General features: G+C 41.1%; 173 protein-coding genes, 1 tRNA gene, 3 rRNA genes, 1 pseudogene and 5 riboswitches. Of the genes and pseudogenes, 57 read left to right on the top strand and 121 right to left on the bottom strand.

What is annotated here, in order from left to right; translation table 11 throughout:
- The 8 genes from ACFPZG_RS05415 to ACFPZG_RS05450 all read right to left on the bottom strand — a co-directional run.
- A 16S ribosomal RNA gene (locus ACFPZG_RS05415) occupies positions 1-73 on the bottom strand; the annotation flags it as partial.
- A 338-nt stretch (positions 74-411) separates the two neighbouring features.
- Positions 412-1,746, bottom strand: a complete 1,335-nt coding sequence (locus ACFPZG_RS05420) for an NCS2 family permease (protein ID WP_283733985.1) — start codon at positions 1,744-1,746, stop codon at positions 412-414.
- A 113-nt stretch (positions 1,747-1,859) separates the two neighbouring features.
- Positions 1,860-1,961, bottom strand: a riboswitch (purine riboswitch).
- The gene (gene guaA / locus ACFPZG_RS05425; protein ID WP_283733984.1) at positions 1,957-3,342 is read right to left on the bottom strand and encodes a glutamine-hydrolyzing GMP synthase; all 1,386 of its coding nucleotides are present in this window, start codon (positions 3,340-3,342) and stop codon (positions 1,957-1,959) included. (Overlaps the previous riboswitch by 5 nt.)
- Before the next feature lie 110 nt (positions 3,343-3,452).
- A riboswitch (purine riboswitch) is annotated at positions 3,453-3,554 on the bottom strand.
- Positions 3,555-3,585: 31 nt separating this feature from the next.
- Positions 3,586-5,781 carry a transglutaminase TgpA family protein gene (locus ACFPZG_RS05430; RefSeq protein ID WP_317940855.1) on the bottom strand — a complete coding sequence of 732 codons (2,196 nt, stop codon included), beginning with the start codon at positions 5,779-5,781 and terminating at the stop codon, positions 3,586-3,588.
- The gene (locus tag ACFPZG_RS05435; RefSeq protein ID WP_317940856.1) at positions 5,778-6,989 is read right to left on the bottom strand and encodes a DUF58 domain-containing protein; all 1,212 of its coding nucleotides are present in this window, start codon (positions 6,987-6,989) and stop codon (positions 5,778-5,780) included. Before ACFPZG_RS05435 ends, ACFPZG_RS05430 begins: the two co-directional genes overlap by 4 nt.
- Complete coding sequence (locus tag ACFPZG_RS05440) at positions 6,986-7,936, bottom strand: AAA family ATPase (protein ID WP_283733979.1); 951 nt, start codon at positions 7,934-7,936, stop codon at positions 6,986-6,988. Before ACFPZG_RS05440 ends, ACFPZG_RS05435 begins: the two co-directional genes overlap by 4 nt.
- 158 nt (positions 7,937-8,094) lie before the next feature.
- Positions 8,095-8,919, bottom strand: a complete 825-nt coding sequence (nadE, locus tag ACFPZG_RS05445) for an ammonia-dependent NAD(+) synthetase (protein WP_283733978.1) — start codon at positions 8,917-8,919, stop codon at positions 8,095-8,097.
- A gap of 11 nt (positions 8,920-8,930) precedes the next feature.
- Positions 8,931-10,400, bottom strand: a complete 1,470-nt coding sequence (locus ACFPZG_RS05450) for a nicotinate phosphoribosyltransferase (RefSeq protein WP_317940857.1) — start codon at positions 10,398-10,400, stop codon at positions 8,931-8,933.
- A 160-nt stretch (positions 10,401-10,560) separates the two neighbouring features.
- On the opposite strand from ACFPZG_RS05450, the gene ACFPZG_RS05455 reads away from it, so the two are divergent.
- From ACFPZG_RS05455 to ACFPZG_RS05465, 3 genes are all read left to right on the top strand, one after another.
- Positions 10,561-11,289 (top strand): ABC transporter ATP-binding protein, encoded by a 729-nt coding sequence (locus ACFPZG_RS05455; RefSeq protein WP_381426430.1) that lies wholly within the window; start codon positions 10,561-10,563, stop codon positions 11,287-11,289.
- Positions 11,286-12,047, top strand: a complete 762-nt coding sequence (locus tag ACFPZG_RS05460; RefSeq protein ID WP_283733977.1) for an ABC transporter permease — start codon at positions 11,286-11,288, stop codon at positions 12,045-12,047. Before ACFPZG_RS05455 ends, ACFPZG_RS05460 begins: the two co-directional genes overlap by 4 nt.
- Positions 12,048-12,126: 79 nt before the next feature.
- Positions 12,127-12,960, top strand: a complete 834-nt coding sequence (locus tag ACFPZG_RS05465; protein WP_317940859.1) for a CPBP family intramembrane glutamic endopeptidase — start codon at positions 12,127-12,129, stop codon at positions 12,958-12,960.
- A gap of 29 nt (positions 12,961-12,989) precedes the next feature.
- On the opposite strand, the gene ACFPZG_RS05470 is transcribed toward ACFPZG_RS05465, so the two are convergent.
- On the bottom strand, positions 12,990-13,304 hold the full coding sequence (locus ACFPZG_RS05470; protein WP_283733974.1) for a DMT family transporter: 315 nt from the start codon (positions 13,302-13,304) through the stop codon (positions 12,990-12,992).
- A 1-nt stretch (position 13,305) separates the two neighbouring features.
- Positions 13,306-13,644 carry a DMT family transporter gene (locus tag ACFPZG_RS05475; RefSeq protein ID WP_317940860.1) on the bottom strand — a complete coding sequence of 113 codons (339 nt, stop codon included), beginning with the start codon at positions 13,642-13,644 and terminating at the stop codon, positions 13,306-13,308.
- Between the two features lie 137 nt (positions 13,645-13,781).
- Positions 13,782-13,887, top strand: a riboswitch (SAM riboswitch).
- Positions 13,888-13,967: 80 nt separating this feature from the next.
- On the opposite strand from ACFPZG_RS05475, the gene ACFPZG_RS05480 reads away from it, so the two are divergent.
- On the top strand, positions 13,968-15,095 hold the full coding sequence (locus ACFPZG_RS05480) for a methionine biosynthesis PLP-dependent protein (protein ID WP_317940861.1): 1,128 nt from the start codon (positions 13,968-13,970) through the stop codon (positions 15,093-15,095).
- A gap of 46 nt (positions 15,096-15,141) precedes the next feature.
- Here the strand turns inward: ACFPZG_RS05480 and ACFPZG_RS05485 are convergent, their stop codons facing one another.
- A complete protein-coding gene (locus ACFPZG_RS05485) occupies positions 15,142-15,711 on the bottom strand; it encodes an NADPH-dependent FMN reductase (RefSeq protein ID WP_283733973.1) in 570 nt (189 codons plus the stop codon).
- A gap of 281 nt (positions 15,712-15,992) precedes the next feature.
- Between ACFPZG_RS05485 and ACFPZG_RS05490 the strand changes: the two genes are divergently transcribed.
- Both ACFPZG_RS05490 and ACFPZG_RS05495 read left to right on the top strand, forming a co-directional pair.
- Positions 15,993-16,817 (top strand): phytoene/squalene synthase family protein, encoded by an 825-nt coding sequence (locus ACFPZG_RS05490; RefSeq protein ID WP_283734578.1) that lies wholly within the window; start codon positions 15,993-15,995, stop codon positions 16,815-16,817.
- A 100-nt stretch (positions 16,818-16,917) separates the two neighbouring features.
- Positions 16,918-17,133, top strand: a complete 216-nt coding sequence (locus tag ACFPZG_RS05495) for a small, acid-soluble spore protein tlp (RefSeq protein WP_283733972.1) — start codon at positions 16,918-16,920, stop codon at positions 17,131-17,133.
- A 48-nt stretch (positions 17,134-17,181) separates the two neighbouring features.
- Here the strand turns inward: ACFPZG_RS05495 and ACFPZG_RS05500 are convergent, their stop codons facing one another.
- Together ACFPZG_RS05500 and ACFPZG_RS05505 are read right to left on the bottom strand one after the other, a co-directional pair.
- Positions 17,182-18,738, bottom strand: coding sequence for an ABC-F family ATP-binding cassette domain-containing protein (locus ACFPZG_RS05500; protein ID WP_317940862.1), 1,557 nt, complete (start codon positions 18,736-18,738; stop codon positions 17,182-17,184).
- Positions 18,739-18,827: 89 nt separating this feature from the next.
- Positions 18,828-19,343, bottom strand: a complete 516-nt coding sequence (locus ACFPZG_RS05505) for a hypothetical protein (RefSeq protein WP_283733971.1) — start codon at positions 19,341-19,343, stop codon at positions 18,828-18,830.
- Between the two features lie 110 nt (positions 19,344-19,453).
- Positions 19,454-19,553, top strand: a riboswitch (purine riboswitch).
- Positions 19,554-19,628: 75 nt separating this feature from the next.
- Here ACFPZG_RS05505 and ACFPZG_RS05510 point away from each other — a divergent pair.
- Positions 19,629-20,813 carry an MFS transporter gene (locus ACFPZG_RS05510; protein ID WP_283733970.1) on the top strand — a complete coding sequence of 395 codons (1,185 nt, stop codon included), beginning with the start codon at positions 19,629-19,631 and terminating at the stop codon, positions 20,811-20,813.
- A gap of 46 nt (positions 20,814-20,859) precedes the next feature.
- On the opposite strand, the gene ACFPZG_RS05515 is transcribed toward ACFPZG_RS05510, so the two are convergent.
- A complete protein-coding gene (locus tag ACFPZG_RS05515; protein WP_317940863.1) occupies positions 20,860-22,578 on the bottom strand; it encodes a sulfate adenylyltransferase in 1,719 nt (572 codons plus the stop codon).
- A 71-nt stretch (positions 22,579-22,649) separates the two neighbouring features.
- The gene (locus tag ACFPZG_RS05520) at positions 22,650-23,024 is read right to left on the bottom strand and encodes a spore germination protein GerW family protein (RefSeq protein WP_283733967.1); all 375 of its coding nucleotides are present in this window, start codon (positions 23,022-23,024) and stop codon (positions 22,650-22,652) included.
- 157 nt (positions 23,025-23,181) lie between these two features.
- Here ACFPZG_RS05520 and ACFPZG_RS05525 point away from each other — a divergent pair, with 157 nt between their 5' ends.
- Positions 23,182-24,432, top strand: a complete 1,251-nt coding sequence (locus ACFPZG_RS05525; protein WP_283733966.1) for a dicarboxylate/amino acid:cation symporter — start codon at positions 23,182-23,184, stop codon at positions 24,430-24,432.
- A gap of 157 nt (positions 24,433-24,589) precedes the next feature.
- On the opposite strand, the gene ACFPZG_RS05530 is transcribed toward ACFPZG_RS05525, so the two are convergent.
- The 4 genes from ACFPZG_RS05530 to ACFPZG_RS05545 form a co-directional block, all read right to left on the bottom strand.
- Positions 24,590-25,606 (bottom strand): LLM class flavin-dependent oxidoreductase, encoded by a 1,017-nt coding sequence (locus ACFPZG_RS05530; protein WP_283733965.1) that lies wholly within the window; start codon positions 25,604-25,606, stop codon positions 24,590-24,592.
- A gap of 118 nt (positions 25,607-25,724) precedes the next feature.
- Complete coding sequence (locus ACFPZG_RS05535) at positions 25,725-26,909, bottom strand: NupC/NupG family nucleoside CNT transporter (RefSeq protein ID WP_317940864.1); 1,185 nt, start codon at positions 26,907-26,909, stop codon at positions 25,725-25,727.
- Positions 26,910-27,163: 254 nt separating this feature from the next.
- Entirely contained in the window at positions 27,164-28,180 is a 1,017-nt protein-coding gene (locus ACFPZG_RS05540; protein WP_317940865.1) for a TolB-like translocation protein, read from the bottom strand.
- A gap of 17 nt (positions 28,181-28,197) precedes the next feature.
- Positions 28,198-28,983: a hypothetical protein gene (locus tag ACFPZG_RS05545; RefSeq protein ID WP_381426431.1), complete on the bottom strand. Its 786-nt coding sequence runs from the start codon at positions 28,981-28,983 to the stop codon at positions 28,198-28,200.
- Between the two features lie 56 nt (positions 28,984-29,039).
- Between ACFPZG_RS05545 and ACFPZG_RS05550 the strand changes: the two genes are divergently transcribed.
- Complete coding sequence (locus ACFPZG_RS05550) at positions 29,040-29,846, top strand: MBL fold metallo-hydrolase (RefSeq protein ID WP_283733962.1); 807 nt, start codon at positions 29,040-29,042, stop codon at positions 29,844-29,846.
- A 44-nt stretch (positions 29,847-29,890) separates the two neighbouring features.
- Here ACFPZG_RS05550 and ACFPZG_RS05555 read toward each other — a convergent pair whose 3' ends face one another.
- The 3 genes from ACFPZG_RS05555 to ACFPZG_RS05565 form a co-directional block, all read right to left on the bottom strand.
- Entirely contained in the window at positions 29,891-30,037 is a 147-nt protein-coding gene (locus tag ACFPZG_RS05555; protein ID WP_283733961.1) for a YjcZ family sporulation protein, read from the bottom strand.
- A 68-nt stretch (positions 30,038-30,105) separates the two neighbouring features.
- Positions 30,106-31,539: a serine hydrolase domain-containing protein gene (locus ACFPZG_RS05560; protein ID WP_283733960.1), complete on the bottom strand. Its 1,434-nt coding sequence runs from the start codon at positions 31,537-31,539 to the stop codon at positions 30,106-30,108.
- Between the two features lie 169 nt (positions 31,540-31,708).
- Positions 31,709-32,152, bottom strand: coding sequence for an SRPBCC family protein (locus ACFPZG_RS05565; RefSeq protein ID WP_283733959.1), 444 nt, complete (start codon positions 32,150-32,152; stop codon positions 31,709-31,711).
- 112 nt (positions 32,153-32,264) lie between these two features.
- On the opposite strand from ACFPZG_RS05565, the gene ACFPZG_RS05570 reads away from it, so the two are divergent.
- Positions 32,265-32,588 (top strand): ArsR/SmtB family transcription factor, encoded by a 324-nt coding sequence (locus tag ACFPZG_RS05570; RefSeq protein WP_283733958.1) that lies wholly within the window; start codon positions 32,265-32,267, stop codon positions 32,586-32,588.
- 15 nt (positions 32,589-32,603) lie between these two features.
- On the top strand, positions 32,604-32,816 hold the full coding sequence (locus ACFPZG_RS05575; RefSeq protein WP_283733957.1) for a hypothetical protein: 213 nt from the start codon (positions 32,604-32,606) through the stop codon (positions 32,814-32,816).
- Between the two features lie 48 nt (positions 32,817-32,864).
- On the opposite strand, the gene ACFPZG_RS05580 is transcribed toward ACFPZG_RS05575, so the two are convergent.
- Complete coding sequence (locus ACFPZG_RS05580; RefSeq protein WP_317940866.1) at positions 32,865-34,442, bottom strand: FAD-dependent oxidoreductase; 1,578 nt, start codon at positions 34,440-34,442, stop codon at positions 32,865-32,867.
- Between the two features lie 292 nt (positions 34,443-34,734).
- On the opposite strand from ACFPZG_RS05580, the gene ACFPZG_RS05585 reads away from it, so the two are divergent.
- The 3 genes from ACFPZG_RS05585 (at position 34,735) to abc-f (ending at position 37,400) form a co-directional block, all read left to right on the top strand.
- The gene (locus tag ACFPZG_RS05585; RefSeq protein WP_283733956.1) at positions 34,735-35,205 is read left to right on the top strand and encodes a DinB family protein; all 471 of its coding nucleotides are present in this window, start codon (positions 34,735-34,737) and stop codon (positions 35,203-35,205) included.
- 130 nt (positions 35,206-35,335) lie between these two features.
- A complete protein-coding gene (locus ACFPZG_RS05590; protein WP_317940867.1) occupies positions 35,336-35,455 on the top strand; it encodes an RAxF-45 family protein in 120 nt (39 codons plus the stop codon).
- Between the two features lie 115 nt (positions 35,456-35,570).
- The gene (gene abc-f, locus ACFPZG_RS05595; RefSeq protein ID WP_317940868.1) at positions 35,571-37,400 is read left to right on the top strand and encodes a ribosomal protection-like ABC-F family protein; all 1,830 of its coding nucleotides are present in this window, start codon (positions 35,571-35,573) and stop codon (positions 37,398-37,400) included.
- Between the two features lie 68 nt (positions 37,401-37,468).
- Here abc-f and ACFPZG_RS05600 read toward each other — a convergent pair whose 3' ends face one another.
- Positions 37,469-37,615 carry a hypothetical protein gene (locus tag ACFPZG_RS05600; RefSeq protein WP_283733955.1) on the bottom strand — a complete coding sequence of 49 codons (147 nt, stop codon included), beginning with the start codon at positions 37,613-37,615 and terminating at the stop codon, positions 37,469-37,471.
- A 63-nt stretch (positions 37,616-37,678) separates the two neighbouring features.
- On the opposite strand from ACFPZG_RS05600, the gene ACFPZG_RS05605 reads away from it, so the two are divergent.
- Positions 37,679-37,855: a hypothetical protein gene (locus ACFPZG_RS05605; protein ID WP_381426432.1), complete on the top strand. Its 177-nt coding sequence runs from the start codon at positions 37,679-37,681 to the stop codon at positions 37,853-37,855.
- On the opposite strand, the gene ACFPZG_RS05610 is transcribed toward ACFPZG_RS05605, so the two are convergent.
- Together ACFPZG_RS05610 and ACFPZG_RS05615 are read right to left on the bottom strand one after the other, a co-directional pair.
- Entirely contained in the window at positions 37,847-38,302 is a 456-nt protein-coding gene (locus tag ACFPZG_RS05610; protein ID WP_283733954.1) for a DIP1984 family protein, read from the bottom strand. The two genes, ACFPZG_RS05605 and ACFPZG_RS05610, sit on opposite strands and share 9 nt — an antisense overlap.
- 37 nt (positions 38,303-38,339) lie before the next feature.
- Positions 38,340-39,926, bottom strand: coding sequence for a M2 family metallopeptidase (locus ACFPZG_RS05615; protein WP_283733953.1), 1,587 nt, complete (start codon positions 39,924-39,926; stop codon positions 38,340-38,342).
- A gap of 131 nt (positions 39,927-40,057) precedes the next feature.
- Between ACFPZG_RS05615 and ACFPZG_RS05620 the strand changes: the two genes are divergently transcribed.
- Together ACFPZG_RS05620 and ACFPZG_RS05625 are read left to right on the top strand one after the other, a co-directional pair.
- Positions 40,058-40,243 carry a hypothetical protein gene (locus ACFPZG_RS05620; RefSeq protein WP_317940869.1) on the top strand — a complete coding sequence of 62 codons (186 nt, stop codon included), beginning with the start codon at positions 40,058-40,060 and terminating at the stop codon, positions 40,241-40,243.
- A gap of 156 nt (positions 40,244-40,399) precedes the next feature.
- The gene (locus ACFPZG_RS05625) at positions 40,400-40,621 is read left to right on the top strand and encodes a hypothetical protein (RefSeq protein ID WP_317940870.1); all 222 of its coding nucleotides are present in this window, start codon (positions 40,400-40,402) and stop codon (positions 40,619-40,621) included.
- Between the two features lie 66 nt (positions 40,622-40,687).
- On the opposite strand, the gene ACFPZG_RS05630 is transcribed toward ACFPZG_RS05625, so the two are convergent.
- From ACFPZG_RS05630 to ACFPZG_RS05695, 14 genes are all read right to left on the bottom strand, one after another.
- Entirely contained in the window at positions 40,688-41,059 is a 372-nt protein-coding gene (locus tag ACFPZG_RS05630) for a nuclear transport factor 2 family protein (protein ID WP_283733950.1), read from the bottom strand.
- Between the two features lie 15 nt (positions 41,060-41,074).
- The gene (locus ACFPZG_RS05635; RefSeq protein ID WP_317940871.1) at positions 41,075-42,055 is read right to left on the bottom strand and encodes a phosphotransferase enzyme family protein; all 981 of its coding nucleotides are present in this window, start codon (positions 42,053-42,055) and stop codon (positions 41,075-41,077) included.
- 156 nt (positions 42,056-42,211) lie between these two features.
- Positions 42,212-42,721 carry a DUF5412 family protein gene (locus tag ACFPZG_RS05640; protein ID WP_381426433.1) on the bottom strand — a complete coding sequence of 170 codons (510 nt, stop codon included), beginning with the start codon at positions 42,719-42,721 and terminating at the stop codon, positions 42,212-42,214.
- Positions 42,722-42,783: 62 nt separating this feature from the next.
- Positions 42,784-43,632 carry a DUF817 domain-containing protein gene (locus ACFPZG_RS05645; RefSeq protein ID WP_317940872.1) on the bottom strand — a complete coding sequence of 283 codons (849 nt, stop codon included), beginning with the start codon at positions 43,630-43,632 and terminating at the stop codon, positions 42,784-42,786.
- 28 nt (positions 43,633-43,660) lie between these two features.
- Positions 43,661-43,873, bottom strand: coding sequence for a helix-turn-helix domain-containing protein (locus tag ACFPZG_RS05650; RefSeq protein ID WP_283733946.1), 213 nt, complete (start codon positions 43,871-43,873; stop codon positions 43,661-43,663).
- 9 nt (positions 43,874-43,882) lie between these two features.
- Positions 43,883-44,362, bottom strand: a complete 480-nt coding sequence (locus ACFPZG_RS05655; protein WP_317940873.1) for a DUF2975 domain-containing protein — start codon at positions 44,360-44,362, stop codon at positions 43,883-43,885.
- A gap of 147 nt (positions 44,363-44,509) precedes the next feature.
- Entirely contained in the window at positions 44,510-45,754 is a 1,245-nt protein-coding gene (locus ACFPZG_RS05660) for an RtcB family protein (RefSeq protein WP_381426434.1), read from the bottom strand.
- Between the two features lie 81 nt (positions 45,755-45,835).
- Positions 45,836-46,249, bottom strand: a complete 414-nt coding sequence (locus ACFPZG_RS05665; protein ID WP_283733944.1) for a hypothetical protein — start codon at positions 46,247-46,249, stop codon at positions 45,836-45,838.
- A 462-nt stretch (positions 46,250-46,711) separates the two neighbouring features.
- Positions 46,712-47,518, bottom strand: coding sequence for a YqhG family protein (locus ACFPZG_RS05670; protein WP_317940874.1), 807 nt, complete (start codon positions 47,516-47,518; stop codon positions 46,712-46,714).
- Between the two features lie 17 nt (positions 47,519-47,535).
- Complete coding sequence (locus ACFPZG_RS05675) at positions 47,536-49,074, bottom strand: DEAD/DEAH box helicase (protein WP_381426440.1); 1,539 nt, start codon at positions 49,072-49,074, stop codon at positions 47,536-47,538.
- A 292-nt stretch (positions 49,075-49,366) separates the two neighbouring features.
- Positions 49,367-50,761 carry a 23S rRNA (uracil(1939)-C(5))-methyltransferase RlmD gene (rlmD, locus tag ACFPZG_RS05680; RefSeq protein WP_283733943.1) on the bottom strand — a complete coding sequence of 465 codons (1,395 nt, stop codon included), beginning with the start codon at positions 50,759-50,761 and terminating at the stop codon, positions 49,367-49,369.
- A 199-nt stretch (positions 50,762-50,960) separates the two neighbouring features.
- Positions 50,961-52,376, bottom strand: a complete 1,416-nt coding sequence (gene aspA, locus ACFPZG_RS05685) for an aspartate ammonia-lyase (protein WP_283733942.1) — start codon at positions 52,374-52,376, stop codon at positions 50,961-50,963.
- Between the two features lie 216 nt (positions 52,377-52,592).
- A complete protein-coding gene (locus ACFPZG_RS05690; protein WP_283733941.1) occupies positions 52,593-52,997 on the bottom strand; it encodes a DUF1259 domain-containing protein in 405 nt (134 codons plus the stop codon).
- Positions 52,998-53,132: 135 nt separating this feature from the next.
- Positions 53,133-53,564, bottom strand: coding sequence for a hypothetical protein (locus ACFPZG_RS05695; RefSeq protein WP_283733940.1), 432 nt, complete (start codon positions 53,562-53,564; stop codon positions 53,133-53,135).
- A 202-nt stretch (positions 53,565-53,766) separates the two neighbouring features.
- Here ACFPZG_RS05695 and ACFPZG_RS05700 point away from each other — a divergent pair, with 202 nt between their 5' ends.
- The 4 genes from ACFPZG_RS05700 (at position 53,767) to ACFPZG_RS05715 (ending at position 58,263) form a co-directional block, all read left to right on the top strand.
- Complete coding sequence (locus ACFPZG_RS05700) at positions 53,767-54,237, top strand: hypothetical protein (protein WP_283733939.1); 471 nt, start codon at positions 53,767-53,769, stop codon at positions 54,235-54,237.
- 105 nt (positions 54,238-54,342) lie between these two features.
- Positions 54,343-55,950, top strand: coding sequence for a hypothetical protein (locus ACFPZG_RS05705; RefSeq protein ID WP_317940876.1), 1,608 nt, complete (start codon positions 54,343-54,345; stop codon positions 55,948-55,950).
- 16 nt (positions 55,951-55,966) lie between these two features.
- Entirely contained in the window at positions 55,967-56,644 is a 678-nt protein-coding gene (locus tag ACFPZG_RS05710; protein ID WP_317940877.1) for a DUF2642 domain-containing protein, read from the top strand.
- Between the two features lie 263 nt (positions 56,645-56,907).
- Complete coding sequence (locus ACFPZG_RS05715; protein ID WP_317940878.1) at positions 56,908-58,263, top strand: arsenic transporter; 1,356 nt, start codon at positions 56,908-56,910, stop codon at positions 58,261-58,263.
- Positions 58,264-58,513: 250 nt separating this feature from the next.
- On the opposite strand, the gene ACFPZG_RS05720 is transcribed toward ACFPZG_RS05715, so the two are convergent.
- Complete coding sequence (locus ACFPZG_RS05720; protein ID WP_317940879.1) at positions 58,514-58,960, bottom strand: DUF4362 domain-containing protein; 447 nt, start codon at positions 58,958-58,960, stop codon at positions 58,514-58,516.
- Positions 58,961-59,082: 122 nt separating this feature from the next.
- Between ACFPZG_RS05720 and ACFPZG_RS05725 the strand changes: the two genes are divergently transcribed.
- Positions 59,083-59,736, top strand: a complete 654-nt coding sequence (locus ACFPZG_RS05725; protein ID WP_381426435.1) for a cupin domain-containing protein — start codon at positions 59,083-59,085, stop codon at positions 59,734-59,736.
- Positions 59,737-59,799: 63 nt separating this feature from the next.
- On the opposite strand, the gene ACFPZG_RS05730 is transcribed toward ACFPZG_RS05725, so the two are convergent.
- On the bottom strand, positions 59,800-60,300 hold the full coding sequence (locus ACFPZG_RS05730; RefSeq protein WP_283733932.1) for an LURP-one-related/scramblase family protein: 501 nt from the start codon (positions 60,298-60,300) through the stop codon (positions 59,800-59,802).
- A gap of 172 nt (positions 60,301-60,472) precedes the next feature.
- Between ACFPZG_RS05730 and ACFPZG_RS05735 the strand changes: the two genes are divergently transcribed.
- Both ACFPZG_RS05735 and ACFPZG_RS05740 read left to right on the top strand, forming a co-directional pair.
- The gene (locus ACFPZG_RS05735; RefSeq protein ID WP_381426436.1) at positions 60,473-61,483 is read left to right on the top strand and encodes a C40 family peptidase; all 1,011 of its coding nucleotides are present in this window, start codon (positions 60,473-60,475) and stop codon (positions 61,481-61,483) included.
- 30 nt (positions 61,484-61,513) lie between these two features.
- Entirely contained in the window at positions 61,514-62,065 is a 552-nt protein-coding gene (locus ACFPZG_RS05740; RefSeq protein ID WP_283733931.1) for a hypothetical protein, read from the top strand.
- Between the two features lie 188 nt (positions 62,066-62,253).
- Here the strand turns inward: ACFPZG_RS05740 and ACFPZG_RS05745 are convergent, their stop codons facing one another.
- The 8 genes from ACFPZG_RS05745 to ACFPZG_RS05780 form a co-directional block, all read right to left on the bottom strand.
- Complete coding sequence (locus tag ACFPZG_RS05745; protein ID WP_317940880.1) at positions 62,254-62,874, bottom strand: NUDIX hydrolase; 621 nt, start codon at positions 62,872-62,874, stop codon at positions 62,254-62,256.
- A 282-nt stretch (positions 62,875-63,156) separates the two neighbouring features.
- Positions 63,157-64,434, bottom strand: a complete 1,278-nt coding sequence (locus ACFPZG_RS05750; RefSeq protein ID WP_317940881.1) for a TRAP transporter large permease — start codon at positions 64,432-64,434, stop codon at positions 63,157-63,159.
- The gene (locus ACFPZG_RS05755; protein ID WP_283733929.1) at positions 64,431-64,928 is read right to left on the bottom strand and encodes a TRAP transporter small permease; all 498 of its coding nucleotides are present in this window, start codon (positions 64,926-64,928) and stop codon (positions 64,431-64,433) included. The genes ACFPZG_RS05750 and ACFPZG_RS05755 overlap by 4 nt, the downstream gene beginning before the upstream one ends.
- A 20-nt stretch (positions 64,929-64,948) precedes the next feature.
- Positions 64,949-65,980 (bottom strand): TRAP transporter substrate-binding protein, encoded by a 1,032-nt coding sequence (locus ACFPZG_RS05760; protein WP_283733928.1) that lies wholly within the window; start codon positions 65,978-65,980, stop codon positions 64,949-64,951.
- Entirely contained in the window at positions 65,977-66,885 is a 909-nt protein-coding gene (locus ACFPZG_RS05765) for a hydroxymethylglutaryl-CoA lyase (RefSeq protein WP_317940882.1), read from the bottom strand. Before ACFPZG_RS05765 ends, ACFPZG_RS05760 begins: the two co-directional genes overlap by 4 nt.
- A complete protein-coding gene (locus ACFPZG_RS05770; protein ID WP_283733926.1) occupies positions 66,885-68,090 on the bottom strand; it encodes a CaiB/BaiF CoA transferase family protein in 1,206 nt (401 codons plus the stop codon). Before ACFPZG_RS05770 ends, ACFPZG_RS05765 begins: the two co-directional genes overlap by 1 nt.
- Before the next feature lie 14 nt (positions 68,091-68,104).
- The gene (locus ACFPZG_RS05775) at positions 68,105-68,764 is read right to left on the bottom strand and encodes a GntR family transcriptional regulator (protein ID WP_283733925.1); all 660 of its coding nucleotides are present in this window, start codon (positions 68,762-68,764) and stop codon (positions 68,105-68,107) included.
- Positions 68,765-68,991: 227 nt separating this feature from the next.
- Entirely contained in the window at positions 68,992-69,492 is a 501-nt protein-coding gene (locus ACFPZG_RS05780; protein ID WP_317940883.1) for a GNAT family N-acetyltransferase, read from the bottom strand.
- 122 nt (positions 69,493-69,614) lie between these two features.
- Here ACFPZG_RS05780 and ACFPZG_RS05785 point away from each other — a divergent pair, with 122 nt between their 5' ends.
- On the top strand, positions 69,615-70,760 hold the full coding sequence (locus ACFPZG_RS05785; protein ID WP_283733923.1) for a glycosyl hydrolase family 18 protein: 1,146 nt from the start codon (positions 69,615-69,617) through the stop codon (positions 70,758-70,760).
- Between the two features lie 66 nt (positions 70,761-70,826).
- On the opposite strand, the gene ACFPZG_RS05790 is transcribed toward ACFPZG_RS05785, so the two are convergent.
- The 6 genes from ACFPZG_RS05790 to ACFPZG_RS05815 form a co-directional block, all read right to left on the bottom strand.
- Entirely contained in the window at positions 70,827-71,531 is a 705-nt protein-coding gene (locus tag ACFPZG_RS05790; RefSeq protein ID WP_317940884.1) for a CBS domain-containing protein, read from the bottom strand.
- A 65-nt stretch (positions 71,532-71,596) separates the two neighbouring features.
- Positions 71,597-72,271 (bottom strand): DNA alkylation repair protein, encoded by a 675-nt coding sequence (locus ACFPZG_RS05795; RefSeq protein ID WP_283733921.1) that lies wholly within the window; start codon positions 72,269-72,271, stop codon positions 71,597-71,599.
- A gap of 14 nt (positions 72,272-72,285) precedes the next feature.
- Positions 72,286-72,801, bottom strand: a complete 516-nt coding sequence (locus tag ACFPZG_RS05800) for a nucleoside deaminase (protein WP_283733920.1) — start codon at positions 72,799-72,801, stop codon at positions 72,286-72,288.
- A 61-nt stretch (positions 72,802-72,862) separates the two neighbouring features.
- Positions 72,863-74,164 (bottom strand): ABC transporter permease subunit, encoded by a 1,302-nt coding sequence (locus tag ACFPZG_RS05805; RefSeq protein WP_317940885.1) that lies wholly within the window; start codon positions 74,162-74,164, stop codon positions 72,863-72,865.
- A gap of 1 nt (position 74,165) precedes the next feature.
- Positions 74,166-75,266, bottom strand: a complete 1,101-nt coding sequence (locus tag ACFPZG_RS05810; protein WP_317940886.1) for an ABC transporter permease subunit — start codon at positions 75,264-75,266, stop codon at positions 74,166-74,168.
- Positions 75,263-76,144, bottom strand: a complete 882-nt coding sequence (locus ACFPZG_RS05815) for an ABC transporter ATP-binding protein (RefSeq protein ID WP_317940887.1) — start codon at positions 76,142-76,144, stop codon at positions 75,263-75,265. Before ACFPZG_RS05815 ends, ACFPZG_RS05810 begins: the two co-directional genes overlap by 4 nt.
- 157 nt (positions 76,145-76,301) lie before the next feature.
- Between ACFPZG_RS05815 and ACFPZG_RS05820 the strand changes: the two genes are divergently transcribed.
- Positions 76,302-76,799: a hypothetical protein gene (locus ACFPZG_RS05820; protein WP_317940888.1), complete on the top strand. Its 498-nt coding sequence runs from the start codon at positions 76,302-76,304 to the stop codon at positions 76,797-76,799.
- Positions 76,800-76,911: 112 nt separating this feature from the next.
- Here ACFPZG_RS05820 and ACFPZG_RS05825 read toward each other — a convergent pair whose 3' ends face one another.
- Positions 76,912-77,685: a DUF2935 domain-containing protein gene (locus ACFPZG_RS05825; protein WP_317940889.1), complete on the bottom strand. Its 774-nt coding sequence runs from the start codon at positions 77,683-77,685 to the stop codon at positions 76,912-76,914.
- A 224-nt stretch (positions 77,686-77,909) separates the two neighbouring features.
- On the opposite strand from ACFPZG_RS05825, the gene ACFPZG_RS05830 reads away from it, so the two are divergent.
- Both ACFPZG_RS05830 and ACFPZG_RS05835 read left to right on the top strand, forming a co-directional pair.
- On the top strand, positions 77,910-78,701 hold the full coding sequence (locus tag ACFPZG_RS05830; protein ID WP_283733911.1) for a YheC/YheD family protein: 792 nt from the start codon (positions 77,910-77,912) through the stop codon (positions 78,699-78,701).
- Between the two features lie 100 nt (positions 78,702-78,801).
- On the top strand, positions 78,802-78,984 hold the full coding sequence (locus ACFPZG_RS05835) for a hypothetical protein (protein ID WP_283733910.1): 183 nt from the start codon (positions 78,802-78,804) through the stop codon (positions 78,982-78,984).
- On the opposite strand, the gene ACFPZG_RS05840 is transcribed toward ACFPZG_RS05835, so the two are convergent.
- Both ACFPZG_RS05840 and ACFPZG_RS05845 read right to left on the bottom strand, forming a co-directional pair.
- Complete coding sequence (locus ACFPZG_RS05840) at positions 78,972-79,529, bottom strand: hypothetical protein (RefSeq protein WP_317940890.1); 558 nt, start codon at positions 79,527-79,529, stop codon at positions 78,972-78,974. The genes ACFPZG_RS05835 and ACFPZG_RS05840 overlap by 13 nt on opposite strands.
- A 274-nt stretch (positions 79,530-79,803) precedes the next feature.
- Positions 79,804-80,004: a cold-shock protein gene (locus ACFPZG_RS05845; RefSeq protein ID WP_283733908.1), complete on the bottom strand. Its 201-nt coding sequence runs from the start codon at positions 80,002-80,004 to the stop codon at positions 79,804-79,806.
- A gap of 325 nt (positions 80,005-80,329) precedes the next feature.
- Here ACFPZG_RS05845 and ACFPZG_RS05850 point away from each other — a divergent pair, with 325 nt between their 5' ends.
- Positions 80,330-81,097: a hypothetical protein gene (locus ACFPZG_RS05850; protein WP_381426437.1), complete on the top strand. Its 768-nt coding sequence runs from the start codon at positions 80,330-80,332 to the stop codon at positions 81,095-81,097.
- 5 nt (positions 81,098-81,102) lie between these two features.
- The gene (locus ACFPZG_RS05855; RefSeq protein WP_283733906.1) at positions 81,103-81,282 is read left to right on the top strand and encodes a hypothetical protein; all 180 of its coding nucleotides are present in this window, start codon (positions 81,103-81,105) and stop codon (positions 81,280-81,282) included.
- Positions 81,283-81,353: 71 nt separating this feature from the next.
- Here ACFPZG_RS05855 and ACFPZG_RS05860 read toward each other — a convergent pair whose 3' ends face one another.
- The gene (locus ACFPZG_RS05860) at positions 81,354-81,797 is read right to left on the bottom strand and encodes an SgcJ/EcaC family oxidoreductase (protein WP_283733905.1); all 444 of its coding nucleotides are present in this window, start codon (positions 81,795-81,797) and stop codon (positions 81,354-81,356) included.
- A 219-nt stretch (positions 81,798-82,016) separates the two neighbouring features.
- On the opposite strand from ACFPZG_RS05860, the gene ACFPZG_RS05865 reads away from it, so the two are divergent.
- A complete protein-coding gene (locus ACFPZG_RS05865; RefSeq protein ID WP_283733904.1) occupies positions 82,017-82,691 on the top strand; it encodes a GDSL-type esterase/lipase family protein in 675 nt (224 codons plus the stop codon).
- Positions 82,692-82,822: 131 nt separating this feature from the next.
- The gene (locus ACFPZG_RS05870) at positions 82,823-83,548 is read left to right on the top strand and encodes a VCBS repeat-containing protein (protein WP_317940891.1); all 726 of its coding nucleotides are present in this window, start codon (positions 82,823-82,825) and stop codon (positions 83,546-83,548) included.
- A gap of 86 nt (positions 83,549-83,634) precedes the next feature.
- On the opposite strand, the gene queF is transcribed toward ACFPZG_RS05870, so the two are convergent.
- The 15 genes from queF to ACFPZG_RS05945 all read right to left on the bottom strand — a co-directional run bounded on the left by queF (position 83,635) and on the right by ACFPZG_RS05945 (position 99,878).
- A complete protein-coding gene (queF, locus tag ACFPZG_RS05875; RefSeq protein WP_283733903.1) occupies positions 83,635-84,123 on the bottom strand; it encodes a preQ(1) synthase in 489 nt (162 codons plus the stop codon).
- A gap of 17 nt (positions 84,124-84,140) precedes the next feature.
- Positions 84,141-84,731 (bottom strand): VUT family protein, encoded by a 591-nt coding sequence (locus ACFPZG_RS05880; RefSeq protein WP_283733902.1) that lies wholly within the window; start codon positions 84,729-84,731, stop codon positions 84,141-84,143.
- Entirely contained in the window at positions 84,724-85,374 is a 651-nt protein-coding gene (queC, locus tag ACFPZG_RS05885) for a 7-cyano-7-deazaguanine synthase QueC (protein ID WP_283733901.1), read from the bottom strand. The genes ACFPZG_RS05880 and queC overlap by 8 nt, the downstream gene beginning before the upstream one ends.
- 167 nt (positions 85,375-85,541) lie before the next feature.
- On the bottom strand, positions 85,542-86,852 hold the full coding sequence (locus ACFPZG_RS05890; protein ID WP_381426438.1) for an MBL fold metallo-hydrolase: 1,311 nt from the start codon (positions 86,850-86,852) through the stop codon (positions 85,542-85,544).
- Positions 86,852-88,189, bottom strand: a complete 1,338-nt coding sequence (locus ACFPZG_RS05895) for an ABC transporter substrate-binding protein (RefSeq protein WP_283733899.1) — start codon at positions 88,187-88,189, stop codon at positions 86,852-86,854. The genes ACFPZG_RS05890 and ACFPZG_RS05895 overlap by 1 nt, the downstream gene beginning before the upstream one ends.
- A 95-nt stretch (positions 88,190-88,284) precedes the next feature.
- Positions 88,285-89,109 carry a carbohydrate ABC transporter permease gene (locus ACFPZG_RS05900; protein ID WP_317940892.1) on the bottom strand — a complete coding sequence of 275 codons (825 nt, stop codon included), beginning with the start codon at positions 89,107-89,109 and terminating at the stop codon, positions 88,285-88,287.
- Positions 89,110-89,121: 12 nt separating this feature from the next.
- The gene (locus ACFPZG_RS05905; RefSeq protein ID WP_283733896.1) at positions 89,122-90,000 is read right to left on the bottom strand and encodes a carbohydrate ABC transporter permease; all 879 of its coding nucleotides are present in this window, start codon (positions 89,998-90,000) and stop codon (positions 89,122-89,124) included.
- Between the two features lie 7 nt (positions 90,001-90,007).
- A complete protein-coding gene (locus ACFPZG_RS05910; protein WP_283733895.1) occupies positions 90,008-91,051 on the bottom strand; it encodes an ABC transporter ATP-binding protein in 1,044 nt (347 codons plus the stop codon).
- Between the two features lie 143 nt (positions 91,052-91,194).
- Complete coding sequence (locus tag ACFPZG_RS05915; RefSeq protein WP_283733894.1) at positions 91,195-92,748, bottom strand: bifunctional metallophosphatase/5'-nucleotidase; 1,554 nt, start codon at positions 92,746-92,748, stop codon at positions 91,195-91,197.
- A 363-nt stretch (positions 92,749-93,111) separates the two neighbouring features.
- Positions 93,112-93,459 carry a YciI family protein gene (locus ACFPZG_RS05920; protein WP_283733893.1) on the bottom strand — a complete coding sequence of 116 codons (348 nt, stop codon included), beginning with the start codon at positions 93,457-93,459 and terminating at the stop codon, positions 93,112-93,114.
- Positions 93,460-93,496: 37 nt separating this feature from the next.
- Positions 93,497-93,880 (bottom strand): YkvA family protein, encoded by a 384-nt coding sequence (locus ACFPZG_RS05925; RefSeq protein WP_283733892.1) that lies wholly within the window; start codon positions 93,878-93,880, stop codon positions 93,497-93,499.
- Positions 93,881-94,197: 317 nt separating this feature from the next.
- Positions 94,198-96,309, bottom strand: coding sequence for an ATP-dependent Clp protease ATP-binding subunit (locus tag ACFPZG_RS05930; protein ID WP_317940893.1), 2,112 nt, complete (start codon positions 96,307-96,309; stop codon positions 94,198-94,200).
- A 183-nt stretch (positions 96,310-96,492) separates the two neighbouring features.
- Positions 96,493-97,725: a Zn-dependent hydrolase gene (locus ACFPZG_RS05935; protein ID WP_317940894.1), complete on the bottom strand. Its 1,233-nt coding sequence runs from the start codon at positions 97,723-97,725 to the stop codon at positions 96,493-96,495.
- A 305-nt stretch (positions 97,726-98,030) separates the two neighbouring features.
- On the bottom strand, positions 98,031-98,444 hold the full coding sequence (locus ACFPZG_RS05940) for a universal stress protein (protein ID WP_283733890.1): 414 nt from the start codon (positions 98,442-98,444) through the stop codon (positions 98,031-98,033).
- 24 nt (positions 98,445-98,468) lie between these two features.
- The gene (locus tag ACFPZG_RS05945) at positions 98,469-99,878 is read right to left on the bottom strand and encodes a SulP family inorganic anion transporter (RefSeq protein ID WP_283733889.1); all 1,410 of its coding nucleotides are present in this window, start codon (positions 99,876-99,878) and stop codon (positions 98,469-98,471) included.
- 201 nt (positions 99,879-100,079) lie between these two features.
- Here ACFPZG_RS05945 and ACFPZG_RS05950 point away from each other — a divergent pair, with 201 nt between their 5' ends.
- The 4 genes from ACFPZG_RS05950 (at position 100,080) to ACFPZG_RS05965 (ending at position 105,565) form a co-directional block, all read left to right on the top strand.
- On the top strand, positions 100,080-101,630 hold the full coding sequence (locus ACFPZG_RS05950; RefSeq protein WP_317940895.1) for an NlpC/P60 family protein: 1,551 nt from the start codon (positions 100,080-100,082) through the stop codon (positions 101,628-101,630).
- Positions 101,631-101,723: 93 nt separating this feature from the next.
- Positions 101,724-103,262: a spore germination protein gene (locus ACFPZG_RS05955; protein WP_317940896.1), complete on the top strand. Its 1,539-nt coding sequence runs from the start codon at positions 101,724-101,726 to the stop codon at positions 103,260-103,262.
- Positions 103,255-104,349, top strand: coding sequence for a GerAB/ArcD/ProY family transporter (locus ACFPZG_RS05960; RefSeq protein WP_283733885.1), 1,095 nt, complete (start codon positions 103,255-103,257; stop codon positions 104,347-104,349). Before ACFPZG_RS05955 ends, ACFPZG_RS05960 begins: the two co-directional genes overlap by 8 nt.
- Positions 104,336-105,565: a Ger(x)C family spore germination protein gene (locus ACFPZG_RS05965; protein WP_317940897.1), complete on the top strand. Its 1,230-nt coding sequence runs from the start codon at positions 104,336-104,338 to the stop codon at positions 105,563-105,565. Before ACFPZG_RS05960 ends, ACFPZG_RS05965 begins: the two co-directional genes overlap by 14 nt.
- A 213-nt stretch (positions 105,566-105,778) precedes the next feature.
- Here ACFPZG_RS05965 and ACFPZG_RS05970 read toward each other — a convergent pair whose 3' ends face one another.
- Together ACFPZG_RS05970 and ACFPZG_RS05975 are read right to left on the bottom strand one after the other, a co-directional pair.
- The gene (locus tag ACFPZG_RS05970) at positions 105,779-106,369 is read right to left on the bottom strand and encodes an NADPH-dependent FMN reductase (protein WP_317940898.1); all 591 of its coding nucleotides are present in this window, start codon (positions 106,367-106,369) and stop codon (positions 105,779-105,781) included.
- Positions 106,370-106,387: 18 nt separating this feature from the next.
- On the bottom strand, positions 106,388-107,371 hold the full coding sequence (locus ACFPZG_RS05975) for a ring-cleaving dioxygenase (RefSeq protein WP_283733883.1): 984 nt from the start codon (positions 107,369-107,371) through the stop codon (positions 106,388-106,390).
- 188 nt (positions 107,372-107,559) lie between these two features.
- On the opposite strand from ACFPZG_RS05975, the gene ACFPZG_RS05980 reads away from it, so the two are divergent.
- Positions 107,560-107,847 (top strand): hypothetical protein, encoded by a 288-nt coding sequence (locus tag ACFPZG_RS05980; RefSeq protein WP_283733882.1) that lies wholly within the window; start codon positions 107,560-107,562, stop codon positions 107,845-107,847.
- Here ACFPZG_RS05980 and ACFPZG_RS05985 read toward each other — a convergent pair.
- The 6 genes from ACFPZG_RS05985 to ACFPZG_RS06010 all read right to left on the bottom strand — a co-directional run bounded on the left by ACFPZG_RS05985 (position 107,844) and on the right by ACFPZG_RS06010 (position 113,134).
- Positions 107,844-108,857, bottom strand: a complete 1,014-nt coding sequence (locus tag ACFPZG_RS05985) for a S66 family peptidase (RefSeq protein ID WP_317940899.1) — start codon at positions 108,855-108,857, stop codon at positions 107,844-107,846. The genes ACFPZG_RS05980 and ACFPZG_RS05985 overlap by 4 nt on opposite strands.
- A 119-nt stretch (positions 108,858-108,976) precedes the next feature.
- Positions 108,977-110,581 (bottom strand): hypothetical protein, encoded by a 1,605-nt coding sequence (locus tag ACFPZG_RS05990; protein ID WP_317940900.1) that lies wholly within the window; start codon positions 110,579-110,581, stop codon positions 108,977-108,979.
- Complete coding sequence (locus tag ACFPZG_RS05995; protein WP_317940901.1) at positions 110,574-111,122, bottom strand: sigma-70 family RNA polymerase sigma factor; 549 nt, start codon at positions 111,120-111,122, stop codon at positions 110,574-110,576. The genes ACFPZG_RS05990 and ACFPZG_RS05995 overlap by 8 nt, the downstream gene beginning before the upstream one ends.
- Before the next feature lie 103 nt (positions 111,123-111,225).
- Positions 111,226-111,834 (bottom strand): FMN-binding negative transcriptional regulator, encoded by a 609-nt coding sequence (locus tag ACFPZG_RS06000; protein ID WP_283733877.1) that lies wholly within the window; start codon positions 111,832-111,834, stop codon positions 111,226-111,228.
- A 22-nt stretch (positions 111,835-111,856) separates the two neighbouring features.
- Positions 111,857-112,741 (bottom strand): N-acetyltransferase, encoded by an 885-nt coding sequence (locus ACFPZG_RS06005; protein ID WP_317940902.1) that lies wholly within the window; start codon positions 112,739-112,741, stop codon positions 111,857-111,859.
- A gap of 30 nt (positions 112,742-112,771) precedes the next feature.
- Entirely contained in the window at positions 112,772-113,134 is a 363-nt protein-coding gene (locus tag ACFPZG_RS06010) for a VOC family protein (RefSeq protein ID WP_283733875.1), read from the bottom strand.
- A gap of 59 nt (positions 113,135-113,193) precedes the next feature.
- Between ACFPZG_RS06010 and ACFPZG_RS06015 the strand changes: the two genes are divergently transcribed.
- The 3 genes from ACFPZG_RS06015 (at position 113,194) to ACFPZG_RS06025 (ending at position 116,609) form a co-directional block, all read left to right on the top strand.
- A complete protein-coding gene (locus ACFPZG_RS06015) occupies positions 113,194-113,520 on the top strand; it encodes a hypothetical protein (protein WP_283733874.1) in 327 nt (108 codons plus the stop codon).
- A gap of 370 nt (positions 113,521-113,890) precedes the next feature.
- A complete protein-coding gene (locus ACFPZG_RS06020) occupies positions 113,891-114,658 on the top strand; it encodes an ABC transporter ATP-binding protein (RefSeq protein ID WP_283733873.1) in 768 nt (255 codons plus the stop codon).
- A complete protein-coding gene (locus tag ACFPZG_RS06025; protein ID WP_283733872.1) occupies positions 114,645-116,609 on the top strand; it encodes an ABC transporter permease in 1,965 nt (654 codons plus the stop codon). Before ACFPZG_RS06020 ends, ACFPZG_RS06025 begins: the two co-directional genes overlap by 14 nt.
- 29 nt (positions 116,610-116,638) lie before the next feature.
- On the opposite strand, the gene ACFPZG_RS06030 is transcribed toward ACFPZG_RS06025, so the two are convergent.
- From ACFPZG_RS06030 to ACFPZG_RS06040, 3 genes and pseudogenes are all read right to left on the bottom strand, one after another.
- On the bottom strand, positions 116,639-117,664 hold the full coding sequence (locus ACFPZG_RS06030; protein WP_317940904.1) for a sensor histidine kinase: 1,026 nt from the start codon (positions 117,662-117,664) through the stop codon (positions 116,639-116,641).
- A complete protein-coding gene (locus ACFPZG_RS06035) occupies positions 117,661-118,335 on the bottom strand; it encodes a response regulator transcription factor (protein WP_317940905.1) in 675 nt (224 codons plus the stop codon). The genes ACFPZG_RS06030 and ACFPZG_RS06035 overlap by 4 nt, the downstream gene beginning before the upstream one ends.
- A gap of 347 nt (positions 118,336-118,682) precedes the next feature.
- Positions 118,683-119,061 (bottom strand): annotated as a pseudogene (locus tag ACFPZG_RS06040) (VOC family protein).
- A 170-nt stretch (positions 119,062-119,231) separates the two neighbouring features.
- Between ACFPZG_RS06040 and ACFPZG_RS06045 the strand changes: the two are divergent.
- The gene (locus ACFPZG_RS06045; protein WP_283733870.1) at positions 119,232-120,608 is read left to right on the top strand and encodes an MATE family efflux transporter; all 1,377 of its coding nucleotides are present in this window, start codon (positions 119,232-119,234) and stop codon (positions 120,606-120,608) included.
- A gap of 160 nt (positions 120,609-120,768) precedes the next feature.
- Positions 120,769-121,485: a polysaccharide deacetylase family protein gene (locus ACFPZG_RS06050; RefSeq protein ID WP_283733869.1), complete on the top strand. Its 717-nt coding sequence runs from the start codon at positions 120,769-120,771 to the stop codon at positions 121,483-121,485.
- Between the two features lie 16 nt (positions 121,486-121,501).
- Here ACFPZG_RS06050 and ACFPZG_RS06055 read toward each other — a convergent pair whose 3' ends face one another.
- The 4 genes from ACFPZG_RS06055 to ACFPZG_RS06070 form a co-directional block, all read right to left on the bottom strand.
- Complete coding sequence (locus ACFPZG_RS06055; protein WP_283733868.1) at positions 121,502-122,212, bottom strand: endonuclease V; 711 nt, start codon at positions 122,210-122,212, stop codon at positions 121,502-121,504.
- Positions 122,213-122,518: 306 nt separating this feature from the next.
- On the bottom strand, positions 122,519-123,058 hold the full coding sequence (locus ACFPZG_RS06060) for a cupin domain-containing protein (RefSeq protein ID WP_381426441.1): 540 nt from the start codon (positions 123,056-123,058) through the stop codon (positions 122,519-122,521).
- A gap of 98 nt (positions 123,059-123,156) precedes the next feature.
- On the bottom strand, positions 123,157-124,062 hold the full coding sequence (locus ACFPZG_RS06065) for a M23 family metallopeptidase (RefSeq protein WP_317940907.1): 906 nt from the start codon (positions 124,060-124,062) through the stop codon (positions 123,157-123,159).
- A 173-nt stretch (positions 124,063-124,235) separates the two neighbouring features.
- The gene (locus ACFPZG_RS06070) at positions 124,236-125,708 is read right to left on the bottom strand and encodes a DHA2 family efflux MFS transporter permease subunit (RefSeq protein WP_455431219.1); all 1,473 of its coding nucleotides are present in this window, start codon (positions 125,706-125,708) and stop codon (positions 124,236-124,238) included.
- Positions 125,709-125,970: 262 nt separating this feature from the next.
- On the opposite strand from ACFPZG_RS06070, the gene ACFPZG_RS06075 reads away from it, so the two are divergent.
- Positions 125,971-126,474, top strand: a complete 504-nt coding sequence (locus ACFPZG_RS06075) for a DinB family protein (RefSeq protein WP_283733866.1) — start codon at positions 125,971-125,973, stop codon at positions 126,472-126,474.
- A gap of 119 nt (positions 126,475-126,593) precedes the next feature.
- On the opposite strand, the gene ACFPZG_RS06080 is transcribed toward ACFPZG_RS06075, so the two are convergent.
- From ACFPZG_RS06080 to ACFPZG_RS06095, 4 genes are all read right to left on the bottom strand, one after another.
- Entirely contained in the window at positions 126,594-127,304 is a 711-nt protein-coding gene (locus ACFPZG_RS06080) for a phosphotransferase family protein (RefSeq protein WP_381426442.1), read from the bottom strand.
- 276 nt (positions 127,305-127,580) lie between these two features.
- A complete protein-coding gene (gene ahpF / locus ACFPZG_RS06085) occupies positions 127,581-129,107 on the bottom strand; it encodes an alkyl hydroperoxide reductase subunit F (protein ID WP_317940909.1) in 1,527 nt (508 codons plus the stop codon).
- Positions 129,108-129,316: 209 nt separating this feature from the next.
- Entirely contained in the window at positions 129,317-129,886 is a 570-nt protein-coding gene (gene ahpC, locus ACFPZG_RS06090) for an alkyl hydroperoxide reductase subunit C (RefSeq protein ID WP_317940910.1), read from the bottom strand.
- 395 nt (positions 129,887-130,281) lie between these two features.
- On the bottom strand, positions 130,282-131,220 hold the full coding sequence (locus ACFPZG_RS06095) for an urea transporter (RefSeq protein ID WP_317940912.1): 939 nt from the start codon (positions 131,218-131,220) through the stop codon (positions 130,282-130,284).
- Between the two features lie 712 nt (positions 131,221-131,932).
- Between ACFPZG_RS06095 and ACFPZG_RS06100 the strand changes: the two genes are divergently transcribed.
- Positions 131,933-132,244 (top strand): hypothetical protein, encoded by a 312-nt coding sequence (locus tag ACFPZG_RS06100; protein WP_283733864.1) that lies wholly within the window; start codon positions 131,933-131,935, stop codon positions 132,242-132,244.
- A gap of 223 nt (positions 132,245-132,467) precedes the next feature.
- On the opposite strand, the gene ACFPZG_RS06105 is transcribed toward ACFPZG_RS06100, so the two are convergent.
- Positions 132,468-133,712, bottom strand: coding sequence for a mechanosensitive ion channel family protein (locus ACFPZG_RS06105; protein WP_317940914.1), 1,245 nt, complete (start codon positions 133,710-133,712; stop codon positions 132,468-132,470).
- 246 nt (positions 133,713-133,958) lie between these two features.
- Between ACFPZG_RS06105 and ACFPZG_RS06110 the strand changes: the two genes are divergently transcribed.
- Positions 133,959-134,414 (top strand): CoxG family protein, encoded by a 456-nt coding sequence (locus ACFPZG_RS06110; protein WP_283733863.1) that lies wholly within the window; start codon positions 133,959-133,961, stop codon positions 134,412-134,414.
- A gap of 56 nt (positions 134,415-134,470) precedes the next feature.
- Here ACFPZG_RS06110 and ACFPZG_RS06115 read toward each other — a convergent pair whose 3' ends face one another.
- Both ACFPZG_RS06115 and ACFPZG_RS06120 read right to left on the bottom strand, forming a co-directional pair.
- On the bottom strand, positions 134,471-134,848 hold the full coding sequence (locus ACFPZG_RS06115; protein WP_283733862.1) for an SET domain-containing protein: 378 nt from the start codon (positions 134,846-134,848) through the stop codon (positions 134,471-134,473).
- Positions 134,849-135,190: 342 nt separating this feature from the next.
- A complete protein-coding gene (locus ACFPZG_RS06120) occupies positions 135,191-135,751 on the bottom strand; it encodes a TetR/AcrR family transcriptional regulator (RefSeq protein ID WP_317940915.1) in 561 nt (186 codons plus the stop codon).
- A gap of 228 nt (positions 135,752-135,979) precedes the next feature.
- On the opposite strand from ACFPZG_RS06120, the gene ACFPZG_RS06125 reads away from it, so the two are divergent.
- The gene (locus ACFPZG_RS06125) at positions 135,980-137,686 is read left to right on the top strand and encodes a transglutaminase domain-containing protein (protein ID WP_317940916.1); all 1,707 of its coding nucleotides are present in this window, start codon (positions 135,980-135,982) and stop codon (positions 137,684-137,686) included.
- A gap of 50 nt (positions 137,687-137,736) precedes the next feature.
- Here ACFPZG_RS06125 and ACFPZG_RS06130 read toward each other — a convergent pair whose 3' ends face one another.
- Positions 137,737-138,591, bottom strand: coding sequence for a formate/nitrite transporter family protein (locus tag ACFPZG_RS06130; RefSeq protein WP_283733859.1), 855 nt, complete (start codon positions 138,589-138,591; stop codon positions 137,737-137,739).
- Positions 138,592-138,859: 268 nt separating this feature from the next.
- On the opposite strand from ACFPZG_RS06130, the gene ACFPZG_RS06135 reads away from it, so the two are divergent.
- Both ACFPZG_RS06135 and ACFPZG_RS06140 read left to right on the top strand, forming a co-directional pair.
- A complete protein-coding gene (locus tag ACFPZG_RS06135; protein ID WP_283733858.1) occupies positions 138,860-139,849 on the top strand; it encodes a 2-hydroxyacid dehydrogenase family protein in 990 nt (329 codons plus the stop codon).
- A 15-nt stretch (positions 139,850-139,864) separates the two neighbouring features.
- Positions 139,865-140,230, top strand: a complete 366-nt coding sequence (locus ACFPZG_RS06140) for a cupin domain-containing protein (protein WP_317940917.1) — start codon at positions 139,865-139,867, stop codon at positions 140,228-140,230.
- Between the two features lie 120 nt (positions 140,231-140,350).
- Here the strand turns inward: ACFPZG_RS06140 and ACFPZG_RS06145 are convergent, their stop codons facing one another.
- Positions 140,351-141,622: a Rid family detoxifying hydrolase gene (locus ACFPZG_RS06145; protein WP_283733856.1), complete on the bottom strand. Its 1,272-nt coding sequence runs from the start codon at positions 141,620-141,622 to the stop codon at positions 140,351-140,353.
- A gap of 378 nt (positions 141,623-142,000) precedes the next feature.
- A complete protein-coding gene (locus ACFPZG_RS06150) occupies positions 142,001-142,840 on the bottom strand; it encodes a MurR/RpiR family transcriptional regulator (protein WP_317940918.1) in 840 nt (279 codons plus the stop codon).
- 183 nt (positions 142,841-143,023) lie between these two features.
- Here ACFPZG_RS06150 and ACFPZG_RS06155 point away from each other — a divergent pair, with 183 nt between their 5' ends.
- Genes ACFPZG_RS06155 through ACFPZG_RS06170 form a run of 4 tightly spaced genes read left to right on the top strand, consistent with a single transcriptional unit; the run spans position 143,024 to position 147,201 of the window.
- Positions 143,024-143,902 carry a cell division protein FtsQ gene (locus tag ACFPZG_RS06155; RefSeq protein WP_283733854.1) on the top strand — a complete coding sequence of 293 codons (879 nt, stop codon included), beginning with the start codon at positions 143,024-143,026 and terminating at the stop codon, positions 143,900-143,902.
- Complete coding sequence (locus ACFPZG_RS06160) at positions 143,890-145,608, top strand: ABC transporter ATP-binding protein (RefSeq protein ID WP_317940919.1); 1,719 nt, start codon at positions 143,890-143,892, stop codon at positions 145,606-145,608. The genes ACFPZG_RS06155 and ACFPZG_RS06160 overlap by 13 nt, the downstream gene beginning before the upstream one ends.
- The gene (locus ACFPZG_RS06165; protein WP_283733851.1) at positions 145,592-146,419 is read left to right on the top strand and encodes an energy-coupling factor transporter transmembrane component T family protein; all 828 of its coding nucleotides are present in this window, start codon (positions 145,592-145,594) and stop codon (positions 146,417-146,419) included. The genes ACFPZG_RS06160 and ACFPZG_RS06165 overlap by 17 nt, the downstream gene beginning before the upstream one ends.
- A gap of 32 nt (positions 146,420-146,451) precedes the next feature.
- Positions 146,452-147,201 (top strand): PHP domain-containing protein, encoded by a 750-nt coding sequence (locus ACFPZG_RS06170; RefSeq protein ID WP_283733850.1) that lies wholly within the window; start codon positions 146,452-146,454, stop codon positions 147,199-147,201.
- Between the two features lie 418 nt (positions 147,202-147,619).
- Here ACFPZG_RS06170 and ACFPZG_RS06175 read toward each other — a convergent pair whose 3' ends face one another.
- The 8 genes from ACFPZG_RS06175 to ACFPZG_RS06210 form a co-directional block, all read right to left on the bottom strand.
- Positions 147,620-148,579, bottom strand: coding sequence for an ABC transporter permease (locus ACFPZG_RS06175; RefSeq protein ID WP_317940920.1), 960 nt, complete (start codon positions 148,577-148,579; stop codon positions 147,620-147,622).
- The gene (locus tag ACFPZG_RS06180; RefSeq protein ID WP_283733847.1) at positions 148,580-149,731 is read right to left on the bottom strand and encodes an ABC transporter permease; all 1,152 of its coding nucleotides are present in this window, start codon (positions 149,729-149,731) and stop codon (positions 148,580-148,582) included.
- Positions 149,724-151,256, bottom strand: coding sequence for an ABC transporter ATP-binding protein (locus tag ACFPZG_RS06185; RefSeq protein ID WP_283733846.1), 1,533 nt, complete (start codon positions 151,254-151,256; stop codon positions 149,724-149,726). Before ACFPZG_RS06185 ends, ACFPZG_RS06180 begins: the two co-directional genes overlap by 8 nt.
- A 111-nt stretch (positions 151,257-151,367) precedes the next feature.
- Positions 151,368-152,516 carry a BMP family lipoprotein gene (locus ACFPZG_RS06190; RefSeq protein WP_283733845.1) on the bottom strand — a complete coding sequence of 383 codons (1,149 nt, stop codon included), beginning with the start codon at positions 152,514-152,516 and terminating at the stop codon, positions 151,368-151,370.
- A gap of 118 nt (positions 152,517-152,634) precedes the next feature.
- Positions 152,635-152,736, bottom strand: a riboswitch (purine riboswitch).
- Between the two features lie 362 nt (positions 152,737-153,098).
- Positions 153,099-154,511, bottom strand: coding sequence for a YfcC family protein (locus ACFPZG_RS06195; RefSeq protein WP_317940921.1), 1,413 nt, complete (start codon positions 154,509-154,511; stop codon positions 153,099-153,101).
- Positions 154,512-154,750: 239 nt separating this feature from the next.
- Positions 154,751-156,496 (bottom strand): GMC family oxidoreductase, encoded by a 1,746-nt coding sequence (locus ACFPZG_RS06200; protein ID WP_317940922.1) that lies wholly within the window; start codon positions 156,494-156,496, stop codon positions 154,751-154,753.
- Positions 156,497-156,547: 51 nt separating this feature from the next.
- The gene (locus tag ACFPZG_RS06205; RefSeq protein ID WP_317940923.1) at positions 156,548-157,306 is read right to left on the bottom strand and encodes a gluconate 2-dehydrogenase subunit 3 family protein; all 759 of its coding nucleotides are present in this window, start codon (positions 157,304-157,306) and stop codon (positions 156,548-156,550) included.
- A gap of 55 nt (positions 157,307-157,361) precedes the next feature.
- Positions 157,362-157,616 carry a hypothetical protein gene (locus ACFPZG_RS06210; RefSeq protein WP_317940924.1) on the bottom strand — a complete coding sequence of 85 codons (255 nt, stop codon included), beginning with the start codon at positions 157,614-157,616 and terminating at the stop codon, positions 157,362-157,364.
- Between the two features lie 518 nt (positions 157,617-158,134).
- Here ACFPZG_RS06210 and tatC (ACFPZG_RS06215) point away from each other — a divergent pair.
- The 3 genes from tatC (ACFPZG_RS06215) (at position 158,135) to ACFPZG_RS06225 (ending at position 159,363) form a co-directional block, all read left to right on the top strand.
- Complete coding sequence (tatC, locus tag ACFPZG_RS06215) at positions 158,135-158,890, top strand: twin-arginine translocase subunit TatC (protein ID WP_317940925.1); 756 nt, start codon at positions 158,135-158,137, stop codon at positions 158,888-158,890.
- A 79-nt stretch (positions 158,891-158,969) separates the two neighbouring features.
- Positions 158,970-159,176, top strand: a complete 207-nt coding sequence (gene tatA / locus ACFPZG_RS06220) for a twin-arginine translocase TatA/TatE family subunit (RefSeq protein WP_283733842.1) — start codon at positions 158,970-158,972, stop codon at positions 159,174-159,176.
- A gap of 55 nt (positions 159,177-159,231) precedes the next feature.
- The gene (locus ACFPZG_RS06225; RefSeq protein ID WP_381426439.1) at positions 159,232-159,363 is read left to right on the top strand and encodes a hypothetical protein; all 132 of its coding nucleotides are present in this window, start codon (positions 159,232-159,234) and stop codon (positions 159,361-159,363) included.
- A 48-nt stretch (positions 159,364-159,411) separates the two neighbouring features.
- Here ACFPZG_RS06225 and groL read toward each other — a convergent pair whose 3' ends face one another.
- Together groL and groES are read right to left on the bottom strand one after the other, a co-directional pair.
- Positions 159,412-161,037 (bottom strand): chaperonin GroEL, encoded by a 1,626-nt coding sequence (groL, locus tag ACFPZG_RS06230; RefSeq protein WP_283733841.1) that lies wholly within the window; start codon positions 161,035-161,037, stop codon positions 159,412-159,414.
- Positions 161,038-161,087: 50 nt separating this feature from the next.
- Complete coding sequence (groES, locus tag ACFPZG_RS06235) at positions 161,088-161,372, bottom strand: co-chaperone GroES (RefSeq protein WP_283733840.1); 285 nt, start codon at positions 161,370-161,372, stop codon at positions 161,088-161,090.
- Positions 161,373-161,551: 179 nt separating this feature from the next.
- Between groES and ACFPZG_RS06240 the strand changes: the two genes are divergently transcribed.
- Positions 161,552-162,289 carry a CPBP family intramembrane glutamic endopeptidase gene (locus ACFPZG_RS06240; RefSeq protein ID WP_283733839.1) on the top strand — a complete coding sequence of 246 codons (738 nt, stop codon included), beginning with the start codon at positions 161,552-161,554 and terminating at the stop codon, positions 162,287-162,289.
- A gap of 42 nt (positions 162,290-162,331) precedes the next feature.
- Here the strand turns inward: ACFPZG_RS06240 and ACFPZG_RS06245 are convergent, their stop codons facing one another.
- From ACFPZG_RS06245 to ACFPZG_RS06260, 4 genes are all read right to left on the bottom strand, one after another.
- Positions 162,332-162,964, bottom strand: a complete 633-nt coding sequence (locus ACFPZG_RS06245; RefSeq protein ID WP_283733838.1) for a YIP1 family protein — start codon at positions 162,962-162,964, stop codon at positions 162,332-162,334.
- Positions 162,965-163,116: 152 nt separating this feature from the next.
- Entirely contained in the window at positions 163,117-163,911 is a 795-nt protein-coding gene (gene tatC, locus ACFPZG_RS06250; RefSeq protein WP_317940926.1) for a twin-arginine translocase subunit TatC, read from the bottom strand.
- A 17-nt stretch (positions 163,912-163,928) separates the two neighbouring features.
- Entirely contained in the window at positions 163,929-164,123 is a 195-nt protein-coding gene (locus tag ACFPZG_RS06255; RefSeq protein ID WP_283733837.1) for a twin-arginine translocase TatA/TatE family subunit, read from the bottom strand.
- A gap of 68 nt (positions 164,124-164,191) precedes the next feature.
- The gene (locus ACFPZG_RS06260; protein ID WP_317940928.1) at positions 164,192-164,842 is read right to left on the bottom strand and encodes a redox-sensing transcriptional repressor Rex; all 651 of its coding nucleotides are present in this window, start codon (positions 164,840-164,842) and stop codon (positions 164,192-164,194) included.
- 174 nt (positions 164,843-165,016) lie between these two features.
- Here ACFPZG_RS06260 and ACFPZG_RS06265 point away from each other — a divergent pair, with 174 nt between their 5' ends.
- The gene (locus ACFPZG_RS06265) at positions 165,017-166,954 is read left to right on the top strand and encodes an ABC-F family ATP-binding cassette domain-containing protein (RefSeq protein ID WP_317940929.1); all 1,938 of its coding nucleotides are present in this window, start codon (positions 165,017-165,019) and stop codon (positions 166,952-166,954) included.
- Positions 166,955-167,276: 322 nt separating this feature from the next.
- On the opposite strand, the gene tsaD is transcribed toward ACFPZG_RS06265, so the two are convergent.
- From tsaD to ACFPZG_RS06300, 7 genes are all read right to left on the bottom strand, one after another.
- Entirely contained in the window at positions 167,277-168,299 is a 1,023-nt protein-coding gene (gene tsaD, locus ACFPZG_RS06270; protein WP_317940930.1) for a tRNA (adenosine(37)-N6)-threonylcarbamoyltransferase complex transferase subunit TsaD, read from the bottom strand.
- Positions 168,299-168,748 (bottom strand): ribosomal protein S18-alanine N-acetyltransferase, encoded by a 450-nt coding sequence (gene rimI / locus ACFPZG_RS06275; protein ID WP_283734574.1) that lies wholly within the window; start codon positions 168,746-168,748, stop codon positions 168,299-168,301. Before rimI ends, tsaD begins: the two co-directional genes overlap by 1 nt.
- A 1-nt stretch (position 168,749) precedes the next feature.
- Entirely contained in the window at positions 168,750-169,460 is a 711-nt protein-coding gene (tsaB, locus tag ACFPZG_RS06280; protein ID WP_317940931.1) for a tRNA (adenosine(37)-N6)-threonylcarbamoyltransferase complex dimerization subunit type 1 TsaB, read from the bottom strand.
- A complete protein-coding gene (gene tsaE / locus ACFPZG_RS06285) occupies positions 169,457-169,912 on the bottom strand; it encodes a tRNA (adenosine(37)-N6)-threonylcarbamoyltransferase complex ATPase subunit type 1 TsaE (RefSeq protein ID WP_317940932.1) in 456 nt (151 codons plus the stop codon). The genes tsaB and tsaE overlap by 4 nt, the downstream gene beginning before the upstream one ends.
- 201 nt (positions 169,913-170,113) lie before the next feature.
- Positions 170,114-170,189 (bottom strand) — tRNA-Asp (locus ACFPZG_RS06290).
- A 104-nt stretch (positions 170,190-170,293) separates the two neighbouring features.
- Positions 170,294-170,409, bottom strand: a 5S ribosomal RNA gene (gene rrf / locus ACFPZG_RS06295).
- An 80-nt stretch (positions 170,410-170,489) separates the two neighbouring features.
- Positions 170,490-170,605, bottom strand: a 23S ribosomal RNA gene (locus ACFPZG_RS06300); the annotation flags it as partial.

Raw genomic sequence — 170,605 nt, forward strand, 5'->3', positions numbered from 1 at the left:
CAATCCGCTCGACTTGCATGTATTAGGCACGCCGCCAGCGTTCGTCCTGAGCCAGGATCAAACTCTCCATGAAAGAGAAATTCGAATAGCTCGAGTTTCTTGCTGGCATCATTTAAGATGTCAATTTCGAATCCGAAGATTCGTTTTGTTCTTTTCACCGACAGGGTCGGCTCCAGAACTTTATTTGTTGACGTTTTGCTGTTCAGTTTTCAAGGTTCATTTGTTTGTCTATTGCTGTCGGTTTTTGTCGTGCTCCCGACTGCTTTATTACTATACCAAATCAATTTAACTTCGTCAACACTTTTACTAAACTTTTTATCCAACCCCCCTCCCCTATCTTAGGAAACCCTTTATGTATGCAGATTACGACATATATAAAAGAACGGCTCAATAGAACCGTTCCGACAAAACTTACTTTATAAATATGAAGTAAAGAATAAAGATAATAAACATTGCATACATGATCGGATGGATTTCTTTTCGTCTACCAGCTAACAGCATAGTGATTGGGTAGAAGATGAACCCGATTGCGATACCTGTTGCGATACTGTAAGACAACGGCATGAAGATAATGACGAAAAATGCAGGGATTGCGATTTCGAATTTAGTCCATTCAATATTTCCAAGAGCCGACACCATAAGAACACCAACAATAATTAAAGCCGGAGCTGTAACTGCCGGTGTAATGATAAAGAGCAATGGTGAGAAGAACAAGGCTAAAATGAAAAGCAAGCCTGTTACAATAGAAGCAAACCCTGTTCGTGCACCCGCAGCGACACCCGCTGATGATTCAACATAAGATGTTGTCGTTGATGTACCGAAAATTGCTCCCGTTACAGTAGCCATTGAGTCTGCAAGCAACGCTCTTCCTGCACGTGGCAATTTGTCTTCCTTCATTAAACCTGCTTGAGTAGCAACCGCAACAAGCGTTCCTGCAGTATCAAAGAAGTCGACGAATAAGAATGTAATGACAATAACAAGGAATTGAGTTGTCATTAAAGACATAGGGTCTTGGAAAAACACATCAAAAGCCGCTCCGAAAGTCGGAGAAACATCTGGAACCTTATCTACAATTTTTGTTGGGACATCAATTAACTTCACAAACATCCCTAAAATGGTAGTCATGATCATTCCGTAGAAGATGGCACCATTGACTTTTTTCACCATCATGATCACCGTAACGACCAATCCAAAAATGGCAAGCAATGTAGGGCCCGCGGATAAATCTCCAAGTGCAACAAGGGTGTTTGGATCCCCTACAATGATATCGGCATTTTGAAGACCAAGGAATGTGATAAATAATCCGATACCCGCTCCAACCGCGTACTTCAATTGAGCAGGAATTGCATTAATGATCAGTTCACGTAATCCGGATAATGATAAGATGATAAAAATAATTCCTGAAAATAGAACGCCAGTCAAACCTACTTGCCATGGAATTCCGTAAGTTAATACGACTGTAAAAGCGAAGAACGCATTCAATCCCATACCAGGTGCAAGTCCAATCGGGTATCTTGCGATCAAACCCATAAATAAGGAACCGACTGCTGCGGCAAGTGCTGTCGCGACGAAAACGGCGCCTTTATCCATGCGCATCGCTTCAGGTAAATCTGGAACAGCTTCCAATGAAAGCATGATCGGATTAACCGCCAATATATAAGCCATCGCCAAAAACGTTGTTAATCCCCCAATAAATTCCCTGCGGTAATTCGTCCCTAACTTTTCGAACTCAAAGTATTTCTTCATAATTAACCGTCCTTTTAATATATTCAAAGTTTCATAGTGTCTTAAATAAAAAAAGAAGCATACGACACGTACTCGTATACTTCCCTAATGACAGTTAATTTAAAAGGATTTCTCCTATCTAATTCAACTATCGTAGTCGAAACATTTAAGGTGTTTCGGTAGAGACTTATGGGCCATATTCCCAAGATTATACGATGTGTTTATTAAGTTTTACTCCCACTCGATTGTGCCAGGTGGCTTTCCTGTAATATCGTAGACTACACGGTTGACGTGGTCTACTTCAGTTGTAATTCGCGTGCTAATTTTTTCAAGAATATCCCAAGGGATTCTTGCCCAATCTGCAGTCATGCCATCTACGGAATGTACCGCGCGAAGACCTACAGCGTAATCATAAGAACGTTTTTCGTTTCTGACGCCAACGCTTCGGATATCAGGTAGGATTGCAAAGTACTGCCAAATTTCACGATCAAGACCGGCTTTAGCAATTTCATCACGAAGAATCCAGTCTGCTTCACGGACAATGTCAAGCTTCTCTTCCGTGATTTCTCCTAAAACGCGAACTCCAAGTCCCGGTCCCGGGAATGGCTGGCGATGTACGATTTCGGAGGGAAGACCAAGTTCAGCACCGACTGCGCGCACTTCATCTTTGAACAGCGCCTTCAATGGCTCGATTAATTCGAATTCCATATCTTCAGGTAGACCGCCTACATTATGATGGGATTTGATGACTTCTTTTGTCGCAGTTCCACTCTCGATAATATCTGCATAAATTGTACCTTGTGCAAGGAAGTCAATTCCTTCAAGCTTCGCTGATTCCTCATCGAATACATATATGAATTCATTGCCGATGATTTTACGTTTTTGCTCTGGATCAGTTACGCCTTTCAGCTTGTCCAAGAAGCGTGTACGTGCATCCACTTTAATGAAGTTCATATGGAACTGATTGCTGAACGTATCTACAACACTTTCAACTTCAAATTTACGAAGAAGACCATGGTCAACAAAAATACAAGTCAACTGGTCACCGATTGCACGGTGGATCAATGCAGCAACAACCGATGAGTCGACGCCGCCACTTAGTGCGCAAAGGACTTTACGATCGCCAACTTGGGAACGGATCTTTTCAACTTCGATTTCAATTAAGGTTTGCATCGACCAACTTGCATTTGTTTCGCAAATGTCTTCAACAAAATGTTGGATTTTTCCTTTCAGATTGTCTGTTTTTTCGGCATCCGGATGCAGGCGCATGCCATAAAGTTGTTTTTCTTCATCGATTGAAGAGAAACCGTCTAACAGTTCTGAAGCTCCTCCAAAATGCTTCACAATGAATTGTGCCCCTGATTCGATTCCAAGGACAGGGATGCCTAAGTCGAACAATGAGGAATCAATGCTAAACATGTCTTCCTTTTCGCCACCGGCAAGAATAATTCCGACAGCTTGCATGCTTTTAAGTTCTTCAGCTGTTACTGTATGAGGGTGTAATTCACTGTAAACGCCTAACTCACGTATCGTCCGCGTGATCAGTTGGTTATATTTGCTACCGAAATCAATTACTACAATCTTTTCTTGTTCGATCAATAAAGGAGCCGTTGACAATTGATCCACCTCTTCCAAAGTAGTTTCCGATGCCTTTAAAATCAGTAAAGACGCGTTAGAAAGTACTTCCTTTCCACGCGTCTTACCATTCTACAATAGGCATAAATAGACAAATCCATCCATGCCATCATAGACAAGTCATTCACGGTGACTTGGTAGAAACGTCCGAACCATATTATCAGACTTATACGAGGGCTATCGGTTGTTCATTTTTTCCTATCATACCCCTCGATTCAGTAAAAATCAACCAGTAGCTCTAATGATTAAATCTTCCCATATTTCCTGTAAACTTGCCCAATCTTGATGATTTGTATATCCGCCGTAAAGCCCTTGCTCATACACTTCGGTTAGTTTACCCATTTGTCTTCCGCCGAAGTAAGTATCAACAGTCTTTGCATATTCCGCAAGCGTCATGCTATCGGTTCTCATAATACCGAAACGTTCCAATTGCTTAAGTAGGCTTTTGTATTGTTTCGTGAATTGAACCCAATTCGGCTTTCTTTTTCGAAGGGAATGAACTAACAGCTTCGGAACCCACTTTCCGCGATTCCTGTAAATTAGCCAAACAATAAACAACAACGAGAGGATGCTTATAATTCCAACCCAAGCGTGTTTTTGCAAGTAATCGCCTACTGATTTCATGAAAGAACCAAAACCACCCAAGTCTTTTGCTTTAGCCACTGGTGTTTCATCCTGTTTTGGCTCCGGTCTTTCGCGTTCTTCCAAATTTGGAATTTCTGTGTCACTTATATCCGATTCAAGGTCATATTGGATATCGGCAGGATTAGAAAATCCGATGGTCGGTTCAAAAGGTACCCAACCGAATCCTGGAATATAAGCCTCCACCCATGAGTGTGCCTCATTGTTGGTGATTTTATATTCGATTTTCCCATTCGAGTTTGCCTTTCCTTCGCCCGGCGCAAAACCCTTTACCCATCTTGCAGGAATATCGACCGACCTTAGCATGACGACCATCGATGTTGAAAAGTTGTCGCAGTACCCTCTTTTCGTATCAAATAGGAACTGATCCACGTAGTCCTCATTTCCTCTTGGGATAGCTACATTTTGCTGATCATAGGAAAATCCGCTTCTTGTAAAATATCGTTCAATTGATTTGGCTTTTTCATAAACGCTCTCTTCTTTTCCTGTAATATCCATCGCGAGCTCCCGGACGCGTTCTGGTAATTGTTCAGGAAGCTGCAGGTATTCGGAGAGTTCCGGTACTTCGGAATCAGAATGATAGTTCTCCATTGTCACTTCACGCAACGCCTTCAGACTATAGGTTCGCTCAGTAAAATCGACACTAAACGAATCTAAGTCATAATTTCCCCCATCCTTTATCGCCCACAGCTGGCCGGTCTCCTCTTGCTTTTTAAGCAATACGTCTGTCCTTGCATGAACTATGGATGTCCCGTATGGATAAACGAGATAAGGCAATTGCTCCCTCATGCTAATTTCTGCATGTAGATTATTGTCGGCTTCAGAATAATCAACCTGTTGCAGAATAGCACCGGGTACATAAGTGACAGGCGGGTTTTCTACTAACTGTTGCTCCCAACCTTTTGAGGTATACGTATTTTTCGTTTCAATCCTCCAATACTGCTTCCGTGGGACCGTGGCTGTAAAGACTAACGTATCGTCTTCTGAAAAGGCACCGCCAAGCCTTGAATCATCGGAATCGTATCCACTTTTCGCGGCAGAGCCACCAGTTCCGCTCCCTTCGCCAAGAACTGCTGACTTCAAGAAAGGAATTGGATCCGCCCAGACTGGGTCTTTTTCAGGCATGAAACTTGCGAATGTACTGCTTACAATTACCGCAAATAATAAAGGGACTGAAAAGGCCGCGAACATTCCTGTATTCAATCTCCTGTCATGTTTTTCAGTTAAACGCGAAATGGTCAATAAACCGATTAATAATAGACCGGTAACCATAATGCGGAAAATTGCCGCGTCCGCAACATATGAACTGAATGTATCCAACACAGAGATGAAAAAGACCGTCATCGCATAAAAAAGCAGTATGCTCTTTCGCACTTCTATCCAATGTCGGATCAAGTAAATTGTCATCCATAAAAGTATGAAAAAGAGGACAGTCCGCATTGGATTCGTGATGCTCTGCCAATCACCACTAACAACAATTGAAAAGTTCGATAATAGATCCTTCGCTAAAAGGTTCGTGGATTCTTTTGTTAAAAAAATGGTGTGAAAAAAAACAAAATGAATCGACCAGAAAAGATAAAGGATACTCAATGGAACAGTTAGCCACCACTTCATCCCTATTAATCTAAAAAGAAAGGATAGTCCGATGAACCAAAGAAAAATCCCTATATATTCGGTATCCGTCAGTTCAATGACTGGCAATAGCCATTCCCATAGCAAAATAAAGGCGAGCGCATACATAAGTATAAGAAAGCGAATATCCGTCTTTCCGTCTTTCATAAATTCGCCACCTCCTTGAACGCATCGGAAAATTGCATTTTACCTAAGACATGAATTGTGATTCCCTTCGATTCCGCGTATCTAATCTGTTCCTGTAATCGCTCTGAAACCGGAACAGTTTTGTTTACGACAACAAAGCAAATGACGGATTTTCGATTTTTAACAAACCCCATCACTGATTGAACAAAAGGCCAATCCGGACTTCCAGTTACGAGGACAACACTTCCAGCAACAGCTGTAAATGTAAATGATTCTAATGGATTCACGTCCTCCGCAGGTATCGGCCTCACTTTTGCCAAATGCACAAAAACATCATGCAGCTGATCCGCAGAGTTGATGAATGGAAATACGGATGTTTCTGCCCCCGCTGAAACGAATGCGATATTCGATTGTGTACCTGAGGCTTCCTCTACTATGGACGCCGTTAGTTCAACTTGTTCTTCGAAGGTTTCCGATTCCCGGTTGTCAAGCATTATGATAAGATCCTCCGACTGCCGGTCTTCAAATTCCTTCGTCATCAGATTTTGAGTGCGTGCGAATGATTTCCAATGAATCCAAGTGACCCGGTCACCTGCTTGATAATCCCGTACTCCCGTCGCCATCGTTGTATCCTTTATAAGAGAGAATGGAGACGCAAGCGATCCACGGTCATACTGGGCATTGATCGGGGCGTAATGCATCGGTGTCGTATTTGGGAAGACAAGGATTGTATCCTTTAAATCTATAAATCCTCTTTTTTGAATCCAGCCAAAAAAATCAGTTACTTCTATTTCGATTCCCTCGACAATATGTTCCCCTCTTGGCATACGTTCGATTTCATAAGACCATTCAACTTCTTTTTTAAATCCGAAGATAAAAATATGCTTTGTCCGGTTGTTTGCATTCGCCGCCAACTCGGAATCTACCCATTGTTCACTGGCTACGGTATAGAGCAATGGAAAAGGAAACGAACGATGAAGTTTAACGGTAACCGTTAGCTTCCCTCCACTCTTAACAACATGCGAACGTGTAATGCGTTCCGCCTTTATCGTATTAATCGGATAGACAAAGAGAATGATTGAATACAAAAGGAAGGGAGTCAACATATAAAATATCGTCCAGCTTACTTTCCCACCTTGAAACATCGCAAAAACATACACAGAAAAGAAGAGGCTGACGATGAACGCAAAGCGACCTGTCATCGATAGCAGTTTTCTTCCTTTGTTCATTTCAATTTTACCCGTTCAATCGGAACGCTAACTCGTGTAAGAATTCTCTCCACGATTTCATTCGCAGTTATTCCTTCATATTTTGCCTCTGATTTAAGGATAATACGATGGCCAAAAACAAACGGCGCCAAATACTTTACATCATCAGGCGTCACATATGTTCTTCCTTTAATCAGTGCATAGGCCTGGCAAGATTTCATGAGTGCAAGTGACCCACGCGGGCTGACTCCAAGGTACACATAAGGGTTATTGCGGGTTTCCGAGGCGCAATCGACAATATATGTTTTGATGGTGTCATCGACATTCACTTCTTTGACGGCTTGTTGAAGCTCAGTCAATTCCAGGATTGTTAGAACGGTTTCCAAATGGTCGATCGGTACAGTTTTTTCTGCACGAGCTAAAACTTGCACCTCCTCAAGCCTTTTTGGATATCCCATCTTTAATTTGAACAAAAATCGGTCCAATTGCGCCTCCGGCAATGGGTATGTCCCTTCGTACTCTATAGGATTCTGAGTGGCCATTACGAAAAACGGCTGTGGAATCCGAATAGTTTCCCCGTCTACAGTGACGGAAGATTCCTCCATGCTTTCAAGCAAAGCAGCTTGTGTTTTCGGAGAAGTACGATTGATCTCATCTGCTAAAACGATATTTCCTACAATCGGTCCCGGCCTGAACTCGAATTCCATCTCCTTTGGATTGTAGATCGAAACGCCCAGGACATCGGATGGCAATAAATCCGGTGTGAACTGTATTCGTTTAAAAGTGGCTCCTATCGATTTAGCCAATGCTTTTACCATCATCGTTTTCCCGACACCCGGCACGTCCTCAAGGAGTACATGGCCACCTGCGAGTAGAGCGGTTAAACTTAACTCCGCGATGTCCCGTTTACCGATCATTACCTTTTCGATATTCGCTAAAACTTTATCAATCTTATGTGCATGTGTCATTCTATTTCCTCCGTTTTTAGATTCTCTCTATTTAACATGTCCGAAAATTTACAAAATGTATCCTTATAATACAATAATTCTATAAAACCCACAACTACCGAAGAGTTTACACAATAAGAAAACCCGCTATCGAAATTAGGCGATAGCGGGTTTTGTATTCATTTCCAAAAATCATCAAAAATCGTAATAGGCATATGCCTCTTATGTTCAGACTTACGGTAAAGCTTTTCAATTGTTTCAAGTGCCAGCTTGGAAACTTGTTTCCCCTCAAGAAAATCATCAATCTCTTCGTAGGTGACACCGAGGGCAATTTCATCTGGCAAAGCAGGCTTGTCGTCTTCAAGGTCTGCAGTCGGTACTTTGATGTACAAATGCTCCGGGCATCCGAGTTCTTTCAATAATCGTCGGCCTTGCCGTTTGTTCAACCGGTAGATTGGCATCAGGTCCGCTGCCCCGTCCCCGAATTTCGTATAGAAACCAGTTAGAGCTTCTGCCGCATGGTCCGTACCTAACACGACACAACCAAGTGTGGCTGCTATGGAAAATTGGACTTTCATGCGTTCCCGGGCCTTTTCATTTCCTTTTGTATAATCGGAAATGACGATGCCTGCTTGAGCAAGCGCTCGTTCACTGGCGTCCACTGCTTCCTTAACGTCTACAGTGTATGTTACTGACGGCTTCATGAATTCAAGTGCATCTTGGGCGTCATCCTCGTCAAACTGTTTGCCATATGGGAGCCTTACGGCAATGAATTTATAACGGTCTGTCTGATTTTCCACATTCAATTCATCGACTGCCATTTGTGCAAGCTTCCCAACAAGCGTCGAATCCTGACCTCCTGAAATGCCAAGTACGAAGCCGTTGACAAATGTATTTTTCTTGGCATATTCCTTCATAAAGTCAATTGATTTACGAATTTCTTCTTGTGGATCAATATCGGGCTTGCTCTTTAGCTGAGCAATTACCTCTTCTTGGAATGTCATGTCTGGACCTCCTATTTCATCAAGAACTCATCGACCATCTCTTGTACTTCACGGATATTGCGCATTTTGTTATCCCAACATTTTTGACTTAGGTCAACAGGGTATTCTTCAGGATTCAAGGAGCGCTTATATTCATCCCATAATAAGTTCAAGTTTTCATGTGCATAGTTACGCATTTCATCCAATGAAGGATTCGTATAAATCACTTTCCCGCCTTCAACCACTTTTGTATGTAGATCGATGGCATCGAAGTTCGTCACAAATTTCGAGATGAATGTATGCACAGGATGGAACATTTTAATCCTTTTTTCGACCGTTGGATCTTCGTCATGCATTGTAATATAGTCGCCTTCAGCTTTACCATTCTCGCGATCAATGATGCGATACAGTTTTTTCTGGCCCGGAGTCGTCACTTTTTCAACATTGTTCGAAATCTTGATCGTATCTTCCATCTCACCATTTTCATTTTCAATAGCCACTATTTTATAGACCGCACCAAGTGCAGGTTGGTCGTAGGCTGTGATCAGCTTTGTTCCGATCCCCCATGTATCGACCTTTGCCCCTTGGGCTTTCAAGTTCAGGATGGTGTATTCATCAAGATCATTTGATACGACGATTTTCGCATCAGGGAATCCTGCTGCATCAAGCATACGGCGCGCCTCTTTCGAAAGAAATGAGATGTCGCCACTGTCGAGTCGAATGCCGATGAAATTGATTTTATCCCCAAGCTCTTTAGCAACTTGGATAGCTGTCGGAATGCCAATTTTCAACGTATTGTACGTATCAACAAGAAACACACAATCCTTATGGCGTTTAGCGTATGAATGAAATGCCTCGTATTCACTTTTATATGCTTGGACCATAGCATGTGCATGTGTTCCAGCGACCGGAATGCCAAAACGTTTCCCAGCACGTACATTACTTGTCGCTTCAACTCCGCCGATGACAGCGGCACGCGCTCCCCAAACCGCAGCATCCATTTCATGTGCACGGCGGCTTCCGAACTCCATGACAACATCATCTTTAACAACTTGTTTGATACGGCTCGCTTTTGTCGCTATCAATGTCTGGAAGTTGACGATGTTTAAAAGTGCCGTTTCAACAAGCTGTGCTTCAGCGAGAGTCGTTTCCACCCGAAGGATTGGTTCATTGGCAAATACAAGTTCCCCTTCTTTCATGGAGTAAACGTCGCCAGTGAAACGTAGGTCTTTTAGATAGGTGAGGAAATCATCTTGAAAACCAAGTTCGTCCCTCAAATATACGATATCGCTTTCACTGAAATGAAAATCTCTTAAATAATCAAGGATCCGTTCAAGACCTGCAAAAATCGCGTAGCCATTCCCGAACGGCAAGTTCCTGAAGAAAAGTTCGAACACCGCTTTCCTTTCATGAATACCGTCCGCCCAATAGGATTCCGTCATATTAATTTGATAAAGATCGGTATGTAATGCCAAACTGTCGTCTGTATAAATCGAGCTCATGCCAAATCTCCTTCTTCCGCTTTCTAATGCTTACAGTATACACTATTTACCCAATTTCAAATGGGAAATAACATAAAGTAAAACTACATTGGATAGGTTGTCCTTATTCATTTATGGTAAAGTCTAAGGAAATCGTGCAAAAAACGGAGGTATGACCTTGATGTCTGCTTATAAGCCAGCACTCCATTTCAACCATGTTAGTTACACAATTCATGACAATTCCATCTTGAAAGATATTACCGGCTCCTTTCCAATGGGGAAAATCACGACTTTGGTCGGTCCTTCCGGTGCAGGGAAAACAACATTACTCAAGTTATGCAATGGCCTTCTTTCCCCGAATGAGGGTGAAATCTATGTTGAAGATCAACCAATCAAAGACATGGATCCTAATAGGTTGCGTCGCCATGTGGGTATTGTACTGCAAAACTCCCCGATGATTAAAGGGACAGTCTATGATAATCTGGCGCTCCCCCTACATTTGCAAGGATTGGACTTACCAAGGGAAATTGCAATTGAACTGCTTGAATCGGTAGGATTGGGTTTACAGTTTTTAGATTTTAATGTAAATGATTTATCGGGTGGACAACGTCAAAAAGTATCGATTGGCAGGACTTTGGCCAATCAATCCGGGGTTCTTTTGTTAGATGAAATAACCTCCGCCTTGGATCGAGTTTCTTTGCAAGAAATAGAAGTTTTGATTCGAAGGATTCAACAAGAGCGGGACGTTTCAATCATCTGGATTACTCATAACTTGGAGCAGGCAATGAGGATGGCGGATTACGTTTGGGTATTAATGGACGGTAATCTGATTGAGGCGGGCAATGCCAATCTATTGAAAACTTCAAAGAACGTGAAAGTACAAGGGTTTTTAAAGGGGGAAGGAAATTGAGCTACTATGCATTATCCTTAACCCTTATTTTCGTACTGATTCCATTGCTTCTTTCTAAAACACTGAAATTGGGGCTTGAAAAGGATACGATCGTTGCCACTGTACGATCGATTATCCAGTTATTGCTTGTCGGCTATGTACTTAAGTTCGTCTTCGATTCGGAGAACTTTTTATTCATCATCTTAATGGTAGTTCTAATGATTGCCGCTGCGACGCAAAATGCTCGAAAGAAAGGGAAAGGGATTCGGGGCATTACATGGAAACTGATTGTTACATTTATAACCGTTGAACTGCTAACGCAAGGTCTTTTAATCGGCCTGCAAATTGTTCCACCCACCGCTCAATTCATCATTTCAATTAGCGGCATGTTAATCGGCAATTCAATGGTACTCTCCATTCTTTTCCTGAATCGTTTTTCTTCGGAAATTGAATCTAATAGCGATGAAATAGAGTTGATCCTTTCTCTTGGAGGGACGCCGAAGCAGGCCATTCATCAACAGCTCATCAATGCCATTAAATCAAGCTTGATTCCAACGATAGAAAGCCAGAAAACGATTGGTCTTGTTCAGCTACCTGGTATGATGAGCGGTCAAATAATAGCTGGCGCCGACCCTATGCAGGCAGTGCAATTCCAACTGATCATCCTCTTTCTTCTATTGGCAACGGCTGCCGTTACAAGTATCATGTTAGGATTTCTCTCTTACCCAACATTGTTTAATGGGAGGATGCAAATGATCAGAGCGAAACGGTTAAAATGAGATAGACTATTTTATCGATTCATATAACATAGTGACATATCATTCCAGTTCGCCTAAGATTAATCAAGGGGGTGTTTTCTTGTTTGAAGAGATGAAAATCCGTTATTTATTCGCGTTATCGGTTGTAAGTTTACTTGTTTTAGTTGTATTTACAGTTGGGGTCGGAGTTAACGAGGAGTTCTTCGGAGCTGCTGCAAATATCGTTATTTATGCGATTATACCTGCAATTTTTTTCGGGTATTATTTCAATAAGTATCCGAACGTGATTCGGGATACGGTTTTCTTCAAGGGGATAAAACCGTGGGGTCCAGCCATAGTTGGCATCGTCATTGTATCTATCGTACTCTCTTTAAGTTCATTTTGGTTGCTCGTCTTTGTCGTTGACCCAATACTCCCGGCATTTGCTGATTTTCTAATGACTGAAGTGCCAATGCCTACGAATCCCGTCTTATTGGTAACTGAAATTATTGCTATCACCATCTTGGGCCCGATTGTCGAGGAATTCGTCTTCCGGGGAGTTTTCTTGCATCGCTTCATGAAGAAAACATCAATGTGGGGCGGTATTTTGATATCGAGCATCCTTTTCGGGGTTTTGCATGCCGATATGATCGGCGCTTTCCTATTCGGACTTATCGCATGTCTACTTTACTTGCGAACCGGAAACCTTTTACTACCGATTTTGATGCATATATTGAACAACACGCTTGCTGTGATCTCTTCATTTTTGCCAGCCTCATGGTTCGATGGCGTGGTTATCGCAACGCGTGAGGATATTATTAACAATGCTAGCACATTGTCTGTCCTACTTGTTATCAGTTCAATTTTAACTGCCTATATCGTAGTAAAATTAGGAAAAGGTTTATCGAAGAAAAGAGAAGAAGCAATGAGTGCACTTGAAACGATATCCGAGTGAGCGAAAGGGCGACTGAATCGCCCTTTTTTTCATCCAAATAATTTCAACCCGACTGCCCCACCGATGATTAAGCATAAGAAAAGGATCCGTTTCCATCCAGCTGCTTCCTTGAAAAACAAAATGCCCATCAAGACAGCCCCCGCAGCACCTAATCCAGTCCAAACTGGGTACGCAGTCCCCATCGGAATTTCACGCATCGCAAGCGATAGAAAATAAAATCCTATTGAAAATGTAGCGACAATTACTATCAATCGTTGCCATGACCTCTTTTGCAAATATAAGTTAATGGACATGACTCCGAAAATCTCGCCTAAACTGGCGATGACAAGATAAACCCATGCCATTTCATTCGCCCCCCTCTTCCACCGGGATTGACTCAACGGAAGTCATCTTTATCCCAATAACACCGACGATAATAATTGCAATGAAAAACACCTTCATGATGGAAAGCTCCGCATTGAAAAACAGAAAATCGACCAACACAATCGCCGCAGCTCCAGAACCGGTGAAAACCGCATAAACTGTCCCCGACGGCAGCTTCTCACATGCTTTTATAATTGCGTAAAAGCTGATGATGATCGCAACAACAGTCCCCGCCCACTCTATGGCGGAGTCGGAATACCTAAGTCCAATCACCCAAAACACTTCGATGATCGCCGCCAATAAAACATAAAGCCAAGCCAATAAAAATCCCCCTCACCACTCAACATGACCCCATTATAGCAAATCATTTATAAAGTTATTTTCAGAGCTCTCTTGCAATCTATACAGAATCATGGTAATTTTAGATAAATCATTTTTCCAACAATTATATATTTTGTTTCTTATCAAGAGAGACGGAGGGATTTGGCCCGACGAAGTCTCAGCAACCAGCTCGATTTGGCATGGTGCTAATTCCAAAAGACGACCCCGTCTTGAAGATAAGAAGATTGATCTCAACAACCGTTGAAGGCCCTCTTCTTATTCGAAGAGGGCCTTTTTATATCGATAAACCAAAGGAGATGGACATGTTGACAAATCATAGCATAAACACGAAATTGGTACAGTTAGGAAATCATAGCGATCCGAGAACAGGAGCAGTCAATCCCCCAATCCACTTCTCCACCGCCTACAAACATGACGGCTTAGGGCTCTCCACAGGATACGACTACACAAGGACGAAAAACCCAACACGGACAATCCTCGAAGAAGGAATTGCCAATTTGGAAAACGGCGACCGAGGCTACGCATGCAGTTCCGGGATGGCAGCTATCCAACTTTCCCTCTCCATCTTCAAGCCTGGAGATGAACTGATTGCACCTGACGACATATACGGAGGTACCTATCGTCTGTTCAAACAATATGCCAATATATATGGCATTACGACATTCTATACTTCATTTCAAAATGTAGAAGAAACAGAGAGGCTTATCACAGAGAACACAAAAGCACTTTTTATCGAAACACCGACGAATCCGCTTATGCTGGAAATAGATATTGAAAAATACGCGGCGCTTGCGAAGAAACACGGGTTGCTGTTAATCGTCGATAATACGTTTTTAACGCCTTTCTATCAGCGCCCAATTGAACTTGGTGCGGATATCGTCATCCATAGCGCGACAAAATACATCGGTGGTCATAATGATGTATTGGCCGGACTTGTTGTTGCGAAAGGGGAAGAATTATGCAATCTTTTAGGCGAAAACCATAATGCGATTGGCGCCACGCTATCCCCTTTCGATTCATGGCTTGTCGTCCGCGGATTAAAGACATTGCATGTACGGATGAAACAACATGACGCAAATGCAAAGGAGCTCGTCGCCTATTTGGAAAATGAACCGCTTATAGCGGATGTCCTTTATGCAGGAAAAGGTGGAATGATTTCCTTCCGACTTCAAAACAGCGAATGGATCGGTCCGTTTCTCAAGAACTTACACCTTATTACTTTTGCTGAAAGCCTCGGCGGTGTAGAAAGCCTCATTACATATCCGACGACACAAACCCATGCTGATATCCCTGAGGAGGAAAGGGAAAAACGTGGAGTGGACAAACGGCTATTGCGTTTTTCCGTAGGGTTGGAAGAAGCTGAAGATTTAATTGACGACTTAAAGCAAGCCCTAACAGCAGCTTCAAAATCCCCCGTTCTTTCTAACTAATAAAAAAGGCCGCCTTGAGCAACTCAAGGCAGGCCATTTTTTAAAATTATGCTTGAAGTTCAGCAAACGCTTTAGTCTTTGAATAAAACTCGATAAAGTTGTTCACAACTTTATCCAAGAAATCAATCGTCGCTTGGTCTGTCAATTGTCCAATCTCATCGACTTTTTGTTGAATCGAACCAATGAATACATCATTTCCAGGCAAAAGTGCAGGTGAAAGCATCGGGTTAGAAAGTATTTGTTTTAAGTGTATTTGTGCACGCACTGTACCTAACACTCCCGCCGAAGCCCCGATCATGAATGCAGGCTTATCTTTTATAGCGAAGTTGCTTCGTGATAGCCAGTCGACGGCATTTTTCAATACGCCAGGAATCGAGTAATTGTATTCGGGAACAGCGAAAAGAATTGCGTCCGAATCCCTTATGTTATCCATGAATTCAGTAACGATTTCCGGAGGATTGCTTTCCAAGTCCACTGAAAACATCGTTAGGTCATTGATGAAAACAGGAGTGATTTCCAATTTTCCTACATACTTTTTCCTTAAAAATTCAACCACACCTAAATTGACTGATTTAGAACTTGTACTACCTATAATCGCCTTAACCTTAATAGTCATCTTATAAAATCTCCTTTATACATATCGTTTCCAGACCAAGGCAAGGTATGCATTAGAGCATATGCCATGAATCGAAAACTTTCCTTAGATAATATCTCATATTCAAAATACTTTCTCAACAAATTTAGTTGGACCTTAACTTTATTTTTTGTTCATTTGTAAAAATATTCTTTTAGATATTTCCTATCTATAGAATTGGCAAGTCCCTTAATGAATAGTGTATGATAATCATAATAACGCATGAGACGTATTTTCTTTTTTAGTAATGAAGGAGGATCCAACTGATGAACGAGGCAAAATTGCAAAAAGAAGCAATGCATATACTGAAGCTTACGAGCAGGACCTTTTATATACCGATTAAATTGCTGAATCCAACGTTGCGCAAGACAGTGGGCTCCGCCTACTTATGTATGCGTGCGATTGATGAAATCGAGGATCACGAGGAATTGCAGCCAGATAGCAAGCAGTATTTACTTCGGTCTACGAGTAAGCTTTTGCAGAACGATATATTTGATGTAGCCGCATACAGGGATTTACTGAAGCCGTATGAAAGTCTATTGCCTGAAGTCACGCTAAGGCTTGGCGATTGGCTCACCGTCTGTCCAGCCGGCATCGTTGAAAAAGTAAAAGAGTCGACTAGCATAATGGCGGACGGCATGGCGAAGTGGGTCGAAAAGAATTTTGTAATCAAAACGAAGGAAGATCTTGACGAATATACCTATTATGTCGCAGGCCTTGTTGGTGTGATGTTATCCGATATTTGGGAGCAATTTGATGGCACGAAAACGGATCGGGAACTTGCTATCGGGTACGGCCGCGGCCTACAGGCGGTGAACATGCTTCGCAATCAGGACGAAGATGCAGATCGCGGTGTGCATTTCATCCCGGATGGTTGGACACGAAAAGAGTTGTTCGAATACGCGGAAGCCAATTTGAAAAAAGCGGATGAGTATATCGAGTCCATTTCAAATAAAAACATTCTGTTGTTCTGCAAAATTCCACTGGCGCTGGCAAATAGAACGATAAACGCTATGCAAAGCGGACAAGAGAAAATGAACCGCAAAGAAGTTGAATCCACTGTGGAAGCGATTTTGAATGAACAATAATAAAACGACTTGGCCTTCTGAAGCCAAGTCGTTTTTATTCGTACATAATTACCCGTACCAAGGAAAGACTATTTCATTGAATAAAGAAGGAGGAATGAACATGCCTAGACCATTACCGAATGACTCTGCCGATAACGAGGAACGTCTGAAGAAGACGATCAGCAATATGGAGGCGGCAAATGAAGCCGCGAAAACTGCAGAGGGCAGTGAACTTGCTTCCATCAAGGAAAAGAACCAACACCGTAAGGAAGCGATAGCTGGGTTGGAAGAGGAAATCCATCAGGAAAACAAATCTAAGATCAACGGCTATATTTAAAAATAAGCACCCGAACGAATCGTTTGGGTGCCTATCTATTTATTTCAATCAAAACATCTTTGTCGTCCAATTTTCCCCATTCCAAACGCCCGTCACAACGCCTTCGTAGAAATCAGGTTCATGTGAAATGAGCAAAACGCTTCCCTTGTATTCTTTCAAAGCACGTTTCAATTCATTTTTCGCATCGACATCAAGGTGATTTGTCGGCTCATCCAAGACAAGTAGATTTGTTTCACGGTTAATGAGCTTACAAAGACGAACCTTAGCCCGTTCTCCACCACTTAATACTTTCACTTTGCTTTCGATATGTTTCGTCGTCAAACCACATCTCGCCAACGCAGCGCGAACTTCATACTGAGTGAAATGAGGGAACTCATCCCACACTTCTTCCAAGCATGTACGGTTATTTTCCGTCTTCATCTCTTGCTCGAAATACCCAATTTCAAGATGTTCCCCAAGTTCGACGGAACCTGCAAGTGATGGAATTTCACCAAGGATACTTCGCAAAAGTGTCGTCTTCCCGATACCATTCGCCCCCGACAAAGCAATCTTCTGCCCACGCTCCATCGTCAAATCCAACTCTTTTGAAAGTGGCTCATCATATCCAATAACAAGACCTTTCGTTTGGAATAAATAACGACCAGGCGTACGGGCAAGTTTAAAGTCGAATTGTGGCTTCGGCTTTTCCGCATCCAGTTCGATGACTTCCATCTTATCAAGCTTTTTTTGCCGGGACATTGCCATTCGGCTTGTCGCAGCATTCGCTTTATTACGCGCGACAAAGTCCTTAAGATTCGCAATTTCCTTCTGCTGCTTCTTGAATGCGGCTTCCACTTGTTGCTTTTTCATCTCATGCACACGTAAAAACTCATCATAATCCCCTGCATAACGGGTAATCTGCTGATTTTCCATATGATAGATCAAGTTAATGACGCTGTTCAGGAATGGAATATCATGTGAAATGAGGATGAACGCATTCTCATAGTTCTGCAAATAATTACGCAGCCATTCGATATGCTCGACATCTAAATAGTTCGTCGGCTCATCAAGTAGAAGGATGTCAGGCTTCTCAAGAAGCAGTTTAGCTAACAAAACTTTGGTCCGTTGTCCACCGCTTAGATCATGGACGTCACGCTCAAGCCCGAATTCATCAAGGCCAAGTCCATTTGCCACTTCATCCACTTTCGAATCGATGATGTAAAAATCATTATTCGTCAGCTCATCCTGCATCTGACCTGTTTCTTCAAGAAGTTTTTCAAGTTCATCTGCATCGACTTCGCCCATCTTAGCGAATAGTGCATTCATTTCTGCTTCAAGATCATACAGGTATTGAAACGCTGTTCTGAGTACATCACGGATGCTCATCCCTTGCTGCAAAACGACATGTTGGTCCAAATAGCCAACCCGCATTCGCTTTGCCCAAGTGACATTTCCCGCATCGGGCTCAAGCTTTCGGGTGATGATATTCATGAATGTGGATTTTCCTTCCCCATTCGCACCGATTAGTCCAATGTGTTCTCCTTGTAGCAAACGGAATGATACATCCTCAAAAATCGCCCGATCCCCGAACCCATGACTTAAATTTGTTACTGTTAATAAACTCATATGTTGTACACCTTTTCCTTCGTTAAATTTGCATATGTCCCTCATTATATAGCGATTTCTTTATTCGGGATAGGTATTATTTATCTAAATCAAATGCTATTTAGTACGCCTAATGTTAGGAGGACACTATGTAGGAAATCAGGAATCTCCTGCATATGCTCTTCGTTGATTTTCGTATTGAATTTCACTTCGATCAAGTTGAGGTAACCAGGTGATTCATCTCCGTATTCGAAACTTAACGTTTGGGTGACTTTGATGTCATTTTCCCAAATGACATTTAATGCTTCCTCTATTTGCCGGCATTGCTCATCCACCTGTTGAACAGATTTCGTGAAATGCAATGTCAATGAGCAGCCGGGATCTTTATCCGGAGTTTCCAATATCTCATCTGCCAGATCTTGTAAAGAGGTCTGCAATACAACTTCCGCCGATACATCCTTCTGATGGAGAAGCGTAAATTGAATGGAAAGTTTCCTTGTAAGAGTGGCGAAGTCCATCAGATCCGATCGATTACGTATTGTAACTTCTCGATCAATCGTATCTAAATCATAAATTTTATTTTCAAATGCTACTTTTAAATTTTCAAAAACTGTCGGATCATACATAAGGGTACCTCCAATGAATGTCGTATACATTTCTTAATATAATCATATCGAGTCGCGAAAAGGAAATTTTTCTTGAACTATTTGTCGAATCATGTTAGATTGGAGAATGGAAAATTTCATACGATTATATATGTATAACCTCAATAATATGGTTTGAGGGTCTCTACCAGGAACCGTTAAATCCTGATTACAAAAGTAAAACTTACTTTGTAATCGGGTTTTTTTATTTTCCGAAAATTATTTCGCGCGGAATGCGCACAGTATAGATGAGTAGGAGGAATTTCAATGGATTTTAGAGTAATCATTCTTGCCATTTCTACGATTACAGTCGGTCTCGTTGAATTGATTGTCGGAGGCATTTTGCCGATTATTGCAGATGATTTAAACGTTTCAATCGGGACAGCCGGGCAGCTCATATCGGTCTACGCCCTCGTGTTTGCCATTGCTGGACCGGTTTTATTATCTTTGACTGTGAAAATTGAAAGGAAAAAACTTTATTTATATACAATGGCTGTCTTTTTTGTCGGTAATATTATGACCTTTTTCAGTCCCACTTTTACATTTGTCATGATTGCCCGTGTTATCACTTCCATGAGTGCAGCACTTCTTATCGTTCTTTCCTTGACGATTACAGCGCGGATTGTCGATGCCCCTCGCCGTGCGAAGGCGCTCGGTTATATTGTTATGGGAATTAGTTCTTCCCTCGTATTGGGTGTGCCACTCGGTATTCTCATTACGAATGCGTTCGGATGGCGCAGCGTCTTTTTAGGGATAGCCGTTCTTTCAATCGGTTCTTTCATTCTGATTTTTTTCTACCTTGAGAAGGTTCCAAGCGGTGAAGTTCAGCCACTTTCTGCGCAAATAAAAGCACTTGCGAATAAAAAAATAGTTTTTGCGCATTTGGCGACGATGTTCATGTTAGCCGGTCATTATACTGTTTATGCATACTTGACACCATTCTTGGAGACAAATTTTAGCCTGAACCAATACTGGATCAGCATCTGCTATTTCCTTTTCGGGATTGCAGCGGTCGGAGGGGGTGCACTTGGGGGTAATCTTGCAAACTGGATTGGTTCGAAGAAAAGCATCCTCATTATAATTGGCGCTTTCGCTTTGGTTCTTTTCATATTGCCCTATTCGACATTCTCATTCACGGTCTTCATTGTCATCTTGATGTTTTGGGGCACTTTGAGCTGGGCTCTTTCGCCACCGCAACAAGATTATATTATCCAGACAGACCCTGCTTCTTCTGACATCCATCAAAGCCTCAACAATTCTGCTTTACAGATTGGGATTGCGGTAGGTTCGGGAATTGGCGGTTTCGTATTGGGCCAAACTGATTCGGTTACCAGCACAGCGACTGTCGGAGGCGTTGTTGTCATTATCGCTTTCATCTGTGCAGTAATCTCCTTATCCATCGGGCGTAGCAAGATGAAACATGTGAAAGAAACTTCAGTTGATTATCAATAAAAGATGAAAAGAATTCCACCAGGCTTCTCCTGGTGGAATTCTTTTTTTATTCCGTAGGCTCGTCACTTCCGCGATAACGTTTATAGGGCAGTGCATTCCAGGAACGATAATCAAAATCATTCGCCCGAAGCGCTTTCGGGATATCCTTAAGAATCTTTTCAGCGACATCTAACTCTCGTTCCGCTTCTCCCTTGTCCTGGTACATGAATTCGTCTGAAGCTGTGACAGGAGCTTGTTTCACCTTCTCCTTAAGATCATTAATGACCATTTCCTGCTGGGCAATTAATGATTCGCGGGCATTCATCACCCATTCAGGTTGCATATTTCGGTTCGTATCGCCTACGCTGCTATATTCTTCGAAAATCTCACGATAAATCCTATCTGCATTTGCACGGACATCTAAATTTGCTGCCTCAAGATCGAAATTCGTCAACTCTTCCACTGTCAAAGGCGTTTTGCGCTTCATGCCACCAAGCCTTGTTTGATTGAGGTAGAACGGAAACATGCTTTTAATCGTTTTACCGACTGGTGAAATGGAGTTCTCGAATTCATCGAGCCCTTTCGGTTGGACGCCTTGAATGGCAATTCTTGCGGATTCCGGACGCACAATTTCTTTCGGTGGCATAATTCCGTGGCGAAGCATTTCCCGAATGCCTGTGCCGGAAATATTGATGCGATATTTTTCGTCATGCGGGCAAGATTGCGCTGTCGCTGGAGTGTCACAACGTGTGCAATAGAAGACTTCATGGAATAACCTAACCTCGATCCCAAGTTCTTCGGGCTTGAATTGATCAAAAATACTATGGCTTGCGTATTTATCGTAATAATCCCCGATTCCGGCATGATCCCGGCCAATTAGCGCATGTGTACAGCCGTAATTTTTCATAATCAATGCGTGCAGCACGGTTTCACGAGGACCAGCGAAGATATATGTCACACGGAGTGGTGCTAGTATTGAACGACCTTTTGGATAATATGTATCCAATACTGCGCGATAGGAAAGCATCCGGAATTCATGACGCGTATACTCACGCTTCGCCATCTCGACTAATGGCTGCAAAAGCAACCCGTCAATTTCTTCCAATGCATTTTTATGAATATATTCATGACCTCGGTGCAATGGATTCGCCCCTGTTATGAAGCCTGCAGTGGAGCGGAACTTTTTCACTTCATAAAATTCATGCCATGTATCTTTCGGTTCCAAACGCAGCTTTTCAAAGGGACCCCAATCGACGCGGTTAAGTAAACGGATCTTACCACCCAACGCGACATTCCCCATCCTTCTATAAATCGCGTCAACTCCGGGATGATTGCGATCCGTTGTGCCAAACAAATGGGCGGCGCGATAGTCTTTATCGTATGCAAAGATATCTTCAATCTTAAGAATGGCCACCGGTTCATTAATTTCGTTGGATAATGTCACTTCATCTCCAACAGAAAGCGACTTTATGATCTCGCTATTTCGGTTACCCGTCGGTGCGAAACTGAGTGGAACTGGCCAAACCGTCCCATCTGTTAGGCGTCCTTTCTCCAAAACGGATTTATAATCGTCTTCGTTCATGAAGCCTTCATTTGGTGATAATACACCCGTCGCAATCATCTCAAGCGTGATGACCGCCTCAAGATCCACCATAATTGACGGAAGCTGCTTTGCCCTAACAAGTTCGTCGTCCCTTTCTTGACCAGTCAACACCTTATCAACTAATTTACCGCCATGAGGCTGTTGCGGATAATTGGCAAATTTGTTTTCAGTGATATTCAACATTCCCTCTCCCCCATTAAGAACAAATTAGTATGCGTAAAAGGCCCTTTTAGGAAGAGCCTCAGCGTTTCATATCAATGCTTTTTGAATTTCCCCATATTCCTTCCAATCAGCCAAAAAAGACCACAAGTCATTAGTGTCAATACAACCGTCATCTTGCTTCGCGTCGATTTGAACTTCACATGTTCCGGAGTAACTTCATACACGCCGACAGGGTTAATCTGGAATCCACCACCGCCGCCATTATTTCCTGCGCCGTCTCCACCCCCGCCGAAACCATACCTAACCTTTGCAACAGGAATTACTTTTGTCAATCCGACTTCAATCGGATCACCATACACAAGCGTTACATCCCTATGTTTTGCAAATTTTTTGAATAACGTCGCTACCGGCGTCTCAATATGCTCCTTTTGCTTTTCAACAGCCTGCTCTAACTCTTTCAACATCATCGCAACATCCCTCCCTGCTATACCTATTCGCCATCCGCCTCAGACATTCCTTTTGATTTTTAGGGTAAAGGAAAGGAAAGCATTTTATTTGGACACACTTTACGTAGTAACTAAACGATTCACTATTCAAATTTACCAAAGGAAGGAGAACCGCTTGATGAAAAAATTTTGGAAATCATACCTTCATGCTTCACTAATCCTAAAAATATCAATTGCCCTTGTACTTGGCGTAATCACGGGTTTCATTTTAGGAGAGCAGGCCATCGTGCTTGCGCCATTAGGGGACTTGCTCCTTCGATTGCTTACATTCCTCATCATCCCACTCATTCTGTTCACGTTAATCGTCGGGGTGAATCAAACAAATATCGCAAACCTTGGACGAATGGGTAGCAAAGTATTCATTTATTACACAGTAAGTTCGGCTGCTGCTATTGTTGTCGGTTTATTTGTCGCAAGCATCCTTCATCCAGGTTCGGGTATGAAGCTGACGGGCAATGAAACATTCGATGTCCCAGAAAATCCTGGTATCGTCAATGTATTACTGAATATCGTGCCTTCAAATATAATTACTGCCTTTACGGAAATGAACCTTCTTGGAATCATCTTCACAGCACTTGTCTTTGGGATTGCAATATCAGCAATGCGTTCTTCCAAGAACCATGTTGAACTTGGGAATTCACTTCTACAAACCTTTACTGCTTTGAATGAAGCATCATTAATTGTATTGAAAGCGATTCTTCAATATGTGCCAGTTGGGATATTTGCGATTATGGCAAAAACAGTGGGAAGCCAAGGAATTGATACGCTCATATCTCTTGGAGGAATGATTGGGGTCTTTTATATTGCATTGATCATCCATATTTGCCTTTACATCATCCTTCTTCTCCTTTTCAAGATCAATCCTGGTCACTTCTTCAAGCATGCTCGGACGCCAATGCTTACGGCATTTGTCACGCAAAGTAGTACTGGTACGCTGCCACTTACATTGAATGCGGCCAAAAACATGGGCATATCAAGGAGTTTATATAGTTTCAGCATTCCTCTTGGCGCAACGGTAAATATGGATGGGGCTGCTATACGGATTGCCGTTTCAGCTGTATTTGCTGCCAATATTGTTGGGACGCCACTGAGTTTTGGTGATATGTTGATGGTAGTGCTTATTGGGACACTCGCTTCTATTGGGACGGCAGGCGTTCCCGGGGCCGGTATCGTCATGATTGCGACTGTATTTGTGCAACTTGGACTACCGATGGAGGCGGTTGCACTATTGACTGCGATTGACGCACTTGTGGGGATGGGTGCGACCGCGTTGAATGTGACAGGAGATTTAGTCGGTACCGCGTTAATTGACCAACATGAGAAAAAGCATGGGTTGGATAAAGGTATAGAAAAAACCGAGAGCATGTGAAGTTCTCGGTTTTTTGCTTGATTCATGGGATTTATGCGTGGCTGACAACGATTTTGCGTGATTCAGCGTGTTTATGCGTGGCTGGATCGGATTATGCGTAATTCAATCGATTTATGCGTGATTTAGCCAATTTATGCGTGTTTGCATAATACCTGACTTACCCCATCATGTCAGCGACAAGTTCGTAGGAACGGAGTCTTTTTTCGTGATTGTAAATTCCCGAACTGATGATGAGTTCATTGGCTTTTGTCGCTTCAATGAATGCTGCCAATTTCCGCTTGACCGTTTCGGGACTTCCGACGATTGTCGAAGGCCATTCTAATAGCTCACCAATTGCGGCTCTCTCGACGTCTGAGAAGAATGTATCTATGTCATCGACTGGCGGCATAAGCTTCGATGAAACACCTTTTCGGATGTTCAAGAATTGTTGTTGATAGGAAGTTGCCAAATGTTGTGCTTCATCATCAGTTTCCGCGGCAATGATGTTGACTCCAAGCATGACGTATGGCTCTTGAAGTGCTTTTGATGGACGGAAAAGCTGATGATAGAGCTGCAATGCATGCATTAAATATTGAGGTGCAAAATGACTTGCGAATGAAAATGGAAGCCCGAGATCTGCAGCAAGCCGTGCACTGAAGTCACTTGATCCTAAAAGCCAGATCGGGATATCTTGGCCTTCGCCTGGAATTGCGCGGACGCGAGCAGATGGATCGTACTCGAAAAACTGACGCAACTCGGCCAATTGCTGCGGGAACTCATTGCCGCTACTATTTAAAGTTCGACGTAATGCGTAAGCCGTTGCTTGGTCGCTTCCTGGTGCACGTCCAAGTCCAAGGTCAATTCGATTAGGGTACATCGCTTCAAGAGTCCCGAACTGCTCCGCGATTACAAGAGGTGCATGATTCGGAAGCATGACACCGCCTGAACCGACACGGATTGTTTCTGTTGCGCCTGCCACATGTCCGATAATGACAGATGTCGCAGAACTGGCGACGCCCGGCATATTATGATGTTCGGCAAGCCAGAAGCGGTTATAGCCCCATTTTTCTGCATGTTGAGCAAGATCCACACTGTTTTTAAAAGATTGGCCCACGGTACTTCCCTCATTGATCAGCGCGAGATCAAGAATTGAAAGCGGGATACTGTTAAACTTCTTTGCTGAAGGGTTGATCAACTTCGCTCACTCCCCAATATTATATTTTATATTCTCTTCATCATAATATCGTTTCGACATACCGATATCCAATTAACGAACTCAAAAAGCCGGACATCATAATGATGTCCGACTTTGATTACCCTAACATAATTCCTGTAATTGCGGCTGTCAAAAGGCTGACCAAAGTTGCGCCGTAAAGCAACTTGATACCAAACTTTGCAACAAGGTTCCCCTTCTCTTCATGCAACCCTTTCACCGCACCGGAGATAATTCCGATTGACGAAAAGTTGGCGAAGGAGACAAGGAATACAGAGATGATGCCTACTGTCCTTTCAGAAAGGGAGGAGGCGATATTGCCCAAGTCGATCATCGCAACGAACTCGTTCGTCAATAGCTTAGTTGCCATGATTGTTCCGGCTTGGATGACTTCAGAAGCCGGGATGCCGACAAGGAAGGCTAACGGTGCAAAAACGTAACCAAGTGCGACCTGGAAGGTGATGCCGAATGCACCTTCGAAGATGCCGTTCACCATGCCGATTAATGCTACGAATCCGACGAGCATTGCGCCAACGACGATTGCGACTTTAAAGCCGTCGAGTATATACTCCCCTAACATTTCAAAGAAGGACTGCTTTCTTTCTTCCTTCGTCTCGATTCTGTCCTCTTCAGGAGTGACTTCGTATGGGTTAATAATATTCGCGATAATGAACCCACCGAATAAATTCAATACAAGTGCAGTAACAACATACTTCGGATCGATCATCGTCATGTACGCACCAAGAATCGATGCCGAAACGGTGGACATGGCAGATGTACACATTGTGTATAGACGGTGTTCGGGTATGTTAGGCAGCAGTTTTTTAACTGAAATAAAAACTTCAGATTGCCCAAATATGGCAGAGGCTACGCCGTTGAATGACTCTAACTTTCCGAGTCCGTTGATCCTGCTTAATAGCAATCCAAGGAAGTGGATGATGAGAGGCAAGAGTTTAATGTATTGCGCGATACCGATGAGAGCAGATACAAAAACGATTGGCAATAGGACATTCAAGAAGAAGGGGCTCATCCCTTCATTCGCCATTCCTCCGAATACAAAATTGATTCCTTCAGCTGCAAAAGCTAAAAGATAATCGAAGATGCTGGAAATCCCTCGGATGATGAATAGCCCAAATTCGGTATTCAACAGAAGGAAAGCAAAAACAAGTTGCAGGACAACCATTGTTACTACTGGTCTGATCTTTATCTTTTTCTTGCCATTGCTCACTAAGTACGCAAGGATAAAAATAACAAGCAATGCCACAATAAAGATGATGAAATTCAAAGTAAATACTCCTCTCTAGATGCCTTAAAATATTGTTATGGAGCGGAAAAATATGTAAACATTCTCTTTCCGATTAACACTTTTATAAATAAAGTGCTCTTCATTATAAACCGTAAAAACAGATCTGGCACCTATCTCGAATTAGAAAGAAACTTCCGCATATCATTAGTTATTCGACAACTTTCCGTTTATATACAAAAAAACGGTGACAAGCAAGGAACATATTCACTGTTCCGTTGCCTGCCACCGTTCGATTACCATTTAATTTCTTTTACGTCTTTGCCATCGACACTCATTTGGTAGATATAGAAGTTGGGTTGACGTCCTCCAAAATTACGGTCAACGAGGAAATAGATCTTCCCGTCCGGACCTAAAAGTGGTTTAGATGCAAATTCCTTTAGGTTGGTCAGTTGTTTCGTCTCATAGGTCTTATAGTTGAACTTGAATAATTCATATTCAAATATCCCATTTTTCCCCGTACCGCCAACAGCTTGATAAACTATCTTTTCTCTTTCTGGTAAAATGAGGAAGTCATATATATCCTCTTCACCGACAGGATTACTTACGACCGTTTTCTTATTGGGCTCGTTGAGTGGGATTTGAAAAATACGTTGTTTGGAAGCAAATAGTTCTTCAGCTGTTTCTACGTTTTCATCATCGTCCATTTGGACAAACACAGACTCGTCGGTTGCCGACACTTGGAGCGATTGCATATTATACTTCTTCAACTCCGTGTAACGATTTTGCGTCTTGTCAGTTAAATCGTAGCTATAAACGTCAAAATCATGGGGGTGCTTGCCCGTAATTGGTGAGTAATTTGTATAGACACCAGCCTGCAGGTAAAACAGGAGGTTGGAATTTTTCGGATCAAATGCAAGTTCAGTTATTATATTTTCGGATGAAAACAAGGACTCATCCGAATACATTTCCATATTCAATATGCGTATTTCGCTACCGCCGCCCGCATCCAGCTCTTTGTCGGAAAGTATGTAGGCGAGATTCTTACCGTCTTTACTGAAACTGATATCGAGAATCGTTTCTTCAACAGAAAACTGGACGACTGGCCCATTCCTTCCATCGGTCAGATAAATGCCTGCTTTGCCATCCTCAAATTCGATATAAGCGATTGTACCGTCAACGGATACATCAAATACACCGCTTAAACCTTGTTGCTTCTCATTCTCGGATTTATCGAAAACCAGACCAAGTACTATGAAAATTGCGGTTACAACTCCGATTATACCGAGCAGTACACCATGTTTTTTATTCATTATCCTTCCCCCATTCCTTACATCCCAATTATCCAAAGTACGATTCCTGTTACAATCACTGCTGTTTGGATGAATACAATGGCGTATGCCGCGGCTTTCTGTTGATTTGCCAATAACTTCATTTGCAGCGCATAAGACAGAATCCAGCCGATAATCGGTACGAATAGCATCAAAAATCCTAGTGTTGCCTTTCCTGAGAACAACAGAAATGCCCATAAGAAGAACAGGGTAACGAAGACTAAGAATATTCCCGTTGTGATATTAATGAAATGCAATCGTCTCGCATCTTTCATCAATGGTTTGTGTGTCGATGGAAAATCATAGATAGTCGTCCGATAGACAAGAACTATGGCTAATAGCAATAACAGTGCAGCAATGATTGACAATCCGGTGGAATAAGGCCGATCTAAATCAGATGCTAGCAAAAATCCATAGAAATTGATAAAAATATGGACGAGCAACAAACTGTTCATCCAAAAACGACGATTCCATTTTGCTAAAGGGCGTACCGTAACAATAAGTATAGTTGTACTAATAAGGACAGCTAAAATAAGCCATAAGATATGTGCATCTCCCATAATGAATAATTGGCATGCATATACACTATAGGCGAAGAGCAATGATGTTAGTGATAGCGTCAGCATCATCCCTTTTTTAGAAGGGGGCACCGCTTCTATCAACTTTTCTCCGACTTCCCGTTCCGTCCCGAATTTAGTCATCGCGCTTCGAATAGCCTCCTCTTCAATGTTATTCGTCTGACAAGTAATTCCATTATACGATACTGCATATCTAATTTGAAACATAATGAGTAGTCATTCACTTCGTGATAATCTATGAGTAGATGAAAAGGGGTGGTAGGATGTTTTTAAAACGGGAGTCAGTCGTAGATAAACAGAGTAATGTCCGATTCATAAACGGGAGGTTGTCCTTTGCAAGTGTGCGGTTGAATGTTCATTGCTTTGAAGTTGACGGCGTGTTGATCGATACAGGCGCCCATGCATTGTCTAAAGAGTTCAATGCATTTTTTACAGAAGCTGACGTGGATCAGGTCGTCGTCACCCATTCCCATGAAGACCATACTGGAGGTGCAGCACATTTACAAAAGATATATGGATTGCCGATTTTAATGAATGGAATATCGATTGAGGAATGTCGTCAGAAGGCGGATTATCCATTGTATCGCCAGTTATTTTGGGGGAAGAGGCGACCGTTTCAAGCGAAGCCCATCGGGGAAACTTTCACCTCCAGGAACGCAACATGGGATGTAATTGAAACACCAGGACACGCAAAGGATCATCTATCTTTTTTGAATCAGGAAACGGGACAACTCTTTTCCGGCGATCTGTATGTACATCCCAAAACGAAGCTTATTTTACGCGAGGAGAGCATTCCACAAATTATCTCGTCACTTCAACATGTTTTAACTTATGACTTTGAAGAGTTATTTTGCTGCCATGCGGGCTATGTGAAAGATGGTCGTCGGGCTTTGCTCAATAAGCTTAGTTACTTACAAGAACTACGGGATAGAATATATTCGCTCGAAAAACAAGGATATGGTGAACAGGAAATTCACTCCCTCATTTTCAAAAAGAAATACCCCATGACAAGATTTTCTTCAGGTGAATGGGATTCAATCTATATTGTCCGATCAATTCTCAACAAATAAATAGGTGCACATTTTTAAATGTGCACCTCCTTGTAGACTACCTATTAACAGTAACCGTATCCTCCACCATAGCCGCCATATCCATCGCACCAATACGACGCTCCGACAATAATCAAAAGGATGAACAATACAACGATTAACGTGAACCCCGAACCGCACTCTTTACCCACACCGCCAACTTCTTTCGACATTTTATCAACACCCCCAAATCACTTTATGCACTTATACTATGTGACATAAACACAGCTGTACATGACAGTCACCCATGTGATTCAGTGTGCGAAATTTCAGGATTTGCCTTCATAATATGCCTGCCGCCATATACAATCCGCTCAATTTCGCCATTTGGTTGTTCGATAAACTGCAACACTCCATCATTTTCATCTTCATCAATAAAAATATTTTTCCCTATGCACTTTAACGTCCGGATCACTTCATTCGATTCGACACTTAGCCGATCGTCATTTAGTGTCACCTTCACATTCATCCCTTCGCTCGAAATATAGGAGCCTACAAATTTACTAAGTTCATCCACTCCAATTTCTTGGACTTCAACTGTTTCAGATGAGGCTGCGAGTTCCCTACCTTCCGTTATGTTCATGACACTCATCAGTAAATCTCCGGCGGGAACATCAGAGACGTTTGTCAAAATAACACCCGCTTTTTTCTTCTCGACAATTGCACACATGTATGAAGAAACACCCTTCAATCCACCTCCATGGCTGACCAAAGTGGAGCCGAAATAGTCAGGAATGATTCGCAATCCATAGCCATAACATCTGTTAGGCTCGTACTCTACATGCGGATGAATCATCTGCTCGATGCTTTCCTTCGACAAGATCCGCGTTCCGGCCACAACACCTTCATTCCAATACATTTCCAAATACCGTAAAATATCACTAACTGTCGACTTCAAATAACCGACTGAACGCATCGAAGGCGCATCCCACCAGAGCGGAGCTTCGTAAACATGCGACCCATCCTTCGCTTTCATGTAAAGAGTCGTTACACTCTCTTTTTCATCCAATAACTCCATATCGAAGAAGCTGTTTTTCATCCCCGCAGGTTTCAAAATTGTTTCCTCTATAAATTTCTCATAAGGCTGTCCACTCACCTTGCTTGTAATAACGCCAAGCAATCCATATGAATCATTGGAATAGCTATAAAATCGCCCAGGTTCGCCAAGCCATTCAAACTCATCGTTAGCCATAAAGCTTAACATCTCGTCATATGTCTCAATATGAGGACCAGGATTATTCAACAAATCTAATCCATAATCCTTCGCGGACGGATCCTGCTCAATGCTATTTTTCCGTGCATACACATGCGTAGCAAGCGGCGGATAGCCCGCTGTATGCGTCATCAGATGGTGAAGCGTAATCTGCTCCACTTGCGTCTTAGGCTTCTTCAACTCAGGAAGATACTCAACGATTCGATCATGCACCGATAACTTCCCGTCCTCCTGAAGCTTCATAATACCGGCACTCGTAAACGACTTCGTCATCGAAGCAATGCCAAAAACCGTATCCCCCGTTACTAAAAGCCGCTTCGCTACATTCCGATACCCAAAACCTTTCTCATAGCTTTTCTGTCCATTTTCGCTAACACCAATCATCGCCCCCGGAATTAAATGCTTCTTCACATACACCTCAGCATGCTTTTCAAACGATTCCATTGCAATGATCCCTTTCATTTGAATCCCCCCATAAGAAATAATCTCTAAACATCCCCAAATACGCATAAATTTAGCGAATCACTCATAAATCCCCCGAAACAAGCATAATCCGCAGCAAACGCGTATAATTCCCTACAAAAGTCCATAAAACGCTTCAAACAAGCATAAATGCTCGCAATCTATTAGTTCAGTGAACCAGCGAAGCCCTCAACGTAGTAATTCCATTCTCCAAATACCCTTTCAGGCAAGTGAGCATATACACCCAGCCTCCTGTTTGCCCCACCATTTTACTTACAACATCAGGATCATCCGCTCTTAATCCAGATTCAGTCACTTCAAGGATTGTGCTCTCCTCATCTACTGCATTAAACACAAGCCTAACGGTCGTTTCTTGATCTTGACCTCCCCAAATGAAAACAATTTCCTTATTCTCCTTGACACTCAATACATGGATATCCCCTTCGGCACCATATTCCTCGTACCTCCAAGTGATTGTCTTACCTTGTTCAACCCTGCTTGTACCTGAAGAAAACCAGTAGCCGCCCATCTTCTCAGGGTCTACAATTGCCTCAAATACTACATCCACCGGTTTATATATTTTCATTTTTGACGTCACATTCGTATTCATCATCTTCAACTTCCCTTCATATCCAATCTATTTTCCTTTGTACATATTCGATTTATTCTTAAGAAATCCTTTTTTTGTTTGTACTTTCCAACGACCTGTAATATAATACTTACATATGATACATTTAAATGAAGGCGATGACTTATTAGCGGTTTTAGAAGCCCTCTCCAACCCGCACCGCTTGAAAATTATCGCGGTGTTGTCGGAAGGGCGACAATACGTCAGCGAATTGGCGCGTCTACTTGGAATGAGTAGGCCTCTGCTGTATTTGCATCTACAAAAGTTAGAGGAGGTCCAATTGGTCACAAGCAATATGGAGATTTTAGAAAGTGGCAAAGCGGCGAAATTTTACGCGCTTACATCATTCCATTTTGAATTGAACGAGGATTTGGTCCACCGTTTAGCGCAAACGCTTACGATGTCGAAGAAAAACAAATAAAGGAGGGAAATTCAATTGGGATATTTAGGTTTATTAATGGCACTTTTACCCATAATTATCTTTATTGCAATAATCATTTTTATCGTGAAAACAGTAAAAGGCTTTGAAAAAAGAGCCGAAGAAAAACTGGCACTTGAACGAGAACAAAATGCAATTCTTCAACAAAAAATGAGTGAGATGAATACCCGGATTACTTCAATTGAAAAGATGCTAAAGGAAGTTGAATAAATGAGAAACAACCCATCTCAGCATAATGCCGAGATGGGTTGTTATCATTTAATACCCCGAGTCTTCCGAGGTCAAATTATCCATCATCGTATAATCATACTTCTGCAATGGTTTCTCAGCAGGTCCCTCAATCACTTCACCAGTAAATTTGAATCTTGAGCCATGGCATGGGCAGTCCCACGTCTTGTCACCGTTATTCCATTCGACTTCACAACCGATATGCGTGCAAGTTGTATCCACAATATGGACCTTCCCGTCATCATCACGGTATGCTCCCTTTCGGTGCCCGTCGAGTGTGATGACCGCACCCTCACCCTTCGCCAAATCTTCCGGTTTCGTATTCGGGGAATCGAGCTTCCCTTTGATTAATTGACCAACGACGTTAGCATTTTGAACGAGGAAATTCTTCAAGCTTGGGTGCGCATAAAAGCGGGATGGAGTATACAGTTTCTCAAACTTATTTTCCTTTCCTGTTACCATATCCCTGAAAAGCAATGCCGCTGCTGTTCCATTCGACATCCCCCATTTCCGGAAGCCAGTTGCAATCAGGATATTTGGATTCCCAGACGTTATCTCGCCGATATATGGCAGTTTATCCAACGTGACCAAATCCTGAGCTGACCATCTGTTCGTAATCTCCTTGAGCCCTAAAACTTCTTCGCCAAACATCTCCAATGCCCGATAATGATCCATCGTCTCCACCGGACTTTGACCGGTTTTATGATTCTCACCGACGATGAGCACCAATTCTTCGCCGTTGTCCATAATCGACCGTAAAGAACGGGTCGGTTCATCCGCGCTTATGAAGATACCCGGCGGGAACTTTTTTTGTGATTTAACTGCGAGGGCATATGATCGATCTGCATACATCCTCGTAGAATAAAGACCCGTTCCTTCGTAAAACGGAAAATGGGTGCAAATTAAAACATGCTTCGCCGATATTCGCTTCTCTTCACGTGTCAGGACAACCGGACGCTCACCCGTTTCAATATTAACTGCAACCGTATCCTCAAAAATCTGTCCACCGCTTTTTTGGAATAAATCAATAAGATGCACCAAGTACTTTGTCACATGAAATTGTGCCTGATCCTTCATGACAAGTACGTTTTTCACATCAATATCAAAAGGCATGCTATCGACTAATCCGCCTCTGATCTGTAGCCTCTGATACGCTTCCGCTTCCTTTTTAATCTTTTCGGCATATTTATCGCTGACCGAGTAAATATACGCATCCACACTTGTGAAATCACAGTCGATTCCATTTTTCTCAACCGTTTCTTTTATGAATTCCAAGGCTTCCATATTCGCTTCATAATATAATCTCGCCGTATTCCTACCCATATTATGAATGAATTCATCATAAATCAGATCATGCTGCGCTGTAATTTTAGCTGTCGTGTTCCCGGTCGTCCCGTTCAACACTTTATCCGCTTCAATCATAGCGACTTTCAGACCAACACTCGCCAATAAATAGGCTGATGTAATACCCGTGATGCCCGCTCCAACGACAATAACGTCCACATCAATATCTTCCTGTAAACTTGGAAAGGTTGGAAACTCGACACTCGTCCTCCAATATGGCTCCGGATGCTCTGGAAGTTTTCCATTCAGTTGATCATTACTCATTCTTAATCCTCCTGTACTATGTACTGAACATAGGCTTCCCATTTGTCGGGAGTACATATACCTGTTGGATTGAGATAAAGGGAAGAATCTGCCCCTGTAAAATGGATATAGCTTTGAATTATTAGAGACAACAGCTGACGTACTACGATTGCAGGAATCAAAGTCATTTTATACGCCCGTGACCAAGCCCTTCCTCAGTTTTGGTCATTGGTATTTTTTCGCCCTCAAAAGTATGACACTCCCCTCCCCATTCGCTATACTTGTTTAGGAGAAGAAAAAAGGAGTGGTTCATATGTATCGTAAAGTTGAAGATTACGTTGAAGATTGGAACGCCTCAGCTAACGGAACACTAAATGTCATTAAAGCAATAACGAATGACAAATTAGATCAGGCAATCGTCGAGGGGCATAGTACTCTTGGCTGGTTGGCGTGGCATTTAGTGGGATCAGTCGGCTTTTTTGGTGGCTTATCTGGATTGAAAATCGAAGTACCTGCACATACTGAGCCGGTACCTACAGATGTGACAGAAATCGTTGCAGCATATGAAAAAGTGATGGCATCCATGGAAAATGAAATAGCGAACCTTACAGATGACTCGTTGACTGAAAGAGTTCCTGCATTCGGAACTGAAATTTCGCGCGGTAAGTTGCTACGCACATTTATCGATCACCAAACGCATCACCGCGGACAAATGACAGTGTTGTTGAGACAAGCTGGTCTTGCTGTTCCTGGTGTAATGGGTCCGACGAAGGAAATGCAATAAGTAAATCCGCCACCCCCTTTGAATGTTACTTTCAAAGGGGTTATTTTTCAGCAATTTAAAAAACTAATTGCTTTGAATGAAAAACTATGTTAAACTTTTCTCACTATTAGCGAGCGGAGGTGAGGATGGAATGTTGGACACTGTGTATGCACGTGAGACTCTATTGGAATATTTAGCCACTTCATGTGCGATTACTCATGAAATTGCCCACAACGGGATAGGTATGCCCTTTTTTAGACAATTTCAGTAATCACACAGCTGTTTGGCACTTCATTCCTTACATGAATTTTAAGGAGAAGATCGCATAAACGCGGTCTTTTTTTGTTGCCGAATTTCGTGTGTAAAACGAGAGGAAGCGGAAAACGATGATATGTACAGTACAAAATATAAGCAAGATGCTTGGCGGAAATACTATTTTTGAAGATTTATCTTTGGACGTTAAAACCGGTGAAAGATTGGGTGTCGTTGGACGTAATGGAAGTGGGAAGACGACTTTATTCAAACTGATTGCAGGAGTTGAAACGCCTGATAGTGGGTTCATTCATTTTAAAAAAGGGATGACTATCGGGTATTTGGCGCAAATCCCATCATTCGCAAAAACGACGACAGGATTGGATGTCCTTTACACAGCATTTGAGGGTTTAAAGGAAATGCAATCTCAAATGACCGATCTTGAGATTAATATGGCTAACGCAGGTCCCGACGAAATGGAAAAGCTTTTAAAACGTTACGGTGATTTGCAGGAAACATTCACGAATCGCGATGGGTATTCGATGGATTCCGAAGTCGCCAGTATAATCACCGGCTTACAATTAGGTCCGTTTGTTAACAGGACTTTCGATCAATTGAGCGGTGGTGAGCAAACGAAAATCATGCTTGGACGGCTTTTATTGACGAAACCAGATCTGCTGCTGTTAGATGAACCGACAAACCATCTCGATCTTTTTGCAGTGGAATGGCTTGAAGAGTTTTTGAACGCATATGCGGGCACAGTTGTCATTGTTTCGCATGACCGATATTTTCTTGATTCTGTTGTCACTAAAATTGCCGACTTGGAAGATGGTGAGATTCGGATTTATCATGGTGATTATTCGTCTTTTGTCATAGAAAAAGAACAACAACTGTTGAGGGAGTTTCAGGAATACGAAGAACAGCAGAAGAAAATTCGGAAGATGAAAGAAGCTATCAAACGGTTGCGCATATGGGCGAATGAAGCGAATCCTCCGAATGCGGGACTTCACAGGCAAGCGCGCAATATGGAACGTGCGCTAGAACGAATGGAAAAGGTTCGCAAGCCGTTGATCGACCCGAAGAAAATGGCTTTGACATTCGAAGCTGCACCTCGAAGCGGGAAAGAAGTCGTTGTAATGGAGGCAGTGTCGAAATCTTTCGGCGAACAGAAGTTGCTTACGAATGCAAATCTGCATGTTTACTGGAAAGACCGGATGGCAATTGTCGGGCGCAACGGCACCGGAAAATCAACCATTTTGAAAGCCCTTTTAGGTGAATTACCTGTGGACAGCGGGATGAGCAAATTAGGAAGTAATGTGAAGGTCGGAAGCTTGTCTCAACACTTTGAAATCGACAATCCAAAGGCTCGATTGATAGATGTGTTTCGAGATGAGGTGAGTGTCACTGAAGGCGACGCAAGGCATATTCTTGCAAAATTCATGTTTTACGGTCCTGATGTATTTAAGCGGATTGCTGATTTGAGCGGCGGCGAGAGAATGCGGTTGCGGCTAGCGCAATTAATGCATCAGGACATTAACTTCCTTGTGTTAGATGAACCGACAAACCATCTGGATATCGAATCGCGCGAAGTTTTGGAGGAAGCACTTGAAGATTTCCCTGGCACAATTCTTGCCGTTTCACATGATAGGTATTTCTTGAATAAACTTTTCCCCAGAACGGCGTGGCTTGAAAACGGGACCTTAACAACTTTTGAGGGACCTTTTGATTGGGCTCGTGAAAAATGGCGGGAATTTGTTAGTACGGAAGAAGTGAAACCGGCGACTACCGTCAAAAAGAAAGTGCATGCCGCAAAGCCGCTGGATTTGGAAACCGAAATCTTGAAATTGGAAGCCGAAATTGCTTCTTTAAGGGGGCAGGCAAGTGATAGGCAAGTATCTTTGATAACGGATTTAGAGAATAAGTTGGCATCCTATTATGATGTATGGCTTGCTGACGCGGAATAAGGATTGATTCAGAAAAACGTCACGGCATCTTGGTGTCGGGACGTTTTTTCTTGATTCAATAGATAGGCCTAAGGTAATGATACGACGATATATCCGTTGATTTGACCGATAACTTTCGGGAAGTGACCGATAACTCCCGGAAACTGACCGATAACTCTCCGAAAGTGACCGATAACTACTTTACCAATCAAAAAAGCACCTATGCCCTCAAGCATAGATGCCTTCCTCCCCTATTAAGGAGCCCCGATCCCACCCTCACTGACTTCGCAAATTAGTGCATGGTCGTTACAATAACAATCTATTTGTACAAATGTCACGGTACTGGGCTTCAATTGTTCATGACGGATTCGAACCGATTGGTATACCCCATCTACCTACCATTGAGTCCGACTTTCCCAGTCGGCGGGTTTGCACTCACCTTTACGAAAAACAGTTACCGACTTACATTAGATTAAATCGATACTCCAATTCAATCCTTGAATCTTCGTGTCCATTTCCCTAAACTCTTTTGATAATTGGTCCACCTGCTTTTGAATTGCCTTGACGTCCACCGTGCTGATGATTTTGATCTCAGTGCGGCTATATCGATCATTTCTGACAGACGCTTCTTCCGCAATTTTCCCTAACATCAACCGTTTATCCCAGATTTGATCACGCTCTGCCAAAGCATCCGCAAGCGTGCGTGTTTCGTCGAATTGAATGGAACAATTCGTTTTATTGATGCGCTTGATTAAAAACGTTAATTCTTTCATAATGCCGTCTAACTCAGCAAGCATCGCGTTCGGATCCTCCGAGGGTTCCTCTCCCTCTTGGATTTTTAGGTTCATGCTGATCCGTCTTTTCAGCTGCTCGATTCTCTTCTGGTAATCCGCCCGCGTTATCAATGCCTCTGCAAGCTTCATCCAATCCCCTCCTTCATTCGAATCGGCTTTGATTTAATCAAACCAAAACTTTCTCTACAAATTGCTCAATAAAATATTGTGGATTCAACTTCTCGCCAGTCGTTCTTTCAATCTTGTCATTCCACGAATAAAGCGCACCCGGTTTAAAATACTCATCCATTAAATACGCCCCGACTTCCGGTGTAAACATGTCTTCGGAGATATTTTTTTCAATATAAGCATGTAGTTGAGAAGTCGTCAGTTCACCCAATAAGTAGTTTTGATAATAAACCGGAGCAAGCGTAAAGTGGATTTTCGCTGCCCAATGTGGGTAGTCTTGCCCCTCAGGTGGGTTGACAAATTGCACGTTTTTGACGATTTCCCACCATAAATTATTCAAATCCTGGTCAGGGTTTTCGTATAGCTCGCGCTCAAAGAATGAAAACGCCATGATCCAGCGTCCTGCGATAAGCATTTGCTTACGCAAGGATTCATTGATAAGCGGCTTTAATTCCTCTACTTCAGCAGCGTCGAGTCCTAAGAACTGCTGGAGCCAAGCTGGATCTTTTCCGAATCGACCATATAACATTGCAATCGCTTCTGTTGTCAGCGTATGCGCGCAAGATCTTAACAGGAATGGAAGTGTCGGATCAACGTATTTGAAATAAACGGCATGTCCGAATTCATGTAGCATTGTAGTCGACCAATAATCAGACGGAGCGTTATTGCATAATACGCGGATGTCGCCTTCGCGGTTAAGGTCCGTGCAAAATGCGTGCTGATTCTTTTTGTCTCGAGGATATAGATCGCTGTTCGCCAACATATCCGTAATATCCATCCCCATGCTCTTGAACGTTTCAATCGTCAATTGCTCGAGATCCTTCCCATCGTAGAACGGATCCAAGTCCAAATCCTTGGATGGCGGTGCCTCCTGGAAGAATGGGTCGGCATAATGCCAAGGTCGAAGATTGTCTACCTCAACACCAAAACGCCCTGCCAATTCCCTGTCCATCTCTTGTTTCATCTGGCGGAATGGCTCATCGGAAAGTTCCTTCAGCTTATGGAAGATCGAAAAGATCTCGTCGCGGTCAAGTTCTTGATTCTCGAAACTCATTTGGTGATAGTTTTCGTATCCTAATGAACGCGCGACTTCGTTCCGTTTTCTGACAAGGGTTAATAGCTTTTCCTCTACTTCCTTCCCAATCTGCTTACTCGCATGCCACGCTTCTTCACGTTCAGCTGAATCATTGCTCTTGATCAAAATCTGTCGAACGTCATTTTCGGATACTGATTTTCCATCAATTGTTGCACGGAATGTATTAAATATGCCGATCAATTCCGTAGAGCGCTCCACCAATTCTTTTAAATCATCTGCCGGAATCTGTTTTCCTACCATGTACGTATGAAGAGTTTCTAGCTGGCGACGCTGAATTGTCGTTAAATCGTCTTGGGCAAGGTACGCCTTTACTTGCTCAAAAAGCTCCGGATTTGAAAGATAGACGTTCGTTGCATTCTGCGCCTCGGCCGTCTTTTTATTCCATTCATCTTCTCCAGTCGTTGAAGCCATCCAGGAACTATTTGCTCTTGTAATGTGAAAATCCCTAATTGCATTATTTTGCTCCTCTAAAAACTGTTCAACTGTCATGCGCTCTTCCCCTTTTCTATTTCGTTCTTACATTATTCGACAAGTGTAGTGAAAGTTCCTTTTATGAAAGTGGATTGGAATGCATACATCCTTCATTCCCGAGCATAGTAGACGTAGGAGGTGACGATTTCATGAAAAACAATAAAAAGACGATGAATGAAAGGACTCATAATAGTTTCGAACAGTATAAAAGAGGTCTAAACACGAACAGCAATACGAATAACCCTGGTGAAAACCGCACTCAAGAACTTGCAGAGGACTTTGACGTGAAAGGCGATATATACGATACACCACTAAAACGCGAAAAAGAGAAATAAGAGTCAAGCTTACATCAGAAAGCCATCCTTGGCTTTCTGTTTTATTTTGCCCGATTGTGATTCATTATTTGGATTGTCCTACTACGTTCTAAATTCCTGCCCCCTTCATAGAATGAATGGAATCTACTATTAAACTATCAAAAAGGGGACAAGAATATGTATTCCATTCACTTCTATGAAAATAAAACATATGTACTCAATCAAGCATTAAGAACAATTCCTGCTATCGATGAGAATGTAAGAATTAAAGGGCGGAATGGCAAAGTGGTCGATGTTCAGCAAATGGATGAAAACCGATATTTTGTCTTTGTTGAATTCGAGGTAATTGTAGATAGAAGCAAAAAGGTAGAGAGTGATCCGAGAAAGAGAAGAAGATAAATAGAGATTTATGGGCAGGCAATCATAAATTCGTATGATTGCCTGCCCATTTAGTTGGTTCTATTATTAAAATATACCATTCTCGTTTGGTGAATCTTCCTGTACTGCTTGCCCGACATCCCACATTTCAACAATTTTACCTGCTTCAAAACGGAATATATGGACAGCGGCCCCTCCGAAATCCTCAGGATTTTGTTTAATATGGGAAAACACCATTACCCGATTTCCCTCTTCAATCGATTGTTTTACTTCAAGTGTCTTGTTTGGGCTCATGCCATCATTCTCTTTCATCGCTTGCTTCAATGACTCCATGTCCCCGGGAAAGTATGGGTTATGATGACGAAGATCCGGACTTACATACGTCTCATACGCCTCGTCAATCTTTCCCGCGACGACTAACTGAAGAAAATTTACTGCTTGTTCTTTTAATAGATCCATATTATTTGCACCCTCTCAATTAAATAAATACTTCACTTTTTCGAGCTCTTCTTTGTATGGAATAATTCCCGTGATACAATTCCCTTTTAACTCTTCTAGTTTATTTGCCTGCCAGTCCATCATATCATCAGGAGCCCACTTTAAAACAAATAGCAAATAAAGATAAACTTCTCGCATCTGTAAACAAACTTGAAGTTGTTCATACATATCCGCATTCAGTTGTCTTTTCATAGAATAACCCTTCAAAAAAGATGAGAGAAATTCATACGGAAAGTTTTTAGACTCAGGGTGGAATGACATTCCCGTCCATAAAGCATGATAGATGGAGACCGCCAGATCCTGCATATAAAAGTGATACGTGCAATCATCAAAATCATAGAAAACAAAGCCATTTTTATTCAGATGAAAATTACCCTGGTGTAGATCATTATGGATTAACCCAAACGTTTCAGGGGTCCTGCTCCACGTAGCCATTTCATTTATTAGTTGTTCAAGTTTACCTTTTAGCCACGCATCAGCAATGGTAGTTTTCTTCCTCTCTTCACTGTCCAAATAGACGTGACGATTGATCCCGGATATTTTCACATTATGCATGTAAGCTATTTGCCTACCCCATTCATGGAAGAATTCCTGATCCCATTCATCGGGATTCATAACATCTATTGGACTGCCATCCGTATGCTCAAAAAAGGCAACCCAATATGCATTTTCATCGGTAGCTAATTCGAAAATCATATCGTATCCAGGAATTTTTTTGGGCTTTGCCACCTGTGCCCCTGCATCACTTAGGGCCATAATCCAATCAAGCTCCGACTTTATTTCCTCTTTTGTCCTGCAACTGTGCAAACTGAGACGGGCTACAAGTTTTTCATTATTAGTTGTAATGATAAAAACATAATTATGGTACCCATCCGACGCAGGGACTATTTCCACCTCTTCATTGTCAAACAGATCTTTCAGCTTGTTAATTAAGACTTCTTTTTCTCCTTGCATCATAGCCAATTCCCACTCCATAACATAATTGCTTTCCACCTGTCGTACCGTTTAAATTCGACACTAAATGTTGAAATCCTTTTAAGGATGAATCAAAAAATCCGTTGCAGGGGAAAATCCCCACAACGGATTGCTTTTGATTTTTATTAACAACAAGAGTTAGTCTTGATAACATGTATCATATTCATTTTTCATGAACCAACTTCGACACGCTAATCCCCTGTCATGATAAATCTCATGCTCTACATCCAATTTGATGCTATTGCTTTTATAAGGTCCCGCGTTGGTAATGAATATCGTTTTGTCATCTACCCAGTCAATAAGAATATTGTCATTTGCATCGCTATAATAAATTACTTTTTTGTTATTATCTTCATTATGGTTTGTTATCTCCACCCACATATTCACACCCCCCGCTGCACCACCATATGGTTCGTAATACGCATTAGCAGTATATTTCCCAGTGGGTGACACAACAGGACCTGGTCCGTTTTGGATGTACTTTTCATCGATATCGTCAAATGTAAAGAAATAGACTTCAAATACATAGATTGAGAACACCAATACAATCCCAACTAACATTGCAACCATTAACTTTTTAGGAAATGGTTTCTTTTTAATTAATGAAATTATTATCCTAACTGTAAGGATTAAAAATATAATTACCATAACGAAGGAAATTAAAAGACCAAACAAAATTAAAATAATAGCCACCCCTTTTTATAAGCCATTTACTCCCCAGTATTTTGTGTCTTTCCTTTTACAAGTTTCAAAGTAGCGACGATGAGAAAGCTAACAATCACTAATAAAAGCCATGAACTCACCTTCCCTAAGTGGACGAGACTCCATGCATCGGATTGGTTCGGATATTTCCAAGCTCCGAAAAATGTTGCGATATTTTCAGCAATCCAGATGAAAAATCCGATGAGCACAAAAGATAGAGCAATCGGCATTCGATACCTTTTTCCACCAACAACGTAAGTGACCCATGAACGCCAAAAAACGATAATCACAAGACCAGATAACCACCAACGCACGTCAATCCAAAAATGATGCCAGAAAAAGTTCAAGTAAATTGCGGACGCAAGAGGGACGACTACCCAAAAAGGTGGCCATTTAATAAGTTCCACATCCACCCTACGCCACGCCTGGCAAAGATAGCTCGCTACACTTGCATACATGAATCCGCTATACAAAGGCACCCCCATCACTTTGGAATACCCTTCCTCCGGATAAGCCCAGGAGCCCATATTCACCTTGAATAGTTCGAGTGCCAGACCGATGAGGTGAAACAATGTAATGACCTTCAGTTCATCCCGTGTTTCTATCCCGGAACGGACCATCCACCATTGTATCAAAACGAAAATGATGAGCAGCCAATCATACCGTGGCAGAAAAGGGAGTGGGAGAAATTGTGTAATAGCCAAAGAGGCAAAAATTACGACAGGAAACAGGCAGGATAGTGCCTGTTCCCAACCAAAACGAAGAAGTTGTTGGGATGCTCTTCTAACCCTAATCACAAAAGGACTTTTTTTAGATAGACGTAAATCCTGCTTCGAATAATCGCTAATTTGGCTCATAAGTTCACCACCAGATCATTTCTTTTTCTTACTCTTCACCTTTTTGATACTCCAAAATATCCCCTGGCTGACAGTCTAACGCCTTGCAGATTCCTTCCAACGTTGATAATCGGATTGCCTTCGCCTTGCCATTTTTTAAAATGGAGAGATTGGCCATCGTAATCCCAACCTTTTCCGACAGTTCTGTTACACTCATTTTTCTTTTCGCTAACATCACGTCAATGTTTATAATAATCGCCATGTTTTCACCTCAGACCGTAAATTCGTTTTCTGATTTAATTTCAATGGCATCTGTCAGAAGTTTTTGAAGTACAGCAGCAAAAACCGCAATGACAAATGAAGCAAAGATGATAACCAATCCGATTAAAATAATGCCCGGTGCATCATCCATTTCCCCCATGAGATAAAAAAGTGGCATGCCTATCACGTATACGCCACAGATAATAAGTGCACAGTATTTGATATTCTTTAATGCTTTCACAGATAAATCCGAGAAGGCTTCTCCCCTATCGATATACCCCAACAGCTTAAAGGCCTGGTATAAAGCAAAGTAAAAAGGGATTGCCGACGCATATAAATCGATCACTACAAGGTATCTTAAATAAGGCATTGTCGGATAAAGTTCCGCTGCGAATTCCCCAATTTCTGGCACAACAAATATGCAAATGGCAAGAATCGGAATCCCCATAAGAACAACAGCCAACTTTAAAAAGAGTGTTTCGCGTTTCATAAAATGCACCTCACTAATTTAATATAATTTGACTTTATCACGCAATTTATCGAATTACAATAAATATATGTTGAATAGGGATGTATTGTTATTGTTAATGAATAAAAAAAAGCCAATCAACCGGAATGTGATTGGCTTTTACGTATTTCAATCCTTATACGGATCATATTCATTCGCACCAGCCATGCAAACTCCGACTGGTTTCAATATATGGAGGACATCAATCGTCTCTTCATGTGCATCTAACACATCACGCAATTTGCGATAGACAAACGGACTTTCATCTGTCCCTCCGCCACGCAATTCGACGCCGTACTTTTGAACGGCTTGATCCATACGTTCTTGTGAAATTTTCCCACCGGACCGTGTTCGGGTTTTCCAGTTCATCCGGCCCGCCGCTTCTGTTCGACTCATGATTCGGCCAGCTCCATGGACTGTGCTAAAAAATGAATCTGCATTTGCTTCGTTCCCTTTTCCACGGACGATTACAGAAACATCACCCATACTGCCACCGATGAAGCCTAATTGCCCTGGTGCTGAAGGAGTCGCCCCTTTACGGACAACGACGTATTCCTTGCCGAAATGAGTCTCTTTCCAAGCGTAATTATGATGATTATGCACCTCAAATTCGGAAGTCGCGCCTAAAATCGAGAGAACTTCATCGATTACGTAATTCCTTCCGGCATATGCATATTTCCCACTTAACGTCATCGCACGATAATAAAGATCGCCCATTTCGCTGTTCAAATCAATTAATGTCGGCGCTTGCTCCATGCTTTCACCAGGTGCCCGGTCTGAAAATCCCCTACCACTCGCCAAGTTCAAGAATCCGCTCGCCGTCTTATGGCCGAATCCCCTGCTCCCAAAATGATTGGCGATCCACACATCACCTGTTTCTTTCTCCACTAGTACATCAACAAAATGATTCCCGGCGCCAACTGTCCCCAATTGATCTTTTGCCAATTTCTTCAGCCGATCATGCTCCTGCTTACCTATTTCCTTAAAGACGTCCCAATCCGGATCATCAAATAGTTTATGATCCACCCTTTTCATATTTTTCATCCCAACACCGAAAGAAATGGATGAAGCAATTTCATCCATAATCCGGGGAAGATCCTTTTCGATTTCAGACCACTTCAGATTAGTGCGAACCGCCTTATTTCCGCAAGCGATGTCATAGCCGACCCCCGATGGCGAAATTTGCCCGTCATACACTATAACGCCGCCAACCGGCTGACTGTATCCATAATGTCCGTCAGCACATAGCACACCGCCTGCTACCTGTCCTGCCCGTAAACAATTTTCGAATTGACGTAATGTATTATCATCATGCACACCAAATATCTTTTTCTTCATCCCCTTATCCGTCCTTTCCGTTTCAGTATCTTCCATTGTTCCATATATACGTACTAAAGAAAACAGCAATGCATGCCAAAAGCTTTGGGATGCATTGCTGTTTCCATTTAAATATTATTACCAACGAAGGTTCAGGATCACCTTACAGCATACGCCGCCCTTATCGTCTTCTTCTTGAAGCTGAATCCGAAATCCATCGGGTGTGTACTTCGTCTCAAACTTGGCAGTGATTCCCGCGGAGGTACACATTTCGTCTACTTTTTTTTGATTAGATTGTTGTGCCGAAGTCATCAATTCATGAGCGAACGTTTCAGATTCTGAAATTTTTTTAATTAACAGTTCTGCCTGTTTGATTAAATCCAAAGAATGCTTCGCAGAGTTGGTGAACCGGGTTGTTTGAACGGGTGGATAGGGGTTTGGATCACTTGGTGACGCTGTCGAGTTTTCTCGAACAGCAAGTGGGTCAGTAACTTGCTGTACAACTAATGGATAGGCTTCATGAATACTGTAAGGGAAATACCAATAATGCATTGGTTCTCCTCCTTTATTGCAATCTCTACAGTATATGCGAGGAGGAATTTCCATGTGTGAGGCGCCTATTACCTAAACATCTATTTTCGGAAAGTTGCTGCACTTCTACGGGAAGTCGACGCACTTTTATGGGAAGTTGTGGCACTTCTGCGGGAAGTCGAGACACTTCTACGGGAAGTCGTAGCACTTCTATGGGAAGTTGCAGCACTTCTATGGGAAGTCGAAGCACTTCTACGGGTAGTCGAAGCACTTCTATGGGAAGTCGCAGTGCTTCTATGGGAAGTCGAAGCACTTCTATGGGAAGTCGAAGCACTTCTACCGGAAGTCGTAGCACTTCTATGGGAAGTTGCAGCACTTCTATGGGAAGTCGAAGCACTTCTACGGGTAGTCGAAGCACTTCTATGGGAAGTCGAAGCACTTCTATGGGAAGTCGCAGTGCTTCTATGGGAAGTCGAAGCACTTCTATTGGATGCCTACATTAGTTTGCAAATAAAACAGACCGCCATTGATAACCTCGACTTTCACCTTCGTCTCATACTGCTCTTCCATCGCTTTCTTCTCACCCTCATAGCACTCGGGCCGATTCGCTTCATCAATATCTCTGTAAAAATACTCCAAAACGAGCAAGTCTTTTCGAAGTCTTTCCTTCGCTTCTTCCGCCCATGTATGATCATCATGTAAGATTTGGTTTTCAATCACAGCATCTAACCGCTCCAAGGCACGTAACGGTTTAATAATATATGGCACGTGGAATGTGTTCGGCGCAATCGTGCTTTCCAAATTCAAATGACTAATCGATTCCTGAAACCCATTTATAATGGCACCTGTCAGCAGATTAATGCCCAACGAATAAAGGATTTCCTTTGTCCGATCACTGGAGTACGTTATTTTATAATTCACGCCAACCCAAGGTGTCAATATCGTTTGCTCTCCACTTTGATTTACATTCTTTTCGTACATTTGCACAAATGAGCCAAGCTCCTTTGTCACTTTGAACAATTGGTTAAGACGGGGGGAACCGTAATGAACAACCTCCCCCGCAATACTTTCAGTAAGTCTATTTTTATCTGTGATTAACGTAAGCTGTGCCGGATTCGGTTCATCCCCCGTACTCTCCAGGTACTTCCAATAAAAAGGCCGGTTCATAATTCGTTTATCCATTTCAATCGTCAATTGTACATTTAGAAAATCATTGCTTTCCCGAAGAATTTCACAATTATTCTCCTGGAAAAACTGCCGAACATATTGATGAATCTGTTGAGGGTACATACGCTACCTCCTTGTTGTTAGATCGACATTTTAAATGTCAGGATATCATCCAACTCGCCCACCACTTTTTCAAAGACGCCAATTTTCACATTCAGCAACTCTAATATATGGTCCTCAATTGTATGTTTGATGGCTAAATTGTATATATTAACATCATGCTCTTGTCCCAACCTGTGGACACGACCAATCCGTTGTTCAAGCTTCATCGGGTTCCATGGCAAATCATAGTTAATGACATGATGGCAAAATTGGAGGTTTATCCCTTCACTACCGGATTCGGTTGCAATTAATACTTGGGCTTTTTCTTTAAATAACTGCTTCATCCACTCACGTTTACTTTTGCTAAATTGGCCATTGAACGGGACACTGATGATTCCTCTTTCGTATAGATAACTTTGCAAAAATGATTGACTTGCACGGTACTCCGTAAAGATAATTACTTTCTCGCCATCCGTTTGTTTGATAATTTCATAAGCCTTTTCCGCTTTGGTATTTCGATCAAGCTCGGATAATTTCAGTATAATCTCATCTGTGAAAGAGATTTCTTCAGATTTCGTACATTTTTGTCGCATTTCATTCAACGTAAGGAATGCTGCATGTTTACTACTGCATATTTCTTTTTGTAAGGTAATCATCGAAAATGCACCCGAAAATACGGGGGAGACATGCTTTAGTTCCGAAATCATATCGTACACTTCTTTTTCCTTATCACTGAACTCAAGAGGGATGATTTGAACGCGACGGTTCGTCCATTCAATTCCCGTGTCATGCCGAGAATTCCTAACCATTACTTGATTTATCAATTCTTTTAAAAACTCGTCTTCCTCTACATTATGTTTGCTTGCGGAAAATACGGATTGGAACGTCTCAAAATTGCCTAAATGACCCGGTTTTAATAAAGAAATTAAGTTAAACAGCTCAAAAACGTCGTTTTGAATCGGTGTTGCAGTTAGCAGTAAGCAGAATTTCTTTTTTAGGTTTTGAACGAATTCATAGTTTTTCGTTTTGGGATTCTTTAATTTATGGGCCTCATCAATGATGATCAAATCATAATCCTGGTTATAAATATTTTCTTTATGTGGGCTTCTTTTCGCCATGTCCATACTGGCGATAACAATATCGCAATAACTCATGTCGTATTTTTTATTATATTGCATGACAGGAATATGGAATTTCCGGTTCAGTTCTTCGATCCATTGGTTAATTAGGGAAGCAGGGACAAGAATGAGAGCTTTTTTCACAAGCCCCCTTATTAGGTACTCTTTTAGGATCAACCCTGCTTGAATGGTCTTCCCAAGACCAACCTCATCGGCAAGTATGGCTTTCCCATTCATCCGTTCGATTACCGTTTGTGCTGCCTCCAATTGATGAGGGTAAGGCTTTAGTTCGGGTAAAAAGTTTGGTGCTTGAAGGCCGTTGAAGTCTTTGATCAATTTTGCCTTTTCCACCTCATAGCACATTTTGTATAATGTCCAATTATCCCATGCTTGGCGATTCTCTAATCGTTCCTCGAAGCCCTCTTTCCATTCGGACGATCTTTCAATTTTCATAAACATCCCCTCATCCGATATTTTCTTGTTAGAATGTCCAAAAATGATATTACTATGTGTTTGTAAGGTTTTAGACAATAGATTTAGATGGAAAAGGGGTATTTGCGCAGGAAATTTCCTTCGAAAAGCAGATATCGTTCAGTTTCCGGAAGTTATCGGTCACTTAGATGGAGTTATCGGTCACTATCCGTGAGTTATCGGTCAAGTTCACAAAGTAATCGTCGTTTCAGGACCTTTAACCTAACAATAAACCCATAAAAAAAGCCCTCTTCCATTAAAGAAGAGAGCCTCCATTCATTTATTCTGCTTCCAACGTCAACAACGCAACGCATTCCACATGTACAGTGTTTGGGAAAAGGTCAACCGGCTGAACTTTTTGAAGTTTATAACCGAATGGCACCAATTCTGCAATGTCCGTTGCGAATGTGTCCGGGTTACATGAAACGTAGACGATTCGTTTCGGCTCTGATCGCCCAATGCGGCGCATCACTTTGCCGCCAGCGCCGCAACGCGGTGGGTCAACTAACAATATATCCGCCAAGCCCCAGCTTTCATGGATTTCGTCTATTCCTTTTCGTGCATCGCGGGCAAGGAATGTTGTATTATGCAAATCATTATCCAATGCATTTCGTTTTGCTGATTCAATCGATGTTTCGACAATCTCGATGCCAGCCAATTCTTTCACTCGAGCGGCAAACGGCAATGAGAATGTACCAACACCACAAAATAGGTCAATCATTTTTTCATCTTCCTGCGGCTTGCCCATTTCAAGTGCAAGGTCGACAAGCTTCTGTGCTTGAACCGGATTTGTTTGGAAGAATGTATCGAACCAAAGGCGGTAACGGTATCCGCCTAATTCATCATAAATGAAATCACGTCCTGCCAACACGTGAGTATCTTCGGATTGTGTACGGTCTGCCAAATCTGTATTTACATGCCATAGCAAACTTTTCACGTTGGGAAACTTATCGGAGATCCGGTCAATCAGATTTTCCACTGCTGACGCGAGTTCCCCAGTTGGAGCTTTTGTCGCAAATAATGAAAGCATGATTTCGCCTGTTTCAAACGATTCACGTACCATCAAATGACGGAGCAGTCCTTCATGTGTGTCTTTATTATATCCAGTAAGGCCAAAGCCTTTCACCCATTCGCTCACTTCCATCGTTGCATCAACCATGTTACGGCCAGCAATCAGGCAAGTTTCAAGAGGGATGATTTTACGGAAATTCCCTTGCTCATGCAGGCCAAGATTTCCTTCAGGTGAAAACGTAAATTCCATTTTATTGCGGTAATGCCAATGGTCGTCCATGCCGATTGTATCCTGAACGAGGTCCGGATCCATACCAACACTTTGAATTGCTTCTTTCACATGATTCGTCTTATGCTTCAACTGGCCTTCGTAGCTCCAGTGCTGCCAAACACAGCCGCCGCAAAGTTCGAAATGCGGGCAAGGTGCTTCTACTCGGTCCGGGTTCGCGACCAAGATTTCTTCAGGCAAAGTCTTACTCCATCTCATAGACGGATTATCCACAACCACTTGTACAGTTTCTCCCGGCAAAGACTGCGGAATGATGAGCTTCAACTTTCTCAGGTTACCCTTTTCATTCTCCCGCCAAATTGCTGCCTGGCCATTTCCTTTATCGTCCAAACTGTGAATTTCAGCAACAATTTTCTCTCCTACAATAACGGTCAACTGATGATTCTCCTTTCGAAATTTCCCTTATCTATTAAAAGGCCGTCTATCTACGGCTTGTCGACTTCTGCAAAAAAAGTGACATACTGCCCTATTATAACGGATTTCGATTGGATTCACCAGATTGCGAATCAATTCAAACTAAAAAACCCTCAGTCGAATTCTCAACCGAGGGTGTTATACAGCGTTATTCAATTTCTTATGAATGCACGACGCCTTCTCTTTTCATTTCTGTCATTTGATAAGGGTCCAATAACTTGTTCAATTCATCCGCAGTTAGGACATTGTAATGTAGGCAAAGTTCCTTGAGCGGAACGCCTGTTTCAAAAGATTCACGTGCGATTTTTGAAGACATTTCATAGCCGATATATGGAGTAAGCGCCGTAATTGTACCGAGGCTTCTTTCCACATAGTTTTGCATTTGCTCAACGTTCGCTGTGATTCCACTAATGCAATATTTGCGGAAAACTTCGATACCGTTGTTCATAACAGTCAATGACTGCAATAGATTGTAGACAAGAACTGGCTCCATGACGTTCAATTCGAATTGACCAGCTTCCGAAGCAAGGCTGATTGTATGATCATTACCGATTACCTGGAACGCTATTTGGTTCATCACTTCAGCCATAACAGGATTCACTTTTCCTGGCATGATGGAAGATCCAGGTTGTCTTGCAGGAAGATTGATTTCATTCAATCCGGCTCTTGGACCTGATGCCATAAGACGTAAATCATTAGCCATTTTTGAAAGATTGATCATACAAATCTTTAAGGCCGATGACAATTCTGTGTAGACATCAGTATTTTGTGTGGAGTCGATTAAGTTTGCAGCAGATTCCAAAGGCAAACCACTGATCTCACGTAGATGTTCAACCGCTGTTTCAATATATTGTGCATTTGCGTTAAGTCCTGTACCGATTGCAGTTGCGCCCATGTTTATTTCAGAAAGATGGATTCTTGTCCTACCGATCCGTTCGATATCACGCTCAATTACACTTCTATATGCACTGAATTCTTGACCAAGTCTAATTGGAACAGCGTCTTGGAGATGGGTTCTTCCCATTTTAATAACTCCATCAAATTCCTGTTCCTTCATTTTAAGCTCTGCAGCAAACTTGTCCATTGTTTCAAGTAACTGATTGACCAATTGCTGTGTGGCAATTTTAATAGCTGTCGGGAAAGCATCATTTGTTGACTGGGACATATTAATGTGGTTATTCGGGCTAATGTAATCATAGTCACCTTTTTCACGGCCCATGATTTCAAGTGCACGGTTCGCAATGACTTCATTGGCATTCATGTTGAATGAAGTTCCTGCGCCCCCTTGAATCGGATCGACGATGAATTGGTCGGTTAAAGTTCCGGCAATTACCTCGTCCGAAGCCTCAACAATTGCAAGACCGATATCCTTTGGCAGATCATTGACAAGTACATTCGAAATGGCTGCAGCTCTTTTGACAATACCAATTGCTCGAATCAACTCAGGATGCATACGCTCCTTTGTGATTGGAAAGTTTTCTGTTGCCCGTATCGTTTGAATTCCATAATACGCGTTACCAGGAACTTCTTTCTCACCTAAGAAATCCTTCTCGACCCTACCAGTTTGAAATGTCATTTTACCCTTTTCCTCTCTATTCGTACATCGCCAAAAAGGCGTTATATGTAATATGCCCGAGCAAAAAAAATCCACGCCCGGTTTCCATATACATCGTACGCCTTTTAAGGGAAGAATGCTATCGTTTTTTAAATAAATATAAGGGTAAACTAAAATTGTCTATCTAACTGCCAACTACAGGTAAAATACTTACGGAAGTGCCTTTCACCAAAGCTATTAAGAAATAGGAGGACTGCTTAAAAACCTAAAGGAATACTCCATTTTCCTTGCGAAATCAAGTGGTGGTTCGACTGATTGTACGTGGATATACATGATTAAAGGGGACGTATATAACCAGTGATTATGCAATGCGCTGACTATCAATCCCTGATTGAGAAGGGAGTGCATGAATGCAGGAATTTCCTCCTGCAAAATCGCCATTTCCGTTAAGTTCAATGCGTTGCCATTGTGATCGAGAGACTCGAATAGTACGCCTACAGGCAAGACTGATGTGCTTGCCTTACCTTGCACTGTCGCTTTGAACGTCCGATGAAGAGCCACACGACAAACACCATTTTCTGTTTTGCTTTTACCCTTTAAAATATCTCCAAATTGCTTACAGATTGAACTGTTTTGAACCATACATCTCATCTCCCTAAAACGATTTTGCAAAGCGCAATTCAAAAAGAATCCAACCATAAGTTAATATGATTGGATTCTTTTTTGTTAGTTTAATCATTTGTAGTGAGTTTACGAAGTTGTTTCACACTGGTACGATTAGTTTTCCTCTTTATTCTTGTCTTCTTTTTTCTTTCCATCTTTTTTCTTGTCTTCTTTGTTCTTGTCTTCTTTGTTCTTGTCTTCTTTGTTCTTTCCGTCCTTACTCTTTTCATCTTTTTTCTTGTCTTCTTTGTTCTTTCCGTCCTTTTTCTTTTCATCTTTCTTCTTTACATCAGTAGTTTCTTCAACATCTGCAGTTTCTACTGTTTCAGCACCCTCAGTAGTTAGTTCAGGTTCAGCTGCAGCGGTTTCAGCAGCAAGAACGGCAGCAACAGCGGCTGCGGCGGCAGTAGCAGCTGCAGCTGCAGCAGCAGAAGAATCAGTTTCGGAAATTGCAGCAGCGGCGGCTGCGGCACCGGCTGCGGCTGCAGCGGCTACGGCTGTAGATAATGAAGTCTTTAAATGTTTATCTTTGTTTCCTTTCGGCATATAAATCCCACCTTTGAATTAGAGTTTAATATCATTGTATTCAACTGTTTATAAACTGTGTCTACAATACCTAAAACGTCTATTGCTGCCCAACTAAAAGCTAGCAAATTATAATTAAATGACCTATTTAGGCATCTGTCCATTAGCACGATTAACCCAAGACACATATAAATATGGAGATACTATTAAAGGAGGTAGACAATTGAAGAAGGATATGATCGAAACTCTCGTCGATAAAGTAGTTAAAGTCGACAGAGGAGGACCCGAATCTCGTATTGGTAGAGTGTTGGCTGTTGAGGACGATTTCTTCACGCTGTTACATGATGATGAAGGCATCATCTATTATAATACACAGCATGTTAAGAGTGTAACGTACAATTCGAAAAGCCAAGCTGATTTTGAGTATGATCTTCCAAGGAATTTCAAATACCTTAAAGCTTCAGATTTTAAAGGTATTCTGCAGAAATTAACACTTAGATGGGTGAAAATTAACCGTGGAGGCCCTGAAACGTTAGAAGGCGTAATGGATGTCGTCACTGATGATTTTGTAACAATTGTTGCAAATGAAGAAATCATCCGGGTTGCCCTCTTCCACATTCGCAATATCAGCTACGGTGTCAAACTTGAAAAATCCAAAGCTGACGAGAATAAAAATAAAGACAACAGTAGATAAGTAAGGTATGGCAATCACTCATAAGGTTGCATACGATCATCTGAGACATTCGTCGCTTCAATACATTTGAAGCGACGATATTCTTATGAAGGAGGCGCTCAGAAATTGCGAGAACCAGAGTTTGTTAAAGTATTACACGACCTTGTAAATTCAAACATCGGTTTGTTTTTGTTAAATCAACACTTTCTGGAAGGCGTTTTGTTAGCTGTTAAACAAGATCATGTTGTAATGGATAAAAATCAAAAGGTTCACTATATTTCACTTGAACATATTAAAACACTATCGAAGAACTCAAAAGATCATAGTGAAAAACCGAATCCTGTCCCTTATCTCGAAAGTCAGCTTTTCATAGATATATTAAGCGATTTGAAAAACAGCTATGTTTCCATTAATGATTCCGAAAAAGATGCACATTTTGGCGTATTGAGCAGAATATCCGAGGATCATATCGTCTTGATCAATCATGCAGAGTTACTATACATTCCTATAATTTATATTTCGAACATCCATGGCGTAATACCTGAAGGTCAAATTCATCTTACAAATCAAAAGAGAAAACTAACAAACCAACAGATTCTTAATGATGATGAAGAAATTAAGGAAGAGCTACAGGATATTGTTCTGCAGCAAGAGATTGATCACACTCAAGAAATTGTCCAACAGCAGGATGCTGACCAACTTCAGGTAATTGTCCAACACCAAGTTATTGATCAACCTCAAGAAATTGACCAACTGCAAGTTATTAACCAACTTCAAGAAATTGTCCAACAGCAAGAAGTTGACCAACTTCAGGTAATTGTTCAACACCAAGTTATTGATCAACCTCAAGCAATTGTCCAACAGGAGGACGTTGTCCAACCTCAGGATATTTTCCAACACCAAGTTATTGACCAATTTAATGAAACTACCCAACAGCAAGATATGTTGGAAAGCCATGAAGTTTTCGATACTGATGAAGAAGCTGAACTACAAGCTGTCGGAAATATAAACGTGGATACTAATGAAACGACAGAATCATTCAACATTATGTTGGAAAAAAGTCAAGAAATTCAAAACGAAGATCAAATTGTTGAAGACTATGAAGGCATTTATTCAATAAATACATTTGACGAATTAGAGAATGAACTACCAGAAGAAATTACACTCCTTGAACAGGATGCACATAAAGTAGTCGTTGAGGTAGATGAATATTCTAGAGAATTAGATGATTGGGGAGAAATGGAATCCTCGTTTATCGAAGATTCAGTGGGACTTCTTTCCTTTTCCGATCCATTAGGTTACGAAAGACGTTTTCCTCTATCCTTCTCAAAAAACAGGAAAAATGACAATCGTACAAAAACAACTCAAACAGACCAAACCAATGAAAAGGACTCTTTTTCGCTCAACGAACTTTCAATTCAGTTAAACGATCACTCTAACTTAGGGGAATTACTTGACCGTCCTACGTTTGAGAATCGTGTTGGAGAGAACGATGATATTACTGGGTTTAAAAATGAAGTGCCACAGCCTTCTAAAACCACTCACTCATCAATAACGATTATTAAAATGACTATAGAAGAAGAAAAAGCAATGTTAGAAGAGCAATTCTTTTCTTTAGCGAAGCATGCAGCTAACTATTCACAAAACAATCGGAGTAAACATCCCGTTGATGAACAATACATTTCTTTGATGAATCATGCAGCAAAAATGTATCGTCAATTAATTGATAAATAAAGAAGGAGATAGTTAAGTGAATAAAATTATTCAAAGTCTAGTTAAGGAAATTATTCGAATTGAGGTTTCTGGGAAGAGAATTGTTGGCGGTTCTCTTATTGACGTAGGAAGCGATATGATCGTGCTTTTTAACGGAATGGATTATATGTATATTCCTTTAAATCACATTCGCAGTTTCGAGGCGAGTAGTGAAAATGAAAACAACGTTCAAACACCTACAGAGTTACCAAGCATTGTCGCTGAAGAAATCCAGGAAGACTTATCATTTGAACAGGTTCTCACGAAGGCAAAAGGAAGGCTTGTTGAAATCTATGTGTCAGGTATCCAATCCTTGCATGGAACAATAACAGGTATAACGAAAAACTATATCGTATTTCAATCCCCCATTTACAAAAAGATGTATATTGCATTGGAACATATCAAATGGTTGATCCCCTTGGCACAAGATTATAAACTTTACGGGTTGGAAAACAACTTCGTCCCCTCACAGTCAAATAATGAAACATTCAGCGATACCTTCGAATCCCAAGTTGAACAGTTTAAGAATAAAATCGTTTTTTTGAATGTAGGAGAGCGTGAAAGCTTCATAGGAAAAATAAATAACGTTGAACAGCAAATCATTGAGTTTCAATTAGCAAATGCAGCCAAGATATTCTTAAACCTACGTCATATTAAAACGCTTCACGAAGTGTAAAACGGTTCAATTTTACATGGGATTCTTTTATTGGAAATCCTTTTTCAGGCTGACGAGAAATTATCGACAGCCCTTTTTTTTTTGGACTTGCCCATCATAGTATCATTGCTTGTCCAAGTCAAAAATACCCCAGGGTTGTACAAAAATTTTCATATCAGAGTGGACATACATCTCGCTTCGCTTACCTTGAATTGAATATACATACAAGGAAACGGATCAACACATTACTGACGAATAAAAAAAGAAGGGAAATGTGCATATGCATGAGTTTTCAAATTGCAATAACAAGTATGGTTTTCCTACTGACAATGTCAGTCATATTTTGGAGACCTAAAGGATTGAACGAGGCATGGCCTGCATCGGTAGGAGCAGGATTCATCCTCATAGCAGGAATTGTCTCGTGGGAAGACATAGTAGATATCATCAGTAAAATTGGTGGTGCCTCCATTACCATTATCGCAACGATTGTGATGGCTGTTATACTGGAAAGTTTCGGATTTTTCCACTGGTCAGCAGCGAAATTAGCCAAACTTTCAAAGGGATCGGGTTATCACCTTTACTGGAACATTCAGTTACTCTGTTTTTTAATGACACTTCTATTTAATAACGATGGTAGCATCCTCATTACAACACCTATCTTAATCCTTCTACTAAAAAACATTCAACTTAAACCCCGACAACAAATACCATATCTGTTATGTGGTGCACTTATTGCGACGGCGTCAAGTGCTCCCATAGGCGTTAGTAATATCGTGAACTTAATAGCATTGAATATCATTGACATGTCACTTTGGATGCATACGGCAATGATGTTTGTCCCGGGAACATTAGGATTGTTGTTCATGTCATTCCTAATGTACATTGTTGTAAAGAAAAATTTGCCGAAAAAGCTGCCTGATTCCATAATGGATATTGAAGAATCCTTTTTCATTAAAAACTTTCATCCACTTAAGACAAAACTGCCTGTCGAAACAAAGCGCAAACGTACAAGATTAATGTTAAAAATCTTGCTATTTGTCTTCCTCATGCGTTGTCTTCTATTTGTTGCATCTTATATTAACGTTCCCATTGAAATTGTTGCTGTGCTTGGATCGGTCTTCCTGCTTTTGTGGAGATGGTACCATTTACGGACGAATCCGGTAGACATCTTGAAAAAGACACCTTGGCATATTCTGATTTTCGCATTCTCCATGTACGTGATTATCTACGGTCTGCATAATGTTGGACTTACAGCTTTTCTCGTGCAGTTATGTGAACCGATTGTCAATCAAGGAATATTTCAAGCGAGTTTCACCATGGGTGGATTGGTGTCAATCCTTTCCAACTTCTTCAATAATCATCCGGCTTTGATGATTGGGACAATTACATTGACTGAAATGGGGTTAGACCCAATCACCTTAAAAACCATTTATCTGGCAAATATTATCGGAAGTGATATCGGATCATTGCTGTTGCCAATTGGGACATTAGCATCCCTCATTTGGATGAGTATTCTAAGAAGAAATAATATAAAAATCAGCTGGAAAGATTACTTGAGTGTATCTTTAATTGTAATCCCCATCTCAACAATCGTAACGTTGGCACTGTTATTTTTCTGGATACAATTAGTGTTCATCTAATTGTACTTGCGAGTAAAGTATTAGATTAAATTCAAATGGAAATTGTTTCATACGAATTCCATATACTCTGCAGCATTTGTGCCAAATAAGGTACCGAGTAAGAAATTATGTAGAGTAGCATCATAGAGCTTTATGTTAGATACATTTATCTCAATTTATCGTGTTGTTCTTTATATGTATATGTAGACCACTTAAAAATGGCACAACATTACTCGTTTTTCACGAAAATTGAAGAATAAAACAGAATCTGTTAATGCTCATGATCATCTTCTTGCTCTTTCAAAATGTTGAGTAGAGTAAAACGATCATTGGTGGATTGCTGACAATCCTTTAGTGTATAACTATATATTTGCTCACCCACCTCTTTTGCAAGATTGTCACATGACAATCTTGTTTTTTTGGGGTTGTCCCCCCGATTCTTGTTTTTTGATCGATCGACTTCCAGATTGAAAACAGATCCATCGAAATTCACATTGTATAAAGTCGGATTTCCATCTAACGCATAATTTGTAATTCTGACCTCGGCCGTGTCCCCCTTATTTACATCCTCCATAAATTCTTCAAACCGAGCAAAGTTGTAAATGGGCCCATGCATATTTATGACGTCTCCGTTTTTTACCGCTTTTTCACTATCATACGAACCGGCTGATAAGATGCTATTCATCAACAATAAAACAATATATATTACTTTTTGCATTTTATCCCCCTTTTGTCTACTAACTGCCTCGTCCTCAAGATATGCGAAAAGCGGCTATTTTAGCACACCCCCCGGGACATTCGCATAGTTTATGGATATGACTATTATTCCTGAAGGAGGACGTGTCTTTGAGTAAGAAAGATGTGGATTTCAAAGATCCAAAATTAATATATGCTTTCGATTTGGCACAGAGCAGGTTTTTCACTAAAAATGACAGCAATTATATAAATGTATTAGGTAGCGAACAAATGAAAACCCTTGGCGACACTTTATTACTCGATGTGTTTTTAAGTGCTGAAAATGGCGTAGAGCCTCATTACCATTTTAATGCGTCTGAAGTAATTTACTGTATTAGTGGAGAAACAATTGTTTCAATGATTAATCCAACAACGAAAGAATTAAAAGCTTACCGAATCCGTCCCCAACAAGCTGTGAATATTCCACAGGGATGGTGGCATTATTTTACGGCAAATGCCGATAACACACATGTCCTTACCATTTATGACACACATAAGCTTGAAACTGTCTGGGGTTCTGACATCCTTCGTTTGACACCTCCTCAAGAGTTCGCCAATGCCTATTGCCTGGACGAAAGACAGATTCAACAAGTACTGGCGCCAATCAAAGATACAGTCATAATAGGGCCGCCAAAAGATTGCAATAAAAATAAGGAAGACAATACCTCTAAGGCTCAAACTATTCCACCGAGTTATCCATCCTATCATCCAACCTACTACCCGGCCCGCTATCCATATATGCCTTATTACGGAAGGTAATCCAATTTAGCTGGATGAAAAAAGGAGCCAAGTTGGCTCCTTTTTTATATGCAGATATAGCATTTACATATTGGGTATTGATGATGTAACTGAAGCCTGATCCGCTTTCGCGCAGTCAATTGCAACGACAAGCGCTACAAGAAGAGGTTCCATAGTTTCGTTTGCAATATCTAACTGGTAGCTATCGCCCCATGTGAACCACTTCTTGCTGACGGATCCAATGCTTTCTCCATTTTGTAGCACTTCGAAATCCATGTCCCACCAATTCCCTCGTACTTCCATTCCAGCTGCGTCAATTGAATACCGTGCTTTTAGAAAGGAGAATTGCTTCTTAATCGTCACACTTTCTTGGCCATTCACCTCAACGAAAAAGGTAGGTAGGAAACTAAATATCTTTTTCGTTATCAATGCTACTTCACGCTTCGATGAATCCATGATGGAAAACGTTTTTGGAATCTGCATGAAGCTACCTTCCACAAAATACACTTCATTCTCTTGGTCGTCCTTTACAGTAAACTTATCTTTTAGACTTAACATCTTTTGTTTGATATACAGCTGTCTCATGTTAGTCCTCCTTGCTTATTAATTTAGTATACGAATTTGCCGATCATAAGTTTCACTAAAACCGTAATCGGCAAAAGGCCTCAATGAGTCTATTGAAAATTCAATTGTATTGTATAAAAATTCTCATTATACTATTGGTAGTAGGAATTTAATGAATAAGGGTGTGCAGAGTTTGAGAAAGCATTACATTATTTTTTTCTTAGTCTTTCTATTTCTTTTTACGAATACACCTAACAGTTATGCTGCAGGCAATTTTTGCTTTAAAGCAAATAACACAAATAAACATATTGTAAATGTAGCCGTTACAACCTTATGGGCGGCTCCAAACTCCACACGCAAAGTTGATAACCCATCAATTTCAAAACCTGTCGATCTATCGAGTTGGACAAAAAACATGAATTACGAGCAGAAGTTAGGGTTGCTCGGAAAGATTGAAACACAAGCATTGTACGGACAAGAGGTAACAGTTTTAGAAAATAGAGGCAATTGGTATAAGATCGCAGTCACAGAACAAGCGAGTCCTAAAAATAGTAAAGGGTATCCTGGTTGGGTACCAAAATCCCATATCACAGAAACCTATTCTAATTATGAAGAATGTGATATTGCAATTGTAACTGCAAACAAATCGCATTTATATAACACGACTTTCCGAAATTCAAAGTTTTTAGAGATAAGTTTCAACACGATCTTGCCAGTTCTTAAGGTAGAGGATAATTGGATACAAGTCCAAACACCGCAACACGGGATTATGTTTATACAAAAGCAGGATGTTAAAGTCTTTTCCAACTATAAAAATATACCTAAGCCGACACAACAAGATCTAATAGATACAGCAAAAAGATTCTTGGAGCTCCCCTATTTATGGGCCGGGGTTTCTGCATATGGATTTGATTGCTCGGGTTTCACGTATAGCGTCTATAAGCAACATGGCATTTTGATCCCACGTGATTCTTCCGTGCAGGCAAAACAAGGAGAAGCTGTTTCCAAAAACAACCTACAAGCTGGGGATCTATTATTCTTTGCTCATAATAAAGGAAAAGGTGCCGTTCACCACGTTGCTATGTATATCGGGAATGGACAAATGATTCACTCCCCTAACTACTCAAGATCTTTGGAGATTATATCGATAAACACTGCACCATATAAGTCAGAGTATGCCGGTGCAACGAGGTATTTAAAATAATTTTAAGGTACCTAAAGGAGTGAAATGAAATTGATAAAGATTTTACATCAAAAGAGAGGATTAAGCGTATTTTTAGTCGTAATTTGCCTCGTTTTTGTGGGTTGCTCGAAACCTGATGAGCAAGAAGAGAACCGAGAAACTATTAAAACGGTTATTGGATTACAATTGAATGCACCCAATGAAAAAGCTATTATCCTAAATTACATGTCAGACAGTTCGAATGATAATGCTATGGGACTCGACGAATATACCGACTATTTGAAGGAAACATATGCAGCTTATTTTACGCAAAGCACTTTCGAGCAGTACGTGATGATGAATGAACTTGTAACATTCCATGAAGCCGCCGTTAAATTCGATTATCAACTTCAGGTGAACAATATCGAGGTAGCACAAAACAAAGTGACAGCGACGAATTATGATTTCATCGTCAATCTTGATTATGTGAATAAAGATGGGGAAAAGACAGCTATTCAGTTAACAGGTATTGCGATCATGCGCGATGACAAAATCGCTAAGATTTCGTATATTGGAGATAAAAAAGTATTAAGAAGCTTGCTAAGCGGAGGACTGACGGAATAAATGAGCGCTTGTGTGATTAAACGAGCGCTTTTTGGAATAAACGAGCACTTTTTGAAATAAACGAGCGCTTCCCGAAATAAACGAGCGCTTCCCGAAATAAACGAGCGCTTCCCGAAATAAACGAGCGCTTCCCGAAATAAACGAGCGCTTGCATTTAACAAGCGCTCACTGATAGACCTTTCATCTATCTATTTCCGAATACTATCAATAAACTGCTTTAAAATCCTCGCGGTCATTCCCCAAATCGTATAGTTTTCATACTCGAAAAACCATTCTTCAACAGAGCGCGTCCTCCATTGGTAGTTGGCACCATTCCGGATCTTATCGTAAGGAAAATTTATACAAGGCGATAAATCCACCTGAACTTCATGCATATACGGTTCGTGTTCGAGCAGATATTGTAGCGGTACAATAAAAACTTCTTCCACCTCGTTTTTATTATAGAACCGAATAATTTTCTCATAATCTATGATTCCGACAAACGGATAGACGACAAATGAGGGAGAAGTAATGTACGGACTTAACGGCGCAAGTACTTCCACAGAATCCGGGTTCACCCCAAGTTCTTCATGTGTTTCCCGCAAAGCAGCAAAAAGAGGGGATTCGTCCGTAGGGTCAATCCGGCCGCCCGGAAAGCAAATGTCGCCGGGTTGCGTTCTCATCTTGGAGGAGCGGACTTCGAATAGCACACACCATTCCCCCTTTAGCTGAACAAGTGGAATTAAGACGGCTGAACGGAAAGCCGTCTTCTCACCGATGAATAACTCTTCGTTCGTCAGTAATCGTTCTCTCCATTTTTCCTGATCCATAAAATCATCCCACCTTTCGCAGCAATCCACAGCTGTTTCTTTCTATTATATCAATAGTTACTGCTTTTTAAGAAGAGGGACAACTAAAATAGTAAGGGAAACAAAAAGAGGAACCAATTAAAAATAATCGGTTCCTCCCTATTGGTCTATCAACCTTCTCCTTCTACGATAACTGCTTTACCTTTCAGCTTTAACAAGGAATAGCTTGTTAAAGGAAATTAATGAGCCCTTGCGCGAAAAGATGAAGAAAGCCCACGTGTGAAATCTCACCGTGGGCTTTGCTTATTTAATGTCGCTATGGACGAGTACTGTCGCGATTTCAGGGAAGAAGGATAGTACGATTATGAAAACTAGCATGATTATCGCGTAAGGGATAACGCCCTTGACGATTTCACTAATCGTGTTTTCTTTGTCTAATCCCTTCAAGACGAACAAGTTCAGTCCGACTGGCGGTGAAATCAGAGCCAGTTCCATATTGATAACCATAATGATAGCAAACCAAATTGGATCGAAACCAAGTGCTATGATGATCGGATATAGAATTGGCAATGTAATAACTAAAATCGAAACGGTTTCCAAGAACATTCCAAGGATCAGCAAGACGATGTTAATCAAAATGAAGATGATCCATGGTGAAACGTCTTGAGATGTTGCAAAGTTGACAATGCCCTGTGGAATCTGAAGGATTGTCAGGATATAGCCTAATAGCATTGCACCAATGATGATGAATAGGATCATTGCATTCGTCTTCACTGTGGAAACCAAGATTTCCTTTAGCGTTGTCAAATTGATATTCTTATAAACAAAAATTGCAATTGCGAAACTTAGTACAACGCCGACAGCAGCTGCTTCAGTCGGTGTGAAAATACCTGTGTAGATTCCGCCGATGATAATGATTGGCAGCAGCAAGCCCCATATTGCCTTGCGTGAGGCTTCCAGCCGTTCACCCCAAGTTGCGGGTATGTCTTTAATATGGCGCGTTTGGTATGCAGAGAAAATCATGAAAGTGATTGTCAGAATTGCTCCAGGGATTATTCCCGCTATGAAAAGTTTACCAACGGATTCCCCAGTAACAGAACCATAGATGATCATTGGAATACTAGGTGGAATAAGGATTCCAAGTGTTCCGCCCGCTGCTAATAATCCTAATACATGTCGTTTGTTATATCCTCTACGTACCATTTCCGGAAGTGCCACTGAACCAACAGTAACAGCAGTCGCTACACTTGACCCAGAAATCGCAGAGAAAACCGTACAGCAGAACAATGTCGCAATAGCGAGTCCACCAGGGAAATGCCTGAACCATCTGCTCGCCATTTCATACAAATCCCGACCGACGCCACTAACGACAAGCACCTGGCTCATTAACACATACATCGGCAACGCAGTAAGCGTAAAGTCATCTAATGACTTATACGAAATAATCGGAATCTGCATGAAGGCAAATGTGCCTCCATTAAAGAAATACATCCCTGCTACTGCCAGTAAACTAAGTGTAAAAGCCACTGGTAACCCAATGAGAAGAAGAATTCCCATACCACCTGTAAAAAATAGATTCATAGGTGCTCCCCTCCTCTATGGATGCCGCCGTCGATAATCTGCAAAATGAAAGCGATACATAACAGCACGCCCCCGAATACGAGGAGGGATTCCGGTATATACATCGGAATCCTTAACAGTGATGCGGATGTAACCCCTAAGTTGAATGTCTTGATGACATGCAAGTAACTATAAAGTGTAAAGATGATGCTAAACACCAAACCAAGAGAATTCGTCAGGTATGCTAGGATAGTTTTAAAACGATCATTTACATTATTAATCAATATATCAACTGTAATATGTGAATAGGTCCGAACCGCATAGGCGCTACCTAAAAAACAGCTGCCAATGATTGCATAGATGGATAGCTCAGTCGCCCAAGAAGTTGGTTTATGGAAAAAGGATCTCGAAACAACTTCATAGAACGTCATCGCTGTCGTGATTAAAATAAGCACACCCGCAATGTAAGCGCCCCATCTGACAAGCAGATCCAAAAAATTATAGACCTTTTTCAAAGCGGTTCCCCCCAAATCTATTATTTCTTGTCTACCAACTCAAGAAGCTCTTTACCAAGATCACCAGCGTTTTTCACGAATACATCACGTACAGGAGCTGCAGCGTCTTTCCAAACGTCCAATTCATCTGCAGGAACGTAGTAAACTTCCATTCCTTTTTCTTCAAGGCCTTTTGCGGATTCAGTATCTTCTTTTTCAGCTTGTTCACGAATCCACGTTTCTGTTTCAGCAGCCACTTCAGTCAAAAGATCTTGTGTCTTCTTAGGAAGGCCATCCCAGTAGTCTTTATTGACAGCTAATAGGAATTCAAGATATGCATAGTTATTAACCGTCAAGTATTTCGTAACTTCATCATATTTACGTTGAAGCATCGCAGTTGTACCTGATGTTGCACCATCGACAGTATCACGTTGAAGTGCCATGTATACTTCTCCACCACCCATGAATACTGGTGATGCACCATATGCTTTGATCAATTCTGATGGTAAGTCTCCGATACTTCTAATCTTCAAGCCTTTGAAATCTGCTGGCGTTTTTAATGGACGCTTGTTGTTCGCGAATTGAACATAACCATAGTCAGCAAATATTAACACTTTCGCACCTTTTTCTTCCATTGCACCTCGAAGCTTGTCGCCAAATTCACCATTTACTGCTTCACCTACAGCAGCATAATCGTTGAAAATATAAGGAACATCGAAAACTCCCATTGCAGGCACAGTTGAAGACCAAAGCGTCGAAGAGTTCACACCCATTTCAACACCGCCCGAAAGAATCGATTGGTTCATGTCTTTATCGCTAAGCAATTGCCCCGCCGGGTAAACTTGCACATTCACTTTACCATCAGATTTCTCGATTACCTTTTTCGCAAAATCTTCGATACCAACTGCGACATGGTGATCTTGAGGTAAGTTATAAGCAAGTCGGATTGTCGTTTCTTCATATCCGTCCCCACTATCAGCTGCAGCCTTATCATTCGATTTCTCATTGTTGCAAGCAGACAATACTACCATTCCAATAATTGTTACAAACAAACCTACCATCCATTTTTTCATACTGTTTTCCCCTTTTCCCTTTGTTTTTCCACATGTCGGATACGACCTAACGGATTTTTTGTTGAAAGACTTGCCGCATAATCAGCGGCGCCCAACAGTTTTCTGAAATCGACCCCTGTCGGGATATTCATCCTTTCGAATAAATAAACAAGGTCCTCTGTCGCCAAATTACCTGCGGCACCTGGCGCAAATGGACATCCCCCAATGCCACTCGCAGATGTTTCAAATATCCTAACCCCTGCCCGATAAGCCATATATGCATTCGCGAGCCCAAGTCCGCGTGTGTCATGCAAATGGATGGCAACTGGAGTGTCACCTGCAATGTCAAGTACCCTTTTCATCAGCCTTTCGACGTGATCCGGAGTTGCAATTCCAATCGTGTCCGCAATGCCGATCCTATCGACGCCGGCTTCTTTGACACGTCGGACAATCTGCAGTACTTTCTCTTCATCCACATCCCCTTCATAAGGACAGCCAAAGCTGACAGCTACCGAGAAGCAAGTTTTAATGCCGTCCCTTTTCGCTTCATCCAAAACAATCAGGAATTGGGACATGTTATCCTCAATGGACATTCCGATATTTTTTGCATTGAAAGTTTCCGTTGCTGCACTGACCCAATTCACTTCAGACAAACTGTGATCCTTTGCTCGCTCGTATCCTTTCAGATTGGGGATCAAAGCAGTTGTTTCAAGGCCTTTCCTATCGGCTATTGCCTGAAGTACATCACTAGCATCCGCCATTTGAGGTACTTTCAACGGATGGACGAATGAGGTGACCTCAACCTTATGGATACCCGCATCGGCCAACATGTTAATAAGTTTCAACTTTTGTTCTGTTGAGACCAGTTCTGGCTCAATTTGCAAGCCATCTCTTGGGCTGACATCTATAATTGTGACTTCGCCCATCAAATGACCCCCCTCTCTTTTAGCTGCTTTATTTCTTCAGCTGATATCCCAATGAAATCTGTGTAGATTTCTTCGTTGTGGGCACCTAATTCCGGACCATTCCATTCGATATCTCCCGGTGTTTCGGAAAGCTTTGGTACAATTCCTGGCACCAACAATTTTTCACCATCCGAAAGAACGATTTCTCTCAACATATCGCGGGCCTGATAATGTTCATCTGCGATAATGTCCTGAACACCATAAATCGGCCCGACTGGTACAGAGGCCTCATCCAATAGTCGCTGAACTTCCTTCAGTGGATATTGCAACGTCCATTGCTCAATTTCATGGTCGATAAATTCCACATGATCTGCACGCCCTTGATTTGTTGAATAACGTGGGTCATTGGCCAAATCCTCCCTACCCATTGCAATCATTAAGCGCTCAAAAATGCGGTCTCCATTTCCGCCGATGACAATATGCTTTCCGTCCGCGCATTTATAGGTGTTCGACGGCGCGATTCCAGGTAAAGTAGTCCCTGTCCTTTCTCTCGCCTGCCCCGTCAAACCGTATTCCGGAAGAATCCCTTCAAGCAGACTGAATACCGCTTCGTAAAGAGCAACATCAACGACTTGACCTTTCTTTTCAGGGTCCTCGTCTCTTGCACGCAATGCCATCAACGTTCCAATTACCGCGTATAAGCCTGCCACCATATCCCCGATTGCAATTCCTACTCGTACCGGGGGACGATCTGGATACCCCGTCAAATAACGTAACCCGCCGATTGCTTCTGCCACACTTCCAAACCCCGGTTTTTCTTTATACGGTCCCGTCTGACCATATCCAGATATCCTGGTAAGTATGATGGATGGGTTCACTTCCTTCATATCCTCATAGCCAAGACCCCATTTTTCTAAAGTGCCCGGCTTGAAGTTTTCGAGCACAACATCAACCTTACTGATTAAAGACTTTACAATCTCCTGCCCCTCAGGATCACGAAGATTGATTGTAATCGCTTTCTTATTTCTACTTTGGACATACCACCAAACAGATGTATCCTTATGCATCACTCGCCAATTTCGAAGGGGGTCTCCGTTTTTGGGTTCTTCCACCTTAATGACTTCTGCTCCAAACTCCGCAAAAAGCTTTCCCGCAAATGGAGCGGCTACCACATTACCTAATTCAAGAATTTTAATGCCTTCTAAAGGCTTCCTTTTGTTCGACACGGTTGCATTACCTCCTACTTGACAGCTAATCTCGTAAATAATTGATAATCATGTTCGATATGCTGCCTCATTAATTCCCTTGCCTGCTCTGGTTTTTGATTCGCAATCGCTTCAAAAATCTTTAGATGATCTTCATACGCTTTCTCCGCGTATCCTGGATTGGCCTCTAAAATCACTTTTCTGTAGAAGCTGTTTACACCTCTTAACTGCAGTATCATCGAAACGAGAAATGGATTTTTGCTTGCATAGACGATCAATTCGTGAAATTTAAAATTGACATCGAGCAAATCTGTAAAATTATCATTTGCCATTTCCTTTTTCATTTCATCAACATAGGATTTTAGTTCCGCAACTTCAACATCATCTCTGCGTTGCGCAGCATAAAACGCCGCAAGCGACTCCATTTCCACTCGGATTTCGTACAGGTTACGAAAATCATCTACAGATGGATTGACGACGGTCACTCCCCCAGTCGTATGTACTTCCAATAATCCATCCTTCTCAAGCATTCTCACGGCTTCCCGGATAGGGCTTCTGCTCACTTTTAGTGTTTCAGAGATTTTCTCTTCTATCAGTCTCTCTCCCGGTTCAATTTGCCCCATAATGATTCCGTTTTTCAAATAATCATAGACTTGGTCTTTCAATGTCGTTTTCTGTATAACGAACTGTGACATACAGACACCTCAATTCTTGTCGACTGTATACGGTATACTACTTATCGCCAGAATAGAACAATAGTTTACACTTGTCAATTTTATTTTAATATAATGAACTAACATACGATGTAGTCGAAGTTGATGTGACATTTATGGTAATTCATATATTTGAATAAAAATAAAAAGCAGCCGACTAACCATTCATGTTAGCGACTGCCCATTTCTTCTTTATGCAAGTGTAGGTACTATCGTTCAATCCAAAATCTCCTCACAACATTGCCATGCGGTTCCGTAAAGCTTTCATCTTCCACTCCGCCATTCTTTATAATGACAGCTGCCGAACCGATATTATCTTCATTGCAAGTGACCAATACAGAGTTGATACCTAACTGATCAGTTATCTTCAAAGCTTCGGAAAGAAGAAACGTCGCATACCCTTTTCGACGTTCCGATGGACGGATCCCAGCCCCAATATGGCCATCTACTTTGCGTAAATAATCATTTAGGCTATGCCGGATAGTAACCGTTCCTATAATTCGGTCGTTCCCATCTACAAGGAAGTAATTCGAATTGGGTACCCGATTGTCCTGCCCTGCTTCCTTTTCCTTCAACTCTATTAGATAATCCTCGTAAGAAAGGTCCTCTATCAAACGAAAACTGCTTGGATTGATCTTCTCTTCATCCCAATCCTTCATATAGGCAATGTGTTCCGATTTCCATTTCATTGATGGTCTTTCAAGCCGCATTCAAATTCCCCCGTTCTTATGCCCATTTTAGCATTCATCTTGCTTGGATTCTTTGAAAATGATGTCATCCCAAATTCAATTGGAATACCCTACAGGAGATGAACTGTAAGGAGAGAAGTGAATTGCAAATTCATGTCGTTAAACAGGGTAATTCAGTATGGGGAATTTCTCATCAGTATGGCGTTACTATGGATCAGATAATTGAAGCGAACCAATTGGAAAACCCCAATGCACTGGTCATTGGGCAAGCTCTTGTCATCCCGACCGTTTCCCAGTCAACCGTCCCGAAGCCGGTTATTGATGTAAACGCCTATACGATTAACACAGGAGAAACAGGTGCTCGGGAAATTCAAGAAGTCGGCCAGTACCTAACTTATTGGATGCCATTTGTTTATAGTGTGAAAGAGGATGGCACCTTAACGACGCTCGATGATACGGAAATGCTGAAATCCGCTTTCGCCGAACAAGTCGTTCCAATAATAGCTATTACAAATTTCAGTGCAACGACTGCTGGGTCCGACCTTGCGCATACTATACTTTCAAGTAGTGAACTTCAGGAAAAGGTCATAACGAATATACTCGCTGTCATGAAAGAGAAAGGTTATCAAGGTTTAAACATCGATTTCGAAAATGTGTATCCTGCCGACCGAGAGCATTACAATCAGTTTTTACAACTTGCGGTTGATCGATTACACCCAGAAGGATACTCGGTATCATCAGCGCTTGCCCCAAAAACAAGTAGTGAACAACAAGGTTTACTTTATGAAGCGCATGATTATGAAGCGCATGGCAGGATTGTAGACTTTGTCGTGTTGATGACATATGAATGGGGCTATCGAAAGGGGCCTGCTCAAGCAATTTCACCCCTCAATGAGATAAAAAAAGTTCTTGACTACGCTGTCACAGTCATTCCAAGAGAGAAGATTCTGTTCGGTTTTCAAATTTATGCTCGTGACTGGCTTCTTCCTTTCGTTCAGGGGTCGGAAGCTGAAACATTCAGCCAACAGGAAGCGATCCGCCGAGCAATCGAACACCAAGTAGCCATACAATATGATGAAACAGCTCAAGCCCCGTTTTTCCGTTACACTGATTCAGAAGGACGCACCCATGAAGTTTGGTTTGAAGATGCACGCAGTGCACAAGCGAAATTCGATATGGTAAAAGACTATAAACTTCGAGGCATCAGTTATTGGGTCCTTGGATATCCTTTCCCACAAAATTGGCTCTTACTTGGAGATAATTTCACAATACGGAAAAGAGTCGAATAAGATTTATGAAATAAAAACAGTAGGAGATTCAGTGTCGAACTGAACCTCCTACTGTTTTTTTGATACTCATTTTATTTTCAATAAATCAAAAGGCGTTATGATCCCGATCAATTCCCCTTCTGGATCTGCGTTTTCTGTAATAAGCAATGCTTCCAAACGTGTCCCCCTTGTAATCGCCCGCTTGAAATAGTCATCGGCTTCATACACAGAAAGGTTTTTTTCGACAAATTCAAACGACTCTTTCCGTTTTTCATAATTGTAAACAGAAGAAAGTGTCGGTATTTCCCGGGGAATGGAACCTTTTGTCGATTGACCGGCTAACCAATATGTAATGCCTGCAGCTGTAATCAAGCCCTTGAATTTCCCATCCTCATAAATTGGTACTTGGCTGAACTTATTTTCATGCATTAAATCCAAGGCGGCGAATAGGGAATCTGTGGATTGCAATGTATGCACTTTGCAACCGAAAAGGGCACCCACACTAAGTGGATTGCCTAATTTCTCCTCGATTTCTTCGATCCGTTGGACGATTTCATCATGCGGTTCAGCAATTACAAAATCTACCCCTGTTCGATGATGAACAATCGCATTACGCAAATCCCCAAATTCCCGCAAATCATCTTCATATTTACGAACAACAGAGTTTTTAATCTTCACTTTATCAACAAGGCGATAAAATGGAAAATATCCCTCCTCATCCACTTTCGCCGAAAGTAATTTCTCAATCCGATTATACGCGACGATAAAACGATCGGAATTCTTAACAGTCATCTTCGGTCAACTCCTTCAAAGAAGTATACCCAGATTTCTTAAAGGAATTAGAGTGAATAAAGGAATTAGCCAATGTGCTTCATCGCCTCACGACGGCTTAATGGCTTTAAAGTAGTCTCACCTACAAATTCCCTAACCGCTTCCGGATTCGTTTTAGCATACTCGCGCAAAGCCCAACCAATCGCCTTTTGAATGAAAAACTCATTTGATTCGGCATGTTGCCGTACAATGCGAAACAACAAATCTGTATCTGTTTGATCTTTGAATTTCAATTGATGAAGGATTGCAGAACGGTTTGTCCACATATTATCTGCATCAGACCAGTCTAACATTACATTCTCACCATAGTTCCTATCAAGTCTAACAAGCTGTCCGACGAATGTAGGAGCTATCGAATCCACACTATCCCACCAGGACTTTGTTTCGATGAACTGACGAAGTACCGGAAAATCCTCCGTCGTCAAATGCTTCTTCATCTTATCGATCAACCCGATTGCTGCATATTGATATTCACGCTCCAGCAAACCATATAGCTTCCATGCTTCTGAAAAAAGTGCCTCGGGCTCTGGTAATGCATATTCAAGAAACTGCTCACGCATCAATGCCTTGCGCAAAGGGCTTTTGATCCCTAAAAACGGGAAATGATTTTTCATATATGCCTTCATTGGACCAGCTTGCTTCTCATTGCGGTTCGCTTGGAATTTCTCGATGATTCCTTGGTGATTCCATGTTTTCTTCATTGACGTCACTTCCTTTAGATATCAGCTAATACGACTTTACGCAAGTTCCCCACATGATTAGCGTTTTTCTCCCATTGATCCATAAGTTCAATTTGCTTCATCTTCAATTCCTCGTCCGGCTCAGCAATCACTTCAATCCGATTGAATTTCTCCTCGAAAATTGCAGCATCCTTCATCTTTAAAAATCCCCCAAATCCCTTATCGTCATTCAACAGCCAGACAACCCGTTGAATCTTTGCAAATAAAATACCGCCCGTACACATTGGGCATGGCTCCAAAGAACTGTAAAGGGTGAATTTTTTATTATGTATTTTCGCGTCAAATACAACTTCACCCGCATTACGAATTGCTTCTATTTCCGCATGTGCCGACACGTCCTTATTAGGATGAACCCGATTTCTTCCCGTTGCAATGACATTGAATTCCTCGTCAACGAGAACAGCTCCGACAGGATAGGTATTATCTTGTAAAGCTAACTTAGCTTCATCTAAAGCCATATTTAGGAACCCTTTATCCACATCAGTAATCATTTATCCCCCTCTTTTCATAACGGAATGGCGTCTCCTCAATAAGGTAGACGCCACAACATAATTATTCAACTACAAATCTCCTAAATCGCAAATAACATAGACCAATTGCTATTACTCCAATCATCCCTAAAACCATTAACCCATTACCTACTGTAATCGCTTCGTTAAAATTAACTACGGCAAACTCCCGATTCACGACTCTATGAATATCGACATAGGTGAATGGATTATAAGGCGCTTTTGACAGAACTGTCATCCCGAAGAATGTGACGATAAGTAAAATCGCCGCGTTGACAGTCGGGCTTTTAATGAAGAGCGACAGAAGGTAATAGATTGAAAACATGAATACAACCAAAACAATCGTCAAAAGAAGCACCGTACCGAAATATTCCCTTAGAGTAATAAAATGAAACATATCCGTCCATTCATTTAATATTGTTGATTCAAACCCAAATGGGCTTTCAGCTGGCCCATCGTAAATTAATACCGGATATTGCAAGCTGCCAACACCAGACGTGAACAAACTTGAAATCAGAGGCACACACAGAATAAATACAACAAAAATAACCGTGAACAACAGACCACTGAAATATTTAGCAAAAAAGAGCTGTCGTTTTTTTACAGGAAGTACCGCATACAAGTTCAAACTCCTTCTTTTCTTCGTCGCTTCGGAGGAAACGTTATTCCCAAAGACAAAGCAGCCTATCAGAATAATGAACGGAATAATGAAGGCGGGGATAACTTGATATAAAAAATAGAATCCCTGCTTCCCGTACCGTTTTGTACCCATTTCCCACATTTCCAATACCTTGCCGTCATGGTTATCGTACATGGTTGGATGATAAGGGGCAAAACTGTCCCATTGCACCATAGGTTCAACCCCTATTTCCGCCACCAGCCTTCTCTCTTCCGCAGATGCCCTTACCGTAAACATCGAAACGTGTTGATCCATAATCGAGTGCACAGGAAAGTTCTGGCTCTTAGAGGTTACGGCAAAGTAATTCAACTGTTCATACTGCTTTTCCGAGATTGCCGCCCAATTACCATCCATAATGTTGTCCCATTGAAACTTTTTTTCTTCAAGCATTTTTTCATAGATACTAATGCCATGCTCTAAATCAAGAGCCTTTGCGCTTTCCCCGGCCTCCTTTGCCTCTTCAAGATCTATCCGATCCTTTGCAAGTTTTTCAGGAATATCGATTTGACTTGTTTCCAAATCAAGCATTCGAGTCTTATGAACTCGTTCTGCTACGGAATAATTAAAGAAATAAAACGCCGCTATCGCCACGACAGATAGAATCACCGCTACCCAAATCGATTTCTTCTTGAGCATCTTTTTACATTCAAAAAGAAAGTACTTCACTTCACATCCCCCGCTTTCGGTTGACCATAATTGTAGCCACTAACAATGCCAACAGTGCCACTCCTAAGACCGGTATTCCGGCAGGGAAATATTGTGGTGTTTGCAAAATGGCTTGGTCGACCATTTGATACGTGAATGGATTAGACATATTTTGAATCCCATAACTAGTAAGAAGCCAACCACCAGCCATGATGAATAACAAAGCCGAAAACGTGACGATTGTATTGCGGAATGTATACGCCAACAATAGAAGCAAACCAACAGAAAACGTCATAAAGCTGAAGCTATACAGGGCAGCCTCGACTAAATACTTCCCTGAACTAATAAATGTATCTTGACTTGTATAAATAGGATATTGAAAAATATTACCTTCCGCTCGGCCTAACAGTTCACCCAATAAATACGAACTCCCAAAAATCAGAGCTAGCCAAAGAGCGCCCCCTGAAACGATTGTAATGAACTTGATGAACATATACTCCAGTCTCGTCATCGGCAAGGTTAATACTTGACGTATTGTATTGTCATCAAACTCTTTAGTCACAATAAGTCCCAATACGAAAAGCAACATGACAAAACCAACAGGATTCATGACTAATGAAACAACTTTTTTCATAAAGATTGATGTCTGGGTGGATAAATCAAAATCTTCCTTAGGTAAATTTCTTTTCAGTAATTCCTCATTTAATTTAATGATTCGTTCCATATCAATTAAACTTACTCCGAAGTACGCACCATCGTATATAGTGTACTGAATGGCGGTTTCATAGACTTCGATTTCAGTCTGTAACTCCGCCCGCCAGTCACCGCTATTAATTGTACCTATTAATCTTTGTAACCCTTCTGAAAGTTCCGCCCCAAAATGCAATAGTCCGCTTAGACCCATGGATGGTCTCTTTTTATGTTCTTCTTCCGCTTGAAGAAGCTGTCGGCTGACATCTTTACGAAGTTCCGTGAAATACTCAGTCTTTTTCACTTTAATTTGATCCTGCGACATATGGTTATAGAAAAACAGACCGAACACAAAGACGAATGTGAGCTGCATAAAGATTGGAAACACTTTTAAACGGGTGATCTTTTTCCACTCAAAAAAGATCTTTTTCATGAGCTGGCCTCTGAAAAGATCTCTTTATACAGTTTTTCCGATCCCGTTATTTCTTTTTGGATATCCAAAATTCGAATCCCTTTACCCTTAATGAGTTCTATGACCATGTCCAATTGTTCATTACCCAACTGAATTCGAATTCTCTCTGAAGCAAATTCAACATCATACCCATGCTCTGTCAACATGCGATGAGCAAGTTCATGATTTGAAAGCACAAACTCATAGTACGTATTTTCGTAGTTATTCATATCGACTTCTGTCAGTTTCCCGTCTTTCAGGAATAAGATCTGTTTAGTCACGCGGTCAATTTCGGATAGATTATGCGATGATAAAAGGATGGTAGCTCCTTTCTCAGCAAGTTCCAATAAAATTCCTCTCATTAAAATGGCACTTGTCGGATCCAAACCATTTAACGGTTCATCCAATAGTAGCAGTTTCGGCTCATTAATGAGTGCCATCGCCAATAGTAAATGCTGTTTCATTCCAAGAGAATAGTTGCCAACCGTCTTCTTCAAATAGCTTTCCATTCCGACATACTCTGTCACTTCTTTGATTCTCTTTTTATGGATTTTCTGCACATCGCATATATATTTCAGATGATCATACCCCGATAAATAATCAAATAAAACCGTATTGTCCTGAAGAAATGCAACCTCCTTGAATACGGATGAATCCTTATTCGTCTTCCCCACCAATTCAACAGTCCCAGAAGTAGCTGGAAGAATATTTGTGATAACATTTAGAAACGTCGTTTTCCCTACCCCATTCGGACCAACCAACGCCCATATTCCAGGTGCATCAATCGTTAGACTAATTTTTTCAAGCACTTGGTGATTTTTATAACCTTTCGATAAATCATGAACAGCTAAAATAGCCATCTTTCTCCCCCTTCCCAATTTCCCTTCATGTTAACATACTATTTAAAAAATGGGGGGGTAGTAGGAAAACTTTGTTCCATGCACAAAGCTTAACATTCCCCAAATTGATGTTGCATGAATACAATAGTTAATATCCATGAAAGGAGAATTATGCATTATGTCAAATCAAGGAGAGCTAGGGGGGCAAATTTTCACACCTTCTTATCTAGTGAGTCCTGTGGGTCCGGATCTTAGCATTCCCGAACTAGAGAGCAGTGACCAAAGCATGGGTAGTTATCAATCGGAACAGCAAGATACTCACCCCGCCCTATTCGGACAAAATCAACTAAAAGGCGGTTTTGGCCCGGTCTATGCTATACCAACTTATCCAGCGCATTATAGCCATGGTCAAGGTGTAGGAGGTTATCAATCGCAACAGCAAGATACCCATCCCGCCCTATTCGATCAAAATCAATTAAAAAACGGTTTTGGTCCAGTCTATGCCATACCAACTTTCCCGTGGAATCACAACCACAGTCAAGACACAGGAAATCCCAACTATCATCATGGTCACGTGCATGGCGTGGGAGGTGGTCAGCAGCCTATAATGACACCTTGTTGCTGGTATAATCCGTGTTATATGTATCCTATGCATGGGCACCACTTTAATTGTTGAAAACATGGTAGTAGACTCCAAAATACAAACTATCAAAATAAGAACCTATTTGAGGATTATTTCAAATCGGTTCTTATTTAAAAGATTGAAAGTCACGATGCACGGTAGGTTATCATGTTATTCTATCTTCCTCTAAGTTTCTCCATAGATGGTGGGCTTCCCTCGCTATATGTTCCAACAAATCCGGCGGGGATGTCGTGGCGATAGCACATGTTTTGATGAGTTCGTCAATTTCTAATTTAAATGCTTCCAAACTCTTGGCCTCTTTAATAATCACATTCTTAAATTGTGTTAAAATCGGCAAAGTTTCTTTCCTTGGGGTACGTATCATTGTTTGAAGTGCGACTGCCTGCAAATACAGACGCTCAAACTTTTGCATCATCTGCATCACTTGGAAATTCACGTCGTAATTCGATACGTCCGAATAATGAAGAATATAGCCTAGATGATCTGCCATTTGCCTTAACCAAAAAACGCATTCGTGTATAATTGCATCTGAGGGCGAAATCTTAGTACCGCTTTCAATTAATTTATAAACCCTCGAGGACTCCTCAGATTCTCGTACCATGTGGTCAATAAGCGACACTGGTGTCGCAATAATAACATCACAGTGTAGAGATTTATCCATCGTGTATGCAAGAAGACTGTGAAATTCGCTTGTAGCATGTTGGGCCTCGATAAGCAAAGTACCAATATCTCCTTGTTTTTTTTCCGCCTTTTCCCATACCTTACCCAAGCGCTGAATATTATTTAGATTTGCACGCGCCAATTCCGTTTCATAATGGCTTATTTCTCTGTCAAAAAACCGGCCGTGATCATAATCATTCCGTAACCAGAAAGCGATGATCCCATAGGTATCCCTTTCATAATTATCCGTATACGCCATAATCCCTCTCCTTCAGCATTCTATTTTGACTCAATACCGACCAATTGAATTATATTCGTCGTAGTTTGTCCACTATGCCTAAGTTAAGATGATTTGTACTTCCTTTCCAAAAAATCCAGAAGCATTTATTCCGCATGAATAAACTAACACTATAAAGAAGTTGCAATAGCCACAGCAAAGAAGATTAAGGACAAACAGTCACAAACGGAAAGGAAAGGAAATAGATGAAGAAATCATTGGGGAAATGGGAGCAAAATTTATTATTAAAACAACAATCATTAGTCTCAAAACATATTCCTGAAACCACTTTATACAGCGAAAATAATTTGAACGAATTATTGAATCGTTATCAATCTGTATACGTGAAACACGATACTTCCGGTCAAGGAAGGGCAATCGTAAATATTCGTAAAAGCATTGGCGGGCATTACTTCGTGAATGGGTATACGATTCAAGGAAAACGCGTCAAAAAAACCTTCGCAAGAGTGAACGAAATAAAGCAACTGCTTCATCCTTTTATAAAATTGGGTAGAGAAAGCGGCCTCTATATTATTCAGGAGGATATAAAAAGCTTCACTCTTAATGGACAACCTTTTGCGATTCGTGTTCACGTTCAAAAACTTAAGGGCGACTGGGTCGTTGGCGGGATGTTCGCAACATGCGCGAATACTAAAAAAGGCCGTGGGACTGAAAGTGGGATAGCGAATCCCTACAGGGACGCCAAAGTAGTGACTATTTCCGAAGTATTATCACAAACTGTGTTAAAAAACAAACAGGAGGAAACAATTAAAAAGTTAAAGGAAATTGCAATCGCGGCATCTGAAGCAGTCCATTCCGTCTTACCCCGTAGAGAATATGGTGTTGACTTCGGGATTAATCAAGAGGGGAAACCTTTTATATTCGAAGTGAACTCTACACCAGGCATCGATGAATTCGCACTAATCGAGAATATGGCAATTTGGAAACGAATTGTTGAAATACGAAGAATGCAGAATAAATTTATGGCGTCGAGCTAAAAGAAATTGGAGATCAATGTGACCAGCATTTGAAGTTTATGTATTTCTATGGGAAGTTGAGGCACGTTTATGGGAAGTTGAAACGCTTCTACGGGAAGTCGTGGCACTTCTATGGGAAGTCGAAGCACGTTTATGGGAAGTCGAGGCTCTTCTATGGGAAGTGGAAGCACTCCTACGGGAAGTTGCAACGCTTCTATGGGAAGTTGAAGCCAAGGTGCCGGGTTCTAAAACAATTTCAAAATTCAATAGGAACCCGGCACCGGAAGTTGTTCAGCCTTCATAACGTACGAATTCAATTTCTTCCTGTTGAAGCTTCTTGAAAAGAGTATTGTGGAATATGCGCATATGCCGATTTTCGGGTAGCGTTATCATCTCTTCATCCTTAAAATAGAAATCGAACTTTGGGAACCCACCATCATGCGGGACCTGACGATATCCGACCCACTCAATTTCACTCCACGTATAGTGCTGATTAGCCTCCGCCATCCCCCGTTTAAATGAAATGCCATCCGTCGCCACACCTACATAACGCCCGGCTCCGTCTGCCATAAACAAAATTGAAATCAGAATACAAATAGCAGCAAGCCATTTCGACTTTTTACTTACTGACAGCACCCAAAGTAATAAAGTAGCCATAAAAAGAAAAAGCACTCCAAGTCCGTACAACAGATACACCTTGGCAGGAACAACAACGACCCATGTATTTGGCTCTTGGTAAAGCGAATTGGCAATAAATGATGGTACCAGCAAAAGAAAAACAGGAGAAATCACTAAAATCCCTAACGAAATTGCCATGAAAATGTGGCGCGTTTCATTTTGATTCAACAATCCATCCACCCCCCAAATCGTAATACGTAACATCACCGAATTGGTTTCAAATTAATAACAAAGAATTACGAAAACAAACAACAACCTTTTCGCTTTAGCTACGTTAACTTTATAAAGAGGCAGTGATGAAATAATTATGACGAATTGAAAAAGATCACTCCAGATATTTGGAATGATCGCGAATGGGTGAAGAAATTGGATGGACTAACAAATGAATAATTTGCTGTAGAGGCAAAAAAAAGACCCTACGAATAGGGTCTTTTTCGGGCTATTATTAAGCTTTTTGAACGTTTGTTGCTTGTAGGCCGCGTTGTCCTTGTTCAACATCGAACGTTACACTTTGACCTTCGTCTAAAGATTTGAAGCCATCGCTTTGGATAGCTGAGAAATGTACGAATACGTCTTCTCCACCTTCGCGCTCGATGAATCCGAAACCTTTTTCTGCATTAAACCACTTAACTGTACCTTGTTCCATAATTGTTTGCCTCCTAATGTGTATATCCACACAAAATAATACTATCCTTGCTCAAAACCTTAGACGAAAAACAAAATATATTCAGATAAAATATATTCTCATCTGAAATAGCAAAAATAATTCTTCTTAAGAATAACACGTATTTAATTAAAAAGCAAGCAATATGATCGTTAAAGATAATTGTTAAAAAAACAATACTCAATACGAAAACTGTTTACCGGAAATTTTAGAGATCAGTTTACAAAAATGATTCCACACTCATCGGGAAATTCATTACTTCCACCCTTCTCATAACAAATTATTATTGCCCTATGTATATTGCATAATGAAAAGAATGGGAGGTTTCATTATGCAAATCTGTTCCACTTGTTCCACAACCTTTTCGGAAGAGCCGTTGCGTGCTGACGACGGCTTTTTTTGTTCTGAAGTTTGCTTGCCTGAAGGCGCTCTTGATGAGTTGCATGCCATCTCCTATGTCGGCATTTTGGAGTCGTATAGGGATTATGTTCATCGGTACGGTCATTTTTCTTCATTGTCTGAACGTGATGAAGCGCTTGAAGAAATTGCGTTTTTGAGGGATTCAGCATTTGTTTATTTCGCCGAAAACCCCGGGCATTTTTACATCCGGCAAATCCATTATCTTCATGACCGCATTTATGAATTGTATGATAGGGTGTTCTCTTATTTCGGGGATCTATCACGATATGAGGTGTTCCAAGGTCTTCATTTAACATGGCATAACTTGCCCGCAGACCAGTGCGACAGAATCATTCAAGCTCTGAACGACTGGCTAACAATTGAGGAGCGGAAGCCGCATATTTCTTACAACGACAATTTGAATTCCGAAACAGAATATCGCAACATTATCTCGTTCCCGGATGAATTGCTTTACCCCAATCCCTTTATTGAAGCACTTTATGAGGAGGCTGTCACAGCGTATGGCGGGCCCGGTGAAGAAATGGAAGAGCATATAAGTCTTGAACGAATGGCTATTTGTCCATCATGTCGATACCCTGAACCTTTGGAAGAATTTACGGAAATTGAGGAGTTGAAGCAGTTTGTCTGTGAAGGCTGCTCAACGTATAGGTGGTGAGGCTGATGAGAAAACTCATTTATTGTGTTTGCAGAAAACGCGAGACTGTTTGGGAGGAAGCCTATAAGAAAAAAGAGGAACAGAATAAAAGTGTTAGTGTTCGTCGCGAGGTTGTGGAAGAATTGGCTGCCAAGGGAATGTCTAAAGTGGAGGTTCGGGAAATTGTGTTTGGTTTTGGATATTAAGGAGATCGTATTCTCTAAAAGCCCACTGTTTACCTAACAAACAGTGGGCTTTTGACTTAGTAGTCCGCTCTTTAGAGTAAACTCCTTAACTCATCGGTCATTTTCTCAACCAATTCCGGTCTTCCATGAAACTGAGCCGGCGTATTTTGAAATAGTTCAATTTGCCAAGCATCATCCTTTTTCACTGCAACAAGAGTTTGATGAGCATTTACTTTGGGTTCAATATCGCTTTTTCCTGGTGGAATCATACCTGCAATTGCATGTAAGATTACTGTATCAGTTCCTAAGGATCGTATTGATTTAACTTTTGTTATAAAAGGTGCGGTTGGATGGTTTTCAAATATAGGTATGAGATGAGATAAAATCTCATCTTTCCCAACCACTATACTTCCATCAAATCCAATTTGCACGCCCTGATTTGAAAATTGATTGGCCATACTTTGGGCATCACGGTTATTCCATGCATCAATTAAGTTCTGATAAAGCTTTTGGATTTCATCTTTTATTGCTTCCATGGCTATTTCTCCTTTTGTTACATATTTCGTTGCAAAGGCTTTTGACCCAAAAGGGGGACAAGTCATTCCTCATTCAGTGCCATACCTGCGACTTCAACCATTCCTTTATGATACTCTTTCGTTCCCCCATTTATAAAGGATTTCTTTAATTGTTAGAGAATAATGTAGTAATAGAACGAACTTGATACACAAGATTTTTTAAAAATGGGGGAACTGAATATGAAAGTGGGATTGGTTGGCGATAGTTTAACAGAAGGGCGTCCGGGGGTGTCTTTTTCAAAAATTCTTCAGAAGCAATACCCGCATTTAACCTTCGATAATCTTGGAAAACCAGGTGAAACTGTAAGGAGCTTGCATGACCGGTTAATCAAAACTCCGATTGATTCCGATTATGATCTGATTTTTCTTTGGATTGGAGTGAATGATGTATATTCCAAGCTGTTGAAAGTTCAAGCCCAACCGGTTTCAAGGGATCTTGAAGAGTTTAAAGATGTCTTTCAAAAAGTAGTGGAAGTCGTTCTCCATTCCTCAAAACAGGTAGTAACTGTTTCCCCGGCATTGGCAGGAGAGAATCTGAACAGCAAACCGACTAATGATCTTGAGGTCTTGACCGAGGCCATACAACTTATTTCAAGCAACTATCCACAAGTTGAATTTTTAGATCTGCAATCAGTGTTTAGGGAACATCTTAAGAAAGTTACGAGTTCGGACTACCTGAACACAAAAGTTATGAGGGTCATGATAGACGCCCTATTTTATAAGGATCCTATACGAATCGATCGACTTTCAAACAAAAGAGGGCTTCATTACACGTTGGACGGCATCCACTTAAACAGCAGGGGTGCTGCGTTAGTTGCAGAAGAATATGCAAGGTTGATAGGTGCTGGATTATGAAACAATTCAGGGTTCAATTAGAACCTGAAATTCCCATACCTAATTGGTAATCCCCTTTCCAACCAGTATCAATCAGCCCAATCCCCCATAGGATAGATTATAACAATAGTCTTTATGAAAAGGGGCATGTAATGAATAACTCTCAATTTCGTTCTGCTATAGGGCAACCTTTTATTGTAGCATCAGCCAATGGGGATGTAACAGGTGATAAGATAGTTGATCAAATCTATTTGACTGGCACAAAAACGGCGGATAGTCCATTCATTCAAAATATAACTCTTCACATTAGGGACGGCCGAACTGGGGCTGTGACGAGCATTCCGCTTCATAATAATGTAGGTTATAATCCGACCTTGTTCTTGGGCGATTTCACAGGTAACGGTGTGGATGAGATATTGATTGGTATTACTACAGGTGGCAGTGGTGGGATTATTAATTATTACATTGTTTCCTTTGTCGGGAATCAAGCAAAATTCCTTTTTGATTCTGATGTTTATAATAATCACTTCCAATATGACGTCACTTATCAGGATAATTATAAGGTTGAAGTTGTCAGCAGACCCAATAACGAGAGATATATTATTGATATTTCAACCAGGGATGCAAGTTATTTAAATGAAATCTATGATCGGAACGGCAAGCTAAAAAGCCCGATAACTGGTTTTGTGGACCCATTAAGCGGCTTATATCCGGTGGATTTTGATTCGAACGGGGTCTATGAGCTTTTAGCTTATCAAAAGATTTCCGGCAGATATCATGCGGATGGCTTAGGTTATATTATGAATACATTGGGATGGAAAAATAATGGGTTTCTATTGCAGGAACAGTATTTAGGCATATTCGGCGCACAGATGTAGTGTATATCAAACAATTAGCAAAACCCCTTCAACCATTTTACGGCTGAAGGGGTTATGTTAACGGCTCTAACGCTCTTTCATTCTACTTATCGATTATCAACGTTCTCCGGATACATATCATGCTGCATGAGTCGGTTCATCGCCATTTCTTCAAACATCGTACCTAACTTTCCGTAATTGCAATACGGATCGATGGAGATTCCGCCACGTGGTGTGAATTTGGCCCACACTTCAATATAGCGTGGATCCATCAGTTCAATCAGGTCATTCATAATAATGTTTACACAGTCTTCATGGTAAGCTCCGTGATTCCGGAAACTGAACATGTATAGTTTCAACGACTTGCTTTCCACCATACGGACATCCGGAATATACGAAATATAGATGGCCGCGAAGTCCGGTTGGCCAGTCATCGGGCAGAGACTCGTGAATTCTGGAATATTGAATTTCACAAAATAATTATTATCCTGATGTTGGTTTTCAAATGTCTCAAGTATACCCGGATTGTAGTCATAGTTGTATTCCGTGTTTTGATTTCCCAACAGTGTAAGGTCTTTCGTGTCACTTTGTTTCATTCTGAATTGCCCCTTCCTTATCGTGTTGCCCGCACTTGTTGCGGCGTTTTATGTGATAGTTCATCTGATATATTCGGTTCATAAATGCCTAATTTGATAACAAAATGCCTGATTCCACCAGCTACGATCAGCTGCATAAGCGTTTTCGCAACCCACTGTCCCGCAATCGCATAGGGAACAAGCTCCCAAGGTACATACTTCAAACCTAACGGGCCGATTCCTACAATCACGAATATGGCCGAATCAAGAAATCCTGCGATAATTCCGGAATACATGACTCGCTTAACGAAAGGCAGCTTGAAGCGTGTGTAAATTTCCGTATCGACCGTCTCGGATATGATAAAGCTGAGCGTCGATGCAAATACGACCCATAGTGCGTCACCTAACAAATGGCTTGTGATCGCAGATATTGCAAGTGCTGCGACAATCAATAGATACGTTTTCTTACGACCAAATCGATTTTGGACCATATCCCGCATGACTAACGTCAATCCAATGAACAACGTTCCATAAGGGATGATGAATAATCCTAATTCCATCGGCGCAAATTTAGCTGTAACGACGTTGGCAATTACGATGGAGAATAAGTAGATGAGAATCCTAAACATGTGCGCGACCCCCTGTCAGGTACGCATCATGGCCTTGCTTTCGTAGTTTACAAGAAGGACACTCGCCGCATCCATCAGCAATGATACCGTTATAACAGGTTGTCGTATTCTCTCTGATGTACGCCAACTTGCCCATTCTGTCCGCCATCTCCCAGACATCCGCTTTCGTTTTCCACATTAACGGCGTATGGATCTCGAAGCGTGCGTCCATCGCAAGATTCAGCGTGACATTCAATGATTTGATGAAATCATTGCGGCAATCAGGATAGCCACTAAAATCAGTTTCACTCACACCTGTAATGACATGCCTTGCTCTAACTCGCTTTGCGTAGATCGCTGCGAAGGATAGGAAGATATGATTCCTTCCCTCGACAAACGTATTCGGAACTTCACCCGTCTCGTCAATCTCCATATCACTGCGTGTCATGGCATTGTCCGTCAGCTGGTTCAGCAAATCCAGATCCAGTATCTTATGGGGAACCCCCAAATCCTCTGCAATCTTCTTCGCCGAGTCCAATTCCGACGCATTTCTTTGCCCATACAAAAAAGTGACGGCTTCAACGTGATCAAATGTCTCCAATGCCCACAGAAGACACGTCGTTGAATCTTGCCCGCCACTAAATACGACTACCGCTTTTTCCATTATGTAATTCCTCCCTAGTTTTTATTATAGAGGGGATGGTTTCGAACCCTCTTACTATGAGTATAGCTGAATTTGTTATTTGAAGATAGCGTTTCTTCATAGAATGTTTTACGCTAAACTTATCCTATAATAAAAGACCGGATGCTCGAACATCCGGCCGTTACAATTCACTTTGAGGAAGGTCCTATTTCTTTCAAAAGTGTCGAAATTGGATAAATGACCCCTGTTTGAGGCAAAAATGTCTGATTTGGCCCTTGCAACAATTCGGGTGTAAAACCGTGTAGCGGAATTGTTACTTTTGCTTGCATTGCATCTGCGAGCCATTTTATTTGCGCGGCTGATGCATGGCCGGATACCCCAAGAACAACGAACCCCATGCCGAGTTTGTCAACCCACTCCAACAATCCCTCATACATAGGATCAAAGCTTCCTAATGGCACACCATTCGAATGAACGTATGTAGCTCCTTTTACAGGCAGGTCCAGTAACGTCATCATCTGATGATAAGAAGATTGGAGCCATACTTGTGAAAAATCACTATTTAATTCTTCAACCGTTATCGGTTCAATCGCATGGATTTGATTGCTGACATTTGAATCATCCAGCAAATAGCGTACATGTGATGCTTCCATATTGTATGCCTGCACCAAATAAGCTGTTTCAGGCTCGAAGACAATGATTTTCCCTTTTTGTCTTGCCGCTTCTATTAATATCTCCAAACGTCTCACGTTTCGGTGATAAATATTGAAAACAATCGAGGTCGAATCAATCTTCAGTAACGCAGGGATTAACTCATCTGCTTCACTTTGAATGACTGGATTTTTATCGAGAAAATCTGCTTGTACATTCGTCGTTTCAATAATTAAGATGTCCGGAGATCCTGCTACATTTGGTAAGTTTGCAGTCTCAACATCGTCCCCATGTAAACGCACATCTCCCGTGTAGACTATCGTTGTATCCGGTGTTGTAATCCGAATCGCGGACGTCCCTGGCGCATCATGATTGACTGGGAAAAACTCTACTTGTATATGCGCAGACACTTGTATCGGCTGATGGAACGGAACGCTCTTCACTTGCCTATCGACATCTACAGATTCTTCCCCAATTGCATGCAAGTGTCCATACAATGCTTTGCTCTCTTCACTCATAATGATCGGTATATCTGGATGGACATACTGCAACAAACCGATATGATCTAAATGTAAATGAGAGATGGCAATTGTTGTATCTCCTGTTAATTCATCCGATCTAAATAGATTTGGAATCGAAGGGAGAACACCAAGCTGTTTCAAATCGGAAATCACGTGCTGAGGGCGCAATTGAACGCCCTTCAGCAAGTTATTTTGAAAAACAATTCCAAAATCTGCTATCAATCTTTCGTTCTTATACGTTATTTCAAAAATAGTTCCGCCAATTGTTTTTAAGCCAGCATAAAATTGAATGGTCGTTTGCCCATTTTTAAAATCGTTTTGTTCCATCATTTTGCTTGATCTAACGCTTCTTGCGCTTTCTTGCTCATTGCTTCTAACGTTTCGGCTGGCGTTGCACCTTCAAATAGCATCTTATCTAACTCTACAGAAATTGCATTTTTCATCGCGTACGATCCAGGTAAGCGAACATCGATGAATCCATCCGCGTATTGGGCATTCCCTGCTTGGTAAGCTTCGTATTCTTCAATGAATGACAGCCAGTCTTTCCCTTGTTGAGCAGATTCACGTACTGGTAGGTATCCTGTTGCTTTCGCCCAATCTACCGTATTTTCAGGAGTAATCAAGTATTTCATGAATTCAAATGCAGCTGCTTGTTCTGCTTCTGTGCTATTCGCAAACATCGTAATGTTCGTTCCTTGGAAAGGAGCTGCCGCTTCGACATCTTTCGGAAGTGGAGTTGTGGACCAGTTCATGTCTCCAGCATCTTTTGCAACGTATGCTAGACCTGCGCTTGAACCAATATACATAGCAACGTCACCTCTCGTGAATGGGCCTGATAAGTACCCATCCTCACCAGCCATACGTGCTGAACCGTCTTTCAGCATTGTATTGATAAATGTTAATGCACGTAGACCTGCGTCAGTGTTAAATAAAACTTTTCCTTCTTTTTCATCAACAAAGTCTCCACCTGCTTGTTCAAACCACATGCTAATTTCATGCGCCAATCCGTTTTCAAAACCCATACCTACAACTTTTTTGCCATCGATTTCTTTTGTTAAGGTTGTTGCGGCTGCTGCTAACTCATCCCATGTCGTTGGAGCAGTCAATCCGTTCGCTTCAAAATAATCTTTGTTGTAGAAAAGAACACGTGTCGATTTGTTAAATGGTAAACCTAACACTTTATCGCCAAATGTATTATCGTTTCGGAACACTTCGCTAATGTCTTCATAGCTTGCATCCGCTGGGAAACCATTTTCAGCATTAATCATTGGTGCCAAGTCTACTACTAAATTATTTGCATTATACTCTGTCATCCACTCTGCATAAGCTTGTGCAATTGTCGGAGATGTTTTTGCTTTTGCTGCTGCAAGTAACTTTTGAGACAAATCATTGTAGCTACCTTGGTTCACTAATTTCACAGTAATATTTTCATTTTCTTCACTGAATTTTACCGCTGCATCTTCCAACCATTTCTCATGGTCACCATTCATCGCATGCCAAAATTCAACTTCTACTGGTTTAGTTGTTTCTTTTTTTGCTGTTTCTGTTGTTTTTGAATCTCCTGTTGCTGCATTTGAAGCATTGCCCTCTTCTTTATCGTTGCCACAGGCAACTAGTAACACACTCACCATCATTAAAAATACGAATAACGATAACTTTTTCATGTGTAATTCTCCTTTTTTTATGTTTTATCAAAGTAGAGTGAAGACTGTTCAATACTTCAAAATCCCTACGCAACACCTCCTCAAATGTCCGCTTATCATCCTTTAATACCAGCTCCTGCAATGCCTTTGATAATATATTTTTGTAGGAAAATAAATAAAATAATCATTGGCAAAATAATCATTGTAGATGCTGCCATTAGTAGTTCATACACAGTTCCGGCTTCCGTTGAAAAGCTTGTTAACCCGACAGGTAACGTTCTCATTTCCTTTGAATTTGTTACAATTAAAGGCCATAAAAATGCGTTCCATGACCCAATCGCTTTCAATAAAATAATCGTAACGATCGCTGGTTTCGCAATCGGAAGCATTATGGACCATAAAAACCTGAAATTTGTGCATCCATCCACACGGGCTGCATAGTTTAACTCTTTCGGGATTTTCATGAAAAACTGTCGCAATAAAAAGATGGAAAATATGCTCGCAGTCCACGGGATGATCAGCGCCTCGTACCGATCAATCCAACCTAAATTCGAGAGTAAAACAAAATTTGGTACAAGTAACACTTCACCGGGAACCATCATCGTTCCAACTAATAGAGCAAAGAGAACATCCTTCCCCCAAAAGTTCAATTTGCTAAATGCATAGGCGGCTAAAATGGTTGTAATAACCTCACCAAGCGTACTAAAGACCATGACAATGACCGAATTTAAAAAGTATGTTGCAAAAGGTGATTTCTTAAATGCTTCTACATAGTTATCGAAACGAAACGTTTCCGGAATCCATACAGGCGGCATCATCATGACTTCGTTCCCACTTTTAAGTGATGTAGAAATCATCCAAACGAAAGGTAATAGCATTAAAATGCTGCCGATCCCTAACAGACCGTATATAAATGTCTTCGAAAGAGGACTCGTTTTCATGTTCTTTCTCCCTTAATAAGTGATTTTTTTCTTACTGATATAAAACTGCAGTAATGTAAAAACGAAGATGATGGCGAATAGAACATACGCCGCCGCCGAAGCGACTCCAAAATTCCATTCTCCGTAAAATTTATCGAACACATAATACACAACGGTTAATGCACTATTCGATGGTCCCGCTTTTCCGTCAAACAACGCATAAATTTCGTCAAACACTTTAAATGAACCGATAATCGAAATAATGGAGACGAAAAAAGTCGTAGGTGCCAATTGAGGCAGTGTGACATGTAAAAACCGATTCCAAATATTGGCCCCATCAATTCTTGCCGCATTGTAATAGGTGTCGCCAATTGTTTGTAAACCTGCGAGAAAAATAATGATGTTATAACCGAGCCCTTTCCAAATCGATAGAATAATTAGGGAAGGCATCGCCCATTCCGTACTTGTTAGCCATTGAATTGGTTCGACTCCAAACCAACTAAGAAAATAGTTCATAATTCCGTAGTTTGAATGAAAGATCCATCGCCATACGATCGACACGGCTACGACACTTGTAACGAAAGGAATAAAATAAATCGTTCTGAAAAATTTATTGAGAAACGTGATCGAATTTAGCATTAAGGCAATCCATAAGGATAAAAGAATGGAAACAGGTACAACACCGAGTACAAAGATAAATGTATTTTGCAATGCTTTATGGAAAACGGCATCATTCCACAAATAGACGAAGTTATCAAAACCGTATCGATGAACAACATCATTGAAATAGTCGTACTCTGCATAAAAACTCATAAAGAATGACTTAATCATCGGATAAATGGTGAATACCCCGATTATGAGCAATGCTGGAAATAGGTAAAGAGCCGCTTTAGTTGTATCTTTGAGTTTCATCGTCCCATTACCCCTTTACGTAGATTCTTTCTCCCGATTTTTGGAAAATCCGAATGTCTGCTTGATTGGCTTGAACATGTATTACTTGTCCAACTTCTACATGCTCTTCTTTTTGAAGGAAGAGTCGTATTTTATCCTCATCGGTGCCGATAACAGCAAGCGTGTCTTTGCCGATTCGCTCTACATGCTGCACTTCTCTATGAAGTCCCGATTTTGAAAGGTATAGATTTTCAGGACGAACAGCAATTTGTACCGGTTGATCTGGTGCTTCAAAAGAAATGTCATAACCAAACGGAGTTTTTAGTACACCACTTACAATTTCCCCTTCAAAATAATTTATTGGCGGGGATCCAATGAAGCTTGCCACAAATTGATGATTCGGCTCATCATACAAATTCTGAGGAACATCAAATTGCATGAGCTCACCTTGGTTCATCAGGAGAACATGGTCTGATATACCAAGTGCTTCTTCTTGGTCATGTGTAACAAAAACAGTTGTAATTTTAAGAGCTTGTTGAATTCTTCTAATCTCCTCCCGCATCGTTAAACGCAAGCGGGCATCTAAATTCGACAGTGGTTCATCTAATAATAAAATTTCCGGTTCCCTCACTAAGGCACGTGCGATCGCTACACGTTGCTGTTGCCCACCCGATAACATACTTGGTTTTCGATCTAGTAAATGATCGATTTCAACAAGTTTAGCCATTTCGATTGCCTTTGCTTTAGCTTCTGTTTTTTTCACTTTATGCATCTTTAGAGGGAACATAATATTTTGTAAGACTGTCATATGGGGATAGAGAGCATAGTTTTGAAATACCATCCCAATGCCCCGTTTCTCCGGAGTTAGCTTTGTGACGTCCTTGCCGTTAAATAAAATCGCTCCGTCGGTTGGTTCATAAAGTCCTGCGAGCATATATAGCGTCGTACTCTTCCCACAGCCACTAGGTCCTAATATTGAGACGAGTTCCCCTTTCGGAATCGTGACATTCAGTTGATTTACTGCAGTTGTATTTGAAAATTTCATAGAAATATTCTGTAATGTAATGGTCATCGTAATGCTCCCTTACTAATTATTGTGCAGCAGTTCAGTATAGCAGTGAAATTGTTGGAGAAAGTTGAGTTACTGTAAATTTCCGATAAAGGTTTTGTAAAGAAGAAAGGAGAGTTGATAGGCTCAACTCTTCTTAGCTCTTCTTACCAGACAACTTTCCAATTGTGATTGACGGTTGCTTTAACTGTTTGTCGATTGAGAATGTAGCTCGTAATAATTTCAGTCATATCCAAAGGTATCTCTTTGACAATTGGCTTATCTTTGAACATCGCGTAATTCCCCCCGCCACCAGCACGGTAATTATTCATCACGACTTGATACTTACCGTCCAAATCAATGGGCTTCCCATGATACTGTAAAGTGGTTACTCGTTCTCCAATCGGGTTGCGAATATCCAAAACGTATTCAATCCCTTCCCACATGTCGTAATTATAGTGTTGAGGTTTCGGGTGGATAAACGCGGGGTTTACTTTAAGTTCCCCTGATTCATTCAACATAAAATACGATGCACTTTGTTTAAGTGCATCTTTAATATCTTGTCCACTAACAGAAAGCACTTTTAGCGTATTTGGAAACATATAATTCGATATAATGTCTCGCATTGTGACATTTGGTCTAAAACCTGGAGATAGATTGTTAAATAACGATGTAGAAGAAATGTCTACTCCAGCAGCTTCCATTTGCACTTTGTTAATAAATTCAATAGCAGGATGCTCACATGTTCTTACTGAAAAAGCATCCGTAATGACCATATCGCCTTCTATCTTCCCGATTGGCTGGTCGAGCCATTTTTGTGTTTGTGCTTCTACATTTGATGTTAGTTTCAAAATTTCCTGATTTGCTTCCACTTCTTCCATTTGTAATAATTCGGAAGCTTTATTTATTATTTCATTATTCTCATTTAAGGTCAGGGTCACTTTCCCCAACATTTGCCCGTTATTCGATGGTTGCACGATTGCTACACCATTCACATTTCCTGTCAACGCGCGATGTTGATGCCCTGTCAGCAAAACATCGATTCCCTCGACTTCATGACAGATCGCAAATCCTTGATTTTCTCCTGTTTGTGGTTCAGTTGGTTCTCCAGTTTCGAGATCACGTTCAAAACCTCCGTGGTAAGAAACGATCACTACGTTAGGACTTTCCTTTTCTCGAATATGAGCAACCCATTTTTTCGTTTCTTGAAGACTGTCTTTGAATTTAAGCCCTGCTATATTCTGTTCGCTTTCCCAGTTAGGAATGTAATGAGTAGTAACTCCTAAGATCGCTATCTTTACGGAATTTATCGTTTTTATCAAATAAGGTTTTCCAAAGTAAGGCTCACCTGTAGACTCAGAAATGATATTGGCAGACAGCCAAGGGAAATCTGATTCCTGTACCGCACGATCTACTACGTCCATACCATAATTAAATTCATGATTTCCAATGATTGCTGCATCGTACGATAAGTGATTCAATACACTGATCATCGGGTTCTTTTCATCTTTTAAAAATTGAACATAATAATATGTTAAAGGCGTACCTTGGATGAGATCTCCATTGTCAACTAAAAGTAGTTGTTCATCCAAAGCTCGTTCTTGCTTTATTATTGTCGCAAGTTTCCCAAGTCCGACGTCTGCTGCTTCGTTCGTTCCATAGTTCAGCGGATAAATACTTCCGTGAATATCGCTAGTTTGTAGAATTGTTATTTTTTTCATAAATTCAATCTCCCAGTTTATGTTAAAAATCAAGTTGAAAAGTTATACTGAAAAACCTATATCATCATAACAAATTAAAAAAACAAATCATCAAAACTTACAAAAAAAATACAAATAACTAACAATAAATTTACAAACAACTGCGCAATACACATTTATGACAATTAAAGAAAAGTTATAAAAATGCACAAAGAAGCCAACCAAATACTGATATATGGTTGGCTTCTTTCATTTCTATTATGCATTTGCAATGTATCATCTGAATAGGACGCTCCACAGGCACCTGAAAAAAACTAACTCCCTCCAAAACCTTTTCACGACTCTGAAGAAGTTCTAATGCTGAGCTACATTCTCAAATGCTCATTACTCAAATACTTGCCGCAGCTCAATTTGCCCATCGCCAAATCCTTGTGGATCCGGCATCCGCATGGCCCACTCGATCGCTTCTTCCCTCGACTTCACATCAATAAGAATGAACCCTGCAACCAAATCATCCGAAAATGGCCCATCCGTGACTACAGGCGTTCCCCCTTCTTTTGGATAGGAAAGGCGAATCCCATTCGAACTTGGATGAAGCCCTTTCGCCATAATTCGCACGCCTGCCTTCACTAATTCCTCATTGTACCTCGTCATGGCTTCTCTGAGCTCTGGGCTCGGAAGATTTCCGGCTTCCGAATTCTTCGAGGCTTTGACAATCATCATAAATAGCATTAAAAACTCCTCCTTTTTTTAAAAAGTAAAGCAGCCGTTAGTTGAAGAAGCTATAGATTTTAATAACAAACCAAATAATAATGAGACTCCATACTGATACTATTATTGAACCGACTATCCAATTCTTCGGTTTACCATTTTTCATCTTTTCCTCTGCCTTAACTTCACAATCAGTTAATACATTCCTCGGTATCATTTTCAACGCAAACCATATCCCTATAGGAAGGAGAATCACGTCATCTAAGTAGCCGAGAATAGGTATAAAATCTGGTATTAAGTCAATTGGACTGAACGCATAAGCAACCACACAAGCAGTATAAAATTTTGCATACCAAGGTGTTCTTGCATCTTTATAAGCATAGTAAAGTATAAATATCTGTCGTTTTAAACTTTTCGCCCAATCCTTCATTTTCTCAAACATGTAATCTCCTAATAATCAATAGACTTTATTTTCATTATAAAGCATCCATTGAGGATTTCTCCAAGTAGTCCTCCAATTTCACAAATTCCCTCTAATGTACTCTCTTCTTTACGCTATCTAATTCGTTACCGTATCTTGAATTCCTTTATTCTTTTAGGGTCCCTTTTAGGTGCCTATACGCCACGCAAATATGATAATTCAAGAAGATATATATATGCACAAAGAAGCCAACCAAATATTGATATGGTTGACTTCTTTCATTTGTATTATGCAATTGTAGTGTATTGTCTGAATAGCGTGCTGCATAGGCACCGAAATTAAGCTTTACGTACAACAATCTCTTCATCGACAACGTCGACATGGACCTTTGCAATATCGTCTTCTTCCAAAATGAGATCCGTTAATGGATCTTCGATTTTGTCTTGGATAACTCTGCGAAGTGGTCGTGCTCCAAAACGTTTGTCGTAGCCTAAGTTTACCAATTCCATTTTAGCTTCTGATGAAATTGAAATTGTGATGTCGTTTTCTTCAATCGCTTCTTCCAAATCAGCGAGCATCAAGTTTACAATTTCGAGCAAATTGTCTTCTGTCAGTTCATTGAACTGAACAATCGCATCGAAACGGTTAAGGAATTCAGGTTTGAAGTAGTTTCCAAGTGATTCAAGCATGGAGACGGATTCATGTGCGGTTTGATTGAACCCGACACTTACCTTTTTCTCCCCTGTTCCAGCGTTGCTTGTCATGATGATGACAGTGTCTTTGAAGCTCACTGTTCGTCCGTGCGAATCGGTTAATCGACCATCTTCCATAATTTGAAGGAACATATGTTGAACGTCAGGGTGCGCTTTTTCGATTTCGTCAAACAGTAGAATCGAATAAGGGTTGCGGCGGACTTGTTCCGTTAATTGGCCTGCTTCTTCATGTCCTACGTAACCAGGAGGTGAACCGATAATTTTAGAGACGGCATGTTTCTCCATGTATTCACTCATATCGAGGCGGATTAACGTGTCGCGGGAACCGAATAGTTCCTCCGCTAATATTTTAGTAATTTCTGTTTTACCGACACCTGTTGGACCGACGAATAGGAAAGATCCGATTGGACGATCTTTTGATTTTAATCCTGCGCGGCTACGACGGATTGATTTAGCAACTTTATCAGCCGCTTCTTCTTGCCCAATTACCTTTTTACGAAGATTTTCTGCAAGGTCTTTCATTTTTGCTTGTTCCGACGCTTGCAGTTTTGTCACCGGAATACCTGTTTTTTCTTCCACAATTCCCTCGATGTCTTCGACAGTCACTTCATATTGGGATTCATCGTTATCCTTAACATCCTCAAGTTGTTGACGTAATCGAATTTCTTCTTGACGTAAAGCTGCCGCCTTTTCATAGTCTTCTGTTTCTGCCGCTTGTTCTTTTTGTAGGATGATCTCTTCAAGGCGTTTTCCGATTTGCTCAGCATCTGCTGATGACTGTTTAAGATTCAAGCGGGCTCCCACTTCATCCATCAAATCGATTGCCTTGTCCGGCAAGAATCGGTCTTGGATATAGCGTTGTGATAATGTGACGAACGCCCGAATCACTTCATCGGAATAACGTACTTCATGGAAAGCTTCATAACGATCTTTAATGCCGTGCAAGATTGTAATTGCGTCTTCCACAGAAGGTTCTTTTACGATAATCGGCTGGAAGCGGCGTTCGAGTGCGGCATCTTTTTCAATTTGACGATACTCTTTCAACGTCGTCGCACCAATCAGCTGCATGCCACCGCGTGCCAATGCAGGTTTCAAAATATTCCCGGCATCCATTTTGGAACCTTCTGCTGATCCCGCACCGACAAGTAGATGGATTTCATCGATGAATACAATGACATCTGTACGACTCTCGATCTCCTCGATTAATTGTTTCATCCGCTCTTCAAATTGACCGCGAATTCCAGTGTTTGTGACAAGAGATGCTACATCTAAGACGTAAATTTGTTTATTCAACAGTTTCGCAGGCACGTCTCCTTCATTGATTTTCACGGCGAGCCCTTCTGCAATAGCTGTTTTACCAACACCCGGTTCCCCGATGAGTACCGGATTGTTTTTGTTTCTTCTATTTAATGTCTCGATAACGCGTTTCACTTCCTGATCGCGCCCGATGACAGGGTCAATTTTCCCTTCCTTAGCGTCATTCGAAATATTTCTTCCAAGTTGGTCTAACAGGCCATTCCCTTGGTTTTCATCAATTTCTCTAACTTGCGTATGTGCTCCCTGCTTGCCGTTCGCTTGGAAAAATTGATTTGCATCATTTCCAAATGACGGCATATTCATTTGTCCTTGTATCTGTTGGAAACAGGTATGACACATATGCAACTGCATACGTTGATGATTCAGTTGTAGCCGAAGGCTCATTGTTGCTTCGTTTTTACCACAATGTTGACATTTCATAAGCCATTTCCTCCTTATATAGTTCGTTCATTTATATTGTTTGACATTGACTATCTTTGACTTATGTTTTTATTATACACTGACCTTCTTTGACTTTCAAGGTTTTTGATTGATTTATTGATAAAATAAAAAACGATGCTGCATTTTAATGTTAATAAAAGCAGCACCGTCTTTTGTTTTCTTTTAAAATTCCTCCGCTTGTTTCAGCATGAAGGCGCGCAATACTTCCGCCCCTTCCATCAGCTGTTCCATTGTCGTATACTCTGCTGGATTATGACTAAGTCCATCTTTGGACGGGACGAAAATCATGCCAGTCGGACAGAGCGCCGCCATATTCATGGAGTCATGTCCCGCTCCGCTTGACATTTCAAGATAGGACACTCCTCTTTCTTCGCAGATTGATTTCAATTCAGCCACGATTGTGCTATCCATCTGAACAGGTTCTTCTTTCGACATCTCATCCATCCAAATGTCTAAGCCTCGCGCTTTCGACACATCGTTAACTGCAGTTTTTAGTGCAGCCACTACTCTTTGTCTCGATTCACGGTTCGTCCCTCGAATATCGACGTAAAGATCTGCAGTACCTGGCACAACATTCATCGCCCCAGGTTTCACTGAGAAGACACCAACCGTACCGACTGTACCATACTCAAGCTCCGCAAGTGCCGCCTTTTCAATGGATAGTGCAATTGCCGCTCCGCCAAGCAGGGCATCGTGGCGGTAATCCATCGGCGTCGTACCGGAATGATCTGCTGTCCCATCGATATGAACATGAAAGCGGACTGGAGCTGCTATGGCAGAAACAACACCGATTGCCACCCCCTGTTTTTCAAGAACAGGTCCCTGTTCAACGTGCAACTCCACAAATGCCTTGATTTCATCCCGAAAGCGTTTTGCCAAATGAACTTCTTCCAAATCAAGCCCATTTTCTTTGAATGCCTGAAACAATGTAACACCGTTTTTGTCGGTCAGTGACCTCGTGTAAGCGGGGTCGAGGCGACCTGTCATCGCTTTGCTGCCAAGAGTCGATGCACCGAAGCGGGCGGATTCTTCGCATGCGAAAATGATGACTTCAAGCGGATTCTCCGTTTTAACGTTCTCATCCGTGAGGGAGCGCATGACTTCAAGTGCAACAAGGACACCTGCTGTCCCATCAAATTCACCTGCGGCGTAGACGGAATCGATATGTGAACCTGTCGCGACAACAGGTAAGTGGGGGGACCTTCCTTCCCTACGCGCAATGACGTTTCCCGCGTAGTCGATGCGAACTGTTAGTCCTGCGCGTTCAAACTGCTTAATTAAAAAGTTGCGGGCATTCCGTTCAGTTTCAGTGTAAGCCAGCCGGTTGATGCCTTCACCTTCGTCTGTAAATCTCGCAAGTTCTTCAAATGACTGACGCAATCGATCCAGCTTCATGGCAATTCCCCTTTTAGTTTTATCTTTATTTAAAGTATCGCAAGTTACATTGAGGAAATCAAACTGGTTACCTGCTCCTATGGGGAGTCAGGGTACTTCTATGGGAAGTAAACACTCTTCTACGGGAAGTCGGAGCACTTCTATGGGAAGTAAACGCACTTCTAAGGGAAGTCGGGGCGATTCTATGGGAAGTCGCAACACTTCTATGCGAAGTCACCACCCTTCTACGGGAAGTCTGCATCCTCACCCATACAAAAAACGCCCTATGAAGGTCATCCCCTCTTAAGGCGTTTTCATCCTCTTACCTACTTCACAACCGTCACAGGGCAATTCACATGTTTCATCACTTTATGACTGACACTTCCAAGCACCATTTCTTGAAAAGCATTCAACCCACGGCTGCCAAGGACGAGCTGATCCATCGCCTCGGAATTCACATAGTTTATGATTTCCTGGCTCGGATTTCCTTTCAGCACTATCATGTTTGCTTTCACTCCGGCATCACGCGCCATGTCCAAAACTGGTTCCATTTTCTGCTTACGTTTCACTAAAAGACTTTCCTCATTTTGCGATAAAAGCCGATCATCTTTCGCTTTATTGTAATCCGCGACAAAAATGACATCCAATGTCGCCTCCGGGTATAGCTTGGCAAGTGCAATGGCGTGCCTTGCAGCACGTAGAGCGTTTTCTGACCCATCAATGGCAACAGCAATTTTCATGTAGATTCCTCCCTTTTCGTACTCCTATTGTAACTTTGCGTATAGTTGTTCACTTGAAGAGTTCAGCCCCCGGATTGTTACCGTTACTCCTTCTTCCTCAAGCTTCTGCTTCACTTTAACAATCGCCCCAACAGCGGATTCATCCCATAGCTGGCTATCTTCAAAGTCAATAATGACTTCCTTCTCCTTTACGTCACGAAAAGAATGGATGAATTTCGTAGTGGAAGCGAAAAATAACGGTCCTTTTATCTTATATATGTTAGATTGAGGCGTCACAGTCACGCGAGATATTTTCGATACAAAAAATAGTGAACTCAGAATGACACCGACTACAACACCGATTGCAAGATTATGCGTGTATAAAATAATTGCAACGGTGATGAGCATAACGAGCGATTCCGTTTTTGGCGCTTGCTTCAGAAACTTGAATGAGCCCCAGTTGAATGTTGTCGCTGCGACCATGATCATTACACCCGCAAGAACGGGCATCGGGATTTTCACGACAACATCTCCTAAAACGATGATCAAAAACATAAGGAAGACACCCGCTGTGAAAGTGGATAAGCGGCCGCGACCACCTGATTTGATATTGATCATCGATTGGCCGATTAATGCACATCCTGCCATCCCACCGAAAAATCCTGTGAAGAAGTTCGCGATTCCTTGTCCACGTGCTTCCCGATTTTTATCGCTCTCTGTATCGGTCATGTCGTCCAATACTTGGGATGTTAGCAATGATTCAAGTAGACCGACAATCGATAACGCCAGTGAATATGGGAAGATGATTTTCAGCGTTTCCAAGTTAAAAGGAATGTCCGGAATGAAGAAAGTCGGCAACGAATTCGGCATCTTTCCTAAATCGCCAATTGTCTGTAGCGTAACGCCGCTCATCAGTGCAATTCCCGTCATGACGACAATTGCGATAAGTGGTGCGGGAATTGCTGTGAAGAAACGCGGTACTGCGTAAACTAAAATCAAAGTCGCGATAGCGAAGATAAATGTCATTGCGTCTTGACCCCGCAAGTAAGGAAGCTGGGTGATGAAGATCATAATGCCAAGTGCATTCACGAATCCTAACATGACGGAATTCGGGATGAAACGCATCAAATTCGCGACGCCAACCCCCCCGAGGATAAGTTGAATAATTCCAGTCAAAACGGTCGCTGCCAATAGATATTGCAAGCCATGATCTGCCATCAAGTTGACGAGAACTAACGCCATTGCGCCGGTGGCTGCTGATATAAGCCCCGGACGCCCTCCCACAAATGAAGTGATAACGGCAATTGCGAATGAAGCATATAACGCGACACGCGGATCCACGCCTACGATGAACGCGAATGCTAATGCTTCAGGAATGAGTGCCAGTCCCACAACAATTCCTGCCAGTATATCGGCTCGGATATTTCCGAACCATTGTTGTTTCAACGTATGCAAGTTTTGTTCCCCTTTCTTGTTGTCTATACCATGCATACTTTTATGGATGCAGTAAAGATCGATTTTTATCGTTCTATTATAACAGAATGGCTTCACATTCACTCTGTGTATACAACTATCTAATCATCTTTCCAATCCTACATCATACAATTGTATTTACTGGAAAGTTTCTTTTTAGAAAATACTGAAGGAGATGGTGCCTTGAAAAAAACTGTGCTCGGCCTTTTGTTTATCGTTTATTTTCTCTTCGCAAGCGTTTATGTTCATGCTGCCTCCCCTACATCTTCGGACGTTCCCACCACCCATTCTGCAAGCAAGGAAATTGAATACCTTGTCAGCACCGGAATTCTGACTGAATCTCCAGCATTCGGTATCAATAAAGCCATCTCACGTATTGAAGCTGCTGAAATGATTGTTAAAGCGTTAGGAATTGAAGCAGAAGCGTTACCTAATGTTAATTTCATTGATGTTGACCCTGAGGATGAATTTTACACCATCGTTCAGACAGCGGTATCTGCGGGGTTCATGGTTGGGAATGGAATCGGAGAGTTCATGCCCGAGGCTCAGTTGACACGGGCACAGGCCGCTTCTATTTTGGTTGCCGCATTCAAAATGCAAGGAAAATCCGAATCGCAATTCCGTGATGTTCCTGCATCCTATTGGGCGAGTGACGCAATCGGAATTCTTATAGAAAATGAAATTACATTCGGTTATTCGGATGGAACATTCAGGCCAAATACTTCATTGACAAAAGGACATTTCAGCATATTTTTAGCACGAATTCTTAATCCGGAATTCAGAATTCGTCCCGCTTGCTACTCAGCTGAAAGCAAAAAATCGTATGCCATTAATGTACCGGTGACGAACGTTTGGCGTTCACCGGGTAAGACACGCCCAATCGATGAAATTTCAATCCAAGCAAATCCGGATATAAAAAAATGGACGTCCCAATTGACAATTCCCGACAAGAATTGGCTCATAGGAAGGACAGATACGCAAGTCTTATACGGAGACGCTGTCGAGATTATTAAAACGAGCGGAAACTGGCATTATATCGCAATAAAGGACCAAGCGAAGACCGGCCATACGAAAGGCTATGAAGGATGGGTACCGAAATCGCATGTTGCCGCCTCCGTTATCGGCAATACGGACTGCCCAATTGCCATCGTGAATGCAAAATTCGCCACACTTTACAATGTACCTAAATGGGATGACAAGCAGAAATGGCTTGATGTAAGTTACTCAACAATCTTGCCCGTCATAGCAGAGCATGGTGAATTCCTTGAAGTTTTAACAGTTGACGGCAGTACGAAATTCACGTTAAAGCGGGACGTTAGCGTACATTTTAATTATGCGGCAGTTCCGAAACCGACTGCGAAAGACATCGTCGACAGCGCCAAACAATATTTAGGACTCCCTTACGTCTGGGCAGGGATTTCCGCTCTCGGCTTTGACTGCTCGGGCCTGACCTATTCCGTCTATAAAAACCACGGTATACTTATTCCGCGTGATTCCTTCGTTCAAGCAACTCAAGGAAAGGCGGTTAGCCGCAGTCAACTGCAACCGGGGGATCTACTGTTTTTTGCTCATAACGGGGGCAAAGGCCAAGTCTACCATGTGTCGCTATATATTGGTGACGGAAAGATGATTCATGCCCCAAACTCTTCTCGAAGTATCGAGATCATCTCAATTGACACGCCATTATATAAAAAGAACTATTCCGGTGCTCGGAGATATTTGGCATCAAATTGAATGTATCCACCTACTATCCTTCAATGTTGTGAATAAAACTGCTAAGTTTCGACAAGTACTGTTCATACCTGACATATAACTGGAGGAGTTAAAGTGGGATCTCCCAAAAACAGTAACCCTTCGAATGACGAAAAGAAAGTGGAAGAATCCTTTTCCGATAACTTTGAGATGAATGTAAGTCTTATAAAAGAAGCATTCTCTTATCCGACCAATCAATCGCTGAAACTAAGGAATATTTCTATGCTACAGGGAAAGAAAGAAGGAGTAATTCTTTTTCTTGAAGGTACTGTCGATACAAAGACAGTTGAGGAATATATTATTGAACCACTATTTAAGGTACGTGATCCATTTGAAGATATGGATGTTTTATCCCTTCTTGCCGATAGTGTGTTAGCCACGGTCGGTACTAAGAAAGTAAAGAAGTTGCAGGATGCTGTTAAAGATATATTAGGCGGCAACACCTTAATCCTGATCGATGGCGAGCACGAAGCATTAACGGCGGAATCTACCGGTTTTGAAAATCGTGGTGTCAGTGAACCGACAGTTGAGAACGGAGTCAGGGGACCGAAAGAATCGTTCAACGAATCAATGGCTGTCAATCAGTCATTAATCCGAAAACAGATTAAAGACAGTCGGTTACTATGCGAATTAATGATGGTTGGAAACAACTCAATCCAAGAAGTCTCGATCATGTATATAAAAGGCGTAGCGGATGAGGAACTTTTGAATGAAGTGAAAAAGAAGATTGAAGGAATCGAAAGTGATTTGATCCAAAACCTTCCTATATTAGAACAGTACGTAGAAAGTAGAGCCTATTCATTAGTTCCCTCGACACTTTTAACGGAACGACCAGATAGGGCATGTTCCTTTCTTTTAGATGGTCATATTGTGCTTTTAATGAATAACTCACCTTTTGCCTTAGTCGTTCCTGTCACTTTTTGGTCCTTATTCCATACGATTGAAGACCAATATCTTCGTTGGGCGTATGCGAACTTTATTCGAATCATTAGTTTAATATCAATTTTCATTGCTCTCTATACACCTGCAACTTACTTGGCGATTAGTACATTTCATGTTGAGATGCTACCACCCGATCTTCTGTTTGCTATTGCAGCGACGAGGGAAGTCGTTCCCATTCCGGTTCTATGGGAAATTATTTTACTGGAGATTGTTTTTGAAATTCTAAGGGAGGCAGGCATTCGGATTCCGTCCGTGATTGGCCCAACGATTGGCATCGTTGGAGCACTTATTTTAGGACAGGCTGCGGTCCAGGCGAACCTTGTTAGTCCTATCCTTGTGATTATTGTCGCAATAACGGGGTTGTCTTCATTTGTAATCCAAGATTTGAATTTAGGTTTCATGATAAGAATACTAAGATTTGCCTTTATTTTCATCGCGAATTTCATGGGCTTTTTCGGGATATTCTTGGCCACCGCCTGTTTGTTTGCTTATATGGTTTCATTGAAATCATTCAATGTTCCTTTTTTCGCACCTTTCGCTCCTTATTTTCAATCGTCGAAAGGATTGATTTTCCGCCCACCAGTATGGAAGCAGATGCTGACCCCTTTTTATTCGAACAGTAAAAACGATGAAAGGGGTAATAAGCCGAAAGAAGGTTCAAGCGATGATTAAGGTTAACGACGGGAAAATAAGAAAAAGAGAATTAGCAGGCATCCTCATTTTTTTATTTGCTATTCAAGCGATGGATACCACCCCAGACTTGCTTTTTAAACTTGGTAAAAATGCGGCTTGGATGATTCCCATTCTTTCCTCCTTCGTCACATTGATCCCTTTCTTTGTTCTGTTAGGGATAGTGAAAAAGCGGAATATGGGTCTAACTGAACTTATATTTACTCTCATGGGAAAACGGATGGGCACCTTCGTTATACTACTATTTTTTATCATAATATTTAGCTCAACGGTGATCAATAGTAGAAGCTATACGGATGTTTTCAACACAATGTTTTACCCGAAAACCCCCATTCCATACCTATATGTCATGCTTATTGGCGCATGTTTTTACATCGCGAAACGCGGTTTGGAAAATATCGCAAGAACTGCTTGGATTTTCACACCAATCGTGTTAATTTTGATGTTTTCACTTGTAGGGTTTGTTTATGATGATATTGCTTTAGTTCGAATTTATCCGATTGCCGGCCCGGGCCTAACAACAATTCTGAAGGAAAGCGTAGTCTATAGTTCAATCTACGGGGAAATCATTTTGCTCTTTGCACTTTATCCTTTTATCCAAAAGCATAAAGATATGCGGGTTGGTACTTTGTTTGGATGGATTATTTCAGTCATGTCCGTTGTAGTATTCATGATCATATACACAGCAGTTTTTGACTATCCCGCAAGTCAAGATATCGCATATCCTTTTCAACAATTAAGCCGAATGGCAAGAATCGGGACAATTAGCCATCTCGAATCGATTTATTTGGCCATAGCAACGATTGCTTCGGCTATTCACTTTTCGATCTACTTATATTTATCGGCATTTTTCTTATCAAAAGTGCTTCACCTAAATAAATTCGAACCTCTATTGTTGCCCTTGGCCGGTCTAACTGTTCTTCTTGGAATGATTTCACCAAATATCTTTATTGGAAACGCACTTCGGGAATATTTAGTTCGTTCAAGTTCATTTTTCCTATTTTTTTTCCCCTTCATCTTATGGCTTCTACATCTTCGGAAGGGAAGGTTAACAAATGAGAAGGCTTAAATTTTCTTTCTTGTTGTTTGCCAGTGTTTTTATCCTTGCCGGTTGTTGGGATAAAAGCGAATTGGAGGAAAGAGGATATGTTGTCGTATTGGGAATCGATAAGAGTAAAGAGGATCATATGTTAGATGTGACCTTTCAAATTGAAAATCCGCAAGTAGGATCCTCAAGCCTGGCTATGGCACAAAATGAACCTCCCAGTGACATTTTAACAATTACAGCGACGGATATTTTATCCGCGAAAGAATTGGCAAATAGCTCTGTTTCAAGAAAACTTGATCTTTCACAGGTGGAAACCATCATTATCGGAGAAGCATTTGCAAAAAGTGATTATTTCCACAACGTTATCGCTTCATCCTTACGCGACCCGGAAATACGGAGGAAAATGATTATGATTGTGAGCAAGGAAAAAGCACGGGAATTTATTGATAACAATCATGCTAAGTTAGAAACGCGTCCGCATAAATATTATTCTTTCATGAGGAACAGATGGAAGGATACAGGTTATGTTCCAATTTCCGACTTAAATCGATATTTACAAAGGACATCTGGCGCCTTATTTTTGGCCATTTATGCCACTTCTGAAAGGGATGAAGAACGTCGGAAAAATCCCGATAATTATGTAGCAGGACAAGTCCCGCAAAAAGAGGGTGATCCTGTTCAAATGATTGGTTCCGCAGTATTTAAAGACGGTAAAATGATTGGTACTTTAACAGGTGAGGAAACAAGAAGTGCACTTCTGATAAGAAAAAAAAGTATGGCCCATCACTATATCGATTCGATTAAAGATCCCAAAAAGGAAGATCTTATGATTTCCGCAAGGGTTTTAAAGGAGGAACAGGCAAGATTTAGGATAGACTTAACAAAAGACCACCCCGAATTGTATATTACAGTGCCTTTGAGAGTTCAAATTCTTTCCACTCCAAGTGGAATTGATTACGCAAGCAATGAAAAAAACCAGGCACTTTTAAAAAGGGATATTAAAAAAGATCTTGAAGAGAAAACTTCAAAGCTGATCAAAAAAACAAAAGAAGAATATCATGCTGAGCCTTTCGTTTGGTACGAAGAGGTGCGTCGTAAATTCCTGACTATGGAAGATTTTATAAAATACGATTGGCAGAATAAATATCGTGATGCACAAATTCATTTGGATTTCGAAATTACAATAGAGAGTTTCGGTAGCACACTGAAACCCCAAAAAATAAAACCGAAGGAATGATTGCTTTGCCAATTCCATTGGTATGCCTCTTTCTATATGTAATGGTATATACAGCGAACTACGGTCGTCTGATATGGGGCTCCGGCAATAAATTTGCAAGCATAATTGTTTTTTTAATGGCGGCAATGATACCCGCTCTTTTGATTGGACTTACGTTCTTTAGTTAGAAAAAACACAAAATGTGCTAAGTGCACATTTTGTGTTTTTGAATGATTATTGACGAATTGTTTTCAATGCTGTTGACCAAGGAATAACTTGATCCAACATTTCGTTTACAGAATTCGCTTGTACCTCAGCCGGTTTGAACTCTGTATAGTTTTCGAAGTCTGTGAATAATGATAGTGCTGGGTGTACGCGAACATCCGCAACTAATAATTCACCTAGAATACCACGTAGGTGTTCTGTCGCACGAGCTCCGCCTACTGAACCGTATGAAACGATACCTGCAGCTTTGTTGTTCCACTCTTCACGTAAGTAATCCAATGCGTTTTTAAGTGCTCCAGTGATGGAGTGGTTATATTCTTGAACGATGAATACGAAACCGTCTTGTTTCGCGATGATTTCAGACCATGCTACCGCACCTGTTGCTTCGCCTTCACCTAATAGTGGTAATTTATAATCTGCGATATCGATAATTGTGTAATTTGCATCTCCGCGTTTATCCGCTAGTTCTTTTACCCAAGCTCCAACTTGTGGACTTACGCGTCCCTCACGTGTTGATCCTAAAACAATACCTATATTTAAATTCGTCATTGTTGTTTCCTCCTCTTGTTGTCTTCCGAATAATTTATCAAAAAATCCCATTTTTTCTCTTTCACCTCCTTACAAGTATTCTTTTTCAATGTTTCGCGTGCTGCGAACTGTGTCGATTGGTCTTACCAATCTCTCAATTTGCTCCCGTTTTCCTTCAAGGAATGGCGGCAATGATAGCTTTTCTCCTACTGTTTCATATGGCTCGTCTCCCATGAAACCAGGGCCATCCGTTGCCAATTCAAATAGGATACCGGGTGCTACACGTGTATAAATTGATTCGAAAAAGAACCGATCAATATAGCCCGATGTATTGAAACCGAATTGTTGCAAACGGTCATTCCATGCATTCAATGTGCTTGTATCTTCTACCCGGAAAGCTGCATGGTGCACTGTACCAAAACCTTGGCGACCATTTGGCAACATAATGTTATGTTCCACAATGACTTGCGCACCGTTTCCGCCCTCACCGACTTCAAATAAATGCAGCGATCCAGTTTTATCGATTTCTTTGAACTCCATCGCTGTCTCAAGCACCTTTTTAAAGTAATCGAATTCCGCGACGCGTATATGGAGTGGTCCCAATCCTGTTATAGCGTATTCAAGAGGAACCGGACCATTTTGCCATGGTGTACCCGTGGCCACCCCTTCGTTGTTCTCATCCGAGATCAACATATATTGTTGCTCGTCAAAGTCAATGAATGAAATGGTCTTCTTTCCGAACACTTCTTTGATTCCATCGTTTTTCACGTTATATTTTTCGAAACGCTTCACCCAATAGTCCAATGCTGCGTCTGACGGAACACGGAATCCCGTTTTGTAAATTTCATTTGTCCCGTGCGTACCTTTCGGTATACCAGGAAAATCGAAAAATGTCATATCTGTACCCGCTGCCCCTTTATCATCCGCAAAGAACAAGTGGTACGTTTGGATATCATCTTGGTTCACTGTTTTTTTCACTAAACGCATACCCAATGTATAAGTGAAGAACTCATAGTTTTTTTCCGCGCTACTTGTTATGGCAGTAACGTGATGAATACCTTTTAATCCGTTCATTCGACTCTCTCCTTTTCGTAATTATAGTTAAATATCTTTATTTCGAGATATAGAAACAAAAAAAATTTCTTCCCGATTATTATATTCTGCTCAATTAATACTCTAAATCTAAACTATCTTGAATTCAAGGTAAATCTTAACATGCATTTTGGGGAACGTCAACAGTTTAGTTTTGACCTGTTTTAAAAATGACAAAGAACCCAGACCAATATAGGTTTGGGTTCCATGGTTGCCTCCACTATTGTCTATGGGAAGTTATCGCCATTCTACGGGCAGTCGAGAGCATTCTATGGGCAGTTGCCACCGTTCTATGGGAAGTCACGAGCATTCTATGGGCAGTTGCCACCGTTCTATGGGAAGTCACGAGCATTCTATGGGCAGTTGCCGCCGTTCTACGGGAAGTCACGAGCATTCTATGGGCAGTTGCCACCGTTCTATGGGAAGTCGCAGCATGCCTACACTTTCGCATCCGTTAATTAAATTGTTGAACGACAGTCCCCTTCCCATTCTCCATTTTCACTTCAGCGGATGCTCCGTTGACGAATGTAATTTGGGGTGGGACGTGTCCGCAGTCAATATCATAGATAACTGGAATGCCTAAATCCTTGGTAAGATCTTCGTAAACGTCCTCAATTTCATAATTCTCTACAGGCTGATTTGCAGGGCTTCTCCCAAATAGAATGCCGGAGCAATTATCGAACCAGCCGGCGTACTTCATCTGAACAAGCGATCTGCGCAAGTCAGTGGTAGAAAGTTCGCAGTTCTCAAAGTACCAAATGATTGGTTCATTGTTGATGAATTCCTTTTGGAAGGACGCGACATACCCGTAAGGCGTCCCGATCAGATGTCGGATGACATCGATACATCCCCCAAGTAGTCGGCCTTTCATTTCAATAGGATTATCAGATGTTGGCTTCCATTCTGTCGGTTCCGTTAGATGGAAAACCCAAGGGGACGGATTGTCATGCTGCCACTTCTTCTGATAGTGTTCTGAGGAATATTGGGTGACTGCTTCACCGGATTCCGTCTGCAATACAGAAAGCCACATCGATGTTGTTGGGTCGGATTGCTCCCCACGTAAATCAACTAAATTTGTTCCATGAGCTGTTGCAATACCCGTTTTTAATGTCAGTGCAAGAAGAAGTGCACTTGTGTCCGAATAGCCTAAGATCCACTTCGGCCGTACTTTTTCGAAATCAATATGCTCCAAGATCTCGATTAATAATTCCCCGCCCCAAGGTGGAAAAATGAAATCGATTTCTTCATCTTGCAACATGGTATTCAATTCCTTCGCACGTATCCGTGCAGGAGCCGACTTCGCCTTTTCTTGCGTCCATACCGTTTCCCCGATAACAGTACGGAAACCATTTAAATGCATACGTTCGACTGCCTGTTTTACGATACCCTCGAGTTCTCTTCTTACCCCGGAAGACGGGGCAGTGATACCGATTGTTGCTGAATCCGGCAAATAAGGATATTTGATCATCATGCATTCCCCTTTCCTTTTCCTGATTATAGCAATCTCTTGTTTCGATTGGTATGAAATATGAATTAACTTCAAAAATGCCTGTTAGCAAAAAATATCGCTAACAGGCATCGACCAAATCACCTTAAAAATACATTCACACCTTCCGTCCAGTCGCTAAACGCATTATTATCACCGTTAAATGTATAATAGATTTTTTTCACTTTCGGACTCTTGAAAACTGCTTCATTCAAAACAGCTATCAGTTCAGCTTGATCAGCCCATGCTGCACCAATCAGCTCCCCGAAATGTTGAAAGTCCACTACGGCAATACCCTCATTATTCAAATAAGCCCCATGTAACGTGTCCTTCAGCCTCGCATCGAATAAATCCTCGCGGGCTAAAACAGTTTCTACTTCACTTTCAATACGAAGATTACGCTCACCGAATTCGTCCACATCGATGATGCCGCCATATTCGACATCCGTCAGTTCCGGTGCCTTTAATTCAACAACTTGGAAAACTGAATCCTCTCCGCCTTCTTTCGGAAGCTGCCAGATGGCCATATTTCCACGGATGGAAGGGAATTCACCTTCGCCGATTATCTTAATTTCTTTCCGCATAAGTGAATACACATAGATTTTATGACCGCTTTCCCAAATGACAAAGTCCTTGCCGATATCGAAGCTGTTGATATCCCCATTAAACACTTCAGCTTCTTTCCTACCGAATTCAACAGGCATTACAACAAGCCTCGTTTCACTCGTCTCGGTTTTTTCCTGCCAAACGACGTATTCATCATTCACTTTCGGAAACATGAGCTCAAACTTATTTCCTGTCCTTGAATCCACTTGTCGTCGATCCAGCGAATACTTAACGAATTCATATCCTCCATAATCGGACCAGACAAGATAATGATCTGAAATTTGAGGGAACGTTTCCATATATGTGGTCTCATCAACAGTCACAAGTTCACGAGTATCCAAGTCGTACACTTGAATCGCCACTTTATCCTCCCCTGCTACAGGTTCCACCCATGTCAAAAGATTTTCACGGGTGCTAAGGGAAAGTCGGGGATTCACGATATGCGGATTCCCATAGCCAGCGACCTGTTTGGAAAATCGAATGAGGTTTTTCTCGTTTGTACTCCGATTCAGCGCATAAATTCTCCATTCATACTCACCGTCTAATGTCCCGGAATCCACCCACGTAATCCATTCATCATTCACTTGCCCATCACTTAATTCCCCGGCTATTTCCGATTGGAAAGTTTCATCGAACTGTTGCGTTTTCAAATTGTACTGAAACAAATCAAAGTCGAATGAACCGGAATCTGAATCTGGAACTTTGTCGCTCCCCGACCAGATGACTGTATCGCCATGAATGTCTTGATAATGAACTTCCTTCTTCCCCGTCTCAATTGTGTAGCGATTCCAGATGAAATTCTCTATATCGACAGCTTCTTCCGTCGGCAGTGACACTGGCGGATTGATTTCTTGTGGAGGCTCTTCTGTTGCGAAAAGGCCAATTTCCTTTCCAGCGATTCCACCTAAAATAACAAGGAATGCACAAATGGAAATAGCGGTAAGGAATGCTGGCAACGGATTGAACCGTTTCGCGGGTGCATCGCTTTTCATTTTCTTAATGCCGTTTCGAATTCTGTGTTTATCCAACTCCGTAAAATAATCGTCCTGCGAAATGACGTTGTCTAATTTTTCTTCTAACCCTTTCAACTTCTCATCCATTAACCTCACCTCTTTCCATTTGCTCCAACGGCATCCTCAACTTCTCCCTTCCCCGGTGCAGCCTCACTTTCACCGTACTTTCACTAACCCCCAAAATCTCACTTACTTCCTTGATTGATAAATGCTTATAGTAATAAAGCAAAATCACTTCTCTATAAGGCACAGCTAACTTGAGAACAAGATCGACAAGTTGCTCGCTTTCAAGCTTTTCAATGACTTCATCTTGAGGTCCTCGCCGGCTTGATTTCAATAATTCCTTTATATTTTCCTGCACGGTGATCTTTCGCATATGCCAGCTTTTCAAGTAATCTTTACACTTGTTAATTGCAACCGAATAAATCCATGTCCTAATCGAAGACTTTCCTGCAAATGATCCTAACTTCAAGTAAATTGTTATGAATATTTCCTGCGTTAAGTCTTCCGCCGCAGGATGATCTTTTACGTATGTATAGATAAGTCGTTTAATCTCTTCACCGTATTCATCCATAAGAAATTCAATTTGCTCATCTCTACCCATTCCCTCCCAATCCAACTGTCCCATGTCCTCCCCCCTTCCTTACCTGTTAGACGACGCTCGGTTTGTATCGGTTACAAAATGATGCCTGCCACCGGCAACATTCCAATCCGGGGGCAGGCATCAAGTTTCATTTCTTATCCATTACATCTGCTAGTTGCTGCGAATGAGGATTTCCTTCTTTACGCAATTTGTCAATGATGTTGTTATAATCGGTCTCATTTCGATTCTGGCTTAATTTATATGCAGCCTGGATTTCATCCACTTTGATCTTAAAACCGACGATACCTTTTAGTTCATTTTCGATGAGCTCAAGCGAAAGTGTATCCCATAGAACTTGATTTCCCCGATGTCCTTCGTATTTAGCCAGCATTCTTTTCAAGTCTTCTATCAATTCATCTCTTGTTAGAATGCTTGCTTTGCCATAAAGATGAACCGCCTGATAATTCCACGTCGGCACATTTTCATGGGAATACCAGGAAGAAGAAACATACGCATGCGGACCCTGAAGCATGACTAAGACTTCCTCGCACGTATCGAACGTCCTCCATTGAGGATTTCCATAAGCCATATGCCCGGTAACATACCAATCATCGCCTTCTTGGATGAACCCGAAAGGCAAATGAGTCGCAATCGGTCTCCCTTTTCTTGTCGTGACAAGTGTCCCAAAAGAATTCTCCTGGACAAAGTCTCGGATTTTTTCTATATCAGTTACCTTAAAGTATTTTGGAATATACATAGGCTCCCCCTCTCCCTTATTTTTAACGAGGTAAACTATATGTCGTTTGTTCCATTCCCGGTAAAAAGCCTAAGTCATAATAAAGTGACTCCGCTGGATTGCCTACAGTGACAAAAAGGCGAACCACATCATGTTGCTCCTTTAAAGTAGATAAGGAGTGTTTCAACAATTTGGACGCTATGCCTCTACCCCTGTAGTTTTTATCAACGACAATATCATAAACTAACGGAAGGTCTTCCCATATTGAAATTAGGCATGCTCCGACTAATTGTTTTGTATTTTTATCGAAGATAAGGCGAGAAGCTTTTTGCAATAACTCCTCCCCGTTGTGCTTGAAATAGTAATCCAAGTCTGATCTTTGCTGCTCGATTGTATTTTCTGTTGGATGGCCGATTCTGTCAGCTCCTGAATAGCATTGGTATGAAAGTTGAGCAATGGTTTCTAAATCCTCGGTAGTCGGGGCTTTAATGAAAAAGTCAGTTCCCCAGTCAATCATATCGAACTGCTCAGTAGGTCGAATCATAATACGCCTTGCTTCGATTGGTTTGAACCCTAAACGTAAGAAATGCTCTGCTTGGTATGGTAATATTCCAATTGCCTCAAGAGGCTTGGATGGTTCGGAAATATCTTTCAAGTATTTCTTCAACCTTCTTAGAACTCTATAACTTTCTGTAAATGGCGGTTCCAAGAAAAAGGACCAAAGCATGTTAGGTTCTAAGCACACTCCACCAATACGTCTCCCGCTCTGCAATAGCCAGTAGCAAGGGACTTCACTTCCAAAAATAGCCACGCGTCTTTCCCAGCTCTGTCTAAAAAACACATTTTCCCTATAGGTAGTGTAATGTATTGCGAAATCTTTTGGATTTGCTTTCATTAAGCTAAACTCATTGTCTATACGTTGTTGCATACGATCCCCCCTCATTCCAACTAAAAACTATTATTTGTTTTGAATAAGCCCAAAGCCAATTCCCGTTGGATCTACTAAATAAGCAAGATAAAACTCGTCGAATTCCATTTTCTCTCTAACGATCATCGCCCCATTTTCTGTAGCCTTCAAAATTGCCTCATCAATTAGATCCACTTCAATCTGGATACGTGCGCCATGCGGGAAATCATGTGGACCTTTTGCAATTCCTCCATTAATGCCGCCATGTTCTATGTCTCCTGTCGAAATAGCTCTGTAATCCCATTTCGGCTTGGCAATTTCCCACCCGAAAACGGTGGAATAAAATTCCGCTGCTTTTTCCGGTTCTTGACTATTCAACTCAAAACCAATTACATTTCCTGAACGCACTTTCATGATACATCCCCCCATTAGACATCTTATTGTAATTACAATTATTCCAAGGTTCAGTAATATTGACAAGTACTTTTGTGAAAACGTTCATGTTCACTGCCCGCCAGGTGTCCAAACGAGTAAACTTCCCATTGAATGTTAGAGACTTCCCGTTAAACGCCGGGAACTTCCCATTGAACGACAAAGACTTCCCGTTAAACGTCAGGAACTTCTCATTGAACGGCAAAGACTTCCCGTTAAACGCAGGGAACTTCCCATTGAACGGCAAAGACTTCCCGTTAAACGCAGGGAACTTCCCATTGAACGGCAAAGACTTCCCGTTAAACGCCGAGTACTTCCTATTGAACGCCTATGACTTCCCGTTAAACACCGAGAACACTTCCTATTGAATGGAATGCCAATGTTCAGCAAAATCATCGGTTAACATGCAAAAAACTGCCACCCTAATAAAAAAATTGTGCAGTTAGCAAGCGCTTCGCCTCGAACGGAAGTATCATTCCGTTTTTACAAGGAGCTGGAAAAGGAGAGTTAAGGGTGCAAATGGTGTCTATGAAAAAACAGGATTTCTACTCTTGGAAAGATCCTGTTTTCTTCTATTCTAAAAGCAAATTTCTTCTAATGAACAAAGTACACAGCTTGGTGCATTTCGAACAAAAATGTAAGTTTTGGAGTTCGTTTTGTTCGTTATTTCAATGGATGACCCCTATGCCGCACGGTATGATGGAGACAACATGATTAAATGATTTGGGGGAATATGCGATGGATATAGTTGTGCAGACAACAGGCATTCGAAAGGTATATGGCACAAAATCGAATTTAATTACCGTACTTGAGGATATCGACTTTGCCGTTCAAGAAGGAGAGTTTGTTGCCATTATGGGGCCTTCGGGGGCTGGCAAGACGACGTTGCTAAATATTTTAGCCACGATTGATAAACCAACCTCGGGAAGTGTACGCATAAACGGAACTGAGATTACAAGCTTGAGCGATGAACCATTATCCGAGTTTAGACGTTCAAAGTTAGGATTCATTTTCCAGGACTATAATTTGCTTGATTCATTGACGATACGGGAGAATATCATGCTGCCTATGACGTTTTCCAACAAATATGATGTTTCGACAGACTTAAGAGTTAATGAAATTGCTGGAAAGCTTGGCATAGGGGCTATTTTGGACCGGTATCCTTATGAAACGTCGGGAGGGCAAAAGCAGCGGGCTGCTGCTGCGCGGGCGATTATCCATAATCCAACGCTCGTTCTTGCAGATGAACCGACCGGTGCATTGGATTCAAAAGCTTCGATGGATCTTCTATCGGCATTTCAATTGATGAATAATGAGTATGGGACGACAATTTTGATGGTTACGCACGATGCTTTTGCCGCAAGTTATTGCGACCGTGTCCTTTTCATGAAGGATGGTAGATTGTTTACCGAGATTGTGAAAGGCGATAAGGATCGGAAGTGGTTTTTTGATCGGCTTGTGATGACCTTATCAAACTTGGGAGGCGGCAGTTATGACATTATATGATGTCGTCCTCAAGAACATAAAATATAATATCCAGAAGTATTTTATTTACATCGCTTCCCTCACCTTTAGTGTGCTCATTTATTTCACATTCGTTTCATTGCAGTACAATGAGCAAATTGGCGAGGCATTTGCCCGGGAAGATAAGATGGGTCCTCTTTTGACTGGCGTTTCGGTTTTGCTGTCCTTGTTCATCATGGTGTTCGTCTGGTATTCTAATGCATTCTTCATCACAAACCGTAAGCAGGAAATTGGGCTTTATTCATTAGTCGGCGGTACAAAAAAGGAAATCGGGAAAATGCTGTTTTACGAGAATATGTCATTGGGCATTCTCGCGTTAGTCATTGGTATAGGGCTTGGACAATTATTCTCAACGTTCTTTAGTATGATTTTACTCAAAGTTATGGGATTTACATTGGTTGTTCATTTCTCCATACAGCCGGCGGCCATCGCACAGACTTCGCTTGTTTTCCTACTCGTCATGTCGATTACGTCGTTACAAGGCTATTTGATCGCCTATCGTTTTAATTTAATTGAGCTGTTTCAGGCAAAGCAGAAGGTACAACAACAATGGAAGCCGTCTTACATTCTTGCAATACTTGCGGTCGCGTTGATTAGCTTCGGTTATTGGAGTCTTTTACATGCAGTCGAATCAAAAAGCTGGGCTGATCATTTCGGTAGGAATTTCACAATAATTTTGGCTGTCCTTGTCATCGGATCCTATTTTCTATTCCATACGGGCAGCGGATTCCTTGTTCATGTATGGCAGAAAAGGAAAAAATCCTACCAACGCTGGAAGAACTTGTTGACGCTCACACAATTGAAAAGTCGGCTACGCAGCAACGGTCTGCTTTTAACTGTCATTTCCGTGTTGAATGCCGTAACACTCGTTGCATTCGGTTTTGCTTATACAATTTACTTTAATACACTTCAAACTCTTGAGGATCATGTGCCGTTTAGTTATCAGTTCAGCGCGCAGTCGGAACTTGCTAATAAGAAAGTGACAAATATCTTGGGAGCATACGAGGAGCATCCACTTATCTTTGATGAAACATTCGAGTATCTAACAGTTCCTGGATCGGCAAATGGGCTTGACTCGGTGCCAGGCGGCTTTCATTATTACCGAGACTCTTTCTTGGTGCTTTCAATCTCAACATACAATTTACTGGCGGAAAAACTTGAAAGATCTCCAGTAGATACTATCCAAGGAGAAAATGAAACAGTCATTTTGGGAAGGAATTTTATCGGTTCACAAAAGAAGGATGAGAATGTAGGCACTAATTTATCACTTGTCAGTCCAAAAGGGGAACTTCCATTTCATGTTATCGGCAATAAAGTGGAAACACTCTTTTCATATAATGTACAGCCATCCGTATTGATTGTGAATGATAGTATGTACGAACAATTGAAACAAAGTGGAACTATGCATGCGACTCGGGTAATAAAGGTCGGTAATCAGAAGGAAGCAAATCGATTGACAGATGATTTAAAAGCAGTCTATGAAGGCGATGGGAACGAAACGGAGTGGTTCGAGCCGGACAAGGGCTTCTATAGTTTTTCTGAAAGTTATCAAACAGGGCAATCCATATATGGCCTGCTCATCTTCGTGTTTGGCTTCATGGGACTTGTTTTTTTAGTAGCCACAGGCAGTGTTATTTATTTTAAAACGTTGACAGAAGCAGCGGAAGACCGAAAGCGTTACGAAATTTTACGTAAAATCGGACTGAGTCGGAAGAAGGTAAAGGCGCTGATTGCAAGACAAACATTTCTATTTTTCCTTCTCCCTCTCCTTGTAGGGATTACGCATAGTTGCATCATCCTTGCAGCACTCTCTTATGTGATGGATATCAATTTCATCTATCCTGTTTCAATCAGCGTCTCTGTGTATACATGTTTATATGGCCTTTATTACCAAATGACCGTTGCAACTGCAAACAAACTTGTGAATTCATAAATAAACGGGAAGGGCTCGCCTTTCCCGTTTCATTTTACAATGGCGTAATAATCATCGCCTTTTGGAAAATGGACAGTTATAACTGTATACATATTTACCGTCGAAGAGATAGTTACCCCATGACCAATCTTGTCTATAATTTTTTTTGCGATATACAAACCAATCCCGGTTGATTTACTGTTAATGCGGCCATTTGTTCCTGTGAAACCTAATTCAAAGACACGGCCTATATCCTGGTCCGGGATGCCAATGCCCTGGTCTTTTATTTTTAATCTAACCTCATTGGAATCTTCCTCAGAAATAATTGTAATTATTTCTCCGTCCTCTGAGTACTTCAATGCATTAGAGATGAATTCAGATAGCGAGTAGACAAGCCATTTAGTGTCCGTTTCAATTACCAAGGGTTGAATTTGAAGGTCAATTTTTATCTTCCGTCTAATGAACTCCTTTGCAAATTTTTTAACGACAGACTTGACGATTGTGTCAAGTTCCGTCCTTGAGATGAAATAATCCCTTGCGAAATGGTCGGTTCTTGTGAAGTAAAGGGCCTGATTGACACTTCGTTCAATGCGTGAGATTTCTTCTAAAATACTCTCGTTTTCCGGGTTTCCCTTCGCTTGCTCCACTATCAATTTACTGATTGCAATCGGTGTTTTAATATCATGGAACCAGGTCGTCATGAATTCCATTGATTCCTTTTTATCGCGAAGGATGGATGTTAATTGTTGCTGTTGCGCATTGTTTACTGCTTGGAGCAATTCCATATACAATTGCTGCTCATATGTATTTGCAGCTCCTATCCCGTCCTGTATAAACGCTCCGTTGCTCCAACGGGAACTAATCTCCTTATGATGCTTTGCAATGATATAATAATCGATTACCAAATAAGAAATAAAGAAAAAGAGCGAAATGACATGGATATAAAGGATATTGGAAAAATGGATGGACATACTCGGCTCGACATTAAGCATAATTGTGACAAACGACATGATACCTGCATACAAGATGATTAGGCGCTTTTGGAAGCGGATGTATTGGCTAAATGAAGTGCTCATGAGAGTATGTATCCTTGTCCTTTTTTCGTTTGAATGTATCCTACCATTCCATATTCGCCTAATTTTCGGCGCAACCGGTTTATATTGACAGTGAGCGTGTTGTCATCGATGAAATTTTCATCCTCCCATAAGGCTGTTATTAATTCATCACGCGGGACAATTTCACTTTTACGTTCAAGAAGAACGCAAAGGATGCGGAATTCATTTTTCGTTAACTCAATTTCACCTTCAGGAGTGGAAAGAGCCGCCTTCTTTACATTAAGCGTTAAATCGCGATGTGTAAGCCGATCGGTATCTGCTTGTTGGTAGGTATATGTCCTTCTCAATAGTGCATGGATTTTTGTTAGCAGCATCTCCATCGAGAATGGTTTTTGAACAAAGTCGTCTCCCCCCATATTCAGTGCCATCATCATGTCCATCGTCTCCGTTCGTGATGAGAGGAAGACGATTGGTACATTTGAATGCCGTCTAATCCGTTCGCACCAATAAAATCCATTCATATAAGGTAGATTAATATCAAGCAAGACGAGATTCGGTTTCACCGTGAGGAATGATTCTTCCACTTGACGGAAATCTTCTACAACATGAACCGCATATCCCCATTTTTGCAATTCTGATGCAATAATCGAACGGATTTTCATCTCATCTTCCACAACTAAAACGGTAAACATTTTCCTTCCCACCCCTATCCTTGAAATGAGATACAACTTTAAAGGCTTATATTTATCCTGATTGTATCATAGGTAATTATCGGAAAAGGCGTCATGACAAAAATGTAAGTTTGCTAAAGAAGTTCTTTCATTTTCTTAATCTCTTATCCAATGTCGCCTACCCTATACTGGTTCCTTCCATTCGCATTACGTTGTTATACGGCGCAGTTATATTGTCATACGAACTTCCCTTTAAACACCATGAACTTCCTATTGAGGTCCAATGTTTAGCAAAAATAATCGGTTAACGTACAAAAAAACTGCCACCAACACAAACTAAAATGTGTAGGTGACAGGTCTAAAAAAGATTACTTCTTTTCAATTACAGCAAAATAATTATCCTCTTCATCAGCAAAATTAAAAATGTTTACCTGTTGGCAACTCCATCATCTCGCCAGTCTTAACTCCTTTATTCTTAAGAGCGTTAAAAAGCTCATCTACATTCTCCGTAAAGAACATTAACGAAGGTGTTCAAAGATTCAATTCAGGGCTCATTTTAGCAACGAACTCCTTATTGTGTATGACGATACTTGTCCCCCCACCTTCCGGAGCAACCTCAATCCATCGAAAACCTTGTCCATTATCTTCTTCCCCGATTACTTGAAACCCCAACTTTTCCGTCCAAAAACTTCGTGCTTGATCTTGATTCGTAACATATAACATGACTTGCCCCAACGTATGAATCATTCGCTTCGGACTCCATTTAATTAGTTTTAGGTATATAAATCAATTACATATTCAAATACTACCTTATACAGTATAATTTGTCATAAACATGCTTAAACATTTTTTATTGACACCATTCAGTATAGGAATTATATTTACCTTTACCTATTAAAAATGAAAAGGAATAAATTATGAATAATACACTTGTACGCGATGAAAAGGCATTAACGAAAGCGTTCATGAGTTTTCTACTACCGATTATGTTCGCGAATATTTTACAATCCCTTGGTCAGATTTTCGGGATGTTTTTAGTGGGGAGAAATTTGGGGGTCGATGCCCTCGCAGCAATATCCGCGTTCTTCCCGTTCTTCTTTTTTTTGATGGCATTTGCGATTGGCATTGGTTCCGGGAGTTCGATATTGGTAGGACAAACCTTCGGCGCGGGCAATATTGATAAAATGAAGCAAGTTGTTGGCGTCACGTTGGCAGCCACGACTCTTTTATCGATTGTCGTTGCCATTTTCGGTGGCGTATTCATTGAAACGATTTTGCGCATCATGCAGACACCGGAAAATATTTTTGCTCAAAGTGTTGCGTATGCCCGTATTTTATTTTTCACTTTACCAATTATGTTTATTTACATGGTGTACACGACTTTCTTACGGGGAGTTGGTGATTCCAAGACACCGTTCATTTTCTTGGTTATCAGTGTAATCTTAAACATTATATTTCTCCCTGTTCTTATGTTCGGGTGGCTTGGCTTGCCCCGTCTTGGTTTGAATGGTGCCGCGTATGCATCGGTTTTGTCCAACCTTATAACACTTCTATTGCTTTTACTTTATTTACACAAGAAACAACATAGTTTGCGGTTGGATAAAACGGTGTTGCAATACTTCAGATTAAAGAAGGATATTTTGTCATCCTTATTGAAACTAGCAATCCCGGCCAGTATAAGCATGGTGGCGATTTCGGTCGCTGAAATTGCGATCATCGGATTTGTGAACGTCTACGGATCCAGTGCGACAGCTGCTTATGGCGTAGTTAATCAGATTGGCGGATATGCACAAATGCCGGCGATGAGTATCGCGATTGCGACATCAGTATTCGTCGCACAAGCGCTTGGTGCCAGTTCCACGCAAATGATTCAAAAAATCCGGCAGATCGGTGTACGCCTAAACTATGTATTAGGCGGAATCATTATCGCCATTATGTATCTGTTTGCACAACCAATTTTAGGTCTTTTCATTGATCATGCTGAAACTCTTTCTATTGCAAAAGATTATTTATTCATTACGTTTTGGAGTTATATTATTTTCGGTCATATGCAAACTGTAACTGCTACGATGCGCGCAACAGGCGTTGTCCTCTGGCCGACCATCTTTTTGGTCCTTACGATTTGGGCTTGCGAAGTACCTGTCGCGTATTTCCTATCCCACCATACTTCCCTTCAATTGAACGGCGTTTGGGCTTCGTATGCAATAGCGTTCTGTGTGAATTTCATTGCCCAGTATACGTATTTCCAAACGAGATGGAAAAAGAAAACGTTACAGGTTATGTTGCGTGATTGAATGGTTTTCTAAAACCGAAAAATCAGGATCTCTCCATTTGGAAAGATCCTGTTTTTTTATAATAGCCATTTTACTTCTTCATACGCGAGATTGTATGATTAAATGTTTGTCCTCTACACTGTCATTGTTCCTAAGCTGCAAAGGAGGAGATTAGTAACTTATGAAAAAGAAAATACTATTCATTGGTACAAGTATTCTGTTGGTTTTCTTATTATTAGTGGGAGTGGGAACATATGAATTGATGAATTCCAGAGAATTTCAGTTATTTGGAGGGCTGACAAACAAAGTGGAAACGAATCAAAAAGTAGTTGCACTCACTTTTGATGACGGTCCAACAAAGAACACCGATGATATTCTCACATTATTAAAGAAGTATGATGTAAAAACGACCTTCTTTTTAATTGGGAATGAAATTGAAAAAAATCCCGAAATAACAAAGAAAATTTTAGACGAAGGTCATCAAATCGGAAATCATACGTATTCACATCAACGAATGATTTTTAAATCACCTTCTTTTATTAAGGAAGAAATCGAAAAAACAGACGATTTAATTCGCAGCATTGGATTTGAAGGAGAAATAGACTTTCGACCGCCAAATGGAAAAAAGATTGTCGGGTTGCCTTATTATTTATTCAAGGTGAAAAAAGATACAATAACCTGGAACCTTGAACCCGACATGATTTTAAACACCACTGATAAAATTGATTATATTAACAAGAATGTCACTCCTGGGTCCATTATATTAATGCATCCTATGTTTGACGAAAGTGGCGAGGAACTTAAAGTTATCGAAGGAATAATTGAATCATTATTAAATGAAGGATACACATTTGTTACAGTAAATGAGCTTCAGAACTTGAAAGATAATAATGATTAATAAACCAATTGGTTCATCATTGATCCTCCCGCCATTTTTGTCGCATAACCCTTGCCGCAATATCTGCTTCGCGAACAGGAATGGGCAGTCGACTTTCATACCCTGTCAGCGCAAGAGCTATCCTTGTCGAGGAGTCCATGTCAATTTGATTACCAGGAGAAATAAAGACTGGTTTTACGCTTTCTGATGTCCGAAGCACCCGGCCGATTATTTCTCCGCTTTCTATTATATCTGTAAAGCTGCCTTTCTCTTGATCGGGCTCCGTCAATTCCGAATCACCCACTTTAAAATACGTTTTTGCAACGCCGATAGTCGGGATTCCAAGAAAAAATGAAGCATGAGTTGCGATTCCCATCCTTCTTGGATGCAGTATTCCATTGCCGTCAAATAGAAAGAGGTCAGGTGAATTCTTCAACTGACTCGCCGCCTCGATGATCAATGGAAGTTCGCGGAATGCAAGAAAGCCCGGCATGTATAGAACTGTGATATGGCCGAGACTTTCTGCTCTCTCCATGATTTCCATTGTAGAGAGGTCGAAAACCGCGATATGACAGAACCCCATCTCTTTTCCATTCGCGTTTGAATAGGCCACATCTACACCAGCCACGGTCTGGATATCATGGAAGTATATTTGTCGGCTGACATCAACCTGTGCCGCCAACTTTTCCTGAATGGAAATGAATTCGCTGGGATTGATAGTAAGCGGATGTACAGGATAGATTTTCAATTTCCTCCACTTCCCCTTTGTTAAAAGCAAATGTCTTCTATTGAACAATGTGCCCAGCTGCCCCTTATTTTATAGATAAGGATTTCTTAGGGGGCATACTATCGAACAAAGGGCCATTCTTTTCTACAAGGGTCCATTCTTCTCCATAAGAGCTCATTCTTTCTATGCCAAGGTCCATTCTTCTCCATAAGAGCTCATTCTTTCTATGCCGAGGTCCATTCTTCTCCTGCCAAGGTCCATTCCGTGGAATAAAAAGTAAACAGCCACCTATGCATTTAGAATTGCATGGGTGGCGGTAGCATTCGTTCATTGTCCATATCCTTTTTCTTCTTCCTCAGCAATCGCCTTTGTCGCATGAAATGTCCCAAATGGATGGTGAGGAGGGGCGTAAAGTACAAATAGTTTCAATGGAGTAGGTCCTGTATTTGTAACATTATGCCATGTTCCGGCCGGCACTACTACCGCAGAATTCACGGATGCGTTTCGAACAAAATTCAGATTGTCCTTACTTGGCCCCATTTGAACAAGCCCCTGGCCTTGTTCAATATAGATGAGTTGGTCTGTATCCGGATGGATTTCCAATCCTATATCGTCCCCGACATTGATGCTCATTAACGTGATCTGAAAATGTTTTCCAGTCCAAAAAGCAGTTCGATAATTATTGTTTTGAATTGCTGCCGCCATCATATTAACAACAAATGGGTTTGGTCCATAATCTTGCAACGGAATCGACATATTACCGCCCGCTTGCCATTGTGTGTTTGGCTGTGACCATTGAACGGGCATCCCTTGGGGCATGGTCATTGGGACAAGATAGACCGGAATCATAGTAGGGTAATTATAAATCGTTCTCAATCCTTTCATTATCCTAATCTTCTTATCCTATGTCCCCTACCTAAAACAGGTGTCTGCCATTCGCAATAACAAATAGCAGAAATCGTTTTTCACTTCTCTGTTCTCATTAAGCTATTCCTCACCAAAAATCGATTATTAAACGTAATTGGCACGCCTTTCCCATCCAATTCAGCATGAATGTGCAAGTGCGGCTCGCTCGTATTTCCAGAGTTGCCGACCATCCCAAGAAGCTGACCCTTTTTCACTTCTTCGCCCTCAGTAACATTAACACTTCCATATTGCATATGCGCGAGGAAAATCGTAGCTTCATGTTGCTCGCACACTAAGGCAACATAGTTCCCTTCCGGATTTTCCGGATTCATTTCTGGTGGCGTCAGGTCCGGTAGGTCGTTCCTTGATTCGACAACTTTTCCATTGCATGGGCTGTATAGTTCATCCCCATAGATGGCGTATTTATATAAATCTTTCGGATAAAGGCCACTTGCACGTGTTCCGATTTTATTCAACTTCAGAACATCCAACGCGAACTTCTGACTCTCGTATGCATGATGGTAATTCAATTGCACACTATTTCCGCCATGACCGATAAAATATGTTCCTTGTTTAAGTGGGAATGCCAGCTCAATTGCCTCTTCATCGACGGTGTAACTCGGAAATACGAATGTGTTATATGCGCCGAAAACGAACAATAGGAAGACATGGATACCAATCGATCTTTTCTGGCTTTTTTCGTACTTTGCAGTGAACGGTAAACTGCGTATCTTTTTCCATGAAATAACTAAAGCAATGATAAATAGACCTAACCATAAGTAGCGGAAAAAATAACCGACCCAGCTCCAATTGCCAGACTGGAACAGCCAAACAAGTAACACAGCCGTAGTCAAAGCATCCAATAACCACTCCAACTTTGTCTTAAATGACGCTTTCCACAGTACCCCAATGAAAGCAACCGGCAGTACTATGAGCATGGTGATTGAAAAAATTATCCCAAACATCTTTTTTGTACCCCCTTTTCTATAGTAAAAGGCAATTTCCACTAAACTTTCTTTGAACCTACTATACGGTACATGTTCTTTTAAGTTTCAACAAAAAAGCCAACCGGGGTTATTTACCCGATTAGCTTCTCATTCAATAAATGTTGACTTCTTCTTAATATGCTCCCAAATACTTATTGAATAGTGGAAGCGGGCTTTTTCAAAAATAGAGACAGGATAATATTGATGACCGCTAATACTAAACCGATTGTGAAGACCATTGATGAACCAGAAGCTGCAGCTTCCGTCGGTACATTCGCAACTGTTTCCATGTAACTATTCTTTTTCGCAGTAAATATGGAGACGATTACTGCAATCCCAATTGCACCAGCGACTTGCTGGATCGTTTGCGTAATAGCAATTCCGTCAGGATAAAACTGACGCGGCAGGGAGTTTAGCGTGTTTGTCTGTACGGAAGCAAGCACTGCCCCAATTCCAAGCATCATGACGATAAACGTTACGACAATGATCCATAACGCCGTATCTGTACCGAATTGCGTATAGCTTGCATAACCAAGGGCTACCATAACGGTTCCCGGTGTTATGACCGCTCGCGGACCATATGTGTCGAATAAACGGCCAATGATGGGTGCGAGAATACAATTCAACAAGCTACCCGGCAACAAGATAAGTCCTGTTGTAAATGCTGCAATGACAAGAGCCATTTGCATATACATCGGCAAAATGACAAGCATCGACAGCATATTAAAGAATGTGATGAAACTCATGATGACGCCTAAAACGAAAAGTGGATAACGGAATGCTCTTAAATTCATCATTGGATGTTCCATTTTCATTTGTCGAATCGCAAAAAGGATAATCGCTAACACCCCGACAATAATTGCTCCAAGAACCGTTCCACTTGTCCAACCTTCAACGCCTGATACACTGAAGCCGTAAACGATACCACCGAATCCAATCGTCGAAAGAATAACAGATAATGCATCTATCGAAACTTTGCGGATTTCATTGACATTCGGTAAATATATGAATCCGAAGATTAATGAAAACAGCAAGAAAGGTACAGTAACCCAGAAAATATAATGCCACGAAAGTGTATCTAAAATAAGACCCGCTACTGTTGGACCAAGTGATGGACCAGCCAACATGACTAATCCCATAACGCCCATCGCAGCGCCTCGCTTATTCGGCGGGAAAATAGTAAAAATGACGTTTTGTGTCAACGGTAAGTTAATCGCGAGTCCAGCTGCTTGAATAACACGTCCTACGAGGAGTACACCAAATACCGGAGCTACTGCCGCTAATACTGTTCCTACGAGGAGAAGAACTACAGAAGTTATAAACATTTGGCGGGTCGTAAATTTTTGCATTAGGATACCTGATACAGGCACTAAAATCCCCAATGTTAAGAAATAGCCTGTTGCTAACCATTGAACCGTTGTAGGGTCAATCTTGAAAATCGAACTTAATTCTACGAAAGCAATATTCAAAGCCGTCTCACTAAATAGTCCTACAAAACCAGCTACTAGAAGTGCCGCCATGATCGGACCATTTTTGAATTGTTGCTTGGGTGTTGATGATGTACTCACTTGATAAAACTCCTTCAATGCATAATGATCTGTTGACGTTTTTGTATACAAAACCATCCAATTAGCTCAACAGGATTCTAACTATATCAGGAATTTTCTCGCCGATGTAAGTACTATTTTTTATTTTCCTCATAGCGAGTTCACAATTTGGACAAATTTATTGATGACAAAATAATTCTTCTAAACAAAAGAAGTTATCCAAATGTTGAGTGGTTAGCTTCTTCATTCTTTATATGCAATCAGGAATTTTAGGGCAAAGAAGGAGTTTGATAGACATTTCACGAAGCAGTAAAGGAATGACTATAAAGGAGATGTTAGTATGTTTACGACGGTTGAAGATTTTTTTACTCTTTGGGAACATGAAAGTAATTCTACACAGAAATTACTGGACACATTGACGGATGAATCACTGAGCACGGAGGTTTCGCCTGAAGACCGCACGCTCGGTCGAGTCGCTTGGCATATCGTGACAGCACTTGGCGACATGATGTCGCGCACAGACCTCGAGTTCGAGGCTACGAATCATAATTTGCCACTTCCGGAATCAGCGTCTGAGATTGCTGAAGCCTATCGCACTGTGAATGAAGCAATCATCGCCGCAATCAAAGAACAATGGACGGACAACTCTCTTTCCGAGATGAAAGAGATGTACGGACAACAATGGTCAGTCGGTACTGTACTCGGTATTGTCATGTCTCACCAAACGCACCATCGTGGACAAATGACAGTGCTCATGCGCCAAGCTGGACTGCCTGTTTACGGTGTGTATGGTCCAGCGCGAGAAGAATGGAAAGCGTTCGGCGCTCCTGTGCCAACAGTGTAACAGCAGGTACTTTTGTCGGTGCCTATTCGCCACGTATTTATGGTAATTCAATATAAGCCAACCTAATGTCGAATTGGTTGGCTTCTTCATTCATTTTATGCATTTGTCGTACCTGCAAATCACTCTACAGGACAGTAGTGATTCACTATATCTAATAGACGCTCCGTGCTTTCCATGGATACGTTCTCAGTTAGTCTAGCTCCCGCAAGAATCGGTGACCATTGCAAAATAGCATCTTTCTTCAATCCGGTCTTTTCACAATACAACCGTAAATAGAGTTCGGCCACTTCCGACGAAAGTTCTGAATACAAAAGATACGTCCGGCACACGTCAGCGCGGATATCTCCTGCACTCGCATCCACCCAATCGATAATCGTCACTTGATCTTCCGACATAATTAAATTCAACAAATGAAAATCCCCATGGCAAAGCATTTTTTCATACGTCATCGAATCCAACTTCTTTAGTAACTTCTCTTTTTGCCTATTTTCGAGTTGAGGGGCTGACTCAAGTTTATGACGTAATTTTTGGGACATTGATTCAAGTGAATCGGCATGAATCTCATGAATTTCTCGCTGTATATCAATGGAGATGTCTATGTAATACTCCGCCAGCTCCATGTTTTCAAGGAACAATTCCCCAATTGTTTTCCCTTTGATATATTCCATAACGATCGCTTGTTTTCCGTCTATTTTCGTGACATCTAAAACTTGTGGAACTGAAAGTCCACATGAATGAGCAAACCGCTGTTTATCCGCCTCATAAGACGATTCGGTTGGTGGCAAATAATCCTTAAAAACTTTTACGATTTTATTTTCATAAAGATAGATTTCCTGTAAAGATACTACAGATTAATCGTAAATAGAATCGCATAATTTCGCCGCAAGCTTTTTCCTGGAACTTACTTATCCATAAGGTAAAGGAAGGCATAATTAAGGTAGTTCGAAGGTCATGAAACGACGATAACTTTGTGACATTGACCGATAACGAGTTCAAAGTGAACGATAAACCTTCGAAACTGACCGATAACTTTCCGAAACTGACCAATATCATATAAAGGACGTAAAAAAACCAACCGGCGATAACCGGTTGGTTGGTGTCTTCAATTAATTTCTTACAAGATAATCAACCGCAGCTAATGAAGCAGTTGCGCCGGATCCCATGGAGATGATAATCTGCTTGAACGGGCTGTCCGAGCAGTCTCCTGCTGCAAATACGCCAGGAACATTCGTTGCACCGCGCTTATCAACAAGGATTTCACCGAATTTATTGCGCTCAACGGAGTCGCCGAGCCAAGCTGTATTTGGTACAAGACCGATTTGGATGAAGATTCCGGCAATCTCAATATGCTTTTCTTCACCTGTTTCGCGTTCAACATACGTAACACCGTTTACTTTATCCGTTCCCGTAATCTCTTTCGTTTGAGCATTCGTTACGACAGTGACATTCGGCAGGCTACGTAAGCGCTCTTGTAAAACAGAATCAGCTTTCAACTCGGAGTTGAATTCAAGTACTGTTACATGAGTAGTATAACCTGCAAGGTCGATTGCCGCTTCAATACCGGAGTTTCCGCCACCAACAACCGCAACGTTTTTACCTTCAAATAATGGACCATCACAGTGCACGCAGTAAGCGACGCCTTTATTTCTGAATTCTTTTTCTCCAGGAACTCCGATATTTCTCCAGCTTGCACCCGTTGAAAGGATAACGGATTTACTCTTTAGAACTGCACCGTTTTCCAATTCAATCTCGATAAAGTCTTTCTTCTCGAGACGTTTCGCACGTTGCAAGTTCATAATGTCGATATTATATTCTTTTACATGCTCTTCAAGGCTTGCCGCAAGCTTCGGACCTTCCGTGTGATTCACACTAATGAAGTTCTCAATTGCAGCCGTATCCAAAATTTGTCCTCCGAAACGATCTGCAACAATACCTGTGCGAATCCCTTTACGAGCCGCATAAATTGCGGCACTCGCTCCCGCTGGACCACCACCGACAACAAGTACATCAAACGGTTCTTTATCCTCAAATTCAGATGCATCCGGTCCGTTTCCAAGTTCAGCAAGGATCTCTTCAATCGTTTTACGGCCATTTGAGAACGGCTCGTCGTTAAGGTATACAGTCGGAACAGCAAGAATGTTTTTGCTTTCAACTTCTTCTTTAAACGCCGCACCATCAATCATCGTATGCGTGATGTTAGGGTTCAACACGCTCATAAGGTTAAGTGCTTGTACAACCTCGGGGCAGTTTTGACAGCTCAAGCTAATATATGAATCAAAGTGTAATGTATCTTTAATATTTTTCACTTGCTCGATCACTTTATCATCCACTTTTGGAGCTCTACCACTTACTTGCAGTAAAGCAAGAACCAATGATGTGAACTCATGGCCAAGTGGGACACCAGCAAATGTAATGCCTGTTTCTTCTCCAGGACGGTTTACAGTAAAGCTTGGTGTTCTTTCCAAGTCTACTAATTCTACTTTAATATGTGTTGACATCGTAGCTAATTCATCTACAAGCGACGCCATTTCGCGTGACACTTTGTCTTCACCAACACTAACTTTCAGATGGACATCGCCCTCCATCAATTCAAGATACTGGGCTAATTGTGCTTTTATATTTGCTTCTAACATGTAATCTACTCCTCGACTTGTACTTTATCTATAAAAAACTCGGCTTGAACGCCTTAGATTTTGAATCGAATTAAGAAGCGCGTTTGCAGTCCAGTAGCGTACTGGCCTCGATTCAAAATCTAAGACATCCACCAATATCCATTAAAAAACAAAGGGCCCCTTTCCCTTAAAAGGGAGGGGCCTTCCCTGTTATCATTCATGTAGTGAAATTAGATTTTACCTACAAGGTCAAGGCTTGGCTTAAGTGTTTCTTCGCCTTCTTTCCATTTTGCAGGGCAAACTTCACCTGGGTTGTTACGAACGTATTGTGCAGCTTTGATTTTGTCGACAAGAACGCTTGCGTCGCGTCCGATACCGTCCGCATTGATTTCAACTGTTTGAACAATGCCGTCTGGATCGATAAGGAACGTACCGCGTTGTGCAAGGCCCGCTTCTTCATCAAGAACGTCGAAGTTACGTGAAATCGTTTGTGAAGGGTCACCGATCATAATATATTCCAGCTTGCTGATCACATCTGAATGATCGTGCCAAGCTTTATGTGTAAAGTGTGTGTCCGTTGAAACGGAGTAAACTTCAGCGCCAAGTTGTTTTAGTGTTGCATATTGATCTTGAAGATCTCCAAGCTCAGTTGGGCAAACGAATGTGAAGTCTGCAGGATAGAAGCAAACGATGCTCCATTGGCCTTTTAGGTTCTCATGAGTTACATCGATGAACTCACCTGTACCGCTATTGTAAGCTGACGCTTTGAATGGTAGTATTTCTTTTCCGATTAATGACATGTAAAAATTCCTCCTATTGATTTAATCATAGTTAGTTTAGGTCATTTCATCAAAACCTAACCCCAGCAATAAAAAAGTTGTAGATCTTGCTGCTTAACTATAATAATTCTAATTACATATTCATTATCATTTAGTTGTCGAATTTTGTCAACTGATACACTTTGATTCATCACAAACCTTTTATATCAATAGTTACAGAGATGTGACATGGCACAATTCATTCGATTTTTAAGCCGAATTATGTTTTTAAATTGATAGTATTTCTCAACTACATAACAGTGTTATCAATTATTGATTATTCCAAAGATGGTAAATATACATAATATAATAAAAATATGATGATTTCCTAATTAAAAGCAGTTAGGAAACCATCATATTTTTAGCAATAAGACCTATCAGGTGTGCCGCATCATCATCCGTGCACCTATAAAAATCGAAGTACTTAAAGCAAACGGCATCGTCAAAGCAGGTAATCCGAAAGGTAAAAGCACGGTATCGACACTTCCAATAAACACAACCGTCACAACGCAAGCGATTATCGCACTGTATCGCGAGAGCCGGTTCGCACCGTCCCGGAAAACTATCCCAACAGCAAGCGCTGTCAAAATAGCATTATAGCCGTACAGCCCTGCATCGATGAGCGTATGTTCACCACCAAGTATGTATGCGGTAAAGATACCGATGAAATTACCGGCGAGCGCATACAACCCCATCTTCCAACTCGCAATGAAGATTCCTAAAAAAAGTAGCAATCCGGCAACTAACCCCTGCAGAAAGAAAATTTGTCCGGCCCCGTCAAAAAAAGCACTTAACCAATGGATTTCCCCGGCAATCTCTAACTTCCAGTGCGATACATTTTGCGGCATTAGTTCGTCCGTCAATTTAAATGCTTCGAATCGATACGAAGACAACATGAAGAGCCATGTTGTCACGATATACGGAAATGTCAATGTCGGCATACCGGCAGGCTGCAGAAATCTCATTACCGAAGCAGTAATTGCAGCCGAAATGACCGCACCGAATAAAGCAATCCCCCAACTCACTGGCCCTTCTAAAAACAGAAAGAGCGCCATCCCTGTCAACATGGAATTATATCCATAAAGCCCCCGTTCAACAATCGCCGGATTCCCACCGCCTAAACGTCCGAAAAGCGTGCCGACCGCTGCCGAAAGAAACGCCATCAAACCAAGTTGTAGGGAGGTAATCATGATTGCAGTCAATATGAATAGACCCGTCACCCAATTTTCGATTAAAATTACCTGGGAGATGCCTTTCATCGTTGCCAAAAGTAAAGGAAATCTTTTTCCGACTCCTTTCTTTCCACCGCTTTCCATACCGATGCTCCCCTTCTTTCACCTTTTTCGTTCTCATACCCTAAGACGATATATAGTAATCCCAACGGCATTGCTTTTTAATCACTTTTTATCCTTCTTACTATTGGCATCCCGTGCTGCCGTGTCGACAAGACAAAAGAGCCGCTTCACTCAACACAATCGTTGAAGAAGCGGCTTACAAATCGGCGAAGATAACGTTTTGAAGACGTGCGATCCACTTCCCAACGCCTGTGCACCACACATTTAGGACAATTCGATAAAAGTTATTTACATGCAGAAAGAAGCCGACCGAATATAGACCTGGTTGGCTTCTTTGTTTATTTTATGCAATTGTAGTAAATTATCTGACCAGAGTGTTGCACAGGCACCCAAACATGATATTTGACTTTTTCACATACGAATTGGGTGCAATTCTGATTTCAACACTTGAATCCTCCAAAATGTCTCATGTGACCGCAGTGGCATCCTCCAAAATGTCTCATGTGACCGCAGTGGCATCCGTGATGACCTTCAGGGAAAAAATTTATAGGTTGAACCATCGGTTGAACCATCGGTTGAACCATCGGTTGCACCATCGGTTGAACCATAGGTTGAACCATTTGGTGATAACCTACCGGAAATAAATTTAAACGTTGAACCATCTCGTTATGATCTTCAAGGAACAAATTTACATTTTGAATCATTTGTTCGTGTCCCATAACGTGATGTCCCATTGGGTACCCTGTTGGACGGCCTACATGTTGACCATGCGAAACGTGATGATAATGGTGATGAATGTGCTCATGGCGATGCTCTTGGCGACGCTCCTGGCGGTGCTCTTGTCGGTGCTCGTGGCGATGCTCGTGGCGATGCTCCTGGCGATGCTCTTGGCGATGCTCTTGGCGATGCTCGTGGCGGTGCTCGTGACGGTGCTCGTGACGATGCTCCTGGCGATGCTCCTGGCGATGCTCATGCCCGCGAGGAGCTTCTTCTGTATTTCTCATATTTACCCCCCTTTTCAAAGACTCTTAGTAGATTATGCTAGGCAAATAAAACTATTTAGACTATAACCCATGTTTACATATAATGAATAGCCCCCCAAAAACCAGTCTTCTCTGTGCCCTTTTTAGTGCCTGTGCACCACTTTTAAAAAAAGTTATTTAAATGCAAAAAGAAGCCGTCCAAATATTGACTTGGTTAGCTTCTTCATTTTTTATGCAATTGCAGAGAATTATCTGAACGGAGTGCTACACAGGCACCCAAACAATTCACTCACTTCTTACACCCTGACTCAACGCTTGAAAATCACTGCCTGCTGGATTTTGAAACACGCGGAGTCCGAACTCTCCCGCAACTGCAAACAAATGATCAAAAATATCAGCCTGTACATTTTCATATACAGCCCATTGAATACTGTTCGCAAAAGCATAAATCTCGATAGGCAAACCATGTTCACCGGGGGCCAACTGACGGACCATTAACGTTTTTTCCTGATGAATGCCCGGGTGCCGTTTAATGTATTCACTTATATACGCCCGAAATACCCCTATATTGGTCAGTGCCCTCCCGTTGACGATATTGCTGCGGTCAACCTTATTTACATGATTATAATCCTCGATTTCTTTTTCACGATTAACAATATAATCCTTAAGGTAGTGTATCTGCTTAAAATGCTCCATCATTTCCTCCGTGCAAAACTGGATGCTTGATGTGTCAATATACAATGAACGCTTAATACGTCGCCCACCAGATTCCTGCATACCGCGCCAGTTGATAAATGAATCCGAAATTAGCGCGTAACTCGGAATCATCGTCACCGTCTGATCAAAGTTCCGTACCATGACCGTGTTCAAAGAAATATCGATGACATCCCCGTCTGCCCCGTATTTCGTCATTTCAATCCAGTCGCCTACTCGCACCATATCATTAGCTGATAGCTGAATACCCGCAACAAGCCCTAATAAGGAATCTTTAAACACTAACATGAGCACTGCTGAAATGGCACCGATCCCGCTTAGCAGGATAAGCGGACTTTCACCGACAAGAATCGCAATGACTAACACAACGCCTAAAATAAATGTAATGATTTTGACAACTTGAATATACCCTTTAATCGGTTTCACTTTCGACACTTGGAACGTTTGGTAAATATCATTCACAGCGTTTAATAAACTATTGATTACAGTTAGGGCCACTATAATAATGTACACCCAAGCCGCTTTTTCAATTAATTCCCGATAAGCAGGAAACTTTGTTGCAAACGAAAAAATAATAATGGCAGGTACGATATGAGACAATTTGCGGAACACTTGACGTTCCAACAATATATCATCCCACTTGAAAGTATTCTTCTTCACGATATGCGTGATGAATCGGACAACCACTTTTTTTGTAATCAAATTCGCGACAATACAAATCAACGCGATAAAGATGATCATAATACCATTTGTTAGGTAGCCAACCCATGCTTCATCAACGCCGTAACCCAACAGTCGGTTACGAATAAAGTCCATCGATTTCCCTCCATCGTCTACAGTCTACTTTCCATTATAACAGAATTGGGAGGGCTACTCTTTTTCCGAGTGCCGCCCTTTGATTCGCTTAGTAAAACGGGGGAATGGATCCTTGACTATATTATCCCCCATTATTCAGATGACTTTTCGGTACCTGCTCCACATTAAGCCATGCATATTTGTAACAAGCAATTGCGTAATATAAGCGATGATGAAACGTTCTACTAGAAGAGGAGGAACGATTGAATGCCAAGCGGTACACACAGCACGGAATTGGATTTACCGATTAAAAAGATATGGGATTTTGTCAGCGATATGAACAGATGGGCTCCGCTCGTTCCTGGTTATATCGAACATACGATTTTAAGCAACACCCAATCGACGTGGACATTCAAAGGCGATATAGGCATTGTGCAAAAAACGGTCAAATTGCAAATCGACGTTACAGAGTGGAGGGAACCTAGTTTAGTCACATTCGATTTGAAAGGTGTGCACGATAACTTTGTGGGCAATGGCCACTTTAAAGCAGACGCGACGTCGAATTCTACAACATTGATGCATGGGAATTTGGACATTGCCGCAAAGGGAGTAATGGGACCGATGATCAATGCAATATTAAAATCATTCATTCCAAAAACAGTCGAAGAGTTCACAAATGCAGTTGCAGAGGAAATTACGAACATTGAATTAAAAAGAGTGTAAATCAATCAAAAAAGAGTGGCAGTCACCGATTGTAACTCGGCAACTACCACCCTTTTTTATTGTTGGTCAAACCATAGTGGTTCATTGTCATCCACTTCACCATTATAATTGATTAGAATTTCTTCCCCTGCTTTTATATCTTTATAAGCATAGAAGTCAAATGTATGTTTTTCAAAACTAATCTCATACGTTGCATTCGGCGTATATGAATGATTGAATAGCATCCCATATCCAAGAAGGATTGCGGTATGATTAATCCCATACTCAAAGGCATAATCAGCAAGAAGTGTTTGCTCAATATGTGAATGTTGATCATTTGGATAGGCAATAACAGGTGCTTCGTGTAAAATTGCACCTTTTTTGATATCACAAGTTGCGAATACCCCTCTGTTGAATTCTCCGTCACTTAGTGCAGATGTCTTTACTTCAATCATCTTGCTCACCTACTCACTTATAAAATTTACTTTCTAACTATAACATTAATCAACACAGTTAGGGATATTTTATTTTTTCGGAACGTAGGCGAAGCACTTCATCGTTAATGAATTCAATCATTCTAAAAAAAGCCTTCCTAGCAGATCCCTCATTCACTTCATCCACCTTAAAGGAAGCCGTTTATCCGATCCGGACAAAATACAGCAAAGCCCTCTTCCGAAAGTCGGCTACAAAACATCTTCATATGTTCTTCACACCATAGATTTCGTGTAATACAATAACTGCATTTTGGTTAGAATCGGGGATTATTATCAAATTGGATGCACCCTTGTCTAATTGTCCTAAAATCCAAAACCAATTCCGGAAATGATATAAGGAATGGCTGATTTGATATATGTCTCTGGCTGAACATTATTACTTCTTTTCCATTCTATTGAAGCCCCGTAAAGTCCCCAGCTTAACATGACCGCAGTAAGTTTTAATCCATTGTCATCTGCAGTAGACTGCTGTTTTACCAACATTTTATATAAGATGACTTCAAGTTGGTCCCGAATAATACGGGCAATCGTATCTTCATATCCCCTATGGCAACGGTTTGATAACGCCATTTGAAAATTGGTGATCACTTTAAAAATGTCTACCAATGTTTCCTCATTTAATTCGTTATTTTGGTACGTGTTGCAATTCAAATCAATTAATAAAACTTCTGATAATGCCTTTTCCAATAAGTCGTAAATATCTTCAAAATGATAATAGAACGTGGCTCGGTTAATCATAGCCTCGGCTGTAATATCCTTGACGGTAATATCCTTGAATTCCTTCCTACCCGAAAGTTCTATAAAAGCATCCGTTATTAATTTACGTGTGCGAAGAATTCTGGGATCCACCTTAGTTTCAGTCATTTTTTCATCCCCTTACTTTATAACCATTTTCTTAACTATATTGGATTAACGACAGTTCCGCAAAACTATTGGTTTAGATCATTTAAATTATGACTTAACTATCAATTTTTGATTGTGGTTAAGAGAATAGGACAACTATTTACCCCAACCTATAGGCTTACGATTTTATTTCAAAAACTTGCTATAGTAAAGATATCCAAAAATTTCAAGGGGGTAAATCCGACGCTTATGAAAAAAAGATATATACTGATGGGTTCATTGATGTGTCTACTTTTATTAGGCGCTTGTGCGAATAAATCTGCTTCTGTGGATGAATCGCAGTCAACGCCCGTTCAAAAGCAGGAGCAAAAGGAAGATTATGAAGCAGCCATTGAAAAGAAAAATGCTGAACTTGAAATGACGCCTTTGGAACTGACGAGCTATAGCGAAGAAGTGGGCGCTACGTTGATAGAACCGACCCACACAAACTTTGCGGTAAATGAATTCGTCACAGTTGAAGGAACGGTTGAAAATCAGGAACAATTACAAGAAAACTATGTATGGATCAAAATCAAGTTTGACGGAGAAGCGACTTCCGACGACTCGATGGAATACTATGCACCTATCCAAGACGGTAAATTTAAGCAGGATGTTAGGCTGTTCAACGGGGAGGGCGAATACCGGGTAACTGTGATGCTCCCAAGCAAGGACCAGAAAAATTATTATTATGATCTTGCAAAATTCACTGTGTTTAATGTTAACCCTGCTATGGAGCGAGATCTTACGTATACCCCTTTTGCTCAGGAAGCGGGATTATCGCTTCAATCTCCGGACAGTGGATATGTTAAAGAAAGCGAGATTTTTAAACTAAAAGGGAATATCCCCTCTATCAAGGGACCAAACGAAGCAGTGATGCTTGAATTAAAAAAGGACGGAGAAACATGGAAACATGTACTTCCTGTTAAAAACGGCAAGTTCGCGTATGACGTCCCTTTATTTTACGGAAAAGGGGTCCATGAATTAAAAGTTTACGTACCTGACGAGGAAAAAAATAACTATTTCCAGGCAGGCACAGTTCTTTACATCGACAATGAATCTGAACTTATCACTGAACCGATTCAGTACATGACGACCTATCAAGAACGTGGTGTCAATCTCACTTATCCAACGGCCGGCGGTGAAGAGACCAATTTAACGTATCGCATAAAAGGCACCATTGACAAAGATGCCCCATTTGCAAAAGAGACGACGCATCTTTATATTACGACGAAAAAAGATGGCGAGGAGGCTTTATCTGTCATTCCAGTAAAGGATTATTCATTCGATGATGAGTTCTATTTGCGCTTCGGACCGGGGACGTATGAAGTAATTGTGAGTGTTCCGGAAATAAAAGAGAAGAACAGTTCCAAGTTTTATTATGAATACGTTGCCCAATTCACAGTTGAAAGCACAGGCACTAAGGATCAACGTGATTTATTGCCATCACGGGGAGTTCAGTCCGATGCCCCTGAAATTATCGCGATTGCGGAAGAACTCATAAATGATGGAATGACAGAACGAGAGAAAGCGAAGGCAGTCTATGAGTTTACGGCAAAGTCGATTGCCTATGACGTTCAAAAACAGAAAAATAGCGAGTTTGAGTGGGATGATAGTGCACTAAAGGTACTCGAGCTTGAAAAAGGGATTTGCCAGGACTACACCTATCTTGCCCTCGCATTGCTTCGTGCGTCTAACATGGAAGCTAGATATATAGCTGGAACAGCTGGAGCGGGCTTCAATTTCTCACGCCACGCATGGGTGGAAGTGAAGGTCGATGGCGAATGGCTAACGATGGACCCTACTTGGGGCGCTGGTTATGTACAGAACGGCGAATTCGTTGCGAACTACACAGAGGAATACTTCGAGCCGGATGAGGAAGCATTTAAGACGCACTCCCGCCACGGAGTGCAATATTGATAAAACGAGCGATTTCCTGATTTATTCAAGAAATCGCTCGTTTTTTTCGTCTATCGGACTTGGTCTTCATATTTATGAAGATACATTGTTTTGCCGCTTCTTTTTTTACTTAGGACGAGGTGCTTGACCTTACTTTTCTTTGAAGGAGAGTTGATGAACACATAGACTGCCCCTACAAAAAATCCACCGCCTATAATATTGCCGAGTGTGACAGGAACAAGATTGTGCAGCGCGCCCATTAGCGTAACGGTTTCCGGATGCGGAGCTGCGAGTGCAATTGAAAATGTAACCATATTGGCTACACTATGTTCAAACCCTGCTGCGACAAAGGCAAACACTAATAGTAGAATGACCGTAATTTTCGGCCCATCCCCTTTTACATGCATTGGAATCCAGACAGCGAGACAGACGACTATATTACAAAGGATGCCCCTAAAAAACGGTTCACTAAAAGATCCGCTCATTTTCATAGCTGCAGAAGACATCAGCAATTCACTATTTTCCATTGAAGAAAATAATCCTGAATACATGACAAGAAGACCGAAGATAACGGCTCCGATCAAATTACCTCCATAACATGCTAACCAATTTTGCAAAGTATCCTTCACCGTTGTTGCTTTTTTCAGAGTGGCCATTGTAAAGTACATCGTATTTCCTGTGAATAGTTCTGCACCGCCGTAAATAATGAGGATAAGTGCGATACCAAAGAAAATGGATGACATGATAGATGCTACCGGTGACTGACTATCAAAGAATCCTTCACCTAATCGAAAAGATACCATAAGTCCTATTCCGACAGAAAAAGCTGCAAGCGCCGCTCTTATTAGGTATTTTAAAACGGAATCATTTAATATCCCCTTCTTTTTTAGTGCTAATTCTACTGCCTGTTCTAATGGTTGTTTCATTTATATTCCCTCGCTATTCTGAGTTTGTGAAGAATTTCACAAACTTTATAAATCCATCATACACCCTTTTCCAAACTTGTAAATCGTAAAATGTTGAACAAAATATGACTTATACATTTGGGCCAAGGAAATTTGACAACTATGTGAAAGGTAAAAAAACGGATTGAATTATCCTTCATAGCGTATATAATGGAATTGTAGACATTGTGAAATGTTTCACATAGTCGAAACGGGCCGTTTAAAAATTAAAAAGAAGAGGTGTTTGGAAATGGCAAAGATTCTTGTAGCAGGCGAAATCCCCCAAATTGGTTTAGATATATTAACGAAAGATCATGAAGTTGAAGTATTTACAGGTGAGAAATTAATTTCCGAAGCAGAATTACAGGAGCGCATTAAAGATAAAGATGCTTTGATAAGCTTACTTTCTACTCCCGTAAGTCAGAAAACCATTGATAACGCACCCAATTTAAAAATCATTGCAAACTACGGAGCAGGTTTTAATAATATAGATTTTGACTATGCAGCTTCGAAAGAAATCCCGGTAACAAATACACCGGTTGCTTCAACAGCCGCCACTGCTGATTTAACAATTGCATTATTGTTGGCTGCAGCAAGAAGGGTTGCCGAAGGAGATGAGGTGTGCCGCACAATTGGATTTAATGGTTGGGCACCACTTTACTTCAGAGGACGTGAAGTAACAGGAAAAATAATTGGAATTGTCGGCTTCGGACAAATTGGCCAGGCAGTAGCAAAACGCGCAGCCGCGTTTGATATGAAAGTGATCTACAGTGGTCCAAGACAAGCCGATATAGGTGTAGAAAAAGCATTGAATGCAACCTATGTTTCTTTCGATGAGTTGCTCGCCCAGTCAGATTTCATTACCATCAACTGTTCTTATAATCCAAGCATGAAGCATATGTTCAGTACAAGACAATTTGAGATGATGAAGCCGACAGCCTATTTAATCAACTGTGCTCGTGGTCCAATTGTTGAAGAAGCGGCCTTAATCAAAGCTTTGGAAGAGAACTTAATTGAAGGTGCTGCATTAGATGTATTTGAATTTGAACCTGAAATCAGTGAAGGCTTAAAAAAACTAAAAAATGTCGTTTTAACACCTCATATCGGAAATGCAACATTTGAAGCTCGTGATGCAATGGCGGAGATGGCTGCAACGAATATTGTAAAAGTATTAAATAATGAAGAGCCTCCATTTGTCGTCAACGGAGTAACAAGTAAGCAAGCTGTCACTACTATTTGAAAGAGGGCATTGAAAATGGAAGTTAAAACAGAATTAGCTACAAGAAGATTTTTCAAACTTGAAGATTTAGCGCAATTTGACCCTAACAAAGGGAAAAAAACTATTTTTTACGAAACAGAGAAAACTGCTGGTGCTGTCTGGTGTTTAGAGCCCGGACAGGAAATATTCAAGCATTCTCATACTACTTCAGATGATTTGTGGATTTGTCTTCAGGGGACAGGAACATTCTATCCGGGAAATGGAGAAGAAGTCGAAATTACTCAAGGAGATCTCATTGTATCTTACCCTGGCCAGCAACACGGAATGCGCAACACAGGAGACGAGCGCTTTGTCTGTATTGGAGTTGCCGGCCCGATACCAATGGACTTAGTATTACATTAAATCCTTCATGAAATACAAAGAAGAAGCCGATCAAATTGTTGATTGATCGACTTCTTCTTTTTTAATTTATGAAATCGTATTGTAGTATCTGGGTAGTGGACTGCGCAGGCACCCACAAAATTATGCTTTTGGAGCTGTTCCTTCAGCGTTTGATATAACTACATCGACTTGGATCAAAGCATTTTCAGGTAAAGCTGATACGCCAACTGTTCTTCGTGCTGGCACACCGCCCGGGAAGAATGTTTTGTAGACTTCGTCTACTGCATCGATATCTTCGATGTTTGTAAGGAAGAGATTTACTTTAACGATATCGTCCATAGCATGATTGATGCTTTCTACAATTGCTTTAACATTTTTCAAGCATTGTTCAGCTTGCTCTTTTACACCACCAGCTACCAATTGACCAGTTTTTGCTTCCATTGGCAATTGAGCTGAAAGGTGATTGTAATGAGAGAACGCTACAGTTTGTGTAGATAGGGAATCTTTTGGTGCATTTTCTGTGTTGTTTGCCCAAATCACAATGCCATGTCTATCTTCAATCTCTTGTGGAGGTGTTCCGTCTCCGTGTGACACGACAGCTTCAATTTGTACTAAAGCATCCATCGGAAGAGCTGAAACTTCAACTGTTGTACGTGCAGGGACGTATGCTACTGCTCTTGCGATAGCGGAGTCTGGGAAGAATGTTGAATACACTTCGTTTACCGCTTCGATATCCGCAAGGTTCTTAACGAAGATCGTCGTTTTAACAATATCGTCAAAAGGAACGTCGATGCTTTCTAAAATTGCTTTAATGTTTTTCAATGACTGTGCAGTTTGCTCTTTTACACCACCAACAACTAATCTGCCTGTTTTTGGATCGATTGGCAATTGAGCTGTAAGGTAATTGTAATGGGAGAATGCCACGGTTTGTGTAGATAGTACACTTGTAGGTGCATTCGCAGTGTTATTTGTAAGTTTAATGAGGTCGCCAGCTTGTGGGGCGTTTGGAATTGAACCTTCACCGTGTGAAAGAAGTGCTTCAATTTGTACCATAGCACCCATCGGCAAAGCTGCAACTGCAACAGTTGTCCGTGCAGGAACATAAGTTGGGAAGAATGTTTTATACACTTCGTCTACAGTGTCAACATCTTTGATATCTTTAACGAATACCGTGATTCGAACGATATCACTCATAACATGACCTACGCTGTCTACAATTGCTTTAATATTAGTAAAGCACTGCTCAGCTTGTTCTTTTATACCACCAGCAACCAATTTACCTGTTGTTGGATCGACAGGCAATTGCGCTGAAAGATTATTGTAATGAGAAAAAGCAACAGAATGTGAATATAGACCGTTACCGCTTGGTGCATTTTCCGTATTTTTTGCTGAAACTGCGTTATAGTTGCTCATGATTGTATTTCCCTTCTTGATAAATATTAAGTAATTCTAGTATGCACCAAAAAAGCCGTTCTAAACCGCTTTGAGTGCTATGCAATTATAGCAGTCTTTGTTCACTATAGCTAACCTTATGTAAGAAACGGCAAAAAGACTCCAGTAGGTACCTGTGCAGCAGCATTTAAGGTGACACCTGAAGAATATATCAAATCAGCAATTCCTTATACCATGTCTGGGATTGTTGTGGAATAAGATAAACTCCCCTTGTGCAGTAAAGAAAAACAAACACCGATTATTGGTGTTTGTTTTTCTTATGGCTTAGAAAATGGTTAATCCAAAGAATTATCTATATCACCAATTTCATCTTACGACTCTTCCCACTTAGTTTTTTAGTTAACTCGGGATAATATCACCGTAATCTCTCCGGAGTTTACTAAGTTTCTCCAAGTTTTCTATGGACTGCTGTTCCAACTGATTGCCAATTAGCATAACCAAAGTTTCCACCACGGTTGTAGGTGCGACCATTGAATGGAAATCCCATGTATCTCCACGGTGGGCATACAACACATAATCTGCAAGTTTGTTCATGCTTGCAACGAGCTGATCCGTAAAAAGAATGGATTTAATATTTAATTGGTTAGCGTAATTAAGAATGGCTTCTGTCTCGGGTAGCAATTTTACATATTGAAAAATAACTATACAATCGCCTTCCTGAAAATGTATCATAGATTCAAAGATTTCATGACCGCTTTTCGCCATTTTTTCAACCGGAATTCCAAACCTTTTCAGACGATGCTCAATTAAATTGCCAAGTCCCTCAGAGGATGAGGGCGCATATACGATGACCCTCTTTGCCTTTTTAATTTCTACTGCAGACTCATTTAAATCCTCACGATTGAGGTGGGTATGTGTTTGAAAAAGATATTGATAACTTTGTTCAATAATCCGGTCGAATACATCATCACTCCCCATATCAAGGAAGAAATTTCTTAATTTATTCTCCGGAGTAGTATTGATCCGCTGTTTCACATGTTCTTTGAACTGTTTAAAGTTCTTGTAACCAGCCACTTGCCAGAAACGAGATATCGTAGCAGTACTCACTTTTGCCTCCCTTGCAATATCTTCTATCGACATGTAAGCAACATTTACTATACCCATCTTTTCAATGACTTCCATTACTTGTTGATGCTTCATTGACAACTCTGTTTTATTAACGTCTAAAAAAATTGCCACGCACTGTCACCAACCTTCTATAGTTATTTCTATTATAATTATTTTCCCCTTATGATGTGTAAATTTTTTTTCATAGTGGAAATTACCTTACTAATATTTACATGCTATTTACCTATCTACCATACTATATTAACGATTGAACGTTACTATAAAAGTAGTAAGAATATAAGGGAGGAATCAGTAGTGCCAACTAATTTGTCAAACAAAGATCGGTACACCCAGTCGCAAAAAATGATGATTTTCATCCTGTCGATGTCGTTATTTGGTCTTGCAAGTTTATTTACAGAACTATTGCCAGAGTTCCAATTAGGTCCGATTGATATTTCCATCTCGTATCTAGCATTTATCCCATTAATACTGGTATTTTTATTTCATCCATTGTATGCAGCAATTGGAGCATCCGTTGGAGATATTATTTTCGGAAAATTATTACTCGGAGACTTTGGTGGAATAGCTGAATTAGAAGGGTTTATTGAATTTTCTTTAGCAATGTATGTCGCCGGTCTACTTGTAAGGGATCCAAGTAATAGAAGACAAGTTGGTATTGCGGTTATCGTAGGTGTCGGAATTGACCAAATGCTTAGCTCAATTGTCGATATTGGAAAAGTATGGTTTGGAATTGAAGAGTTAGAAACTGTTACTGGTTTACCTGAAAGTATTCTTGCTATTGAAGCATTCAGCTTTGTAAATGAAATGGTTATTTCAGGAGTGTTGTTTGGATTGATACCAACACTTTATCTGCTTCCTAAACTTTACGGAAAAATCGAACCATTAATGGGAATTAATCCCCGGAACCCAGATGTCAAAGGTTCGATGCTCGAATATATTTCCGCTCGTTTTGTAATTGTAGCAGTATTCTTAGCCTTTGTAGGAATGGTGGCAGAATATATGTCTGATATGGATATCAACTTCGCTGTATGGGAGCCAGATTTCTTAGAACAATTTGGAGATGGATATATATGGATTCCTATTTCTGCTGCGGCGATTATCGTAATCTTTATTATTAGTATCGCAATAAAAATGGGTAAAAAGAAGGATGAAAAGAATAAATGGGCAGTTTAAATCAACCAATCATTGAAATTAAAGATGTACACTATCAATACCCTGGAGCAAAAGAGACAGTGTTAAATGGAGCGAGCCTTACCATTAATAAAGGTGATTTTCTTGCCATTATTGGTGGTAATGGTAGTGGTAAGTCAACTATATGTAAAACGATCAACGGTTTAATTCCGCATTATTTTTCTGGTGATTACAATGGAGAGGTTATTGTAAACGGGCTATCTGTTAAAGAGCAGCCCGTTTCCATTCTTAGTCATCATGTCGGTTATGTTTATCAGGATTTTCAAAATCAGTTGATGAAGTTAACCGTTCTGGAAGACGTTGGATTTTCACCACTTAATTTCGGATATCCAGATTATGAGGAAAAAGCGATGTGGGCATTAGAACTGCTCGGTATCGAACACCTCAAAGACAAAACGGTTTGGGAACTTAGTGGTGGGCAGCAACATTTAACTGCACTTGCTGGAGCTTTGGCTTTAAATCCCGAAATACTAATTATTGATGAACCTGTTGCACAGCTTGACCCACAGCATGCAACATTAATCTATGATAAATTGCAGTATTTAAATGAGGAACTAGGAAAAACAATTATTGTTATCGAGCACCATACCGAATTCATTGCGAATTATTGTAAACATGTTGCCCTAATTGAAAATGGTCAGGTGAAATGGCATACAGACGTAAAGCAGGGCTTGTTAAATATAACCGAACTTGAGGATGTACACATTTACCCACCCCAAGTAACACAGGCAGCTTTGCAAATCGCTAGTTTTTCTAATTCAGATGAACTGCCAATTACAGTAGATGAAGCAAAGGATTATTTTAAAGATTACTTCTTTGATCCAGGAACGGATAGCAATCAAGCAAATTTACATTCAACAGATTCGGCTATCTTATCGATAAAAGATGTCCGATACGAAGTTAAAACACTACAAGGTGAAAGAAGAACTGTTTTGGATATTGATGCACTAACCTTCTTTGAAGGTGAAAGAGTTGCGATTGTCGGGAACAATGGTGCAGGCAAAACAACTTTAATGAAAAGTCTAGCTGGTATTAATAAACCGCGTAAAGGCGAAATAATAGTAGATGGCATCGATGTGATGCGAGCGCCTGTTGAAAAGCTTTCCAGTCACATTTCCTATATTTATCAAAATCCTGAGGAAATGTTTATTCAAGATACCATTCAAAATGATGTAACATATTTCGGAAACGTACGCAATTTGGATCGGAAAGAATTATATGAACAAATTGCTGATCAATTAAATTTGCATGCACTTCTTCCAAAAGACGGCAGACTACTTAGTGGTGGACAACAAAGAAGATCTTCTGTTGCGATTGGCTTAGCGATGATGCCAACGGTAATGATGCTAGATGAACCAACTGCAAGCTTAGACGTAGGGAACAGAAAGCAATTAATTCGTATCCTACATTCCATTCGTGACAGAGTGAAAACGGTACTAATTGCCACGCACGATATGCAGCTCGTTTCGGAGTGGGCAACGAGAGTCATCGTAATGGAACATGGAAAAGTCGTATTTGACGGTACACCACGGGCACTATTTGAACGAATTGAGGTTTGGAAAAGCGCCGGACTGAAGTTACCGCAAATTGCCGAGTTAAGTTTGGAACTAAATATTCACCCGGCATTATCTGTGGAGGAATTTGTTGGAAGGGTAAAGGAGGTTCAAGTAATTGGAGCTAACGGATAAAATTAAAGACGTTCTAAATGTCCAAACGATTAAGCTCGAATTAATTAAAACCGCCTTCGGAAAACCTGATGTCTATATGGCAAAAATTGACCCTAGAGTACTAATGTTTTGGTATTTAACGGTCAGTATCTTACCATGGTTTACTTTTAATAATACCATTTTGCTCTTAATCATTGCATATACAACTTTCTTAGCTGTCATTTCAAGAGTAAGTCCGTTAATCCTTACATTACTCGGAATTGGTATCATCACCGAACTCTTTACGCTATTCATTGTATCCCTTATTTTTGGTGGAGGAACATTCGAAACGATTCTGCCATTGCTCACGTTTTCGATGAAACTTTTCATCATGTCGATTGCAAGTGTCTCGGTCTTTGCAAGCATGAGTCCCGAACGTTTAAGTGACGGGTTGCTAAGCTTAAAGGTACCAGCTCAATTTAGTTTTGCCGTTTCCTATGGTTATAGAATGCTACCGATTTTATTGGATGAGTATCACCAAATTTTCCAATCTTTTCGTTTACGTGGGAAGACTCCAGAAAAACATGGTTTTCTCAAATGGCGCATCGTTTACTACTATATAAAAGTAGTGATTCAATCATTCTACCCATTAATGTTAAACATCGCTAAACGAACAAGATTGACAGTAGAAGCGTTAGAAGTACGCGGCTTCTCTTATTCACTACACAGTTCCGTCGCAAAAAAAAATAAATTATCCTATTTAAAAGTCAGGACGAAAGATTATATATTTATCATCACACAACTCACTATTCTTCTACTTATTTTATGGGCCGGAGATGTTTTTCCAACATAAGTTCGTAGATTTAAATCGAAAGGAGTTTTTACATGTATATTGATTTTCACACCCATGCAAATTTAGCAAAGAAAATAACGGTTTCCCTTGAGGTTTTCAAGGGAAAAATGCAGGAAGCAAAGGAAAGTGGACTTACCGCTCTAGCAATCACGGAGCATTTTAACTCTAAGAATATTATCGATTTATACGAAACACTACAAAAGGAATTCCCATACAAGGGAGAGTATTATGAAATCGAAGGAATGAAAGTATTCTGTGGCTTAGAAATTGACGTAAAAGAAACGGGACATTTCCTTGTTATTGGGTCTCGAGACGACATTTTAACCATTGCTCGTTTACTTCTAGCCCATCAAAAAGAGGAAAATTTCCTTCCAGTAAAAGATCTCATTGAATTACTGGCTGATTTTAATGTATTAAAGATTGGGGCACATCCTTTACGCGAATCGACACCTTGGGAACATCATGATTCTTCCGTATTAAAGCAATTCGATGCCTTTGACTTAAATGGTAAAGATTTATATACGTATGGAAATGAAATAGAAGAACGTGTTCGCACATTCGCTAGTCAGTATAATGTTCCTGTCGTTGGTGGAAGTGATACCCACCACCAACTGCAATACGGGTCAATTATAAACGAATTCCCAGAATGTGAATCCATTGATGAATTAAGGTCTACGATTCAAAAAGGAGATTATGAAACAAGAATTTCACCCTGCATAGATATCAAGGTTAAAGCTGCAAATCAAGTTAAAAAAATGATAAAACAAACCATCACAGTTTAAACTAGTGAACGGTGCCTGTGCAGCACGCATTTATGACAATTCAATAAAGATTATATAAATACACATAGAAGCCAATCAACTTACCTGGGGAAGAAATCTTAAACCTCTTGAAAGTAAGTACGGGAGAAAGCTCGGTCGTTAGAAACCGGAGCGATGTTTCAGAATAGACAGCAGCAACTGCATTATCTGTTCTTTTAAAAGTCTTGATCGCAACATACAATCAAGGCATTAAACATACTGCATCTATGCCGTTCAATGCTTTATCATCTACACAATTATTTGACTCGATGGGTAAAAAGAAACCAGAAGCTTAATCACTAATTAAAAACTCTACAAAAGATATTGATAGTCTAAAAAGAAGCTCCTCACAAGTTCAATGACTTATGAGAAGCTTCTTCTTATTTGGTAAAGAATTTATCTATCTCTTCCCTTTATCATAAATCTCACCTAACGCTCTCGGAGCACGATTTGATTTAGAAAAGAAGATCAATAACAATAACGTTAGTACATACGGTAGTATCATGAATAAATCAGTGAAACTGCTTGGCAATGCCATCGCCTGTGCGATAAACATTCCCCCGGATTTAGCAAAACCAAATAATAGACAAGCTGCTAACGTCGGGAGAATTCTCCAGTTACCAAAGATTAATGCTGCAATGGCTAAGAATCCATATCCCATATAAATGCCTGAAGAAAATTGGGCTGAAATGGAATAGGCAAAACACATACCAGCGAGACCCGATAGCATTCCAGATATAAGCACCGCGGAAAATCGTATTTTATATACATTTACGCCTGCTGCGTCAACGGATTGAGGATTCTCCCCACTCGCTCTTAAGCGTAATCCGAACTTCGTTTTATACAATACATACCAAGCAAAAATAGCAATCACAATGATGATCACTTCGAACGGATACACATCCGTAAATACCGCACCAATCACCGGTATATTGGCTAAACCGTCAATTGTAAAACGCTCCGATACGCCCAATCGGAACTTGTCCGAAGCCGCTCCGAATACAAGCGCATTGATCTGTGTTGTTAAGAAAGTCGTTAGAGCCAGCGCCAAAATATTGATGACAACACCGCTGATTACTTGATTTGCCTTAAATTTAATACTTAATACGGCATGAATCATGGAAAAACCCATCCCGCCAATCATCGCAAATAGTAATGCGACATAGAACATATCTTCAATAGCTGCTCCTGAAGCATTTGCAATTAACACAGCTGACATAGCCCCGATGAATGCCCCAAAACCTTGAAAGCCTTCAAGTGCTAAATTGGTAACTCCACTTTTTTCACTATATATACCGCCTATTGCCATGATAAAAAGAGGCAGAGCAAAGGATAATCCATCAATAATAATCGTATCCATCTATGATTCACTGTCCTTTCGATCCACTTCTTTTTCCTTCAAGCGGCTGACTTTATGCTTTACGTACGCTCCACATGCACTAAACAATAGGATTAACCCGATGATCACAGAAGCAATTTCCTGTCTAATCCCAGCCTGTGAACTCATATACGTACTTCCTTGGTCAATAATCGATACTAAGAAGGATGAAAAAATAATCCCGATCGGATGGGAGTTCCCCAATAGTGCTACCGCAATGGAGTCAAAACCGATACTTGTTAATACCTTTGGTTGAATGGAAGCAAAATCACCTAAATAATACGTCACACCTGCGAGACCAGCCAAACCTCCTGAAATGATCATGGCTAAGACCATATTGCTTCCGACCTTTATCCCTGTATACTTCGCCGCATCTCGGTTGGATCCTACTGCTTTAATTTCAAGACCAACGACAGTTTTGTCTAAAAGAAACTTGATGAAAATCGCTACTACAATGGCCAAAATAAAGCCCAATGGAATATCCATTTTCAGGTTTGCAAACTCAACATTTACTAACGTCAATCTTGCTGCTTCCGTAATGTATTTGGATTGTCTTGAAACCGGGTCAATATAATACATATGAATGAAGAAGCTTATCACGTACTGAGCGATGTAATTTAGCATAATCGTAGTTACAACTTCATGAATGTTAAACTTATATTTTAACCACCCAACAAGACCGCCCATCAATCCTCCTGCAACCATTCCGATTAGCAACACAAGCGGCTTAGCAATGATTGCATCTAACCCACTGTAGCCAACAATAATGGTTGCTAAGAAACCGGAGAAGAGCATTTGACCCGAAACCCCGATATTAAATAGGCCCGCTCGAAGTGCAACTGCCACCGCCAAACTGGCAAATACAAGTGGCGTCATAGCGTCTAACAAACTCAGAAAGTCAGTCAGCAAGCTCTTATAACCAGCGTACGTTGCCTTAGGGAAGATTCCTGCCCCTTGGAACAAATTGTAAAATGCTTGAATCGGATTTTTGCCAAGCAACAGTATGACGATAGCCGCAACAATAAAGCTGACAAGTATAGAGACTACCGGAATTGTGATCGGTTGCCATTTCTCATTCCGTATTGGCCAAAACAGACGATAACTTAAGCTTGTTTTCTTTTTATCTTTACTCATGCTTAGCCCCCATCATATATTCGCCGACTTCATTCGTCGTTAATGATTCACTGCTTGCAACTTTTTGAAGTTGGCCATTATAGATCACGCCGATCGTATCCGCTACATTCATAATTTCGTCTAACTCGAGCGAAACCAATAGGATCGCTTTCCCTTGATCACGTTGTTCTATCATCATCTTATGAATATTTTCGATCGCACCAATATCTACTCCACGTGTTGGCTGAACGAAAATCATGAGCGGGGATTGCAATTCGATTTCACGAGCAATGATGGCCTTTTGCTGGTTCCCGCCACTCATCGAACGGACCTGCGTCTTAATGCCTTGTCCACTTCGAATGTCATATTTATCAATCATCTGACTGCCAAATTGATCAAATTCCTGTTTATTCAATATTCCTTTATTGGAAAAAGGCTTCTTGTAGTACTGCTTTGAACCTATGTTCGTTGATAAATCAAAGTCCAAAAACAGTCCAAATCTTTGTCTATCTTCAGGTATATAAGAGATTCCAGATTCAGTTCTGTTTCTTATACTGTCATTCGTAATGTCCTGTCCATTGAGGAATATCTTTCCGCCGCTTGCTTTAGTCAAACCGGCAATGGCATCCGCTATTTCAACTTGTCCATTATCCGCAACGCCCGCAATCGCAAAAATTTCACCACTGTGTATTGTAAAGGAAACGTCTTTGACGACTTCAAATCCATCCTCATTTTTCACGGTTAACTGTTCTACTTTCAGTACTTCCTCTTTAAACTCTGCAGGTGCCTTTTCCGATTCAAAATTTACTTCTCTACCAACCATTAATTGAGCCATAAGATTGACCGATGTTGTCTTCACATCCAATACATCAATCAACTTACCTTTGTTCAATACGGCACAACGATCGGCTACTTTCTTAATTTCTTCTAATTTATGTGTAATTAAAATGATTGTTTTTCCACTGTTTCGTAGACCTTCGATAATACCTAACAAAAATTCGATTTCTTGAGGCGTTAGAACTGCTGTTGGTTCATCGAAAATAAGGATTTCTGCTTCACGATAAAGCACTTTCAAAATTTCTACTCGTTGTTGCATGGAAACTGTAAGATCGGCAATTTTTTTCGTAGGATCCACTTCCAAGCCGAAGTTCTTGGACAGTTCCTCAACTTTACGATTGGCATTCCGAATACCTACATATGGAAAGAGACCGGCAAATTTACTGATGGGCTCGACCCCTAATATGATATTCTCTGTAATCGAATAATCTTCGACTAACTTAAAATGCTGGTGGACCATCCCGATGTTAAGGTTTGCTGCATGGTTTGGCGAACTGATTTGAACCTTCTCTCCCCGAATATAGATTTCTCCTTCATCGGGTTCGTACATTCCACTCAGAATACTCATCAACGTTGATTTGCCTGCACCATTTTCACCAAGCAAGGCAAATATTTCTCCCTTTTTAATGCCAATGGATACGTCATCATTTGCTACGATTCCAGGGAAACGTTTCGTAATCTGTTTCATCTCTACGATATAATCAGACATCTTTCTTCTCCTTCCTCACAATAAGTGGAAAAATAATAGAAGTTCATCATTCCCTAATCATTCGATTAATGAACTGATAAACTTCTATTGTCATTGTGTCTCTAATTAATCTTATAGTCCTGGAAACTCTTCTGGAGTGTTTCCATTAAAATTGGATGCAGGTACGATCGTGCCATCTTTCACTAACTCGTACGCCTCATTCAATTTGTTTAGCGTATCCTCAGATAATTGGTGACGACCTTCTTCTTTGATAAAACCAGTTGACTCTGTATCTGCATAAAGAACAACGTTACCGCCTTTGAAGGATCCATCAGCAACAGAATTCAATGATTTTTCAATGTTCATAGCCATGAATTTTACAGCAGATGTCAATACGATATTTTCAGAACCGTTTGAACCGTCATCATATTGGTCAACGTCTACACCAATTACTTTTACATCATTTTTAGCTTCCTTAGCTGCCGTGAATACACCATTTCCAGTGCCGCCTGCAGCAACGAAGAGGATATCTACACCTTGTTTGATTAAAGCGTTACCGATTACTTTACCTGTTGCTTCATCCGCAAAGGATCCTGCATAGTTACCACCAACATCAGCACCAGTAACGTCAGTACCTGCATATCCAGATAGTTCAACGAGTTCAACACTTTTTCCATAAACTTTATTCGCGTAATTTACGCCTGACTCAAAACCAAATTGATAGTTAACATTTGAAGGATAAGCAATGCCATTTACAACTGCTACTTTGTTTGTCTTAGTTTCAAGTGCTGCAGCCATTCCTGCAAAGAAACCACTTTCTTGTTCTGCGAAGTTCATCGCATAGATATTATCGAACTCAGTTTGGCCATCTACAGGAGCTGGCTCAGTGTCATTCATGATGAAGATCTTATCAGGGTTTTCTACAGCGATGCTAGAAACTCCAGCAAATTGGAATCCAGGTGTAACAATTACATCATAATCTGCCACAATATCGGCAACAGCTTGTACAGCTGCAGCTGGATCACCTGTTGGTTCTTTAACTGATTTTACTGTTGCTGTTGGATTATTTTCGATAAACTTCAAGATGCCGTTATAGTTATCTTCATTAAAGTTACCATCATCAACGCCAGAAGGGCTTGTTACGATAGCAATTTTCAATCCGTCTTCGCTATTTCCAGCCTTATCTTCCTTTTTATCAGCTGCGTTACTTCCGCAAGCGGCCATAACAACAGTCATAAAAGCAATAAGTAATACCATTGCAAATTTCTTTGTACTATTCATTGAAATGATCCTCCCTGTAATCTTGTTGTGTATTTGTAAAAAATAAAAAGCACCGATTGGGTACCGGTGCTTGACGTCAGGAAGGTAGACAATAGAAATAAATAAGGTATTTATCGCTATTGTATATACACAACCTCGTAGTCAAGCTATTTACGGCAGCTTGGTAGAAACTTTCGGGCCTTATCCCCAACATTATACGAGAAAAATATTTATTTTTTACATACTCATAGTATCACCAGCCTTTCTTGCTGTCAATAAAACACGAACAATTTCTATAGAAAAAGCATCAATATTCGTTAATTTACTGATTATTTATAAAGAAATATACTTATGAGTAAATTCCGGATGAATTTCAGAGTGTATACAAACAACTAATTTGAATTAGTTGTAGAAAAGCGAGTCTTTTCTTATAATTATTTTTGTTCAAATTGTTATATTTTTAATAGTAATTATTCGGTACGTATAAAATTACTGGTAAAAGGAATGAAGACAATCACCGATGTTTCAATCAAAAAAAGTGGTTATCCAGACGACAAAATCGTCCGAATAACCACTCATTCTTCATGCTTATTTCAAATGCCCTCAGCCCGTGTATTGAATCAATTGAGCAACCACTAATGTGACAACACCAATTGCAGAGAACACGAGGAATAGCGGCATATAGAAACGAATCCATTTTTGCCAAGATACACCGGCGATAACAAGTGCAGCCATAAAGTAACCAGACGTCGGGAATAGAATATGAGCAAAGCCGTCCCCGAACTGGAACGCAAGTACTGCCGTCTGTCTTGTTACGCCGATCATGTCTGCAAGTGGCCCCATGATTGGCATTGTGACTAAGGCCTGTCCACTTCCAGACGGGATGATAAAGTTAATCGAGAGCTGTACGAGATACATACCTACTGCACCGAGAACGGATGGCATCTCGCCAACCAATGAACCTAAGCTATGAACGATCGAATCCATGATTTGTCCGTCCTCAAGCACAACAGCGACAGAACGGGCAAGACCAACAATAATGGCTCCCATAAGCACTTCACGGAATCCATCCGTAAACGCGTTAGAAATTTGGGTAGCGTTCAATCCTGCAATCAGGCCGACGACAGCCCCCATAAAGATAAACAGTCCTGCCATCTCTACCATGAACCAACCTTGTTGAAGCACACCATATACTAAAATCCCAAGGAAGATGAAAGCAGCAATTGAAGCATACTTTTGTCTTGTGTTCATGCTTTTCGCTTCAATTTTACCTTTCTGCTTGTAAAGTTCCCTTTTTTCTTGGTCATCTTCATATACATAGCTGTTTAAAGGATTCTGCTGTACCTTTTTTGCATAACGCATGATGAAGAAAATCCCTATCGATATACAAATAACGAAGAGAGCTAAACGCAACGGCAATCCTGAAAACACCGGGACACCTACGATTTTCTGAGACAATCCTACGTTAATTGGATTTAAAACTCCGGTAGTAAATCCGACAACCGTACCGACAAGCGCAATCGATGCAGCCACAATGGAATCATACCCTAAGGCGATGATTAATGGCATAATGACAGGAATATAAACGAGCGATAGCTCAGGGGTTCCGATTAATGTTGCCCCGATTGCAAATACTGTCGTTAAGATTGGGATCAATAAAATACTATTTTTTGCAAAACGGTTTGCCAGCCTGTCCACAACAACTTCAATGATTCCGGTTGCCTTCAGCACCGCAAACATACCGCCGATAATAAACGTGAAAAATACGATCTCCCCGGCGTCGATCAATCCACGCGGAATAACAGTAAGGAAATCAGCTATACCAATTGGTGTAGCTTCCACTTCTGTAAAAGAGTTCGGATCAATCGCTGTTCTTCCATCAGGACCTGGTACACGCTCAAATTGACCTGCAGGAATAAAGTAAGTCGAAATGGCCGCCAGCGCACTAAATATAAACAGAATTACATAAATATGCGGAAGTTGAAACTTCTTTTTGATGTTCTTTTCTTTTTCCATTTGGTACCTCCATTAGGTTTTATTTGTAAAGATGTAAACTTATTGTACAATCTTATTGCGCTTGAGTCGTTAGACCTTATAGCCAATTAAAAACTGCTTCATTGTTAAGGAATGACAATGAAAATTTTTGATTTGTGAACAATGAACAACAGTCTGTACATTAACACCATCGAAAAATGGTGATTTATTCGATTAAAAAAGCCTTTCATCAATTCAACGAATTGATGAAAGGCGTACTATTAAACGTGTTGTTTTCCTTTTTTTGCTTCTACCAGTTGGCCGCCATTGTTTTCGAAGAACTTGATAATTCCTTCAGCAGCACGGTAAGAAAGTGCTCCAACTGTACCTGTAGGGTTATAACCTGCGTTTTGTGGGAATGCAGAAGCTCCTACAACGAACAGATTGTCTACATCCCACATTTGAAGATAGCTATTGACTGCAGATGTTTCAGGATCTGCACCCATGATGACGCCACCTGTATTATGCGTTGACTGGTATTCAGCAACGTTATATGGTCCGAGTTCTCTGCTCGTATCGATATGATCTGCGCCCATTTCTTTAAGGATCGCTTCACATTTATCAGCCAAGAATGCTGTCAATTGACGGTCTTGTTCTTCAAAGTCGAAAGTGATTCGAACTAATGGATCACCGAATGGGTCTTTGTAAACAGGGTCTAAATCTAAGAAGTGTTGTTTGTAAGCCATGGATGCACCTTCACCACTAACCGTTAACGCTGCATTCGTATATTTCAACGATACATCTTTAAATTCTTTACCCCAAGTTGGTGTACCTGAAGGGATTCGGTTATTAGCAATCGGTCGTAGTCCAGTTTGTCCAAGGATGATCATCCCACCGTGGATAAAGTCCAAATCAGTGTGGTCGAAGTTGTCGCCATTATAATCATCAACGATCATTCCTAAGCCACCTGCTCCAGCAAAGTTATTGAACTTTTGCTCGTCGAAGAATCCTGTTGCTCTCCCTTTACGGATTTGGTATGCATAGTTTTTCCCGATAACACCAGTACCAGTAGTCGGGTTATATGGTCTACCAATTTCAGATAGTAGAAGAAGTCGAACGTTCGAAAATACATAACTTGTCAATACGACAACATCAGCTGGTTGTTCGAATTCCTCGCCTGTATTCATGTCTACATATACAACACCCGTTACTTTATCTCCATCTTTCAAGATACGGCGAACTTCAGAGTGAGGTCTAACTTCGAAGTTACCTGTTGCTTTAGCAACTGGAAGTACAGTTACGAGTGGGTCAGCTTTTGCTCCGTACTCACAACCGAAACGCTCACAGAATCCACAGTACTGACAAGCTACACGAGAAATTCCGTCTGGGTTTGTATAGTTTTCCGACAAGTTCGCAGAAGGTTGAACATATGGATGTAGACCCATATTCTTTGTTGCTTTATCAAATAATTGCATCGCTTGCGTTTTTTTCATCGGACCAGTAGGGAACGGATTTGAACGTGGTCCTCCTAATGGGTTATCCTCACCAGAAATTCCGGCCATTTTTTCGTACTGGTCATAGTAAGGCTCAATTTCATCATACGTTATACCCCAGTCTTGGATTGTCATATCAGCTGGGATTTTGTCTGCACCATATTTTTTAATCGTTTCACTACGCATCTCAAAATCATACGGAAGGAAACGGAAGTTTTGCCCATTCCAGTGTGTTCCCGCGCCGCCTACACCTACGCCAAGTAAAAATGATCCGTATTGTCTCATTGGGAGAGAACGCATTTTTTCATTGTTACGGAACGTAATCGTTTCTTTCGATAGATCTTGCATCATTTCATGTCGAATCGCATATCTGAGTTCATCATGCGCCATGAAATAATCTTCCATTTTTCTATCTTTTCCTCGTTCTAATCCAACTACTTGGTAACCTTTTTTTGTAAGCTCAGAAGCGATAATGCCCCCAGCCCAACCAACACCAACAATAACGACATCTGTTTTTGGTAATTTTTTAACCATCCGTATTTCCTCCTCAATCGTAAATACCTTACATTATGTTATCTATCAAGATTAGTGACTATGTTGAGAATTTAACGCTGCTGGTTCGATCACCTTGAATTCATCTTCAATAATATTGAGGAAGCTCATTTGGTGTCCTGGGAAGTTCTTCATCTTCCAACCTTCCATATTTGCATTACCTCCGTATAATGGGTCAGCATATGCACCTTCAAGGGTTGCAGAGCGTAACACACCAAAGAAGTAATCAGATTTCATCCCGATTAGTTCTACTTTCCCTTCTGCAAACTCGGTTAGAATCGCATCTTGCTCTTCTTCAGAAAGCTTTTCAAATCGGTTGTCGTATGTTTTTACACTGAGGTCCTGTATAGCTTTCAACCCGATTTCAAAGATTTGTTGTCTGTTTAGACGGCCTTGATAACCTTGAGTTGATTCGCCCGGATAGAAAGGTCCTGACGTGTATTCTTTTGTACCTGTACCCCATCCGCCTGCCAGTTGGTGATCAATATAATAAGCTACTAATAATTCTTTAGCTCCTGGACCATTATGATCCTTCGGGAAAATTCTTTCCGTCGCCGCCTCCGTAATACGGTATTGTTCAGGTGTAAAATACATTAATGCGACATTTGGATTTTCAAAAGTCTTATGAGGTTCAGATTGGACGTCTGTAGTGGAAGCATCGTTCTCCACTAATAGACTACCAAGTGCACCACCGGCAATCAGTCCACCGACTGTAAGCCCCGAATTCTTTAGAAAGTTCCGTCGAGAAGAACGTTTATCTAAAAGTGAATTTTTCTCATCTTTTGTTGACATGTTAAAACCTCCAAATTCAATTTTCTAAATTATTTACCTAAGTAAATATGAGACATCAAAAAATCGTACTCCAGTTGTAAAGTGGAGTAAAAGTTGCCGCTCCTATTATGAGAGAAGCTGCAAAAATACTGTATTTTCTTCCTACCCACGAAAGAATAATAATTGACAGACCAATTGCTGTACCTAAAAGCGTAAACCATGGAAACCCACCGGAATTAGAAATAAGAAAAGTAGCTAATCCTCCAATTATACAAAGTGGCAAAAGAGCTTGTAAAACAAATTTCAGCTCTTCCTTACTATATTGGGACACTCTCATTCTCCGTTCTTATGATTTTTTGTTTCAACACTAAAAGGGTTTATTTCCGTCGCAGATGGCCGCTTTCTATCTTCAATCGCCGGAAGCTCGCTGCGTAATAGCAATTAAGAAATCTGCTCGATATATAGACCTTTTGGAGTAGGAAACAATGATTCTTATTCTACTACATTTATTAATTTATTTCATGAGTTTGTCACAAGTTTATAATTTCAAAATATTGTTTTGTTTCCATGTCTTCCCGCCCTGTAAATGCTTACCATAGTTAAAAACACTGGTTTCCTCAGTCAGTCCATCATTCTAAATTTTCTTTATTCATTAAAAATACTAATAGATTCAGTTGTCCAGATTTCTGAAAAAACAAACCTTTGTACAATTTTGATGTCTATAATATAATGGACGAGAAGCGGTACTTTTCGCTCACTAGTATCACTTTGTAACAAGACGACGAACTAGTTTTTTCTATTTACACGAAAGTATATAACTTCCATTTAAGATAGTGGGTGGTAAGAATCATGGAACAAGAACCAGAGTACACTCTTGTAGAGCATTTAACAGAGCTTAGAAAACGGCTAATTATTGTTTCTGTGACATTTATCGTTACGTTGATAATAGGTTTTAGTCTCGCACCAAAATTATTAACTCTGATTAAATCGCAGCCTACAGCCGCTCGTGTGGAATGGAACGTATTCGGTTATACGGATGGACTAATGATTTATTTAAGCTGTGCTTTAGTTTTATCCTTACTGATTACGTTACCAATCGCATTGTACCAAACATGGTTATTTGTAAAACCTGGATTATCTAAGGAAGAATCCAAAGGAACAATTATTTTTATCCCTGTTTCTTTCTTGCTGTTTTTAGCGGGGATTAGTTTTAGTTATTTCCTATTATTTCCTTTGATGCTAAACTTCATGGCAAATATCAATGAATCCATAGGTGCAATTGAAACATATGGCATGAAGCAATACTTCTCTTTTATGTTTAACCTTCTCATTCCTGTAGGTATCGTATTTGAATTACCTGTAGTGATATTGTTCTTAACAAAGTTGGGTATTGTTACACCTGATAAGTTAAGGAAAATGAGAAAGATTTCTTATTTTATCCTCGTCGTCGTAGGTGTGTCAATTTCTCCGCCAGATTTCGTCTCGGATATCTTGATCATTATTCCTTTATTGCTTTTGTTTGAAATCAGTATTTGGGTGTCTAGTGTATCTCTTAAGAGAAAGCTGGCCAAGGAGAAAAAACAAGAGGAAAGTTTGAAGGAATAAGTTTACAATGCGTCGTTTTATCAGAAGTGTTATAGTGATACAAACTTCATAAGTAAGTCAATTCTAAGGAGGAACAACCATGCCAAGTATTGGTGTACCAGGATTAATCATCATTCTCGTTATCGCTTTAATTATTTTCGGACCGTCTAAATTACCACAGTTAGGAAAAGCTGTTGGACAAACGTTAAAAGAATTCAAAAACTCAACAAAAGATATTGTTGACGACGTTGCAGATGAATTTAAAATAGACGAAAAAGAATCAACAGATAAGAAGAAGGTTTCATAAAAACCGTTGTTGATTGGTATGAACCACCTTTTTTGAGTCAGTTAATAAACACCTGATGAAACAGCCAGTTGTCGGTATTGATCCGGCGATTGGCTGTTTAATTTTATTTGAATGTGGTCCAAAAAAGAAGCTCCTCACAAGTCTAATGACTTGTGAGGAGCTTCTTTTTGTTACGTTGTATGTCTAGCTCCAGCGGCTATCCCCTTGGATCATTAGCCGCTGGAGCTTTTCTTAATTACATCATTCCGCCCATTCCACCCATGTCAGGCATGCCTGCACCTGGTGGTTCTGGTAGATCTGCTACAACAGCTTCTGTCGATAAGAACATTGCCGCCACAGATGCTGCATTTTGAAGTGCTGAACGAGTTACTTTAGTTGGGTCTAAGATACCGGCTTGCATCATGTTAACCCACTCGCCGTTTGCTGCGTTGAAACCGATGCCGACTTCTTCGCGTTTTAGGCGGTCAACTACGATTGAGCCTTCAAGGCCAGCGTTGTTCGCGATTTGACGAACTGGCTCTTCAAGTGCGCGAAGGACAATCTTCACACCAGTTGCGACGTCGCCTTCTGTGCTTTCAAGAAGTGATTCAACCTTCGTGTATACGTTGATAAGTGCCGTACCACCACCAGATACGATTCCTTCTTCAACAGCCGCACGAGTTGAGTTCAACGCGTCTTCGATGCGAAGTTTACGCTCTTTCAATTCTGTTTCAGTTGCTGCACCGACTTTGATAACTGCTACGCCGCCAGCAAGTTTCGCAAGGCGCTCTTGCAGCTTCTCTTTGTCGAACTCAGAAGTTGTTTCTTCAAGTTGTACGCGGATTTGGCTAACGCGTGATGCGATTTGCCCTGCATCGCCATTTCCTTCAACGATTGTTGTGTGATCTTTTGTAACAACAACTTTTGCAGCTCTTCCAAGTTGAGTAATATCAGCGGATTTAAGGTCAAGACCGAGATCCTCAGTAATGACTTCTCCACCTGTAAGGATTGCAATGTCTTCAAGCATTGCTTTACGACGATCACCGAAACCAGGTGCTTTAACAGCAACTGCGTTGAACGTTCCACGAAGCTTATTCACAACAAGTGTTGCAAGTGCTTCGCCTTCTACGTCTTCAGCAATCATCAACAATGGCTTGCCTTGTTGAACGACTTGCTCAAGAACTGGAAGGATTTCTTGGATATTAGAAATCTTTTTATCTGTGATTAAGATGTAAGGGTTATCGAGAACTGCTTCCATTTTGTCTGTATCAGTAGCCATATATGCAGATGCATAACCGCGATCAAATTGCATACCTTCTACAACGTCAAGCTCAGTCGTGAAGCCTTTCGACTCTTCGATTGTGATGACGCCATCGTTTCCAACGCGCTCCATTGCTTCAGCGATCAATTCGCCGACTGCTTCGTCGCCTGAAGAGATTGCAGCAACTTGTGCGATTTCTTGCTTGCTTTCGATTTCATCAGAAATACCTTTTAATGATTCAACAGCGGTTGCAACTGCTTGTTCAATCCCTTTACGGATACCGACAGGGTTTGCGCCAGCCGTTACGTTTTTTAAACCTTCACGAATCATCGCTTGTGCAAGAACTGTCGCTGTTGTTGTACCGTCACCAGCGATTTCATTTGTTTTGGAAGCAACTTCCGCAACAAGTTTCGCACCCATGTTTTCGAATGCGTCTTCAAGTTCGATTTCTTTTGCGATCGTTACACCGTCATTAGTAATAAGCGGTGAACCGAATTTTCTTTCAAGAACGACGTTTCGTCCCTTTGGTCCAAGCGTCACTTTAACAGCGTCAGCAAGTGTATCTACACCACGAAGCATTGCGCTGCGCGCGTCTTCATTGAATTTAATTTCTTTAGCCATTTATGAATACCCTCCTATTTTGTATGTTGTCTTTATATAAGCGCGTTTAATTAACCGATAACGGCAAGAACGTCGCTTTCACGCAGGATCAAATATTCATTTCCTTCATATTTAACTTCAGTACCAGCATATTTTGAGAAGATGATGCGGTCGCCTTCTTTTACTTCCAAGTCAACACGCTGGCCGTTTTCAAGAACTCGTCCAGTACCTGCCGCAACAACTTTACCCTCTTGCGGTTTCTCTTTTGCAGAATCCGGTAGTACGATACCACTTGACGTTTTTTCTTCTGCTTCGATCAGTTCGATTACGATACGGTCACCTAATGGTTTCAACAAGTGAAACAACCTCCTCAGCATTATCTTTTCTTTTTAGCACTCAGTAAGCATGAGTGCTAATACATTTAATATCATAATAAAGTTGCCCAAAAATTGCAAGCAAAATACTCGCTTCTTTTCTCTTTGCTAAACTTCTTTTAAAACGCTAAAATGAACACTAAGAGAAAGGGCGTTGTACTATGAAATACTGGAAAATCTACATATGGATCATCGCAATCTACATTGCGATGCAATTTGCAAGTGTCCCTGTTGCTAAAGGGATGATCAATTATTTCCACCATACATCAGGCATGGAGGAAGCGGACGCTAAATTTTACGGCTTCGCATGGGGTCTTTTTATCGTGAACATCATTGCGGCACCTTTTATTTTATTCATGACGACACGGAATAAAAAGTTCTGGGATATCTTTAAGACAGGAAAAAAAGCTTCTATTGGAAAGACAATTCTTTGGGGGGTCCTTGGATTGTTCATGGCGATGGCTGGCCAAATGATCGCTGCCATCATCGAGATGGCATTTGGCGTCATGCCTGGCTCCGATAACACTGCCCTCTTAGGGGAGGTTGCGAGAATGTCGCCGATTGTTATTGTTTCAATCGTCATTTTCGCACCGTTGTTTGAGGAGATTGTATTCAGACGAATTTTGTTCGGAGGCATTTATACGAAAACAAATTTCTGGGTCGCCGCCCTTATCAGCGCATTCCTTTTCTCGGTCGTCCATGGCGAGCTCAATCATACAATTCTCTATATGATTCCGGGACTCGTGTTCGCTTTCCTTTATTACCATACGAAAAGCATTTTAGCGCCGATGATTTCGCATCTGTTAATGAACAGCTTCGCCGTCATTGTCCAGTTAAATCCTGAAGTCTTCAAACAGCCTGAGAGTATCAAGCAAGCATTCATCTTCTTGTTGCAATGAAACCGAAAAACGACTTCCCACATTGGGAAGTCGTTTTTCAGTTCATCCAATCGTCGTAAACAACGAAAATAGGAGAATGCCAATAACTATTGAAAAGATTATCGCGAACACTATGCCAATACCCATAAGAATTGCAACAACGCCGAATCCACGCAATGCAGAGAATTTATGGACAAGGCCAATACCTTTACTCATGATTACTATACCGTAAATCCCAACGCCAATCATGACGATGTTCATCAAGAAATATACGCCAAGCGGCAGATTGGTAACACCAAAATTCTCCGTAGGTACTTCGAATAGTCGAGAACCATATATAGCAAGAATAAGATAATTCATCGGAGCAAGATAGATAGTCAGAATTGTTGACGCTGGCGTGACATGGATCATTTCAGAAAACTTTCCTGTTCCTCCAAGCCATTTTCCAATCCATGTATACAGCGCAGCCATAATCACCCAACCTAACAAAGCACCAGAGAATGTCAGTATAATTGAAAATATAACGATTAAATACGCTGGCAAGCCACTAAACCAACCGGTCGGTGCCAAGGCAATCGAACCGGTACTGATTGAACCTAATAGTAAAATAAAAACCCCATACCCGACCGACTTCTTCTCAAGCAAGTACTCCAAAGTCTTTGTCGGCTGATTCCATATGGATAACAACGGATTCATACAACATCTTCCCCCTTTTCAATGGTATATACTATGTAAGAGCATGCCCTCTTCAGTACGCTACTTCTTTTATCATACAGAAATTGACATCTGATTTCATTACAAAAAAGCCCTTTTTCCGGAATACTTATCCGAAAAAAGGGCTTGCCGATTTATTTCTCCAAATTCCCCATCACTTCATCAATTTGCCGCTGTTGCTCCGCCTTTATCTCCTCAAGCTTCCGCTTCTCTTCCGCCTTCAAGAACTTTCGATACCCGACTCGGCAGATAACGATGCTGATTTCGTAAAGGATGAACAACGGGACGGTCACTAACAAATGGGACATAATATCAGGCGGTGTGATGAACGCCGCAACTACAAATAGAACAAAATATGAATATTTCCTGATTTTCACTAACTTCGCAGGATCCAATATACCAAGTCTTGATAAAAATAAGAGAACGATTGGCAATTGGAAGATGACCCCAAACGGAATCAAAATCTGGAATAGGAATGTGAAATATTGATTGATACCTACTGTTTGCGTTATTCCCAATTCCCCCGATAAATCCATCATGAAATTCATAACGAATGGGACGAGGATAAAATACGAGAATCCTATTCCGACTATAAACAGGATGAATGCAAACGGGATATAGCTTAAAGTCACTTTCCGCTCAGTTTCCTGAAGGCCTGGCGATACGAACGACCAGAACTGGTACATGATGATCGGTGAAATAATGACGACCGCAAGGAAGATGATGACTTTCAAGTAAATGACGATTGGATCGACAACATTGAATGCGTGGAACTCATCATATCCTCCCTCATTCAGTAAAAACTCAATAACTGGTTTAGCGGCGAAAAAGCTACCAATTACCGCAATAACAAAGAAAACGACGATTACTATCAGCCGTTTTCTAATTTCTTCTATATGCTCAATGACAGTTAAATTTTTCTCTTTCATAGGACAGACATCCTTACTTACTGCACGTCGTTTTTCTTATCTTCAACTTTCTTTACTGTATCTTCATCATCCGAAGCAAGTCCCTTGGTTGCATTCTTGAATTCACGTAATGAAGAGCCAAACGCTTTACCGATTTCAGGCAACTTCTTCGGTCCAAAAACTAACAAAGCAATAATTGCAATTATAATTAAACTGCCTATACCTGGAGCCATTTCGGACACCTCCTTCGTCTGTTGTCTATTTTACATGAAAACAGCTTGTATTACTATTGACAAGCCGTTTATAATTGTGAATCTTTTACGTCATTTTTTATAAAATAAATCAATGTCTGCAACTCTGCAGATAAATCAATCGTATGTACACGCATCCAATCTGGCACTGTCAGACGAGCCGGTGTGAAGTTTAATATCCCTTTCACTTCTATTTCGGCGAGACGATCCGCTGTATCTTGGGCTACGTTTGCTGGAACAGTTAGAATTACGATGTTAATGCCCATCTCTTGTAACTTCTCTTCCATCATATCCGGATGATATACAGGGATGTTACTGACGATTCTACCTTCCTTCGATGCTTTTGGGTCGAACGCTATTACAATCCGCGTATTATGGGTTTTCTGGAAGTTGTATTTCAGAAATGCACTCCCTAAACCGCCGACGCCGATTAATGCGACGTCTGTCTCTTCATCCTGATCAAGCGTCTGACGGAAGAAATGAAGCAGGTCATCTACATCATAGCCATACCCTTTTCTTCCAAGCGCACCGAAATGGGAAAAATCCCGGCGAATCGTAGCGGCATCAATTTTCATCACTTCGCTCAATTCACTAGAAGAAACACGTTTTTTACCAGCATTCGAGAAGCCTTTTAGGAATCTATAATATAAAGGAAGGCGTTTCGATGTCGCCTGCGGAATTCTTGGAGTTACTTCAGACATTTCCTACCTCCTGCCCCATTGAATTAAGTCGGGATTTCACACATTTAAATTAGGACTTTCCTGAATTAGTCCGAACAATTTCTATCGTACAGCAGAAAATGATTGATGTAAAGCCGACCATTGCGCGCGTCTCTTCATTCGATTAAACTTAATGTATGAATAGAGGTGTGCTGAATGATTGTTTTACAAGTGAACGGACTAACTAAATCCTTTTCAGGAACTGATATATTGGAAAACGTGCGACTCGAAGTACAACATCGTGACAGAGTCGCGCTCGTCGGCCGCAACGGAGCAGGTAAATCCACATTGCTTAAAATTATTGCGCGAGAGATGACGGCGGATTCCGGCGACATTATCATGCCAAAGGACGTGCAGATAGGGTATCTTGAACAACACGCAGGCATCGACTCTTCCCGTACAGTTTGGGCAGAAATGATGACCGTTTTCGAACCAATGCTATCAATGGAGCAAAAACTCCGTAGGCTTGAAGCACAAATGGCGGATCCCGCTGTATACGGGAATACTGAAGAATACGAACGAGTCATGAAGGAGTATGACGCTCTCCAAATCGAATTCAAGGATTCGGGAGGGTATCAATATGAATCTGACATGCGTTCCGTCCTGCACGGCATGCGGTTTTATCCAGATGACTACGAGAAAAAAGTCAATCTTCTTTCGGGCGGGCAAAAAACACGCTTAGCTCTCGCAAAGATGCTGCTAAGCAAACCGGACCTCCTCATATTGGACGAGCCAACGAACCATTTAGATATCGAGACGCTTGGCTGGCTTGAAAAATATCTCGTCTCTTATGAAGGAGCGATTCTAATCGTTTCGCATGACCGATACTTCCTCGACCAGATCGTGACGATCACGTATGAAGTGTCTAGACGGAAAGTGACGAAGTATGTCGGAAACTATAGTGCGTATTTGGATGAAAAAGCAAAGAACTACGAGCGCGATAAGAAACTGTATGAACGTGAATCCAGCGAGAAAGCAAAACTTGAAGAGTTCATTCAACGGAATATCGCTCGTGCGTCCACTTCTAAAATGGCGAAAAGCCGACGGAAGCTCCTTGAACGGACCGAATGGATGGATTCGCCTGACGGGGATGAACGGTCCGCAAGCTTTTCATTCTCAATCGAAAGGCCAAGTGGGAATGATGTGCTGAAACTTGAAAATATCGCAGTCGGCTACAATGACAAACCTGTTTCCGAAAACATTAATATGCATGCCTACAAAGGCGACCGCATCGCCATATTAGGTCCGAATGGGATCGGTAAATCGACATTACTTAAGACGATTGTGAAAATGCAGGAACCATTAGATGGGACAATCCGCTATGGCACGAATGTCCAGTTCGGATATTATGATCAAAACCAGGCGACGATCATCGGTACGGGGACAGTTCTTAAGGAGCTTTGGGACGAGTGGCCGATGATGAATGAAAAGGATGTCCGCACTGTGTTAGGACGCTTCCTCTTTACAGGGGAAGATGTCGAAAAACCAGTGACATCGTTATCCGGTGGGGAGAAAGCGCGCCTTTCATTAGCGAAGCTTATGCTCCAAAAATCGAATACGCTTATCCTTGACGAACCGACAAACCATCTTGACCTCGATAGCAAAGAAGTACTGGAGAATGCATTGGATGACTTTCCAGGAACAATCCTTTTTGTTTCGCATGACCGTTACTTCATCAACCGGATTGCGACGAAGGTTATCGATGTCGCTAAAACTGGTGTTACGGAGTATCTTGGCGATTACGATTATTTCATCGAGAAGAAAACAGAGATTGCCGAGTTAAAGGCGGAGGAGTCTTCGTCACAACAAAAGATCCAAACGAAAAACAAGCGCAACGAAGATGACAAAGAGTTCAAAAGGCAAGAACGCCGACTGACAAGGGCAATTGCCGAAATTGAAACTACATTAGCTAAAATGGATGAAGAGATAGCAGGTTTGCAGGAGGAGCTCTTGCGGCCCGAATTCGCTGATGACCATATTAAACTAATGGAACTTCAAGAGCAGATCGATTCATTGCAAATGAAGCATGATGAGCAATCAGAAGAATGGTTGGTCCTCCAAGAAGAGTTGGAGAATTTACATTTACAAGCATAATAAATGCTGTCGAAAGGTATGGCGCCGATTCGACAGCATTTTTATGTTTTCGACAAACGTGAATTTCCTTTTCCACAATCTTATTCACATCATAAACATTGATACTATAGGATATTCACATAGTTATCCACGTTGTCCACAATTAAAACTTGTTTTACCCACATAGTTATCCAAAACCTGGACGGCTAATACACAATTGTCGAATAATTATCCACAACTTACTAACAAATGTGCATAAGTACGAACGTTCCCTCTTGACAAAAGAATCCATTTAAAGGCCAAATAAAAACGGAAATCGTCAAGACTCGACGATTTCCATCACTTATTTGCTCCAAGATGCAAGAGGCATACCCGGGCGCCCGTTCATTTCCATATTTCCACGTTTTCCATCCATGAACATTGCAGTTCCAGCTGCAGCAATCATCGCTGCATTATCCGTACATAGAGAGATAGGGGGGACATAAAAATGAATTCCCTCTTTTTCAAAGGTCATTTCGAGCGAAGCACGCAGCCCTTTATTCGCTGCAACTCCACCCGCCGCGATCACTTGCTTCACATTATATTCTTTCGCGGCCTTCAATGTTTTTGCTGTTAGAACTTCGACAACACTTTGCTGAAAACCAGCAGCCACATGAGATGGCACGATTGTACCACCTTTTTGCTCAAGATTATGCTTATAATTGATAACTGCCGATTTTAAACCACTGAAGCTGAAATCATATGATTCCCGCTCAAGCCAAGCCCTTGGGAATTCAACCGCATCATCGCTTTCAAGCGCGAGCTTATCAATCGCAGGCCCGCCGGGATACGGCAAGCCGAGTACGCGAGCCACCTTGTCGTAAGCTTCTCCTGCGGCATCATCACGCGTCTCCCCGATCAATTTAAAGGACCCATGCCCTTCCATCAATACAAGCTCTGTATGGCCTCCTGAAACGATGAGCGCAAGGAGCGGAAACTCCATTGGCTGCATTAATTGATTGGCGTAAATATGCCCAGCAATATGGTGGACACCAATAATCGGCAATCCATTCGCAAACGCAAAAGCCTTCGCCGCATTAATGCCGATCAAAAGCGCACCGACAAGTCCCGGACCCTCCGTCACAGCAACAGCATCCAAATCAGCCGGCTCAAGATTCGCTGCCAACAATGCTCCTTCAATAACAAGCGTGATTTGTTCGACATGGTGTCGCGAAGCAATTTCGGGTACAACTCCACCGAATCGTTGCTGACTTTGGATCTGTGAAGCGACAATATTTGATATAATTTCATGGCCATTCTTAATGACAGAAGCCGCCGTTTCATCACAGCTCGTTTCAATACCTAATATATAAATATCTTTATCCATTAAAATTCCACCCACATGACGAGCGCATCTTCATGGTCGTCCGTATAATAGTTTTTCCGTATACCGCCATCCTGGAAGCCTAACTTCCTATACAGGTTTTGTGCTGTATGGTTCGACACTCGCACCTCAAGCGTCATCAACCTCACCTCATTCACCTTACACAGCTCAATCGCCTTGCGCATCAATGCCTCACCGATTCCCTGGCCTCTCAAACGCTTCCTGACAGCAACATTTGTAATATGACATTCATCGAGTACAACCCACATACCACAATGTCCAATGACCTCGTCATCTTGAACCGCGACAATATAATGGGCATAATCATTCCCTAACATCTCATGTTCAAAAATCTCATGCGACCACGGAGTCGTAAACGCCTCATGCTCGATTTTGACAACAGCCGGAATGTCGTCAACGGTCATTTTTCGATATTGGATTCCATTTGTCACATTACTCACTGCCTTTTTCCTTCGTTTGCTGCATCAACCAATTTGCTTCTGCCTCAGCAATCCTGCGGTATTCCGGTGTAAATGCATGTGTATTCTCTTCATGTCCAGATTGCTGCGCTATGTAAATCAACGACGACGCACGTGGCAGGTTCATTGGAAAAGGAGCAATCACCGAATTCTCCTTCAATCTGTTCGTAATCAGCTCTTCATACATGCCAACGTCCTTACCGATGAACAAAACGGGACGGTCTAATTCACCTAACGAATCGAGCAAAGCTTCAATTCCAAGGTGACGATCTTCGTGAATTGCGACAAGCGCACCATCGATATTTTCATAAACGCCCGCATACACATTATTCCTTCTTGCGTCCACAACCGGGCAAATAAGGCCATTAAAATAAATAGCGTTAGCCGCCAATGTTTTAAGGCTTGAAACACCTACAAGAGGTTTTTTCAACGTCCATGCCAACGTCTTCGCAATCGTCACCCCAATTCGGACACCTGTATACGATCCCGGTCCTTCAGAAACTGCAATCGCATCAATATCTTTCGGTTTCAATTGCACGGTCTCAAATAATTCTTCAATAACCGGCATCGCACGTAAAGAATGATTGACCGCCATCGAAGAATTCACCTCAGCTAAAATCGCCCCGTCTTTCACGATTGCGACAGACAAAGGTGTATTAGCTGTATCTATTCCTAACCATATCATACTGTCATCGCCTCACAAATCTTTTCATAACGTCTACCTTTAGGGACGAACAAAAGCTTTCTTGAAGTATCCCCGGTATGTTGTAACTGGATTTCGAGTCGCTCACTTGGAAGATCATCTTCTATCAAATGCGCCCATTCTACGACTGAGATTGCATCCCCGTAAAATAGTTCATCCCAACCGAGATCCTCATCACTATCCGCCAAACGATAGACATCAAGATGATTGAAAAGGAAATCCTCTCCTTCATACTGTTTGAGGATTGTAAAAGTGGGGCTGTTTACGGTCCGAGTGATGCCTAATCCCTTTGCCAACGCTTTCGTGAAAGTCGTTTTACCGGCACCCAGATCACCTTCCAACGTTATGACGTCTGGAGGTGAAAGCAATCCCGCTAATTTCTTAGCAATTTGTTCAGTTTCCTCTTGGGAATGAACATCAAATTCTATAGTCATAGTAATTTCCTTTCATCTCCACTTTATTATAGTTAGTGTACCGAAAATAAGATGTTACTGAAAGTATTGGGGTTTGAAGATCTGTTTTTTTCCGTATTTAAGGGCCGCTCGTTTATTCCTTTAAGTAAGCATATCTGATTTTATTACAACAAAAAACCGATCCTGGAATAAATCCAAATCGGTTGACAGTTTAAATTAAAATGGCGGTCCCGACCGGGATCGAACCGGCGATCTCCTGCGTGACAGGCAGGCATGTTAACCGCTACACCACGGGACCATTTAATATGTATACCCTTCGAAAGAATGATAGGTTCTTTAACTGCAAATTCATGTACTTGATCAATTCTAACCAATGACATTCTTATCGAAAAGTGATGGGTTGCCCGGCGACGTCCTACTCTCACAGGGGGAAGCCCCCTACTACCATCGGCGCTGAAGAGCTTAACTTCCGTGTTCGGGATGGGAACGGGTGTGACCTCTTCGCCTTCGTCACCAGACTATGAACGATGCTTGTTCGTTCAAAACCGGATAAAAGAGACATTGTTGCTACTTCAAGTTCAACCATACTTTATAACTTAAGGTTAAGTCCTCGATCGATTAGTATCCGTCAGCTGCACGTGTCACCACGCTTCCACCCCGGACCTATCCACCTCATCATCTTTGAGGGATCTTACTTACAAATGTAATGGGAAA

Origin of the sequence: Sporosarcina thermotolerans (genome assembly GCF_042658975.1) — a bacterium.
GTDB classification, from domain to species: Bacteria; Bacillota; Bacilli; order Bacillales_A; family Planococcaceae; genus Sporosarcina; species Sporosarcina thermotolerans.

What these genes read in the sequence shown, in the direction of transcription:
- ACFPZG_RS05420 (WP_283733985.1), bottom strand. Translation starts at nt 1,746, where the DNA reads ATGAAGAAATACTTTGAGTTCGAAAAGTTAGGGACGAATTACCGCAGG.
- ACFPZG_RS05430 (WP_317940855.1), bottom strand. Translation starts at nt 5,781, where the DNA reads ATGAAAGACGGAAAGACGGATATTCGCTTTCTTATACTTATGTATGCG.
- ACFPZG_RS05435 (WP_317940856.1), bottom strand. Translation starts at nt 6,989, where the DNA reads ATGAACAAAGGAAGAAAACTGCTATCGATGACAGGTCGCTTTGCGTTC.
- ACFPZG_RS05440 (WP_283733979.1), bottom strand. Translation starts at nt 7,936, where the DNA reads ATGACACATGCACATAAGATTGATAAAGTTTTAGCGAATATCGAAAAG.
- nadE (WP_283733978.1), bottom strand. Translation starts at nt 8,919, where the DNA reads ATGACATTCCAAGAAGAGGTAATTGCTCAGCTAAAGAGCAAGCCCGAT.
- ACFPZG_RS05450 (WP_317940857.1), bottom strand. Translation starts at nt 10,400, where the DNA reads ATGAGCTCGATTTATACAGACGACAGTTTGGCATTACATACCGATCTT.
- ACFPZG_RS05455 (WP_381426430.1), top strand. Translation starts at nt 10,561, where the DNA reads ATGTCTGCTTATAAGCCAGCACTCCATTTCAACCATGTTAGTTACACA.
- ACFPZG_RS05470 (WP_283733974.1), bottom strand. Translation starts at nt 13,304, where the DNA reads ATGGCATGGGTTTATCTTGTCATCGCCAGTTTAGGCGAGATTTTCGGA.
- ACFPZG_RS05480 (WP_317940861.1), top strand. Translation starts at nt 13,968, where the DNA reads ATGTTGACAAATCATAGCATAAACACGAAATTGGTACAGTTAGGAAAT.
- ACFPZG_RS05485 (WP_283733973.1), bottom strand. Translation starts at nt 15,711, where the DNA reads ATGACTATTAAGGTTAAGGCGATTATAGGTAGTACAAGTTCTAAATCA.
- ACFPZG_RS05495 (WP_283733972.1), top strand. Translation starts at nt 16,918, where the DNA reads ATGCCTAGACCATTACCGAATGACTCTGCCGATAACGAGGAACGTCTG.
- ACFPZG_RS05500 (WP_317940862.1), bottom strand. Translation starts at nt 18,738, where the DNA reads ATGAGTTTATTAACAGTAACAAATTTAAGTCATGGGTTCGGGGATCGG.
- ACFPZG_RS05505 (WP_283733971.1), bottom strand. Translation starts at nt 19,343, where the DNA reads ATGTATGATCCGACAGTTTTTGAAAATTTAAAAGTAGCATTTGAAAAT.
- ACFPZG_RS05510 (WP_283733970.1), top strand. Translation starts at nt 19,629, where the DNA reads ATGGATTTTAGAGTAATCATTCTTGCCATTTCTACGATTACAGTCGGT.
- ACFPZG_RS05515 (WP_317940863.1), bottom strand. Translation starts at nt 22,578, where the DNA reads ATGTTGAATATCACTGAAAACAAATTTGCCAATTATCCGCAACAGCCT.
- ACFPZG_RS05520 (WP_283733967.1), bottom strand. Translation starts at nt 23,024, where the DNA reads ATGATGTTGAAAGAGTTAGAGCAGGCTGTTGAAAAGCAAAAGGAGCAT.
- ACFPZG_RS05525 (WP_283733966.1), top strand. Translation starts at nt 23,182, where the DNA reads ATGAAAAAATTTTGGAAATCATACCTTCATGCTTCACTAATCCTAAAA.
- ACFPZG_RS05540 (WP_317940865.1), bottom strand. Translation starts at nt 28,180, where the DNA reads ATGAATAAAAAACATGGTGTACTGCTCGGTATAATCGGAGTTGTAACC.
- ACFPZG_RS05545 (WP_381426431.1), bottom strand. Translation starts at nt 28,983, where the DNA reads ATGTTTCAAATTAGATATGCAGTATCGTATAATGGAATTACTTGTCAG.
- ACFPZG_RS05550 (WP_283733962.1), top strand. Translation starts at nt 29,040, where the DNA reads ATGTTTTTAAAACGGGAGTCAGTCGTAGATAAACAGAGTAATGTCCGA.
- ACFPZG_RS05555 (WP_283733961.1), bottom strand. Translation starts at nt 30,037, where the DNA reads ATGTCGAAAGAAGTTGGCGGTGTGGGTAAAGAGTGCGGTTCGGGGTTC.
- ACFPZG_RS05560 (WP_283733960.1), bottom strand. Translation starts at nt 31,539, where the DNA reads ATGAAAGGGATCATTGCAATGGAATCGTTTGAAAAGCATGCTGAGGTG.
- ACFPZG_RS05565 (WP_283733959.1), bottom strand. Translation starts at nt 32,152, where the DNA reads ATGATGAATACGAATGTGACGTCAAAAATGAAAATATATAAACCGGTG.
- ACFPZG_RS05570 (WP_283733958.1), top strand. Translation starts at nt 32,265, where the DNA reads ATGATACATTTAAATGAAGGCGATGACTTATTAGCGGTTTTAGAAGCC.
- ACFPZG_RS05580 (WP_317940866.1), bottom strand. Translation starts at nt 34,442, where the DNA reads ATGAGTAATGATCAACTGAATGGAAAACTTCCAGAGCATCCGGAGCCA.
- ACFPZG_RS05585 (WP_283733956.1), top strand. Translation starts at nt 34,735, where the DNA reads ATGTATCGTAAAGTTGAAGATTACGTTGAAGATTGGAACGCCTCAGCT.
- ACFPZG_RS05590 (WP_317940867.1), top strand. Translation starts at nt 35,336, where the DNA reads ATGTTGGACACTGTGTATGCACGTGAGACTCTATTGGAATATTTAGCC.
- abc-f (WP_317940868.1), top strand. Translation starts at nt 35,571, where the DNA reads ATGATATGTACAGTACAAAATATAAGCAAGATGCTTGGCGGAAATACT.
- ACFPZG_RS05600 (WP_283733955.1), bottom strand. Translation starts at nt 37,615, where the DNA reads ATGCTTGAGGGCATAGGTGCTTTTTTGATTGGTAAAGTAGTTATCGGT.
- ACFPZG_RS05605 (WP_381426432.1), top strand. Translation starts at nt 37,679, where the DNA reads ATGGTCGTTACAATAACAATCTATTTGTACAAATGTCACGGTACTGGG.
- ACFPZG_RS05610 (WP_283733954.1), bottom strand. Translation starts at nt 38,302, where the DNA reads ATGAAGCTTGCAGAGGCATTGATAACGCGGGCGGATTACCAGAAGAGA.
- ACFPZG_RS05615 (WP_283733953.1), bottom strand. Translation starts at nt 39,926, where the DNA reads ATGACAGTTGAACAGTTTTTAGAGGAGCAAAATAATGCAATTAGGGAT.
- ACFPZG_RS05620 (WP_317940869.1), top strand. Translation starts at nt 40,058, where the DNA reads ATGAAAAACAATAAAAAGACGATGAATGAAAGGACTCATAATAGTTTC.
- ACFPZG_RS05625 (WP_317940870.1), top strand. Translation starts at nt 40,400, where the DNA reads ATGTATTCCATTCACTTCTATGAAAATAAAACATATGTACTCAATCAA.
- ACFPZG_RS05630 (WP_283733950.1), bottom strand. Translation starts at nt 41,059, where the DNA reads ATGGATCTATTAAAAGAACAAGCAGTAAATTTTCTTCAGTTAGTCGTC.
- ACFPZG_RS05635 (WP_317940871.1), bottom strand. Translation starts at nt 42,055, where the DNA reads ATGATGCAAGGAGAAAAAGAAGTCTTAATTAACAAGCTGAAAGATCTG.
- ACFPZG_RS05640 (WP_381426433.1), bottom strand. Translation starts at nt 42,721, where the DNA reads ATGGTAATTATATTTTTAATCCTTACAGTTAGGATAATAATTTCATTA.
- ACFPZG_RS05645 (WP_317940872.1), bottom strand. Translation starts at nt 43,632, where the DNA reads ATGAGCCAAATTAGCGATTATTCGAAGCAGGATTTACGTCTATCTAAA.
- ACFPZG_RS05650 (WP_283733946.1), bottom strand. Translation starts at nt 43,873, where the DNA reads ATGGCGATTATTATAAACATTGACGTGATGTTAGCGAAAAGAAAAATG.
- ACFPZG_RS05655 (WP_317940873.1), bottom strand. Translation starts at nt 44,362, where the DNA reads ATGAAACGCGAAACACTCTTTTTAAAGTTGGCTGTTGTTCTTATGGGG.
- ACFPZG_RS05660 (WP_381426434.1), bottom strand. Translation starts at nt 45,754, where the DNA reads ATGGAAGATACTGAAACGGAAAGGACGGATAAGGGGATGAAGAAAAAG.
- ACFPZG_RS05665 (WP_283733944.1), bottom strand. Translation starts at nt 46,249, where the DNA reads ATGCATTATTGGTATTTCCCTTACAGTATTCATGAAGCCTATCCATTA.
- ACFPZG_RS05670 (WP_317940874.1), bottom strand. Translation starts at nt 47,518, where the DNA reads ATGTACCCTCAACAGATTCATCAATATGTTCGGCAGTTTTTCCAGGAG.
- ACFPZG_RS05675 (WP_381426440.1), bottom strand. Translation starts at nt 49,074, where the DNA reads ATGTTTATGAAAATTGAAAGATCGTCCGAATGGAAAGAGGGCTTCGAG.
- aspA (WP_283733942.1), bottom strand. Translation starts at nt 52,376, where the DNA reads ATGACATTTCAAACTGGTAGGGTCGAGAAGGATTTCTTAGGTGAGAAA.
- ACFPZG_RS05690 (WP_283733941.1), bottom strand. Translation starts at nt 52,997, where the DNA reads ATGGTTCAAAACAGTTCAATCTGTAAGCAATTTGGAGATATTTTAAAG.
- ACFPZG_RS05695 (WP_283733940.1), bottom strand. Translation starts at nt 53,564, where the DNA reads ATGCCGAAAGGAAACAAAGATAAACATTTAAAGACTTCATTATCTACA.
- ACFPZG_RS05715 (WP_317940878.1), top strand. Translation starts at nt 56,908, where the DNA reads ATGAGTTTTCAAATTGCAATAACAAGTATGGTTTTCCTACTGACAATG.
- ACFPZG_RS05720 (WP_317940879.1), bottom strand. Translation starts at nt 58,960, where the DNA reads ATGCAAAAAGTAATATATATTGTTTTATTGTTGATGAATAGCATCTTA.
- ACFPZG_RS05730 (WP_283733932.1), bottom strand. Translation starts at nt 60,300, where the DNA reads ATGAGACAGCTGTATATCAAACAAAAGATGTTAAGTCTAAAAGATAAG.
- ACFPZG_RS05745 (WP_317940880.1), bottom strand. Translation starts at nt 62,874, where the DNA reads ATGGATCAGGAAAAATGGAGAGAACGATTACTGACGAACGAAGAGTTA.
- ACFPZG_RS05750 (WP_317940881.1), bottom strand. Translation starts at nt 64,434, where the DNA reads ATGAATCTATTTTTTACAGGTGGTATGGGAATTCTTCTTCTCATTGGG.
- ACFPZG_RS05760 (WP_283733928.1), bottom strand. Translation starts at nt 65,980, where the DNA reads ATGAAAAAATGGATGGTAGGTTTGTTTGTAACAATTATTGGAATGGTA.
- ACFPZG_RS05765 (WP_317940882.1), bottom strand. Translation starts at nt 66,885, where the DNA reads ATGGGCGAAGTCACAATTATAGATGTCAGCCCAAGAGATGGCTTGCAA.
- ACFPZG_RS05775 (WP_283733925.1), bottom strand. Translation starts at nt 68,764, where the DNA reads ATGTCACAGTTCGTTATACAGAAAACGACATTGAAAGACCAAGTCTAT.
- ACFPZG_RS05780 (WP_317940883.1), bottom strand. Translation starts at nt 69,492, where the DNA reads ATGCGGCTTGAAAGACCATCAATGAAATGGAAATCGGAACACATTGCC.
- ACFPZG_RS05790 (WP_317940884.1), bottom strand. Translation starts at nt 71,531, where the DNA reads ATGACTGTTAAGAATTCCGATCGTTTTATCGTCGCGTATAATCGGATT.
- ACFPZG_RS05795 (WP_283733921.1), bottom strand. Translation starts at nt 72,271, where the DNA reads ATGAAGAAAACATGGAATCACCAAGGAATCATCGAGAAATTCCAAGCG.
- ACFPZG_RS05800 (WP_283733920.1), bottom strand. Translation starts at nt 72,801, where the DNA reads ATGATTACTGATGTGGATAAAGGGTTCCTAAATATGGCTTTAGATGAA.
- ACFPZG_RS05810 (WP_317940886.1), bottom strand. Translation starts at nt 75,266, where the DNA reads ATGAAAAAGATCTTTTTTGAGTGGAAAAAGATCACCCGTTTAAAAGTG.
- ACFPZG_RS05815 (WP_317940887.1), bottom strand. Translation starts at nt 76,144, where the DNA reads ATGGCTATTTTAGCTGTTCATGATTTATCGAAAGGTTATAAAAATCAC.
- ACFPZG_RS05820 (WP_317940888.1), top strand. Translation starts at nt 76,302, where the DNA reads ATGTCAAATCAAGGAGAGCTAGGGGGGCAAATTTTCACACCTTCTTAT.
- ACFPZG_RS05825 (WP_317940889.1), bottom strand. Translation starts at nt 77,685, where the DNA reads ATGGCGTATACGGATAATTATGAAAGGGATACCTATGGGATCATCGCT.
- ACFPZG_RS05830 (WP_283733911.1), top strand. Translation starts at nt 77,910, where the DNA reads ATGAAGAAATCATTGGGGAAATGGGAGCAAAATTTATTATTAAAACAA.
- ACFPZG_RS05845 (WP_283733908.1), bottom strand. Translation starts at nt 80,004, where the DNA reads ATGGAACAAGGTACAGTTAAGTGGTTTAATGCAGAAAAAGGTTTCGGA.
- ACFPZG_RS05850 (WP_381426437.1), top strand. Translation starts at nt 80,330, where the DNA reads ATGAAAAGAATGGGAGGTTTCATTATGCAAATCTGTTCCACTTGTTCC.
- ACFPZG_RS05855 (WP_283733906.1), top strand. Translation starts at nt 81,103, where the DNA reads ATGAGAAAACTCATTTATTGTGTTTGCAGAAAACGCGAGACTGTTTGG.
- ACFPZG_RS05860 (WP_283733905.1), bottom strand. Translation starts at nt 81,797, where the DNA reads ATGGAAGCAATAAAAGATGAAATCCAAAAGCTTTATCAGAACTTAATT.
- ACFPZG_RS05865 (WP_283733904.1), top strand. Translation starts at nt 82,017, where the DNA reads ATGAAAGTGGGATTGGTTGGCGATAGTTTAACAGAAGGGCGTCCGGGG.
- ACFPZG_RS05870 (WP_317940891.1), top strand. Translation starts at nt 82,823, where the DNA reads ATGAATAACTCTCAATTTCGTTCTGCTATAGGGCAACCTTTTATTGTA.
- queF (WP_283733903.1), bottom strand. Translation starts at nt 84,123, where the DNA reads ATGAAACAAAGTGACACGAAAGACCTTACACTGTTGGGAAATCAAAAC.
- ACFPZG_RS05880 (WP_283733902.1), bottom strand. Translation starts at nt 84,731, where the DNA reads ATGTTTAGGATTCTCATCTACTTATTCTCCATCGTAATTGCCAACGTC.
- queC (WP_283733901.1), bottom strand. Translation starts at nt 85,374, where the DNA reads ATGGAAAAAGCGGTAGTCGTATTTAGTGGCGGGCAAGATTCAACGACG.
- ACFPZG_RS05890 (WP_381426438.1), bottom strand. Translation starts at nt 86,852, where the DNA reads ATGGAACAAAACGATTTTAAAAATGGGCAAACGACCATTCAATTTTAT.
- ACFPZG_RS05895 (WP_283733899.1), bottom strand. Translation starts at nt 88,189, where the DNA reads ATGAAAAAGTTATCGTTATTCGTATTTTTAATGATGGTGAGTGTGTTA.
- ACFPZG_RS05900 (WP_317940892.1), bottom strand. Translation starts at nt 89,109, where the DNA reads ATGAAAACGAGTCCTCTTTCGAAGACATTTATATACGGTCTGTTAGGG.
- ACFPZG_RS05905 (WP_283733896.1), bottom strand. Translation starts at nt 90,000, where the DNA reads ATGAAACTCAAAGATACAACTAAAGCGGCTCTTTACCTATTTCCAGCA.
- ACFPZG_RS05910 (WP_283733895.1), bottom strand. Translation starts at nt 91,051, where the DNA reads ATGACCATTACATTACAGAATATTTCTATGAAATTTTCAAATACAACT.
- ACFPZG_RS05915 (WP_283733894.1), bottom strand. Translation starts at nt 92,748, where the DNA reads ATGAAAAAAATAACAATTCTACAAACTAGCGATATTCACGGAAGTATT.
- ACFPZG_RS05920 (WP_283733893.1), bottom strand. Translation starts at nt 93,459, where the DNA reads ATGCTATTTATGATGATTGTCAAAGCCTCGAAGAATTCGGAAGCCGGA.
- ACFPZG_RS05925 (WP_283733892.1), bottom strand. Translation starts at nt 93,880, where the DNA reads ATGTTTGAGAAAATGAAGGATTGGGCGAAAAGTTTAAAACGACAGATA.
- ACFPZG_RS05930 (WP_317940893.1), bottom strand. Translation starts at nt 96,309, where the DNA reads ATGAAATGTCAACATTGTGGTAAAAACGAAGCAACAATGAGCCTTCGG.
- ACFPZG_RS05935 (WP_317940894.1), bottom strand. Translation starts at nt 97,725, where the DNA reads ATGAAGCTGGATCGATTGCGTCAGTCATTTGAAGAACTTGCGAGATTT.
- ACFPZG_RS05940 (WP_283733890.1), bottom strand. Translation starts at nt 98,444, where the DNA reads ATGAAAATTGCTGTTGCCATTGATGGGTCAGAAAACGCTCTACGTGCT.
- ACFPZG_RS05960 (WP_283733885.1), top strand. Translation starts at nt 103,255, where the DNA reads ATGATTAAGGTTAACGACGGGAAAATAAGAAAAAGAGAATTAGCAGGC.
- ACFPZG_RS05965 (WP_317940897.1), top strand. Translation starts at nt 104,336, where the DNA reads ATGAGAAGGCTTAAATTTTCTTTCTTGTTGTTTGCCAGTGTTTTTATC.
- ACFPZG_RS05970 (WP_317940898.1), bottom strand. Translation starts at nt 106,369, where the DNA reads ATGGGATTTTTTGATAAATTATTCGGAAGACAACAAGAGGAGGAAACA.
- ACFPZG_RS05975 (WP_283733883.1), bottom strand. Translation starts at nt 107,371, where the DNA reads ATGAACGGATTAAAAGGTATTCATCACGTTACTGCCATAACAAGTAGC.
- ACFPZG_RS05980 (WP_283733882.1), top strand. Translation starts at nt 107,560, where the DNA reads ATGACAAAGAACCCAGACCAATATAGGTTTGGGTTCCATGGTTGCCTC.
- ACFPZG_RS05985 (WP_317940899.1), bottom strand. Translation starts at nt 108,857, where the DNA reads ATGATCAAATATCCTTATTTGCCGGATTCAGCAACAATCGGTATCACT.
- ACFPZG_RS05990 (WP_317940900.1), bottom strand. Translation starts at nt 110,581, where the DNA reads ATGGATGAGAAGTTGAAAGGGTTAGAAGAAAAATTAGACAACGTCATT.
- ACFPZG_RS05995 (WP_317940901.1), bottom strand. Translation starts at nt 111,122, where the DNA reads ATGGGACAGTTGGATTGGGAGGGAATGGGTAGAGATGAGCAAATTGAA.
- ACFPZG_RS06000 (WP_283733877.1), bottom strand. Translation starts at nt 111,834, where the DNA reads ATGTATATTCCAAAATACTTTAAGGTAACTGATATAGAAAAAATCCGA.
- ACFPZG_RS06005 (WP_317940902.1), bottom strand. Translation starts at nt 112,741, where the DNA reads ATGCAACAACGTATAGACAATGAGTTTAGCTTAATGAAAGCAAATCCA.
- ACFPZG_RS06010 (WP_283733875.1), bottom strand. Translation starts at nt 113,134, where the DNA reads ATGAAAGTGCGTTCAGGAAATGTAATTGGTTTTGAGTTGAATAGTCAA.
- ACFPZG_RS06020 (WP_283733873.1), top strand. Translation starts at nt 113,891, where the DNA reads ATGGATATAGTTGTGCAGACAACAGGCATTCGAAAGGTATATGGCACA.
- ACFPZG_RS06025 (WP_283733872.1), top strand. Translation starts at nt 114,645, where the DNA reads ATGACATTATATGATGTCGTCCTCAAGAACATAAAATATAATATCCAG.
- ACFPZG_RS06030 (WP_317940904.1), bottom strand. Translation starts at nt 117,664, where the DNA reads ATGAGCACTTCATTTAGCCAATACATCCGCTTCCAAAAGCGCCTAATC.
- ACFPZG_RS06035 (WP_317940905.1), bottom strand. Translation starts at nt 118,335, where the DNA reads ATGTTTACCGTTTTAGTTGTGGAAGATGAGATGAAAATCCGTTCGATT.
- ACFPZG_RS06045 (WP_283733870.1), top strand. Translation starts at nt 119,232, where the DNA reads ATGAATAATACACTTGTACGCGATGAAAAGGCATTAACGAAAGCGTTC.
- ACFPZG_RS06050 (WP_283733869.1), top strand. Translation starts at nt 120,769, where the DNA reads ATGAAAAAGAAAATACTATTCATTGGTACAAGTATTCTGTTGGTTTTC.
- ACFPZG_RS06065 (WP_317940907.1), bottom strand. Translation starts at nt 124,062, where the DNA reads ATGTTTGGGATAATTTTTTCAATCACCATGCTCATAGTACTGCCGGTT.
- ACFPZG_RS06070 (WP_455431219.1), bottom strand. Translation starts at nt 125,708, where the DNA reads ATGGTTTTGTATACAAAAACGTCAACAGATCATTATGCATTGAAGGAG.
- ACFPZG_RS06075 (WP_283733866.1), top strand. Translation starts at nt 125,971, where the DNA reads ATGTTTACGACGGTTGAAGATTTTTTTACTCTTTGGGAACATGAAAGT.
- ahpF (WP_317940909.1), bottom strand. Translation starts at nt 129,107, where the DNA reads ATGTTAGAAGCAAATATAAAAGCACAATTAGCCCAGTATCTTGAATTG.
- ahpC (WP_317940910.1), bottom strand. Translation starts at nt 129,886, where the DNA reads ATGTCATTAATCGGAAAAGAAATACTACCATTCAAAGCGTCAGCTTAC.
- ACFPZG_RS06095 (WP_317940912.1), bottom strand. Translation starts at nt 131,220, where the DNA reads ATGGAAAGCGGTGGAAAGAAAGGAGTCGGAAAAAGATTTCCTTTACTT.
- ACFPZG_RS06105 (WP_317940914.1), bottom strand. Translation starts at nt 133,712, where the DNA reads ATGGACTTTATTCGTAACCGACTGTTGGGTTACGGCGTTGATGAAGCA.
- ACFPZG_RS06110 (WP_283733863.1), top strand. Translation starts at nt 133,959, where the DNA reads ATGCCAAGCGGTACACACAGCACGGAATTGGATTTACCGATTAAAAAG.
- ACFPZG_RS06115 (WP_283733862.1), bottom strand. Translation starts at nt 134,848, where the DNA reads ATGATTGAAGTAAAGACATCTGCACTAAGTGACGGAGAATTCAACAGA.
- ACFPZG_RS06120 (WP_317940915.1), bottom strand. Translation starts at nt 135,751, where the DNA reads ATGACTGAAACTAAGGTGGATCCCAGAATTCTTCGCACACGTAAATTA.
- ACFPZG_RS06125 (WP_317940916.1), top strand. Translation starts at nt 135,980, where the DNA reads ATGAAAAAAAGATATATACTGATGGGTTCATTGATGTGTCTACTTTTA.
- ACFPZG_RS06130 (WP_283733859.1), bottom strand. Translation starts at nt 138,591, where the DNA reads ATGAAACAACCATTAGAACAGGCAGTAGAATTAGCACTAAAAAAGAAG.
- ACFPZG_RS06135 (WP_283733858.1), top strand. Translation starts at nt 138,860, where the DNA reads ATGGCAAAGATTCTTGTAGCAGGCGAAATCCCCCAAATTGGTTTAGAT.
- ACFPZG_RS06140 (WP_317940917.1), top strand. Translation starts at nt 139,865, where the DNA reads ATGGAAGTTAAAACAGAATTAGCTACAAGAAGATTTTTCAAACTTGAA.
- ACFPZG_RS06145 (WP_283733856.1), bottom strand. Translation starts at nt 141,622, where the DNA reads ATGAGCAACTATAACGCAGTTTCAGCAAAAAATACGGAAAATGCACCA.
- ACFPZG_RS06160 (WP_317940919.1), top strand. Translation starts at nt 143,890, where the DNA reads ATGGGCAGTTTAAATCAACCAATCATTGAAATTAAAGATGTACACTAT.
- ACFPZG_RS06170 (WP_283733850.1), top strand. Translation starts at nt 146,452, where the DNA reads ATGTATATTGATTTTCACACCCATGCAAATTTAGCAAAGAAAATAACG.
- ACFPZG_RS06175 (WP_317940920.1), bottom strand. Translation starts at nt 148,579, where the DNA reads ATGGATACGATTATTATTGATGGATTATCCTTTGCTCTGCCTCTTTTT.
- ACFPZG_RS06180 (WP_283733847.1), bottom strand. Translation starts at nt 149,731, where the DNA reads ATGAGTAAAGATAAAAAGAAAACAAGCTTAAGTTATCGTCTGTTTTGG.
- ACFPZG_RS06185 (WP_283733846.1), bottom strand. Translation starts at nt 151,256, where the DNA reads ATGTCTGATTATATCGTAGAGATGAAACAGATTACGAAACGTTTCCCT.
- ACFPZG_RS06190 (WP_283733845.1), bottom strand. Translation starts at nt 152,516, where the DNA reads ATGAATAGTACAAAGAAATTTGCAATGGTATTACTTATTGCTTTTATG.
- ACFPZG_RS06195 (WP_317940921.1), bottom strand. Translation starts at nt 154,511, where the DNA reads ATGGAAAAAGAAAAGAACATCAAAAAGAAGTTTCAACTTCCGCATATT.
- ACFPZG_RS06200 (WP_317940922.1), bottom strand. Translation starts at nt 156,496, where the DNA reads ATGGTTAAAAAATTACCAAAAACAGATGTCGTTATTGTTGGTGTTGGT.
- ACFPZG_RS06205 (WP_317940923.1), bottom strand. Translation starts at nt 157,306, where the DNA reads ATGTCAACAAAAGATGAGAAAAATTCACTTTTAGATAAACGTTCTTCT.
- tatC (WP_317940925.1), top strand. Translation starts at nt 158,135, where the DNA reads ATGGAACAAGAACCAGAGTACACTCTTGTAGAGCATTTAACAGAGCTT.
- tatA (WP_283733842.1), top strand. Translation starts at nt 158,970, where the DNA reads ATGCCAAGTATTGGTGTACCAGGATTAATCATCATTCTCGTTATCGCT.
- ACFPZG_RS06225 (WP_381426439.1), top strand. Translation starts at nt 159,232, where the DNA reads ATGAAACAGCCAGTTGTCGGTATTGATCCGGCGATTGGCTGTTTAATT.
- groL (WP_283733841.1), bottom strand. Translation starts at nt 161,037, where the DNA reads ATGGCTAAAGAAATTAAATTCAATGAAGACGCGCGCAGCGCAATGCTT.
- ACFPZG_RS06240 (WP_283733839.1), top strand. Translation starts at nt 161,552, where the DNA reads ATGAAATACTGGAAAATCTACATATGGATCATCGCAATCTACATTGCG.
- ACFPZG_RS06245 (WP_283733838.1), bottom strand. Translation starts at nt 162,964, where the DNA reads ATGAATCCGTTGTTATCCATATGGAATCAGCCGACAAAGACTTTGGAG.
- tatC (WP_317940926.1), bottom strand. Translation starts at nt 163,911, where the DNA reads ATGAAAGAGAAAAATTTAACTGTCATTGAGCATATAGAAGAAATTAGA.
- ACFPZG_RS06255 (WP_283733837.1), bottom strand. Translation starts at nt 164,123, where the DNA reads ATGGCTCCAGGTATAGGCAGTTTAATTATAATTGCAATTATTGCTTTG.
- ACFPZG_RS06260 (WP_317940928.1), bottom strand. Translation starts at nt 164,842, where the DNA reads ATGTCTGAAGTAACTCCAAGAATTCCGCAGGCGACATCGAAACGCCTT.
- ACFPZG_RS06265 (WP_317940929.1), top strand. Translation starts at nt 165,017, where the DNA reads ATGATTGTTTTACAAGTGAACGGACTAACTAAATCCTTTTCAGGAACT.
- tsaD (WP_317940930.1), bottom strand. Translation starts at nt 168,299, where the DNA reads ATGGATAAAGATATTTATATATTAGGTATTGAAACGAGCTGTGATGAA.
- tsaB (WP_317940931.1), bottom strand. Translation starts at nt 169,460, where the DNA reads ATGATATGGTTAGGAATAGATACAGCTAATACACCTTTGTCTGTCGCA.
- tsaE (WP_317940932.1), bottom strand. Translation starts at nt 169,912, where the DNA reads ATGACTATAGAATTTGATGTTCATTCCCAAGAGGAAACTGAACAAATT.